The 230,686-nt window shown below is 57.9% G+C and carries 199 protein-coding genes, 11 tRNA genes, 5 pseudogenes and 1 riboswitch (2 of these 216 cut by a window edge); of the genes and pseudogenes, 46 read left to right on the forward strand and 169 right to left on the reverse strand.

All coding sequences use genetic code 11. The features are described from left to right. The 30 genes and pseudogenes from AXE86_RS02095 to AXE86_RS13025 form a co-directional block, all read right to left on the reverse strand. Nucleotides 1-11,838: the 5' portion of a filamentous hemagglutinin N-terminal domain-containing protein gene (locus AXE86_RS02095; protein WP_061944170.1), read on the reverse strand. Its footprint begins 1,029 nt before the window's first position; only the first 11,838 of its 12,867 coding nucleotides appear in the window; it begins with the start codon at nt 11,836-11,838; its stop codon lies off the left edge, out of view. Nucleotides 11,839-12,089: 251 nt separating this feature from the next. Continuing rightward, nucleotides 12,090-13,724 (reverse strand): ShlB/FhaC/HecB family hemolysin secretion/activation protein, encoded by a 1,635-nt coding sequence (locus AXE86_RS02100; protein WP_157064393.1) that lies wholly within the window; start codon nt 13,722-13,724, stop codon nt 12,090-12,092. 252 nt (nt 13,725-13,976) lie between these two features. Next, nucleotides 13,977-14,633 carry a uracil phosphoribosyltransferase gene (gene upp / locus AXE86_RS02105; RefSeq protein WP_039981014.1) on the reverse strand — a complete coding sequence of 219 codons (657 nt, stop codon included), beginning with the start codon at nt 14,631-14,633 and terminating at the stop codon, nt 13,977-13,979. Nucleotides 14,634-14,823: 190 nt separating this feature from the next. Continuing rightward, on the reverse strand, nt 14,824-16,086 hold the full coding sequence (gene glyA / locus AXE86_RS02110; protein WP_061944173.1) for a serine hydroxymethyltransferase: 1,263 nt from the start codon (nt 16,084-16,086) through the stop codon (nt 14,824-14,826). 19 nt (nt 16,087-16,105) lie between these two features. Further along, nucleotides 16,106-16,558, reverse strand: a complete 453-nt coding sequence (gene rpiB, locus AXE86_RS02115) for a ribose 5-phosphate isomerase B (protein WP_061944175.1) — start codon at nt 16,556-16,558, stop codon at nt 16,106-16,108. 65 nt (nt 16,559-16,623) lie between these two features. Beyond that, a complete protein-coding gene (locus tag AXE86_RS02120; protein WP_061944178.1) occupies nt 16,624-17,466 on the reverse strand; it encodes a metal ABC transporter permease in 843 nt (280 codons plus the stop codon). Continuing rightward, nucleotides 17,457-18,284, reverse strand: coding sequence for a metal ABC transporter ATP-binding protein (locus tag AXE86_RS02125; protein ID WP_061944181.1), 828 nt, complete (start codon nt 18,282-18,284; stop codon nt 17,457-17,459). The genes AXE86_RS02120 and AXE86_RS02125 overlap by 10 nt, the downstream gene beginning before the upstream one ends. A gap of 30 nt (nt 18,285-18,314) precedes the next feature. Beyond that, the gene (locus AXE86_RS02130) at nt 18,315-19,052 is read right to left on the reverse strand and encodes an ABC transporter permease (RefSeq protein WP_061944184.1); all 738 of its coding nucleotides are present in this window, start codon (nt 19,050-19,052) and stop codon (nt 18,315-18,317) included. After that, the gene (locus AXE86_RS02135) at nt 19,052-19,942 is read right to left on the reverse strand and encodes an ABC transporter ATP-binding protein (RefSeq protein ID WP_232294902.1); all 891 of its coding nucleotides are present in this window, start codon (nt 19,940-19,942) and stop codon (nt 19,052-19,054) included. Before AXE86_RS02135 ends, AXE86_RS02130 begins: the two co-directional genes overlap by 1 nt. Nucleotides 19,943-19,945: 3 nt before the next feature. Beyond that, complete coding sequence (locus AXE86_RS02140; protein WP_061944187.1) at nt 19,946-20,932, reverse strand: Gfo/Idh/MocA family protein; 987 nt, start codon at nt 20,930-20,932, stop codon at nt 19,946-19,948. Between the two features lie 127 nt (nt 20,933-21,059). After that, complete coding sequence (locus tag AXE86_RS02145; RefSeq protein ID WP_061944190.1) at nt 21,060-22,094, reverse strand: sirohydrochlorin cobaltochelatase; 1,035 nt, start codon at nt 22,092-22,094, stop codon at nt 21,060-21,062. 138 nt (nt 22,095-22,232) lie between these two features. Further along, nucleotides 22,233-22,973 (reverse strand): vWA domain-containing protein, encoded by a 741-nt coding sequence (locus AXE86_RS02150; protein WP_061944193.1) that lies wholly within the window; start codon nt 22,971-22,973, stop codon nt 22,233-22,235. A gap of 97 nt (nt 22,974-23,070) precedes the next feature. Further along, nucleotides 23,071-23,877 (reverse strand): RNA polymerase sporulation sigma factor SigH, encoded by an 807-nt coding sequence (gene sigH / locus AXE86_RS02155; protein ID WP_061946917.1) that lies wholly within the window; start codon nt 23,875-23,877, stop codon nt 23,071-23,073. A 204-nt stretch (nt 23,878-24,081) separates the two neighbouring features. Next, entirely contained in the window at nt 24,082-24,453 is a 372-nt protein-coding gene (rplL, locus tag AXE86_RS02160; RefSeq protein ID WP_050343123.1) for a 50S ribosomal protein L7/L12, read from the reverse strand. A 45-nt stretch (nt 24,454-24,498) separates the two neighbouring features. Next, nucleotides 24,499-25,035, reverse strand: coding sequence for a 50S ribosomal protein L10 (gene rplJ / locus AXE86_RS02165; protein WP_009442863.1), 537 nt, complete (start codon nt 25,033-25,035; stop codon nt 24,499-24,501). Between the two features lie 447 nt (nt 25,036-25,482). Beyond that, the gene (rplA, locus tag AXE86_RS02170) at nt 25,483-26,166 is read right to left on the reverse strand and encodes a 50S ribosomal protein L1 (RefSeq protein ID WP_009442864.1); all 684 of its coding nucleotides are present in this window, start codon (nt 26,164-26,166) and stop codon (nt 25,483-25,485) included. Between the two features lie 57 nt (nt 26,167-26,223). Next, the gene (rplK, locus tag AXE86_RS02175) at nt 26,224-26,649 is read right to left on the reverse strand and encodes a 50S ribosomal protein L11 (RefSeq protein ID WP_006690943.1); all 426 of its coding nucleotides are present in this window, start codon (nt 26,647-26,649) and stop codon (nt 26,224-26,226) included. Between the two features lie 45 nt (nt 26,650-26,694). Further along, nucleotides 26,695-27,246: a transcription termination/antitermination protein NusG gene (gene nusG / locus AXE86_RS02180; protein WP_050343121.1), complete on the reverse strand. Its 552-nt coding sequence runs from the start codon at nt 27,244-27,246 to the stop codon at nt 26,695-26,697. 14 nt (nt 27,247-27,260) lie between these two features. Next, entirely contained in the window at nt 27,261-27,446 is a 186-nt protein-coding gene (gene secE, locus AXE86_RS02185) for a preprotein translocase subunit SecE (RefSeq protein ID WP_009442867.1), read from the reverse strand. An 11-nt stretch (nt 27,447-27,457) separates the two neighbouring features. Beyond that, on the reverse strand, nt 27,458-27,607 hold the full coding sequence (rpmG, locus tag AXE86_RS02190) for a 50S ribosomal protein L33 (RefSeq protein WP_006307107.1): 150 nt from the start codon (nt 27,605-27,607) through the stop codon (nt 27,458-27,460). Between the two features lie 164 nt (nt 27,608-27,771). After that, nucleotides 27,772-27,848, reverse strand: a tRNA-Met gene (locus AXE86_RS02195). 6 nt (nt 27,849-27,854) lie between these two features. Beyond that, a tRNA-Thr gene (locus tag AXE86_RS02200) sits at nt 27,855-27,930 on the reverse strand. 9 nt (nt 27,931-27,939) lie between these two features. Then, a tRNA-Met gene (locus tag AXE86_RS02205) sits at nt 27,940-28,015 on the reverse strand. 8 nt (nt 28,016-28,023) lie between these two features. Further along, a tRNA-Tyr gene (locus tag AXE86_RS02210) sits at nt 28,024-28,109 on the reverse strand. 12 nt (nt 28,110-28,121) lie between these two features. Continuing rightward, a tRNA-Met gene (locus AXE86_RS02215) sits at nt 28,122-28,197 on the reverse strand. Between the two features lie 142 nt (nt 28,198-28,339). Further along, nucleotides 28,340-29,602, reverse strand: a complete 1,263-nt coding sequence (gene pfp / locus AXE86_RS02220) for a diphosphate--fructose-6-phosphate 1-phosphotransferase (protein WP_009442868.1) — start codon at nt 29,600-29,602, stop codon at nt 28,340-28,342. A gap of 105 nt (nt 29,603-29,707) precedes the next feature. Then, a complete protein-coding gene (locus tag AXE86_RS02225; protein WP_061944197.1) occupies nt 29,708-30,427 on the reverse strand; it encodes a nuclease-related domain-containing protein in 720 nt (239 codons plus the stop codon). A gap of 49 nt (nt 30,428-30,476) precedes the next feature. Continuing rightward, nucleotides 30,477-31,742 carry a DEAD/DEAH box helicase gene (locus AXE86_RS02230; protein ID WP_061944201.1) on the reverse strand — a complete coding sequence of 422 codons (1,266 nt, stop codon included), beginning with the start codon at nt 31,740-31,742 and terminating at the stop codon, nt 30,477-30,479. Continuing rightward, nucleotides 31,739-32,611 carry a type I methionyl aminopeptidase gene (gene map / locus AXE86_RS02235; RefSeq protein ID WP_061944203.1) on the reverse strand — a complete coding sequence of 291 codons (873 nt, stop codon included), beginning with the start codon at nt 32,609-32,611 and terminating at the stop codon, nt 31,739-31,741. Before map ends, AXE86_RS02230 begins: the two co-directional genes overlap by 4 nt. A 103-nt stretch (nt 32,612-32,714) precedes the next feature. Continuing rightward, a pseudogene (locus AXE86_RS13025) lies at nt 32,715-32,837 on the reverse strand (secretion protein HlyD); the annotation flags it as partial. 118 nt (nt 32,838-32,955) lie between these two features. On the opposite strand from AXE86_RS13025, the gene brnQ (AXE86_RS02240) reads away from it, so the two are divergent. Next, nucleotides 32,956-34,278 carry a branched-chain amino acid transport system II carrier protein gene (gene brnQ, locus AXE86_RS02240; RefSeq protein ID WP_061944207.1) on the forward strand — a complete coding sequence of 441 codons (1,323 nt, stop codon included), beginning with the start codon at nt 32,956-32,958 and terminating at the stop codon, nt 34,276-34,278. A gap of 54 nt (nt 34,279-34,332) precedes the next feature. Next, a tRNA-Ser gene (locus AXE86_RS02245) sits at nt 34,333-34,421 on the forward strand. Between the two features lie 93 nt (nt 34,422-34,514). Here the strand turns inward: AXE86_RS02245 and pyrR are convergent. The 22 genes from pyrR to ileS form a co-directional block, all read right to left on the reverse strand. Next, entirely contained in the window at nt 34,515-35,063 is a 549-nt protein-coding gene (gene pyrR / locus AXE86_RS02250; protein ID WP_061944210.1) for a bifunctional pyr operon transcriptional regulator/uracil phosphoribosyltransferase PyrR, read from the reverse strand. Nucleotides 35,064-35,067: 4 nt separating this feature from the next. After that, entirely contained in the window at nt 35,068-35,970 is a 903-nt protein-coding gene (locus tag AXE86_RS02255) for an RluA family pseudouridine synthase (RefSeq protein ID WP_061944213.1), read from the reverse strand. Then, entirely contained in the window at nt 35,967-36,425 is a 459-nt protein-coding gene (gene lspA, locus AXE86_RS02260) for a signal peptidase II (RefSeq protein ID WP_050344240.1), read from the reverse strand. The genes AXE86_RS02255 and lspA overlap by 4 nt, the downstream gene beginning before the upstream one ends. Before the next feature lie 5 nt (nt 36,426-36,430). Beyond that, on the reverse strand, nt 36,431-37,006 hold the full coding sequence (locus tag AXE86_RS02265) for a DivIVA domain-containing protein (RefSeq protein ID WP_232294903.1): 576 nt from the start codon (nt 37,004-37,006) through the stop codon (nt 36,431-36,433). Nucleotides 37,007-37,023: 17 nt separating this feature from the next. Further along, nucleotides 37,024-37,818 carry a YlmH family RNA-binding protein gene (locus tag AXE86_RS02270; RefSeq protein ID WP_061944216.1) on the reverse strand — a complete coding sequence of 265 codons (795 nt, stop codon included), beginning with the start codon at nt 37,816-37,818 and terminating at the stop codon, nt 37,024-37,026. Nucleotides 37,819-37,852: 34 nt separating this feature from the next. Continuing rightward, nucleotides 37,853-38,662: a pyrroline-5-carboxylate reductase gene (gene proC / locus AXE86_RS02275; protein WP_061944219.1), complete on the reverse strand. Its 810-nt coding sequence runs from the start codon at nt 38,660-38,662 to the stop codon at nt 37,853-37,855. Between the two features lie 6 nt (nt 38,663-38,668). Next, nucleotides 38,669-39,169, reverse strand: a complete 501-nt coding sequence (locus tag AXE86_RS02280) for a cell division protein SepF (protein WP_061944222.1) — start codon at nt 39,167-39,169, stop codon at nt 38,669-38,671. Nucleotides 39,170-39,175: 6 nt separating this feature from the next. Beyond that, a complete protein-coding gene (locus AXE86_RS02285) occupies nt 39,176-39,895 on the reverse strand; it encodes a YggS family pyridoxal phosphate-dependent enzyme (protein WP_009442881.1) in 720 nt (239 codons plus the stop codon). Next, nucleotides 39,892-40,707 (reverse strand): peptidoglycan editing factor PgeF, encoded by an 816-nt coding sequence (pgeF, locus tag AXE86_RS02290; protein WP_061944225.1) that lies wholly within the window; start codon nt 40,705-40,707, stop codon nt 39,892-39,894. The genes AXE86_RS02285 and pgeF overlap by 4 nt, the downstream gene beginning before the upstream one ends. After that, nucleotides 40,704-42,452 carry a radical SAM protein gene (locus AXE86_RS02295; protein WP_061944228.1) on the reverse strand — a complete coding sequence of 583 codons (1,749 nt, stop codon included), beginning with the start codon at nt 42,450-42,452 and terminating at the stop codon, nt 40,704-40,706. Before AXE86_RS02295 ends, pgeF begins: the two co-directional genes overlap by 4 nt. Before the next feature lie 15 nt (nt 42,453-42,467). Further along, nucleotides 42,468-42,932, reverse strand: a complete 465-nt coding sequence (nrdR, locus tag AXE86_RS02300) for a transcriptional regulator NrdR (RefSeq protein WP_009442884.1) — start codon at nt 42,930-42,932, stop codon at nt 42,468-42,470. A gap of 27 nt (nt 42,933-42,959) precedes the next feature. Next, nucleotides 42,960-43,841, reverse strand: coding sequence for a helix-turn-helix domain-containing protein (locus AXE86_RS02305; RefSeq protein WP_061944231.1), 882 nt, complete (start codon nt 43,839-43,841; stop codon nt 42,960-42,962). 132 nt (nt 43,842-43,973) lie between these two features. Beyond that, a complete protein-coding gene (locus AXE86_RS02310; RefSeq protein WP_061944234.1) occupies nt 43,974-45,101 on the reverse strand; it encodes a cysteine desulfurase family protein in 1,128 nt (375 codons plus the stop codon). Further along, nucleotides 45,101-45,544, reverse strand: coding sequence for an RrF2 family transcriptional regulator (locus AXE86_RS02315; RefSeq protein ID WP_050343091.1), 444 nt, complete (start codon nt 45,542-45,544; stop codon nt 45,101-45,103). Before AXE86_RS02315 ends, AXE86_RS02310 begins: the two co-directional genes overlap by 1 nt. 105 nt (nt 45,545-45,649) lie before the next feature. Then, nucleotides 45,650-46,102 (reverse strand): deoxyuridine 5'-triphosphate nucleotidohydrolase, encoded by a 453-nt coding sequence (locus AXE86_RS02320; RefSeq protein WP_061944237.1) that lies wholly within the window; start codon nt 46,100-46,102, stop codon nt 45,650-45,652. An 80-nt stretch (nt 46,103-46,182) separates the two neighbouring features. After that, nucleotides 46,183-46,416, reverse strand: a complete 234-nt coding sequence (hfq, locus tag AXE86_RS02325) for an RNA chaperone Hfq (protein ID WP_009442889.1) — start codon at nt 46,414-46,416, stop codon at nt 46,183-46,185. After that, nucleotides 46,385-47,371 carry a tRNA (adenosine(37)-N6)-dimethylallyltransferase MiaA gene (gene miaA, locus AXE86_RS02330; RefSeq protein ID WP_061944240.1) on the reverse strand — a complete coding sequence of 329 codons (987 nt, stop codon included), beginning with the start codon at nt 47,369-47,371 and terminating at the stop codon, nt 46,385-46,387. Before miaA ends, hfq begins: the two co-directional genes overlap by 32 nt. Beyond that, nucleotides 47,371-48,048: a metal-dependent hydrolase gene (locus AXE86_RS02335; protein WP_050343085.1), complete on the reverse strand. Its 678-nt coding sequence runs from the start codon at nt 48,046-48,048 to the stop codon at nt 47,371-47,373. The genes miaA and AXE86_RS02335 overlap by 1 nt, the downstream gene beginning before the upstream one ends. A 126-nt stretch (nt 48,049-48,174) precedes the next feature. Further along, entirely contained in the window at nt 48,175-49,593 is a 1,419-nt protein-coding gene (gene gnd, locus AXE86_RS02340; RefSeq protein WP_232294904.1) for a decarboxylating NADP(+)-dependent phosphogluconate dehydrogenase, read from the reverse strand. A 29-nt stretch (nt 49,594-49,622) separates the two neighbouring features. After that, complete coding sequence (locus tag AXE86_RS02345; protein ID WP_061944244.1) at nt 49,623-50,957, reverse strand: MFS transporter; 1,335 nt, start codon at nt 50,955-50,957, stop codon at nt 49,623-49,625. 206 nt (nt 50,958-51,163) lie between these two features. Beyond that, nucleotides 51,164-52,018, reverse strand: coding sequence for a MurR/RpiR family transcriptional regulator (locus AXE86_RS02350; protein ID WP_061944247.1), 855 nt, complete (start codon nt 52,016-52,018; stop codon nt 51,164-51,166). A 29-nt stretch (nt 52,019-52,047) separates the two neighbouring features. Continuing rightward, on the reverse strand, nt 52,048-55,167 hold the full coding sequence (ileS, locus tag AXE86_RS02355; protein WP_061944250.1) for an isoleucine--tRNA ligase: 3,120 nt from the start codon (nt 55,165-55,167) through the stop codon (nt 52,048-52,050). 156 nt (nt 55,168-55,323) lie between these two features. On the opposite strand from ileS, the pseudogene AXE86_RS02360 reads away from it, so the two are divergent. Next, nucleotides 55,324-56,309 (forward strand): annotated as a pseudogene (locus tag AXE86_RS02360) (phosphatase domain-containing putative toxin). 64 nt (nt 56,310-56,373) lie between these two features. On the opposite strand, the gene AXE86_RS02365 reads toward AXE86_RS02360, so the two are convergent. Continuing rightward, nucleotides 56,374-58,272 carry a fructose-bisphosphatase class III gene (locus AXE86_RS02365; protein WP_061944253.1) on the reverse strand — a complete coding sequence of 633 codons (1,899 nt, stop codon included), beginning with the start codon at nt 58,270-58,272 and terminating at the stop codon, nt 56,374-56,376. A 79-nt stretch (nt 58,273-58,351) separates the two neighbouring features. Next, the gene (locus tag AXE86_RS02370; RefSeq protein ID WP_061944257.1) at nt 58,352-59,896 is read right to left on the reverse strand and encodes an ABC transporter permease/substrate-binding protein; all 1,545 of its coding nucleotides are present in this window, start codon (nt 59,894-59,896) and stop codon (nt 58,352-58,354) included. 276 nt (nt 59,897-60,172) lie between these two features. On the opposite strand from AXE86_RS02370, the gene AXE86_RS02375 reads away from it, so the two are divergent. From AXE86_RS02375 to AXE86_RS02400, 6 genes are all read left to right on the forward strand, one after another. Further along, entirely contained in the window at nt 60,173-61,534 is a 1,362-nt protein-coding gene (locus AXE86_RS02375) for an HAD-IC family P-type ATPase (protein WP_061944260.1), read from the forward strand. Between the two features lie 158 nt (nt 61,535-61,692). Further along, complete coding sequence (locus tag AXE86_RS02380; RefSeq protein WP_061944263.1) at nt 61,693-63,063, forward strand: cytochrome ubiquinol oxidase subunit I; 1,371 nt, start codon at nt 61,693-61,695, stop codon at nt 63,061-63,063. A gap of 2 nt (nt 63,064-63,065) precedes the next feature. Beyond that, nucleotides 63,066-64,082: a cytochrome d ubiquinol oxidase subunit II gene (gene cydB, locus AXE86_RS02385; protein WP_061944266.1), complete on the forward strand. Its 1,017-nt coding sequence runs from the start codon at nt 63,066-63,068 to the stop codon at nt 64,080-64,082. 8 nt (nt 64,083-64,090) lie between these two features. Continuing rightward, nucleotides 64,091-65,734 (forward strand): thiol reductant ABC exporter subunit CydD, encoded by a 1,644-nt coding sequence (cydD, locus tag AXE86_RS02390; RefSeq protein ID WP_061944269.1) that lies wholly within the window; start codon nt 64,091-64,093, stop codon nt 65,732-65,734. Then, entirely contained in the window at nt 65,731-67,347 is a 1,617-nt protein-coding gene (locus AXE86_RS02395) for an amino acid ABC transporter ATP-binding/permease protein (RefSeq protein ID WP_061944272.1), read from the forward strand. The genes cydD and AXE86_RS02395 overlap by 4 nt, the downstream gene beginning before the upstream one ends. Continuing rightward, the gene (locus AXE86_RS02400; protein ID WP_061944275.1) at nt 67,344-68,060 is read left to right on the forward strand and encodes a hypothetical protein; all 717 of its coding nucleotides are present in this window, start codon (nt 67,344-67,346) and stop codon (nt 68,058-68,060) included. Before AXE86_RS02395 ends, AXE86_RS02400 begins: the two co-directional genes overlap by 4 nt. 228 nt (nt 68,061-68,288) lie before the next feature. Here the strand turns inward: AXE86_RS02400 and AXE86_RS13030 are convergent. After that, a pseudogene (locus AXE86_RS13030) lies at nt 68,289-68,432 on the reverse strand (recombinase family protein); the annotation flags it as partial. 135 nt (nt 68,433-68,567) lie between these two features. On the opposite strand from AXE86_RS13030, the gene AXE86_RS02410 reads away from it, so the two are divergent. Continuing rightward, nucleotides 68,568-68,840 carry a type II toxin-antitoxin system RelB/DinJ family antitoxin gene (locus AXE86_RS02410; protein WP_009442906.1) on the forward strand — a complete coding sequence of 91 codons (273 nt, stop codon included), beginning with the start codon at nt 68,568-68,570 and terminating at the stop codon, nt 68,838-68,840. Next, nucleotides 68,837-69,118 (forward strand): type II toxin-antitoxin system YafQ family toxin, encoded by a 282-nt coding sequence (locus tag AXE86_RS02415; RefSeq protein WP_061944280.1) that lies wholly within the window; start codon nt 68,837-68,839, stop codon nt 69,116-69,118. Before AXE86_RS02410 ends, AXE86_RS02415 begins: the two co-directional genes overlap by 4 nt. A 94-nt stretch (nt 69,119-69,212) precedes the next feature. Here AXE86_RS02415 and AXE86_RS02420 read toward each other — a convergent pair whose 3' ends face one another. From AXE86_RS02420 to AXE86_RS02470, 11 genes are read right to left on the reverse strand one after another with little or no spacing between them, the layout of a single operon-like run. Beyond that, on the reverse strand, nt 69,213-70,667 hold the full coding sequence (locus AXE86_RS02420) for an NADH-quinone oxidoreductase subunit N (RefSeq protein ID WP_061944283.1): 1,455 nt from the start codon (nt 70,665-70,667) through the stop codon (nt 69,213-69,215). Then, on the reverse strand, nt 70,667-72,196 hold the full coding sequence (locus tag AXE86_RS02425) for a complex I subunit 4 family protein (protein WP_061944286.1): 1,530 nt from the start codon (nt 72,194-72,196) through the stop codon (nt 70,667-70,669). The genes AXE86_RS02420 and AXE86_RS02425 overlap by 1 nt, the downstream gene beginning before the upstream one ends. Then, nucleotides 72,193-74,097, reverse strand: a complete 1,905-nt coding sequence (nuoL, locus tag AXE86_RS02430) for an NADH-quinone oxidoreductase subunit L (RefSeq protein ID WP_061944289.1) — start codon at nt 74,095-74,097, stop codon at nt 72,193-72,195. Before nuoL ends, AXE86_RS02425 begins: the two co-directional genes overlap by 4 nt. 14 nt (nt 74,098-74,111) lie before the next feature. Next, complete coding sequence (gene nuoK, locus AXE86_RS02435) at nt 74,112-74,417, reverse strand: NADH-quinone oxidoreductase subunit NuoK (RefSeq protein WP_006689896.1); 306 nt, start codon at nt 74,415-74,417, stop codon at nt 74,112-74,114. Beyond that, the gene (locus AXE86_RS02440; RefSeq protein ID WP_061944292.1) at nt 74,414-74,908 is read right to left on the reverse strand and encodes an NADH-quinone oxidoreductase subunit J family protein; all 495 of its coding nucleotides are present in this window, start codon (nt 74,906-74,908) and stop codon (nt 74,414-74,416) included. Before AXE86_RS02440 ends, nuoK begins: the two co-directional genes overlap by 4 nt. Further along, nucleotides 74,905-75,519, reverse strand: a complete 615-nt coding sequence (locus tag AXE86_RS02445; RefSeq protein ID WP_061944295.1) for a 4Fe-4S dicluster domain-containing protein — start codon at nt 75,517-75,519, stop codon at nt 74,905-74,907. The genes AXE86_RS02440 and AXE86_RS02445 overlap by 4 nt, the downstream gene beginning before the upstream one ends. Nucleotides 75,520-75,531: 12 nt before the next feature. Beyond that, nucleotides 75,532-76,578, reverse strand: a complete 1,047-nt coding sequence (nuoH, locus tag AXE86_RS02450) for an NADH-quinone oxidoreductase subunit NuoH (RefSeq protein WP_083501142.1) — start codon at nt 76,576-76,578, stop codon at nt 75,532-75,534. A gap of 12 nt (nt 76,579-76,590) precedes the next feature. After that, complete coding sequence (locus AXE86_RS02455) at nt 76,591-77,691, reverse strand: NADH-quinone oxidoreductase subunit D (RefSeq protein WP_009442914.1); 1,101 nt, start codon at nt 77,689-77,691, stop codon at nt 76,591-76,593. Then, nucleotides 77,691-78,179: an NADH-quinone oxidoreductase subunit C gene (locus AXE86_RS02460; RefSeq protein WP_061944301.1), complete on the reverse strand. Its 489-nt coding sequence runs from the start codon at nt 78,177-78,179 to the stop codon at nt 77,691-77,693. Before AXE86_RS02460 ends, AXE86_RS02455 begins: the two co-directional genes overlap by 1 nt. Beyond that, nucleotides 78,176-78,715, reverse strand: coding sequence for an NADH-quinone oxidoreductase subunit B (locus AXE86_RS02465; RefSeq protein WP_061944303.1), 540 nt, complete (start codon nt 78,713-78,715; stop codon nt 78,176-78,178). Before AXE86_RS02465 ends, AXE86_RS02460 begins: the two co-directional genes overlap by 4 nt. Beyond that, nucleotides 78,706-79,059: an NADH-quinone oxidoreductase subunit A gene (locus AXE86_RS02470; RefSeq protein ID WP_009442917.1), complete on the reverse strand. Its 354-nt coding sequence runs from the start codon at nt 79,057-79,059 to the stop codon at nt 78,706-78,708. The genes AXE86_RS02465 and AXE86_RS02470 overlap by 10 nt, the downstream gene beginning before the upstream one ends. Before the next feature lie 341 nt (nt 79,060-79,400). Here AXE86_RS02470 and AXE86_RS02475 point away from each other — a divergent pair, with 341 nt between their 5' ends. From AXE86_RS02475 to lgt, 4 genes are read left to right on the forward strand one after another with little or no spacing between them, the layout of a single operon-like run. After that, a complete protein-coding gene (locus AXE86_RS02475) occupies nt 79,401-81,347 on the forward strand; it encodes a peptidase U32 family protein (protein ID WP_061944306.1) in 1,947 nt (648 codons plus the stop codon). Between the two features lie 17 nt (nt 81,348-81,364). Continuing rightward, nucleotides 81,365-82,678 (forward strand): aspartate aminotransferase family protein, encoded by a 1,314-nt coding sequence (locus AXE86_RS02480; protein WP_061944309.1) that lies wholly within the window; start codon nt 81,365-81,367, stop codon nt 82,676-82,678. A gap of 4 nt (nt 82,679-82,682) precedes the next feature. Then, nucleotides 82,683-83,234 (forward strand): phosphoribosyltransferase family protein, encoded by a 552-nt coding sequence (locus AXE86_RS02485; RefSeq protein WP_061944312.1) that lies wholly within the window; start codon nt 82,683-82,685, stop codon nt 83,232-83,234. Nucleotides 83,235-83,247: 13 nt separating this feature from the next. Further along, a complete protein-coding gene (gene lgt / locus AXE86_RS02490; protein ID WP_061944315.1) occupies nt 83,248-84,078 on the forward strand; it encodes a prolipoprotein diacylglyceryl transferase in 831 nt (276 codons plus the stop codon). 81 nt (nt 84,079-84,159) lie between these two features. Here the strand turns inward: lgt and AXE86_RS02495 are convergent, their stop codons facing one another. The 6 genes from AXE86_RS02495 to AXE86_RS02520 all read right to left on the reverse strand — a co-directional run bounded on the left by AXE86_RS02495 (nt 84,160) and on the right by AXE86_RS02520 (nt 89,973). Beyond that, on the reverse strand, nt 84,160-85,038 hold the full coding sequence (locus AXE86_RS02495) for an Rpn family recombination-promoting nuclease/putative transposase (protein ID WP_232294906.1): 879 nt from the start codon (nt 85,036-85,038) through the stop codon (nt 84,160-84,162). 188 nt (nt 85,039-85,226) lie between these two features. Then, nucleotides 85,227-86,045 carry a MetQ/NlpA family ABC transporter substrate-binding protein gene (locus tag AXE86_RS02500; RefSeq protein WP_061944321.1) on the reverse strand — a complete coding sequence of 273 codons (819 nt, stop codon included), beginning with the start codon at nt 86,043-86,045 and terminating at the stop codon, nt 85,227-85,229. Between the two features lie 27 nt (nt 86,046-86,072). Further along, nucleotides 86,073-86,732 (reverse strand): methionine ABC transporter permease, encoded by a 660-nt coding sequence (locus tag AXE86_RS02505; protein ID WP_061944323.1) that lies wholly within the window; start codon nt 86,730-86,732, stop codon nt 86,073-86,075. After that, nucleotides 86,729-87,754, reverse strand: a complete 1,026-nt coding sequence (locus tag AXE86_RS02510) for a methionine ABC transporter ATP-binding protein (RefSeq protein ID WP_061944325.1) — start codon at nt 87,752-87,754, stop codon at nt 86,729-86,731. Before AXE86_RS02510 ends, AXE86_RS02505 begins: the two co-directional genes overlap by 4 nt. Then, complete coding sequence (locus AXE86_RS02515) at nt 87,751-88,893, reverse strand: amidohydrolase (protein WP_061944328.1); 1,143 nt, start codon at nt 88,891-88,893, stop codon at nt 87,751-87,753. The genes AXE86_RS02510 and AXE86_RS02515 overlap by 4 nt, the downstream gene beginning before the upstream one ends. A 291-nt stretch (nt 88,894-89,184) precedes the next feature. Beyond that, on the reverse strand, nt 89,185-89,973 hold the full coding sequence (locus AXE86_RS02520; RefSeq protein WP_198145280.1) for a PhzF family phenazine biosynthesis protein: 789 nt from the start codon (nt 89,971-89,973) through the stop codon (nt 89,185-89,187). Between the two features lie 144 nt (nt 89,974-90,117). On the opposite strand from AXE86_RS02520, the gene AXE86_RS02525 reads away from it, so the two are divergent. The 4 genes from AXE86_RS02525 to AXE86_RS02540 all read left to right on the forward strand — a co-directional run bounded on the left by AXE86_RS02525 (nt 90,118) and on the right by AXE86_RS02540 (nt 91,632). After that, nucleotides 90,118-90,194: transfer RNA gene (locus AXE86_RS02525), tRNA-Val, on the forward strand. Between the two features lie 39 nt (nt 90,195-90,233). Further along, nucleotides 90,234-90,309, forward strand: a tRNA-Val gene (locus tag AXE86_RS02530). Between the two features lie 97 nt (nt 90,310-90,406). Continuing rightward, the gene (locus tag AXE86_RS02535) at nt 90,407-90,931 is read left to right on the forward strand and encodes a flavin reductase (protein WP_061944330.1); all 525 of its coding nucleotides are present in this window, start codon (nt 90,407-90,409) and stop codon (nt 90,929-90,931) included. A gap of 2 nt (nt 90,932-90,933) precedes the next feature. Further along, nucleotides 90,934-91,632: a Crp/Fnr family transcriptional regulator gene (locus tag AXE86_RS02540; protein ID WP_061944333.1), complete on the forward strand. Its 699-nt coding sequence runs from the start codon at nt 90,934-90,936 to the stop codon at nt 91,630-91,632. A gap of 58 nt (nt 91,633-91,690) precedes the next feature. Here AXE86_RS02540 and bioB read toward each other — a convergent pair whose 3' ends face one another. The 10 genes from bioB to AXE86_RS02590 form a co-directional block, all read right to left on the reverse strand. Beyond that, on the reverse strand, nt 91,691-92,701 hold the full coding sequence (bioB, locus tag AXE86_RS02545) for a biotin synthase BioB (protein WP_061944335.1): 1,011 nt from the start codon (nt 92,699-92,701) through the stop codon (nt 91,691-91,693). Between the two features lie 82 nt (nt 92,702-92,783). After that, nucleotides 92,784-94,226, reverse strand: coding sequence for an O-linked N-acetylglucosamine transferase family protein (locus AXE86_RS02550; protein ID WP_061944338.1), 1,443 nt, complete (start codon nt 94,224-94,226; stop codon nt 92,784-92,786). Then, nucleotides 94,223-95,380: a metallophosphoesterase gene (locus AXE86_RS02555; protein WP_061944341.1), complete on the reverse strand. Its 1,158-nt coding sequence runs from the start codon at nt 95,378-95,380 to the stop codon at nt 94,223-94,225. The genes AXE86_RS02550 and AXE86_RS02555 overlap by 4 nt, the downstream gene beginning before the upstream one ends. Nucleotides 95,381-95,393: 13 nt before the next feature. Then, entirely contained in the window at nt 95,394-96,311 is a 918-nt protein-coding gene (locus AXE86_RS02560; RefSeq protein ID WP_061944344.1) for an AEC family transporter, read from the reverse strand. A 222-nt stretch (nt 96,312-96,533) separates the two neighbouring features. Then, nucleotides 96,534-99,362 (reverse strand): excinuclease ABC subunit UvrA, encoded by a 2,829-nt coding sequence (gene uvrA, locus AXE86_RS02565; protein WP_061944347.1) that lies wholly within the window; start codon nt 99,360-99,362, stop codon nt 96,534-96,536. Nucleotides 99,363-99,375: 13 nt separating this feature from the next. After that, complete coding sequence (gene uvrB / locus AXE86_RS02570) at nt 99,376-101,418, reverse strand: excinuclease ABC subunit UvrB (protein WP_061944350.1); 2,043 nt, start codon at nt 101,416-101,418, stop codon at nt 99,376-99,378. Nucleotides 101,419-101,559: 141 nt separating this feature from the next. Next, nucleotides 101,560-102,708 carry an HD-GYP domain-containing protein gene (locus AXE86_RS02575; protein ID WP_061944353.1) on the reverse strand — a complete coding sequence of 383 codons (1,149 nt, stop codon included), beginning with the start codon at nt 102,706-102,708 and terminating at the stop codon, nt 101,560-101,562. A gap of 51 nt (nt 102,709-102,759) precedes the next feature. Next, nucleotides 102,760-105,231, reverse strand: coding sequence for a leucine--tRNA ligase (gene leuS, locus AXE86_RS02580; RefSeq protein ID WP_061944355.1), 2,472 nt, complete (start codon nt 105,229-105,231; stop codon nt 102,760-102,762). A gap of 37 nt (nt 105,232-105,268) precedes the next feature. Then, on the reverse strand, nt 105,269-107,374 hold the full coding sequence (locus AXE86_RS02585) for a methyl-accepting chemotaxis protein (protein ID WP_061944358.1): 2,106 nt from the start codon (nt 107,372-107,374) through the stop codon (nt 105,269-105,271). Between the two features lie 26 nt (nt 107,375-107,400). Further along, nucleotides 107,401-108,774, reverse strand: a complete 1,374-nt coding sequence (locus AXE86_RS02590) for an amino acid permease (protein ID WP_061944361.1) — start codon at nt 108,772-108,774, stop codon at nt 107,401-107,403. A gap of 155 nt (nt 108,775-108,929) precedes the next feature. Between AXE86_RS02590 and AXE86_RS02595 the strand changes: the two genes are divergently transcribed. Next, the gene (locus AXE86_RS02595) at nt 108,930-109,556 is read left to right on the forward strand and encodes a hypothetical protein (RefSeq protein ID WP_061944364.1); all 627 of its coding nucleotides are present in this window, start codon (nt 108,930-108,932) and stop codon (nt 109,554-109,556) included. Beyond that, complete coding sequence (locus tag AXE86_RS02600) at nt 109,553-110,212, forward strand: IMPACT family protein (protein ID WP_061944365.1); 660 nt, start codon at nt 109,553-109,555, stop codon at nt 110,210-110,212. Before AXE86_RS02595 ends, AXE86_RS02600 begins: the two co-directional genes overlap by 4 nt. A 66-nt stretch (nt 110,213-110,278) precedes the next feature. On the opposite strand, the gene AXE86_RS02605 is transcribed toward AXE86_RS02600, so the two are convergent. Further along, a complete protein-coding gene (locus AXE86_RS02605) occupies nt 110,279-110,959 on the reverse strand; it encodes a Crp/Fnr family transcriptional regulator (protein ID WP_061944369.1) in 681 nt (226 codons plus the stop codon). A gap of 148 nt (nt 110,960-111,107) precedes the next feature. Here AXE86_RS02605 and AXE86_RS02610 point away from each other — a divergent pair, with 148 nt between their 5' ends. Continuing rightward, a complete protein-coding gene (locus tag AXE86_RS02610) occupies nt 111,108-112,457 on the forward strand; it encodes an MFS transporter (protein ID WP_061944371.1) in 1,350 nt (449 codons plus the stop codon). Nucleotides 112,458-112,632: 175 nt separating this feature from the next. Next, nucleotides 112,633-113,937, forward strand: a complete 1,305-nt coding sequence (locus tag AXE86_RS02615; protein ID WP_061944374.1) for a threonine/serine ThrE exporter family protein — start codon at nt 112,633-112,635, stop codon at nt 113,935-113,937. 65 nt (nt 113,938-114,002) lie between these two features. Here AXE86_RS02615 and AXE86_RS02620 read toward each other — a convergent pair whose 3' ends face one another. From AXE86_RS02620 to AXE86_RS13035, 7 genes are all read right to left on the reverse strand, one after another. After that, nucleotides 114,003-114,602, reverse strand: coding sequence for a cytidylate kinase-like family protein (locus AXE86_RS02620; RefSeq protein ID WP_232294908.1), 600 nt, complete (start codon nt 114,600-114,602; stop codon nt 114,003-114,005). Between the two features lie 125 nt (nt 114,603-114,727). Next, nucleotides 114,728-115,708 carry a dipeptidase gene (locus AXE86_RS02625; protein ID WP_061944377.1) on the reverse strand — a complete coding sequence of 327 codons (981 nt, stop codon included), beginning with the start codon at nt 115,706-115,708 and terminating at the stop codon, nt 114,728-114,730. A gap of 12 nt (nt 115,709-115,720) precedes the next feature. After that, nucleotides 115,721-116,935 (reverse strand): DUF819 family protein, encoded by a 1,215-nt coding sequence (locus tag AXE86_RS02630; protein WP_006689933.1) that lies wholly within the window; start codon nt 116,933-116,935, stop codon nt 115,721-115,723. A gap of 103 nt (nt 116,936-117,038) precedes the next feature. Then, a complete protein-coding gene (alr, locus tag AXE86_RS02635) occupies nt 117,039-118,145 on the reverse strand; it encodes an alanine racemase (RefSeq protein WP_061944380.1) in 1,107 nt (368 codons plus the stop codon). Beyond that, nucleotides 118,114-119,229 carry a YkvI family membrane protein gene (locus AXE86_RS02640; protein ID WP_061944383.1) on the reverse strand — a complete coding sequence of 372 codons (1,116 nt, stop codon included), beginning with the start codon at nt 119,227-119,229 and terminating at the stop codon, nt 118,114-118,116. Before AXE86_RS02640 ends, alr begins: the two co-directional genes overlap by 32 nt. Nucleotides 119,230-119,344: 115 nt before the next feature. After that, complete coding sequence (gene ald / locus AXE86_RS02645; protein ID WP_061944386.1) at nt 119,345-120,466, reverse strand: alanine dehydrogenase; 1,122 nt, start codon at nt 120,464-120,466, stop codon at nt 119,345-119,347. A gap of 467 nt (nt 120,467-120,933) precedes the next feature. Continuing rightward, a complete protein-coding gene (locus AXE86_RS13035; RefSeq protein WP_232294909.1) occupies nt 120,934-121,386 on the reverse strand; it encodes a TonB-dependent receptor domain-containing protein in 453 nt (150 codons plus the stop codon). Nucleotides 121,387-121,620: 234 nt separating this feature from the next. Between AXE86_RS13035 and ald (AXE86_RS02655) the strand changes: the two genes are divergently transcribed. The 7 genes from ald (AXE86_RS02655) to aroH all read left to right on the forward strand — a co-directional run bounded on the left by ald (AXE86_RS02655) (nt 121,621) and on the right by aroH (nt 130,205). Then, nucleotides 121,621-122,742 (forward strand): alanine dehydrogenase, encoded by a 1,122-nt coding sequence (gene ald, locus AXE86_RS02655; RefSeq protein ID WP_061944392.1) that lies wholly within the window; start codon nt 121,621-121,623, stop codon nt 122,740-122,742. A 117-nt stretch (nt 122,743-122,859) separates the two neighbouring features. Further along, on the forward strand, nt 122,860-124,290 hold the full coding sequence (locus AXE86_RS02660) for an amino acid permease (RefSeq protein WP_061944395.1): 1,431 nt from the start codon (nt 122,860-122,862) through the stop codon (nt 124,288-124,290). 167 nt (nt 124,291-124,457) lie between these two features. Further along, entirely contained in the window at nt 124,458-125,729 is a 1,272-nt protein-coding gene (locus AXE86_RS02665; RefSeq protein WP_061944398.1) for a hypothetical protein, read from the forward strand. A 49-nt stretch (nt 125,730-125,778) separates the two neighbouring features. Continuing rightward, the gene (locus tag AXE86_RS02670; protein ID WP_061944401.1) at nt 125,779-126,534 is read left to right on the forward strand and encodes a glucosaminidase domain-containing protein; all 756 of its coding nucleotides are present in this window, start codon (nt 125,779-125,781) and stop codon (nt 126,532-126,534) included. Between the two features lie 17 nt (nt 126,535-126,551). Next, nucleotides 126,552-128,177 carry an ABC-F family ATP-binding cassette domain-containing protein gene (locus tag AXE86_RS02675; protein WP_061944404.1) on the forward strand — a complete coding sequence of 542 codons (1,626 nt, stop codon included), beginning with the start codon at nt 126,552-126,554 and terminating at the stop codon, nt 128,175-128,177. 69 nt (nt 128,178-128,246) lie between these two features. Then, nucleotides 128,247-129,842 carry an ABC1 kinase family protein gene (locus AXE86_RS02680; RefSeq protein ID WP_061944407.1) on the forward strand — a complete coding sequence of 532 codons (1,596 nt, stop codon included), beginning with the start codon at nt 128,247-128,249 and terminating at the stop codon, nt 129,840-129,842. Between the two features lie 3 nt (nt 129,843-129,845). Beyond that, complete coding sequence (aroH, locus tag AXE86_RS02685; RefSeq protein ID WP_061944411.1) at nt 129,846-130,205, forward strand: chorismate mutase; 360 nt, start codon at nt 129,846-129,848, stop codon at nt 130,203-130,205. An 87-nt stretch (nt 130,206-130,292) separates the two neighbouring features. On the opposite strand, the gene AXE86_RS02690 is transcribed toward aroH, so the two are convergent. From AXE86_RS02690 to pckA, 25 genes are all read right to left on the reverse strand, one after another. Continuing rightward, complete coding sequence (locus AXE86_RS02690; protein ID WP_071884672.1) at nt 130,293-131,012, reverse strand: ribulose-phosphate 3-epimerase; 720 nt, start codon at nt 131,010-131,012, stop codon at nt 130,293-130,295. Further along, nucleotides 130,984-131,448 (reverse strand): ribose 5-phosphate isomerase B, encoded by a 465-nt coding sequence (gene rpiB, locus AXE86_RS02695; protein ID WP_006689946.1) that lies wholly within the window; start codon nt 131,446-131,448, stop codon nt 130,984-130,986. The genes AXE86_RS02690 and rpiB (AXE86_RS02695) overlap by 29 nt, the downstream gene beginning before the upstream one ends. A gap of 112 nt (nt 131,449-131,560) precedes the next feature. Next, complete coding sequence (locus AXE86_RS02700) at nt 131,561-132,598, reverse strand: zinc-binding dehydrogenase (RefSeq protein WP_061944414.1); 1,038 nt, start codon at nt 132,596-132,598, stop codon at nt 131,561-131,563. Between the two features lie 13 nt (nt 132,599-132,611). After that, nucleotides 132,612-133,652 carry a galactitol-1-phosphate 5-dehydrogenase gene (locus AXE86_RS02705; RefSeq protein WP_061944417.1) on the reverse strand — a complete coding sequence of 347 codons (1,041 nt, stop codon included), beginning with the start codon at nt 133,650-133,652 and terminating at the stop codon, nt 132,612-132,614. Between the two features lie 130 nt (nt 133,653-133,782). Then, nucleotides 133,783-135,045, reverse strand: coding sequence for a PTS galactitol transporter subunit IIC (locus AXE86_RS02710; protein WP_006689949.1), 1,263 nt, complete (start codon nt 135,043-135,045; stop codon nt 133,783-133,785). Between the two features lie 34 nt (nt 135,046-135,079). Beyond that, nucleotides 135,080-135,364: a PTS sugar transporter subunit IIB gene (locus AXE86_RS02715; protein WP_006689950.1), complete on the reverse strand. Its 285-nt coding sequence runs from the start codon at nt 135,362-135,364 to the stop codon at nt 135,080-135,082. Between the two features lie 72 nt (nt 135,365-135,436). Continuing rightward, complete coding sequence (locus tag AXE86_RS02720; protein ID WP_006689951.1) at nt 135,437-135,907, reverse strand: PTS sugar transporter subunit IIA; 471 nt, start codon at nt 135,905-135,907, stop codon at nt 135,437-135,439. Between the two features lie 176 nt (nt 135,908-136,083). Then, a complete protein-coding gene (locus AXE86_RS02725) occupies nt 136,084-138,003 on the reverse strand; it encodes a BglG family transcription antiterminator (RefSeq protein ID WP_061944420.1) in 1,920 nt (639 codons plus the stop codon). 180 nt (nt 138,004-138,183) lie between these two features. Further along, a complete protein-coding gene (gene ftsZ / locus AXE86_RS02730; RefSeq protein ID WP_198145281.1) occupies nt 138,184-139,446 on the reverse strand; it encodes a cell division protein FtsZ in 1,263 nt (420 codons plus the stop codon). Between the two features lie 122 nt (nt 139,447-139,568). Then, the gene (locus AXE86_RS02735) at nt 139,569-139,940 is read right to left on the reverse strand and encodes a small basic family protein (protein WP_009442976.1); all 372 of its coding nucleotides are present in this window, start codon (nt 139,938-139,940) and stop codon (nt 139,569-139,571) included. Next, nucleotides 139,937-140,635, reverse strand: coding sequence for a DUF881 domain-containing protein (locus AXE86_RS02740; protein ID WP_061944426.1), 699 nt, complete (start codon nt 140,633-140,635; stop codon nt 139,937-139,939). Before AXE86_RS02740 ends, AXE86_RS02735 begins: the two co-directional genes overlap by 4 nt. Continuing rightward, nucleotides 140,636-141,364: a cell division protein FtsQ/DivIB gene (locus tag AXE86_RS02745; protein ID WP_009442978.1), complete on the reverse strand. Its 729-nt coding sequence runs from the start codon at nt 141,362-141,364 to the stop codon at nt 140,636-140,638. It lies immediately after the preceding gene. Continuing rightward, a complete protein-coding gene (gene murC, locus AXE86_RS02750; RefSeq protein WP_061944429.1) occupies nt 141,361-143,709 on the reverse strand; it encodes a UDP-N-acetylmuramate--L-alanine ligase in 2,349 nt (782 codons plus the stop codon). Before murC ends, AXE86_RS02745 begins: the two co-directional genes overlap by 4 nt. Nucleotides 143,710-143,714: 5 nt before the next feature. Continuing rightward, nucleotides 143,715-144,830, reverse strand: a complete 1,116-nt coding sequence (gene murG / locus AXE86_RS02755; protein WP_061944432.1) for an undecaprenyldiphospho-muramoylpentapeptide beta-N-acetylglucosaminyltransferase — start codon at nt 144,828-144,830, stop codon at nt 143,715-143,717. Then, nucleotides 144,827-146,209, reverse strand: a complete 1,383-nt coding sequence (gene murD / locus AXE86_RS02760) for a UDP-N-acetylmuramoyl-L-alanine--D-glutamate ligase (protein ID WP_061944435.1) — start codon at nt 146,207-146,209, stop codon at nt 144,827-144,829. The genes murG and murD overlap by 4 nt, the downstream gene beginning before the upstream one ends. A 52-nt stretch (nt 146,210-146,261) precedes the next feature. Further along, a complete protein-coding gene (gene mraY, locus AXE86_RS02765; RefSeq protein ID WP_061944438.1) occupies nt 146,262-147,248 on the reverse strand; it encodes a phospho-N-acetylmuramoyl-pentapeptide-transferase in 987 nt (328 codons plus the stop codon). After that, entirely contained in the window at nt 147,248-148,654 is a 1,407-nt protein-coding gene (locus tag AXE86_RS02770; RefSeq protein WP_061944441.1) for a UDP-N-acetylmuramoyl-tripeptide--D-alanyl-D-alanine ligase, read from the reverse strand. Before AXE86_RS02770 ends, mraY begins: the two co-directional genes overlap by 1 nt. Continuing rightward, nucleotides 148,651-150,141: a UDP-N-acetylmuramoyl-L-alanyl-D-glutamate--2,6-diaminopimelate ligase gene (locus AXE86_RS02775; RefSeq protein ID WP_061944444.1), complete on the reverse strand. Its 1,491-nt coding sequence runs from the start codon at nt 150,139-150,141 to the stop codon at nt 148,651-148,653. The genes AXE86_RS02770 and AXE86_RS02775 overlap by 4 nt, the downstream gene beginning before the upstream one ends. Before the next feature lie 6 nt (nt 150,142-150,147). Beyond that, a complete protein-coding gene (locus AXE86_RS02780; RefSeq protein WP_009442985.1) occupies nt 150,148-150,516 on the reverse strand; it encodes a cell division protein FtsL in 369 nt (122 codons plus the stop codon). A gap of 12 nt (nt 150,517-150,528) precedes the next feature. After that, a complete protein-coding gene (gene rsmH, locus AXE86_RS02785; RefSeq protein WP_009442986.1) occupies nt 150,529-151,470 on the reverse strand; it encodes a 16S rRNA (cytosine(1402)-N(4))-methyltransferase RsmH in 942 nt (313 codons plus the stop codon). Continuing rightward, nucleotides 151,467-151,910, reverse strand: a complete 444-nt coding sequence (mraZ, locus tag AXE86_RS02790) for a division/cell wall cluster transcriptional repressor MraZ (RefSeq protein ID WP_009442987.1) — start codon at nt 151,908-151,910, stop codon at nt 151,467-151,469. Before mraZ ends, rsmH begins: the two co-directional genes overlap by 4 nt. A gap of 254 nt (nt 151,911-152,164) precedes the next feature. Continuing rightward, a complete protein-coding gene (locus AXE86_RS02795; protein WP_061944447.1) occupies nt 152,165-153,196 on the reverse strand; it encodes an aspartate-semialdehyde dehydrogenase in 1,032 nt (343 codons plus the stop codon). Between the two features lie 10 nt (nt 153,197-153,206). After that, nucleotides 153,207-153,995 (reverse strand): 4-hydroxy-tetrahydrodipicolinate reductase, encoded by a 789-nt coding sequence (gene dapB / locus AXE86_RS02800; RefSeq protein WP_050342958.1) that lies wholly within the window; start codon nt 153,993-153,995, stop codon nt 153,207-153,209. A 70-nt stretch (nt 153,996-154,065) separates the two neighbouring features. After that, the gene (gene recG / locus AXE86_RS02805; protein WP_061944450.1) at nt 154,066-156,132 is read right to left on the reverse strand and encodes an ATP-dependent DNA helicase RecG; all 2,067 of its coding nucleotides are present in this window, start codon (nt 156,130-156,132) and stop codon (nt 154,066-154,068) included. A gap of 236 nt (nt 156,133-156,368) precedes the next feature. Continuing rightward, nucleotides 156,369-157,988, reverse strand: a complete 1,620-nt coding sequence (gene pckA / locus AXE86_RS02810; RefSeq protein WP_061944452.1) for a phosphoenolpyruvate carboxykinase (ATP) — start codon at nt 157,986-157,988, stop codon at nt 156,369-156,371. 162 nt (nt 157,989-158,150) lie between these two features. Here pckA and AXE86_RS13040 point away from each other — a divergent pair. Then, a pseudogene (locus tag AXE86_RS13040) lies at nt 158,151-158,282 on the forward strand (secretion protein HlyD); the annotation flags it as partial. On the opposite strand, the gene thrC reads toward AXE86_RS13040, so the two are convergent. The 3 genes from thrC to ybaK all read right to left on the reverse strand — a co-directional run bounded on the left by thrC (nt 158,282) and on the right by ybaK (nt 160,659). Beyond that, a complete protein-coding gene (gene thrC / locus AXE86_RS02815) occupies nt 158,282-159,775 on the reverse strand; it encodes a threonine synthase (protein WP_198145282.1) in 1,494 nt (497 codons plus the stop codon). The pseudogene AXE86_RS13040 and the gene thrC overlap by 1 nt on opposite strands. A 103-nt stretch (nt 159,776-159,878) precedes the next feature. Further along, a complete protein-coding gene (locus AXE86_RS13045) occupies nt 159,879-160,028 on the reverse strand; it encodes a secretion protein HlyD (protein WP_071884711.1) in 150 nt (49 codons plus the stop codon). Between the two features lie 145 nt (nt 160,029-160,173). Further along, the gene (gene ybaK, locus AXE86_RS02820; protein ID WP_039981064.1) at nt 160,174-160,659 is read right to left on the reverse strand and encodes a Cys-tRNA(Pro) deacylase; all 486 of its coding nucleotides are present in this window, start codon (nt 160,657-160,659) and stop codon (nt 160,174-160,176) included. Nucleotides 160,660-160,724: 65 nt separating this feature from the next. Between ybaK and nadE the strand changes: the two genes are divergently transcribed. The 5 genes from nadE (at nt 160,725) to AXE86_RS02845 (ending at nt 166,198) form a co-directional block, all read left to right on the forward strand. Then, nucleotides 160,725-162,392, forward strand: coding sequence for an NAD(+) synthase (gene nadE / locus AXE86_RS02825; protein WP_061944458.1), 1,668 nt, complete (start codon nt 160,725-160,727; stop codon nt 162,390-162,392). 138 nt (nt 162,393-162,530) lie between these two features. Then, nucleotides 162,531-163,481, forward strand: a complete 951-nt coding sequence (locus tag AXE86_RS02830) for a metal ABC transporter solute-binding protein, Zn/Mn family (RefSeq protein WP_061944461.1) — start codon at nt 162,531-162,533, stop codon at nt 163,479-163,481. Between the two features lie 22 nt (nt 163,482-163,503). Further along, nucleotides 163,504-164,226, forward strand: coding sequence for a metal ABC transporter ATP-binding protein (locus tag AXE86_RS02835; protein WP_061944463.1), 723 nt, complete (start codon nt 163,504-163,506; stop codon nt 164,224-164,226). 3 nt (nt 164,227-164,229) lie between these two features. Then, entirely contained in the window at nt 164,230-165,105 is an 876-nt protein-coding gene (locus AXE86_RS02840; RefSeq protein ID WP_061944465.1) for a metal ABC transporter permease, read from the forward strand. Continuing rightward, nucleotides 165,098-166,198, forward strand: coding sequence for a metal ABC transporter permease (locus tag AXE86_RS02845; protein WP_061944469.1), 1,101 nt, complete (start codon nt 165,098-165,100; stop codon nt 166,196-166,198). The genes AXE86_RS02840 and AXE86_RS02845 overlap by 8 nt, the downstream gene beginning before the upstream one ends. 450 nt (nt 166,199-166,648) lie before the next feature. Here the strand turns inward: AXE86_RS02845 and AXE86_RS02850 are convergent, their stop codons facing one another. From AXE86_RS02850 to serA, 13 genes are all read right to left on the reverse strand, one after another. Further along, the gene (locus AXE86_RS02850) at nt 166,649-170,437 is read right to left on the reverse strand and encodes a phosphoribosylformylglycinamidine synthase (RefSeq protein WP_061944471.1); all 3,789 of its coding nucleotides are present in this window, start codon (nt 170,435-170,437) and stop codon (nt 166,649-166,651) included. Nucleotides 170,438-170,583: 146 nt separating this feature from the next. Continuing rightward, nucleotides 170,584-172,809, reverse strand: coding sequence for an alpha-galactosidase (locus tag AXE86_RS02855; RefSeq protein ID WP_061944474.1), 2,226 nt, complete (start codon nt 172,807-172,809; stop codon nt 170,584-170,586). Between the two features lie 32 nt (nt 172,810-172,841). Beyond that, a complete protein-coding gene (locus AXE86_RS02860) occupies nt 172,842-173,891 on the reverse strand; it encodes a LacI family DNA-binding transcriptional regulator (protein WP_061944477.1) in 1,050 nt (349 codons plus the stop codon). A 91-nt stretch (nt 173,892-173,982) separates the two neighbouring features. Beyond that, a complete protein-coding gene (gene galT / locus AXE86_RS02865) occupies nt 173,983-175,491 on the reverse strand; it encodes a UDP-glucose--hexose-1-phosphate uridylyltransferase (protein WP_061944480.1) in 1,509 nt (502 codons plus the stop codon). A 12-nt stretch (nt 175,492-175,503) separates the two neighbouring features. Then, entirely contained in the window at nt 175,504-176,493 is a 990-nt protein-coding gene (gene galE / locus AXE86_RS02870) for a UDP-glucose 4-epimerase GalE (protein WP_061944483.1), read from the reverse strand. Nucleotides 176,494-176,511: 18 nt separating this feature from the next. Further along, entirely contained in the window at nt 176,512-177,681 is a 1,170-nt protein-coding gene (locus AXE86_RS02875) for a galactokinase (protein ID WP_061944486.1), read from the reverse strand. A 39-nt stretch (nt 177,682-177,720) separates the two neighbouring features. After that, complete coding sequence (locus AXE86_RS02880; protein ID WP_061944489.1) at nt 177,721-180,852, reverse strand: glycoside hydrolase family 2 TIM barrel-domain containing protein; 3,132 nt, start codon at nt 180,850-180,852, stop codon at nt 177,721-177,723. A 54-nt stretch (nt 180,853-180,906) separates the two neighbouring features. After that, nucleotides 180,907-182,328, reverse strand: coding sequence for a glycoside-pentoside-hexuronide (GPH):cation symporter (locus AXE86_RS02885; protein WP_061944492.1), 1,422 nt, complete (start codon nt 182,326-182,328; stop codon nt 180,907-180,909). A gap of 12 nt (nt 182,329-182,340) precedes the next feature. Next, entirely contained in the window at nt 182,341-182,946 is a 606-nt protein-coding gene (locus AXE86_RS02890) for a cytidylate kinase-like family protein (protein WP_061944495.1), read from the reverse strand. 362 nt (nt 182,947-183,308) lie between these two features. After that, on the reverse strand, nt 183,309-184,016 hold the full coding sequence (deoD, locus tag AXE86_RS02895; protein ID WP_061944497.1) for a purine-nucleoside phosphorylase: 708 nt from the start codon (nt 184,014-184,016) through the stop codon (nt 183,309-183,311). Between the two features lie 143 nt (nt 184,017-184,159). Continuing rightward, complete coding sequence (locus AXE86_RS13050; RefSeq protein WP_071884674.1) at nt 184,160-184,288, reverse strand: secretion protein HlyD; 129 nt, start codon at nt 184,286-184,288, stop codon at nt 184,160-184,162. A gap of 112 nt (nt 184,289-184,400) precedes the next feature. Then, on the reverse strand, nt 184,401-185,270 hold the full coding sequence (gene htpX / locus AXE86_RS02900; RefSeq protein ID WP_061944500.1) for a zinc metalloprotease HtpX: 870 nt from the start codon (nt 185,268-185,270) through the stop codon (nt 184,401-184,403). A gap of 144 nt (nt 185,271-185,414) precedes the next feature. Continuing rightward, nucleotides 185,415-186,995 carry a phosphoglycerate dehydrogenase gene (serA, locus tag AXE86_RS02905; protein ID WP_061944503.1) on the reverse strand — a complete coding sequence of 527 codons (1,581 nt, stop codon included), beginning with the start codon at nt 186,993-186,995 and terminating at the stop codon, nt 185,415-185,417. Between the two features lie 297 nt (nt 186,996-187,292). Between serA and AXE86_RS02910 the strand changes: the two genes are divergently transcribed. The 4 genes from AXE86_RS02910 to AXE86_RS02925 are packed head-to-tail and all read left to right on the forward strand — an operon-like array spanning nt 187,293 to nt 192,218. Beyond that, nucleotides 187,293-188,225, forward strand: coding sequence for an ABC transporter permease (locus AXE86_RS02910; protein WP_061944506.1), 933 nt, complete (start codon nt 187,293-187,295; stop codon nt 188,223-188,225). Next, nucleotides 188,219-189,058, forward strand: coding sequence for an ABC transporter permease (locus tag AXE86_RS02915; protein ID WP_061944508.1), 840 nt, complete (start codon nt 188,219-188,221; stop codon nt 189,056-189,058). Before AXE86_RS02910 ends, AXE86_RS02915 begins: the two co-directional genes overlap by 7 nt. A gap of 22 nt (nt 189,059-189,080) precedes the next feature. Further along, entirely contained in the window at nt 189,081-190,598 is a 1,518-nt protein-coding gene (locus AXE86_RS02920) for an ABC transporter substrate-binding protein (protein ID WP_061944510.1), read from the forward strand. Further along, the gene (locus AXE86_RS02925) at nt 190,599-192,218 is read left to right on the forward strand and encodes an ABC transporter ATP-binding protein (RefSeq protein WP_061944512.1); all 1,620 of its coding nucleotides are present in this window, start codon (nt 190,599-190,601) and stop codon (nt 192,216-192,218) included. On the opposite strand, the pseudogene AXE86_RS13055 reads toward AXE86_RS02925, so the two are convergent. The 21 genes and pseudogenes from AXE86_RS13055 to AXE86_RS03025 form a co-directional block, all read right to left on the reverse strand. Further along, nucleotides 192,218-192,328, reverse strand: a pseudogene (locus AXE86_RS13055) (secretion protein HlyD); the annotation flags it as partial. The gene AXE86_RS02925 and the pseudogene AXE86_RS13055 sit on opposite strands and share 1 nt — an antisense overlap. A gap of 123 nt (nt 192,329-192,451) precedes the next feature. Further along, a complete protein-coding gene (locus AXE86_RS02930) occupies nt 192,452-193,129 on the reverse strand; it encodes a hypothetical protein (RefSeq protein ID WP_335338503.1) in 678 nt (225 codons plus the stop codon). A 203-nt stretch (nt 193,130-193,332) separates the two neighbouring features. Then, the gene (gene hcp / locus AXE86_RS02935; protein WP_061944515.1) at nt 193,333-194,979 is read right to left on the reverse strand and encodes a hydroxylamine reductase; all 1,647 of its coding nucleotides are present in this window, start codon (nt 194,977-194,979) and stop codon (nt 193,333-193,335) included. 106 nt (nt 194,980-195,085) lie between these two features. Next, on the reverse strand, nt 195,086-195,898 hold the full coding sequence (locus AXE86_RS02940) for an NTP transferase domain-containing protein (RefSeq protein WP_083501143.1): 813 nt from the start codon (nt 195,896-195,898) through the stop codon (nt 195,086-195,088). A 15-nt stretch (nt 195,899-195,913) separates the two neighbouring features. After that, a complete protein-coding gene (locus AXE86_RS02945) occupies nt 195,914-196,840 on the reverse strand; it encodes a DMT family transporter (protein WP_061944520.1) in 927 nt (308 codons plus the stop codon). Beyond that, the gene (locus AXE86_RS02950; protein WP_061944521.1) at nt 196,840-197,745 is read right to left on the reverse strand and encodes a choline/ethanolamine kinase family protein; all 906 of its coding nucleotides are present in this window, start codon (nt 197,743-197,745) and stop codon (nt 196,840-196,842) included. Before AXE86_RS02950 ends, AXE86_RS02945 begins: the two co-directional genes overlap by 1 nt. A gap of 64 nt (nt 197,746-197,809) precedes the next feature. Next, nucleotides 197,810-199,414 carry a CDP-glycerol glycerophosphotransferase family protein gene (locus AXE86_RS02955; RefSeq protein WP_232294911.1) on the reverse strand — a complete coding sequence of 535 codons (1,605 nt, stop codon included), beginning with the start codon at nt 199,412-199,414 and terminating at the stop codon, nt 197,810-197,812. Then, on the reverse strand, nt 199,411-200,016 hold the full coding sequence (locus tag AXE86_RS02960) for a GNAT family N-acetyltransferase (protein ID WP_061944522.1): 606 nt from the start codon (nt 200,014-200,016) through the stop codon (nt 199,411-199,413). Before AXE86_RS02960 ends, AXE86_RS02955 begins: the two co-directional genes overlap by 4 nt. Nucleotides 200,017-200,028: 12 nt before the next feature. Continuing rightward, nucleotides 200,029-201,006 carry a glycosyltransferase family 2 protein gene (locus AXE86_RS02965; RefSeq protein ID WP_232294912.1) on the reverse strand — a complete coding sequence of 326 codons (978 nt, stop codon included), beginning with the start codon at nt 201,004-201,006 and terminating at the stop codon, nt 200,029-200,031. 55 nt (nt 201,007-201,061) lie between these two features. Further along, on the reverse strand, nt 201,062-202,018 hold the full coding sequence (locus tag AXE86_RS02970; protein WP_232294913.1) for a glycosyltransferase: 957 nt from the start codon (nt 202,016-202,018) through the stop codon (nt 201,062-201,064). Nucleotides 202,019-202,020: 2 nt separating this feature from the next. Further along, complete coding sequence (locus AXE86_RS02975) at nt 202,021-203,154, reverse strand: DegT/DnrJ/EryC1/StrS family aminotransferase (protein WP_061944531.1); 1,134 nt, start codon at nt 203,152-203,154, stop codon at nt 202,021-202,023. Further along, nucleotides 203,151-203,555, reverse strand: coding sequence for a sugar 3,4-ketoisomerase (locus tag AXE86_RS02980; RefSeq protein ID WP_050342867.1), 405 nt, complete (start codon nt 203,553-203,555; stop codon nt 203,151-203,153). The genes AXE86_RS02975 and AXE86_RS02980 overlap by 4 nt, the downstream gene beginning before the upstream one ends. 71 nt (nt 203,556-203,626) lie before the next feature. Beyond that, a complete protein-coding gene (locus tag AXE86_RS13505) occupies nt 203,627-205,585 on the reverse strand; it encodes a glycosyltransferase (RefSeq protein ID WP_083501144.1) in 1,959 nt (652 codons plus the stop codon). Between the two features lie 39 nt (nt 205,586-205,624). Next, nucleotides 205,625-206,161, reverse strand: coding sequence for an ECF transporter S component (locus tag AXE86_RS02990; RefSeq protein WP_157040597.1), 537 nt, complete (start codon nt 206,159-206,161; stop codon nt 205,625-205,627). Between the two features lie 121 nt (nt 206,162-206,282). Next, nucleotides 206,283-206,966: a cytochrome c biogenesis CcdA family protein gene (locus AXE86_RS02995; RefSeq protein ID WP_009443024.1), complete on the reverse strand. Its 684-nt coding sequence runs from the start codon at nt 206,964-206,966 to the stop codon at nt 206,283-206,285. A gap of 27 nt (nt 206,967-206,993) precedes the next feature. Next, the gene (locus tag AXE86_RS03000; RefSeq protein WP_050342864.1) at nt 206,994-207,533 is read right to left on the reverse strand and encodes a TlpA family protein disulfide reductase; all 540 of its coding nucleotides are present in this window, start codon (nt 207,531-207,533) and stop codon (nt 206,994-206,996) included. A 13-nt stretch (nt 207,534-207,546) separates the two neighbouring features. After that, nucleotides 207,547-208,290 carry an RsmE family RNA methyltransferase gene (locus AXE86_RS03005; protein WP_061944533.1) on the reverse strand — a complete coding sequence of 248 codons (744 nt, stop codon included), beginning with the start codon at nt 208,288-208,290 and terminating at the stop codon, nt 207,547-207,549. Then, nucleotides 208,287-209,240: a 50S ribosomal protein L11 methyltransferase gene (gene prmA / locus AXE86_RS03010; RefSeq protein ID WP_061944538.1), complete on the reverse strand. Its 954-nt coding sequence runs from the start codon at nt 209,238-209,240 to the stop codon at nt 208,287-208,289. The genes AXE86_RS03005 and prmA overlap by 4 nt, the downstream gene beginning before the upstream one ends. A gap of 192 nt (nt 209,241-209,432) precedes the next feature. Then, nucleotides 209,433-209,813: a desulfoferrodoxin family protein gene (locus AXE86_RS03015; protein WP_061944541.1), complete on the reverse strand. Its 381-nt coding sequence runs from the start codon at nt 209,811-209,813 to the stop codon at nt 209,433-209,435. A 146-nt stretch (nt 209,814-209,959) separates the two neighbouring features. Next, nucleotides 209,960-211,546, reverse strand: coding sequence for an ArnT family glycosyltransferase (locus AXE86_RS03020; RefSeq protein ID WP_061944544.1), 1,587 nt, complete (start codon nt 211,544-211,546; stop codon nt 209,960-209,962). Nucleotides 211,547-211,739: 193 nt separating this feature from the next. Further along, the gene (locus AXE86_RS03025) at nt 211,740-212,111 is read right to left on the reverse strand and encodes a PTS glucitol/sorbitol transporter subunit IIA (protein ID WP_061944546.1); all 372 of its coding nucleotides are present in this window, start codon (nt 212,109-212,111) and stop codon (nt 211,740-211,742) included. A gap of 275 nt (nt 212,112-212,386) precedes the next feature. Here AXE86_RS03025 and brnQ (AXE86_RS03030) point away from each other — a divergent pair, with 275 nt between their 5' ends. Then, the gene (gene brnQ, locus AXE86_RS03030; protein WP_442983641.1) at nt 212,387-213,775 is read left to right on the forward strand and encodes a branched-chain amino acid transport system II carrier protein; all 1,389 of its coding nucleotides are present in this window, start codon (nt 212,387-212,389) and stop codon (nt 213,773-213,775) included. 54 nt (nt 213,776-213,829) lie between these two features. Here the strand turns inward: brnQ (AXE86_RS03030) and AXE86_RS03035 are convergent, their stop codons facing one another. The 5 genes from AXE86_RS03035 to codY form a co-directional block, all read right to left on the reverse strand. After that, nucleotides 213,830-214,435 carry a DedA family protein gene (locus tag AXE86_RS03035; protein WP_061944549.1) on the reverse strand — a complete coding sequence of 202 codons (606 nt, stop codon included), beginning with the start codon at nt 214,433-214,435 and terminating at the stop codon, nt 213,830-213,832. 83 nt (nt 214,436-214,518) lie between these two features. Further along, nucleotides 214,519-214,594 (reverse strand) — tRNA-Phe (locus tag AXE86_RS03040). An 11-nt stretch (nt 214,595-214,605) separates the two neighbouring features. Further along, nucleotides 214,606-214,682, reverse strand: a tRNA-Asp gene (locus tag AXE86_RS03045). Between the two features lie 5 nt (nt 214,683-214,687). Then, a tRNA-Glu gene (locus tag AXE86_RS03050) sits at nt 214,688-214,762 on the reverse strand. A 130-nt stretch (nt 214,763-214,892) separates the two neighbouring features. Continuing rightward, on the reverse strand, nt 214,893-215,723 hold the full coding sequence (codY, locus tag AXE86_RS03055) for a GTP-sensing pleiotropic transcriptional regulator CodY (RefSeq protein WP_061944551.1): 831 nt from the start codon (nt 215,721-215,723) through the stop codon (nt 214,893-214,895). A gap of 339 nt (nt 215,724-216,062) precedes the next feature. Between codY and rpmB the strand changes: the two genes are divergently transcribed. Together rpmB and AXE86_RS03065 are read left to right on the forward strand one after the other, a co-directional pair. After that, nucleotides 216,063-216,254 carry a 50S ribosomal protein L28 gene (rpmB, locus tag AXE86_RS03060; RefSeq protein ID WP_009752959.1) on the forward strand — a complete coding sequence of 64 codons (192 nt, stop codon included), beginning with the start codon at nt 216,063-216,065 and terminating at the stop codon, nt 216,252-216,254. Between the two features lie 152 nt (nt 216,255-216,406). Further along, entirely contained in the window at nt 216,407-216,955 is a 549-nt protein-coding gene (locus AXE86_RS03065; RefSeq protein WP_061944554.1) for a beta-class carbonic anhydrase, read from the forward strand. A 42-nt stretch (nt 216,956-216,997) separates the two neighbouring features. Here the strand turns inward: AXE86_RS03065 and AXE86_RS03070 are convergent, their stop codons facing one another. The 11 genes from AXE86_RS03070 to htpG all read right to left on the reverse strand — a co-directional run bounded on the left by AXE86_RS03070 (nt 216,998) and on the right by htpG (nt 226,999). Beyond that, on the reverse strand, nt 216,998-217,726 hold the full coding sequence (locus AXE86_RS03070; protein WP_061944556.1) for a M48 family metallopeptidase: 729 nt from the start codon (nt 217,724-217,726) through the stop codon (nt 216,998-217,000). Then, nucleotides 217,723-218,619 (reverse strand): Hsp33 family molecular chaperone HslO, encoded by an 897-nt coding sequence (hslO, locus tag AXE86_RS03075; RefSeq protein WP_061944559.1) that lies wholly within the window; start codon nt 218,617-218,619, stop codon nt 217,723-217,725. Before hslO ends, AXE86_RS03070 begins: the two co-directional genes overlap by 4 nt. 6 nt (nt 218,620-218,625) lie before the next feature. After that, nucleotides 218,626-219,189, reverse strand: coding sequence for a phosphodiesterase (gene yfcE / locus AXE86_RS03080; protein ID WP_061944561.1), 564 nt, complete (start codon nt 219,187-219,189; stop codon nt 218,626-218,628). Between the two features lie 4 nt (nt 219,190-219,193). Beyond that, nucleotides 219,194-219,658, reverse strand: coding sequence for a 6,7-dimethyl-8-ribityllumazine synthase (gene ribH / locus AXE86_RS03085; protein ID WP_061944564.1), 465 nt, complete (start codon nt 219,656-219,658; stop codon nt 219,194-219,196). A 12-nt stretch (nt 219,659-219,670) separates the two neighbouring features. Then, nucleotides 219,671-220,288 (reverse strand): DJ-1/PfpI family protein, encoded by a 618-nt coding sequence (locus AXE86_RS03090; protein ID WP_061944566.1) that lies wholly within the window; start codon nt 220,286-220,288, stop codon nt 219,671-219,673. A 17-nt stretch (nt 220,289-220,305) separates the two neighbouring features. Continuing rightward, the gene (locus AXE86_RS03095; protein ID WP_061944568.1) at nt 220,306-221,520 is read right to left on the reverse strand and encodes a bifunctional 3,4-dihydroxy-2-butanone-4-phosphate synthase/GTP cyclohydrolase II; all 1,215 of its coding nucleotides are present in this window, start codon (nt 221,518-221,520) and stop codon (nt 220,306-220,308) included. Between the two features lie 222 nt (nt 221,521-221,742). Beyond that, entirely contained in the window at nt 221,743-222,378 is a 636-nt protein-coding gene (locus AXE86_RS03100; RefSeq protein ID WP_061944571.1) for a riboflavin synthase, read from the reverse strand. A gap of 9 nt (nt 222,379-222,387) precedes the next feature. Continuing rightward, nucleotides 222,388-223,491 (reverse strand): bifunctional diaminohydroxyphosphoribosylaminopyrimidine deaminase/5-amino-6-(5-phosphoribosylamino)uracil reductase RibD, encoded by a 1,104-nt coding sequence (gene ribD, locus AXE86_RS03105; protein ID WP_061944574.1) that lies wholly within the window; start codon nt 223,489-223,491, stop codon nt 222,388-222,390. Nucleotides 223,492-223,798: 307 nt separating this feature from the next. Further along, a riboswitch (FMN riboswitch) is annotated at nt 223,799-223,939 on the reverse strand. A 37-nt stretch (nt 223,940-223,976) separates the two neighbouring features. After that, nucleotides 223,977-224,363 (reverse strand): dihydroxyacetone kinase phosphoryl donor subunit DhaM, encoded by a 387-nt coding sequence (gene dhaM, locus AXE86_RS03110; protein ID WP_061944576.1) that lies wholly within the window; start codon nt 224,361-224,363, stop codon nt 223,977-223,979. Between the two features lies 1 nt (nt 224,364). Beyond that, on the reverse strand, nt 224,365-225,036 hold the full coding sequence (locus tag AXE86_RS03115) for a TerC family protein (RefSeq protein WP_061944579.1): 672 nt from the start codon (nt 225,034-225,036) through the stop codon (nt 224,365-224,367). Nucleotides 225,037-225,046: 10 nt separating this feature from the next. Further along, nucleotides 225,047-226,999, reverse strand: coding sequence for a molecular chaperone HtpG (gene htpG / locus AXE86_RS03120; protein WP_061944581.1), 1,953 nt, complete (start codon nt 226,997-226,999; stop codon nt 225,047-225,049). A gap of 205 nt (nt 227,000-227,204) precedes the next feature. Here htpG and AXE86_RS03125 point away from each other — a divergent pair, with 205 nt between their 5' ends. From AXE86_RS03125 to AXE86_RS03135, 3 genes are all read left to right on the forward strand, one after another. Beyond that, nucleotides 227,205-227,507, forward strand: a complete 303-nt coding sequence (locus AXE86_RS03125; RefSeq protein ID WP_061944584.1) for a hypothetical protein — start codon at nt 227,205-227,207, stop codon at nt 227,505-227,507. An 83-nt stretch (nt 227,508-227,590) separates the two neighbouring features. Continuing rightward, nucleotides 227,591-228,325 carry an SIMPL domain-containing protein gene (locus tag AXE86_RS03130; protein ID WP_061944587.1) on the forward strand — a complete coding sequence of 245 codons (735 nt, stop codon included), beginning with the start codon at nt 227,591-227,593 and terminating at the stop codon, nt 228,323-228,325. Beyond that, nucleotides 228,312-229,448 (forward strand): acyltransferase, encoded by a 1,137-nt coding sequence (locus AXE86_RS03135; RefSeq protein WP_061944590.1) that lies wholly within the window; start codon nt 228,312-228,314, stop codon nt 229,446-229,448. The genes AXE86_RS03130 and AXE86_RS03135 overlap by 14 nt, the downstream gene beginning before the upstream one ends. An 87-nt stretch (nt 229,449-229,535) precedes the next feature. Here the strand turns inward: AXE86_RS03135 and metK are convergent, their stop codons facing one another. Beyond that, nucleotides 229,536-230,686, reverse strand: the 3' portion of a protein-coding gene (metK, locus tag AXE86_RS03140; protein WP_061944593.1) for a methionine adenosyltransferase. 34 nt of this gene lie beyond the right edge of the window; only the last 1,151 of its 1,185 coding nucleotides appear in the window; its start codon lies off the right edge, out of view — the gene reads right to left on this strand; its stop codon occupies nt 229,536-229,538.

Consider the following 230,686-nt stretch of genomic DNA (forward strand, 5'->3'; position numbering starts at 1 on the left):
CAGGCCGCCCGGATTGCCCGTGATGCTGCCCGTACCGCCGCCAACGACACTGATGCCGCCCGAGCTGCCGCCCGGGATTGCCGTGCCGCCGCCGACGCTGCCGCCGGGCATGCCCGGAACAGAGCCGGAACCGCCGCTCGTGAAGCTAAAGCCTCCCGTGCTGCCGCCCGGTGTCGGTGTAGAGCCCGGGACTGTGCCCGTGCCCGGCGTAGAGCCGCCGCTGGTCGACGAGCCGCCCGAACTGGACGAACCACTCGAGGAGGAGCTTCCGCCGCTTGTGGACGAACCACCAGATCTGGAGGAAGATCCACCAGTTGTAGACGAACCACCCGAACTGGAGGAAGAACCTCCTGTTGAAGTAGAAGAACCGCTCGTGCTGGTCGAGGAGCCGCCCGTCGAGGTAGACGAGCCACCTGTGCCCGTCGTGGTGCCACCGGTTGTTGTTCCCGTGCTGGGGGTTGACCCGCCTGTGGTCGTTCCTGCACTCGGTGTCGAGCCCGTCGAGCCGCCCGGGGTTGTCCCCGTGCCGCCCGTGCTCGGCGTTGAACCACCGGTCAGGCCACTGCCGCCAAGGCTGACACCGCCGCCCGAGCTGCCGCCCGGAATCGTCGTACCGCCCGTCAGGCCGCCTGGATTTCCGGTGATGCTGCCCGTGCCGCCGCCGACGACACTAATACCGCCCGAGCTGCCGCCCGGAATCGCCGTACCGCCACCGACGCTGCCGCCGGGCATTCCCGGGACAGAGCCGGAGCCGCCGCCCGTGAAGCTAAAGCCTCCCGTACTGCCGCCCGGTGTCGGTGTAGAGCCCGGGACTGTGCCCGTGCCCGGCGTAGAGCCACCGCTGGTCGACGTGCCCGTGCCGGAAGAAGATCCACCCGAGCTGGAGGATGAACCGCCGCCACTTGTGGACGAGCCGCCCGAACTGGAGGAAGAACCTCCTGTTGAAGTAGAAGAGCCACCTGTGCTTGTCGAGGAGCCGCCCGTCGAGGTAGACGAGCCACCTGTTGTGGTCGACGTTCCGCCCGTAACACCACTGGTGCTTGGCGTTGTGCCGCCAGTTACACCGCCGGTGCTCGGCGTTGAGCCACCAGTCAGGCCGCCCGTGCTTGGTGTAGAGCCTCCCGTAAGTCCACCCGTGCTCGGCGTAGAACCTCCCGTAAGACCACCCGTGCTAGGTGTCGAACCGCCGGTCAGGCCGCCCGTGCTCGGCGTTGAACCACCGGTCAGGCCACTGCCGCCAAGGCTGACACCACCGCCCGAGCTGCCGCCCGGAATCGTCGTACCGCCCGTCAGGCCGCCTGGATTTCCGGTGATACTGCCCGTGCCGCCGCCAACGACACTGATGCCGCCCGAGCTTCCGCCCGGAATCGCCGTACCGCCGCCGACGCTGCCGCCGGGCATCCCTGGGACAGAGCCAGAGCCGCCGCCCGTGAAGCTAAAGCCTCCCGTGCTGCCGCCCGGTGTCGGTGTAGTGCCCGGGACTGTGCCAGTGCCCGGCGTAGAGCCGCCACTGGTCGACGTGCCCGTGCCGGAAGAAGATCCACCCGAGCTGGAGGATGAACCGCCGCCACTTGTGGACGAACCGCCCGAGCTGGAGGAAGATCCACCAGTTGTAGACGAACCACCCGAACTGGAGGAAGGACCTCCTGTTGAAGTAGAAGAGCCACCTGTGCTTGTCGAGGAGCCGCCCGTCGAGGTAGACGAGCCACCTGTTGTGGTCGACGTTCCGCCCGTGCCCGTAGTTGAGCCCGTCGTGCCGCCGCCCGTTGTTGTACTCGAAGCAGACGATCCACCTGTGCCCGTCGTTGTGCCTGTTGTCGTGCCCGGTGTAGAGCCGCCGCCCGTCGTGGTCGAGCTGCCCGGTGTTGTGCCCGGCGTCGGAACAGTTCCGCCGCCTGCACCACCGCCACCTCCGGCTCCACCGGCACCTCCGGCACCCGTACCACCGCCGCCACCGCCAGGCAGTCCGCCGATGCTGGGTCCGGGGCCGCCGCCGAGGCTGCCGGAGCCGCCCGTCTGCGTGCCGACAGATGCACCGCCGCCGCCCGTCGTCATGCCGGATGTCGTCTGTGACGATGTCGTTGTACTCGTCGTCACTGCTACACCGCCCGGCGTGCTCGGCGTAAAGCCCGTCGGTTTGATGGTCAGCGTGCCGGGCTCATATACAAAACGATAGTTTGCAAGATTCGTCGCACCGGTATAGCTGCCCGTAACAGAGGATGGGTCAATGGTGATTACGTTGTTATACGTCCCCGCATTGGTCGTTGTCGTTATCGACGGCGCATAGGTCGACGTGATTCCCGTAATGGGAATGCTATCCACCGGGAGCAGCCCGCGATTTGTTGCACTCGTTCCGTGCTCAACGGTGTATGCCGTCACGACGGGATTCGGCTGCCCGTAGTTGCGCTCGGCATTTCCTGCCGTCACCTTTACCTCACGCGGCGTGATGCTGAAATTGCCATCTCCGTAGTGAATCGTATAGTTGGAAGCCAGCCCTGTACCGAACGTTGCGCCCGAAACCCGTGTCCAGAGACCTGTCGTTCCTGCATCCGTCGTGACGGTCACCGTCGGATCAATCGTCTCCGTGACGGCAGAAATCGTATCGCCGTTGGCAAGCCCCGTCGTCGCCGTCGCCGTGCGTACGTTAATCATCGACGTACCGCCCGTATAGGTTGCTATGCTGTTCTCTGCGCCGTACGCGCGGGTCTTATTTCCTGCATCAATATAGAGGTCGCGCTTCGTGATGTCGAAGCCGCCGTCGACGTAGGTGATGTTGTAGTTCGACGCCTTGCCCACGCCGAAGGTCGCGCCCGCGATCTTCGTCTTGAGCCCCGTCGTGCCCGCGTTCGTCGTGATGAGGGCGTTCGTCGACTCCGTGACGTCGGCGATCGTGTCGCCGTTCACGAGACCCGTCGTCCCCGTCGCGGCGTCAGCGCGGAACTTCGACGTGCCGCCCGTATAGACGGCGGTGCCGTTCTCCGTGCCGTAAATGCGCGTCTTGCTTCCTGCACGCAGTGTCAGATCGCGCGGCGTAATCGTGAAGCTGCCGTCCTCGTAGGAGATGTCGTAGTTATTGGCATTGCCCGTACCGAATACGGCATTTGCAATCTTCGTCTTGAGTCCCGGCGTTCCTGCATCCGTCGTGACGGTCGCACGCGAATCAATCGTCTCCGTGACCGTCGAAACCGTATCGCCGTTGACGAGGTTCGTGCTCGCCTTGACGCGGAAGAGATTCGTGCCATTGACATAGCCCGCCGTCGCGTTCGCCGTGCCGTAGATGCGGCTCTTATCGCCCGCAAGGAGTGTCAGCGGGCGCTTTGTGATGTTGAAATGTCCGTCAACGTAGGTGATGTTGTAATTGTTTGCCGTGCCCGACGAGAAGTGTGCCGCGCTTGCCTTTGTCCAAAGACCTGCCGTGCCCGCATTCGTCGTAACGGTTGCCGTCGGGTCAATCGTCTCCGTCACATCGTCGATGGCATCGCCGTTGACGAGTCCCGATGTCGCGGTTGTCGCGCCGACGTTGACCTTCGCCGTATTGTTGACATAGCCCGCCGTCGTATTGGCATCGCCGTAGACGCGGCTCTTGTCGCCCGCCGTGATGGTGAGTGCACGCTTCTTGATCGTCAGCGTGCCGGGATCGGACGTGATATGGTAGTCCGTCGCAAGGCTGCGGCTGCCCGTGGCGAGCGCCGCACCGTTCAAGGTCATCGTGTAAGTGCCGACACCCGTGCGCACGGTAACATCATTCGTGCCGTCCGTCGCCGTGACCGTATACTTGGCAAAGCTGTCACCCGAAAGGAGCGTGCCTGTATGCGTCGTACTCGATGTCATGGTCACGCTGTCGTTCGACGTGCCGTAAATGCGCTCGCCGCTCGGCGCGGTGAAGAGGATGTCGATGGGTTTGATGGTGAGCTTGCCCGGAACGTACTTGAACTTGTAGTTCGTCGCGGAGAGCGTGCTGTTTTTCAGGTCAACACTGTACTCGCCCGCATGGACAGCGCCCTGTGCGTAGCCCGTCGTCTTCGTCGCGTCCGCAATCGGGGTATAGGAAACAGCACCCGAGAGAAGTCCCGGTGTATTTTCCGTCTGGCTGTTCGCGAAGTTCGAGAATGTGACGCCCGCGTTGCCCGTATAGCTGTGCGGATTGCCGTCGTAGTTTACGGTCGATGTCTTGCCCGTAACCGTGACGACGCGCGGCACGATGCGGTAGTCGACCGTGATCTTGTAGTTGAGGTCGTTATGTCCCTGATAGGTGATTTTCTCATTGGCAATGGTCGAATCCGAGCCGTAGGTATGCGCACCCGAACGCATATTGACATCGGTCATTGCATTGGTCACTGTGCCGTCTGCCGTATTAACGTCGGCATTGACATTTGTCAGCTTCGTCGTGCCGAAATTGTGCGTGCCCGAGTCAATCACATGGGCACGGATATAGTCGACCTCCGTCTTGTCAAGCGCACGGCGCTTGAGATTGCCGTCGTCTTCGATATGGAAGCCCGCCGTCGAGTTGAAGAAGGCCGCGTTGTCATCGCCGTAGGCGCGCGTCGAGTAGAACTTGAGCGTCGGCTGGTAGTTGTAGTACATCGCGTTCTGCCCCGCCGGCGGCTGCGGCTTATGCGGATCATCATAGGCCACGCCGTATTTGCGGAACTGGAAGACGAGACCGTTGATCTCGTTGTTCACCGAGTCTTCCGTATGGACGACGTACTTGTGGCCGGGCGCCGTCTTGATGGCGTCCGCGCCCGCCTTGTTCTTGAAGGATCCGCCCCTCGACTCGATGACGACGTCGGACGTGCCCGTGCCGACGATCTGCCCGCCCGAAGCGATGGTCACATCGCCGCCGCCCGAGTTCTTGATGCTGATGGGCGTCGTCTCGCCCGTGACCTTGCCCGAGATCGTCGTACCCTTCGCCGTCTCGATGTTGACGCCGTGCTTCGACGTGACATTGCCGATCTTCTTGATCTCGTTCGCGCCCGTGAGGTTCACGTTGTTCGCCGTGACGTCGAGAACGGGGACGCTCTTCATGACGCCCGTCGAAGTCACGTCGCCCTTCGTCTTGATCTCAAGGCCGTCCGTGAGCGTATCGGGAATATCGACATTGCCGACGCTGATGTTGCCTGCATTGTCGCCGCCGACGCGGATCTTCTTGAACTTCGCGCCGTCCGTGTTCTTCAAAAGGCCGTTCGGGCCGAAGACATCGTTGCCCAGCACGAGGCTGGACGGCGCACCGCCGGCCCCCGGCGTACCGAAGGAGATGCTCTGGTTCGGCGAATAGGTGTCGAAGGAGACTTCGCCGTGCCCCGAGATGCTGCTGCCGTTCGTCACATTGAGCGTATCCGCCTGGATGGAGACATTGCCGTCATGATTCCGATCTGCGCCGTCCGCATTGATATGCGTATCGTCGAGATTGACCTCACGGCTGCCGATGGTGAAGTCCCGCCCATGCGTATTGATATTGCCCGCAAGATTGACGCTGCCCGAGCTGCTGTTGACCGCCTGCTGGATGTTCACGCGGAACGGCATATCGATCGAGCCGCTCTGCCATAACCTTCCACCGCCTGCGCGGTCGCCGATGTTGATGATCTCGTAGCCCCAGAACTGGCGGTTGTTGCCGCTGAAATACTTGTCGAGCAGGGAGAGCTTATTCGGGTCATTCACATTGCCGCCCATCTTGAGGTCGCGACCATGCGTCGCCGGAAGGATGTTCAGGGCTTTGCTGCCCGTCATCTTGCCGTTCAGGTCGACGGCGTCCGCCTTGAGCGTGAGAGCGCCCGTGCCCGTGCTCACTTCGCTGCCCTCCGCCGTGTTCAGTTTGTTTCCTTCCAGATTCAGCGCATTCCCGTTCGTATTGATCTTCGTCGAGCTGTCGATGTCGATCGTGCCCGCGTCGGGCTTGGTGCGGATCGTCGTCGCATCGACGAAGTTCAGGGTGCCGCCGACATTGACTTTGCCGGAGACATCCTGTCTGCCGAGGTAGACGTGCTCGAAGCCGTCCTTGATCTTGTTGCCGCCGAAGAGATCTGCGCCGAGCGTCAGCCCCGTCAGCCCCGTGCCGGACTTGCCGATGTTGATGTCGGTCCCCGCCGTCGCCTGCTCAAGCTCCAGCGCTCCCTTGCCGAAGACTGCCTCGTTAAAGGTCATCTCGTCCGCCGCGAGCTTGATGTTGCCGTTATTCGTTGTCCCCCCCGAGGTGACAGAGCCCGCCTTGACGCCCGCAATGGTACGCGAAGGAACCGGCGCCCCCGAGGGCGTCGTGATCGTGCCGATCGTCAGCTTGTTCGATTTCACGTTGACCGCATAGGCGTCCGCCGCGAGCGTGCCGATCTCGTTGTCCTTGTCGAGGGTGATGCTGCCGCCCGCGGCAGCCACCGAGCCGTCGCGGTTCAGGCTGGAGGAGATCACGGCGAGATTGTCCGTCTTGATCTTGCCCGCCGTCTGGCTGGCGTCCTGCAATGCGTTCACGGTCAGGATCTTGCCCGAGGCAAGCGTCATGTCGCCCGTGAAGTTGATGTGCTTCGCCTGCAGGGTCGTGTTCTGCCCGAGCGAAGAGCCTGCCACGTTGATCGTATCCTGCGTGGTCTCCCCGCCCTTCGGATCGACGTTGCCGATGCTGTAATGCGAGAAGTTCGGGCCGAACACGTTCGTCATCTTGTCGTTCGTCAGCTTCAGGTCGCCCGCCGCGCCGTCGCCGACGCCGATGGACTTCGCCCCGCTGTAGGTACCGATGCCGAGCGTGCCCGCGCCGGTGACGGAGGGGCCCGACGCACCCGCGACGAGGTTCGCTATATTGTTCGTGTAGAGGTTCAGCGCACTGCCCGTGGCGATCTCCATCTTGCCCGCGCCGCCCGTGTTCTCGATCGCGCCCGTCGTGAGCGTGACCTTGTAGTTCTTGCCCGAGCTGTCCGTGCCGACCTTGAGTCCGCCCGCGCCGATGACCGCCTTGCCCGACTCCGCCGTCTTGACGATGACGCGGTTGTTCGCCTCAAGGCCGTCGATCGTGACGGTGTCGCTCCTCTGGTCGCCGAGGACAAGCTCCGAGAACTGATTGCCGAAGAGCTTGCCGTTGAGCTGGTCGCTCGTGATGTGGAGCCCCGCGCCCGCTGCAGCGTTGTTGAGCGTCAGGTCGCCCTGCGTCTTTCGCGTGATGACGAGGCCGCTCTTGCCGACGATGTTGGTCGTATTGTCGTCCAACGTCGGCGTGATGATCTTGTCCGTATGCACGCGAAGCGCGCCGACCGTGTCCGTGCCAGAGTCGAGCTGCGCCCTTGCGTCAAGCTGCACGTTGTTGCCCGTAACATCGACCCAGACAGGCGTAGAGCCATCAACAACCTTTACCTTGGCGTCCTCATTCAGAATGACATTGCCGCCGCGCGAGTTGAGCGTCGCCTGTGCGTAGTTGCCCTCGACCTTGAGTGCAGCCCCTTGCTCCAGATGAATATCGCCGTCCGTCTGGATGTTGATCTCCGCGCCGTTGTCCTTCGATGTGCCGCCATCGCCCTTGACGTGGACGGTCTTTCCCTGTTCCACGGTAAAGCCGCCCGTGATGACCGTATCCGGATCATAGCCCGCCCTCGACGTATCCGCACCGATTTTGAGCTTCGTCCCCTTACCCACGATGGAGACATCATCCTTTACCACGACGCCGAGCCTGCCCGCCGCGTTAATGGACTTCTTGACGGTGCCGCCGTAGAAATAGAGGTGCTGATTGCCCGCGACGTCGAAGCCGCCGAAGCCATCGAGCGTCTCGTTGATCGTGCGATAGGAGATGCGGAACTCCCCGTGCGATGCGTCCGCAGCATTGTCGCTGATGACGATGTCCTTACCCGTAGGGACATTGCCGACCTTGATGTTGCCGCCCTCTGCTCCGTGCACCTTGCCGTTTCCAAGGTCGATGCCGCCCGAGAGGTCGAGGTCGAGGTTCTTGACGGCGAGCGTATCGGTTGCATTCGGCAGCTCCGCCGTCTGTGCCTTGATCTTCATGTCGGACTTGCCGTCCGCGCCCGCCTTGTTCGTTCCTTCGAGCTTGACATGACCAGTCGTCTCGATGTCCGACGGATTCTTGAAGGTTGTGTCCTTGACCTTGATGTCGCCGCTCTGGCCGTTGCCGCCGATCTTGATATTGCCGTACTGGGCGTTGTTGACGTTCCAGTCGTTCGGGCCCGTGCCGATGTTGATCGCCTGCGCCTTCGTCGCCTTTTCGAGCGTAAGCGTCTTGCCGACGTTGATCTTGCTGCCGAGGTTCATGTCGTCGGCTTCGAGCTTTGCATCGTCCTTCGTCTTGATCTTCTCTTCGACGTTGAGCTTCTTGCCCGCGTCGAGCTTGATATGCGTGGACTTCGCCTCGATGCCCTCGACGTCCTTCTTGGGATCGACGTTGCGGTTCTCGATCTTGGTGACACGCATATCGGTCTTGTTGGTCAGCGTGAGCGTTCCCGTGTCCGTGAGGTCGGCGGCGATGTCCCCGATCTTGTTGAGCTGCGAGTCGATCACCATGTCGCCCTTGCCGAGGAGCAGGAGCTTGCCGACCTCGAAGCCCGCCGTCGCCGCCTGCGTCAGGCCGACGCCGTGCACGGCGAGCGTGTCCGTCGCCGCGCCATGCACCGTGCCGGTGAAGGCGAGGGCGCCGTTCGTCAGGATGCTCGTATACTTCGGCAGAGCCGTGATCTCGCCGATCGTCGCCGTGCCCGCGTTGTCCTTCGAGCCGATGGCGACGTTGTAGAAGTTTCCTGCCGCCAGCTTGCCGATGGCCGCATCCGATAGGAAGGCGCCCGTGCCGCCGACGGTGAAGTTGCCCGCCGTCTTTTTCTGCACAGCAAAGACGCCCGTTCCGGAGAACGTGCCATCCAGACTCACGGCATTGGCGGTGACCGTCGTCTTGCCCGATCCTGCGGCAAGGGACGATCCCGCATCGAAGTTCACGTTGCTTCCCGTGAACACCATGTCCTTGTTGTTCGTGTTCGTGACCGCGCCCGTGACCTTGACCGTGTCGCGGGAGATGACGGCGAGCGGCGCCTGGACGGCGGTCGTGCCGATCTCGATGTTGCCCGTCTGGGCATTGCCGATCTGCACCGTGCCCGTGCCCGAGTCGATGAAGGAGAGGTCCGCCATGGCGATATCCGCCGCAGGCGACGCTGCCGGCGCATTGACCGACATCGTCTTGCCCGCCGTCCGCGTCTCGATCGTGACCGCGCCGTTCGCACTTGAAAGGACGCCGGTCTCTCCCGCAGGGAGAGACAGCGCATCCGCCTTGACATCGATCGTTCCGCCGGCGGTCTTGACCTTCGCCCCCGTGCCGAGGGAGACGGCATTCGCCTCGAAGGCAGTTTCCGCCGCGCCGGTCGAGGCGATCTGGGCGCCGTCTTCTACGGCGAGCGTGCCCGAAGCCTTGAGCTTCAGTGCGCCCGCGCCGTTCTTGAGCGCCGCCGCGCCGCCCGCCAGAGGCGTCGTGCCGCCGACCGTGAAATCGCCCGCGACGTCGATATCCGCGCCGCCCGCGCCCGTCACTAGACCCGTCTCTGCGCCGACCGCAAGGTTGCCGCTGTTCTTGAGGGTGAGCTTCTTCGCCTTGCCGTCGACGTTCTTGACCGCGTTCGCGCCCGTGAGGCTGACCTCGGCATCCGCCGCGTCGAGCCGCAGCGCATCGGTCGTGATTTTGCCCGTGCCCGCAACCTGTCCCTTCGAGGCGAGCGTCAGCGCATGGCCAGCGGCGACGTCCACCGTACCGCTGACCGCCATCGTGCCCGCGCCCGTGCTTAGTTCGAGGTCGCTGCCCGACGTGACGCCGCCGACGGTGATGTTCGCCTTCTGCCCCGCGTCGCCGACGATGTTCTTGTAGAAGTTCGTGATCTTGCCCGAGCCGGAGAACGTATTGCCCGCGAGGTCGAGTCCGCCCGTGCCCGTGCCGAAGTTGATCGCGCGCCCGTCCGAGAGCGTCCAGACCTTCGCATAGCCCGCAGGATCGTTGTCGCCCGTGATCTGTCCCGCGAGGTCGATGGTGTCCGTGCGCAGCTCGACCGTGCGCGTCGTGATGCTCCCGCCGAGGGCGATACCCTTGCCGCCGCCCGTGGATTTTCCGACGAGCGTAACCTTGCCAGCGCCCGCCGTGATTGTCGCGCCCGCGAGTGATACGCCCGCCGCGTTCGCCGTCGTGCTGCCTGCAAGTTCTACATTGCCGCTCGCCGTGGCGCCGTCCGTCGTGTCAATCGTGACGCCGTTGAGCATGATGCCCGCTTCGCCCGCACTCTGCGAGTTGGCAAAGCCGACGCCATCTTCGACAAGACCGCCGCCGATCTTGACATTGCCGCCGAGCGTCTTGATATTCTTTCCACTCGCGACGCTGACACTGCCGCCCGCACGGTGGTTCGTATCGGAGGTGATGTCCACATTGAGCTTGCCCGCCGTCGACGTGATGTCAGCGTTGATGTTGACGCTGCCCGTTGCTTTCAGGGAAAGGGTCGCGTCGCCGCCCGCCGTCTTTGTGATGGCATTCGACACGGTGATGGAGTTGTCGTTCGGTCCCGTGAGATTGTCCGTCTGGATGTTCACGGAGGTTCCGTTGTTCAGCGTGTCGGTGACCTTCTGCACGTCCGCCATGGAGTTGCCCTGCAGGGGGTCGCCCGCGTGGCGCGTCTTGACCTCGATGTCGCCCGGGTCGATCAGCCATTCGCCCGCCTTGCCGCGCTCGGAGGAGGCGCGCACGTCGCCCGTGATCCAGACCTTCGCGCCCGAGGTCTCGACCATGCCGCCCGCGCCCTCGCCCCTGCCGCGCGCCGTGATCTCGCCCGCGAAACGCGTCTCGCCGTCCGACCAGACGGCGACGGTGCCGCCCGCACCGCCGTCCGCCGTCGCGTCGGCACGCAGAGCCGCGCCGTGCGCGATGCTCACGTTCGCGGCGTGTGCGAGCGTCCCCGTGCCCTGCCAGCCGCCGCCGATCTCGATCGTGCCGCCCTGCATGCCGCTCGCATCCGTCAGGCTGCCCGTGCCGAGGTTCACATCACGCGCCGTGATGCGGATCGCACCCGGCGCGTCTGCGAGGGAGGAGGCACGGACGATGCCGTCCTGATTGACCGCCGAGCGCGTGAGCATTTCGCCTGTCGCAGCGGACATAAAAACAAGGCCTCCGTCTGCCTCGACGAGACCTTTGTTCGTGACCGCCTGTTCCAGTGCCGCCTTGGTGGGGACGACCTCGACCTTGCCGTCGCCGCCAAAGTCGAGTGTGACCGCCTCGCCCGCTGCGAGGGCCGCCGTGCCCTTCTTCGCGACGACGACGCCCTCGTTGACGACGTCCTTGCCGAGGAGGGCGATGAGCCCGCCGTTCTGAGCGGCGAGCGATGCCTTGTTGATGACCTTGCCGCCGTGCTCTGTGCCGACGAAGTTATAGCGTCCCGCCATGAAGTCCGCATTCGTGATGTTCATGGTGGAGGCGATGATCGCGCCCGCATCGACCTGTGCGCCCGGGGCGAAGTAGACGCCCGCCGGGTTGACGAGGAAGACGCGTCCGTTCGCCTGCAGCTGTCCGAAGATCTCGGACGGGTTGCTGCCGAGGACACGGTTCAGGAGGGCCGCCTGTGCGTTCGGCTGAAGGACGCTCACGCGCTCGCCCGCTGCGATGTTGAAGCTCTGCCAGTTGATGACGGCGTTCTGCGAGTTCTGATGGATCGCCATCTCTGCCGCGTTCGAGGCGATCTGTGCGTCGCCGGCCGCGACCTGTCCGCCCTGCGGAAGGGCAAGTACGGGCTCTGCCGTGCTCGCCAATAATGTCCCTGCTGCAAAGAAACTGACGCCGCTGCGCAGGGCGCGTCGCAGGCGTCCGCGACGGTGTCTGTTCATGATGCTCATTGTCGTATCCCCTTTATCCCAAAGACCGTCCGACGTGCGTCGGAATCCCTATACTCTGTCCTCTGTTGATTCTTCTTTATGGTGCTCCCACCACCGCAAGCGGTCCCCCTCCCCCGTCAAACGGGGGAGGCTATGGGTGTGTTTGCCGTTCTGCCTCCCATCGAACGGGAGAGGCTGTGGTGTTGCCGTTAGCTTCTCCCGTCGAACGAGGAGGCTATGGGGGCTGGTGAAATCTCAAGGAAGATCACCGTTTAGAAGAATTTATAGACCTGAAACCAGAAGCGTCCGCTGCGGTCACTGTCCGAGACCGCAGGCTCGTGCCCAAGCTTCCACGCGTAGTTTACACGAGCGACCCAGTTATCATCATTGCTCCAGTTGACGCCGAGGCCTGCCCCATACAGGCTGCGGCTGTCCGGTCCCGTATAGCCGGGATAGCCCTCATGGTAGATGCTCACATGTCCTCCATCGACGAATACGATCATCTGCCAGACGTTGGTATCGCCCTCGCGCGTCGGTACGTTACACCGCAGCTCCGCCGTCCATTTCCAGCCGTCGTCGCCCGACGCCTCACTGACGGGATAGGCGCGTACGCCGCTCGGCCCGCCGAGGGAGAATTTCTCCGAGGAGTCGAGGTTTTTCTCCGCCCACTGGCGGCTGTAGCTGAGGTAGAGGGCAAGCCGATCGTCGATGTGCTGGAGCCGCGTGAGGTCGAGGTTCCACTTGCCGAAATGCCCTGCCGTGCGCCCCGTCACCGCGTCGTTGAGCCGCTGCATGGGCTCGTTGATCATGACGTTGCCGCGCGTATAGGAGAGCGAGAAGGTGTTGCGCCCGCCCGTCAGGAAGCGGTCGAGGTTGTCCCCATTGATGCCGAACACCCAGTTGCGGGCGTGTTTCGGGTCACGGAAGGACATCTGCCGCGCCTCGCTGCCCATGCTCTTGAAGTCGAGCCGCACGGAGCCGTAGAGGTTGAGGTCGCGGCTGCGGCGGAAGTTGTGCTGCCAGTTGAATCCGATGCTCTGTGACGAGCCCACGAAATCCATGGAGGAAAATGTGCCGCCAAGGGAGTAAAAGGATCGCACATAGCTGATGCCGAGCCGCTCGCCCTGCCGCCAGACCGGCGTGCTGTAGGAGACGGAGCCCGACCACATCTTGTCGTTTGACATGACGCCGCCGATGGAGAAGATGTCCCCCTCGCGAAAGGGGCTTGCGTAGTTGAAGAATGCGCTGTATTGGTAGCGCCCCGTGTAGCGGTAGCCGCCGTTGTCCACGCCAAGGTAGCCCCACATGCGGTGTCCCTTGTTCTTGACGTTGACAATGAGATCGGTCGTCCCCGGCTCGCTGCCCGCCTTGAGTTTGGTGTTTGCCTCGATGCGGTTCATGTCGTTGGTGAGCCAGACGCCGCGGCTGAGTTCGTTCTTGTCGATGATCTGCCCCGGTGCGACGCCCATCTCGCGCAGGATCGCCCGATCGTGCACGTAGGTCTCGTTGTTGATGATGATCTCGCCATAGCGTCCCGGTACGATGGTAAAGGTGACGACGCCGTCACGAAATTCCTGCGGTGCGAGGTAGGCAAACGCGACAAAGTAGCCCTTGTCCCGCAGGTACTTCGTGATCTCCTCCGCCTGCGCCTCAAGGTCGGAGAGCGTCGCCTCATGGTGGCGATGCGGCGCGAGGATGTCCCGCAGCTCGGCATCGGTCACGGGATTTTCTCCGTCAAATGTATAGCGTGCGACCCATATACTCTCTGTCGTCTTCTCTGCTGCCTTTTCGGCGGCGTGCACGGCGGGGATGCAGCTCACGGCACAGAGGGCGGTAAGGCCTGCGGTCAGCAGTCGTTTTTTCACGCGATGCGCGTTCGTTACATGTTTTATGTTCATCTGATTCATTCGCACATTTCCTTCTGTCTGCGCGTATTGCTGTCCTTATAGATACTCTTAATATAGTTATCGCCAGTTTATACTTTATATTAACACATTCATGACTTTATTCCTAGAAACAAATGTTACGGTTCCGCTTTTTAATGAATCAGACAACAATAGAAAAGCCCGTTACACGAAGCTAAAAAGCTTCATGCAACAGGCTTTAATGTCTTATCCGACAGGCGCCCCCTCCACCGCTCGCGCGCGAGGGTGGGCAGCTTAGAGTGTTCCGAAGATGCGGTCGCCCGCATCGCCGAGCCCCGGTACAATGTAGCCGTGCTCGTTGAGGCAGTCGTCCACTGCCGCAACGTAGATCGGTACGTCGGGGTGGTCTGCCGCGACGCGGCGGATGCCCTCAGGAGCGGAGACGAGGCACATGAGGATGATGCTGCGCGCGCCCTTGTCCTTGAGCATGGTGAGTGCTGCCGACGCACTGCCGCCCGTGGCGAGCATGGGGTCAGGTACGATGAGAGTGCGATCCTCGATGCCGCGCGGGAGCTTTGCATAGTACTCGACGGGGGCAAGTGTCTCGGGGTCGCGATAGAGTCCGATGTGTCCGACGCGTGCCGCAGGGATGAGGTTCAGGATGCCGTCGAGCATCCCGAGGCCTGCGCGTAGGATCGGGACGATGCCGAGTTTTTTGCCTGCGAGCATTTTTGCATGGCAATGTGCGACAGGGGTCTCGATCTCCACGTCGCGCAGGGGGAAGTCGCGCGTGATCTCGTATGCCATGAGCATGGCGATCTCCGAGAGCAGTTCGCGGAATTCCTTTGTCCCCGTTTCCTTGCGGCGCATGATGGTCAGTTTGTGCTGGATGAGCGGATGATCGACGAGGTGGAGTGTCGGTATGTCGGACGGGCGGAATGTGTCAGCCATGGGATGTTTCCTTTCCACGGGGAAGTTAGGGAAGCACTGATAAATTCGGCACAACCATCTTGACGCATCTTTTTCGCCCGCTTTTCGTTAGCAAATCCTCCACATAGCCCTCGCTATGCGTCCGGTTTGCTGCCTCAATCGGACAAAAAATCTACGCCAATCTGGCAGACCTCATTTTATCAATGCTTCCTTAGTTCTCCCCGAGATGTTCATAGATCGGATATTTTTTGCAGAATGCATCGACGCGGCGGCGTGCCTCTGCGCGGCGGCTCTCGTCCGTCGGTGCATCGAGGACGTGCGCGATGATGCGTGCGACCTCACGCATGTCCTCCTCGCGGAAGCCGCGCGTGGTGAGTGCGGGCGAGCCGAGACGGATGCCGCTCGTGACGAACGGGCTGCGCGGCTCGAACGGGATGGTGTTGCGGTTCGCTGTGATGTTGACCTCGTCGAGGAGGGTCTGCGCTTCCTTGCCCGTGATGTCCTTGTTCGTGAGGTCAACGAGCATGACGTGCGTGTCCGTGCCGCCCGAGACGATGCGGTAGCCGAGCTTCGTGAGTTCGTCGGCGAGCGCGGCGGCGTTCTTGACGACCTGTGCGCCGTACTCCTTGAACGAGGGCTGCAGTGCCTCGCCGAGGGCGACGGCCTTGGCCGCGATGACGTGCATCAGAGGGCCGCCCTGGATGCCGGGGAATACGGCCTTGTTGATCTTTTTCCCGAGTTCTTCGTCGCGTCCGAGGATGAGGCCGCCGCGCGGGCCGCGCAGGGTTTTGTGCGTGGTCGTGGTGACGATGTCGGCGTAGGGGACGGGGCTGGGGTGCTGCCCCGCTGCGACGAGCCCCGCGATATGTGCCATGTCGACCATGAAGATGGCATTGACGCTTTTGGCGATGGCGGCGATGCGCTCAAAGTCGATGATGCGTGCATACGCTGATGCGCCCGCGATGATCATGCGCGGATGGTGCTCGGCAGCGAGTTTTTCGAGGGCGTCGTAGTCGATGCGCTCGGTCTCGCGGTCAACGCCGTAGGGGATGACCTTGTAGTAGGTGCCGGAGATGTTGACGGGGCTGCCGTGCGTGAGGTGTCCGCCGTCCGTGAGGTTCATGCCGAAGATGGTGTCACCCGGCTGCAGGAGGGCGAAGAATACCGCCATGTTCGCCTGTGCGCCCGAGTGGGGCTGAACGTTCGCCCATGCCGCGCCGAAGAGTTCCTTTGCGCGGTCGATGGCGAGCTGCTCTGCGACATCGACGTACTCGCAGCCGCCGTAGTAGCGCTTGCCGGGGTAGCCCTCGGCGTATTTGTTGGTGAGGACGCTGCCCTGTGCCTCCATGACGGCACGGCTGACGATGTTCTCCGAGGCGATGAGTTCGAGCTTTGTCCGCTGACGGTTGAGCTCGTGATCAATTGCCTCCGCGACCTGCCGGTCTGACTGTTTCAGCGTGCCCATAATGCTCATGTGTGATCTCCCCTAGCTGTTAGCTGTCCTTCTGCTGCTCAAGTGCCATGATCTTGTCGACGCGGCGGGCGTGGCGGCCGCCCTCGAACTCCGTGCAGACCCATGCGCGCACGATTTCACCCGCCGGGCCGATGCCCGTGACGCGTCCGCCCATGGCGAGGACGTTTGCGTCGTTGTGTTTCCGCGACATGATCGCCGAGTAGACGTCGCCGCAGAGTGCGGCGCGGATGCCGTCGATCTTGTTTGCCGCGATGGAGATGCCGATCCCCGTGCCACAGAGGACAATGCCACGATCCGCCTTGCCGGAAACGACGTCGGCACAGACCTTCTCCGCGATGTCGGGATAGTCCACCGACTCTTTGCCAAAGGTGCCGACATCCGCCACCTGGATGTCACTGAATTCGTGAAGCACCATCTTGATTTCTTCTTTGAGATCCACGGCTCCATGATCGCTGCCAATCGTAATGTTCATGAGCTCCTCCTTCTCTGCATTTACATTCGTCCTTATCTTAACACAATTCAATGAAAAAAACCAGATCACCGCTGCACGCGTGTACGGAGTGCGAGCGAGAGGAAGAAGATGAGGGCGGCGGCGGCGACGATGGCCGCGCCGGCCGCGATGCCGAGGTAGTAGGCGGAAAAGAGCCCGACGATGCCCGCAACGAGGGCGGTGAGGATGGCGATGAGGTGGTACTCCTTGACACTGCGCGTCACGTTGCGTGCGGCTGCCCCCGGCAGGACGAGGAGTGCATTGATGATGAGGATGCCGACCCACTGGATGCTGACGGCGACGACGACGGCGAGCAGGGCGGCAAATGCCGCCTCGATGCGTACGACGGAGATGCCGCGGCTGTGGGCGAGTGACGGGTTGACGGAGAGCAGAAGCAGATGGTTGAAGAGGGCAGCCCAGACCAGTACGACGAGGAGATCGACGGTGAGCAGTCCCGCGAGGTCGGACGGCGTGATGCTCAGGATGTCACCGATCAGGAGCGGGGAGAATTTTGAGAAGCCGCCGCCTCGGCTCATGACCATGAGGCCGACGGCAATGGCAGTCGAGGAGAATACGCCAATGACGGTGTCTGCCGATGCCGCCGTCCGATGCTTGATGTAGGTGATGAGGAGGGCAAAGGCGATCGAGAAGGTGATGAGCGCGGTGAGCGGCGAGACGATGCCGACGAGCGCGCCGACGGCAATACCCGTAAATGCGCCGTGGCCGAGCGAGTCCGAGAAGAACGCCATGCGGCTTGAGACGACCATGGTCGAGAGGAGCCCGAAGAGCGGCGTCATGAGTAGGACGGCGAGAAGCGCATTCTTCATAAAGGTATACTCTGTCCACGAAAAGGGCAGGAGTGTGTCCATGACGTGATAGATCAGTTCCATGCCGTCCCCTCCTCTCCTGCCGTGCGCTTCTCCGTCGGCGCGCGCAGACTGCTGAGGTCGGGCAGAATGCCGAAGATCTGCTCCATCGCCGGAGAGCGATAGACCTCCTCGGGCGTACCGGCCGCCGCGATGCCGTGGTTCATCAGGACAACCTTGTCCGCATGGCGTGCCGTCATGCCGAGGTCATGCGAGATGAGGAGGATCGCGAGATCCTCCTTGGCGCGCAGCTCCGCGACGATCTCGTAGAAGAGTGCCAGTCCGCGCTGATCAACGCCCGAGACGGGCTCATCGAGGAGGAGCAGGTTCGGGATGGGGTCGAGCGCGAGCGCGAGGAGAACGCGCTGCAGTTCTCCGCCCGAGAGTGCGCCGAGGCGGCGGTCGATGAGGTGCTCCGCCCGCACGCGCGCAAGGCTCTGCGTGGCACGTGCACGATAGCGACGTGCGGGGCAGAGCCAGACGGGGCGCGCCGTGATGCACGCCATAAAGAGATCCATGACGGTGGTCGGTGCGCTCACGTCGAGGCGGAGGTACTGCGGGACGTAGCCGATGACGGGGCGGCCGGTATGGCGCCCCTCGGCGTCGACGAAGCGGATGTGTCCCGTGTGCGGCACCTCGCCGAGGATGGCGCGCAGGAGGGTTGATTTTCCCGCGCCGTTCGGGCCGATGATGGCGGTGAGCTCACCGCAGTGAAAGTGCAGATTGACGTGCGAGAAGACGTCAAATGTCCCGTAGGAGACGCCGAAGTCCTCGACGCGCGTGCAGCAGAAGTGCGCGCAGCCCTCTGCTGCGCCGCTGTGATGAAAGATATGCCTGAGCATGATTGTCCTCTGAGTGATATGAGTGATTGCTTAGTCAGTCAGTCGGCGGAATTTCCATGTACCGGCGACGATGCCGAGGATGGCGTAGAGCACGACGACGGCAAGCGAGATAACGGAGTAGTCCCCTGCCCCGCTGAGGCTGCGCAGGAGGTAGCTCGTATGTGTCAGTGGGAGGATCTCCACGAGATAACGCACCGCATCCGGCAGTGCCGCCGTGGAGAAGAATGTCCCGCAGAGGAACGACATGGGCAGGAGAACGTAGAGGTTGACCTGCCCCATCTCCTCGTAGGTGGAGATATACAGCGCCGCGAGAAAGCCGATCTCCGCGAAAATCGCACAGTTCAGTGTCAGGACGAGAAGAAAGAGCGGCGTGACGGAGAAATGTGCACCAAAGAGATAACTCAGTCCGATGATGATCGCCGAGGAGATCAGGCCGCGCAGCACGGCACCCGCGACCTTGCCGATGACGTAGGCATCGGGACGGATGGGGGCGATAAGGTACTCCTCAAGGCTTTTATGGTAGATGCGCTCCGCATGCACGGGGATGATGCTGTTAAAGCTGATGTTCATGGAGTTCATCGCGAGCAGCCCCGGTACGAGGAAATCGATGTACGAGCCGCCGCCGACGTCGATGCTCCGCCCGAGCCCCCAGCCGAAGGCGATGAGGAACATGAGCGGCGAGACCATGCGGCTCAGGATATATTTTTTCAGGCGGCGGCGCAGCACGATCCAGTCGCGCCAAAACACCGTCCATATATCGCCAAGCATCAGAGCCCCTCCTTCCGTCCCGTCAGCTCGATAAAGACGTCCTCCAGATTCGTCGGGCGCAGGAGCACACGCGCCATCGTATCCTCGATGCCGCGCGCATAGCTGCGCGCCTCCTCCTGTGTATGAAAAAAGCGGTAGGCGCGTCCGTCCGCCCCATCCCACTCCACGGCGTGTCTCCCCAGTGCCTCGCAGAAGTCCTGCGGCGTCTGCAAGTCGACAAGCTGCCCCTTATTGATGATGGCGACGCGTGCGCAGAGCGCCTCTGCCTCCTCGATGTAGTGTGTGGTGAGGAGGACGGTCACGCCGCGCGCTGCGATGCCGTGCACCACATCCCAGATGTGGCGGCGAATCTGCGGATCGAGGGCAACGGTCGGCTCGTCGAGAAAGAGGACGCGCGGACGGTGGATGAGCGCACGCGCAATGAGCAGCCGCCGCTTCATCCCGCCTGAGAGCTGCCGCACACCGTCGTTGCGCACCTCCATGAGCGACATCTCCGTCAGGAGCTCCTCGATGCGTGCCGTGCGCTCCGCACGCTCCATGTGATGCAGGCGCGCGTGCAGCTCCATATTGTCCCAGACGGTGAGTTCCTGATCAAAGTTCACGTGCTGCGGTACGACACCAATCTGTGCCTTGACGCTGCGCTCTGCCGCATGGATGTCCTCTCCGCCGATGCGGATGCGTCCGCTCGTCGGACGGGTCTGCATGGTGAGCATCCGAATGATTGTCGTCTTGCCTGCGCCGTTCGGGCCGAGGAGGCCGAACACCTCGCCGCGCCGTACGGAGAGCGATACATCATTGACGGCGGTCTTCCATGCGCTCTCTTTTTTTTCATCGGTATGCGGAAACGTTTTGACGAGATGTTCCATCTCGATCATCATGTCATTGTCCATGTATCAGTCCGCCCGAAACTGGATGCCCGCCATCAGGCGTGCCTTTTCCATGACCGCCATCACCGCGCGCGTCACGGCAAATCCGTCCTCCACGGCAGTGTAGTCCCGCTGCTGGTATATGCGCTGCATCTCCTCAAACTCATGCACCATGCGGTGCTCGTGGCGGTTCAGGGCGAAGGTCTCGGGCTCCGCACCGCGCAGGCCGATGGTGAAGGAGCGCAGTTCGTTCGGCGTGCCGTCGGTGCGAATCCACCCGTTCTCACCCTGGATCATGAGGAAGGAGGGGCTGCTGCTGTCCTTCGCCGCTGCCGATGAGGCGCAAAAGCCGTCGTAGCGCAGGGTCATCACCCCTGATGTGTCGATGCCGTTGAATCCGATATTTGCCAGATAAGACGCGGACAGCGGGCGTCCGAAGAGTGCAATGATGAGCGCTAGGTTGTAGACGTTCAGGTCATAGAGTGCGCCGCCCGAGCAGGTAGGGTCAAATGCGGGGGCAACGTCGCGCGCGAGGTAGCGGTCGTAGCGGCTCGAGTACTGGGAGAAGTTCGCCTGCACGAGGCGGACGAGGCCGAGCAGGGGCAGCCGCTCCACGATGCCGCGAAAGTTCGGCATATAGAGCGGCGTCATTGCCTCAAAGACGTAGCTCTGTGCCGCACGGGCGCGCGCGATCAGCTCCTCCGTCTCTGCGAGGGTCGAGGCAAAGGGCTTCTCCACGATGACATTCCAGCCCGCCGAGATTGCCTGCCGTGCGTAGTCGAAATGTGCGCTGTTCACAATGCCGAGGTAGACAAAGTCGGCCGCATGGGATGCGAGCAGCTCTGCGTAGTCGGTCACGACGTGCGGGATGTCAAACTCCTGCGCCATGTGTTCTGCTTTTTCCCTACTGTGCGGGCGTGCACAGAGCACGGGAATCTTCACACCTCCCACCATCCGCAGCGCCCCAAGCGCCTCGCGTGCGATCATTCCCGTTCCGACGACTGCAATCTTCATTCGCGTACTCCTGTCCACCGTTCTCTTACGTTTCGTGCCATTTATTATAACAGGGTATCCCCATAAAGAAAAGAGCCTGCCGCAGAAGCAGATGCTCCTACGACAGGCTCTGAGCTGATACGCTGTATTACTTCATCATTTTGATGTGGTCTGCATCCGCCCCCTTGCGTCCCTGCAGCGCATCCCATGCGTCGTTGGCACGCTCCACGAAGGCAGCGCGAATCGCCTGGTTCTCACCGAGGCCGTGCAGATAGGTGTTGACCTTGAAGCCCTGGCTCTCAAGGATGCTCTTGTGCGAATCCGAATCCTTACCCGCCATGTCGTTGTGCGCATGATCGCCCGCAACCATCATGATCGGCATGAGCGTAACCATCTTGATGTGGTTCTCTTTGAGCTTCGGCAGGATCGTCTCCAAGCTCGGCCAGCCCTCGACTGTGTAGACGTAGACGTTCTTATAGCCGAGCTCGTTAAGCTTTGCCTGGATCACGGAATAATAGGCGTTGGAAACGTGCGGCGTGCCGTGTGCCATGAGGAGGAGTGCCTCATCCTTGCCCAGCGCCGGGAACTGCGTCGAGACCGCCTTGATGAACTCCGTCACGTCGTCCGCCTGATTTTCCTGTCCCTGCCAGTACATGAGGGAGGTGCCGCAGGTCATCGTCTTGAACTGATCCTTGTACTCGTTGTAAACCGCCTTGACGTAGGAGTACTCCATGCCCGGAATGACGTCGAGCGAGACCAGTGCGACGCGGGAGTAGCCCTCTGCCTTGAGCTGCGTCAGTGCCTCCTCGGGCGTCGGATAGTGCTTGCCTTCCTTTGCCGCGATACGGTCGATGATGATATGGGAGGTAAATGCCGTGACGACCTTTACACCAGGGTTCGCTGCCTGGATGTCGCGCACCGTCGCCTCGATCGTCTTCTCACGCGTGTCCTTGAACGTCGTGCCGAAGCTCGCAACAACGATGGCGTCCTTGTTCGCGTAGTTTGCCATCTGCGGGTTGTTGTACTTCAGGACGCCGATTTCCGACGCCTCCATGAGTGCCGGCGTCGCCGTCTTGACCTCAGGATTGAGCTCGTACGCAGCCTCTGCGGGGCTGTACGAGGACAGTCCCAAGACCGCTGAGCATGCAAGCGAAGCGACCAGCATTTTCTTCCAGTTTTTCATTCCGATTCCTCCTAAAAATAGATACTCCCCCAGCGAGGCACACAGCCTGCCGCCTCTCCCCATCAATTCAGTTCTATTATATATAGATTACATTTCATAGGATACATCGTCAGCAGGAAATTGTCAACCATCGACGACTTATTTTCCCGTATCCCGCTCGACATGATCCTTCCACGCACCGGATTCCTTATCGCCGCTGGCGCGCTCCGCGACGTAGACACCTACTGCATCGTAGTTCGCACGGACGCCGCTCGATGTGTTCTTGTACGTCACGGCGTTCGCCTTGCGCACCCCAATGGCGTCTGCTTCCTCAGCCGCGTCGATGTTCGCACCGAGGTAGATGAAGTCCCAGCCCGCCTTTTCCTGCTTGTCCGAGATGAGTTCCTTGATCTTTGCCTTGGTGAACTCGGTGCTCGCGTTCTCCATGCCGTCCGTGATGATGACGACGATCACCTTTGTCCCCTGCCTGTCCGCCGCGCCCGACTGCTCCATGCGCAGGATGGTATCACCGACGGCGTCGAGGAGTGCCGTCGTGCCGCCCGTCTCATACGTCCGCTCGGTCAGCGGGCGCACGCTCTGGATCGCCCTGTGCTCGTAGAGGCGGTCAATCTTGTCGTTAAAGAGCACCGTCGTCACGCGCACGTCGATGCCAAGCTTCTTCTCCTTCTCGATCATCGCATTAAAGCCGCCGATGGTGTCCGCCTCCAACCCGTGCATGGATCCACTCCTGTCGAGGATCATCACGAGTTCAATGCGGCTCGGCTTTTCCTGCGGCGCAGCCGCTCTCGGTGTGCTGTCCTCTGCCGCCTGTGCGGACGCCACGGCACAGGCGAGACAGAGCAGTACCGTCAGCAGGATGGATGAAAATTTTTTCCACATGGTCATGCCTCCTATTCTTCCACGACTTTTTCATTATAGCATAGAAAATGATATTCATATAAAACAAAAGACCGGCTGCCCGACCTTTGTGTTTTCTTTATTCCTGTGCGCGTCCCATGCGGTTGATGGTCGTCAGTCCGCGATAGACTGTCCCGATGTCAAGATCGTCCCCGCGTGACTCCATGTATTTCTCAAGTTTCCGCTTGACGCGCTGCAGAGCATTGTCGATGGACTTAACCTGACGATGCAGGTCGACGGCGATCTCCTGATAGGATTTGCCGTCGAGGTAGCTCATGAGGACACGCCACTCAAGATCGCTGAGGATTTCCTCCATTTTCTGCTCGATGTCGATGAACTCCTCGTGACTGATGACGAGCTCCTCGGGGTCGCTGATGCGCGCACCGGAGAGCACGTCGAGCAGGGTGCGGTCAGAGTCCTCATCGTAGATGGGCTTATTCAGTGAGACGTAGGAGTTGAGCGGGATGTGTTTCTGCCGCGTCGCCGTCTTAATCGCCGTGATGATCTGGCGCGTCACGCACAGCTCCGCAAACGCGCGAAACGATGAGAGCTTGTCCGGACGATAGTCACGTATCGCCTTGAAAAAGCCGATCATGCCCTCCTGTACAATGTCCTCTCGGTCTGCACCGATGAGGAAGTAGGAGCGTGCCTTGGAGCGCACGAAGTTACGGTATTTGTTGATGAGATAGTCGAGTGCCTCATCACCGCGCTCACCGCGAATGCGGGCGAGGAGGTCCTCATCCGAGCAGCCGTCGTAGATGCTGTTTTCTGCCGTCTCGTCTGCGTAGGTGTCCCCATCGGCAGCGAGCTCGCCCGTATCCATCTCCTCCGACACGGAACGTTCTTCATCCAATAGGGGCTTTTGCTTTTCGCCGTAAAAAATCATACGATGCACCGTCTTCCCATGCTTCCGGTGCATGACAGTCACCTGCCACGCACAATCGTCCCATGATTATTATAACTCTATTGCAAAAGTCCCGTCAAGAGACAAAAAGGACTGTGCATGATGGTTCTCACCTCATGCACAGTCCCTATTTGTCCCCCTTCCCCGCCAAACGGAGAAAGTTATGGGGAAGAGAAAAAACTTAGATTACTTCAGCTCGACCGTTGCGCCAGCCTCTTCGAGCTTCTTCTTGAGCTCTTCGGCCTCAGCCTTGGCGATATTCTCCTTGACCGGCTTCGGTGCGCCGTCAACGAGCTCCTTCGCTTCCTTCAGACCGAGACCCGTTGCCTCACGAACGGCCTTGATGACGTTGATCTTCTTGTCGCCTGCTGCTGCGAGAACGACGGTGAACTCCGTCTTCTCCTCGCCGCCCGCAGCCGGAGCAGCGCCGCCGACAGCAGCAACTGCGACCGGTGCAGCTGCGCTGACACCGAATTTCTCCTCCATTGCCTTCACGAGCTCGGAGAGTTCGAGAACGGTCATGTTCTCAATGGCTTCCAGAATCTGATCCTTGTTCATGCTGTATACCTCCAATAGTATGTAAATTCTCTCTCAATCGTATGTTTATGCGGATGCCTTCTGCGCACGCACAGCCTCAAGCACATAGACGGCATTGCGGATAACGCCCTGCAGTACGTTGACCGTGTTCGAGATCGGCGCATTCATGCTGCCCATGAGCTTTGCGATAAGCTCTTCGCGCGACGGGAGCGATGCGAGCGCCTGAACCTCAGCCGTCTCGATGACCTTGCCCTCAACGGTACCGACCTTGACGGACAGGATCCCCTTCTCGTCGAGCTTGTTTTTCTTGATGTAGCCGCAGATGACCTTCGCCGGAGCGACGGCATCGTCTGCCGAGAACGCAAATGCGGTCGTGCCCTCAAGGTGCGGATCGAGCCCCTCAAGACCAAGCGCATCTGCCGCACGGCGCAGCATCGTGTTCTTTACGACGTGATAGGAGACGCCCGCAGCGCGCAGCTCGCGGCGCAGCTCCGTATCCTGTGCAACGGTGAGACCGCTGTACGTCGTAAAGACAGCTCCTTTCGCCGAGGAGAGCTGCTCTTTCAGCTTCTCGACGATGACTTCTTTCTTGTGATCTGCCATGTAATCATTTCCCTCCTTTCATCTGATGTGTGTTGCACGAAGGTGAAAACCTCGTATGATGGCCGTTTTTTTTGCCCCTTCCACCGCTTCCGCGGTCCCCCTTGCTGACCTGTCCAAGAAGCAAGTCCACGGGACGAAGCTGATTGGGTAACAGATCGTATGGGAAAACGTCCCAAGAACACGAGCGCCAGCAATGTGTAATTGGCTGACGTTGACCGCTCCCCGTCATAACGGGGAAGGATTTGGGGAAATAACGGCATAGCGAGCCGATGGGGGGCATGTAAGAGCCCCTCTCGTGTCGGTGCTCTCGCACAAAAAATCTCCGGCTGCTATCCTGCCGGAGATGAATGTTCAAATTCACGTCCGACCTCGGCAGGCGACTATGTCGTTAGATGCTTGCGCAAACCTGCTGTCTACAGCCCGGGGAAATTCCGTGCGCCGCTAAAATTAGCTAAGCGCAACGGGGACGGCGGGTCCCATCGTCGCCACAACGGTGATGGAGCGGATGTACTGCCCCTTTGCCGCTGCCGGCTTCACGCGGATCAGCGTGTCGATGATCGCCTGATAGTTTTCGCGGAGTTTCTCCGCATCAAAGGAGGCCTTCCCAATGGGAACGTGGACGTTGCCCGCCTTGTCCGTGCGGTACTCCACCTGACCTGCCTTGATTTCGCCGATGGCTTTCTTCAGATCCATCGTGACCGTGCCGAGCTTCGGATTCGGCATGAGTCCGCGCGGACCGAGAACCTTACCGAGGCGGCCGACCGTGCCCATCATGTCGGGTGTAGCGACAGCAACATCGAAGTCGAGCCATCCGCCCTGGATCTTCTGCACGATCTCATCCGAGCCGACGAAGTCAGCTCCTGCTGCCTCAGCCTCAGCGACCTTCTCGCCCTTTGCAAAGACGAGCACGCGCTGGGTCTTGCCCGTGCCATGCGGCAGGACAAGGGCGCCGCGCACCTGCTGATCCGCATACTTCGGATCGACGCCGAGGCGCACGTGCAGCTCGATGGTCTCGTCGAATTTGGCCGTTGCCGTCTTCTTGACGAGTTCCATCGCTTCCTGCGAAGTGTAGAGTTTGCCGCTCTCGATCAGCTTCGCAGCGTCTTGGTATTTCTTACCAACCTTTGCCATGAATAACTCCCTTCGTGGTCATAACGGGCGTACGCCCTTCCACTTGGTCACGGACAATTAGTCCGTGATCTCAATGCCCATGCTGCGGGCCGTGCCCTCGATCATGGACGTTGCCGCCTCGATCGATGCGGCGTTCAGATCTGGCATCTTGGACTCTGCGATCTCGCGTGCCTTCGCGCGCGGGAGCTTTGCGACCTTCGTCTTGTTCGGCTCGCCCGACGCCTTTTCAATGCCCGCCGCCTTCTTCAGCAGAACTGCTGCCGGAGGGGTCTTCGTGATAAAGGTAAAGGAACGATCCTCAAAGACTGTGATCTCAACCGGAATGATGAGCCCCGCCTGCTTCGCCGTGCGTTCGTTGAAGTCCTTGACGAATGCCATGATATTGACGCCCGCCTGACCAAGCGCAGGTCCGACCGGAGGAGCCGGTGTCGCCTTCCCCGCAGGAACCTGCAGCTTTACGACACGCGCAACCTTCTTTGCCATCCACATTCACCTCCTTTCGGTGAAAAATCAGCGGTATATCTGATCTCAGATCCGTTCGACCTGATCGATCTCGACATCCAGTGGGGTTCCGTCCACATCGACCTGCACGCGCATACTCGACGTGTCGATCGACGTGATCTTGCCCGCGTAGTCCTCGAATGCGCCCGAGATGATGCGCACCGTGTCACCGACATCCACCTTGGCGCGGCGTTTCGGTGCCCCGCCCACCGAGCCGGAGAGGATGCGTTCCGCCTCCTCCGCCGTCAGCGGAATGGGGTGCTTCTCCGAGCCGACAAAGCCCGTGACGCCCGTCGTGTTGCGCACGACGTACCACGAGTGCTCATCGACAATCATGTCAACGAGGACGTAGCCCGGGAATACCTTGCGCGGGACGACCTTTTCCTTGCCGTCCTTGACCTCGATCTCGTTCTCCACGGGCACGACGACGTTAAAGATCATCTCGCTCATGCTCGCCGAGTGCATGAGGCGTTCAAGGTTTGCCTTGACCTTGTTCTCATACCCCGAGTAGGTGTGGATGACATACCATGCGCGATGCGGATTTGCCTGCCGGAGATTGAGTTCTTCCTTGTCTGCCATGTCCCTCACCCCGTCTAGTAATGCAGGATAACCTGAAAGATGCGCGCAAAAATAGTGTCGCAGATCCAGATGAGCGCGCAGACGACGACGATCGCAATGCCGACAACACCGGTGTAGGTGACCAGCTCGCGCCGCGTCGACCACGAGACCTTCTTCATCTCGGCGACGACTTCCCGCAGGAATTTCACAATCTTTCCCATGATGCGGGCGCTTACTTCGTCTCTTTGTGCGGCGTGTGCTTGCGGCAGAACTTGCAGTACTTGCTGAACTCCAGACGATCCGGATTGTTCTTCTTGTTCTTGTTCGTGCGATAGTTGCGGCTATGGCACTCCGTGCACTCAAGCGTAATGTTGTTGCGCATGAATATCGACTCTCCTTGTTAGTTTTCATGACACGAAATCACTCGTATCAATTTATCATACTTGGAAAATGCTGTCAACGCATGAAGTACATTTTCCCTAAGGAGACACCGGAGTGCTCCCTGAAAGCATAAAAGAACCCCCGTTGCGGGGGGATCAAGCAAAATGGTGGCGGCACAGAGATTTGAACTCCGGACACTGCGGGTATGAACCGCATGCTCTAGCCAACTGAGCTATGCCGCCGTTATATGGAGCTGATGACCAGGATTGAACTGGTGACCTTATCCTTACCAAGGATACGCTCTGCCGACTGAGCTACACCAGCGCACAGACTTGGTTGCGGGGACAGGACTTGAACCTGCGACCTTCGGGTTATGAGCCCGACGAGCTACCGACTGCTCCACCCCGCGATAAAAAGTGGTGGGCAGGGATGGATTCGAACCATCGTAATCCGAAGATGACAGATTTACAGTCTGTTGCCTTTAACCACTCGGCCACCTACCCATGATATGCTATTGGTTGCGGGGACAGGACTTGAACCTGTGACCTTCGGGTTATGAGCCCGACGAGCTACCGACTGCTCCACCCCGCGATGTTCTGTCGTGTGTTGCACTGACAATACGGTATTATACGGCAAAGGAGCGGGCGCGTCAATACCTAAAATAGAAAAAAAGGACGATAATGCGAAACTTTTTCGTTTCACACCATCGTCCTTGAACATTTCTGTGGCGAAATTACTCTGCGGCGTCGCCGTCAAAGAGATAGGAGTAGCGTTCCTTGAACTCCTCCTGCGTCATGCGGTAGGCATTCGCAAGTCCCGGATCGTCGAGGTCGCCCTTTTCGAGACGCATCATGAAACCGCGCGCGATACGGTAGTGGACGGAGCCGATGTTGACCTTGCGCACCTTCGTCTTGCCCGTCTCGGGGTCGCGAATCTCGTCGAAGCGCATCGGCACCGCCTGATTGTCCTGGATCGTGATGATCGCGCCCGTGTCGCCCTGCATGAGGAACTTGACGGCGGAGTAGCCGAGCGAGCGGCAGTAGTCGATGTCATAGGCGATCGGCGCCGTGCAGCGCAGCTCGTAGCCGATTTCCTTGTCGATGACGCTGATGGTGATGCCAAGCTTCTTCGTCTCGGCGAGCACCGCCTGTTTGATGATCTCGCCGAAGTCAAGCTCGCTGTAGCGGATGTGTCCGTGCTCGTCCGTGACGACGTTGCCGAGTTTGGCGAAGTCTTCCTCGGCGATCTTCTCGATCACGCCCTCAGCGATGACGGCAACGCCGTAGTTGCGCCCCGTGAGGTAGCGCTTCACGATCGAGCCGACAATCACGTCGACGACCTGCTGCAGCGGAATCTTTTTCTGGGAGAACTCCTCGGGGATGATGGTGATCGCCGCGCCTGCGCTGCGCCCCATCCCGAGGGCGAGGTGCCCCGCTGTACGTCCCATGGCGATGGTGAAGTACCAGCGGTTGTTCGTCGTGCTCGCATCCTCCATGAGGTTCTCGATCTCCATCGTGCCGAAGGCACGCGCCGTCTCAAAGCCGAATGTCGGCACGCCCTCGGGGAGCGGCAGGTCATTGTCGATGGTCTTCGGGACGTGGACGACGTTGATCGTGCGCCCCATCTTGCGTGCGTACTCGGAGACCGCCATGGAGCTGAATGCCGTGTCGTCGCCGCCGATGGTGACGAGATGCGTCACGCCGAGCTCGGTCAGCGTCTCGACCACGGTGCGGAGGTCGGATTCCTTCTTCGTCGGGTTGAAGCGCGACATCTTCAGAATGCAGCCGCCCGTCAGATGAATGCGGCTGATGTTTGCGGGCTCAAGGCGCACGTAGTTCTTCTCACCGCGTGCAATTCGCGAGAACCCGTCGTAGATGCCGAGCACATCCCACCCGTGCCGCGTTGCCTCACTGACCACGGCAGAGATGACGCTGTTGATGCCGGGTGCGGGGCCACCCCCGCAGATGATCGCAATGACGTTCTTGATCCCAATCATGAATATGCCTCCTCTTTTAAATTGTCTGTACTTTATATAAATTCGACGAAATAAATTATTTTCCTGCTCTCTTCATCACCGATTCAAATCAGCTCGCTCAAAGCATCAAGAAGCTCTCGTATGATCCAGCCGCTGCACAAGCCGCAGCACATCGGCATCACTAAGCAGGAAACGTGCTCTGTAGTTCAGAATGTAGGAACGCACAGCGTCGCCGCGATCCGTAAAGTGATCCGAACAACCGTTCAGAATTACATCCGGATTGGTGAAGAATACAATGCCGTCCACCCAAACATGCATCCCAACAGACTTTAGATAATCTGCCAAGACATGGATCTGCCGCTTCATATGCTTGACGGGATTCCGCATGGAGGAGGAGTAGTCTGTGCCGCGCCGCCCCGTCTTTTCCTGCCCCCAATCTCCATTGCTCGGTGTGATGGTTCCGTTGTGGTGCTTGGTATTGATAATAAAGACTCCGTTCCGCCCAACCACAACAAGTCCACAATAGGCGCCAGGCACCTGAACATTGCTCAGGATATGATAACTGTCCGGCAGCTGCCGCAGGACATCCATTGCCCGTTCCACCCCCTTGTCACCTGAGGCAGACTTCCTGTAGGCGTGCCAAAAGCGCTTGCCGACAAAGCCTGCCGCACCGAAAGCAAGGAGCACAGGAACAGCAGCATCCGTCTGGAGCAGGTGACCGGAGAGGATGTTATTCACCCACCACAGCCATATCAATAAGCACAAGCCGCAAAAGACACCTGCAAGGAGGAGATTCCTCCTCCTCGCCTGTGCAAAGGAGGACTCTCTTGTATGCAGTACTACCATAACATCATCCACTCTCGCAATCCAAAAAGAAATGATTTTCTCTCGCCATTCACCGCTTCCTGCGGCTGCGATGTCCAAGATTTGTAACAGTCTTGCCGGACTTTTTGCTGCGCGGCCTGGGCTTTATTTTTTTCGGCGTTGTCCGCTTCCGCTCACCGCGCTGCACCCGCTGCTGCACCTCGGTCGTCTCCGTCGGACGCGGTTTCTTTTTCACTGCGTCACGACGCAGCCGCTCTTTGAGTGCAGCTTCCATCTTGCGCAGCTTCTCATGCTGGTGCGCCGCGACAAGTGTGATCGCCTTGCCCTGTGTCCCTGCGCGCCCCGTGCGGCCGATGCGGTGGATGTAGTCGGTCACCGTCGGCGGCAGGTCGTAGTTATAGACGTGGGTCACGCCCTCGATGTCGAGTCCGCGCGCCGCAATGTCCGTCGCGCAGAGGATCTGCAGTTTTGCACTGCGGAACTGGCGCAGGACGAAACTGCGCTGCGTCTGCGTGAGGTCGCCGCTGAGCGCATCGACGAGATAGCCACGCTGTGCGAGCTCCATCATGAGCGCACGGGTGCGCTCCTTCGTGGCGCAGAACACCATGGCAAGATACGGTGCCTCCTCGTTGATGGAGGCACAGAGGCGGTCGAGCTTGTCCCCTGCACTGACGGGTATGACGACCTGTTCGATGGCGGCGAGTGTCACGGTCTCGCCCGCGAGACGAATGTGCGCGGGGTTAGTCATGAACCGCTTGGTCAGGCGCACAATGCGCTCGGGCATCGTTGCCGAGAAGAGTGCGAGCTGATAGTCCTGTGCCGCAGCACCGAGCAGGGTCTCCACATCCTCGATGAAGCCCATCTTCAGCATCTCGTCCGCCTCGTCGAGGACGACCTTGTTCACACTGCCAAGCACAAGCGTTCCGCGCCGTACGTGATCGAGCAGACGTCCCGGCGTACCGATGACGAGCTGCGGACTGCGGCGCAGCTTTTCCTTCTGCCGCTCGATATCCGCCCCGCCATAGATCACGACGGTGCCAATACCAAGGGGCTGGGCAAGCGGTTCGGCGACGCGCTCGATCTGGATGGCGAGCTCACGCGTCGGTGCGATGACGAGTGCCTGTGCCGCCGCGCCCTGCGGCTTGATGCGCGCAAGGAGCGGCAGGAGATAGGCGAGCGTCTTGCCCGTCCCCGTCTGCGCCTGTGCGATCACGTCACGCCCCGCGCGCATGGGCGGGATCGCCTGCTCCTGCACGGGGGTCGGCTGCGTGATGCCCTGTTTTTGGAGGAGTGCGGTCAGCGTCTCCGAGATGCCGAGCTGATCGAAATGCGTCATGATGAAAGTACCTCTGCGCCTGTCTCTGTGATGAGAATGGTCTTTTCCCACTGCGCAGAGAGCGTCCCGTCCTTCGTCCGCACCGTCCATCCGTCCGTGCGGTCAACGGTGACATCGTAGTCGCCCGCATTGATCATCGGCTCGACCGTGAACACCATGCCCGGCACCATGAGCATCCCCGTGCCCGGCTCGCCCTCATGTGGGACGTACGGCTCCATGTGAAAGTCCTTGCCGACGCCATGACCGCCGAGTGCCGTGACGACCGAGTACCCGTTGGCATGCGCCCAGTCGCCGCACGCCGCACTCACGTCGCCGAGAAAATGCCACGGGCGCGCCGCCGCAATGCCGCGCTCCATGCACTCCTTCGTCACCTTGACGAGCCGCTCCGCTGCCGCCGCTACCTTGCCGATGAGATACATCCGCGAGGCATCCGCATAGTAGCCGTCAACGATGACGGTCGAGTCAACGTTGATGATGTCGCCCTCTTTGAGCACATCCTTGGTCGACGGAATTCCGTGGCAGACCACGTTGTTAATCGACGTGCAGATGCTCTTGGGGAAGCCCTCAAAACCGAGGCAGGCGGGAATGCCGCCGTGTGAGACAATGTACTCATGCGCCGCACGATCCAGCGTCTCCGTGTCAACGCCCGGTGCGACGAGCGTCCCCATGAGGTCGAGCACCGCATCGTTGATGACGGCGGCACGGCGGATGCCCATGATGTCCGCCTCGTTATTGATGATCTTGCGCGGCGGGCGCACCTGCCCCTTGATCACATCGTAGCGGATGGAGGCGATGCGCTCGTCAAAGTCCTCATGACATTTTTTATATTTCTTGCCGCTGCCGCACCAGCATAGGTCGTTTCGATTCATTCCTGTACTCCTTATCATCTTGGGGAATCTCAGCTATTTCTCTCCCTGCATTATAGCCCGCCCCATTGGTGGATGTAAAGGGACGATCGCCAATAGATTTCTTGGGAAGCACTGATAAATTCGGCACAGCCATCTTGACGTATCTTTTTCGCCCGCTTTTCGTTAGCAAATCCTCCACATAGCCCTCGCTATGCGTCCGGTTTGCTGCCTCAATCGGACAAAAAATCTACGCCAATCTGGCAGACCTCATTTTATCAGCGATTCCCTTGACAAATCCCTGCTTCCCCTGTATCATTAATTTGTTATAATTTTATGATTCTTTTGTGGATAGGAAAGCATCCAGTATGAAACAGCGGCTGTCGAAAAAGGAATATCTCTTTGTCGCATCTCTCCTTTTCGGTCTGGTCTTCGGTGCGGGCAATCTGATCTTTCCCGCGTCGATGGGACAGCGGGCGGGGATGGAGATGCTGCCCGCCCTTGTCGGGTTCTGTATCACAGGCGTGGGGCTGCCCCTGCTCGGCATTGCGGCGATCAGCATCACGGCGAGCGACAGTCTCTCCGCGATCGGGAACAGGGTGGGGCGGCGTTTTTCCCTGCTCTTTACCTGCGCGCTCTATCTCTGCATCGGGCCGCTCTTCGCCATCCCGCGCACGGCGACCGTCTCCTTTCAGGTTGGCGTTCTGCCATTTGTCGCCCCTCCCCTGCACGATGTTCTGCTCCTCGTCTTTACCGCGCTCTTTTTCGCCGTGGTGCTCTTTTTCTCCCTGCGCCCGTCGGGGATTCTGATCTGGATCGGCAAGGTGCTGAATCCGCTCTTTCTCTTTTTTCTCGCTGTCATGATCGTCGCTGCACTAAGAGAGCCAATGGCCAGCGTGTGGACGATGCCGGCCACAGGAGCGTACGCGGAGAATGCTTTTTTCACAGGGCTGCTCGAGGGCTATAATACGATGGATGTGCTCGCTGCTCTCGCCTATGGCAGCATCCTCGTCGACTCCATCCGTCGCCTTGGCCTCTCCTCGCCTGCTGATCTCTCCTACAGCACGATCATCTCGGGCAGTCTCAGCACGCTGCTCATGGCGCTCATCTATCTCGCGCTCACCTACGTCGGTGCACAGAGCCGCGCCGTCTACGGCATCGATGCCAACGGCGGCGATGTGCTCGCCCATATTGCAGCGCATTACTTTGGCGCGTACGGCGGCATTCTGCTTGGCATCACGATCACCTGTGCATGTCTCAAGACTGCCATCGGACTCATCACAGCGTGTGCGTCCACGTTTGCCGCGCTCTTTCCGCGCAGCTTTTCCTATGCAAAATACACGGTGATCTTCGCCGCGTTCTCATTCGCCATATCGAATGTCGGCCTCAGCCGCATCATCGCCTATTCCCTCCCCGTGCTCTACTTTCTTTATCCCGTCGCCATCGTCCTCATCGCTCTCTGTCTTATCGAGGGGCTGATCGGCTACCGCCGCCCACTCTATGTGTGGAGCATTGTCGGCACGAGTGCGGCCGCCTTCTTCGACTTTCTCCGTGCACTGCCGCCCGCTCTGTGTGCGGCAGGAGAGGCGCTTCCCCTCGCGTCCCTCGGGATGGGGTGGGTTGTGCCCGCGCTGATTGGTTTTTGTGTCGGTGCGCTCATCTGTGCATGGCAAAAAACGCGCAGCTATTGACGCGGCGACGCCTTTTTGATAGAATGCAAAAGTATTGTATTCCATACAGTGTATGGAGAGGTGTCCGAGTGGTTTAAGGAGCCGGTCTTGAAAACCGGTGATGCGGCAACGCACCGTGGGTTCGAATCCCACCCTCTCCGCCATAATGAAATGGTAAAGGGTTGTTATTACGAGGTCTCTGTCTTCGTAATAACAACCCTTTTTTGTCAAATGGGAAGGCGGTCTATCCGCCGCGTTCAGACGCGCTCGCGTATGACGACCCTTTCCTCCGTATCGGTGTCGTGAAGCTGCACCGATACGTCCTCGGCAGATGCCGTCGGTACGTTCTTGCCAACATAGTCGGCGCGGATCGGGAGCTCGCGATGTCCGCGGTCGATGAGGACGGCGAGCTGGATCATGCGCGGCCGCCCAAGGTCGAGCAGGGCGTTCATCGCCGCCCGTATCGTGCGCCCTGTGTAGAGCACATCATCGACGAGGATGACGGTCTTGTCCGTGATGTCAAGGGGAATCTCCGTCGTGTGCACGATGGGCTGATAGGCGAGCTCGTTGAGGTCGTCGCGATAGAGCGTGATGTCGAGCACGCCGCGCGGCAGTTCCCGGCCCTCGATCTGCGCGATCTCTGCGCCGAGCCGCGCCGCAATCGGTACGCCGCGCTTGCGGATGCCGACGAGCACCAGATGCTCTGTCCCATGATTTTTCTCTACAATCTCGTGCGCGATGCGCATGAGGGCGCGGCGGATGCCGTCCTTATCCATCAGCACGGCCTTTTCTCTAAACTCAGTCATGCGATCAGCTCCTTCGGAGTGTGTGCAGTATCTCATCCATGTCCGCCGGCAGGGGCGCGGTGAACGTCATTTCTGCCTGCGTACGCGGATGTGTCAGCGTGAGTGTCAGCGAGTGTAGTGCCTGCCCCGCAATGGCAAAGGGGTTCTTCTTCGCCGTATACTTCGTATCGCCGACCAGCGGATGTCCGATGCTCGTCATGTGAACGCGAATCTGATGTGTCCGCCCCGTCTCCAAACGACAGGCGACAAAGGTGTAGTCACCGAACCGCTCAAGCACCTCAAAATGGGTCGTCGCGGGCTTGCCGTTCTCACGGACAATCGCCATTTTCTTGCGATCCGTCGGATGCCGTCCGATGTCCCCCGTAATGACACCCGCGCGCTCGACGATGTTCCCGTATACGATGGCGCGGTACTCACGCCGTGCCTCCTTGTCCCGAATCTGGCGGGCGAGGAAATGATGTGCCATGTCGTTTTTCGCGGCAACCATCACGCCCGAGGTATCCTTATCGAGGCGATGAACGATGCCGGGGCGCAGGTCTCCGTTGATCCCCGAGAGATCGCTGCAGTGATGGAGCAGTGCGTTGACGAGCGTCCCCGTATATACGCCCGCGGCAGGGTGCACGACCATGCCGCGCGGCTTGTTGATGACGATAATGTCCGCATCCTCATAGAGGACATCCAGCGGGATGTTCTCTGCACGGATCTCAACCGCCTCTGCAGGCGGGATGGTACACGCTACGCTCTCGCCGCCACTCAGCTTAAAATTCGCCTTGCGCCGCTCTCCGTCCACCGTTACGTGTCCCTCTGCGACGAGGCGCTGTGCGTAGCTGCGCGAGAGGGTCGGCAGCTGCCGCACGAGGAATACATCCAGCCGTTCCCCTGCCTGATCGGAAATAAATGTGCTCACGGAAGAAACTCCTTCTTCTGCACGAAGAGCGCCCAGAGAACGCAGATCGTTCCCACCACGATGGCGATGTCCGCGATATTAAATACCGGCCATACGCGGAAATCGATGAAGTCGATGACGTGTGCGAGGCGAATCCGATCCGCCATGTTGCTGAGCGCTCCTGCCGCAAAGGCGACGCTACCGTAGTGAATGAGTGCGCTGCCGCGCGCGAGACGCGGATAGAGAAAGAGGAATACGAGGAAGAACAGCGCGGCGGTGAGCAAAAAGAGCCACTGCTGACGCTCAAAGATCCCGAACGCAGCCCCCGCGTTCAGCACGTAGGTCAGATGGAGGTATGACGGAATGACGGGGATGCTCTCCCCCGGCAGCATGGTCGAGGCTACGTACGCTTTCACCGCTTGATCCAAAATTACTGTCCCGCCAAAGAGCAGTGCGGCCTTTCCGCACCCGATCATCGTCTTCAATCGTCCTCCCGTTCCTTCACGGCATCGTCCTTCGGTTTTATCGGCGGTGCAGGAGGTGCGGACGGTACCTTCTTCTCATGTACCATATCCGGCATCTCTGCAATGGCATCCTCGATGAGGGCCAGCTCTGCCTGCACATTGGATTTCATGCGACGCAGGAACTGATGCTTTTCGCGGACGAGCCGCTCGTACTCCGCCACGATGGCACGCACCTTGTCCGCAGCCTCGTCCAGCTGTGCCTTTGCCTGCAGTGTCGCCTCGCGGCGCATGTTCTGCGCCTCTTTCGCCGTCGTCTCAAGCAGGCGGTCGGCGCCCTGCTTGGCGCTCGTGCTCATCTCCTCCGCCGTTTTCTGCGCGACGACGAGCGTCTCGCGCATGCTCTGCTCGATGCGGCGGAACTCTCCGTTCGCCGAGCGTTCGCGCTCCAGCTCGCCCCGCAGGCGCTCATTTTCATCCAGTACCGCCGTGTACGCCTTCATGATCTCATTGAGAAAATCGTTGACCTCGTTCTCGTTAAATCCGCGAAAACTCCGACCAAACTCCTTGGCATGAATATCCATCGGTGTCAGCATCGCGCTCCCGCCTTTCTTCAAAAGAATCGATGCAGTACAACAACCGTGCGGCCCTTCTTCGTCTGACCGCGCACCTCAGTCACCTCGACGCGGCCGCGCCCACGCATGGAGAGGACATCTCCCTCCTTGACCGTCTTGGAGGCACTCGCCGCACTCTGCCAGTTATGCTTCACCTTATCGGCGGTGATATCGTCCGCCGCACGGCTGCGCGAGATGCCAAACCCTGCCGCGACGATGGAGTCGAGCCGCAGCGACGCCACCGTCGCGCGGATCTCCTTCGTCCGCTCCTCGCGCGGTGCGATCTCCGTCAGCTCCGCAGGCACGGTCTTCACGCCGACCGCGCCGATCATCGTCAGGTTCTCAAGCAGAAACGGGGCGATCTTGGCATCACAGAGGATTTTCGCCGCATCGGAGGCAGGCAGGATGTCGCCGATCATCTCGCGCTCAATCCCCAGTCCCATCACTGCGCCGAGGACATCACGATGCGTGAGCCGGGCAAACTGCCCGTTCCACGTGGCCTCTACGCAGGCGATACCGAAATCCTCCGTCCGCCCCGCAAAGTCCCGATGGCGCAGCATCGCACGCGCACGCTCCGCCCCCTGATAGCCGCCGTCAAAGTCCAGCTGCAGATCATCATAGCTCGCGCGGATCGTCTCGGCGATCTCCTGCCCGTAAGGGTCGAGAAAGGGACTGATGCGAAATTTACGCGTCTTGACGACGGTCTCTGCGAGGTCGAGCAGGCGCACTGCCGTCTCCTCCCCTTCGCTGCCGCGATAAAAGCGGAGAATCCGCTCCTTCTGTTCTGATGCCATAGTCCCCTCCTTTGGGAAATCGTCCTGCGAACTGTTACTGTTTGCCGAGTTCTTTCGACCGCTCCGCCGCGGCAAGAACCGCCTCGATGAGCGCGGAGCGCACGCCGGCGCGCTCCATTACGCGCAGCCCCGCCGCTGTCGTCCCTGCAGGGCTGGTCACGGCAGCGCGCAGTGCGGCGGGCGCAGTCCCATCGAGCACCATCTGTGCCGCGCCAAGCAGCGTCTGTGCAGCAAGCAAAGACGCCGTCTCGTGGCGCAGCCCGGCCGCAACGCCGCCGTCGGTCAACGCCTCGATCATGAGGACCGCATAGGCGGGACCACTGCCCGAGAGTCCCGTCACCGCATCGAGGTCATGCTCCTTTACCTCGACGACGCGTCCCGCCGTGCCGAGCACGACATTCACAGCCTCGCGTGCGGACGCATCTGCATCGTCGCTGCACGCATAAGCGGACATCCCCGCGCCGACGGCCAGCGGGGTGTTCGGCATCGCGCGGACAATCGGATGCCCCGGATATTCTGCCGCAATCTGCGCCATCGTCAGCCCGGCCACAATGGAGATCACGAGCGCATCGCTGCGCAGCAGCGGCGCCGTCTCCCGCATTGCCGCGCGCGCAGCAGAGGGCTTTACCGCCAGAACAAGAACGTCAATACGGGGCAGAAAATCATCTGCCCCGACCTGTGCATTTACGTGATACTGCTCATGCAGTGTGCAGCACCGTGCTGCCTTGTGATCTGATACATAGATCTGCGGCGATGGCACGTCCCTCTCCGCCGTCATGCCCGCGATCATCGCCTCTGCCATTGCGCCGCCACCGATGATGCCGATCTTCCATGCGCCTTTCATGTGCGCCTACCGATCCATGAAGGGCATATTGTCCCCCAGTCGGTGTTCATCCTCGGAGTAGCTGACGTTGACGTTGCTCGGCGCACAGAGGATGACATTGTTGCTGATCTTCTTGATGTCGCCGTTGAGTGCGTACGTCGTTCCGCTGATGAAGTCGATGATGCGGTTCGCGACGCTCTTTTCCGTCTTTTCAAAATTCAGTACGACGGGTTTTTTCTTCTGGAGATTGACCGCCACCTGCTGCGCATCGTCGAACGACTGCGGCTCGATCACCACGACGTTCATGCGGTAGGTCGCGACGACATTGTCGATCGGCGTAGCCCCTGGCGCTACGCCTGCCGGCGGGGTAAAATCGGGAAAGCCCGAGAGATTTGCCCCTGTCTCAACGCGCTGCCGTCCCGTGCGCGAGCCGATCTCGGTCACGGGCGCAGGCTTTTTTTCTTCCCGCTCTTCGAGCTCCTCATCCTCCTCGGACGAGATGCCGAACAAATTCTTGAAAATCTTCACAATCCCTCACACTCCTAGGGTATAATTGCGTGCACCAAAAATCGCCGTGCCGACACGCACGAGATTCGCACCCTCCTCGACGGCAATGCGATAGTCGTGTGTCATGCCCATCGAAAGGTAGCGGATGTCTGCCTTGTGCGGCTCTGCCGCCTTGATCGTGCCGTACAGCTCGTACATCGCACGAAAGAGCGGACGGCACTGCTCTACATCCTCATAATTCGGCGCAATACACATAAAACCCTGCAAGCGAACCGAATCCATTCCATCAATTGCCGCGAGGAGCTCGTCGAGATCCTCACGGTAGACGCCGGACTTGCTCTCCTCACGCGCCAGATTAACCTGCACAAGGATATTCTGCACCTTGCCGAACTTCTCCGCCGCGCGGTTCACCGCCTGTGCAAGATGCACGGAATCAACCGAATGAATGAGGTCGAACTGGCGCACGGCGTATTTCGCCTTATTGGTCTGCAGGTGCCCAATCAGATGCCATTTTACCTCGCGCTCAAGCGTCTCCGCTTTGTCCAGCGCCTCTTGGATGCGGTTCTCTCCGATGTTCATGATGCCCGCATCAATGGCCTCCTGCATCGCCGCGACGGGATGGTTTTTCGTCACGGCAATCAGCTCCACAGGCGCGTCCTTCGAGACGTGCGTCCGCCGCGCCCGCGCGGCCATGATCTCGGCACGTACCTTTTGAATCTGCTCCCCGATCATCGTTCCTTCACTCATTTCAACTCCATTACTGCCGCCAGACGTCCCGTCCTGCCGCCTGCGGCACGATAGGAGTAAAACCATGTATGATCGCACGACGTGCATGTCTGTGCGCTGTCGATCTGCCGCGGTGGGACGCCCGTTTCCTCCAGTGCAAGGCGGTTCGCCGCCCATAGGTCCAGATGGTATTTCCCATCCCGCTCCGCGACGATCCGCTCCGCATCATGCGAAAATGCGCGGCGGAACTGCGCGGCGACCTCCTCACCGACCGCATAACAGTCGGCGCAGATGGAGGGCCCGATCCCCGCAATGACATCCGTGGGTCTTGTCCCGAACTCCTCCGCCATACGCGCGAGCGTCTTTGCCCCGATCCGCTCCACCGTCCCACGCCAGCCGGCGTGAACGACCGCGATGGCATGATGCACAGGATCGTAGAGGAGGACGGGCACGCAGTCCGCATAGCAGAGGAGGAGCGTGACATCGTTGTCATTCGTGATCAGTGCATCCGCATCGGCGATACAGTCCGCATAGTCCCGCGCACCGCGGCCCGCATCGCGGCGAAAAACGCGTACGATCTCCGTCCCATGCACCTGTCGCGGCGTGCAGATCCGCTCTGCCGAGAGCCCCAGCGCCGCGCAGTACCGCCTGCGGTTCTCCCACACAGCCGCGGGATCATCCTCCACGTGCAGTGCCATGTTCAGCGTATCATACGGGGGAGCACTGACGCCGCCCTGCCGTGCCGAGAACCCATGCACGAGTGCATCGCCCGGAAAGAGATCGAGCCGCCCGCTCCACAGATTGTTGCCGAGATGCCGCAGTACAAAGCTCATACCGTCATCCTTTCCGCAGGCTTACAGACGCCGCACCGCAGACAGCCGTCGAAACAGATCGGTGTCGGCAGGAGCGCCTTTGCCCGCTCATATTCCTGCCACAGATAGTGTTTGGAAAAGCCCATGTCGAGATGATCCCAAGGCAGATATGTCTTTTCCGTCCACGCAGGAGCCAGATAGTCCTCCGCGGAGAGGCCCTCCGCACGCATCTCTGTCGCTAGATCCTTTGCCCCGCGCCCCATCGCCGCACGCATGAGAGGTGCGCCAAGGCGGCGGTCACCGCGCGCGAGAATGGACTGGACACGCGCCTCCTTCGGCGACTCAAAGTGCACGACGATCTTTTTGTGTCGGCTGAGGGCCTGCGTCAGCCGCTTCATCACCGCATCCATGCGCTTTTTCTCCGCTGCCGCCATCCACTGAAACGGCGTAAACGGCTTGGGAACGAAGGGATTCACGCTGAGTGTCAGTGTGCCGCGGCAGCCCTTCTCGTCCATGTAGGAACGCAGGCGCTGCGTGAGGTCGATGATCGCGTCGATGTCCTCATCCATCTCGAAGGGCAGGCCAACCATAATATATAGCTTAAAATTCAGGATATGCGCTGCCGCGCCGAGATCAACTGATGTGAAGAGATGATGTTCCTCGATGCCCTTGTTGATGACCGCGCGCATCCGCGCACTTCCCGCCTCTGGGGCGATGGTTAGTGTCTTCAGGCCGCTCGCCGCGAGCGACTCCACGAGCTCCTTCGTCACGGAGTCCGCACGGAAGGACGCGACCGACATCGAGAGCCCCTCCCCGAGGATGGAGCGGCAGAGGGCATCGATCTCGGGGTAGTCCGAGATCGCCGCGCCCATGAGTCCAATCTTTTTGCCGTAGGCGAGTGCGTCGCGCACCTCACCCTCGATGACGGAGAGAGAGCGGTTGCGTGGCCGGCGGAAGCAGTACCCCGCCATGCAGAAGCGACAGTGACGCCCACACCCGCGCGCCGTCTCGATGAGGTAAAAGCTGAACTCCGTATCGTCCGTAATGACAACCGTATGGGCGGGATGCGCGTCGAGATCCTCCACCCACTGCCGCGCCACATGGGACGGCGCCCCCACGCGTGGCAGGAGTGCCGTCAGATGCCCCTCCGCATCGTATGTGGGCGTATAGAGTGCCGGGACATAGACCCCGGGGACATGGGAAAGCCGCTGCAGGAGTGCCGTGCGGTCGTCGCCCGCACGCAGCCCTGCATGATAAGCGTCCATCATCGCCGGAAGGATCGCCTCTCCCTCACCGATGACAAAGGCATCGATCAGCGCGGCGAGCGGCTCAGGGTTGAACGTGGCACACGGCCCCCCCGCGATCACGAGGGGGTCATGTGCCGTGCGGTCCGCGGCAAGCGCCGTGATGTGACTGCGTGCGAGCATCTCCGCAACATGAAAATAATCCATCTCAAACGAAATGGCAAAGCCGACGATGGCGAAATCCGCGAGCGGGGTCTGCGTCTCCACGCTCATCATCGGCGTATTCGTGCGCACATAGCGCGGCATCTCATCGTGATCGGGCAGAAAGACGCGCTCACACGCCGTGTCACTGCGCTCATTCAGCAGCGCATAGACAATGTGCAGCCCGAGGTTCGACATGCCGACAAAGTAAGTATTGGGATAGACGAGAGCAAATCGCGTGCGCGCGCCCGCAGGATAGCGATAATATCCGCGCTCCTGCGCCAGACGTGCCCGCAGGCGTTCCCGCAGCCGATGATCCAATCCCCACTCTACCTTTCATTCTTTCTCACGATGTGCACGCAGCGTCTCCAGCTCCTCGATAAAATTCGTAATATCATCGAACTTCCGATAGACCGAGGCGAAGCGGATGTAAGCGACCTCGTCAAAGTCCTTCAAATGCTCCATGACGATCTCACCGACCTTCTCGGAGGGCACCTCGGGCTCCGTGCGGTTGCGGATCTCATGCTCGATCTCCGCGACGAAATTTGTGATCTGCTCCATCGAGATGTCGCGCTTATCACAGGAGCGTATGATCCCCGTCAGCAACTTGTCGCGGCTGAACGGCTCACGGCGGCCATCACGCTTGACGACCATGAGCGGCAGGCGCTCCACCACCTCGTACGTCGTAAACCGTCGCCCGCACTTTCCGCACTCGCGGCGGCGGCGGATGGTCATCCCCTCCTCTGCCGCACGGGAATCAATGACACGGCTGTCCGGCTCTTTGCAAAAAGGGCATCGCATTGCCCTCACCCTCTCTCACGCATCACGTTACTGACTGCGGCTCTGTGTACGCTTCGCCGTGCTCTTTTTCGGCTGCTCGCCGTCCGCATCACCGCTGGGGGCAGCGGCATCCTCCAGTGACTTCGTCGTCCGCGTAAAGGTGCGCTCAACGACAGCGCCCTCATCGCCGAACGTGCCGAGCTTCTTCCCGTTCACTGTCACCTCAAGTGCTCCGGCGTTGCCCGCACGCAGAACGATGGACTCCTTGCCCTGCCAGTTCTCGGTCTTGCCCTCTTCGAGCAGCCCCTCAAAGACGGTCTTTCCGTCAACCGTCACCTCCGTCCAGCAGCGTTCGGTGAGGTGCACGCTCACGCGCACATCCTTCGCCGGCGAGGCCGCACGCGCCTCATCCACGGCGTTCGCCTCTGCTGCCGGCGTCTGCGTCGGCTGGCTCTCCGCACGCGCAGGTGCCGCAGGTGCGGTCGTCTCGCGCGCAGGAGAATTGATGAACGAGACGAGTGCCGCACCGCCGCCGACCAGTGCAGTGAGCACCACGATACCAGCAACCAGCTTGCCGAGCACTCCCGCAGAGGAAGATTTCCTGCCGCCGATGGAGATCTCAGAGAGCGACGCATCACCGATGTTGTTGAGTGAGATGCGCCGCGGCTTCTCCTCTGTGGTCGGTGCCGCCGGAGCGGCTGCCGTGCCGTTCTCCGCTGCGAACTGCTGCACCAGTTCCTCTGCATCCAGATGCAGGAAGCCCGCATAATTGCGGACGAATCCCTTGGCATAGACCATGCCGGGCAGATTGTCGATATTGCTCTGCTCGATGCTTTCGATGTAGAGAGCACGGATGCTTGTCCCTTTTTCTATATCTGCAATTGTCAGTCCCTGCTTGACACGAGCGCTGCGCAGGATGTCTCCGACCATGAAGTTCCCTCCTGATCTATACCAATCTAGAATATCACGTCTGCAATATCACGCAATGAACCCGTGATTTCCAAAACATTTCTTTTGATTATACACAAAGTGCACGGCAAAGACAAATTTTTTCAGGCTTTTCTACTCTTTTGCGATAGCACGAACCGTATCGGCGAACGCCGTCACATCGTCCTCACGCGTAAAGCGTCCGAGGCTCACACGGATCGCCGTGCGCGCCTCCTCCGACGGGCAGCCCATCGCACACAGGACGTGGGATGGGTGCGCTGCCCCCGCACTGCACGCACTGCCGCCCGATACGGCAAAGCCCGCGAGATCCAGACGGATGAGCAGCGTATCCTGTGGGATGTCCCGTATGCCAAAGCTCAGGATGCCCGCCAGCCGCTCCTCTCTGTGCCCGTAAAATCGAATGCCGTCGATATCCGAAAGTGCGGTGCGCAGCGACTCAGCCGCAGCGCGCAGGCGCACATCCTCTGCGCCCATCTCCGCACAGGCAATCGCCGCCGCACAGCCGCAGCCGACGATCCCCGCCACATTCTCCGTGCCCGCGCGCATATCGCGTTCCTGTGCGCCGCCATATAGAAGCGGAGCCATCCGCAATGTGCGGCGCACGTAGAGCACGCCGACACCCTTCGGACCGCAGAATTTATGCGCCGAAAGCGAGAGCGCATCGACGTACAGTTCCTCCACATCGAGTGGAATATGTCCCGCCGCCTGCACGGCATCCGTATGAAACGGAATCCCGCGCGCCCGAAGGAGTGCGCCGATTTCCGCAATCGGCTGAATCGTACCGACCTCGTTGTTCGCCGTCATGATCGTGACCAACGCCGTATCCTCACGCAGGGCCGCCGCCACATCGGACGGAGCAACGCGCCCCGTGGCATCGACGGGCACCTCCGTCAGTGCATACCCGTGTGCCGCCAGATCGCGGCAGGTCTCGCGCACGGCGGGATGCTCAACGGCGGAGGTCACGATATGCCGACAGCCTGCCTTTCGCCGCTCCTCCGCAATGCCGCGCAGTGCCCAGTTATCGCTCTCCGTCCCGCCGCTGGTAAAGAACACCTCTGATGGAGACGCGCCAATGAGCGCCGCCACCTCCTCCCGCGCGCGCATGACACCGCGCCGCGCCGCCTGTCCAAAGCAGTGCAGGCTCGAAGGATTCCCGCACACCTCCGTCAGATACGGCTGCATCGCCATGAGGACACGCGCATCGAGCGGCGTCGTGGCGGCATAGTCGAGGTAGACCGGCATCACTGATTGCACCCCGCACGGCGATGTCCGCGCTGTACGAGATCGGAGAGGGCAATGTTGTTCAGCACACTGTTGATGCTGTCACAGACCTCCTCCCAGATCTGCCGCGTCACGCAGTTCCCGGCGCGCTCACAGCTCTGATCGTGCGCCTCCGCATCCGTCAGCAGGCAGTCCACGAGAGCGATCGGGCCCTCCACGGCCGTGATGATCCGCCCGATCGTAATCTTCTCAGGTGGGAGCGCGAGCGTATAGCCCCCCTGAGCCCCGCGCACACTCTCAACCAGTCCTGCGCGACGCAGCGGCACCATCAGCTGCTCCAAATAGTGCTCGGAGATCCCCTGTGTCGCTGCAATCGCATGCAGCGGAACGACGCCCTTGCCGTAGCGCAGGGCGAGCTCATAGAGCGCCGTGACACTGTAACGCCCCTTCGTTGAAAGTTTCATAAAGATCTCCTGTGTGGGCAAATCCTACCGTTTACCCTAAAATCATACTGATATCATTATAAATGAGTTTCTTTTTCCTGTCAAAATGCAGACGTACGGATGCTGCTATGCGCCCGTCGAGCCGAAGCCGCCGCTGCGCGCCCGACCGCATCCCGCCATATCGCCGTCCGCCGTCAGATAACGCGTAAAGATGCCCTGCGCGATCCGCTCGCCCGCCGCAATCGACACGGGCTCTCGTCCGTAATTGTATAGGGGGATGATAATATGCCCCTCGTTGTCCGCATTTCCATAGTAGTCTGCATCGATCACGGCGACACCGTTCATCAGCATGAGCTGACGCTTCACCGCCATGCTTGAACGAATGTAGAGCAGCAGAACCTCATCCGCCTGCATATACGCCTTGACGCCCATCGGCACCATGGCAAAGCCCTGCGGGACGATCTCCACTGCAGCCGCCGCTGCAAGATCATAGCCCGCACTCGCCCCCGTCTTGCGCTCGGGGAGCAGCACGCCCGCCCCTACGTACGCCGAGACGATCTCAAATCCTCGCTGCTTCATCGCTTCTCCTCCATCAGGGAACAGATAAAAAGGAAAAAGCCGCTGCACCGCAGGCGGTACAGCAGCGTTATTCGGCGTGATTACGACGCATCGTCGCCCGTCCGCACCGGCTGTGCCGGCGTGATGGTCGAGACCGCATGCTTATAAATCATCTGCTGCTTTCCCATCGCATCCACCATGAGGACGAAATTATCAAATCCACGCACCGTTCCTTTGATCTGAAAGCCGTTCACGAGATGAATCGTCACGGGAATCCCGTCCTTGCGCACCTGATTGAGGAAGTTATCCTGCAGATTGATGATCTTGGCCGTCATCCTTTGCCTCTCCTTTTGCTCGCCATTCCTTTATATCCATTAAAACGCGCTCCAACAGCTCCGGCTCCGTCCACGCATCCGCATCGTACCAGTGGATGTAGGGCATCCCCCGATACCACGTCAGCTGCCGCTTTGCAAAATGCCGCGTTACCGTCTGCACGGCCGTGATGGCCTCCGCGCGCGTGATCTCTCCCGCAAGATACGCCGCCGTCTCCTTATAGCCGATGCCTTTCATCGCCGGAGCATCGCGGCGCACACCGCTGTCCAAAAGATGCTGCACCTCTTCGCAGAGCCCTGCGGCAAACATCGCCTCAACGCGCTCATTGATGCGCGCATAGAGATGTGACCTCTCCCGCATGAGCCCGATCACATGGGCATCATAGGGCATTGTCCCGTGCTCCATCGCGCGCGCACGCGAGATGCTCTCATCACCGTAGCGCGTGACCTCGAGCGCGCGGATCACGCGGCGCAGATTATTCGCGTGGATCCGCTCTGCCGCAGCGGGGTCACGACGCGCGAGGAAGTGATGTACGCGGGCATTTCCGCGGCGTGCGGCAATCCCCGCCATGGCATGACGGAAGCACGTATGCTCCTGCGTCACATTGAAGTCATATCCCTCGACGAGTGCCTTGACATAGAGCCCCGTCCCGCCGACGACGAACGGCAGGCGTCCTGCCGCATCAAAGTCACGTGCGAGCTCCGACACGCGCGCGACAAACTCCGTCACAGAGAACGGCGCATCGGCATCGAGCACATCGACGAGATGATGCGGCACACGGGCGCACTCCTCCGGACTTGGCTTCGCACTGCCGATGTCAAAGCCGCGATAGACGAGCATCGAGTCCCCCGAGATGATCTCCGTGCCGAGCCGCTCCGCGAGCTGCAGCGAGAGCGCCGTCTTACCCACTGCCGTAGGGCCGAGGAGAACGAGCAGAGGCGTCTTCTGCGCCTGCATCAAAGCTCCATCGTATCTCCGGGCGCCATGATATGCACTCTGGCCCGCGTCATGGCTTCCGTCACGTCCTTGTAGTGCCGTGCCTCCTGTTTGATGATCGGCCACGTATTGTAGTGCACGGGGATCACGTGCCCCGCGTTGACCCACTGCGCCGCCATCGCCGCATCCTCAAGTCCCATCGTATAGTTATCGCCGATGGGCAGGACGGCATAGTCGATGCTGTCCTTGCGTCCAATGAGCTGCATATCGCTGAACAGCGCCGTATCGCCCGCATAGTAGAGTGTCCGGCCGCCGATATACACGACAAACCCGCAGGCGATCCCGCCCGCCACGCCCGCGCTGTGCTGGGCGAACGTCATACGCACCTTGCCAAACGGCAGATTGAGCGAGCCGCCGATATTCATCGGGCAGGATGCAATCTCCGCCAGTGACTGACTCTCACAGACACTGATGACCTCCGGCGTCGAGACGATCTTCGCCCCGGTACGCGCTGCGATCGACGGCGCATCACCCAGATGATCCCCGTGCGCATGAGAAACGAGAATATAGTCACACGCCACATCGTCCGCCTTAACGCTCGCGACGGGATTCCCTGTCAAAAAGGGGTCAACGAGCACCTTATGCGTCCCATCATCCAGCAAAAATGCCGCATGTCCGTAGTAACTGAATTTTACCAATGCGATCACTCCCCTCAATAACACAGTAATTCTTTCTTATTATACGTCCCGCCCCCATATTGTCAATAGAAAAGCCGTCCAACGCAGCATCTGCGTCGGACAGCTTTGAGAAAGGAAACAGAAGCACTATTCCTTATAATGCTTTTGCCACTCATGATGGAAATCACCGCTCCTATCAATGCGGCGATAGGTGTGTGCACCAAAGTAGTCACGCTGCGCCTGAATGAGGTTCGCACCACCGCAGGGACTGCGATAGGCATCCAGATATTGCAGAGCGTTTGCCATCGCCGGAATGGGAATACCACGCTCTGCCGCCAGTGCGACAACACGACGCAAGCTGCTTTGATTAGCATTGATTTTATCCATAAAGAACTCATCAAAAATAAGATTGTCTAATTGCGGATTTCTACGATACGCCTCCGCAATTTTAGTCAGGAATGCCGCCTGAATAATGCAGCCTGCGCGGAAAATGGAAGCAATACGTCCATAATCCAGTGTCCAGTGGTAGATCTCTCTCGCCGACCGGTATAGGGCAAACCCCTGTGCATACGCAATGATCTTAGCTGTATAAAGACTTTGTCGTACCATTTCAACCAAATCTGCCGGCACTTTAGACGTGCCATTTGGAGCAGAAAATTTCTTTGATGCCTCAGCACGGGATACTTGAAGATTTGACATAACGCGTGCATTACATGCTGCTGTGATCATCGACACATTAACACCCTGCTCAAGTGCTGCGATACTCGTCCAACGCCCAGTCCCCTTCTGCCCTGCGCTGTCCAATATCTTATCGATAATCTGCCCGCTGCCCTCATCGCTTTCCTTAAAGATATCTGCCGTAATGCCGATGAGAAAACTTTTTAATTCGCCCTGATTCCATACATGATAAACCTCAGCCATGTCATCATTACTGAGACCCCCGACGTATTTTAAAATCAGATAGCTTTCGGCGATGAGCTGCATATCCGCATACTCGATGCCGTTATGCACCATCTTGACATAGTGCCCCGCGCCATCCTCACCAATGTAGGTACAGCAAGGTGAACCGTCTTCAGCTCGTGCTGCCACAGACTCAAAGATGGGTCTCAGGTTCTCGTAGGCATCTTTTTCACCGCCCGGCATAATACATGGGCCATTGCGAGCACCATCAGCTCCGCCTGAGATACCCGTCCCAAAATAGTGGATTTTATGCTGTTTCGCATAATCACACCGGCGAATGGTATCTTTAAAGAAGGAATTTCCACCATCAATGATGATATCCCCATGCTCCAACATGGGAATAAGCTGGTCAACCACAGCATCGACCGGTGCCCCCGCCATAATGAGCAGCATGATACGACGCGGACGTTTGAGGGACTGAACAAACTCGCTCAAATCATAATAACCAGTCATATTTTCATGCGGATGTTCTCTCAGTACTTGCTCCGTAAGATCGGGAGTATAATTATAGCATGCAACCCGAAATCCATGGTCTGCCATATTGAGCGCCATATTGCTTCCCATAACGGCCATCCCGACCATACCTATATCATTGAACGCCAACATAAACACCTCCCCCAGCCAACATGAATTTCTTACACTTCAGGCACACTGGTTTTTCCATAGATTTTTTGAACGCCGCGATGCGAGAGGAAGCAAAATGTCATGCAGAGCAACGCACCAACCATGATGAGGTAGAACCCGCTGTCCCATCCAAAATGGTCAACCACATAGCCAAATAACGTTGTTCCCATAGAACTTCCGACCAAATAGCTCATCAAACCTCTGAGGCCCACTGCCGACCCCAGTGCAAAGCTTGGAATAACTTCCATTGCCTGAACGGCAACCATGGACTGGGGAATATAAATCAAGCATCCTGTGATCGTAGCAAAAATCGTAATTGCGAACACAGAGTCAGACTGCATATAACCAAACACGCAGAGAAATACGACAATCAGGCAGACGAAGGGGAGCATCATGACGCGTCCCTTGAAGAATTTGTCCACCAAATAGCCTGCAACAAGCGTCGATGGTATCGCAGCCCATTCAAACAGCATAAACGACACACCCATCTCCTGCCGCGTAAGTCCCTTGACGGTGAGCAAATAGAGGGGAATCCACGTAATCATGCCAAACCGAACCATGTAGGTGAAGATGTCAATGCCGACCAAATACCATGAATTCTCATTTTTGAATACGTATTGATAGAAAATCTTCCACGCAGACATATCTTTTGGACGGTCATCGGATTTTTTTAGTACCTTCTCCGTAACGGACTCTTCATGAGAGATCTCATCGACCGTTGGAAGACCTTCCTCTACAGGACGGCGCTTCACCAGGAGTAATACGAGAACAACACAGATCAAGGCGACAATACAGGGAACAATGTAAGCAGCAATACGCCAATGTTCTGTTCCAAGGAACGCCATTGCAGCTCCGACAATCGGCGCAACAAGACCGCCGCCAATGTTGTGAGACACGTTCCACGAAGTGCTCGCACGCCCTCTCTCTGATCGAGAAAACCAGTGCCCTACTGTGATAATTGAAGGGCCTACCCCCATCCCCTGACACAGACCAAGCAAAACAACCAAGCCCACAAAGAGATAGAAGCTCGTGCTGAACCCCATGGCTATATTGATCAGGATGCAAAGAATCAGCCCCGTTGCCATAAAATAACGCGGGTTGGATTTATCCGCAAGAACGCTCATAAATCCTTTGCTCAGTCCATACGTGATCAACATACAGCTGCTCAGCAGACCGATCTCCGTGGCACTAAGATTCATTTCCTCCTTCAAATACGGCGTCGAGAAAATAAAATTGTTTCGCACGATATAGTACGCCATATAGCCGATAAATACACCTAACAGCGACTGCATTTTGAAGCGATTGAACTTTTTGACCGTTTCTTGGTCATACGTTTTTGTCTGCATAGTGCTCCTCCTAAAAACTACAGCAAATTACGACATATATCCCCCTTCCATTATTTTGTATTCTTTATGAACGTCTATAAAGATGATATTATTATATCAATATCCGCTTTTTATTGCAAGTATATTGTCATTTATTCCATAATTAATGATAATATTATATCAAAAAACTACCTTTGAGAATCATCTCAAAGGTAGTTTTTCCTATATCAAATTCTTTTCTCTGCGATCACCTTGCGCATCTTGCGGATATTCTCCCGATAGACTGTTGGATTCGCCATAGCCACTCCCATATACAGGAGATCGACAATCGCCATGTGAATCAATCGTGAGGCCACGGACTCCGACTGATACCGTATCTCGCGTCCCATTCCGTGCAGTGTAATATCGGCGCGTTTTGCAAGTGCCGAATGAACATAGCTGGTAATGCCAATGATCTTTGCCCCGCTGGTCTTAGCAACGTCAACGCACTGCAGCAATTCTGCCGTAGTCCCGGTATGAGAAACCGCGATGACAACGTCATATCCAGTAAGAAGAGCCGCTGATGTTATCTGCTGATGTGAGTCGGAATACGCCTGGACAGGAATACCAAATCGCAAAAAACGTGTCTCAATGTCATGGCAAACCGTCGCTGAGTTCCCAAACCCATATACCGCAACACGCTGTGCCTGACAGATGAGCTGAACCGCACGATTCACATCTTCATAGTCCAGCAATTTTAACGTATCCTGCAGTCCTTCTGAAATGCTGCGAAACATCTTCTGTGCAATTGTCGCATAGGAATCACCGGATCGAACATCTTGATAGACGACCTCATCCGAAGAGTAAACGGCAGATGCCAGCGCAATTTTCAAGCCCTGCAGTCCACTGAACCCAAGTTTCTTGCAGAATCTGGAAATCGTAATTTCTGCGCTTTTTGTATGCGCAGCTAAATCTGAAACCGTCTGTTCAAGAACATCCCGTGCATGTGCATCAACATAGTCAGCAATACGTCGCTCCGACTTCGTCAATGATCGATAGGAATTACGCAATAAGGGGAGAGTCAACGCACGATTTTGCGCCATCGTAGGATTCTCCATTCTGCTGTCCATATTTACTGTATCGAAATGGTCAGCTTCTCGCCGTTGATGTTCCACTCCTTGCTCGTGCCCATCGGCGCATCACAGGAGAGGCTGTCGGCAAGGGTGATCTCGCGGATGAACACCTCGTTCCTGCGCGCGATTTCGACGAGGCGCGGGTTGCCCGAGAGGTCGAGCGCAATGTGATCCGTCACCTCAAGGCCGCATTCCTTGCGCATCGTCTGCACCTTGCTGATGATCTCGCGGACAAAGCCCTCCTCGATCAGCGCCTCGGTGAGCGTAGTCGACAGAGCGACCGTCACGCCGCCATAACTCTGGCAGTTATACCCATCGCGCTGGGAGACCGTCACCTCAACATCCTCTGCCGTCACCGTGATATCGCCGTCGGGCAGATGAAGCGTATAGCTTCCATCCCCGGCGAGAGCATCCTTGACGGCTGCACCGTCGCTCGCCTCAAGTGCCTTTTTGACCGCGCCCATCTGCTTTCCGACCTTCGGCCCGAGGACGTGGAAATTCGGCTTGACGTGATAGGCGAGGAAGTCCGACATATCGTCGCGGAAGATGACCTCCTTGATGTTCAGCTCATCCTCGATGATCTTCACGAAGAAGTCCGGCAGTTCATGCGCCGCCTTGACATACATCTGCCCCACCGGCTGGCGGTTCTTGATGTTTGCTGCGTTGCGTGCCGCACGGCCGAGCGTTACGACCTCAAGCACGACCTCCATATTGTCCTCAAGCGCGGGATCAATCCACGCCTCGTTGGCCGTCGGGAAGTCCGCGAGGTGCACCGAGATCGGCGCATTCTTATCCACGGAACAGACGAGATTGCGGTAGATGCTCTCCGTGATGAACGGTACCATCGGCGCCGCCGCCTTCACCGTCGTCACGAGTGCTGTATAGAGCGTCAGATAGGCGTTCACCTTATCCTGCTCCATGCCCTTCGCCCAGAAGCGGCTGCGGCAGCGGCGGACATACCAGTTCGACAGCTCTTCGACGAAGGACTGCAGTGCCTTGGCCGCCTCTGTGACGCGGTAATGAGCAAGACAATCGTCCACCGTGCGCACCATCGTGTTCAGGCGCGAGAGCACCCAGCGATCCATCACCGAAAGCTGGTCATAGTCCAGCGTGTACTTGGTCGGATCGAATTCGTCGATATTCGCATAGAGCACGTAGAACGCGTAGGTGTTCCACAGCGTCCCCATGAACTTGCGCGCGCCCTCCTGCACGGCATCGTCGTGGAAGCGGTTCGGCAGCCACGGTGCGCTGTTTTCGTAGAAGTACCAGCGGATCGCGTCCGCGCCGTGCCGTCCGAGTGCATCCATCGGGTCAACGGCGTTGCCCTTGGACTTGCTCATCTTCTGCCCGTCCTTGTCCTGCACATGGCCGAGCACAATGACATTCCGATAAGGGCTCTTATTAAAGAGCAGCGTGCTGATGGCGATCAGCGAGTAGAACCAGCCGCGTGTCTGATCGACGGCCTCGGAAATGAAGTCCGCCGGGAAGTATTTCTCAAAGATTTCCTTGTTTTCAAACGGATAGTGCCACTGAGCAAACGGCATCGATCCCGAGTCAAACCAGCAGTCAATGACCTCAGGCACACGGTGCATCGTCTCTCCGCACTCCGGGCACGGGAACGTGATCGCGTCGATGTACGGGCGATGCAGCTCGATGTCCGCCGGGCAGTTTGGCTGCAGCTCGCGCAGCTCTGCAATCGAGCCAACCGCATGTTCATGCCCGCAGGAGCATTTCCATATATTGAGCGGCGTCCCCCAGTAGCGGTTGCGGCTGATGCCCCAATCCTGCACGTGCTCGATCCAGTTCCCGAAACGCCCCTCGCCGATGGACGGCGGGATCCAGTTGACCGTCTTGTTGTTCGCGACGAGCTCATCGCGCACGGCCGTCATACGGATGAACCACGAGGCGCGCGCGTAGTAGATGAGCGGCGTGTCGCAGCGCCAGCAGTGCGGATAGCTGTGCGTGAACTCCGGCGCCTTGAAGAGCTTGCCGCTCTTTTCGAGGTCGTCGAGAATCAGCGGATCCGCATCCTTCACGAAGACGCCCGGCCAATCCGTCTCCTCGGTCATCTCGCCCTTTTCGTTGACGAACTGGACGAACGGCATATTATACTTGCGGCAGACGCGGTTATCGTCCTCGCCGAATGCCGGCGCCGTGTGGACGATGCCCGTGCCGTCCTCCGTCGTAACGTAGTCGTCGCAGATCACGAAGAATGCCTTGTCGCGCACATCCTGCGTTGCAAAGGGATAGAGCGGCTCGTATTTGCGGTATTCGAGCTCGCTGCCCTTCATCTTGGCGAGCTCCTCACGCTCACCCCACGAGCCGTCAAACACGCTGTCCACGAGTGCCTCGGCGAGGTAGTAGACCTTGCCGTAGACACGCAGTTTGACGTAGGTTACATTCGGGTTCACGCAAAGGCCGAGGTTCGACGGAAGCGTCCACGGTGTCGTCGTCCATGCGAGGAAGTAGGCATCCTCGTCCGCCGCCTTGAACTTCACGATGGCGGAGCGTTCGGTGACATCCTTGTAGCCCTGCGCCACCTCGTGCGAGGAGAGCGGCGTGCCGCAGCGCGGGCAGTACGGGACAATCTTATGCCCCTGATAGAGCAGCCCCTTCTTCCAGATCTCCTTCAGTGCCCACCACTCGGATTCGATGAAGTCGTTCTCATACGTGATGTAGGGATGCTCCATATCCGCCCAGAAGCCGACAACATCGGAGAACTGCTCCCACATGCTCTTGTACTTCCAGACGGACTCACGGCATTTCTTGATGAACGGCTCGATGCCGTACTCCTCGATCTGCTCCTTGCCGTTGATGCCGATCGCCTTCTCGACCTCCAGCTCGACGGGAAGCCCATGCGTGTCCCAGCCGGCCTTGCGGAGCACCTTGCGCCCCTTCATCGACTGATAGCGCGGCAGCATATCCTTGATGACACGCGTCAAAACGTGTCCGATATGCGGACGGCCGTTCGCCGTCGGCGGGCCGTCGTAAAACGTGAACGTATCGCAGCCCTCACGCTGGTCAACGGCACGCTGTGCAATATGATTCTCGCGCCAAAAATCCGCAACGGCTTTCTCGCGCGCGGCAAAATCCAGATTTGTATCTACTTTTTCGTACAAAGGAATCCCTCCCGCAGCATACATAGTCATGCTATTCTAGCACGGGAACGGCGATTTTTCAAGGAACCGGCCGCACCTGCACAAGATTTCCCTTGCACCTTTATGTAAAGAGTGCTATAACCTACAGTGAATAATATAGGAAGCGAAGGGGATCTCATGCACACATTCAAACATTTACTCGCTGCCCTGCTGTTATGCACGCTCTGCATTATCCCGTACACGGTCTCTGCTGCCGATGCGAATGCAGACTACCGCGGATATGTCTGGCGCATCGACGCGGCGGCGGGGGATGCGACGGATCTGCCGCACAATTTCCGCACGGCGGCATCACCGTTCCAAACGCGGAAAGACGCAGCAAAGTTCGGCGTTGACCCGAACTACACGCCCTCGCGTGAGGGACTGGACGCCCTGCCGCTCTCAGGGAGTGCGGAGTTCTCCGCCCCTGCCTTTCACGCGCTGCTGAACAACCTGCACGCGCGCACAGGGGGCGCGATCTGCATCGTTGATCTGCGGCAGGAGTCGCACGGCTTCATGAACGGAAATGCCGTCAGTTGGTACGGCAAGCACGACTGGGGCAATATTGGCAGGACGCAGCACGAGGCGCTGCGTGACGAAAGCACGCGCATCCGCAGCGCACAGGGCAAGGACGTTGTGCTCGCGCATCTCGATAAGAAAAAGCAGCCCAAGAATCCGCAGACCGTTCGCGTCACGGAGGCGATGACGGAGCGCGAGCTGGTCGAGCGCGCGGGCGTGCGCTACGTTCGTCTCGCCGTCACCGATCACAAGTGGGCGGAGCCGCAGACCATCGACGCTTTTGTCGATCTCGTGAGGAAAATGCCTGCGGATACATGGATGCACTTTCACTGTCAGGCAGGCAAGGGACGCACAACCAGCTTTATGGCGATGTACGATATGATGAAAAATCCCTCCGTCCCGCTGAAGGATATCCTCTATCGTCAGTACCTGCTCGGGGGGCATACCTCGCCTACGACCCGACTGCGCAGCACGCAGCGACGGGATGGGAGGATGCAGACTACCATCACAAGACAGAGATGATCGCAAAGTTCTACGACTACGTTCAGCAGAATCACGGGAACGGCTATGCCGTACCGTGGAGTACATGGCTGAAGAAGAATCCATAAGGAAGAATAAGAACGCCCGCGCATTGTATTCGATGCGCGGGCGTTCTTATTCTTTTCTATATTATTACTGCGGCTTGATATGTCCCGTCTGATAGGCGTGCAGGAGCGCATGGAGATCGGCGATCTTGCTCTCAATGGCTGCACCGCGATCCGTGTCGCGCACGAGCGAGTGCCGTGCCTGCAGCTCAACCGTCTGGGAAACGGACTCTATGTCGCGGTTCTCACGCAGCGCGTCGCGCACACTCGCCACGCGCTGATGCTGCAGCAGGCGCAGCCCGCGTGAGTTGTAGATGAGCGTATAGCCCGAGATGCCCGTCTTGGCACGGAACGGCGCAGCAAAGCCGCCGTCGATGATGAGGGCGCGCCCACTGCCGCGCAGGGGGCTCTCCCCCTTCTGCACCTTGACGGGGACGTGACCGTTGATGATATGCCCGCGCTTCGGATCGAGCCCAAACTCCTCCAAAATTTTTTCGCAGACCGCCTCATCGTTCACGAGGCGAAAATACGGATCGGACGGTTCCTTCCACGTACTTTCATCGGAGATGAAGGAACGCTCGAACGTCGTGAAGGAGCGCCCTGACACGGGAGAATTGTAGCCGCACCAGAGGAAGTACATGAAGTCCAGCCCCTCCTGCGTGTGCTCATTCCATCCCTCGCGCGCCTTCTCCTCGCAGAAGTCCATCCACGCGCGCCCGCGATAGGCCTGCCCCTTGTACGTGATCGTGCGGAATTCCCCCGACTCCTCCATCGGAACACAGGCGTGAAAGAGCAGATTTCCATTGTAGCATGTATAGATGCTGCCGCGCTCATAGAGATAGTCTACATGGCGCTGGAGCGCCTTGCTCTCGAGGAAATACGAGCGCAGGTCGGCGATGATATTCTCCTCATCCTCCGTGAGCGCCCAGCAGTCAGAAGGATCGTCAATCGTCGGAAAGTACGCGCTCTCGAGCTCCACGCGCCGCCCGCTGCCGAGCGTCACGCAGGAGAGATCGAAGTTGATCTTGTCCAGCAGCAGCCGATCCTCCATCTGAAAGTCGGGATTGCGGCGGATCAGGGCCCCCTCGAGCTTGAACATCATCATCGTAACGGCACGCTCCGCCGCCTTGATGGGGTTCTCATCGGGGTAGATGCGCGAGGCAAATGTCGTGAGTGGGCGCAGGCTGATGCCGTAGCCGCGCTCCAACACGTCGGTATTGCGGTAGCGGAGACTGTTGCGGATGACCGCTGCGATGCAGACCTCGCTGCCGAGTGCCGCGCCCATCCAGAGCACATCGTGGTTGCCCCACTGGATATCGACGGACGGATGCTCCATGAGGAGGTCGAGGATGCCGTCAGGGCGGTCGCCGCGGTCGTAGAAATCGCCGACGATGTGGATGCGCTCCACAGAGAGCCGCTTAACCAGCGTACTGAACGCCTCGATATAGTCTGGCCCGCCGCCGATCTCCACGATGGTCTCAATCAGCTGGCGGTAGTACGAGAGCTGTGCCTCATCGTGCTCGGGACGCGTGCTCAGCATCTCTACAATGACCGACTCATAGCGTTTCGGGATGTAGTTGCGCATCTTGCTCGCGGGGAATTTCCAGCTCATGAGCTTTGTCAGTTCAAGGAGATTCGCGAGATTCTGCTGATACCAGAGCGGAGAGGTCTTCCCCTCCGCCGTCAGCTGCTCCATCTTCTCGCGCGGGTAGTAGATGAGCGTACAAAACTCCGCGCGCTCCTCCACTGTCATGCGGGTCTCAAAGCAATAGTCCACCTTTTCCTTGATGACGCCCGAACAGTTGTTGAGGATATGAAAAAAGGAATCGTACGCACCGTGCAGATCACTCATAAAGTGCTCCGTGCCCTTCGGCAGCATGAGCTGCGACTTCAGATAGATGATCTTCTCGTAGACAATCTCCTTCGTCGGATACTTCTCCGCCATCAGGCGAAGAACCTTATCCTCCGCTGTTGTCGCTGTCGTCATGCCGGATCCTCCTGTACTCTCATTACGAAATTTATTGTTTCTATACTTTTCTGTATTTTATCATTAAACTGTGTTTACTTCAATTCAATATTCTTTTTTTACGCAAGAACTCCTCAGCGACCGCACGTGGCTCCCTGCCCTCGCTCTCAACGGCATGGTTCATCGTCGCCATCTCCTCATCCGAAATGCTGCCTTCAAGGGAGAGAAGTGCTGTACTCAGCTCGGGATGACGCGTCAGCACATCCTCGCGTACGACGTTGCCGCAGCGATAGGACGGAAAGAAGTGCTGATCGTCCGTGAGGACAATGGCATCTGCCGCAGAGAGCTGTCCGTCGGTCGTAAACACAGTCATCACATCCACCTGCCCATCCGCGAGTGCCGCATATTTCAGCCCGATGTCGAGGTCAACCGTCCGCGCGAAGGAAAGCCCGTATGCAGCACATAGTGCAGGATAGCCGTCCTCCCGCTCGTAGAAATCGTACTCCGCACCAAAGGTCAGACGCGGTGCTGCACGTCGCAGATCGGAGTAGGTGTGCAGATCGTACTGCTCCGCGACGGCACGGCGCACGGCGATGCCAAAGGTATCGTTGAATCCGTACATGCCAACCCAGTGCATACGAAATTTCTTCTCATAGTCCGCGGTCAACTGCGGGAACATCTCCTCACTGTACTTCGCGTCCTCCTTCAGCACCATATTCCAGCCCGTCCCCGTATACTCGGGATAAATGTCGAATGCGCCGCTCTCCATCCCCGGCTGGATGTTCGATGTGCCGCCGCCGACGCCCGCCGTAATGCGCGCCTCCAGTCCTGTGTCCTGCTCAATGACCATCTTCAGCATCTCCCCCATGATAAGCTGCTCCGTCATGGGCTTCGTCGCGATGTGAATGACATCCGCTCTTCCGAAAAATCCATACGTCACACCGCTCGCGGCGATGAGAACAGCTGCCGCTGTGCCCGCATAGGCAACGCGTCTCTTTCCTGCCATCCGCGGGGGATGCTTCAGCCATGCCTCCGCACGCCCCAAGACAGCATCTGCTGAGAGCGCAAGAACGGCGATGAGCAGGCTGCCCGCGATGGTGAGGGCGGGGTTGTTCGTCGTAATGCCGCGATAGATCGCCACACCGAGTCCGCCCGCACCGATGAACGAGGCGATGCCCGCGAGGGCGATCGTCATTGTCGCCATATTGCGGATGCCCGCCATGATGATGGGCATGGCGAGCGGCAGCTGGACGCGCGTCAGCACATAGAAATCCGACCCGCCGAGACTCGCCCCGGCCTCGGAGAGAGACGCGGGGATCTGCGCCAGCCCCGTATGCGTCGCACGTACCATCGGCAGGAGCGCATAGACGGTGAGTGCGATGATCGCTGCCGCGTTGCCGATGCCGAAAAACGGGATGAGAAAGCCGAGCATCGAGATCGACGGGATGGTATAGAGGAAGTTGACCACGCCGAGCGTCGGTGCCGCCGCACGCTCATAGCGATAAATGAGAATGCCCGCCGTACCGCCGACGATGATGGCAATGCCGATCGCCGCGCCCGAAATCCAAAGGTGCTCGATCAACAGCTGCAAAAAGAACATACTGCGCTCCGTCATCATCGAAACTACTGCATGCAGCAACGTCATGGTATCCCCCTCCCGTATCGTATTGGAATCACGAATCAAAAAATGTTGATCTTCTCCGCCAAAGCACGGACAAAATAGATGTGCCGCGACGGCACAATGTGTTTTCTTTATATTATACCATATCATTATAGAGAGGACAATGACCCCTATCTATGATAAATGTTACGGTATGGAATGTCTGTATATCTTCTCCAAACGAACGCATCGTGTTTGTCTCTTCTCCCGTCCTATGGTATAATGCCCGTGTAACAATCGTATGGCAGGAGCTGAGTATCCTTGAAAAAATTTCTTTCTTCTACGGTTCATTTTGTCCTCAGCGTTATTGTCGCAGCGGCGGCTGCGGGCTTCTGGTACACGACGGAAAACGTGAGTATCGAGGCGGCATCCGAGATCTTTCTCGGCGTTTTCCTCGCTGCATCGCCGATCCCATGGCTCGTGTCACGCTGGCTGATCGCCCTGCGGATCAAGCGACATCTGCGTGCGGACGGCATTGCATGCAGCCGCATGAGCGCACTTACCGAGCTCATGCACGTGGATACCATTGCCTTCAACCGCAACGGGACGCTGACGGAGGGGGATATCTTCATCTCAGCGCTCGTGCCCGAGGGCATGACGCAGAGCTCGCTGCTCGCACTCGCGGCGAGTGCCGAACGCGACGCTCTCCATCCCTACGCTCAGGCACTCTACCGTACCGCCATCGAGCGTGGGCTGCATCTCACGCGACACTCTGCCGCACGCGAGGAGGAGAGCTTCGGCGTAGAGGCACTGATCGTACGTACGCCTGTGCGCGTCGGCAAGAAAGAGTGGCTGCAGGAGGAGAACATCGAGATCAGCGCGGCACTCCTGACGCGCGCCGATCAGCTCGCAACGAGCGGGCAGTCGCCGCTCTTCGTCAGCTCAAGCAAGTACGCACGCGGCATCATCGCCGTCCGCGACGATCTGCGCATGGAGGCAAAGCGTGCACTGAACGCCCTGCGTCAGCGAGGACTCTCCCTCGTCCTCCTCACGGGTGAGACGAAGCGTCTCGCCAACGCGACGGGCAAGGAGCTGCACATCGCCGACGTGCGCTCCGACCTCACGGAGATGGACAAGGCACGCGAGATCCGTTTGCTGCAGTCGCGCGGTGCCATCGTCGCCATGGTCGGCGACCCGATCGCCGACCAAGCCGCCCTGCGCACAGCGGACATCGGCATCGGCTGCCCGTCCACCCTCATAAAGCCACCCGCCGAAGCAGCGGAGGAGGAAACGGAGACGGATCCGCTGCGTGCCGAGCTCCTGAAGGGGCCGGACGGCACAGCGGCCGCCGCCGAGGTGGTCGAGCCGCTCATCCCACCCGAGGACGCTGCCTACTTTGAGGCACAGACGCGGCGCAATCAGGGCAAGATCGAGAACTACGTCCCCGACATCGCACTGGACAGCGTCGGACTGCCGCGTCTCGTCACCCTGCTCGATGCAGGCGAAGCGGCACGCGTACGTGCCCGCCAGAATACGTGGCTCACCGCACTTTTCATCGCGCTCTGCACACCGACGGCGGCAGGGGTTCTGCCGCTTCTCGATGGCCCGCTTCCCTATCCGTGGGTTGCCGGTGCACTCGCGGCGGTGATTGGCGTACAGGCAGTCAACGCCTTACGAAAGTAATTACGATTTATTCCTAGATAGTTTATTTTATCAATCTAACTTGTATTTCATATAAACCTATGATATAATGCTGAGCATCGAATGGCTTTTGTCACACGCCGTGGACAAAAGCCGTTGCTGTCATTATCATAGGTATTATTTTTAGGAGGGATTTGGACATGGAAGCAGTGATGCTGTCGCGATGGCAGTTTGCAATCACTACCATCTATCACTTTCTCTTCGTCCCTGTCACACTTGGTATGGCGATCTTTGTCGCCCTGCTTGAGACGTGCTACGTCAGGACGAAACGGCCGGAGTGGAAGAAGACCTGCCGAAAGCTGCTGAACTTCTTCGGTACGCTCTTTCTCATCAACTTTGCGATGGGTGTTGTCACAGGTCTGGTGCAGGAGTTCCAGTTTGGTATGAACTGGTCGGAGTATTCGCGCTTCATGGGCGACATCTTCGGCGCACCGCTCGCACTCGAGGCTCTCACGGCGTTCTTCCTCGAGTCCACCTTCCTCGGCATCTGGATGTTCGGCTGGGATAAGCTCTCGGAGAAGGCACACTGCGCCTGCATCTGGCTGGTCGCACTCGGCAGTAATCTGTCCGCCTTCTGGATTCTCGTCGCGAACTCCTTCATGCAGCACCCCGTTGGCTATGTACTCGCCAATGGACGCGCCGAGATGGCGAGCTTTACGGATCTCGTAACGAACCATTACATCCTCGGTGAGCAGTCCCACACGCTCTTTGCGGGCATCACGACCGCCGGCTTTGTCGTCATGGCGGTCTCTGCATGGAAGCTGATGCACGACACGGAGTCGCGCTACGCGTTCACACAGGCGATCAAGGCAGGTGCCATCTACACGCTCGTCGGCGTAGTCGGCGTCATTGCGAGCGGACATTTCCACACGCAGTACCTCGCACAGGCAAACCCGATGAAACTCGCCTCCATGGAGGCCCTCTGGGAGACGGAGGATCCTGCACCGTTTGCCGTTCTCGCCTACCCCAATATGGAAAAGGGGCAGAACGACTTCGAGATCACTATCCCCTATATGTTCACGATCATGGTGCATGATGGCCCCTCGGGCGAGGTCCGCGGCATCAACGATCTCCAGAAAGAAGCTGTTCAAAAATATGGCGAGGGCGACTACCGTCCGCACGTCACGATGCTCTTCTACGCTTTCCGTGCGATGGTCGGCGCTGGCTTCTTCATGGTGCTCGTCTCGCTCGTCGTACTCTATCTGACGAAAAAAGAGAAGCTTCTTTCGGCAAAGAAGCTTCTCTATGCCCTGCCGTGGCTGGTCGTCATTCCGTTTATCGCCAATTCCTGCGGCTGGATCGTCGCCGAGATGGGACGTCAGCCGTGGCTCGTGGTGGGACTGCAAAAGACAGTGAACGGCGTGTCGCCGAATCTCACAGCAGGTGAGATCTGGTTCACGATGATCGGCTTCACGGTGCTCTACCTGCTGCTGCTCATCACCGCGCTCTATCTCGCCTTCCGCTTCATCCGCCGCACGCAGATTACCCCTGCCATCGAAGGAGGGAAGTAAGAATGGACTACAATATTCTTTGGTTCGTGCTGATCGTCGTCCTCTTCACGGGATTCTTCTTCCTCGAGGGTTTTGACTATGGCGTCGGCACGCTCCTCACACTCATCTCCGACAAGGAGAGCGACCGCTCTCAGCTCATCCGCAGCATAGGCCCTGTCTGGGACGGCAACGAGGTCTGGATGATTACGGCGGGCGGTGCCACGTTTGCGGCTTTCCCGCATGTCTATGCGACGATGTTCAGCACCTTCTACATTGCGCTCTTCCTCATGCTCGCCGCCCTCATCCTGCGCGGCGTCGCCTTTGAGTTTCGCCATCATCGCGAGGATGAAGTATGGCAGCGCCGCTGGTCGTACGCACTTGCCTTCGGCAGCATCGTCCCCGCATTCCTCTGGGGCGTTGCGGTCACGAATCTGATCGCAGGGCTTCCCATCGGTGCGGACAAGGTCTATCAGGGCGGATTCTTTGATCTCCTGACGCCCTACACGATCGTCGGCGGCATCACGTTCGTTCTCGTCTTCGCGTTCCACGGCGCAGCATTCTTGCAGCTGCGCCTGACCAGCACCTATCTGCTCGACCGCGCTCGCACGCTCGGTCTGAAGTTTGGCGTCGCTGCGGCGGTCTTCTATGTGATCTGCATGATCCTCACCTACGTTGAGACCGACCTCTACCAGAGCACCGTCGCCACGGCGGCTCTCTTCCTCTCGGCGCTCTCTTTCGTGCTCGGCATCGGTGCTCTCTACAAGCGCGCCCATAAGGGTGCGTTCATCCTCGGCGCCCTCGCCATCGTCGGCACGACGGTCGGCTTCTTCGCCGGACTGTTCCCGCGTCTCATGGTCTCGAGCCTGAACTCCGGCTACAGTCTGACGATCTACAATGCGTCCTCGACGGAGTACACACTCTCCATCATGACCATTGCTGCCGGCATTCTTGTCCCCGTTGTCCTCTGCTATCAGATCTGGACGTACTACATCTTCCGCAAGCGCGTTTCTCCGAACGATTCGGGACATCAGGCATATTAAAGGAAACAATGAAAAAAAGAAAGTCCATCCTGTTTCAAATGCTGCATTCGCAGCGGCGCAGCCTCTCCATCCGCGTTGCGGTCGAACTCCTGCATGGAGGGCTGACCATCCTCGCGGCATGGAATACGGCCGCCATTGTGAACACTGTATTTCTTGGGCACGGCGGACTTGCCGAAACAGCATCAGAGCTTCTGATGCTGTTTTTGTGCATTTTCGCCATGGCGCTCCTGCGCCTGCCAAAGAGCCGGATCGAGTCGCAGCTATCCGATGATCTGCGGCTCTACTGCCGGCGTGCCCTCCACAGAGAGCTGCTTGCACATGGACAGAGCGGTGCGGGTGTACTGACGCTTACGCTTGAGCGCGTCGATGCGCTCGACCCTTGGTTTCGCACTCTCCTGCCCACCATGATCGCAGGTGTCGTCATCATCCCGCTCGTCTTGCTCGTGACGGCTGTCGTCGATCCGCTGTCGGCGCTGCTCTTTCTGGTCACCCTGCCGATCGCGCCATTTCTCCTCTACCTCATCGGCAAGGCGACGCGCCGTGCCAGTGAGCGTCAATGGGATGAGATGCGTACGCTGACGGACGGATTCGGTGATCTGGTGCGAGCGGCGGCGACGCTTAAAATCTTTCGCCGCGTCGATGCGGAGGGACATCATCTCGCGCAGATGAGCCATGCGTTCTCCGAGGCCTCGCTTGCCGTACTGCGGCTCGCCTTTGTCTCCTCCTTTGCACTGGAACTAATTACCACCCTGTCGATTGCCCTCATCGCGGTCTCCATCGGTCTGCGTCTCATGGACGGCGGCATGACCTTTCACGCGGCATTCTTCGTGCTCATCCTTGCGCCGCAGTTCTATCAGCCGCTGCGTGAGGGCGGCATTGCCTTCCATGCAGCGATGGATGCCGCGACGGCAGAGAAGGCACTTGCCCCCTACCTCGATGCACCGCCCTCTATCACGGGAACGCACGATCAGATTCTCGCCCCTCCCTCCGTACGCACGGAGGCGCTCACCTACGGCTATCCGCTGACCGACGAGGCCGTTCTGACGGATCTCACGCTCTCCTTTCCCGCAGGAAAGTCCACCGTGATCGCAGGCGACAGCGGCAGCGGAAAATCGACGCTGCTCCTCCTCCTAGCGGGGCAGCGCCCTCCTTCGGATGGGATGATTATGCTCGCGGACGGTGCAGGAACAGCACACAGCTATGATCTCGCGCGTCTCACGGAGGAGACACGCACTGCGCTCATCACCTACGTCCCGCAGGAGCCGCATATCTTCGGTGCGAGCCTTGCGGAAAACGTGACGCTGTGGACGCGGGACGCGGCGGATGCCGAAATCACGACGGCACTGGAGGCGGCGGCACTCGGCGACTTTTTGCGCGCGCTGCCCGATGGACTGCATACGCGCCTCGGCATGGGCGGCCATCCGCTTTCGGCAGGAGAACGTCACCGCCTCGGTCTGGCACGCGCCCTCTTTCAGGATCGCCCCATCGTCCTTCTGGACGAGGTGACGGCGGGGCTGGATGAGGAGACCGAGCGGTGCGTGATCGATGCCCTGACAGTGTTTTCACATCACCGCACGATGATTCTGACAGCGCACCGTCCTGCGCTCATCGCATGGGCAGACCAGGTCGTGACACTGGGAGGTGAGGCATGATGACCACAATGCTCTTTCGGCTGCTCTCCATCGCCGCACCTGCGGCGGCACTCCCCGCCCTCCTCGCGGGATTCCTCGCGGCCGCGGCGGGCATTTCCCTCATTGCCTCTGCGGCGTGGATCATCGCCAGTGCGGCACTCGCGCCGCCCCTCTCGGCACTTGCCCTTGCCATTACCTGCGTGCGGGCGTGCGGCATCGGGCGCGCCGTCTTTCGCTACCTGGAGCGCCTGCTCTCTCACCGTCTCGCCTTCGGCTGCTACGAGACGCTGCAGCAGGCGACCTACCGCCGCTCGGCCGCCGTCATTCCCATGCGAGAGGGCAACGTACGCGAGGGCGAGTTCCTCCACGATCTGCTGACGGGCTGTGAGACCCTGCGCGACTTCTACCTGCGCGCCGTCCCGCCGCCACTGATCGCCCTTGCCTTGGTGCTGCTCGCCTGTGCGGCTCTCCTGCCGCTCAGCATCCCTGCGGCCACAGTCGTATTCCTGCTCTTTCTACTCCACATTGCGCTCCCGCTCTTCCTCCGCGAAACGGAACTGCGCGCGCAAAGTGCCGACTATCGCAGCAGCCTCCTCGATCAGATCGACGGGCGCACCGAGCTGCGCGCCGCCGGCAGTACACAGCATGCTCAGGCAGTGCTGGATGAGGCGGCGGCGACATTTCAGCGCGAGCGAACGGCACGAGGGCGGAAACGCGAGCAGCTCTTCACCCTGCTCGACGTCCTGCGGATCATCGTCTGGATCGCAGCCATCATCCTCCTCATCCCCCGCGTGATCGAAGGGATCCTCACGGGTATCCAGTACGCGGTCTGGGTTCTCGCCCTCGAGGCGGTACTCGCCGAGCTCCGCCCGATCCCCCCCGCCGTTCTCGGCGCACAAGAATCGGCGCGTGCCGCACGACACATTCTCCCATCAGACGGCGAGCACACACAGCCCGCCTCCATCGCACCCCCTTCCGAAAAATCAGCAAACGCACCTCTGATCGAGGCGAAACACCTCGTCTTCGGCTATCATACAGGCATCCCCATTGTGCAGAACCTCAGCCTTACGATCCACCGCGGCGAGCACACGGCCATCATCGGCGAGAGCGGCGCAGGCAAGACGACGCTGGCGAGCCTTCTGCTCCGCCTCTGGGAGCCCGATGCGGGCACGATCTCCTACGATGGTATTCCCCATACGAAGCTCCCTCTCGAAGCGTCGCGCACCTATTTTGGTGCTGCCCTACAGGGCAGCTGGCTCTTCTCTGCCTCCATACGGGACAATTTTCTGCGCCTGCGCGGTGATATCTCTGAGGCAGCAATATGGCACGCACTCGAAACGGCGCAGCTCGCAGACGTTGTGCGGGCGCTGCCCGCAGGGCTCGACGAGCCGCTCGGAATGAACGCCTCCCGTCTTTCGGGGGGACAGCGCAGCCGCCTGCTCACCGCACTTGCACTCGCGGGCGATGCGCCGATCCTGCTCCTCGATGAGCCGACAGCAGGGCTCGATGCTGCCTGCGGTACACGCCTCATCACATCCGTCTTGGCAGATGCCGATGCACGCGGCGCAACGCTCATCGTCATCACACACGATCTGCCCCTTTTGAATCAAATGAAACAGGTGATAAAACTATGACGCCGGAAACATTTCATGAACGCATCCATCTCGTTATCGACCGTCTCGGAAAAAACGCCCCGCCCCACGAGCTCTTTGCCGGCGGTGTGGAGGACTGGCACGCACGGGCGCGGCTCGCCCATTTTCTCGCACAGATGCCGGAGCATCGCGCAGAGGCCATCGAATTCTTTCAAAGTGTTATGGATGCCGAGGTGAACGAGGAACTCGCGCAGGACGTAGAGGAGAAAGTCTACGCCATGCAGGGGCTCTCGGCACTTGAGGCGGAGGAACAGGAAACACAGGAAGCGGCACTCGAGCACATCAATCTTGCGATTGAATGTGCCGAGGGAACGGATTTTCTCTACAAGTACATCCTGCGCGGTGAACTGTGGGCGGATCGGTGGAACCTCATGCACAAACTCGGCATGACCGAGGACGCCGAGGCGGAGGCCGATGAGCGCATTTCCGCCTTTGAGGGACTGGAGGATGCCGTCCCGCACAACAGCTACCTGTACTACGGCTACCGATTCAAGGCACATCTCGCCGCCGAGCGCGGTGTCGTCCTCATCGCAAAGGACTACATGCACATGGCGATTCACGCGATGGAGATCCCGCCTGCCTACGAGCAGCCACTTGCTGAGGCGTTTGCACAGACACACGAAAACGCCTCATGGATTCTGCGCGAGATCGACCGCGCCACTCCCGATCCTGCACAGCTTCACTGGGATATTTAAGGAAGCACTGATAAATTCAGCACCGCTATCTTAGATTGACTGCATCACGCACAGGATCAAATGCCGAACTATTCTAAAGCAGAACACAAGGGGCTATTGCACAAAGATAAATTTACCTTCGTACAATAGCTCCTTCTGTGTTTTTTCACAAAATTAAGGCTGCTGCACATTTGCTTCGTGCAACAACTCCCATCTAATTCAAAGGTTTTATCACTTTTTCTTCCTACAGAGCTTTCCCGTCTGGCAAATGCTGTCAATCAGGGAGCGGCGTCTCGCAATTACGTTCTCTTTGACTTTCAGCAAGGAGTTCAGTGCCTTGACGAAAATCTGTTTGATCTCCTCTTCCGTTAGATGCTTTGTGCTGCATGGCTTGGAGATTATTGCGACTCTCTGCTTTTGAAAAAAAGAAAGCTTTGACCTCCTCTCCTTAGTTATACTCAAGCCTTTCGCTTTACATCGTAAACCAAACAAGCTATACTGGTTCCAAAAGAAAGGAGTGTGGTCATCATGTCAACCGTCCCTACTCAAATAAGAATTGACCGGAACATAAAAGAACAGGCTAGCGCATTGTTCTCTGGGCTGGGCCTAGATATGTCCGGTGCCGTTAATATGTTTCTCCATCAGTGTGTCCTTCGTGGAGGCATCCCATTTTCTATCGAAATGCCCCATTATAAACAAAGCACCTTGGCGGCTATGGAAGAAGCAAGAAAAATCTCCCGCAACCCGGATGTCCCTAGCTATGACAACATGGACGACTTGAAGAAGGCATTGGAAGAATGACCTATCACATCAAGTTCACCAACGCTTATAAGAAAAGTTACAAGCGTGCCAAGAAACGCGGCTTGAATCTCAAGCTACTGGATAATGTTGTTGAAGCATTGGGACAGGGGCACAAGCTAGATGCCAAATACCGTGACCATGCACTTCATGGCAATTGGGAGGGATTTCGCGAGTGCCATATTCAACCAGATTGGTTGTTGATATACCTCGTTGAAAACGACGTCCTAACCTTGACCCTAGTCGAAACTGGAACCCATTCAGACATATTAGATGAATAAGTTGTTTGGTCTGCTCCCTAGAGAACAGACAGTAAATCAAAGGGGCTGCTGCACGTTTGTTTCGTGCAGCAGCCCCTTTCTTATCACAAAATTTCTAACGCATAAAGGTATAGACGGCGATATTGCTGAAGATCGAGAGTGGCTCTGCCCAGACGCCGATGACGAGGGTAAAGGCGACAGCAATGATGCCCATGGCTCCTGCCGAGAACGGGAGACGCAGCGGCGTGTCGATCATCGGCTCATCTGCCTCGACATCGCGGAACATCTCCTTGATGACAAGGAGGTAGTAGTAGACGGACATCATCGACACGACAAAGCCCAGCCCCGCGAGCCAGAGGTAGCCCGCATCAATCGCTGCGGAGAAGATGTAAATCTTGCCGACAAAGCCTGCCGTCGGCGGGATGCCCGCCATCGTCAGGAGCGCAACCATCAGGATGCCCGCCGGAAGCAGAGAGTCATACGCCAGGCCGCGCACGCTGCGGAAGTCCGCACCGCCGCGCTCCGTCTCCAGATAGGAGACGGTCACGAACGCCCCGACGTTCGCCAAGACGTAGACCATCGCGTAGAAGAGTACTGCCTTGATGCCCGCCGCGTTCGTCGCAACCATCGCCGTCATCATGTATCCCGCCTGCGCAATCGAGGAGTAGGCGAGCATCCGCTTGATGTTCGTCTGACGGAACGCCATGATGTTGCCCCCGACCATGGAGACACACGCAAGTGCCGCCATCAGATGCGTCCAGTACGCCGAGAGCGCAGGGAACGCAACGAAGAGCACGCGCAGGAGGATCGCCACCCCCGCCGCCTTGGAACACATGGCGAGGAGTGCCGTCACGGGCGCAGGTGCGCCCTCATACACATCGGGTGCCCAGAGATGGAACGGGATGATCGAGAGCTTGAAGAAGAAGCCTGCGAGGATAAAGACCACACCGATGAGCCCGAGGGAGAGCACGAGACCAAGTCCCTGTGCGATCCCTTGGAACACCATCGTCCCCGTCATCCCGTAGACGAGGCTCATGCCGTAGAGGAGCACAGCCGTCGAGCCCGACCCGAACACCAGATACTTGATGCCCGCCTCTGCCGAGAGCGGCGCATCCGTGCGGATCGCAACGAGTGTATAGAACGAGATCGTCATGAGCTCCAGCCCGACAAACGCCGTCATGAGGTCGTTCGCCGAAGCGAGAGCACACATACCGAGCAGGGCGGACAGGAGGAGCAGATAGAACTCGCCCCTGTGGCGGATCATCTTCTCCACATAGCTCTCTGCAAAAAGCACAGTGGCGAGGACGCCGACGATAAAGAGAATCTTGAAGAACACGGAATAGCCGTCAACGATATAGAGCCCCGCAAAGAACGCCGTCGCTCCCCCATCCGGCGGATACATCCGCACGGCGAGAGCGAGTACACCGAGCAGTCCGAGTGCAGTCACGCGGGCGAGGGCACGGCGCGATGTCCCACGCGCCATACAGAGGTCGATCAGGAGCACGGCCGCCATGAGTACGGCGACGCCCAGCTCGATGGAGATTGCGGCAAGATTCATTTCCTGCATCATCACTGCCCACCTCCCAGAATCGTCGGTGCATCCTGAATCATCTCAAGAAGCGGTGCCAGCGGCGCAGTCCCCGCGTCCACCATGCCCATGAGGAGTCCCGGGAATACGCCGAAGCCGACGAGGAAAACACCGAGAACGACGAGCGGAACAACGTCGATCTTCCGCTCATCGGGGTACTTCGCGAAGCGTTCCACCTTCGGGCCGAAGAGCACGCGCGCGAGCATGCGCAGGACGTAGAACGCGGTAAAGATGATGCCGGAGACCGCAATCACCGTGAGGATAGGATATGCCTCCACCGTCCCCACAAAGATGGTAAACTCCGGCACGAAGCCGATCAGGCCGGGCAGACCGAGCGAGCACAGCCCCGCGAGCATGAAGCCGACCGTGACATGCGGCATATAGTGCGCCAAGCCCCAGAGATCGCCCACACGGCGCAGCTCTGTCTTTTCGTAGACGTAGCCGACCTGCGAGAAGAAGAGTGCGAGCATGATGCCGTGCGCCACCATATAGGCGACGGCGCCGCCGACGCTCACGACATTGAGTGCCGCGAAGCCGAGGAGAACGTAACCCATGTGAGAAATGGAGGAGTAGGCGATCATGTACTTGATGTCGCGCTGCGCGAGTGCGATATAGGACGCGTAGATCACATTGATCGTGGCGAGGATCGCAATCAGCGGCGCCCAGAACTTTGCCCCGAGCGGCAGGATAAAGAGGCCGACGCGGATGAGCGCGTAGCCGCCGATCTTTTTCAGCACCCCCGCATTGATCATCGAGATCGCCGTCGGTGCACCTGCATAGCCGTCGGGCGACCATATATGCATCGGGAACATCGAGAGATGCGAGCCGAACCCGACGAGCAGGAGGAGGAATGCCGTCACCTGCACCTCCCACGAGATATGTCCCGCGAGGGCAGCGGCGGCGAGCGCCTCAAAGTCGAACGTCCGCATCCCGGACTCGTACGCACTCACGTAGAGAAGGAGCACACCGACGAGCATGAACGCCGAGCCGACGAGGAGGAAAATGGTCATCTTCATCGCCGCGTGTTCCTTCGTCACGCGCTCGGACGAGCCCCAGATCATCACCATCAGGTACGCGGGGATGACGACCATCTCACAGAGGACGAGGAAGAAGAAGAGGTCACGCACGAGGAATGCCCCCGAGACACCCGCGATCACGATGAGCAGGAGAACGAAGTACTCCTTGACCCGCTTCTCCACATGCCATGAGCTGTAGACGGCCGCGAGCCCCACGACGCTCGACAGGAGGAGCATCGGCAGGGAGATCCCATCTACGCCGAGCGAGTAGGCAACGCCGAGATCCGTGATCCACGGCATGTACTCCGTGTACTGCATCCCGCCGAGCGCCATATCGTAGTCCGCGTAAACAAAGAGCGTCAGCAGCGTCACAATGATCATCGCCAGTGCCGAAAGCTGACGTATCGTATCGTGCAGACGTCCCGGCAGCAGGGCGAGGATGAGCGCGGCCACGAGCGGTGTGAGGAGAATGACCGAGAGAATCGGAAATGTCATCGCAGAAGACCTCCTCCCAGATACATCAGAACCTGTACCGCCCAGTACAGCGCATAGCACAGGAGAATCACGACGCCCGTGTAGAACACGACGACATACCGCTGTGCCTGCCCGTTGACATTCTCCGTCAGCACCTCGCTCATCGCCAGACCATAGGCGCCGAGTCCATTCATGATGCCGTCAAAAATCTTTTCATCGACCCACTTGAGGATCACCGCCGTACCGTAGACGAAGCGCTCACGGAAGTAGCCATACAGCTCATCCACATAGAACTTGTTGTAGACGACGCGATAGAGGAAACCGAAGCTCCGCTGCTGCATCGCCGTGCGCAGACGATGTCGTCCATAGATCTGATACGCCGCGGCAAAGGCGAGGAGGGCAAGCACGGTACTCGTCCCCGCCACCGTCCAGTCGATCGCCTCATGATGCGGTGCATCCGCGTAGATCCACATAGAAAACCCGCCGAAGTAGCCCCATAGGCCGCTCACAATGGTAAGCAGCGCGAGCATAATCATCGGCCAGCGCATGAAGGCATCGACCTCATGCGCCTCGTATTCACTGCGGCTCTCGCCGAGAAAGGCGACAATGAGGAGACGCGCCATGTAGAATGCCGTGAGGAAGGAGGTGAACGTCGCCATGAGATAGAGCGGCGTGCTCGCGTGCATCGCCGCGGCGAGGATCTCATCCTTTGAGAAGAAGCCCGAGAACGGCGGGATGCCGGAGATCGCAAGGACACCGATCAGCATCGTCACAAAGGTGAGCGGCATCTTTTTCCAGAGCCCGCCCATCTTGGTGATGTCCGTCTCATCGTGGAGTGCATGCATCACCGCGCCCGCGCAGAGGAAGAGCATCGCCTTGAAGAAGGCGTGCGTCATGAGATGGAACATCGAGGCGGAGAACGCGCCAATCCCGACCGCGAGCATCATGTAGCCGAGCTGACTGATGGTCGAGTAGGCAAGCACCGCCTTGAACCGCCGCTGCGTCACGGCGATAACCGCCGCAAAGAGCGCCGTAAACGCTCCGAGCCCCGCGATGAAATTCATCACGAGCGGACACTCACTGAAGATGAAGAAGGCACGCGCAACGAGGAAGACACCTGCCGCGACCATCGTCGCCGCATGGATGAGCGCCGAGGTCGGCGTCGGGCCTTCCATCGCATCGAGCAGCCAGACGTGGAGCGGGAACTGACCGGACTTTCCGATCGGCCCCATGAAGAGCAGCAGACCGATCACCGTCAAGTAGCCCGTCCCCGCGACGAGGACATACTCAGGCATCATCAGCCGCAGCTCGATGAAGTCCATCGTCCCGAACGACACCTGCACGAGCAGGATGCCGACCAGCATTCCAAAGTCGCCGATACGCGTCGTGATAAACGCCTTCTTCGCCGCCTCGCGCGCCGAGACCTTATCGTAGTAGAATCCGATCAGGAGGTAGGAGCAGAGCCCGACGCCCTCCCAGAACACATAGAGCTGGAGAAAGTTGACCGAGACGACCAGCCCGAGCATCGCGGCCGAAAACAGCGAGATGAACGCAAAGAAGCGCCCCATCCCCTCATCGTGCTCCATATAGCTGACAGAGTAGATGTAGACGAGCAGCGAGACCAGCGTCACGATGACGAGCATGAGTGCCGTCAGCGGGTCGATCAGGACGCCCATCGACAGCTCCACCGCACCGATGTGCGCCCAGACCGTCTTCATCACGTAGGGATCGCCCATCGTGATCTGATAGTTTACCGCGGCGAGTGCAACAAAGACGGAGAACGCAAAGGCCAGAGCCATCATCACAATCGCAATCGTCGCCGAGAGGTTCTTCTCCCGCCGCGTAAAGGGTGCAATAATGAGGAACGCAAGCGCAGGGAACAGGGGAATCAGATAGGCATGTGTCAGAGCAAAGGTAAACATAGCACTCCCCTCCCCTAGTCTTTCAGCGTATCCAGCTCATCGACATTCGTCGTGAACCGAATCTGATACAGGCGGAATGCAAGAGCCAGCCCGACGGCGATCTCGGATGCGGCGACCGCAATCGAGAAGAGTGCCATCAGCTGCCCCTCCGCGTTGTGCGCATAGAATCGGTCAAAGGCAACGAGGTTGATGTTGACCGCATTGAGCATCAGCTCCACACACATGAGAATCGGGATGATGCCGCGCCGCGTGAGGAGCCCATAGAGCCCAATGCAGAACAGCAGTGCCGACAAAAAGAGCAGATCAGGAAGACCGATCATGCCGCATCCCCTCCTCTCGCCAAGAGCAGTGCGCCGACCATCGCCGCGAGGAGCAGTACTGCCGTCACTTCAAACGGCACGAGATACGTGCCGAGCATCAGCTGGGCAATCTCGTCTGCCCCCGTTGGCGCGACAAATCCGCCTGCAGGAAGCGGAGCAAGGACAATGCCGCACCCGATGAGGAAGAAGATACTGCCTGCCAGCAGCCCCGTCACGACACGGCGAAAGAGCTTCTGCGAAGGGTTGGACTGCGCCATCGAGTCCCGCCGCGTCAGCATAATCGCCATGACGATGAGGACGGCAACTGCGCCGCTGTAGACCATGAGCTGCACCGCGCCGAGGAACTCTGCGCCGATGTAGAAATAGATCGCCGCCACACCGATGAACGAGAGCACGAGAAAGAGCGCACTGTGCACGACATTCGGCGAGAGAACGACGCCGAGCGCGCCGATGATCGTCACGGCAGCAAGAAAGTAAAAGATAAAGCTCATGTCGCCCCTCCCTCCGTCGTCTGCGCATCCTTTGCGGCAGCGTTTTCTGTGGCGGACGTGTCTGCCGCAGCTTTTTCTTCAGCAGCTTTTTCCTTTGCGGCAGCCTCCGCTTCGGCTTTCGCCTTCGCCTCTGCCTCCGCCTTTGCCTTGGCAGCGGCCTCCTTTTTCGCCTTTTCCTCTGCCGCCTCGACCTCTACCTGTGCGAGGAACTCCGCGAGATCAGCACGGTCCTCGTCCGTCATGGCATCGTGCGTCATCGTCTCCTTACTCCACGTGGCGATGGCGTAGTCCTTATCCCAGACGAGCGTATGGACCGGACACGCCTCCACACAGAGATTGCAGTAAAGACAGCGCCCCGAGTGATGAATGTAGGACTTCATGTGGCGCTTCTTCTTCGCATCGGGGACAATTGTCAGATCAAGCGCCTTGTTCGGGCACGCATTTGCGCACATCGAGCAGCCGATGCAGACGCGCCAGTCCATCGCGAGATTGCCGCCGCGAAAATTATCCGTCATGGGCAGCTTCTCCTCGGGGTAGCAGACCGTCTCCTTCTTGCCCCAAAGATGCTTCCATGTGACACTCATGCCGGTCAAAAGGCCTTTTCCAAACATGTGCGTCCCCCCTTAAACGATACCGAACCAGAACATCAGTGCACCCGTCAGAACAACGTTCAGAATCGAGAGCGGGACGAGCACCTTCCAGCCGAACGTCAGGATCTGATCCACGCGCGTGCGCGGGAACGTCCAGCGGAACCACATGATGAGCAGCACCATGAGCACCGCCTTGATGCCGAACCAGACGAATCCCGGCAGGAACGACGGCCCGCTGTAGCCGCCGAGGAAGAACGTCGTCGCGAGGATCGCCGCCGTCAGGAGGTTCGCGTACTCTGCGAGGAAGAACAGCGCCCAGCGCATCCCCGAGTACTCCGTAAACGGTCCTGCGATAATCTCTGACTCGCCCTCCACGAGGTCAAACGGCGTACGGTTCGTCTCGGCGACCGCTGCGATCAGGAAGATGATAAACGCGAGCGGCTGCATGAAGATAAACCAGTAGTTCTGCGCCTGCATCTGGACGATATCGTCGAGGCGCAGTGAGCCCGTCAGCATGATGATGCCGAGCAGGGAGAAGAGGAGCGGCGCCTCATAGCTGAGCATCTGCCCGACGGTGCGCATACCGCCGATAAACGAATACTTATTGTTCGATGCATAGCCGCCCATGAGGAATGGCAGCACTGCCTGCCCCGAGATGGCAAAGAGGAGGAACACACCGACGTTGACATCGGCGAGTACCGCCCCCGCATCGAACGGGAAAAGCGCGTAGACGAGCGCTGCGGGGACAAAGAGCAGCGCGGGCGAGAGTGCCCAGACCACCTTGTCCGCACCGGCGGGCATAATGTCCTCCTTGCTCATCAGCTTCAGCATATCCGCAACGGGCTGCAGCAGACCGAATCTTCCGCCCACGCGGTTCGGCCCGATGCGCACTTGGATGAACGCGCAGATCTTGCGCTCCGTGTAGGTAAAGACAATCGCCGCCATCGAGATGATACCGAGCAGGATGGCAATACCGACGAAGGTCATCACAAGATCCACTACGAACGGAATCGGGATCAGGCGGTAGATGAGTCCGTCCAGCCCCACCGCAGTCGCAGAAAGAAAAGAGCTCTCCATCATTCGTCTCCTTTCTCAGCAGTCCACTTCGCCCATGATCGGGTCAATGGACGAGTAGGCGGCGACCGAGTCGCCGATGAGCATGCCGCGGCACATTGGATTGAGCCCCTGCATATTTACGAACGAGGGACGGCGGATGTGAATGCGGTACGGTTTCGTCGTACCATCGCTGACGATGTAGAAGCCGAGCTCCCCGCGCGTTCCCTCCGTCCGGCTGAACACCTCGCCCTTGGGCGGCTTGATGACCTTGGGCACCTTCTTTGCCATGAAGTCGCCCTCGGGCAGTCCGTCGATTGCCTGCCGCACGATCTTCGCGCTCTCCGCGATCTCGGCGAGCTTGACCATGTAGCGGTCCCAGTTGTCGCCGTGCTCACCCACGGGGATCTCGAAGTCAAAATCATCATAGACGCTGTAGCCGTCCACCTTGCGCAGATCAAAGGCGAGCCCCGTCGCGCGCAGGTTTGGCCCAGTCATACTGCACGCGAGTGCCTCCTCCGTCGTCATGGGCGACGTGCCGCGGATGCGGCGGACAAAAATCTCGTTGCCCGTGAGGAGACGGTTGTACTCCGCGAGGAAGTCAGGCACGCTGTCGACAAAGGCGCGGATCATCTCCGCCGCCTCGGGCGAGAGATCCTCCTTTACCCCGCCGATGCGGATATAGTGAAAGGTCTGACGTGCCCCGCAGACGAGATTGAAAATATCGAGGATCTTCTCACGGTCGCGGAAACAATAGAGCATTCCCGTCGACGCGCCGAGATCATTTGCAAGCGTCCCGATGAAGATCAGGTGACTGTTGATGCGGTTCAGCTCCGCCATGATGACGCGGATGTACTCTGCGCGCGGCGTCGTCTCGATCCCCGCCAGCTCCTCCACCGCACGCGCATAACCGAAGTTGTTGTTCATGGCAGAGATGTAGTCGAGGCGGTCGGTATAGGGAAGCCCCTGCGCATACGTCCGCGCCTCAAGCAGCTTCTCAATCCCGCGATGAAGATAGCCCATGATCGGCGTCGCCTTCACGATGCGCTCGCCGTCCAGCTCGAGCTGCACCTGCAGCACGCCGTGCGTCGACGGATGCTGGGGACCCATGTTGAGCGTATAGGTCTCGGTACGCAGCATCAGGACTCCTCCTTCCGAAAGGATGGGACAGCGGGCGGCGGCGGTGGGACAAAGTCCTTGCGCAGCGGATGCCCGATGAAATCGTCCGCATGGAAGACACGCCGCAGATCGGGGTGACCCGTGAACGCAATGCCCATGAGATCATACACCTCGCGCTCCTCGAACTCTGCGCCGGGGAACACGGGCGTCACCGAGGGGAGCACGGGCGCATCATGCGGCAGTGTCACCTTCAGCGTCAGCCAGTGCAGCTCCGTCGGTGAAAAGAGCTGGTAGACCATCTCGAAGCGGTCTTTCCAGTCCACCGCTGTCACATTTTCCAGCCGCGTCAGCTGCAGTGTCCCGTCGTCACGCAGGACGCGCAGCAGGCCAAGGAGCTCCTCGGCAGCAATGTAGAGTGCGGGACGCTCTGCCTCCGCATCGTACTCCGCCGACGAAAAGGCGACCTTGAGTGCCTCCAGCATTGCGGGCGTCACATACTTGTTCCTCATGCGTTCACCGCCCTCTCTGCCGCCCGCTCTGCCCAGTAGGCACGCTCCGCGCGGACGCGCTCGGGATGGAGGATCTTCTCGCGCAGCTTCAGCATGCCGTCGATCAGTGCCTCGGGGCGCGGCGGACAGCCCGGGATGTAGACATCCACAGGCAGGAGCTCATCGACCCCCGAGACGACCGAGTATGAATCCGCAAAGGGACCGCCCGCAATCGCGCATGCCCCCATCGCAATCACATACTTCGGCTCGGGCATCTCCTCATAGAGACGCACAACCGCCGGTGCCATCTTCCACGTCAGCGTCCCCGCGACGATGAAGAGATCCGCCTGACGCGGACAGGGGCGGAACACCTCGTAGCCGAATCGTGCGAGGTCGAACCGTGCCGTCGCTGTGGTCATCATCTCAATGGCGCAGCAGGCCAGCCCCGAGGACAGCGGCCAGATCGAGTTTGCATGCGCCCAGCGCAGCAGCTCATCCAGCTTGACGACAAAGACATTTTCCCGCAGGCTCTCCGGAACACGCTCCGCTATTTCCATGTGAGATCCCCCTTTCGCCACGCATAGGCAAGGCCGAGCACCAGAATCCCAACGAAGATGAACATCTCGATGAGCGCAAATGCGCCGAGCATGCGGAACTCCACCGCCCACGGGTAGAGGAACACCGTCTCTATGTCAAAGACGATGAACAGCAGCGCGTAGAGGAAATACCCCGCACGAAACTGGACGTAGGGCGACCCGATCGAATCGACACCGCACTCGTAGGGAATGTACTTCTGCGGCGACGGCTTCTTCGGCTGCAGCAGGAATGCCGGTCCCAGTGCCATGACGGGGAAAAACAACGCTACGAGAAGAAAAATGCCCAAGCTCCCATATTCTCCCATACATAAGCCCTCCTTATAGAAGAATTAATAAATACATAGGAAAAGTAAATAATTTAAAACAATAATTCAAGGGCAAAAAAATATAATCACGGCTTAACAGACGTTGTATTTATAATTGTCAGTATAAACGATAAAATCTATGTATCATCATACCTGAAAAGTGCCTTTTTTACAAGATACAGCGCGAAAAACTTTCTATTGATAAACTCCATCAAACGATAGGGAAAAGAAGGCCATGCTTATTTGAAAGAAATGGTATTTCCTGCTATAATCAGAAACAATGATGGAGGAGTGTCCCTGTCTGTCAGCGGCACCTCCGGCAACAAAGGAGACTTTACACAATGCTGTTACACCGTAAATCCGTCGAACTGCTTGCACCTGCCGGCACATGGGATGCCATGACGGCAGCGATTGATGCCGGCGCGGACGCCGTCTATCTGGGCGGCAAACATTTCAATATGCGCCTGCATGAAGGCGATTTCAACTTCGACGATGCACGGCTCAAGGAGGCGATTGACTACGCCCATGCCCATGACGTTCACCTCTACGTAACCCTCAACAACCTCATCAGCAACGAGGAGCTGCCTGCTCTGCGCGACTATCTCGCCTATCTGGAGGAGATCCGCCCCGATGCGATTCTCGTACAGGACTTTGCCGTGCTCGAGCTCGTGCACGAGATAGGCATCACCGTGCCCCTGCACACCTCGGTCATGATGAACACGCATAACGAATACGCCATCGAAAAGCTCAAGGAGTACGGCATCACGCGCATCGTGGTCGGCCGTGAGATGACGCTCTCCGAGCTCGCCCTCTTCCGTGCGCGCACGGGCATCGAGGTGGAGTACTTCATGCACGGCGATATGTGCATCTCCGAGAGCGGGCAGTGCATCCACTCCGGCGTTCTCTTTGGGCAGAGCGGCAACCGCGGGCGCTGCATGAAGATCTGCCGCTGGCCGTTCGCCTTCATCAACGAGGAGACGGGAGAGGTGCTCGACGCGTCCAGTCCCGGGCCGTACAAGCTGGCGCTCAAGGATATGTGCATGTATCGCGCCATCCCCGCACTCATACAGGCGGGCGTCTTTTCATTCAAAATTGAGGGGCGGATGCGCGCGCCGGAGTTCATCCGTCGCCTTGTCTCCACCTATCGTGCCGCCATCGACGCCTACATCGCCGATCCGAACGGCTATACGACGGATGAGGAGGGCTGGCGCACCCTCTACGAAAACCGCGTGCGCGACTACACGACCACATTTGCGTTTGGACAGCCGACGGCAATCGACATCGGCATGACGGGCGAGCGCGAGCCGCGCTTCTTCAGTCAGGCGATCGAGGAGGCAGGCTTTGCCGACGAGGTACTGCGTGAGGAGACGCCGATCGCGAAGGAGAACGAACCCAGCCGCCGTCTGAGTGTCCGCGTCGGCACCCCCGCGGCGGCGCGCGCCGCCATCGACGCAGGTGCCGACACCGTCTACGTCGGCGGCGAGGCGTTTCGTCCGCAGCGTCCGTGGACGCTGCGCGACTACGAGGCACTCGTGCGCGACGCAGCAGGACGCGCCCACATCATCGTGAATACACCGCGCACGACCATGCGCCGCGAATGCGGGGAGCTCGAGCAGTTCTTCACCGCCCTGAACGACATCGGCGTGGACGGCATCATGGTCGGCAACCTTGGCACGCTGAAGCTCGCGCGCACGCTCACGAAGCTTCCCATTCAGGCGGATCACTCCTTCAACCTCTTTAACCATCTCGCCGCAACCTTTCTCAAGGAAAACGGGCTCACCATGGCGACGGCCTCCTATGAGCTGTCCTTCCGTCAGCTGCGCGAGATCGTCGAGAACGCCGTCCTGCCGATCGAGGCAGTCGTCCACGGCGCGTACGAGTCCATGATCTGCGACTACAACTTCCCCGCGATGTCGCTTCCCGCATACAACGACCTCGATTCGCCCGAGCTGCTCGACACGCACTATGCGTTCCGTGACGAGGCAGGCGGCGTCCATTCGATCCGCATCGACCAGTACGGGCGCAGCCACATCTACTTTGCCAAGGATCTGTGCCTCTACCCCTACCTCGAAAAGTTCAATGGGCTCGGCTCGTACCGCATCGAAGCGCAGGACTACACGGCGGACGTGACGGCGGAGATCGTCCGCATCTACCGTGCGGCACTCGACCGTCTCGCTGCAGGCGGCGACGGCTATCGTGCGGCGGAATTCGACCGCCTCACAGAGATTGCTCCGCGCCCCTTGGGCATCGGAACTTACCGCTTCCGTCAGAGCCGCAATTCGATTTAATCAAGAAAGTATATTTCATGGCAACAGATTCTATCAGCGAACACTCCTACATCGGCGCAGCTGCCATACTGGAAAAGAAAAAGAAGTACATCATGCCCTGTCTGGGGCATTTCTACAGCGACCCGCGCCAGATCGTACGCGGCTCCATGCAGTACCTCTATGACAGCGAGGGGCGAGAGTATCTCGACTGCTTCGCGGGCGTCTCGGTCATCAACTGCGGGCACTGCAACCCCGAGATCAATGCCGCCGTCACGGAGCAGGTCAACACCCTCCAGCACGTCTGCAACATCTACCTCACGGAGAACTTCGTCAATCTCGCCGAGCAGCTCGCCCGCATCACCCCGGGCGCACTGCAGAAGAGCTTCTTCTGCTCCACAGGCACGGAGGCAAACGAGGGCGCAGCTCTCCTCGCCGAGATCGCCACGGGCAGCAGCGAGTTCATCGCCCTGCGCAGCGGACTCCACGGTCGTACGAAACTGACGATGAGCCTGACGGGCATTGCCATGTGGCGCACCGACCCGAACCCCGTCGGAGGCATCAGCTTTGCACCGAATCCTTACTGCTACCGCTGTCCCATGGGGAAGGAATACCCCGCCTGTGACCTTGCCTGTGCCAATATGGTCGAGGACATCATCCGAACAGTTACATCGGGGCGCCCCGCCGCCTTTATCGCCGAGACCATCCAGGGCAACGCGGGCATCGTCGTCCCGCCGCCCGGCTACTTCAAGCGCATCAAGGAGATCCTCACGCATTTCGGCACGCTCTTCATCGCGGACGAGGTGCAGACGGGCTTTGCGCGCACGGGCAGGATGTTCGGCATCGAGCACTACGATGTGCAGCCCGACATCATGACCATGGCAAAGGCACTCGGCAACGGTGCGCCCATCAGTGCGTTCATCGCGACGCCGACAGTCGCCGACAAATACAAGAAGCCCGGCGCATCGACCCTCGGCGGCAATCCCGTCTCCTCCACGGCAGGACTCGGCGTCATCCGCTATATCGAGTCGCATGATCTCATGGGAAACGCCGAGCGGCGCGGCGCACAGCTGCGTGCAGGGCTGCAGGAGATTGCAGCGCGGCATCCCATCATCGGCGACATTCGCGGCCTCGGGCTGATGGTCGGCGCAGAATTTGTCCACGCGGACAAATCCCCCGCCCCTGCCGAGCTGGATACTGTGCTCGAGGAGCTCAAGAACCGCGGCTTCATCGTCGGCAAAAACGGCATCGCCCGCAACGTCATGGCATTTCAGCCGCCGCTCATCATCACGGAACAGAACATCAGCGACGTGCTGAATGCGGTGGAGATCATCTTGACGGAGAAAGGACTCTAACGCTATGGCAAAACGCTACCATGAACTCACCGTCGCAGGCTGCCGCCGCAGTCTCCCCATCCTGAACCTCAACGAACACCTGGCGATCGCAGGTTTCGTCATGCTGGGCGATGTGGAGCTGTGCACGGCGTGTGCACGCGAGCTGGCAAAGGTGATTCCGGCGGACACGGAGATCCTCATGACCGCCGAGACGAAGGGCATCCCCCTGGCGGCGGAACTTGCACGGCAACTTGGCATGCCCTACTACATCACGGCACGCAAATCCATCAAGGCGTACATGGAAGATCCCATCTGGGTCGAGGACGAGTCCATCACGACGCTTGGCAAACAGCGGCTCTACCTCACGACGGATGACATTACGCGCATCAGGGGACGCCGTGTCCTCCTGCTGGATGATGTGATCAGCACGGGCGGCTCGATGAAGGCGCTCGCCCATCTCGCCGAGAAGGCTGGTGCGCACGTCATCGGACAGGCGGCCGTTCTCGCCGAAGGCGACGCGGCACAGCGGAAAGACATCATCTTCCTCGAGACGCTGCCGCTCTATACGCCCGCATAGGAAGGGGCATTTCGTGCATCAATATCTCTTCTACATCGGAGATTTTCCCATCCGTGCCTACGGCGTCGTGATCTCCCTCTCGATTTTTCTAGCTACCGGGGTCGCCTACTACCTCGCAAAGGCGGATGGGCGCGGCTACGAGAAGTACATCACCGACATCGGCATCTACTGCGGCATCGCCGGGCTTCTCGGTGCGCGGCTCTGGGATGTCTTCTTCTTTGACTGGGACTACTATCAGCACCACCTGACCGAACTGCTGAACGTCTGGCAGGGCGGCATGGCCATCCAGGGCGGCGTCTTTCTCGGCGTACTCGTCGGCATTCTCTACAGCCGAAAGCAGGGGCTCGACACCATCCACTTCCTCGACGTTGTCGCGCCCGCCATCGTCCTCGGTCAGGCACTCGGGCGCTGCGCGAACCTCCTCAACGGCGACGCCTTCGGCGCACCGACCGGCGGAGACTTCGGCATCCTCTATCCCGCGGCGACTCTCGCCTACCACACGTACGGCGCACAGCCGCTCTGGCCGGCAGAGGTCTGGGAGGGGCAGCTCGACATCGTCATCTTCGCACTCCTCCTCCTCTTCCGCGCGCGCAGTCATGCGCGCGGGCAGTGCTTCGCCCTCTACATCATGCTCTACAGCCTCGTGCGCTTTGCGCTCGAGTATCTGCGCGGCGACTACACGGAGAAATACTTTGGACTCTTCACGAGCGCGCAAACGGGAAGCCTCGTCTTTGGGTTCATCGCCCTCGGCTTCTTCCTCTGGCTCGGAGTACGTGAGCACGGCACAGTTCCCTTTGAAACAGAGCAAACCAGCGAGCGCAAGAAGCCACGACGAAAAAAATAAAAAATGGGTGCCGCACGAAACTGAAACGTTCGTGCAGCACCCATTTTTTGATTCAAGAAATCACTGATAAATTTAGCCGCATCATCTTGACGCATCTTTTTTCTGTGATTGAAGATCACGTATCTCCGCATGTGTCAACCCACTGGATTTTTCGATTACATCCACAGGCACGTTCAAAGCAAGCAGGGAACGTGCCATCTCCAGTACCCCCTCGCGGCGGCCTTCGCGCTGCCCCTCACGCCGGCCCTCCTCAAGCCCCTGGCGAAGGCCTTCACGGCGTGAGGTGGACATTGCACTGAGGTAGTCGCGCATTGCTTTTTCCCGCTGCTCGTACTGCCATCGCTCCACATCACTCTGCATAAAGACACGCTCTGCTTGAATCGCCTCGTTAATTGCCGTCTCACTCATCGCCAGTTCCTCCGTTTCTCGTTCGTTCAGTTTGTTTGAAAAATAGGCAAGCCACTTTTCAAGACGCTTCATCTCCTTCACCGATTTCAGCTTGAACTTCGGAATTTCAAGGAAATGAATCTCCAAATCTTCCGTCAGCCGATGTCCGCTCACAATATCGTAGATCCCGTACATATTATGTGGATTTTCCTGCGGAAGCAGCTGAAAGTTCAATAGATTGATGGTAATGGACGGGTTCAGATCCTGATACTCCATCCCCTTGTGAAGGGTCTGATACATCCGCGCCCAATAGTAGAGCGTCCTCTTCTGCATATTGTAGAGGTTCACCAGTTGAACCTCTATGTTGATCTGACTGCCATCGCTCGCAATTCCATAAATATCGAGCTGTGACTGCTTGTCGTCTGCAAGCTGTGGATCAAACTCACGGTCAATAAAGGTGATATCCGTGAGGACATCTTCTCCCTCGCGATCCAAAACAGCGTTGAGAAAACTAAGGGTAATACGCTTGCGTTCCTCTCTGCCAAAGATGAATTTGAAGAGATAATCATTCAATGGATGTACCCTTGTCGATTCATCACAAGCATCCCTCCTCGTTATCTTACTGCTTCTTATATTCTATCTTTTTTTCACTGCAAACACAAGGGAAGCACTGATAAATTCAGCACCGTCATTTTATCAGCGATTCCCAAGAAAAACGAGATGAACATACGTTTTTTGTACGTTCATCCCGTTTGATCCGATTAGTTCTCCGGTACAAACCAGAGCCCGTTGTCGTTTTTCTTTAGATAGTCCTTGAACTCGTCCGAATGATAGGCTTTGACAATGTCCTGCGCCCACTTCGCGTCCTTGTTCTTTTCGTGTACGACGAGTTGCAGCAGGAGGTGAGGAAGGATGTCCTCCTTGAGAAGTGCCGTCGACGGGTCAATCTTCGCATTGTAGACAATCGAGCCCGTGATGACAATGTAGGCGAAATCACCGCGCACCGCAGGAATGTTGAGCGACTTCATCTCCGTGAACTTCAGATTGTGCGGATTCTCGACGATGTCCTGCTGCGTTACCGTCGCGAGATCCTTCGTGGGATCGAGCTTGATCCACCCTGCCTTTTGCAGGAGCGCGTACGCGCGTGCCGTATTGGACGCATCGTTCGGCACGGCGATGGTGTCGCCATCCGCGATCTGTGCAAGATTATCCTTCTTCCCCGCATAGATGCCCGCCGGAACTGTCGGGATCGGTGTCAGCGCCACGAGATGCCCATCCTGCTTCTTGTTGAAATTCTCCATGTACGCCGTGTGCTGCTCTACGTTGAAGTCCACCTCACCGTCGTTGAGAGCCACATCCGCCTGCAGGAGGTCGCTCAGATCCTTGCCTGTGACCGTATAGCCCTGCTTCTCAAGGATTGGCTTCACCCCCTTCTCAAACAGCTCCGAGTACGGCCCCTGCGACTTACTGTAGGTGATGGTCTTCTTATCCATTGATGCCTGTTCACTGCCGCAGCCCGCGACTATCCCCGCACCGAGAACAACGGCCAGACCGAGTGTCCATATTTTTTTGAATTTCATAAAATCCCTGCTTTCTTTTTGATAAACTCAATGCCCACGCGCACGTGCGGCAAAGTAATTTCCCACCGACTGTATAATCTGCACAAAGGCGATGAGGACGACAACGGTAAAAAGCATGAGCGGGGAGTTCATACGCTCATAGCCATACGTCAGCGCGAGATCGCCCACACCGCCCGCACCAATTGCGCCCGCCATCGCCGTCGCTCCGAGAAGCCCGATGGTTCCCGTCGTCACGGACAGGATCAGCGACCCCTTCGCTTCCGGCAAAAGAAAGTAGCGGACGATCTCATAATAGGATGCGCCCATCGCCTGTGCCGCCTCCACAATGCCATGATCCACCTCGAGTAGCGAGTTCTCAAAGAGCCGTGTGAGATACGGCGTAATGAACACCACGAGCGGAACAAGTGCCGCTGTTGTACCAATTCGTGTCCCGACAATCATCTTTGTCAGCGGCAGGATGAACACCATGAGAATGATGAACGGTACGCTGCGGATGACATTGACTGTGACGTTCACAATTTGATACGTCCAGCTGTGTGGCAGGATGCCGAGCGGCCGCGTAAGGATCAGCACAACGGCAAGCGCCATTGCGAGCAGCGTGCCGATCGCCAACGAAACAAAGACCATATAGAGCGTTTCCTGCGCCGCAAGTAAGATCTGCGCATTTGGTACACCTAACTCCATCATGGATTCACCTCCTGCCACTCCACACCCTCTGCGTGAATATAGTCCTCTACACGCGCGAGCTCTGCGTCCTCACCGATGAATTGGACAATGAATATTCCCAGAACCTGCTCCTCGATCTCGCTGACCGACGCAAAGAGCACACTGGTCTCGACGGAAAACGCCCGCTGAATGCGATAGAGCAGATTCCCCTTCGCCTGTTCGCCGAGAAATCGCAGCCGCAGCAGGCGATAGTTGCGCCGCTCCTCCTGCAGTGCTTCCCATATACTTTTGGGTAGCTCGTCGGGAATGACCGCCCGCACGAACCGCCGCGTCATTGCTTCGCGCGGAGCGGAGAAGATATCGAGCGTCGCACCGTGCTCAATCACCCTGCCTCTTTCCATCACGGCAACGTGACGGCAGAGCTTCTGTATCACCTGCACCTGATGCGTGACAAAGAGGATCGTAATGCCGAGCTCCTGATTGATGCGTGCGAGCAGTTTCAAAATCGAGTCCGTCGTCTCCGGATCAAGCGCACTGGTCGCCTCGTCACAGAGCAGAATCGACGGCTGTGTCGCAAGCGCCCGCGCGATGCCGACACGCTGCTTCTGCCCGCCGGAGAGCTGCCATGGATAGGCATCCGCCTTGTCCGTGAGCTCTACAAACTCCAACAATCGCTTGAGACGCGCATCAATCTCCTCCTGCGTGCGGTCATGCGCCAGTCGGAGCGGTATCGCAATATTTTCCCACACCGTCTTGGACTCGAGCAGGTTGAACTGCTGAAAGACCATGCCGATCTTCTTGCGCGCCCGCCGCAGCTCCTTGGAGGACAGTTCATCCACCGCCTTGCCGTCGAGCAGAACATGCCCGTGATCGGGCTTTTCGAGCGCGTTGACCATGCGTAGGAGCGTTGATTTGCCCGCACCGCTGAAACCGATGACACCGAAGATATCCCCGTCCGGGATCTTGAGGCTGACCTCCTGCAGTGCCGTAACTGGCTTCCCGTTCACAAGAAAGTTCTTGTGAACATTCACAAATTCGATCATTGCTCCTTCACCTTCCCCAATGCGCCGCGCACGAGTTCCGCCAGATAGTCCGCTGTCGGCGCAAGGGCACGCGGGTCGACGCGGAAGGTCGGGTTGTGGATGGCGGCAGAAAGCCCTGTCCCGACGAGGACGAACATGCCCGGCACCTTTTCCTGATAGAAGGCAAAATCCTCACCGCCGAGCGATTTCGGTGCGGGTACGACATTCAGCCCGCGCTCCTTCGCCTTCTCCGCGGCGTACGATGCCCAAAAGCCATCGTTGCACGTTGCGGGAGGTCCTTCGTACCAATCCGTCTCCACCGCGGCACCGTAGGATGCTGCCAGCTGCTCTGCGAGAGTACAGACACGCGCGCGGATGTGCGTACGCTCCTCTGCATTCATGCTGCGCGTCGTCCCCTCGACGAGTGCCTCCTCGGGAATCACGTTCCACGTATTCCCCGCCGCAATATGCGTGACGCTCACAAGCCCTGCGGAGAACGGATTGAGATTACGTGCGACAACCGTCTGCACGGACTGGATGAACGCCGCCGCAAGGACAATCGGATCGACGCCGGACTCAGGATGTGCGGCATGCGTCCCCGTGCCATGAAAGCGGAAAACAAAGCGATCCACCGCTGCCATCACCGCTCCCGCCGAGATGCCAACCGTGCCGACCTCCATGAGGGGCGAGGCGTGCAGGCCGAAAATCGCTGCAACGTCCTTCAACGCGCCTGCCTCGATGAGTACCTTCGCACCGCCCGGTGCCTCCTCTGCCGGCTGGAAGAAGATGCGCACGCGCCCCGTGAGCTCCGCCTCATGCTGCTTGAGCAGGAGCGCCGAGCCGAGCACCGACGAGATATGGAAGTCGTGCCCGCAGGCGTGCATCCGTCCTCTATACTCCGAGCGGTATGGCAGATCCGTCTGCTCCTCGATCGGCAAGGCGTCGATATCGGTGCGCAGCGCAACGAGCGGCTCCCCCTGCCCGACCTCCGCGACCAGTCCTGTCTTGAGCGGCAGATCCAGAATGTGGATCCCCGCCCGCTCCAAGGCGGCGCGAATCCGCCTCGTTGTCTCGACCTCCTCGTAGGAGAGCTCGGGGTGACGATGGAACCACTCAAATTCCTCTGCGATAAATGCCTCTATATCCTCAATTGCAGCCATGATATTCTCCCTTTTAATTCATATATATTCGATATGTTATAACCGAATTATATATTGCGCTGTCTGTCTTGTCAACCGCATTTTGATTCTGAACAGGAAAGCGCCGGCGCGGTTCATTGTAATACGCTCTGCGATCCGATTTGGCCCTATAATTTAGAGCAACCTTTTCATTTAGGAGGCGAACTCTTACATAAAAAGGGCGCTCAGACCGAAGTTCTCCGAGCGTCCTTACAGATAGTGGCTCATGGGGTACAGCAAACTTGCCTTTGTATTGTTTTCACCGGCCAAACATCATGCTCTCTCGTCAATATATAGCTCAGACGCCGCATAGAGTACGGCCTTACCTGCTAGCTCGACACGCTCCCCATCCACAGTGCAATGGAGAATTCCGCCTCGAGCAGAAGCCTGTTCTGCCGTCAAAATACATTTTTTCAGTTTATCTGCCCAAAGCGGCGCCGTATGGCAGTTGCCAGATCCACAGACAGGATCTTCAGCGATACCAATCTTTGGTGCAAAGGATCGCAGCACATAGTCTGTGTCGTCGCTGCACGCCGTTGTATGGAGGATCAGCCCCGGTAAAAACTTCGTTTTCTCGGCATCTGGCACAGAAGTGCGCACATCAAATTCCGTTGGCAGGACGCAGACAAGATCTCGCCCTAACCATGCTTCAGTGGGGCGAATGCCAATAGCCTCCTCCATGGCATCGGTGACAAGCACCTTCTCTAACGTAAAGGCAGGAAAATCCATTGTAAAAAGCTCTCCATCACGCCTAACGGTCAGCAAACCGCTCAGTGTATCAAAGCTCACAGACTGTGCACTGCGCTCATAAATGTTCATCAAAACAAATGCAGCAGCAAGAGTCGCATGCCCGCAGAGATCGATCTCCTCACACGGTGTGAACCAGCGCAGATGATACTGTCCATTCACTCCAACAGCAAACGCTGTTTCGGAGAGATTGTTTTCTGCCGCGATGCACCGCATCACTGAGTCAGGCAGCCACGCATCCAAGATACAGACAGCAGCCGGGTTTCCATGAAACACTTTCTCGGCGAATGCATCCACCGAATATTGTTTAATCATCAAGTCCACCTCATTTTCACTCTAACATATATTTTTCATGAGAAAAAGCTCATCCACTCCTCCGCAGGAGTAAAATTAGGAGTTGACAAGGCGGCATTTCATCTGCTATAATTCGTTCTGTCGTTTGGAAATGAGCGGCACTATGGGGTTATAGCTCAGTTGGTTAGAGTGTCTCGTTGACATCGAGGAGGTCACAAGTTCGAATCTTGTTAACCCCACCATTTGATTTTTCATCCGCAGTTGTGCGGATTTTTTCTTAGGCTCACTTAGCTCAGTTGGTAGAGCATCTCCGTCACATGGAGGGGGTCGGGGGTTCGAATCCCTCAGTGAGCACCATAAAGATATCTGATGCCGTCCCACGGGGACGGTTTTTTTGTGCGTTCTCCTATGCTATAATGAGAGCCAACACAGAATATTCTAGGAGGTATATATCATGGCAATCAAGGAAATTCGCCCCATGGATCTAACGGAGAACGTATTCAAGCTAATCAGTCAGGACTGGATGCTGGTCAGCGCTGTACACGACGGAAAAGTCAACGGCATGACGGCGTCGTGGGGCGGTCTTGGCTTTCTCTGGGCACGCCCGGTCGCCTATGTTTTCATTCGTCCGACGCGCTACACGAAAGAGTTCGTCGATGCATCCGACGGCATCACCCTTTCGGTTTTTGAGAAGAAATACAAGCCGATGATGCAGTATTTTGGAACGGTATCCGGGCGTGATGAGGATAAGATCGCAAAATACGCACTGACGAAGAAGGAGCACGGTGCCTATACCTACTTTGAGGAGGCACGCCTCACCATGCTCACGAAGAAACTCTATGCGCAGAAATTGGATCCCTCCTGCTTTACGAACGCTGCGGTAAATGGGCAGGAGGATTTTCCTCATACCTACTACCCGGAACATGACTACCACACCATGTATATCGCAGAGATCGAGAACATCTTACTGAGGGAGTAACTATGCCAGCGAACGACAAGGAAACTGCCGCGCGCATCCTCGCCGCCTCCTCTCTTGCCCGCGACATGAACGAGGAGGATGTCGAGGAGCTCCTCGCCTCAAGCGACGTGCGCCTGCACACCTATCCAAAGGATACGATCATCTTCCACGACGGCGATATGCCCCACTCCCTCTACATCCTGATTGCGGGGGAGGTGCATATCCTCAAGGATACGCGCTCGGGGCGCCAGATCTTCATCTCCGAGATCAATCAGCCGGGCGATATGTTCGGCGAGGTCTACGAGGTGCTGCAGCGCCCCTACGATATGTACGTCTCTACGACAAGACGGACAACCCTGCTCGAGGTATCGAGCAGACTCTTTACGCTGGACATCGGCAAGACACCGCACCGCTCTGCCCTTCTCGTTCAGCGTAACCTCATGCGCATCTTCGCGGGCAAGGCGTATGCGATGCACACAAAGCTCAAAGTGCTCGCAAGCGGTACGCTGCGCGAAAAGATCGTCCGCTATCTCCTGCCCCACATCGACGAGAGCGGATGTGCAGCACTCTCCGTCAGCCGTGAGTTCATCGCTGCCGATCTCGCCGTCAGCCGCCCCTCCCTCTCACGTGAGCTGAGTGCAATGCAGCGCGATGGCATCATCACGGCGGCAGGACGAAAGATCTGCATCACGGATATGGAAAAATTTGAGAGTTATCTATAACCAAAAGGACCGCCAACGAAACATTTCAGCTTCGTTGGCGGTCCTTATTTTTGATGAATCATCGTGCCGCGCACGAGCCCGTGTGCACACTGCAGTCCTCGTCGCGGTTCGTCAGGCCGAGCTCCTTCAGCAGTTCCATATCCTGAGCGATCGTCGTACCCGAGGTCGTGAGCATATTGCCCGTGATGGAGGCAGACGCTCCGGAGAGGAACGCCGTCGCGCCGTTCTCCGGGAGCAGCTTGCGCCCTGCGCCGAGGCGGATGTTCGCCGTCGGATTGATAAAGCGGAAGATCGCCACTGTACGCAGGATGTCCTCACCCGAGAGCGGAGCGAGATGCTCCAGTGCCGTCCCCGGAATCGCCATCAGCGAGTTGATGGGAATGGACTCGATGCCGAGCTCCTGCAGGGCGAACGCCATATCAAAGCGATCCGCCCACGTCTCGCCCATACCGATGATGCCGCCCGAGCAGACACACATCCCCTCTGCCTGTGCCGCCTTGATCGTGCGGATGCGGTCGGCGTACGTATGCGTCGTGCAGATCTGCGGGAAATACCGCTCCGATGTCTCGATATTGTGATGATAGCTCGTCACCCCCGCCTCGCGCAGGCGGCGCAGCTGGCTGCGCGTGAGGAGGCCATGCGACGCACAGAGATCAATCGTCAGCGACTTCCGCATCGCACGATAGGCATCGAGTGCCCGCTCGAACTCCTCACCCGAGAGAGCGCCGCCCGAAGTAACAATGGAGAAGCGGTTCGCTCCCGCATTCTGATTCGCCTTTGCATGAGCGATGATCTCCTCCTGCGGGAGGAACGAATACGTCTCCACGCCCGTCTTGTGACACGCCGCCTGTGCGCAGTACTTGCAGTTCTCCCCGCAGCGGCCGCTGCGGCCGTTGATGATCGTACACAGATCGATATGGTTTCCGCAGAACTGCTGCTGCAGACGATGAGCCCCCTCCTGCAGCTCCTCCAGCGGAGCATCCATGAATATCGAGCGGTCATCCTCACGGCGGACGCGGTAGCCCGCGATAATCTTCTGCGTCAGTTCAGCAATACGGCGTTTCTGCATAAAAAAATCCCTGCCTTATCATAGATCGTACGTATGAGGTCTATTATAGAGCAGGAATTTTATTACGTCAACTAAATATTGTCTATTGGTTTACCTTTGCTCCATGCGCATCCCAATAGCCGTCCAGTGTCTTCGCGACGGATGCCGTATACGCCGCCAGATCCGTCAGAGGCGATGCGAGCACCGCGTCACGCAGTGCGGCGCGGCGTGTACGCAGAGCGGCGACATCCTCCGCGAGCGCACAGGCAATCCGCTCATAGGCACGCGCATCGGACGCGATCCACTGCGTCTGCCCCGCCGCCGCGAGCACGGACGCACTGCGCCGCGCCGTATGCGTCTCCCCGTACAGTGTCACAACGGGAACGCCGCAAAGGAGAGCCTCTGCCGCCGCAGCCGCCCCGGAAAAGGGGAAGGTGTCAAGGACGACATCGACAGAGTCATCGTCCAAAGCGCCCGCACCGCCCGGCTTCACAAAGATGCGCTTCATGGGCAGCTTCAGCCCGTCCAGCATCTCGACAATCGTTGTCACGCGCAGAGGGCTGTCCTCCGTATCCTGCAGGATGAGCTGCGCCTTCGGGAGTTTTTTCAGGATGCGCCCCCATACCTTCAGTGCCTCCTCGTTGATGCACATGAAGTCCTGCGTCACACCGAAGGTCAGCGGTGCATCTGCCGCACGCTCCGCGAGAGGCGCACGGCGCAGGGCATCATCCGCCGCAAAGCACAGCGCATGCGGCAGGTGCAGCAGCTCCTCGCTGTAGAACTCCTCCGTCCCCGCAGGAGAGAGCAGCGCATCCGTCAGGAACGCATCGACAAGGGGCATCCCTGTTGTAGAGGCGGCATCCAGCCCCGCCATCTGTACGGGCGCAGGGCGCAGCGCGAGCACAGGGAGTGTCGCGCCGCCGTCCCGATGCCCGCCGAGGTCAATCAGGATATCGATCTCATCCGCACGGATGCGCTCCGCCTGCTCCTGCGGCGTCCCCTGCGCGAGCACGGCAGTATGAACACCCGCCGCCTCCCATGACGTTGGTGCATTCGTGCGGTCGGTGAGCGCATAGGCATAGACATCGTATCGCTCTGTCAGATGCACGGCCAGTGCGCCGTAGACTGCCGTATGGTCAAACTGCGGCGCAAGGAAGCCGATACGCAGACGCGCGTGATGGACGGGGGCACGCGGCGGGAGCGGCTCCTCACGCTGATAGAGCGACGCACACATCGCAAACTGCGGCTGCAACTCCTTCGGTGTCAGCTGCACCGCCGCATGACAGAGATAGAGGTAGCGGGAGAAATGTTCCCGCTGAAGGCGCAGGCTCTTGTCCTCGGTCGCCGCCTCGAAATACGCGGCAATCGCCCCCTCCGTATCGGCGAGCGCACGGCAGCACATCCCCATCATCTCAGAGAAGCGCCACTGCTCCTCTGCGGGGATCTCCTCGTGCGCACGCATATAGAGAATCGCCTCAATCGCCTCGTAGATGTACCCCGTATGAATATCCTCACGCAGGGCACTGTAGTCCTCAATCCAGCTCATACGTCGCCTCGCTCCAATCTAAAATACGCCGTCTCGGGCGGACAGCCGATCCGCAGGGGGAACCAGCTGCCGTTGCCCGTGTGCACATAGCCATAATTCTCCCCGATGCGCACCATCCCGCGCGTATACTTAAAGACGGGGAAAAGGGGCTGTCCGAGAATGCCGAACTGACTGCCGTGCGTATGTCCCGTCAGCGTCAGAGGGACACGCCCGTCTGCCGCCGCATCATCGATGAACTCGGGATGATGCGCGAGGAGCACCGTCACCGCATGCACAGGAACGTCCTCCATCGCTGCCGCAAAGAACTCTGCCTTTTCCGTGTAGAATGCATCCCCGCGTGCAAATGGATAATCCGTGCCCGCAAGGTAGAGCGCGCCGCAGCCTGGAACGCGCTCCGCTGCGTTGAGGAGAACATGAACACGCCCCCTGCGTGCCATCTGCGTGACAATGGGGAGCGCATTGCGCCGAAAGTACTCGTGATTGCCGATGCAGTACCAGATCCCGCGCGGAAAATCCTCTGCGTGGGCTTCAAGCACTGCAGCCGCCGCCTCGTTCAGATGCTCCGCATCAAAGAGATCGCCCGTCACGGCGAGCAGATCAGCCCCCCCTGCCGCTGTTTCGGTGAGGAGCGCATCGAATTCCTCCACAGAGAAAAACGCGCCGAGATGCACGTCGCTGATCTGCGCAATCACCAGTCCCTCCGCCTCAGGCGGGAGATTCCTTACGGGGATGCGATAGTCATGGCGCACGGCTGCCGTCCGCTCGATGAATGCCCCGTAGCTGCCGAGCAGTGCCCCCGCCGCCGGATAGAGTGCGGCACATTTCAGCACGCGCCGCCGTGCGGGACTGTACGGAACGCCGCGCATCCTGCGGACTGCCGCACGCACGAGGACGGCGAGCATCGTCAAGAGCAGCGCGATGATCTGCGCAACGCAGCCCAGGAAGATCGGCAGGGCGAGCATCCCCGCCCAGCCCTCCGTCCGATGCGAAGCAAAAAGAAAGAGCATCGCGCCGACGCCGAGGACATCAAAGAGGACGATCACCGCACGCGCCGCGCGCAGCCGCCGTCCCTCCGTCAGGTACCGCAGGAAAAATACAGACAGCCCTGCGATTAGGACTATGGCAGACACTAAGATCAGAATAAAGATGGGCAAATGTACCTCCCTGTCAAATTCCCGTAATCATCGACACGACCGGTATCGTCGCCACGGAGATGACCGTCGAGAGCGCGATGATCTCCGTCATAAGCGGATAGGCGACCTTGTTGTAGAGCAGGGCGACCATCGCCACCATACCGCCCGTCGGCGCGGCGACGATGACGAGGCTGCAGCCGAGGATGTAGGGATTCGTGACGAAGAACTTCATCGCAAAGAGAATGGGGATGGGCAGCACCACGGCCTTGAGAAAGGTGTAGACGAGCAGCTTGCGGTCGGTCAGCATGTGGCGCATGTGGATATCCTTCAGCGATGCGCCGATCATCATCATCGCGAGCGGCGCCGTCATCGCACCGACCATCGTAAACGCCTGCAGGAGGAGCGGATTTGTCGGAATCTCACCGAAGTAGATCACGCAGGCGATCAGCGAGGCGATGATGCCGGGATTCAGCAGCATGCGCACCATCTCAAGACCACGCTGTTTATGAATGCTGATGGAGGAAACGCCGTAGATGAAAAAGAGCAGATTGACGGGAATGAAGAACAGCGTCATATAGACGACCGCCTGATCGCCGTACACCCCCTGCACAAGCGGCAGCCCCATGAAGAGTGAGTTGTTGAACCAAAACGAGAGGTTCACCGCACCGCGCAGACGTCCGCGATAGCGCAGGAGAATCGGCAGCAGGAAACCGACGGCGCACATCATCACGAGGAGAATGGCGTAGTCGAGATAGGTGTCAATAACCTGCGCCAGATCCATGTGCTCCTGTGCGTGCATCGCTGAGGAGATGATGAGACAGGGGCACGCGATATTGACAATCAGGGAGGAAAACTGCTCCTGATTGTTCGGAATGATGATCTTGTATCGGCGGGCAAGCGCCCCTGCAAAAATCATCAGAAAGAATACGATCATCTGCCCTAAAATCAGCATTTCTACATTACCTTCTTTATTTCAGTTATTTCTCTTTCATGCAAGTGCCTCGCGAACACTTAGTTACGCAAGTGATCGCGTGCTCATTCGCCTAAATACCGGCGCACTTCTTAAACGCGCTTCGCTTGAACGAAAGAAGTACGCCGGGGGCGAGTCGCATGCTTTCCTCACTTGCTCCACTAGGGTTCGCTTTGGGGCTTTGCATCACATTCATTCAAGCCATCAATGTTTCTCTTCCAGCAGGGGCTTCAGGAAGCGCCCCGTATAGGATGCCTTCACCTGCACGATCTCCTCGGGCGTTCCCTGTGCGACAATCGTTCCGCCGCCCGTGCCGCCCTCGGGACCGAGGTCGATGATGTGATCCGCCGTCTTGATGACGTCGAGATTGTGCTCGATGACGACCACCGTATCGCCGCCGTCTACGAGCCGCTGCAGGATGAGGAGCAGCTTGTGGATGTCCGCCGCATGCAGCCCCGTCGTCGGCTCGTCGAGGATATAGAGCGTCTTTCCCGTGCTGCGCCGCGCCAGCTCCGTCGCAAGCTTGACGCGCTGCGCCTCACCGCCCGAGAGCGTCGTCGCAGGCTGTCCAAGGCGGATGTAGCCGAGCCCCACGTCGCGGATGATCTCGAGCTTGCGCGCGATGCGCGGCACATTCGCAAAGAACTCCACCGCCTCGTCAATCGTCATGTCGAGCACCTCGGCGATGGTCTTGCCCTTGTAGTGCACCTCGAGCGTCTCGCGGTTGTAGCGCGCCCCCTTGCAGACCTCACAGGGAACGTAGACATCGGGAAGAAACTGCATCTCGATCTTCAGGATGCCGTCGCCCCGACACGCCTCACAGCGTCCCCCCTTCACGTTAAAGCTGAACCGCCCCGCCTTATAGCCGCGCATACGCGACTCGCTCACCTGACTGAACAGCTCGCGGATCGCATCGAACACCCCCGTGTAGGTCGCGGGATTCGAGCGCGGCGTGCGTCCGATCGGCTGCTGATCGATGTTGATGACCTTGTCGATATGCTCAAGCCCCTTGATCTTCTTGTGCTTGCCGGGCTTTCCCTTCGCGCGGTAGAGCCGCGAGGCGACACCGCGATAGAGGATCTCGTTGACGAGCGTCGACTTGCCCGAGCCGGACACGCCCGTCACAAGCGTGAGCGTACCAAGCGGGAATTTCACATTGACATTCTTCAGATTGTTCTCCGCCGCACCCACGATCTCCAGAAAATAGCCGTTTCCCCTGCGCCGCTCTGCGGGCACGGGGATGAACTTTTTGCGTGAGAGATACTGCCCCGTGATGGATGCAGGATTCTTCATGATCTCTGCCGCCGTTCCCTCTGCAACCACCTCGCCGCCATGCTCTCCTGCGCCGGGGCCAATATCGATGATATGATCGGCGGCGTACATCGTATCCTCGTCATGCTCCACAACAATGAGCGTATTGCCGAGGTCACGCAGATGCCGAAGGGTCGCGAGCAAGCGGTTGTTGTCACGCTGATGCAGCCCGATGCTCGGCTCATCAAGGATGTAGAGCACCCCCATCAGCCCCGAGCCGATCTGCGTCGCGAGGCGGATGCGCTGTGCCTCTCCGCCCGACAACGTCGATGCCGCACGCGAGAGCGTCAGATAGTCGAGTCCCACATCGAGGAGAAAATGGAGGCGTGCATGAATTTCCTTCAAAATCTCTCCGGCTATTTTTGCCTCACGCGGCGTAAAATCCTGCTCTGCCTCCGTTAGAAACGCATCTGCCTCACGAATCGTAAGTGCCGTGAGTGCGGCGATATTCTTCCCGCCGACCGTCACGGCGAGCGCCTCAGGCTTTAGCCGCGCCCCGTGGCACGCCGAGCACGGCGTATCTGTCATATAGTCCTCGTAGCTCTCGCGCATCTCCTCCGAGTCCGTCTCGCGATAGCGGCGCGTGAGTGCGGGCAAAACGCCCTCGTACGGGACATGGTATTCCTTCTCCTCGCCGAACATATTCGTGTACTGGAAGGAAACATACTCATCCGACCCATAGAGCAGCATCTTCTGCGTCTTCTTGTCCATGCGGTTCCACTGCGTATGCGCGTCATAGTCGTGCGCCGCCAGGAGTGCTGTGATCGCCCGCATCCCATAGGAATTCGGATTTTTCGAGAGCGGTGCAAAGACACCGTCTGCCACGCTGAGCGCCGGGTCGGGAACGACGAGCGCAGGGTCAAACTCCTTGTGACTGCCGAGCCCCGTACAGACGGGGCACGCGCCGAATGGGCTGTTAAATGAAAACATGCGCGGTGCGATCTCGGGCAGTGAGATGCCGCAGTCCACACAGGCGAAGTTCTCACTGAACATGAGGAGATCGCCGTCCACCACCTGTACGTAGACCACGCCCTCACCTGCGTGGAGCGCCGTCTCCAGCGAGTCTGCCAGACGGCTCTCCATGCCCTCGCGCACGACGAGGCGATCTACGACGATCTCAATCGTGTGCTTCTTCTGCTTTTCGAGCGCGATCTCCTCGCCGAGATCATGCAGCTCTCCGTCGATGCGCACGCGCACATAGCCCTCGCGGCGAATCTGTTCGAGCACCTTCTTGTGCTCGCCCTTCTTGCCGCGCACGAGCTGCGCCATAATGAGGAGCTTTGCTCCTGCGGGCAGCTGCATGATCCGATCCACCATCTGATCGACGCTCTGCTGCGTGATCGGCTTGCCGCAGTTCGGGCAGTGCGGGCGTCCCGCGCGCGCATAGAGCAGGCGCAGATAGTCGTAGATCTCCGTCACCGTCCCGACCGTCGAGCGCGGATTGTGGCTCGTCGTCTTCTGGTCAATCGAGATGGCAGGCGACAGCCCCTCGATGTTGTCCACATCGGGCTTGTCCATCTGCCCAAGGAACTGCCGTGCGTAGGCGGACAGCGACTCCACATAGCGGCGCTGCCCCTCGGCATAGATCGTATCAAATGCGAGCGAGGACTTCCCCGAGCCGGAGAGCCCCGTCACCACAACTAATTTATCGCGCGGTATCTGCACTGTAATATTTTTCAGATTGTGGGCGCGTGCCCCCTCGATCTTGATGTATTCATTCATTATCTGTATGTCCTTATTTTTTCTTCCTCGGCAGTTCGCCCTCGAGTTCGACGATCATGTCGCGCAGCTCTGCCGCACGCTCGAACTCCAGCGCACGCGACGCCTGCTGCATCTCGCGCAGAAGACTCTTGACGAGGTTCTCGCGCTCCTTCTTGCCGAGTTTTTTCTTTGCCTTGCCGTCCTTCTTCCCGTACGGGCTCTTATCCTCAGCCGCGACAAGCGTCATCTCGATGAGCGGGACGATGGGCTTGACGATGGTCTTTGGCACGATGCCGTGCTCCTCGTTGTACTCCTGCTGTATCGCACGGCGGCGCTCCGTCTCGTCGATGGCGCGCTGCATCGAGCCCGTGATGACATCGCCGTACATGATGACGTGCCCGCCGGCGTTGCGGGCGGCACGTCCGATGGTCTGGATGAGCGCGGTGTCGGAGCGCAGAAAGCCCTCCTTGTCCGCGTCGAGGATGGCGATGAGCGAGACCTCCGGCATATCGAGCCCCTCGCGCAGGAGATTGATGCCGACGAGCACGTCGAACTCGCCCGCGCGCAGATCGTGAATGATCTCCGCGCGCTCGATGGTTGCGATGTCCGAGTGGAGGTAGCGCACCTTAACGCCCGCCTCACGCAGATACTCAGTGAGGTTCTCTGCCATGCGCTTGGTGAGCGTCGTGACGAGGACGCGTTCATTACGCCCGATGCGCAGGCGGATCTCACCCATGAGGTCGTCGATCTGCCCTGCGAGCGGACGCACCTCGACCTCGGGATCGAGGAGCCCCGTCGGGCGGATGATCTGCTGAGCGACCTGCTGTGCCTGCTGCATCTCGTATTTTCCGGGCGTTGCGGAGACGTAGACGATCTGATTGATGCGCGCCGCGAACTCCTCGAACGTCAGTGGGCGGTTGTCGAACGCGGACGGCAGGCGAAAGCCGTTGTCCACGAGTGAGACCTTGCGGCTGCGGTCGCCGCCGTACATGGCGTGAATCTGCGGCAGGGTCACATGCGACTCGTCGATCATGATGAGGAAGTCCTCGGGGAAGTAGTCGAGGAGGGTGTACGGAGTCGCGCCCGGCGCGCGGTGCGTGAGGTGACGCGAGTAGTTCTCGATGCCGGAGCAGTAGCCCATCTCCTGCATCATTTCGAGGTCATAGTTCGTGCGCTGCTCCAGCCGCTGTGCCTCAAGGAGTTTGCCCTCACCTTTCAGTACGGCGAGCCGCTCCTCAAGCTCCGTGCGAATGTCAGCCATGGCGATCTTCATATCCTCATCGTCCGTGACGTAGTGGGACGCCGGAAACACCATGGAGTGAAGCCGCTCGCCGTAAACCTCGCCCGTCGTCACGTCGAACTCGATGATGCGCTCCACCTCGTCGCCGAACATCTCAATGCGCACGCCGCGGTTGTTGTACCCTGCGGGAAAGATCTCAATCACGTCGCCGCGCACACGGAAACGTCCGCGCTCAAACGCGATATCGTTGCGCTCGTAACGGATGGAGATGAGCTTCTGCAGGATCTCCTCGCGCGTGATTGTCTGCCCCTTGTGCACGGAGAGAACCATCTCGTGATAGCTCTCCGGCGAGCCGAGTCCGTAAATGCACGAGACGCTCGCCACGATGATGACGTCGCGCCGCTCAAAGAGTGAACAGGTCGCGGAGTGGCGCAACTCATCGATCTCATCGTTGATCGACGCATCCTTTTCAATATAGGTATCCGTCTGGGCGATGTACGCCTCGGGCTGGTAGAAGTCGTAGTAGCTGACAAAGTAACCGACGTAGTTGTCGGGAAAAAATGACTTGAACTCACTCGCGAGCTGCGCGGCAAGAGTCTTGTTGTGTGCGATGACGAGGGTCGGACGCTGAACGCGCTCGATGACCTTTGCCATCGTGTAGGTCTTGCCCGTGCCCGTGGCTCCGAGCAGCACCTGTGCCGTCATGCCGTTCTCGATGCCGCCGGCAAGATCGGCAATCGCCTGCGGCTGATCGCCCATCGGTTCAAACGGCGCAACAACCTTGAACGGGATCTCCCCCTCGAACTGCGTTGTATTGAGTTTTGGCACCATCGCCATGCGTCCCCCTCCTTCGCGAAAAGCTATCTCTTCATTATATCGTATCCGTCAAGGGATGCAATAAAAGCGCAGAGATCCCCCGATCGCATCAGCGATTTCCATGAAAAAAGCACCCATACGGGTGCTTTGAGCATCATCCGTTTACAGCTTGCTGACATCGCTCGCCGTCATGATCTCGACAACGGTGAGATCCTTGACGGTATTGAGGTCGATGAAGCCGCCATCTGCGAGCTGGATGACCGGCATCGCCGTGACGCGTGACTCGTCGACGTAGACGATGCGTCCTGCTGAACCGTCCGAGAGACGGAGCCAGCAGCCGTTGAGTGCGGCATTCATCTTGCGCATAAAGAGAACGGCGTACTCCGAGTCAAGCTTTCCGTCCAGTACGTCGGCATAGAGTACCTTGAACACCTCGAACGGGGAACGCTTCTCCGCGTAGCTGCGGCTGGACGCCATCGCATCGTAGCAGTCGAGGATGGCGAGCACCTTGCCGAAGGTCGTGATCGCATCCCCCTTCAGCCCCGAAGGATAGCCCGATCCATCGTCACGCTCATGATGCTGGATGATGCCGTTCATAAGGTCGGTGCGGCCTGCAAGTTCACTTTTTTCGACGATCTTGAAACTGTCAACAACGTGATTCTTCAAGATATCGAATTCCTCTTCCGTCAGAAGCCCCTTCTTCTCAAGCAGATCCTTCGGAATCATCTGCTTCCCGATATCAAGGAAAAGCCCTGCCAGCACCATGTTCTGGCGATCAATGCCCACGAGGCCCATCCACTTCGCCATAAGCCCACCGAGGATGGCGAGATGTACGCAGTGATGCAGGTTGTAGTTGCCCCCCTGATTCATGCTGTACATCATGGAGACGGCCGTTGCTCCCTCCTTGTAGAGGTCGCGCAGACGGCCGCTTGACATCACGTCCTGCAGGATGCTCATGTTGAGCTTTCCGGTCTCTGCTGCCTCGGCAAAGAGTTTCTCCATCTCGCCGTAGACGTAGCGATAGTCCTCTTCGTATTTGCTGTCCAGTTTGATCTCGCGCTCGGGAGCGGGACCACTGCCGATAACGGCTGCCTTTTCCGCCTTGACTGCCTTTTCCTTCTGAACGGCGGCGATAATGCTGTCCTCATCGACATAGACAGAGGCGATGCCCTTTTTCTTGAGCAGCTTGATCGTCTCTTTGTCCAGTACCGTGCCGCCCTCGACGAGTACGTTCTCGCTGTCACCATCATAAACCGTACGGCCAATCAGCATCTCCGGCAGCAGGCTTCGTACTGCAAACGCTTTCAGCATAATGTTCTCTCTCCCTTATCTTCTGATGTTACTTTTCCCTGACGTTACACCTTACTTCACAACAATATTGACCAGCTTGCCGGGGACACAGACAACCTTGACGATGGTCTTGCCCGCCGTAAGTTCCTTCGCACGCGGCAGCTCCGCTGCGAGCTGCTCCAGCGCCGCACGGTCAAGTCCCGTGGCGACCTTGACGCGGTCGCGTACCTTGCCGTTGATCTGCAGGACGATCTCTACCTCATCCTGCACGAGTGCCGCCGCGTCGTACTGTGGCCACGTCTCTGCGTGAACGTTCCCGCCGAAGAGCTGTGCCCACAACTCCGCCGTGATGTGCGGTGCAAACGGCGCGAGCATCCGCATGAGTGCGCTCGCCGTCTCACGCGCGAGCCCCGGCGTGAGCTCCTTGTCCTGAAATGCGTAGAGCGCATTGACCAGCTCCATGATGGAGGAGATCGCCGTGTTGAACATGAAGCGGTCGCGCACGTCCTCCGTGACCTTCTTGATGGTCGCGTGGAGCACGCGGCGCAGCTCCGTCTCCTCTGTGCTGAGCGTTGCTGCATCGTAGGACGCAGGCGCGCCCTTGATCGTCTCTGCGAACTGTCCGAGGATACGCCACACGCGCCCGAGGAAGCGGTACGCCCCCTCGACGCCCTGATCGCTCCAGTCGAGGTCACGGTCCACTGGCGCGGCAAAGAGGATGAAGAGCCGTGCCGTATCCGCTCCGTAGCGGTCGATGATCTCCTCGGGCGAGACAACGTTGCCGAGCGACTTCGACATCTTCGCGCCGTCCTTGATGACCATGCCCTGCGTGAGGAGGTTCGTGAACGGCTCGTCGAAGTCGAGCATCCCTGCGTCACGCAGTACCTTCGTGAAGAAGCGTGCATAGAGGAGATGCAGGATCGCGTGCTCGATGCCGCCGATGTACTGATCGACGGGAGCCCAGTAGTTCACCTTGTCGCGGTCAAAGGGACGCTCCGTGTTCTTCGGATCCGTATAGCGGTAGTAGTACCACGAGGAGCAGATAAACGTGTCCATCGTATCCGTCTCGCGCGTCGCATCGCCGCCGCACTTGGGACATTTGCAGTGGAGGAAGTGCTCGCTCGACGAGAGCGGCGAGACTGCTCCCTGCTCGAATGAGACATCCTCGGGGAGACGCACGGGCAGCTCTGCCTCCGGGACGAGTACCTCGCCGCATTTCGGGCAGTTGATGATGGGGATCGGCGCACCCCAGTAGCGCTGGCGTGAGATGAGCCAGTCGCGCAGGCGGTAGTTGACGCGGCGTTTGCCATATCCCTGTGACTCCGCCTCATCCATGATCGCCTGCATCGCCGCGTGCATCTCCATCCCCGTGAACTTGCCGGAGTTGATGAGGATGCCTTCCTTTTCGGTATATGCCGCTGTCATGTCCTCGAGACACAGCTCTCCGTCCTTCGGGCGGATCGTGAGGATCTTGCGGATGCCGTATTTCTCCGCGAACATCCAGTCGCGCTGATCCTCCGACGGGACGGCCATGACCGCGCCCGTGCCGTACTCAAAGAGGACGTAGTTCGTGACCCAGATCTCGACCTGCTCCCCGTTGAACGGATTCGTGCAGGTAATCCCTGTGAAAATACCCTCTTTTTCCGACTCGCTCGAGGAGCGCTCAATATCGGACTGCTTTTTGACGCGCGCACAGAACGCACGGATCTCCTCGGCCTTGTCGCTGACGGCGCAGATCTTCTCTACGAGAGGATGCTCGGGTGCGAGCGCGACAAAGGTCATGCCGAACACGGTGTCGGGACGCGTCGTGTAGACGGGAATCTCCGCATCGAGCGCGGGCGCAGGCAGGCGGAACTCAAGGCCCTCGCTGCGTCCGATCCAGTTGGCCTGCATCGTCTTGACGCGCTCGGGCCAGCCCGGGAGTTTGTCGAGATCGGCGAGGAGCTCATCGGCATAGTCCGTGATCTTGAAGAACCACTGTGCGAGATCCTTCTTGTGCACCTCGGACTTGCAGCGCCAGCACTTGCCGTCCTCGACCTGCTCGTTCGCGAGCACCGTGCCGCAGGTATCGCACCAGTTCACGGATGCTTTTTTCTTGTAGGCAAGGCCTTTCTTGTAGAACAGCTCGAACAGCCACTGTGTCCAGCGGTAGTAGTCCTCACGGCAGGTGATGACCTCGCGGTCCCAGTCGTAGGCAAGCCCAAGCGCACGCTGCTGCTTCTCCATGTTCGCGATGTTCGCATACGTCCACTCCGCCGGATGCACCTTGTTCTTGATCGCTGCATTCTCGGCGGGCATGCCGAAGGAGTCAAACCCCATCGGGTGCAGGACGTTGTACCCCTCCATCGTGCGGAAGCGCGCAATCACATCGCCGATCGAGTAGTTGCGGACATGCCCCATGTGAAGTTTTCCCGACGGATACGGAAACATCTCAAGCGCGTAGTACTTCGGTTTCGTCGCATCCATCTCCGTGTGGCAGCTGTGCTCCGTCTCCCAGATCTTCTGCCACTTTGCTTCAATCTCCTGCGGACAATATCTCTCCACTCTGCTCGAGCTCCTCCCAAATATCAAATGCCATTACTTATCGAATGGAGCGGAGCACCGCATCCAATTCCTCCACGCGTTTCGACAGTGCCGCGCCAAGCGCCCCTGCCCTCTCCAGCGAGCCGCTCGAATGACGAATCGCATCGACACCGCCCGCGAGACTGCTCTTCATATCCGTCACGCGCCCGTCAAAGCCCTGCTCGAAGTCCTCGACCTTCGTATCGAACTCCTGATTCTGCGCGAGCATCTGATCGATCTCGTTCACATCATGCAGGAGCTCGCGGATCGCCTCATCGGACGCCTCCAGCCGCTCGCGTGTATTCTCGGAGAGCTTGCGCACCTCTCCTGCGACGACGGCGAACCCGCGTCCCATCTCGCCCGCACGTGCCGCCTCGATGGCGGCGTTGAGCGCGAGCAGGTTGATCTGCGCGGAGATCTCCGTGATCATGTGCATGACCTGCTCGATCTTTTTCGTACTCTCGGTCAGATGCTCCAGCTTCGGTGTGATCGAGGCGTTGCGCGACAGGAGTTCCTTCGTCATATTGCCCTGATCGCCGATGCCGTCGCTCATCTGGTTGACGAGCCCGGAGACGTTCTCAACGCTCTCCGCCACATGCTCCATGACATCCGAGAGTCCCGTCATCTGCTGACGGTAGCTGTCAAACTCCTGAATGATCCCCTCGCGCAGATGCGCGATGATCGCGCGTCGGCTGATCTCATGCTCGAGATACGTCTTCTGGTACAGCGCGTACTTCGACGGGAAACGATCCATATAGCCGTCACTGAACATACCGCCCGAGAGCTGATAGAAGAAAATTGCCGTCAGCGTCTCATTAACGTGCAGACCGGCAATCTCCCCAAAGGCAGAGAACCCCGCGATTGGCATCCCATCGAAGAGATCCGCTCCTGCGAGATCTGCGGCAAAGGTCAGGCGCCGCAGGATGCCGTCGTTCAGCACTGCGCCGATCGGCGCCGGCTTGCCCTTTGCGTATGCGGCGTACTCATCCTTCAGCGTCTTGACGAAGTTTTCCCGCCGCATGAGGAAGATCTCCTCACCCGCCGTAATGTCACAGTAGAAATGGAATCGCTTTTCCGCCGCGTCAAACTGCTGCAGCGAGCGGATGAAATGCTGCTTGCCGACGTGCGAGGAAAAGGTATAGCCGGCAAGCGCATCACTGAGTGCATTCACGTCGGAGACATGGAGATGCTCCATCAGTACATCGGCAAAGGGCACGGGATGCCCCTCTGCGTCGGCAACCGTCTCCACCGTACGGAGCGTCGCATCCGATCCGATGATCGTCCACTTATCCCCCGTCGGCTCTGCCGCCTGAGTCTTAAAGACAGAGTAACGATAGTCGTCGGCGAGCTTCACGACAAGAACCACGGCATGGTTCTCGAGCACCTGCCTGCCATTGTAGATATAGGTGTGGGAGAAGTCGAGCGCACCGCTCGCGCTCCCACCAATGTAGGGGCATGGCAGGAACTCACTGTCATAGAGTGCCTTCAGCACGAACGACTCGCACGCCGTCACGCCGTCTATATAGACAAAGGCAAAGGTATTGTCAAAGCGCACGGGGAATGGAACGCGCTGTGCGTCAACCCCCTCGCGGATTCTCTTAATGCGCTCGTCAGGGGTCAGCTCCACCGTACCGCGCCGTATGTCCTCGTTGTGCAGGGGAATTGTCATCATGTGGGTCTGCGCGATCATGCGCTTGCTGTAGACCTGCAGCAGCACCTTTGCGCGTCCGTCCTTCGCATCCATATAGTAAGAGCGCGCTCCCGGCGTATGTGTCAGCTCCCCGCACGAGGAGATGAGCAGAACCTGAACATCGGGAGGCGATGCCGTCTGTACTGTACGCGCAATCTCCGCCATGGGGAGATCGGACGAGACGAAGCCGAGCACAATCGCAGGGCCGCCCGGCACATCGTAGAGATCGCGCAGACGCTCTGCCGTCAGCTCGCTGCGCGAGAGATAGGCAGACTTCATATCGCCTGCGCCGACGCTGCCGAGTCCCGCGAACGGCACACGCGGCTTTGCGGCGGACGCTCCCTGCTGTGCACCTGCTGCCGCCAACGGTTTTGCTGCAATGCGGTCAGCGAGCGAAACCTCCGCTTCCTTCTTTTTATCAAAGAGCCCAAACATAAACATTCCTCCCTACGAAAAACTCCCTATTCTTTAATTATATCATGTGCCCTGCGCCTGCGCAAGAAGTGGTAAAGAAGCATGGGGACGACGAGCATGGGTACGCCCAAATAAAGCGCAGAGCGCAGCTCGGGGGTAAACGCCATAAAGAGGAGGCAGAGCACCTGCGCCCAGATCCCGAACAGCGTGACATACGGGAAGAGAGGCATCCGATAGCGCAGGAGGGACACCGTCCCCGCCGCCTCAAGCCTGCGCCGCCGCCGATACTGGCTCCAGCAGATCGAGATCCACGCGACCGCGCCCGAGAACCCCGAGAGTGCGAGCAGATAGGTATAGAGCGCCGCATTGGGATGCAGCGCGTAGAGCGCAATCACGCCCCAGCAAAAGGCAATCGAGGCATAGATGGCACGCGAGGGAATCCCCTTGCGGCTGAGCCCACCGAGCGCACGCGGCGCCATCTCCATCGTCGCGAGCGCGTGCACCGTGCGTGCCGCGCCGTAGAGCCCCGAGTTGGAGCAGGAAAGCGCCGCCGTCAGCACGACGAACGAGAACAGCGCCCCCAGATGCGAAAATCCATGCTCGGCAAGCGCTGCCGCAAAGACGCTCTTGGAGAGAGACGCGTGATCCCACGGCAGGATCGAGACGAGCAGCGTAATCGGGATGATGTAGAGCGCGATGATGCGCCACGTCACATTGCGCACCGCCGTCGGAATACTGCGCGCGGGATCCGCCGTCTCCCCCGCTGCCAGCCCGATGATCTCCGTCCCTTGAAAATTGACGAGGATGATGACCATCGTCAGCGCAATACTCGCGTATCCGTGCGGGGCAAAGCCGCCGCTGCCGAGTAGGATGCCCGTGCCGATATAGCCCTCATCGCCGATGAGCCCGAGACAGATCAGAAGCGCAACGACGCTGAACGCCACGAGGGCGATGATCTTGACAAGGGCGAGCCAGAACTCGCTCTCGCCGAATTTATCGACGCGAAACAGATTGAGGAGGGTGACGAGCAGCCCAAACAGCACCGCCCACCAGATCGTCCCGACCTCGGGCAGGAATGAATTCATGATGATGCCCGCAGCAATCATCTCCGAGGGCACGTAGGACACCCACGTCACCCAGTAGGACCAGCCCACACCGCACGCCCACGTCGCCGAGATATTCTCGCGCGCGTAGACGACGAATGAGCCCGAGAGCGGCTGCTCCACCGCCAGCTCTGCGAGGCAGAGCATCACGGCGAGCACGATGATGCCGCCCAGCAGATAGGAAATCACCGCCGCAGGCCCTGCCTGCTCGAGGACGTAGCCCGTCCCCAGAAAATATCCGCTCCCGATCACGCCGCCGAGAGAGATGAGCTGAAGATGTCTGTGCTTCAGCCTCCGTTTCATCGTCGACTCGCCCATTGGCTCCGTAACACAACCTTTCTCCTCGAATATATATTGTATAAAAAATGCGCTCTCATCATACTACAAGAGCGCGTCAATTACTATCATTTATTTGACAAATACGTAAATTTTTATTATGATTCAATTAAGTATGAAAAGGAGGAGTACTCACTATGAAATTCAGAGCTTTACTGATTGCTCTCGCGCTCGTCGTCGGCATCACGGGGACCTCGTCCGCCGCCCTCAGCGAGCATCGGGAGGCCGCGCAGAACCTGTCCATCGCCTACCCCGTCATCAGTCTCGATGACAGTGCGGTCGCTGATCGCATCAACACTGATATGAAGGCACTCGCGGAGACATTCCGCGCTCAGTACCAGAGCGGGGCATTCTTCCGCGGCGAGCTCGGCTATCGCGTACATCTCGACGACGAAAACTTCCTGTCTGTGACGTTCACGGAGCTGCGCTATGACCTGCACGCCAATCAGCCCGCACGCCACGACTACGGCATCGTCTACTACAAGAAGACGGGACAGCGTCTGCCGCTCTCCTTCTTCGTGCACGTCACGCCGTCCGATCTCGACGGCGAGGCGGTGAACGGTCACCTCTACAACGAGTACGGACGCAATACGCCGATCCAGCCCGAAAAATCCGTGCGTCAGCTTCCGGCCGACTACTTCCTCGGCGGACGCGGCTTCGTCTGCCCCATCTTTCAGCCGGGCGAGCTGACCGCGAGCACGGGGCCGACCTACGTACTGCTCGATGCGGGCATCGTCGAGTACTTCAACCGCAAGAACAAATGAGTATGGATCGTGACTACACGACCATCACAGGGGAGATACCGGAGGGCGGTGTCTCCCCTGTTTCGTATGAGATCCAGCGTTCCCGCTTCCTCGCCTACGTCATACACGCGGAGGACGAGGACGAGGTGCGCACATGGCTCGCCGCACTGAAAAAGGAGCACTACGATGCGCGCCACGTGCCCTACGCCATGGTCCTCGGCGCGGATGCCGCACGGCAGCGCTCAAGTGACGACGGAGAGCCGGGCGGGACGGCGGGCAGCCCCATCCTCGAAGCAATCAAGGGACGCGGCATCACGGATATCGCCGTCGCCGTCGTCCGCTACTTCGGCGGGATCAAACTCGGCGCGGGCGGGCTCATCCGTGCATACGCCCATGCGGCAGGGCTGGGGCTTGACGCCGCCCCCAAGCTGCGCATGACACTCCTGCGTGAGCTGTCCGTCACGATCGACTACGACCTGCTCGCCGCCGTCGAGCGCTACATCCGCACAGAGGCACTGATCGCAGGAGAAACGACATACGCAGAGCGCGTCACCTGTCTCCTCCGTGTCCCGCCCGACGACATCGCACGCCGCACGGCGGAGCTGACCGATCTCACAGCGGGGCGCGCCGTCTGCACTCGCGGCGCAACGGCGTATCAGGGAATTCCATGCGAATAGACAAAGACAGGGGCTGCTGCACGACGTTTTCGCTTCGTACAGCGGCCCCTATTCTGTGTCCCCGATTCACTCAATATTACAGATCTCCACCCCGCAATTCTCGCAGTGGATGGTCTTTTTCAAATAGTCGATATCCTTGATGAGGATCAGATGCCCGCGCATATCGATCACACCGCTCTTCTTCAACTCAGCGAGCATGCGGTTGAGACTCTCCCGCGCCGATGCGGAATAGTTCGCGAGCTCCTGATTCGTGAGCGGCACGGAGATCAGTATTCCCTCGTCCGTCTCCATCCCGTAGCTGTTGGCTAGACGGAGAAGCGTTGAGCAGAGTGCTCCCTTCTTCCCGTAGAGCACGAGATCACGAAACTTGAGGTGCTGCTTGCGCATGTGCATCCCGATCAGCTTCAGCAGCGCGACAGCGAGGTGCGGATGCTTTTCGAGATACGTCTCCAGCACGGGGAACTCGATGGCATAGACCTCGGCGGCACTGCGCGCAATCGCACTGAAGAGATAGGTCGGCTCATCCTCGTAGATTGGCAGCTCTCCGACGAGGCTCCCCTTCGTCGCGAGGCGCAGCGCCAAGACACGCCCCGATGCGCCGTACTTGACCACGAAGATATGCCCCGAGCGCACAATATAGAAATAGTGTGCCGGCGCACCCTCACGATAGAGATACGCGCCATCGTGCAGGGAAATCACCTTGCCTGGAATCGACATCAGTTCCTTGATGAGTGCTTCCTGATTCATCTGCGCCCCCTCTCCACGATACCGTATCGCATATATTTATAGTAGCGAAAAAACAGAAAACTTCATGTGATATTCGTCACATACAGAGCAAATTTTTTTCACTATAATTTCATTTATCAACGCTATATAAAGTTTTTACAAGGGAGAGATGGAAATGGAAAATAAGGACATTCTCGCCGTCCTTGGCGAGAATCCAACACGCCGAGAAATTCTCGAGCATTGGGACCCTGAAAATGAGGTGTTCTGGAAACGCTGGGGCGAACGCATCGCCAAGCAGAACCTCTATACTTCTACATGGGCGCTGACCCTCGCCTTCGTTGCGTGGACAATGTGGGCGACCATCGCCGCCCAGCTCAACCACATTGGTTTTCACTTTACGGACAATGAGATCTTTACCCTCGCAGCCCTGCCGGGGCTTGTCGGGGCGACGGGGCGTCTCGTTTACACCTATCTCCCCGCCATGCTCGGCGGACGCAATTGGACGCTGATCTCGACCGCGCTGCTCCTCATTCCGCTCATTGGTCTGGGGAATGCACTCACAGACACCGCGACGACCTATGACACCTTCGTCCTTCTCGTCGCGGGCATCGGCATCGCAGGCGCAAACTTCTCATCCTCGATGGCGAACATCGGCTTCTTCTTCCCGAAGTCGCAGAAAGGGCTTGCTCTCGGCATCAACGCCGGCATCGGCAACCTCGGTGTCTCGCTCATCTACTTGACCGCCCCCATGCTCCTCGGCATGAGCTTTGGAGGACTCTTCGGCGCACCGCTCCTCAATGAGGCGGGCAAAGAGATCTACATTCAGAATGTCTGCTACTTCTGGGCGATTCCGACCGCTCTGACCCTGATCCTCGTCTGGATGTTCATGGACAACCTGCCCATCCCAAAGCAGAGTCCGCGCAGCATGATGTCCATCTTTGGCAATAAACATACGTGGCTCATTACCGTGATCTACACCTGTGGCTTCGGTTCGTTCATCGGCTACTCTGCTGCGCTTGCACTTCTCGTCAATCGCGAGTTCCCCGAGGTTTCCTTTGCCTATGCGGCGTTCCTCGGACCGTTCATCGGTGCGGGCGTGCGCCCCATCGGCGGTTGGGTAGCAGACAAGGTCAACAGCGGCTCGAAGGTCACACTCTACTCGCTCATCCTGATGCTCGTCGCCTGCATTGCGACCGTCATGGGCATCCAGTCGCATAACTTCCCGCTCTTCTTCGGGTCGTTCCTCGTACTCTTCTTCTCGACGGGCTTCATCAATGCTGCGTGCTTCCGCATGATCCCGTTTGTCTTTGACAGTCCTGTACACGCCTCACTCGTCACAGGCTTCACGGCGGCGATCGCGGCGTACGGCGCATTCCTCATCCCGAAGATCTTTGGCTGGGCATACGGAACACAGGGCAGCGTTATTCCTGCATTCTACATTCTCATCGCCTTCACCGTTCTGACCATCATCATCACATGGTTCTTCTATGCACGCAAGGGCTCAGGCATCAAGTGCTGAGTGATCTTTGACGCACATACTGACCGCCATTTTTGGCGGTTCTTTTTTTGCCCTCGCCTCTCCCATGCATCAGTATTTTACGCAGCCAAAGTCTATGTTATAATAGCGTCATCAAAGAGAAATAGGGAGACAAGGAAGGGAGTATCCTACTGTGGGGCGCAAAGAAATTCGAAATATGGCGGACGACGACAACAAGACACTCAACTACAAAATGAAGCTCCTGCTGGACATTGGACAGGCGCTGATGGAGAACGGTGCCGACTGTGCACGCGTCATCCGCGATATGAAACGCGCGGCAGTCCACCTGCGCATCCCTGCTGAAAACATCCAATCCCACATTACCTACACAACGCTTATGCTGAACGTCTGCGACGACGAACGCTCCTTTACGCAGTTCCGCAAGTGCATGAAACACGGCGTGAACCTCGCCGTTCTCGCCGCCGTGAGCAAACTCACCTGGCGCATCCTGCGCGGCAACACGCCCATCGCTGCCACCGAGAACGCCATCGCACGCATCCGTGCACGTGCACTCTGCTACCCGCATTGGGGCATCGCGCTCGGAGCTGCCGTCGGCTCAGGCGGCTCGTGCAAACTGTTCGGCGGGAGCTGGGAAGAGTCTCTCGTCGCCACCATTGCGGCACTCATGGGCTTCATCGCGCACCGTCTCAGCAACAAATATGCTTTCAATCCCTACGCCTGCGCCATGATTACTGGATTTGTCGCCACCATATTTGCGTGGGCCATCCCCGCTGCACTTGGACTTGGTACACTGTGGTACGCGCTCGTTGCGTGCACCATCTTCCTCATGCCCGGACTGCCGTCCATCAATGCGGCAAGTGACGTACTGAACCGTTTCACCACATCGGGCATGACGCGCGCCATGGATACCATGCTTATCATCGGCGGCATGACCTTCGGCATTGCCTTTGCCATTCTTATCGCCGGTGTGGGAAACATCTCCGATGTCCATATCCAGCCCTCAGATACCTACCTCAATCAGGCAATCGCGGCCGCACTTGCTGCCGGCGGATTCTCCGTCATGTTCAACACACCGAAGCGGCTGCTCGCTATCGTCGCCGTCGAAGGCATCGTCACTATGCTCATCCGCAACGTTCTCATGCTCGAATTCGGACAACCACAGGCACTCGGCTCCTTCGTGGCGGCGGCCTTCGTCGGCATCGCGGCACTCAAGGTCATCCATATCGTCCACACGCCAAACACCCTCCTCATCATCCCGCCAGTTATCCCGCTCATCCCCTGTGTTCTCCTCTATCGTCTCCTCTTCGCCGTCCTCCACATCCAGACCATCTCCGTCGAGGAACTGCTCGAGGCGCTGCGCTTCGGCGTCAACGGTGTCACCATCATCCTCGCCGTCGTTGTCGGCGTCTCCATCCCGAACATCTTCATCCAGCGGCGCATCGAACACCAGCAGCAGCGTGAGATCGACGAGATCATCAGAGCGCGTGCGGCAGAAAGGTGAGCATACGAAGAGGGCATGTCTCCCGCATAGGGAAAATCATGCCCTCTTTTCATATTCCGCAGGAACTATTCGCCCTGCACACGATTCACATAGTCAATGATGAGATCAACCGCCTGTTCCAGCGGAATACGGCTTGTATTGATGACAAGATCAAAATTCTGCGGATCTCCCCACTTTTTGCCCGTATAGAAGGCATAGTAGTTGCTGCGCTTCTCCTCGATCTCATTGAGCTGCTTGAGACTCATACCGCCATAATGTGTACCAGCACGCCTTGTACGGAACGCGTCATCCGCACAGATGAAAAAGGAATAGACCTCCGGCTGCCCCGCGAGGACGATCTCAGCGCATCGACCAAGGAACACCGCCCCATTTCCCTCGGCAGCAATCGAACGAATAATATGCGCCTGTTCCTTGTAGAGCGTATTATACGCGGGAACTGTGTCGAGTTGGGCTGTACTGATTGCCCCGAGGCTCGCTTTTGGCACCTCATAGGAACGGCTCAAAACATCCTCAAGACGATCACCTGCGCCAAGGCTCTCTGCCGCCATAGCAACGACCGTGCGGTCATAACGCTTAACCCCCATCTTCTCCGAAAGGAGTCGAGAGATTTGACGGCCGCCGCTGCCGTACTGGCGACTAATGGTAATAACAGTATTCTTCTTCATGTGCATTACCTCTTCATTCTCTATACATCCTATTATAACGATTTCTTATCTCATACGCAATAAGATTATACATAATCGTCGGACAGTTCTGCGGCAACTGGAATCAGATGAACAAAGGATAGAACTCAGCCGATCACTGTCCTGACAACACGCATCATATTGCCATGGGCAATCTTTTCAAGATCTGCATCACTATACCCACGTGCACCCAGCACGGCAAACAGCGCCGGAATATCTGCTGCGCTTTCAAGCCCCTCTGTCACCACATCACTCGATGTAAAGGAATCCAGCGTATCCGACGTAAGATAATCACAGAAATCAAATCCACAGGCAATATGATCGATGCCGACAAGTGCACGGATATGATCCACGTGATCGGCAAGGCACTCGACACTCGGTGCTTCGGCATCGATAAACTCCGGCCATGCATTCATTCCGATCACGCCGCCGCGCTGTGCGAGTGCCTTGATCTGATCATCCTTCAGATTGCGTGCATGGGAACAACGTGCATAGGCATTGGAATGCGAGGCAATAAACGGCTTCTTCGTGTGTTCATAGGCATCCCAGAACGTCCGCTCATTGGCGTGCGACACATCAATCAGCATACCAAGTTTTTCCATCCGGGCAAGTGCTTTGACACCAAGTTCCGTAAGCCCCTTATCCTCATGGCAGGACGCACCGTGGGCGAATACGTTCACTTCATTCCATGTCAGCATAGCGTGACGGACTCCCCACGCATAGAGGACATCCAAAAAATCCACCTGTCCACCCAGACCGCTGAGCCCCTCCATGCCAAGGAGAATGGCAAGCTTGCCCGCGGCACAGATTTGCTCAATATCAGCAGAAGAGCGTGCGAATTCCGCAATATCTGCTGCACCGCGAAGCTCGGCACAAGCAGATGACATAATCTCGATCATACGTGCCGGCGGATCCGCTGTATACGGCGGATCAATCCAGATGCAGCAGAGCATCGCACCGACACTCCCCTTATGCAGCTGCTTGATATGATACTTGCGGATGATATCCGTTTCACCAGCCTGACGGTGCAGTGTCACATTGGTAAAGAGATCAGAATGTATATCGAATGTACCGATATCCCGTTTCATTGCTCCATCTCCTTATGCCCCCAACAGGCTGCCGACAATAATCCCAAGATAGGTGCCGATCACATACCCGAGTGTTCCCACAAGCATCGCAGGTCCGACCAGTGCATTCCACCCCTGAGAGATTGCCATGCCGGCTGCCGTCGTTGGACCGCCGATATTCGCGTTGGACGCGACGAGAATATCCTCCAGGGAAAAGCCGAACAGCTTTCCGCCAATCAGACAGAACAGCATATTCACGATGACCATAATCAGGCAGAACACAAAGAGCAGCGGCGCATTCGTCAGAATCTCCATGATAGATGCGGGAACACCGATCACAAAGAAGAACATATAGATAAAGAACGTGCCGATTTCCTGCGCACCATTCATTGACGATGCCTGTTTCTCAAAGAATGTCGCAAAAATCATCGAAATCAGTGTAATCCAGACATACTGGCTGCTGAGGAATGTATTGCACATCTTCGTAAACCAGTTCACATCGGGCGAGATCAGCGTGCCGAGCGTCGCACCGATAAACTTCGATACGGTAACGACGACAACGGCATAGGTCACACACATGGCAATGTCGCGCAGAGAAATATCCTTGCGCCCCCAATACGTTGCCGCAAGCGTCTTTCCCTCATCGGATGCACCGTTCTTCTCCACATGATCAATCAGCGGATGCGTATACATACGTCTGAAAAATCCATTCCCGGCGATGCCCAAGAGAATCAGAAAGTAGATCGCCATATTGAGATTATCTGCCACAATCGTCGATGAGACCAGCGTACCGCTCACCTTAAACGCATCGGCAAGCGCGGTAAAATTCACACCGCCGCCGATATAGGAGCCGGTCATCATCGCTGCCACCTTCGGCAGTCCGTCAATCGCAGAACCAAGCAGGACACAGCCAATCAATGCACCGCAGATTGTCCCTGCCGCACCAATCAAAAAGATGATGAGCAGTCGCCCTGTCTCCCGCCAGATCTTCACGATGTTGGTCTGGAGGAGCAGCAATGGTATAGCGATTGGTACAATGTAGCCCCAGACAATATCATCGTACAGCTCCGCATGGGGCGGAATAATACTCGTATTGACCAGAACAAGTGCAAAAATCAGCGCAATCACAGCGCCTGAAATACGGGATGCCCACGCATAGGTTTGCTCCAAGTAGACCGATACCGCAACAGAGACAAGCATCACCGTCATGAGCACCCACGTATTCTCCGGGCTGACAAGCGTATTCATGAGAACACCTTCCTCCAAATGAATACAAAACAATGTTACGGGGCTGCCGCGAAAGAGATTGCAGCAGCCCTGTAATCAATAAAGATAGATGCTGTTTCGCACACTACCCTTTATACACACGCGGCACACGTTCGGAAACAAGACAGACAACCTCATAGTTGATTGTATTTGCCCACCCCGCAATCTCATCTGCCGTCAGACCATCCGAGCCGAAGAGCGTACAGACATCCCCCAATTTTGCCTCGGGAATATCCGTAACATCGATCATAAACTGATCCATGCAGACACGTCCTGCGATGGGCGCGCGTTTCCCGCACACCTCGACACTGCCGCCTGCATAGGCACGAATGTAGCCGTCTGCATAGCCGACGGGCAGAGTTGCGATGCGTGTCTCACGCTCTGCAATAAACTTGCGTCCATACCCGACAGACTCTCCGGGCTGAATCGTCTTGATATAGACGATTCGCGCACAGAATTTCATGCACGGACGGAGGTCAATCGGGCGCGTCACCTCATCCGAGGGCCAGAGACCATACTGGATGATGCCGGCGCGCACCATATCGAAGTGCACGTCGGGAATCTCAAGGATCGCTGCTGACTCTGCAATGTGCTTGATGGGGATATGAATGCCCGCCGCCTCAATTGCATCGCAGGCGTCCTTGAAGAGTTTGACCTGCTGTTTGGTAAACGTCTTATCCGGAATATCAGCGAGTGCAAAGTGGGAGAAGATCCCCTCAAGCTCCACATTGGGGAGTGCGGCAATCTTCTTCGCCGTCTCTGCCGCATCCTTCGGATGCACGCCGATACGCCCCATACCGGTCTCAATGGTCAGATGCACTTTCACTGTCTTGCCCTGCCGTACAGCTTCCTGCGACAGTGCTTCAACGAGATCCATGCGGCAGACCGTCTGGGTGATATCACCATCGACGACCTCACGTGCACTCTCCGGCTCCACGAGCCCAAGGATGAGGAGTGGTGCTGTAAAGCCTGCCGCCCGCAGCTTGAGTGCCTCCGAGAGCGTTGCTACCGCGAGGTAGTCCGCCCCCTCATCGAGCGCAACCCGCGCTGCGGCGATCGCTCCGTGTCCGTATGCATCCGCCTTCACCACAGCACATAGCTTTGCTCCCTTTTGGATTCGGCTGCGAATCTCACGATAGTTATGGGCGAGCGCCCCTAGATCAATCTCCGCCCATGCTGCTCGATTCGGCATTTGAATCACTTCCCTTCCCGAAGAACTTCATCCGAATGAGTTTAATGGACATGAGCGCCATCACAATGAAGCCGATGTAACCATTCAGCCCATACACATAGTTGAGCATCATGTGATACGGAACGAACATGCCGAAGAAGAATCCGAGGGCGGCAAGTCCGAGAGCCCATGTTTTATACTTCATCGTCCCTTCCTGTCCCGTACGAGCCACAGCCGTCCAAAGGAGCGGGCACGCCGTCGTATAAACGGCAATAAAGATCAGCACGCCGAAGATGGTCGTCAGACCCGGCGAAAGGCTTGCCACAACCACGAGGTTCGGGATCTGCACCTGATAGAGATCCGTGATGCGTGTCATGATCGAAAGGCCGATGATCGTATTCAGCACGACGAGAAGAACCGTCGAGAGAACATTGGCGCGGAACAGTGTCTTGAAGTTCTCACGCGCACCGAGCACCGCGCTGAAGTTCGCAAGCATCAGAATACTGTAGCCTCCGTTCGACATTCCTGACATGAACCAGTTGCTGCCGACGCGTGTCATATCGAGCTGTCCCGAGGAGATCAACGCCATGTTGGGAAGCAGCGTGTCATAGTGCTGAACGAGGTGAACAAAGAGCATACCGACGATGGCAAAGAGCATCGCTGGCGTCACGCGGCCGATGATATCGACGAGTTTGCCGAGGCCAAGGGCAACGGAAAAACCGGCAAGGATGGCAACGATCGCCGCACCAACATAGACTGGCACGCCGTATTGCTGCTGCAGTGTTGCGGCACCGCCGGCAACCATAACGCAGTAAGAAAGATAGCAGAAAAATACCGTGAACCAGTCAAAGAACTTTCCAAGGAAGGTTCCATTGTAGAAGATGAATGCCTGCTTCCCGCTTGTTGCGTTGTGATCACGCCCCGCGAGAGCAAAGCCATAGTTTGCGACGATAAAGATGATCGCGATGACGACAGCCGTACCAAAGATCATATAGCCGTTCGCTGTATAATACTGAAGGATTTCCTGTCCCGTTGCCACACCTGTCCCGATCATAAAACCGAGATAGGATCCGGCAAGGATACAGACACGCTTCCAAGAGGTCAATTTGATCAGTCCTTTCAGTCTTTTCAGAATGGTTTTCTGTAAAAAAGGAGGGGCTGTTTCACGACATATATTTGTATATGAGAGTGAAACAGCCCCTCAGCAGTCAGTTCACAGATTACTTAAGGAACTCATCGATGGACTTGAACGGGAGGTTCAGTGCCTTGCCGACCGCCTCGTTCGTGAGGTGACCGTCGATGGTGTTGAGACCATACTTCAGGCCGGGCACCTGCTGGAGGGCAGCCTTGTAGCCCTTCGTTGCGATGTCAACCGCATAGGAGATCGTCGCATTGGTGATGCCAAGCGTCGAGGTGCGGGAGACAGCGCCCGGAATGTTTGCCACGGAGTAGTGGACAACGCCATGCTTCTCGAACGTCGGGTTCTCATGCGTCGTGCAGTGGTCGCACGTCTCGATCGAGCCGCCCTGGTCGATCGCGACGTCGACGACAACGGAACCCTTCTTCATGGTCTTGATCATTTCCTCGGTGACCAAGATCGGGGTGCGTGCGCCCGGAATGAGGACGGAGCCGATGAGGAGGTCAGCTTCCTTGACCCACTTTGCGATGTTGTAGCTCGAGGAGAACTCGGTGACAACACGGCCGCCGAACATATCGTCGAGCTGACGCAGACGCTCAATCGAGAGATCGATGATCGTGACGCGTGCGCCGAGACCGACAGCGATCTTAGCTGCGTTCGTGCCGACATTGCCGCCGCCGATGATGACGACCTGACCAGCGGAGACACCTGCGATGCCGCCGAGGAGAACGCCGCTGCCGCCGTAACGGCTCTCGAGGAACTGTGCACCGATCTGGACAGACATACGGCCTGCGATCTCACTCATCGGAGCGAGCAGCGGGAGACCGCGGCCCTGCTTGCCGAGAACCGTCTCATAGGCAATACCGACAACCTTCTTCTGAAGGAGTGCCTTCGTGAGCTGGGGCTCTGCTGCGAGATGGAGGTAGGTGAAGAGGATCTGCCCCTCATGGAAGAGGTCATACTCGGATTCCAGCGGCTCTTTTACCTTAACAATCATTTCAGAGCGATCAAACAGAGCCTTCTTGTCCGAGACGATCTCGGCGCCGACTGCCTTGTAGTCGGCATCCGTGAAGCCGCTGCCAACGCCTGCACTCGCCTCAATCAGAACCGTATGACCGGCACGGCGCATTGCCTCAACGCCCGAGGGAGTCATACCGACGCGGAACTCATTGTTCTTGATTTCCTTTGCAACGCCTACAATCATGCTTTTTCCTCCTACTAGATATAGATAAAACAGAAGGGTGAAACGGCTAAGTGATCTCTAGAGGTATACCCTGATTGTGATTTTAGTATAATTCAGATAGTTTTGTCAAGACTAAATTTAACTTCTTGTGCATTTTATCACAGTTTTTTGCGTTTTATTCAGAGTAATTCGGTCTATTTGTGTCGCTTTGCGTCTCTGCAAAATATTTTGTATGCACACAGCAATCGAAAGACGACATCGGCAAAGATTCTCTCCCTATTTAAATGGAAAATCCGACCCCGTGTCGTATTAAAAAAGCATCCATTACGGACGCCTTCTGTGGCGCTAAAAATCATCAACGGAAATAATATTGTTGATCCTTGCACATTTCCTTTGATCACATCACAAGACAAGGTCCTTTCGAAACGCACTGATAACAGGAAAAAAAGATGCATCAATGCAGCGGTGCTGAATTTATCAATGTTTCCTTAATTGGGCTGCACGAGGCTATGCATCACTCTATGCTGTTGATGTTCGGTCAGCACGCCGTTCATTGGAACATATGTTTTTACGCCGAGAGTATATGACCGTTCTTTGGCAGCCTCTCCGGCATAGAATTTACGGTTCAGGAGATTCTCGATGCTTAGCTGAATCTTTGCCTGTTGATTCAAATTATAGTTAAGGTATAAATTGACGAGAAAGAAGCTGTCCTCTGCCCCATATTTTCCTGTTGCTGCATCGACCTTCTGGCGTGCGCCCACATATTGAGCATCCAAAATCTCATTAAATTTCTTATGCGTATAGTCGCCACCAAAACGAACCATATGTCTGGGCAAGTCCCAATTTCGAACGGTATTTCCACTCTCCGTCAGACTTCCTGACTCGAATGTATAATTGAGATATGTCTGCCAAGCCCGGCTCACGCAATGACGAATATCCATCTCAAGCCCCTTCGTTGTCGCTGAATTTATTTGGTATAAAACAGTGGCTGGATACCTCGACCTGAAGATGGCGGCTGGCATTCCGTGCTCTGATAATTATTACTTTTTTCTATTCGACAATAGTTGTTGACGATTTATCTAAATTGTGCTAAAATACGAAATACAAAATCCTTTTGGTTTATTTGGCCGATAAACCCTGCCGTATCACATCTATATCTAGTAGGAGGAAAAAGCATGATTGTAGGCGTTGCAAAGGAAATCAAGAACAATGAGTTCCGCGTCGGTATGACTCCCTCGGGTGTTGAGGCAATGCGCCGTGCCGGTCATACGGTTCTGATCGAGGAGAGTGCCGGTGTTGGCAGCGGCTTCACGGATGCCGACTACAAGGCAGTCGGCGCCGAGATCGTCTCAGACAAGAAGGCTTTGTTTGATCGTTCGGAAATGATTGTTAAGGTAAAAGAGCCGCTGGAGTCCGAGTATGACCTCTTCCATGAGGGGCAGATCCTCTTCACCTACCTCCATCTCGCAGCAGAGCCCCAGCTCACGAAGGCACTCCTTCAGAAGAAGGTTGTCGGTATTGCCTATGAGACGGTTCTCGGCAAGCAGGGCCGCGGTCTCCCGCTGCTCGCTCCGATGAGTGAGATCGCAGGCCGTATGTCTGTCCAGATCGGTGCACAGTTCCTCGAGAGCCGTTACGGCGGCAGCGGCGTTCTCCTCGGCGGCATCGCAGGTGTCTCCGCTGGTCAGGTCGTCATCATCGGCGGCGGCAATGTCGGCACGAACGCAGCTAAGATCGCTGTCGGTCTCGGCGCACGCGTCACGATCATCGATCTCTCGATTGAGCGTCTGCGTCAGCTCGACGATATGTTCGGCGGCCGTGTTGTCACCGAGTATTCCTCGAGCTACAACATCGCAAAGTGGGTCAAGGAAGCTGACCTCCTCATCGGCTCCGTCCTCATTCCGGGCGCACGCACCCCGATCCTGGTCACTGAGGAAATGATCAAGACCATGAAGAAGGGTTCCGTTGTCGTCGACGTCGCGATCGACCAGGGCGGCTCGATCGAGACGTGCGACCACTGCACGACGCATGAGAACCCGACGTTCGAGAAGCATGGCGTTGTCCACTACTCCGTGGCAAACATCCCGGGCGCTGTCTCCCGCACCTCGACGCTTGGCATCACCAATGCGACGATCTCCTATGCGGTTGACATCGCAACGAAGGGCTACAAGGCTGCCCTCCAGCAGGTGCCCGGCCTGAAGTATGGTCTCAACACCATCGACGGTCACCTCACGAACGAGGCGGTCGGTAAGGCGCTGAACCTCCCGTTCAAGTCCATCGATGAGTTCCTTAAGTAATTTGTGAACTGACTGCTGAGGGGCTGTTTCACTCTCATATATCAATATGTGCTGTGAAACAGCCCCTTTTTACAGGTTTTGTTTTACAATATTTTGAAAGAAAGGCGTGAAGGCTTTATGTTTTTTAAGAAAAAAACACTGGAAGACTTCAGTGCCCAGCGTAAGGACAGCGGTATGATCCGAACGCTGAGCACCATGGATCTGACCTTCCTTGGCATCGGCGGCATCATTGGCTCGGGCGTGTTCGTTCTGACCGGTATTGGTGCGGCACGCTATGCGGGGCCCGGTATTGTTCTTTCCTTTATTGCAGCAGGTCTCCTCTGTATGCTCGTCGGTCTCGCCTACGCAGAGCTGGCATCGCTCATCCCGGCGGCGGGCAGCGCATACGCCTATACGTTTGCCTCCCTCGGTGAGGGCATGGCGTTCCTCTGCGGATGGTCGCTGATCATCGGCTACATCGTCACCGCGAGTGCGGTTGCCGTCGGATTCTCCGCCTACTTCTCCGGGATGATGGCGTCCCTCGGCATGGAGATACCAAAGGCACTCCTCACAACAGCACCGGAGGGCGGTATCATCAATCTGCCCGCCGTCGTCATCACGCTCATCATCGGCGTCATCCTCGCTCATGGCACGAAGGAGAGTTCGCGTCTCAACACGATCCTCATCTCGCTCACGCTGTGCGCGATCGTCGCCTACGTTGTAGTCACGTCGCCCCATGCCGTAGCGGCGAACCTCGATCCGTTCCTCCCGTTCGGTGCCGGCGGCATCATGGCAGGCGCAGCGGTTGTGTTCTTCTCCTTCATGGGATTCGATACGGTCGCAACCTCCGCCGAGGAGTGCAAGACACCGGAGAAGAGTCTCCCGATCGGCATCATCGCATCGGTCTTTGTCTGCCTCTGCATCTACTCTGTTGTGGCACTCGTCCTCACGGCGACAATCCCCTACACGGATCTCGACCGCGCAGATCCTGTCGCCTACTGCCTGCGCCTCATCGGCTACACGAGTCTCGCAAACCTCGTCACGGTCGGCATCCTCTTCGGTATGATCACGACCCTCATCGTCTACATCTTCGGTCAGGCACGCGTCTTCTTCGCCATGTCGCGTGACGGTTTCCTCCCGAAGTCGATGGCAAACATCCATCCGAAGTATGGCACGCCGTACTTCATCACGCTCGTCGGCTCGGCGATCATCGCGTTCATTGCGGGCTGCGTGCCGATGCTCTACATCGTTGAGCTCGCGAACACCGGTGTTCTTGCGGCATTCTTCATCGTCTTTGTCGGGCTGATCCAGCTCCGCCGCAACTCCCCCGAGCTGCCGCGCACGTTCCACTTCCCGGCGCTCTACCTCTTCGCACCGATCGGTATGGCAGTCTGCCTATATCTGATCTGGGCACTGTCGGCGGTCACGAACATCACGTTCATCGTACTGATGGTACTTGGCTTCTTCTTCTACAACAGCTATGCGCCGAAGCATCGCTGCTGGGATAAGGCCTCCTCAAGTAGTGCGAACGGTGAATCATCCTACAGTGACAGCACCACATCGTCCTAAGTATTTTCTCCTGTCGACTGCTAGCTGTTGCAGGAAGACGAAATGTCTTCCTGCAGCAGTTTTTTTGTCCTCTCGCTGCCATGGAAGATAGATTTCACAGCGGACTATGGCACGACGTTTATTTTTGTGTTAAAATAGAAGTGTTTTGAGTAATGTAGGAGAGCGACATGAACGAGCGGTACGGGTGGATTGGTGCGGCACTTTGTCGTGCGTTCGTCCTCATCTGTGCCGCTGTGCTCGTGCTCACTGCGACGGCAGCACTGCTCACGCGTACGGGGATGCCCTTTGCGGGCGCATATACGGGCGGCGTGCTCGTTGCTGCGGTCGGGACGCTCATCGTCTCACGCAATAGTGCACCGCGCGTTCTCCTCCCCTCCCCTGCCATCACGGCATGGCTGGTTTACGAGGAGATCATCGCACGCGGCATTGCATGGCAGGATGTACTCATTGTCTCTGCCGTCACATCACTCATTGGTGTACTGCTGATGCGCGCCGCATTCATGGGGCGCATGATCGACGGTCTCCCGCCCGTGATTCGCACGGGACTCCTGCTGTCACTCGCACTCGGGATGCTGACGCAGGCGGCACAGGCGGCGCGCATTCTCCTGCCGTCGCCATGGGCGCTTACGATGGGCGGCATGCTGTCCGATCCACTGACGTACTTCACGCTCGTCGGCGTTCTCCTCATACTCCTGCTCTATGTGCGGCAAAAAGAGCTGGCTCTGCCCATCGGTATTGGCATCGTTCTGCTGCTCACATGGGCGGAGGGGTTCTGGGAAATCCCTGCTGCGCCGTTTTTGCAGCCAGAACTTGCTCTGCCGCTCATGGCAGGAGGACAGGACACACTCAATGTTCCCGCCGCCATCGGGCTCGGCATAACACTCCTCATCGCACTCACGGTGGAGAGTGCTGCTGTTCTCTCGGCAGAGGGAGAGCGCCCCCCCGCCAAACCCGACGTGCCACTCGCACGGCTCTTTGCCATCAGCGGCATCGGCAGTCTCCTCGGCGCATTCCCGCTCAGTATCGCTCCGATCTCTGCGGCACTGCCCGCTGCGGAGGAGCGGCGCATCGGCGGCATCCCGGCCACAGCAATGGGGACGGCTCTGCTGCTTTTTCTGCTGCTCCCCTGTGCGCCGCTGCTCGCGGCACTGGCGGAGTTTCCCGCCGCACCGGCGCTTGCTCTTGCCATGCTGGGGCTCATCCTTCTGCAGCGTGCGCTCGTGCAGCTGCAGAGCGCAAAACGTCTCACGCTATGCGATGCCGCCGTCCTCGCCGTCTTCGTCCTCGCGTCCTACGACCTGCGGACGGGGCTGACGCTTGCCCTCTTGACATGGGTGCTGCTCATGGCAGCGGGCGGGGCACATCATGCCATACACCGCAGCACGATCGTGCTGACGGTCATTCTTATTCTGTCGCAGCTCTTTCCATGGCTGCCGTAAAGGCACGCAGAGGCTCTCCGCGTGCCCGCAATATGGGAGGTACATTTTCTTGCGTAAGGATATTCTTCTGCGCGGCTCACTCGCCGCAGCCCTTGGTCTTTTCATTCTGACAGCAAACAGCGCCGACGCACGCCGCGTCTATGACCCAAATACGGCGACAAAGGTGCACACGGAGCGCGGCACGGACACGTCGACGGACGATTTCCGCGCACGGATCAGCAATCTCATGCGACAAGCAGAGGAGGCAGAGGAAGCAGAACAACATCCGCCCCTCAGCGTCCCCAAGACGCTCTCGGAGTACGATACGGCGATCATCGGAACACCGCTCGCGAGCCAGCAGCAGTGCGTGGACTATCTCCTCAGCGTGAATCCCTATCCCGCCATTTCGGTCTCACCGAAGGAGCTCGTCTCCTACTACTATGAGGAGGGGGAGCGCGAGGGCATCCGCCCCGATGTCGCATTCGCACAGGCACTCAAGGAAACGGGCTTTTTCCGCTACGGCGGTACGGTCACGCCCGACCAGAACAATTACTGCGGACTGGGAACGACGAGCTCGGAGGTCAAGGGAGCGTATTTTGCCACCTCGCAGCTTGGTGTCCGCGCCCACATTCAGCATCTGCTTGCCTACGCATCGACGCGGCATCCGGCATTCCCCGTCGTTGACCCGCGCTACAGCCTCGTGCGCAGCGTCTACGGCACGGGTACGCTCGGCAACTGGCAGGATCTGAACGGCCGCTGGGCTGTCCCCGGCGACTCGTACGGTCAGAGCATTCTCTCGATGTTCCGCGCCATCCTTCGCAAATAGAAAAGGAGTACGGATAGATGATTACCGTCAACAATCTCAGCCTGCAGTTCGGCAAGCGTGTCCTCTACAAGGATGTCAATCTGAAGTTCACCCCCGGGAATTGCTACGGCATCATCGGCGCGAACGGCGCGGGGAAATCGACCTTCCTCAAGCTGCTCTCAGGCGACATCGAGCCGACGAGTGGCATCGTGGAGATCACGCCCGGGGAGCGTCTCGCCGTCCTGCAGCAGGATCACTATGCCTACGATGAGGTCGAGGTCTTGCGTACGGTCATCATGGGACACGCGCGTCTCGTGGAGATCATGGACGAAAAGGATGCACTTTACGAGAAGCCCGATTTCTCCGACGAGGACGGGATGCGCGCCTCGGAGCTCGAGGCAGAGTTCGCCGAGCTCGACGGCTGGAACGCAGAGACGGAGGCGGCACAGCTGCTGAACGGTCTCGGCGTCTCGGACGACAAGCATCATCTCAAGATGAACGAACTCACCCCATCGGAAAAGGTACGCGTCCTGCTCGCACAGGCACTCTTCGGCTCGCCCGACATCCTCCTGCTCGATGAGCCGACAAACCACCTCGACGTTGCCTCGATCAACTGGCTCGAGAACTTCCTCGCGGACTTCCCGAACACGGTCATCGTCGTCTCGCATGACCGCCACTTCCTCAATCAGGTCTGCACCTACATCTGCGACGTGGACTTTGGCAAGATCTCGCTCTACGCCGGTAACTATGACTTCTGGTATCAGTCCAGTCAGCTCGCACTCCAGATGGCAAAGGATGCGAACAAGAAGAAGGAAGAGAAGATCAAGGAACTCCAGACCTTCATCCAACGCTTTGCCGCAAATGCCGCAAAGTCCCGTCAGGCGACCTCGCGCAAGAAGCTGCTTGAGCGCATCACACTCGACGACATCAAGCCGTCGGCACGCCGCTATCCGTACATTGCCTTTACCCCCGACCGCGAGGCGGGCGATCAGCTGCTCACCGTCGAGGGGCTTTCCAAAGAGCTGGACGGCCGTCAGCTGCTAAAAAATGTCAGCTTCACCCTCAAGAAGGGTGACAAGGTCGCCTTCGTCGGGCCAAACGGCGCGGCAAAGACGATGCTGTTCAAGATCCTCATGGGCGAGGAAGAAGCGGACGAAGGCACGTTCAAATGGGGTGTCACAACGACGCAGACCTACCTCCCCTCGGACAACTCCGCCTACTTTGACGGCGTAAAGCTCAGCCTCGTTGACTGGCTGCGCCAGTACTCCAAGGATCCGGACGAGACATTCGTGCGCGGCTTCCTCGGACGGATGCTCTTCTCGGGTGAGGAGAGCCAGAAGCGCGCTGAGGTGCTCTCGGGCGGCGAGCGCGTTCGCTGTATGCTCTCGCGCATGATGCTCTCGGGCGCGAATGTGCTCATCTTCGACGAGCCAACCGACCATCTCGACCTCGAGTCGATCACTGCCCTCAACAATGGGCTGATGTCATTTTCGGGCACGATTCTCTTTGCCTCGCGCGATCACGAGTTCACACAAACTGTTGCAAACCGCATCATTGAAATTACACCTGTCGGCATCGTTGACCGCATCTCAACCTACGACGAGTACCTGAGCAACGAAACAGTAAAACAGCAGCTGGCAGAAAAGTACAAGACTGTGGGGTAATCCGACAACGTTTGTGTTGGACAGCACGATAAACATAGATATAATCCAATTCTGTCGGGAGGTGAGATCATGCTGGGGGCACTGCTGCACAGCACCGAAAACAAAAACGCCGCACTGCGTCTGCGCGAAATGGTGACGGTACTGCGCCGCCACGACATCGTCCATGGTCTAACCCCCGCGAAACTGCGCGCCATCTTCGAGGATCTCGGCCCCACCTTCGTCAAGTTTGGGCAGATCATGAGCATGCGCCCGGATTTTCTTCCGACGGACTACTGCGACGAGCTGATGAAGCTGCAGACGGCAGCGCGGCCCCTCGCCTTCCCTGTCATCCTTTCCATCGTCGAGCAGGAGTATAACCGCGAGTGGAACAAAGTTTTCCGCACGATCGACAGTACCCCCCTCGGCTCTGCCAGCATCGCACAGGCGCACCGTGCCACACTTTCCTCGGGTGAGGAGGTTGTGATCAAGGTACAGCGTCCCGGCATCCACGAGATCATGCGCACCGATCTCACTCTGATGAAACGCGCCGCCACCCTCATCCGCCTTGTCAGCAGCGACGATGTCGTTGACTTTCGCGCGCTGATGGATGAGATGTGGAACATTGCAAAACAAGAGATGGACTTCCTCATTGAGGCAAGTCACATTGAGGAGTTCGCACACCTCAATCGTGATAATCCGTTTGTCTCCTGCCCGCGCGTACTGCGTGATCTCTCCACCCAACATATTCTCGTCATGGAGTACATCGACGGCATTCCCCTCGATCAGACGGATGCCCTCCGGGCGGCAGGGGTCAACGTTACGCAGATTGGGCGACGGCTCGGTGAGAACTACGCCAAGCAGATCATTGAGGACGGTTTTTTCCACGGCGATCCGCATCCCGGCAACATCCGTATCCGCGGCGGAAACATCGTCTGGATTGACCTCGGTATGATGGGGCGCCTCAGCAACCGTGACCGCACGGCATTGCGGCGGGCGATCTGGGCACTCGCCACGCACGACACCTTTGAAATGAAGGCAGCCGTCCTCGCACTTGGCATTGTCAAGGGGCACATTGACCATGCACGACTCTACCAGGACATCGATGTCATAATGGAACAGTATGGTTCTCTTGATTTTACCGACGTACACATGGGGGTACTGACGAATCAGATTCTCAGTATCCTGCGTATGCACCACATCGGCTGTCCGAGCGGTCTTGCCATGTTTGCGCGCGGCGTCATGACCGTCGAGATTGTCATGCGCCGCTGCGCCCCCGAGGTCAGTTTCCTTGAGATCTTTGCACGCAGCCTCTCCTTGGGATTCGTACAGGATATGACGTGGCGCGAGGGTCTCTCAAAGGCACGCCAGGAGGGCATCATGCTCCTGCGCAAGTCCGTACAGATCCCGGAGCAGCTTGCCGACCTCCTCAAGATGACCATGGGCGGACAGACCAAACTCAACATCGATCTCACCGGGTCGGAAGAACCCGTGCAGCGTCTCGATAAGATGATCAATAAGCTTATCATCTCCCTCCTCTGCGCGGCACTCCTCATCGCATCGAGCACCATCTGCACCACGAATATGCAGCCGCAGATCGGCGGTATCCCCCTTCTCGGCATCCTCGGTTATCTCATCGCATTCATCCTGAGCCTACGGCTCATCTGGGATATTCACAAGGGAGTGTAGAGTATGCGTGGCATACGCGGCGCCATTACCGTTGGACGCAACGAAAAAGAAGAAATCTGGCAGGCAGCCCAGGAACTCGTCACGAAAATCCTGTGCACAAACAACATCACGCCTGCCGACATCGGTGCTGCCATCTTCAGCGCCACTGAAGATCTCACGGCGGCATTCCCCACGGCAGGTGTGCGCCGCATCGCAGGATTTGACCTCGTCCCACTCTTTGACGCGCGGCAGTGCGCCATCGAGGACAGTCTCCCGCACTGCATCCGCGTCCTCCTCCTCGTCAATACCGATACGCCCCAGAGCAACATCCACCACGTCTATCTCCGCGCTGCAGCAGATCTGCGGCCGGATCTGGAGGGGTAAGTATAACACTAGAAAAGCGTCACTGTATTTGCAGCGACGCTTTTCTTATAAACTAAAGCAAGCACAATAGTTCCCACCAAAAATACTTTATGAGCACTGCGCAGATTGAATGAGGCGAACCACATTCTCCTGGATACTGCGCTCTTCCGTAAAGAGTCCGGAGCTTCCCCCAGTAAAGATCCGTGCCCCTGCTTCATACAGCGTGTGCACTGTTTTCTCATTGACATTACCATCTGCTTGTATACGGCAGCCTATCCCGGCATGAATCAGTCGATCTGACATTTCTCGAATATGCCGAACTGCCGCGTCCTGAATTTTTTGACCAGAAAACCCAGGATTAACAGTGAGTTTTAATACCCACGCACACTTCTTTGCCAAATCAACAAAATCCTCACCTGGAGGAGTCTCGGCACGATAGGCGAGAACAGGCAGTGCACCGCACTCACGAATTCTTCTGAAAACACGCTCCGGTTCGTTCATTGTTTCAGCATGCACGGCAATATAATCGAGTTTATAGCGCGAAAAGATGTCAATATATCGTTCCGGCTGCTCTACAGCAAGGTGTATCTCTATGGGAAGCCGGCTCTTCTCCTTGAGATATGGATAGAGGAGATCACCTAGGATAAGGCACTGGTTAAATACTCCATCCACAACATCGTAATGCCAGAAGGCGACATCCGAACGATTGACTTTATCAATGGCATCACTCAAATGGCCAATATCCATACAGGAAACAGAGGCAGACACGGCAAGTGCATGATCTGTAAATTTTACACTCCTACCCACGGTCACATCTCTCTTTCTCATATGCCATCATATGTGCCACACGAGCCGCATACTTTCCTCCCAATGGCTCAGCAGCAAGCCATGTTTTTGTAATTTCCAATGCCATATTTTCAGCAATAATACGTGCACCAAGGCAAAGGACATTCGCCGCATTATGCGCCCGCGTCATCTTTGCAGAAAACAAATCAGAAACCAATGAGGCACGGATTCCAACCACTTTATTTGCCATCATGGACATACCAATTCCGGTACCGCAGATCAATACCCCCAGTTTTACCTGCGGATGCCGTGCTACTTCCTCAGCAACAGCAATGGCATATATCCCTGAATCGACAGGATCTTTACAAAAAGGGCCCCTATCTTCTATTTGATAACCATTCTGTTCAAGTTCTCTAATCAAAAACTCCTTCATATGATAGCCGGCATGATCTGAACCAAACACGATTACAGGCCTCATGAATATCCCTCCTCTTTCTGCTTAGAACCCCTTCTCCAAGGCTGCTGGCAAAAGCGGGCACAGCACCCACATAGTGCTGTACCCGCTCAGCATCATCTTTCCTGCATCAGCATCAGCCGATTGGATGCATGACAATCTTCGTCGCCTCTCCGCTCTTGAGCAGATGATATGCTCGATCCCACTCATCGATGCCGACTTCATGTGTAATCATCTTGTCTGCATCAATCTTATGCTCACTCATAAGTTTCAGCGTGGGCTCCCAATCATGCGTGTTTTGACTCCGGCTGCCGCAAACGGTTAGTTCCTTCTGGATGATCTTGGAGAAATCGACAGAAACTTCATCTTTTGCAAAGAGACCAATTTGCACATACTGCCCCTTCTTCTTCAGAAGATCCATTCCAAGGTGCATAGAGGGAACCGCTCCCGTGCAGTCATAACAAACATCGGCACCGTAACCATCTGTCAGTTTTTCGACGATCGCCTTGACATCCTCCTTCTGAACGTCAACAATGTGTTCAACACCAAACTTCTCCTTTGCGATTGTGAGGCGTCCCATATCCTGTGTCAGACCTGTCATAACAACACGTCCGCCATAAGCCATAACCACCTGAGCAACAAGCAGGCCAATTGGTCCAGGGCCCAGCACCAAGACAATAGCACCTTTGTCGAACTTTGCCTTATTTACGCCATGGTGTGCACAAGCTGCTGCCTCAGTGATAGATGCCTGTCGCGTCGTTACATTCTCTGGAAGAATATGCAGACTCTTGGCACGCGTCAGCACATACTGTGCCATAGCGCCATCCTGTTGTGTTCCGAGGCCTTTGCGGCTAGGACACAGATTATATTCTCCGTTTGCACAATAACGGCAATGTCCGCAGATGGTGAATGTTGTCTCGGAGGTAACACGATCTCCAACCTTGACATTCGTAACGCCAGCTCCCACTTCTGCGACAACTCCGGCAAATTCATGACCAATCGTCAGACCTTCGGCATTAACATTGTAGTGGCCTTCAAAGGTATGCAGATCACTGCCGCAGATTCCAATATATTCGACACGCACCTTTACCTGGCCTTCTCCGACAGAGGGCTCAGGCTTGTTGAGGATCTCCCAGTTCCCTGCCCCCTTTTGTGTCTTAACTAAAGCTTTCATCTGTTTTCCTCCCTCACTCCATAACAAACAGGATTTTATTATACTCCTCTTTCCTATCCCTGATCATATCAAATACAGTTGCTACATCACACAACGAGAACTTATGTGAAATAAACGGCTTAAAATCAATCGTCCCATCCTGAAATGCCTCGATGCTCTTCATCCACGCGGGGCCAGGGAATGGTGCCGCATAAGAGTTCCAAAATCCTCGCAGTGTAAGCTCATGGCGGAAAATACTCTCAAAGGATTTTTCCTTTAACAGAATATCAGAGCGCGCAATACCAAGGAATCCGACTTTGCCACGCTTCTTTGCGACCAGCAGACATTGCTCCTGCGTAATTTTGGAGCCAGCTGTCTCCATTGCAATATCTACGCCTTTTCCATGTGTCAGTTCAAGAATTGCTTCAACGGTATTCTCTTTCATCCCATTGACACATTCATCTGCCCCAAGAGCACGTGCTTCTGACAGCTTGACAGGTGAAATATCTACAGCGATGATACGGCGAACACCGGCAAGACGAAACCATCTCAACGCAAGCTGTCCAATCGTTCCGCAGCCAAGAATAGCCACCGTATCACCAAGTACAGGCTGAATACCAAGGACACCATAAAGAGATACAGCACAAGGCTCAAGGAGTGCGGCTTCGACAAGATTCACATCACCAAGCACAATAGCATTAGTCGCCGGCACTCGGCAGTACTCAGCATATCCGCCCGGCATATCTGCCCCCAGCATCTGTGCCCCATCACACATGGACACATATCCTGCACGACAATTATCACAAGCATTACATGGAATAAACGGCTGAACAGCTACGTTGTCTCCGACATGAAATTTCCTGACATTTTTTCCAACTTCAACAACCGTTCCGGAAAACTCATGCCCGGGAACACCAGGAAGCGGATATTTCCAACCACTCAAGATGCGCGGCGAATCCGATCCGCAAATACCACACGCTGCAACGCGTACAATAATATCATCCGCACCACAGGTTGGATCTGGAAAATCATCATAACGGATATCACCGGTGTTATATATAACGCCTGCTTTCACGATTTACCCTCCATATTCAGATAGTGCAAAAACCTGTACCTAAAAGTACCTAACATGAAACCCCAATTGCTCAACACCTCAAGGTGTGAACTATCGGGGCTCTCATGTTCAGAACATAGCAATATGTGTATTAGAAAAACTGGAAGACCTTAATAACTGCCCAGTTAAGGAAGTTGCCGCCAAGATCAAGACTTGAAATCATCGTCGTATTTGCCGGCATCTGGAACTGTGCGTCAATTGCCATGGATGTATGGAACTCTGCAATATTGGTCGCCATCAGAAGCGCCAGCCCCATAACAATCATCCCTGCCAATACAGAATGCACAATATTTCCGCGTGCTGCACCAACAATGAATGCTACATAGAAACAAATCGTAGCAAGATCACCAAACGGAAGAACGTTGTTGCCGGGAATAACCACAGAAAGGAAGAGCGTACAGGGAACTAGTACAAGAGCCGTAGCGATAACAGCTGGATGACCAACTGCAACAGCTGCGTCGAGACCTATCGTAAGTTCACGATCTTTGCCAAAATCTTTCTTTTGCAGATAGGCTTTAACAGACTCAGATACAGGGATGAGCCCTTCCATCAGGATCTTGACCATACGCGGCATAAGGAACATGACACCAGCCATGATGACACCGATCTGGAGAATCTTTGCCAGAGGATAGCCTGCAAGTGCTCCAAGGAGGAGGCCAAGGATCAGCCCCATCATAAGAGGTTCACCGAAAATACCAAACCGCTTCTGAATGGCATCCGGATCCGCTTTAAGATCCTTAATAACTGGAATCTTTGAAATTACTTTAACGATAGGAATACCAATTAAGCCCTGTGCACACGTGGATCCCGTTGGGAAGGAAAGCCCCTCCATACCGAAATAATCACGTACCATTGGCGCTGTCCAATCAGCAATCTTCAGGACGGCAATCTCGTAAACAACACCCGCGATAATAGCAAGAATCCAATTGCCGCCAGTGAGCACAAGCACCGTTGCGGAAGCTGCTGCAAAATGCCAGTAGTTCCAAATATCGATATCGACAACATTGGTTGTCTTGGTCATGAGCATTGCGATGTTGACGAGCATACTGATTGGAATCATGATCGCAGCAATTGGAGATGCCCATGTCATAGCAGCTGCAGCAGGCCAACCAACATCAATGATGTTCAGCGCAAGACCATAACGTTCAACCATTTGATGCGTTGCATCACCAAGATTGGAGGTCAGAAGCCCAATAACCAAGTTGATTCCAACAAATCCAACACCGATCGTAATGCCAGATTGAAACGCTTTCTTAAATCCCTGACCAAAACACATGCCTATGATCGTTATAACGATCGGAAGCATGACGGTTGGCCCTAATCCAAGAATAAACTGCACAACTTCTAAAACCATAACTTTTCCTCCATTCAGTAAAATTCACACGCAGTTACTGCAGTGCCGACAAAATTTCCTGATCCGTTTTCTCCGTCTGCATGCCGGTAAGATAGTTCACAGCTTTTACAACGGGAATTTTATATTCACGGGATGGAATCGTTGTCGTCACAAGCAAATCTGCCTGCTCCTCATAAGTACCAATTTCAGCAATCTTGCACTGAATCACTTCCGCTTCAATTCCGTTATTTTTGAGAAGATCTTCAACTCGTTTACACACAACTGTCGAAGTTGCTATACCTGTACCACATGCAACAAGTACGCGCTTTTTATCTGCCATTTTAAATTACCTCCATACTGGGTATAAAAAATATATTAACTTTTCCACCGCACAAATAAGACAGATTAACTTCTACTCCGCCACTTGTGACAAGCGCCCCTTTACAAAGGCACAAATTTCCTTTGCCGATGTTCCTTCTTTTACAAGTTTCAGGGCATCAGCATCCTGGAGGATCCCCATCAGATTCTGCAGCAGTGTCAGCTGGGCGTGAGCCTCCTTCATTGCCAGCATGAAGATGCAGTCCACAGACACTGTCTCTGTGTCATCCCCCATGATAACGAAATCTACCGGTTTTTTGAGTCGTACAATACAAACTGCAGGGGTATTTACATGTTCCACGTCAGTATGTGGAATCGCTACACCCCCCATCACTGTCGGCAGACCAGTCGCAAATACCTTCTCTCTTTCAATGACCGCATCCGCATAACTTTCCTTAACATAGCCATGCGTTTGAAGGCACTGCGCTGCCTGGCGAAGAAGATCGAACTTATCTTTTGCATCCACCTCCATGAGTACCAAATCCTCATTAAGTGCAACGTCCATGCTCTTCCTCCTTCCACTATAAAGAATATAATATTATTATACTGTTTCTACAACACTCTTCATAGACATATCTATTTCCTGAAATATTCCTGTAAAGCGGAAAAGTAAGAATCATGTCGTAACTCTTTTCCGCAATTGTAAATGCGGAAATAGGAATAGCAGCAATAAAAAAGCGGTTATAAAACCGCTATAAAATCTTCCATGAATTGCTCGTATGATTTATGCTTCAGCAAAGATTCCAATCCATGATATTCTTTGATAAATGAATAGAGTTTCAGGAACATCTTCTCCCAAAGAGATGCCTTACTTTGTTCAATGTTGAGCAGAAACACAACACGTACAGGAAAATCTTCCCACTGAACCGGCTCCTTTAAGATAAGAACTGATATATTGGAAATCATATGTTCTGTGAGCAGTGCATGAGGGATGGCAACGAAATCGCCTATTGCGGTTGATGACATATGCTCACGCTCAAAGACAGAACTTTTTCCTTCCGCATCCATCCATCCGTTGCGGACGGCTTCATCCGTCAGGAAATTTAAGCATTCGTCTCTCGTATGAAATAACTGATCCACGTAGAACCCTTCCGGCCGAAAAAATTGCCGTACAACATTTGCATCAAGTGTACTTGCTTGTTTAAACAGGATACGGCGAATTTTTTCAATATCATCCGTACGCAGCATGTGATTAACGCGTATGATTTTCGAGGAATTGGAGGGAAGAGGAACCGTAGAAATGATATAATCCGCTTCTTCCTGCATTTTTTCTGTCAGTTTATATGCCGGAAGGATGTCAATTACATGGATGCTGCTACGGAAATGTTCCTTGAGTTTTGCCTTCATAAGAACGGAAACACCTAGTCCTGCTGAGCATACAACATAGACATTTTTCGGCTGTTCCTCTTCTGCAATGCTGTTTCTGCTCATAGCAGCACAAAAATGCAACGCAATATATCCGATCTCGTTTTCATTGAACTCAATATGATCGATATCCCGAACCAATTTAGCTGCGTAGACGGCAATCTGAAACGCCAATGGGTAATCCTGTTTAACCGAACTGAGGAGCTCATTGCGGATATTTACATGGAAGTTTACACGGGCAATGGCAATCCGCAAATGAAGGGCAAGCCCATCCTTAAGATATTCATCTGCGGTAAAGTCCAAGCCAAATTTTTTATCCACATCAACAAGAACTTTTTCAACAAGTTCCTTGACATGTTCATCATTGACTCCGCTGCCTGCATCCAACAATTTCTTTCCGGTCAGAAGGCATTGGGTAAGATAAAAGACTTCACTATATGGAATATCCACCCCTATGCTGTTCAATATTTTATTTAAAATCTCTTTTGCTGCACTATACTCGAATGTATCTTCCAGCTTTTGTGCCATGCTGGAACTGCATTCAATCCCGTGTCCCGTTAAAGAACGCTGAATGGACAGCGCTGTCTGTACAGCAAGATCATGCCTTGCCGAATCGGTCAACTGAAGTCTGCGAACATTTCCCGCCTCTGACAGAATCTCTTCCATTTGGTCATAAGTAATTCTCTCAAAAAGTATATGACACAGTTTTTTATCCTGTACTTCATGCAGGTAATCGACAAAAAAGCTCCGTAGAGTCCCCTCTGCAGCTTCGATGCGCAGACCTTCTGTCTTGTATTGGACGATATGAATGTTGTATGCATCAAAATGTTTGCGTGTGCTGTTGAGATACGATTTGATCGTTGACAGCCCGACATACATTTCATCAGCGAGCATCATTTGTGTAACAGATACATTTTTCAAGCAGCATTCCAAGAATCTGCTGATAATATAGTTTTGCTGGTCTTCGGTTCGAATCAATCCCACCTGTCCTGACTCATCATCGACTAGTTTGACAAGGTCTGCCGTGCTCTCTTCTTGGACAATTCGATAGCCACGTTTTGGTGCAGCCAGGATCTCTGTCCGACAATTCGACAATCGCGTCTGGAGCATCTTTATATCCGAGCGAATGGTGCGGGATGAAACATCAAAATGCTTGGCCAGCGTTTCTCCTGTCATGCCTTCAGGATTGTTGATCAGCACCTCTAAAATTTGTCTGCATCGTTCCTGTTTCTGCATCCTCATTTTCTCCATATACAAATACAAACATACGTTGTCAAGTCTCTTGTGAAAATGCCGTTACAAGGTACTGATACATAAAAACCGCAGGAGAAGATCTCCTGCGCTCCTTATTTTATATTTCATCCATGAGATGTGGTGTTATTCCGGAACTGCTATATTCCTCTGTCTGCATAAATTTTAACGCTTCCGCATCCATGAGGGAATATCAATGATATCCGAGCCGTCGGCACTGCTGTTTGGCTCAACAACATTCATGCGGCTCTGGCGTTGCTGCGGGCTGCGTCCCGTCGGAGGGACGATCGCAGATGCGGGGCGTGCCTGTGCCTGCGGCTGTGCGGGACGCGCGGGCTCCTTTGGCGTACTCGATGCACTGCCGAGCCCCGGCATGCGGATCCAGTCCTCGGAGATGCCCGTCGTCTCTTCCTGTGCCGCAGCGGTACCGGGTGCGCTCCCCGCGCTCGCGCCGAAGCCCGTCGCGACAACGGTGACGCGGACGCTGTCCTCCAAGCTGTCATCGACACCGATACCCCAGATGATGTTTGCCTGACGGCCGTTTGCCGCATTCGTAATCATGCTGTTGAGCCACTCCGACGCCTCGTTGACCTCGAACATGCTGAGGTTCTTCGATCCCGTAAAGTTGAGGATGACAGAGGTCGCGCCTTCGATGCTGGTCTCAAGGAGCGGCGACTCGATCGCCGCCTTTGCTGCCGCAACGGATGCACCCTCGCCGCGCGCCTCACCGATGCCCATGATCGCAGCACCGCCGTTTGCCATGGTCGTATGCACGTCGGCAAAGTCGAGGTTGACGACGCCCTGATTCGTAATGAGGTCGGTGATGCCCTTGACGCCCTGCCAGAGGACGTTATCCACCTTGCTGAATGCCTCGGTGACGGGCGTGCTCTTGTCGATGATCTTCATCAGGCGGTCGTTCGGGATGGTGATGATGGTATCAACGTGCTGCTGCAGGTTCTCAATGCCTGAGTCTGCGTTGCGCGCACGCGTCATTCCCTCATAGGAGAAGGGACGCGTCACAACGGCGACGGTCAGCGCACCGAGTTCACGCGCACACTCCGCCACGACGGGGGCTGCACCCGTCCCCGTGCCGCCGCCCATACCCGCTGTGATAAAGACCATATCCGCACCGCGCAGTGCCTCTAGGATCTGCTCGCGGCTTTCTGTCGCCGCTGCCTCGCCGATCTCTGGGCGCGCACCTGCACCGAGTCCGCGCGTACGCTTCTCGCCGATCTGGATACGGGTGGCCGCCTTGGATTGGAGCAACGCCTGTGAATCCGTATTGATCGCCACAAACTCAACGCCCTGCAGACCGGAGTCGATCATGTTGTTGACGGCATTTCCGCCGCCGCCGCCGACGCCGATGACGATGATCTTTGCGAGCTCTTCAAAGTTATCATCCATTTCGAACACAGTCTCAGCCTCCATGTAGGATTTATCACAAAATCTATCGTTAGACAGTAGTTTTCCTCGTATATTCTACCATGAAATCCCCTATATTTCTATAGTGTAGAAAAATTTTTACAAACCGATGTGAATGCGCTCTGCGTTCAGGGATTGCGCAGCATGGACTTGTGTCCGCCGCCGCGATAGTCGCGCAGGAGATAGCGGCGCAGCATGGCGAGGTTTTTGAACATACGGAAACCGAACGCAAGCAAGGCGACGTAGTACAGGTCGATGCCGAGGCGGTCGCCGATAAAGACGAGTGCCGCCGCGAGCAGGGTGTTCGAGAAGAATCCCGTCACAAAGACGCGCTTGTCGAACCGCTCGGAGACGACGGCGCGCAGTCCGCCGAAGGCGGCGTCGAGGGCAGCGACGAGTGCGACGGAGAATATCTTCGAATACGCAACGGGAATGACGAGGGGACTGCTGTAGCCGATCACGAGCCCGAGGAGAACGCTGACGATAACGATGTAGATCATTTGCTTTCCTCCTCACGCTCTGTCGTCTCACGGGCATAGGACTGCCGTATGCTGCCGCGATACGGCGGAATATAGACATCGTTGCTCGCCTTGATGTCGAGCTGGATCCCCCAGACGCCGAGCGTCTCCGCCACGCCGCCACGCATGCGCAGAGCATTTTCGAGCGACTTCTTATCGCCGATGGCGCGGATCTCAAACGGTGCGGACGAGCGCACGTTGTTCACGGAGAGGGTCGGCCCCGCACAGCGGATTTCGGAGGTCCCCGTCAGGCGCTGCCCGTTGATGGCGATGGCCTCTGCGCCTGCGGCGCGCAGCTCGTTGACGACGCGCAGGAGGTCGTCGTCATGGATGACATAGAGATTCGGGTTCTCCCCCGCCTTAGCGGGCTTCGTGCTGTCGTCCATACGCACGATCACGCCCTCGCCCTCGAGCGGCACGAGTGCCGCTCGATAGCGCAGGAGATCCTTATCCTGCTGATTGTCCGTACTCGCCGCCGTCTGCATCTTGTGCAGTTCCTCACTCAGCTCGTCGCGTTCGTGCTCGGTCTGGAGCAGGCGGTCGGAGATCTCCTCGATGCGCTGCTGGGAGAGACTCCCCTTCGCGTCCTGCGCCGTACGAAACTGTACGGCGACCATAAATCCAATCAATACACAGACGAGGGCGATGAGCCACCCGCCGCGCCGGAATTGTTCCATTTATTTTCCCTCTGCTGTTTTGTCTGCCAGCTTGATGAACGGCGCATCATAGCTGAAATCCACATACTCAACGGTATGCCGTGTGGTTTTCTGGTCGCGCAGGAAGTCCTGTGTCAGTGCCGCCTTGTCCGGGATCCCCGTCAGCTGCCCGAGGCGGATGGGGAGCGCCGTCTTGGTATAGGCGACGACGGCGTCCGGATTTCTGAGGCTGACCTCCGAGATCTCGCCGATGTCTGCGGGGTCGATGCGCGCGAGGAAGCTGATCGCCTGTGCGACCTGCGGGTCGTTGTTGTCGTCGCCGATGTAGAGGTCGCGCAGCTTGACACCTGTGATGATTGGGATGTCCGCGCCCTTGAGCGAGCGATAGCTCGCAATCACCTTGCCCTGTCGGTCAAAATCGAGATAGCCGTAGTCACAGGCGACCGTCGCGACGGGAATGCGCTCGACGATGTCCATCTCGATCTTGTGCGGCAGCTGGCGGCGGACGACGGCGGACTCGATGCGCAGGTCGCGCAGGAGGTTTGTCGTCATCTCGTCGGTCTTTAGCTCAAAGAGCCGCTGCCCGTAGTGGATCCGTGCGATCTCACAGAGTTCATTCTCATCGAGATGCACGTTTCCATGGACGACGAGCTGCTGAAAGGTGAAGAGCGGCGAGTACACGAGGACGGCAATGATGCCGCTCGCACACAGGAGGTAGAACGCCCCGCGCAGGATGCGACGAGAGCTCATCGCCGATACCCCGCCAACGCGAGGATCCTTTCGCACAGCTCGGGGAACTCGATGCCGAGCGCACGCGCCGCATCCGGGACAAGCGAGGTCTCTGTCATGCCCGGTACGGCGTTCAGCTCAATGACGTAGGGACGATTCTCTGCGCTCAGCAGGAGATCAACGCGCGCGAGACCGCTGCAGCCACAGGCGGCGTACGCACGGCGTGCCAGTTGCTCGACTTCACTGCGGCACGCATCGGAGAGCGGTGCCGGGACGATATGTGTCGATGCCCCCGGGGTATACTTACTGTCGTAGTCATAGCGTCCCGAAACAGACCGGATCTCGATGACGGGCATGACCTCTGCCGCGGCTGGAGTACCCCAGACAGCGGCGGTCAGCTCTCGCCCCTCGATGAACTCCTCGACGAGCACCTCATCCCCGTAGGAGAACGCCGCATCGAGCGCTGGCGAGAGCTCCTCGTCCCGCGTGACGATGTAGACGCCGATGCTCGACCCCTGCTCCGGTGCCTTGACGACGAGCGGCAGGGAGAATGCAGTCCGTATCTCACGCGGCGTATCCGCCGTGCGCTCGCTCGCATAGAAGCTCATGCAGCGCGGCGTCGGGATGTCCTCGGCGGCCAGTACGCGCTTTGCCATGATTTTATCCATGGTCAGCGCAGCGGCGCGCACACCAGAGCCCGTATACGGAATGCCGAGCATGTCGAGCGTGCCCTGCAGGATGCCGTCCTCGCCATATTTCCCATGGAGGGCGTTGAACACAATCGCAGGATGGAGTGCCTGAATCTCCTCGGCAAAGGTTGCGGGGTTCAGCTCCATGCCGACGGCGGGATAGCCCTTGGCGCAGAGTGCCCGCAGGATGGCAGCACCCGAGCGGCGCGAGACCTCTGCCTCGGAGGAGGGGCCGCCCATGACGACGACGATCGGATACGCATCCGACTCCACGATACCTGCCGTCCCCGCTGTTCCTGCGCGCAGCTGCGCGACGAGTGTCTCACCGACCTCGAGGATGTTGCCCGCGCCCATCGTGATGACGAGGTCGCCCGCACGCACCTGCTGGGCGAGATAGCGTTCGAGATCCGCACGGTCCGGCAGGTAGACAACGTCCTGTCCCGTCTGACGCACGACTTCCTCCATCACGGTCTCACCGCTGATGCCCGGAATCGGTGTCTCTCCCGCCGCATAGACATCCGTGATCAGAAGCAGGTCGGCATCCGCAAAGCATTTTCCAAACTCCGCGCGCAGGAGCTGTGTCCGCGAGTAGCGATGCGGCTGAAAGACGCAGATAAGTCGCTCGGGGTTCGTCTGCCGTGCTGCCGCAAGGGTGACGGCGATCTCCGTCGGATGATGCGCATAGTCGTCCACGACCCAGACGCCGCGCTCCTTTCCCTTCGTCTGGAAGCGACGCTTCGCACCGTGGAACTGGGCGAGTGCGTCACAAATCGCAGGGAACTCCACACCCGCGAGGCGCGCAACGGCGATACAGGCGAGCGCGTTGAGGACGTTGTGGCGCCCCGGAATATTGAGCAGCACGCGCCCCATCTCCGTCCCGCGCTCATGAACGGTAAACGAGATCACAGAGCCGCGCGTCTCGATGTTCGATGCGCGGTAATCCGCCTCATGGTCGATGGCGTAGGAAACGACCTTATGCGCTGTCTCGCGTGCGATATTGCGCAGGATTTCGTTTTCAAAGCAGAGCACTGCCGTCCCGTCCGTATCCACCTGCTCGATGAACTGACGGAATGCCGCAATGATCTTCTCCATCGTTCCGTAGTGATCCATGTGGTCGTCCTCGACGTTGGTCACCACAGCGATATGCGGGCGCAGCTTGAGGAAGGAGCCGTCGCTCTCGTCCGCCTCCGAGACGAGGTAGCGGCTCGTGCCGAGCTTCGCATTCGTCCCGAGGTCGGGCACCTCACCGCCGACGATGATGGTCGGCGATACGCCGACGCGGTCAAGAGTCACGCCGATCATCGAGGTCGTCGTCGTCTTGCCGTGCGAGCCCGCGACGGCGATACCGTCGTACTCGTTGACGAGTGCCGCATTGATGTCCGAACGATGGAGCTTGGGGATGCGCAGATCCCACGCTGCAATCACCTCGGGGTTATCGTACGGGATCGCCGTGGAGACGACGATGGCATCTGCGCCGCGCACGTGCTCCGCATGCTGTCCGTCCGTCCACACATGCGCACCAAGACGGGCCAGCACGCCGATGAGTGGAGAGTTGCCCGTGTCCGAGCCGGATACCGTGTAGCCGAGCTGGAGAAGGATCTTGGCCAAGGGGCTCATCCCCGCCCCGCCGATTCCGACAAAATGAATCTTCTGAATCCCCTTCAATTCCTTGAGCAACGTATTCACCCTTCTCTTTTTCCGATACGCAGCGCGAGTGCTGCAATTTCCTCTGCCGCCTCAGGTTTTCCGAGGCGTTTCATCGCCGCCGCCATCGCATCTCTGCGCGCGTCGTCGGCCAGCAGACGGTCAAGTGCCGCCGACAGCACCGTGCCGTCGAGGCTGCGGTTGAGGATCACCTCAGCTGCGCCCGCCGCCTCCATGGCGCGTGCATTCTTCTCCTGATGATTCTCCGCCGCATACGGATACGGGATGAGGATCGCGGGCACCCCCCGTGCCGCGAGTTCCGCCAGCCCCGTCGCCCCCGCGCGAAAGACAGCAATGTCCGCCATCGCCATCGCCTGCGGCATATTGTAGAGATACGGCACAACGCGCAAATGTGGATACTGCGATACATCGACGCCCGCATTGCGAATGCGCGCGCACGTATCCTCGTACTCCTCCGCGCCCGTGACGTGGAGGTACTGCACCTCTGTCTGCTGCGCCGCGAGGCAGATTACCTCGACCATGGCACGGTTGATCGTACGCGCCCCACGGCTGCCGCCCGAGACGAGCACCGTCTTTTTCGACGGATCAAAGTCAAACGCCGCCGCACCCTCCGCCCGCGTTGCTGTGAGCACCTCGGGACGGATGGGGTTGCCCGTGACGTAGGTCTTTTCCGCGGGAAAGACGCGCCGCGCATCCTCCATCCCGACGGCGATCGCCGTCGCAAAACGGGAGAGGATACGGTTCGTCACCCCCGCCACGGCGTTCTGCTCTTGCACGAGCGTCGGAACGCCCGCGAGACTCGCCGCGAGGAGAATCGGCCCCGCAACGTAGCCGCCCGTCCCGATGGCGATATCGGGATGAAAGCCATGCACGATGCCGCGCGCCCGCGCAACGGCACGCACAGCACGCCATGCCCGCAGTACATTCTCGAACGAGAGATGCCGCTCGAAGCCCGCGAGATCGACGGCGATGAAGTTCAGCCCCTCGCGCGGCACGATGTCCGCCTCCAGACCGTGGGGGGTACCGACGTAGAGGATGCGTGCCGCCGGCTCACGCCGCTGGATCGCGCGGATAATCGTGAGTGCAGGGTAGATGTGACCGCCCGTGCCGCCGCCCGATACGATGATGTTCATAGTTCGTTCACAAGCCTCTTGAAATCGCGCCCGCGCTCCTCGTAGCCGCCATACATATCAAAGCTCGCACAGGCGGGCGAGAGGAGGACGATCTGCCCCTCCACTGCGAGCTCGCGCGCCAAATGCACGGCCTTCTCCATATGATAGCCGACACAGTGGATCTGTTCCTCCGGAATGCCCGCATCCCGTGCCGCCGCCGCAAACCGCTCTGCCGCATCACCGACGAGGATCAGCTCATCGACGCGCGCGTGCACAAGCTCCATAAACTCCTCCAGATCGGTCAGCTTGTCGTCGCCGCCCGCGATGAGGATGATGTGTCCGTCGAACGCCTCAAGTGCCTTGATCGCGGAGTCCGTATTCGTCGCCTTCGAGTCGTTGTAGTAGCTGACCCCCGCGAGTGCGCGCACAAACTCGATGCGGTGCTCAACGCCCTTGAAGGCGCGCAGAACGGGGCACATTTCCGCGGGCGTCACTCCGGCAAAGAGCGCCATCGCCGACGCCGCGAGTACGTTTTCCACGTTATGCGCACCGGGGATGCCCAGTTCATCGGCGGGAATCAGGACGTGCTCCGCACCGTCCCAGCGAATGACGATCATGCCGTCCGCACGGACGCACGCCCCCTCCGCCAGTTCCTCCCTGCGGCTGAACAGGCAGACGCGCCCCGCCGCGCGCTCTGCCATGCCGCGCGTGTGCGGATCATCGGCGTTCAGTACGAGATAGTCCTCCGCCGTCTGCGCGGCAAAGAGCTTTTCCTTCATCGCCTGATAGACCTCCATCGAGCCATGGCGCACGATGTGATCCGGCGTGATGTTCAGCTCCGCGACAATGTGTGCATGAAAATGCGTGGTCGCTTCCATCTGATAGCTTGAGATCTCAGCGGCAATCGCTCCCTCGGCTGGCGTCTCCTGTGCCACGTCGATGAGTGGAACGCCGATGTTGCCGCCGACGCCGACCACAGGAAAATGCGCGTGCAGAAGCTCGCCGAGCAGGGTCGTCGTCGTCGTCTTGCCGTTCGTCCCCGTGATGGCGCAGATCGGCGCACGGGCGATCTCGCCCGCCAGCTCCACCTCGGTCGTGACGCGGATGCCGCGCGCGCGCGCCGCCTGTACGAGGGGGATGCGCTCGGGCACGGCAGGGGAAAGGACGAGGAGATCCACCCCGCCGAGCAGTTCTTCCCTTTGTGCACCAAAGACGCAGGTGATGCCCTGCGCCCTTAAATCCTCAATATGCTGCTGGGTGAGCGGATCGCGTTCGGCGTCCGTCTCGTCCTTTGCGTCCGAGAGCACCACCCGTGCGCCCTGAGCCGCCAGATACTTTGCCGCCGCAAATCCACTGATACCCGCGCCGATGACGAGTGCCGACTGATTATGATAGGACAATTCCCGATATCTCCCTTGGTAAATCATTCAAAAGTTTGCGTAGCGCAGAGCGCTACGACACGAGCACAAGTACCCACGCGAGCAATGCGCCGAGGGCACCAACGCCCCAGAACGTATAGACCACGCGTGTTTCGCGCCAGCCGCCGAGCTCGAAGTGATGATGAATCGGGCTCATGCGGAAGATCCGCTTGCCGCGCGTCTTGAACGATGCGACCTGCAGGATGACGGAGAGTGCCTCCCAGACGAAGATGATGCCCACGATGGGCAGGAGTGCCTCCGTCCGCGAGAGAATCGCTATGCCTGCAAGCGCACCGCCGAGGGCGAGCGAGCCCGTGTCGCCCATAAAGATGCGTGCCGGATGATGATTATACCATAAAAAGCCGACGCATGCACCTATTATTGCGGCGGAAAACGCCATCAGGCTGCTGTCCGTCCCATAGAGGAGCATTGCATAAAAGAGTGCGGCGACCGCCACGGTTCCCGCCGCCAGACCATCGAGACCATCCGTCAGGTTGACTGCGTTCGACGTGCCCACGAGGACGAAGACGACGAGGACGTAGTACCATGCGCCGATATCGAGCGACGTTCCGAGGACGGGCACCCAGACGCTCGTATCATGCCCGAGGAGATGTCGCCCAATGAGGATGGTGACAAGGGCGATACCGAGCTGTCCGAGCAGCTTCTGATAGGCGCGCAGCCCGAGGTTGCGCTTCTTGACCACCTTGATGTAGTCGTCCGCAAAGCCGAGTAGGAAATGCCCGAGAAAGATGAAGAGCGCGAGCAGCGTCGTCACCGTGAGCGGTGCGAAGAGCAGCGTTGCCGCGGTCACGGCGAGCACGATCATCACGCCGCCCATCGTCGGCGTGCCGCTCTTCTGCTGATGGCTCGCGGGCCCCTCCTCGCGGATGCTCTGCCCGTATTTCAGGCGGTGCAGGAGCGGCAGAAAATACACACCGCTGAAGAGCACGATGGCGAGTGCCGTCACAGCGGACAGCAGGAGACGCAGCTGTGGGCTCAGGGATTCGAGGAGGGCTTCCATCAGTGCGCTCCCTCCCCCGTCAATGCAGCGATGATCTGCTCCATGCGCATCCCGCGCGAGCCCTTAAAGAGGACGGTGTCGCCGTCCATGAGCTGGCTGCGCAGATAGGCCGCCGCATCGGCATGGGAGGCAGCATGATAACAGGCCGGGCAGCCTGCCGCCTCTGCTGCCTCATGCGTCCACTGCGCCTGTTTGCCATAGGTCACGACCATGGCAAACCCCAGCTCCGCCGCCCGTCTGCCCACGTCACGATGTGCCTTCTCCGCCGCTGCGCCGAGCTCGAGCATATCCCCGAGCACGGCAATGCGCCGCCCGGGGTAGAGTGCCGCTGTCGTCTCAAGTGACGCGCGCATCGAGGAGGGGCTGGCGTTGTAGGCGTCGTTGATCAGTGTCCACGCGCCGACCTGATGCACCTCATAGCGCATCTTCTCCGCCGTGAGGTGGGTCAGTCCCACCTGCATCTCCTGTGGCGTCATGCCGAGGACAAAGCCCGCCGCGAGCGCCGCCAGCGCGTTGCTGACATTATGCCGTCCCGGCAGAGGAATGGCGTATTCATGACGCTCGCCGTCCCATGTCACCATGAAGTGCGAGCCGTCTGCCATGCACTGCAGTGCCTCGGCACGCACATCCGCAGCAGCGGAAATGCCATACGTCATGACGCGCACCCCATCCGCCGCACTGCTGCGCATTGCCGCGACACGTGGGTCGTCAGCGTTGAGGATCACTGTGCCGCCGGCGGGAATCGCCGTCACCAGCTCCGCCTTTGCCTTGGCAATGTTCTCGATCGAGCCGAGGAGCTCCATGTGCACCTCGCATACATTCGTTACAATGCCGATCGAGGGTGCGGTGATCGGCGCGAGCGCTGCGATCTGCCCCATCCCACGCATCCCGATCTCAACGACCGCCGCCGTGTCCTCCGGCGTGATGCCGAGCAGGGTCAGCGGCAGGCCGACCTCATTGTTGTAGTTTGCCGCCGTACGGCAGACCTTGCCGCGCCCCGAGAGCACCGCCGCCGTGAGATCCTTCGTCGTAGTCTTGCCGTTCGAGCCCGTAATCGCAACGACGGGGATGTCGAACTTCATGCGCCATGCGTGCGCGATGTCCTGATAGGCGCGGAGCGTATCCTCTGCCACGAGGACGCCGCCGCGCGCCGTATCGAGCGCCGTCAGTGCGGCCGCAGGTGTCTTCTGATCGACGAGAACCGCCGCTGCACCGCGTTCAAGTGCCTCTGCCGCAAACGCCGTGCCGTCAAAGTGCTCCCCGCGCAGCGCGACAAAGAGATCGCCCGCCACGACCTTGCGCGTGTCCGTCGTAATAGGCAGAACCGTATCCCCTGCGACGCCCCCACGACGAACAGACGCACCCGTTGCCGTGCAAATCTCGTCCCATGTCAGTCCGTTTCTCATGCCCTGCTCCTTATCGCCTCACGCGCCTGCTCTCGGTCGTCGAAGTGAATCGTTCCGTCCTTTAGAATCTGATAGGTCTCATGTCCCTTGCCGAGGATGACAACCGTATCCCCCGCCTGTGCGCGCCCTATGGCATGGAAGATCGCCGTACGGCGGTCCACGATCTTTTCGTACGGTTTATCCCCAATCACAGGGAGCACGCCGCGCTCCACCTCATCCACAATCGCGGCGGGATCTTCCGTGCGCGGATTGTCCGAGGTCAGAATGGCGATATCCGCCATCTCCGCACCGATACGTCCCATGATGGGGCGTTTCGTCCGATCACGGTCGCCGCCGCAGCCAAAGACGGCGATGATGTGCCCCTTCGTCACCGCGCGTGCCGTGCGCAGAACGTTCTCCATCCCGTCCGGTGTATGCGCATAGTCCACGATCACAGCGAAATCCTGCCCCTCGCGCACGAGCTCAAACCGTCCCGGCACACCCGTAAACGCCGTGAGTGCGGCGGCAATATCCGTCGCTGCCACTTGCTCGGCGAGGCTCGCACCGACGGCAGCGAGCACATTGTGCACGTTGAACAGCCCCGTGATGCCCGTATGCAGATGAAAGAGGCGTTTCCCGCCATGCATCAGCGTCAGCTCCATGCCGTCGCACGCGAGCTGCACATCCTGTGCCGTCAGATCGGCCGGATGGTCAACGCCATAGGTGATGACGGGACAGTGCGTATGCGCGCGCATCGTCTCCGATGCAGCATCATCCGCATTCAGTACCGCCGTCTTGCCCTCCTTCGCACCGGGGGCGGACACGAGCTCAAAGAGATGCGCCTTGGCGCGCGCATAGTTCTCCATGGTTTTATGGAAGTCAAGATGATCTTGCGTCAGATTCGTAAAGACCGCCGTATCGAACTCAATTCCTGCCACGCGCCCGAGTGCAAGCGCATGAGAGGATACCTCCATGACGACCGTATCCATGCCGCGCGTGCGCATTTCGGCAAGCATCTGCTGAAGCACGATGATGTCAGGCGTCGTATTCGACGTCGGCAGTACCTCGTCCTCGATCATCGCCTGGATCGTCCCGATCAGCCCGACACGATGCCCCGCATGGCGCAGGATGGCGCGCACGAGATAGCTCGTCGTCGTCTTACCGTTCGTCCCCGTGATGCCGACGACACGCATGGCACGCGCCGGGTAATCATAGAAGAACGGGACGATCGTGTCCAACGCCTTCTCCAAATTCGGCACGTAGAGGACGGCGACCCCTGCGGGAACATCCACCGAGGCCCGCTCTGTCAAAACAGCGCGGGCTCCTGCCCGCGCCACATCTGGTATGAAGCTGTGTGCGTCGACGTGCGCGCCGACGATGCAGGCAAAGAGTGTGCCCTCCCTCGCCCTGCGCGAATCACGCTCAATGGACGTAATCTCCGTCTGCGCATCCCCCACGATGCGCGCTCCCGGCAGGAGTGCGGCGAGTTCCTCCAAACGCTTCGTCATAGAACCTCATTCCCCTTCATGCGAAAAATACGTATTGCGCGGCACGCGCATTCCGAGCCGGTCGACAGCAATCGACTCGATGCGCGACGGCGATTTCAGCTGAGCGATCTCGATCTTGAGCCGCTCGTTCTCCTGCTCCAGTTGGTCTGCTTTCTGGCGCGTCTCGAGGAGGGTGTAGCCGCTCTGTGCACCGATGCCGCCGAGCAGCGTCACCACCATGGCGCCGAATGCGATGAGGAAGAAAATGGCGCGCAGGCAGTTCCGCAGATTCGTATTCAGTTCATGACGAATCAGCGGTTCCTTCGGGGGCTCCATCATCTCCGTCGGAGCCGACGCGGGCTCATGACTGAGATACTCTTCTTTCTGCGCCAACATGTGCGCTCCCTCCTATCGCTTGATCTTTTCTGCCACACGCAGCTTTGCACTGCGCGCGCGCGTATTCACACGGCACTCGGCGGCACTCGCCGCACGCGCCTTACCGATGAGCCGCACCTCGGGCGTATGCCCGCAGACACAGATCGGCGTATGCGGCGGACAGATGCAGCCCTGTGCCAGCCGCCGCAGTGTATTCTTTACGATGCGATCCTCGAGGGAGTGAAAGGTGATGACCGCGAGCCGTCCCCCTATCCTCAGGGCATCTACGGCAGCTGTCAGCGCCCCCTCCAAAATCCCGAGTTCATCGTTGACCTCAATGCGGAGTGCCTGAAACACTCGCTTGGCGGGATGTCCGCCGCGCGCGCGCACCTCCTTCGGTACAGCGCGGTCAATCACGGCAACGAGGTCTCCTGTCGTCGTGATGGGATGCGTCTGGCGCTCCTTTTCAATAAAGGAAGCAATGCGCTTTGCCCAGCGTTCCTCTCCATAGGTGTAGAAAATCTCCGTGAGCCGCTCCGCCGTATAGGTATTGACCACATCGTACGCACTGCGCCGCGCTCTCTGATCCATGCGCATATCGAGCGGTGCGTCCTGCATATAGGAGAAGCCGCGCTCCGGCGTATCGATCTGCGGCGACGACACGCCGAGGTCAAAGAGCGCGCCGTCCACGGAGGAAACGCCCTCTGCCGCGAGGATCGCGGTGAGATGGCGAAAGTTATCCCGCACGAGGGAGACCTGACAGCGGACATCCGCCAGCCGCTCACGCGCGGCGGCAATTGCCGTCTCGTCCTGATCGATGCCGATCAGGCGGCCCTGCTCCGACAGCTGCGCGGCAATGCGCTGTGCATGCCCCGCGCCGCCGAGCGTCGCATCCACATAGATGCCGCCGGGGACGACGTTCAGCGCGGCCACTACCTCCTCCGGCAGGACGCTCACATGGTGAAATTCTGTCATATCGTAATCCCGTAGCCCGCCAGCTGCGTCGAGATCTCCGTGATGTTCGGATCGACCTCACCTGCATAGCGTGCCCACTTCTCCTTCGCCCAGACCTCGATGCGCGTATCCGCGCCCGTGAGGATCACATCCTGCTTCAGCCCGATGTCCGCATAGTCACGCAGATTGGCAGGCACGAGGAAGCGCCCCTGTTTATCACATTCGAGCGTCCGCGCCCCCGCGATAAAAAAGCGCACAAAAGCGCGGGCATTCGGATCGGCAATCGAGAGCGTCCGCAGCTTCGCCGTGAACTCATCCCACGCTGCCTGAGGAAAGAGAAACAGGCTGCCGTCAAGGCCCTTGGTGATGATGAACGAGACTCCGAGTTCCTGTCGAAAATCGGCAGGCAGGATGACGCGGCCCTTGGCATCAATGCTGTGGGTATACTCCCCCATGAACATCCGGCCGCACCACCTTTCAGGATTCTATCGCCACTATATGACACAATTCACCACAATTCACCACTTTTATCTACAGTTATAGCAAAAACAGGCATTTTTTTCAAGAAAACACACATTCGTTTTTCTTGGTATACAATGGATGAAATCTTCTGTAAGCCCTAATATACAAGACTTTCTTTCCATTTCTCGGAGATGAGACAAACATAAAAAAGGACTTACCTCCTACTGGAAGCAAGTCCTTTTTATGCTGTCGTTCAAACGAGATCGTGTGCGATCATGTATTCTGCGATCTGGAGTGCATTGAGTGCCGCGCCCTTGCGGATCTGGTCGCCGCAGATCCAGAAGTTCAGCGTATTCTCCTGCGACTCATCGTAACGCAGACGGCCGATCTCCACATCATACTTGTTCGAGGTGAAGAGCGGCATCGGATACTCCTGCTCTGCGGGGTTGTCGCGCAGGATGATGCCCGGAAACGCCGCAATCGCCGCACGCGCCGCCTCAAGCGTCACCTTGTCCTCAAACTCGACGTTGACGGACTCGGCGTGGCTGCGGTAGACGGGTACGCGCACCGTCGTCGCCGTGATGCGCATACTGTCGTCGCTCATGATCTTCTTTGTCTCGTCGATCATCTTCATTTCCTCTTTGGTGTAGAGGTTGTCCTTGAAGACGTCGATCTGCGGGATGAGGTTGAACGCGATCTGATAATGCTTCGGCAGTTTGCCGACGGGCAGAACCTTTGCCACGGGCTCTTTGCCGGAGGCGAGGGCTGCCACCTGCTCCTCGAGCTCCGCCATGCCCTCCTTGCCCGCACCGGAGACCGCCTGATAGGTCGACACGACGATGCGGCGGATCTTCGCGATATCGTAGAGCGGCTTCAGCCCCATGACCATGATGATGGTCGAGCAGTTCGGGTTCGCGATGATGCCCTTATGCGCCTTGATGGCCTCGGGGTTGACCTCGGGAACGACGAGCGGCACCTCCGGGTCCATGCGGAAGGCACTCGAGTTGTCGATGACGATCGCCCCTGCCTTGACGGCGTGGGGAGCAAACTCCTTGCTTGCCGCACCGCCCGCAAAGAGCGCGATGTCAATTCCCTCAAAGGAGTCCGGCGTCGTCTCCTGCACCGTGTACTCCTTGCCCATAAACGCGATTTTCTTCCCTGCGGAGCGGCTGGACGCGAGCAGCCGCAGCTCCGAGAACGGGAACTTTCGCTCCTCGATGAGTGTCAGGAATTCCTGTCCGACCGCGCCCGTTGCGCCGAGTATTGCAACGCGATATTTCTTCATATTCTTCCCCTTACAGCAGCTTATCCAATCCGACCGTGAGCGACGTGAGTGAGCGCACCTTCTTCGCGGCGAGCACGACGCCCGGCATGAACGACTCACGGTTGATCGAGTCGTGGCGGATCGTGAGGGTCTGCCCGAGCCCGCCGAAGATGACCTCCTGATGTGCGACATAGCCCGGCAGGCGTACGCTGTGGATGTGCATGCCCTCAAAGTCCGCGCCGCGCGCACCGTCGAGCGTCTCCTTCTCGCAAGGATGCCCCTGCTCATGCGCCTCGCGCATCTCGGCGATCATCTCCGCCGTCCGCACGGCTGTGCCTGAGGGTGCATCGAGCTTGTTGTCGTGGTGCAGTTCGATGATCTCCACCTCGGGCATGTATTTCGCCGCCATGCGGCTCATCAGCATCATCAGCACCGCGCCGATGGCAAAATTCGGTGCGATAAACGCCGGCGTATCATTCTTCTCTGCCGCCGCCTTGATCTCCCGCTGCTGCTCCTCCGAGATGCCCGTCGTCCCAACCACGGGTGACACTTTATGCGTGAGTGCCAGCAGCACATTCTGATAGACGACATCGGGGCGTGTGAAGTCGATCATCACGTCCGGATGCAGGCGGTCGAGTGCTGCCGCGAGGTCGGTCTCCACGAGCACGCCGTTCTTCGTCAGCCCTGCGAGTTCGCCGCTGTCGCCGCACGCATTGATGTCCACCGCACCGACAAGCGTCAGCTCCGGATCCTCGATCACGGCTTTCAGCACTGCGCGTCCCATGCGTCCGCAGGCACCATTGACCAAAACATTTGTCAAGGCAATCCCCTCCTATGTTATCATCTGTCCTATTCTATCGCAGAGAATCCACCGCTGTCAAGGAATACACTCATACCTCCCGTATGTGCTCAAACTGCTCGCGATACTGCTGCAGGAGTGCCGGACGGACAAAATCGAGTGCCGCAGGATCATCGACGGTTGCCAGTGCGGCACGCCGCGCGAGGAGAAGCAAATCCATGTCAGCGAGCACGTCGGCGATCTTCAAATCGCCCAGCCCATGCTGCATCGCCCCGAAGAACTGCCCCGGGCCACGCAGCCGCAGATCCTCCTCCGCCAGACGAAAGCCGTCGCTCGTCTTCTCAATCACGCGCAGCCGCTCCGCCCCTGCTACCTGCCGCCCCGCAATGAGGATGCAGTAGGACGCATCACTGCCGCGCCCCACACGGCCACGCAGCTGATGCAGCTGGGCAAGCCCGAACCGCTCCGCGTGCTCGACCACGAGAACCGTCGCGTTCGGCACATTAACGCCCACCTCGATCACGGTCGTCGCCACGAGCAGCTTGATCTCCCCTGCGTAGAAGCCGCGCATCACCGCCTCCTTATCTGCTGCCTTCAGGCGTCCATGGACAAGCCCGCAGCGGATGCCGCAAAAAGAGCCGCGTGAGAGTTCATTGTAAACTTCCTCTGCCGACGGCAGATCGCTCTCCTCATTTGCCTCAATGAGGGGGCAGACGACATACGCCTGCCGCCCACGCTCGATCTCGCGGCGGACGAAGGCGTAGATCTTCACCCGCGCCGTCTCATCGCGCAGGAATGTACGGATGGGCTGTCGTCCCGGCGGCAGATGCTCGATGCGCGAGACATCCAGATCGCCGTAGACCGTCAGCGTCATCGTCCGCGGGATTGGCGTCGCCGTCATGACGAGGACATCGGGCACGACGCCGCTCTTTTTTTCGAGCGCGGAGCGCTGTGCCACGCCGAAACGATGCTGCTCATCCGTCACCACGAGTCCGAGGCTGTCAAACGCCACCCCTTCCTGAATCAGCGCGTGCGTTCCGATGATGATGTCGATCTCATGTGCGGCGAGAGCGGACAGCACCTCCGTATGCTCCTTCTTTGTGAGCCGCCCCGAGAGGAAGCCCACGCGGATGCCGAGCGGCGTCAGGAGCTCCCGCAGGCCGTCATAGTGCTGGCGCGCAAGAATCTCCGTCGGTGCCATCAGCGCGCCCTGACAGCCGCTCTCCACTGTCTTGACGAGGGCAAGGAGCGCAATCGCCGTCTTGCCCGAGCCAACGTCCCCCTGTACGAGGCGGCGCATGGGCAGCGGAGCCTCCATATCGCGCGAGATCTCCGCCCAGACCTTCTCCTGATCCTCGGTCAGGGCAAAGGGAAGCGCATCGCGTACACGCGCAATGAGCGCACCGTTCGCCCGGTGGGCAATCCCCTCCTCGTGCTCCGCCGTCTGTTTTTTGAGCGCGAGCAGCCCGCACTGGATGAGGTAGAGCTCCTCAAAGGCGAGCCGCCGCCGTGCCGCTGCGAGCTCCTCCGTATCCTTTGGAAAGTGAATCTGACGAAATGCCGCTGCGCGCCCAATCAGATGATACTCCGCCCGAATCTGCTCCGGCAGAGTCTCCATCAGCGCCTCGCCCGCATGTGCGAGCACATCCGCCGTCATCTGCCGCAGCTGTTTCTGGGTCAGACCCTCCGTCGCCGCATAGACCGGCAGAATACCGAGATGCGCCGTGGCGTCCTCCTGCGATCCGAGCAAAGCAAAGGATGTGACGGACGAGAATGCCATCTGCCCGCCTCCGCCATAGGCATAATCCACCTTCCCCGTGAGGAGAATGCGCTGTCCTGCGCGCAGCTTACCTTTCAAAAAGCGCTGATTGAACCAGACCGCCTGCGCATACCCTGTCCCATCACCAACGAGGGCCGTAAGGACGGTAAAGCCGCGTCGCCGCGTCTGCCGCTCCACCACCTGCTGAATCACGCCGTGCACGGTCGCGCGCGTCCCTGCCGCGAGATCCATGATGCGCGTGATGCGGCTCTGATCCTCATAGGCACGCGGATAGAACGTCAGGAGGTCGTACACCGTCCGTACGCCGAGCCGCGCCAAGAGAGCCGCCTTCTTGACGCCGACGCCGCGCACGGCATTCACACTGTCCGTCAGATTCACGCGCTTCCTCCATTCTTTAAGGAATCGCTGATAAAATGAAGCTCGTCGGATTGGTACAGATTTTTTGTCCTGTCAAGGAGACAAACCGGACGCATAGCCAAAGCTATGTGGAGGATTTGTCGACACAGACAGGGCGAAAAAGATGTGCTAAGACGACGGTGCTGAATTTATCAGTGCTTCCTTTAAAAAAAGCTGCCGCATTTCTGCGGCAGCCTCCATTTATATCTAAGAAATCATCAGAGCTGAGGGCCTGCGGCGACAAGCGCATCTGCGTCCTCGTTGCCTGCATACTTACCAAAGTTCTTGATGAAGCGTGCGGCCAGATCCTTTGCCTTCTCATCCCACTCCACGCGGCTTGCATAGGTGTCGCGCGGGTCGAGAATCTTCGGATCGACGCCCGGCAGCCCCGTCGGGATCTCGAAGTCGAAGTACGGGAGCTTCTTCGTCGGCGCACTGTCAATCGCACCGTTCTGGATTGCGTGGATGATGCCGCGCGTATCCTGAATGGAGATGCGCTTGCCCGTACCGTTCCACCCCGTATTGACGAGGTAAGCACACGAGCCGTGCTCCTGCATCTTGCGGACGAGCTCATGCGCATACTTTGCCGGATGGAGTTCGAGGAACGCCTGTCCAAAGCACGCGGAGAACGTCGGGGTCGGCTCGGTGATGCCGCGCTCCGTGCCCGCGAGTTTCGACGTGAAGCCCGAGAGGAAGTAGTACTTCGTCTGCTCCGGCGTCAGGATCGAGACGGGCGGCAGCACGCCGAATGCGTCGGCAGAGAGGAAGATGACGTGCTTTGCATGAGGACCCGCTGACTTCTTCGCGACCTTGCCCAGCACGATGTGCTCGATGTGATCAATCGGATAGGAGACGCGCGTATTCTCGGTCACGGTCTTATCCGCAAAGTCCACATGTCCAGCGAGATCAACCGTCACATTCTCAAGAAGAGCGTTGCGGCGGATGGCGTTGTAGATGTCCGGCTCTGCCTTGGGATCAAGGTTGATGACCTTTGCATAGCAGCCGCCCTCATAGTTGAAGATTCCCTCATCATCCCAGCCATGCTCATCATCGCCAATCAGCAGGCACTCGGGATCCGTCGAGAGCGTCGTCTTGCCTGTACCGGAGAGGCCGAAGAACAGCGTCGTATTCTCGCCATTCATATCCGTATTTGCCGAGCAGTGCATGGAGGCGATGCCCTTCAGCGGGAGATAGTAGTTCATCATCGAGAACATACCCTTTTTCATCTCGCCGCCATACCACGTATTGACGATGATCTGCTCACGGCTCGTGAGGTTGAACATGACCGCCGTCTCGGAGTTCAGGCCAAGATCGCCGAAGTGCATGACGCGCGCCTTTGCCGCATTGTAGACCACGAAATCGGGCTTGAAGTTCTCGAGCTCCTCTGCCGTCGGACGAATGAACATATTCGTCACGAAATGCGCCTGCCAAGGCACTTCGACGATGAAGCGGACGGCCATGCGGGTATTTTCGTTGGCACCACAGAACGCATCAACAACGAAAAGGCGCTTGTTGCAGAGTTCGCGGATGGCAATTTCACGAACAGAGTTCCACGCTTTCTGTGAGGCGCGATGGTTGTCGTTCTTGTAGGCGTCGGATGTCCACCACACTGTATCGTGCGATGTCTCGTCATCCACGATGTATTTGTCCTTCGGCGAACGTCCCGTATAGATGCCCGTCATGACGTTGACGGCATCCTTCATATTCGTGACCTGTCCGCGCTCATAGCCCTCGAGATCAGGGCGCAGTTCCTCGCGGAACAGCTGATCGTAGTCTGGATTGTGGACAATCTCCGTCGTCCCCGTGATACCATACTGTGTCAGATCAATTGTTGCCATAGTTACCTCTTCCTTCCAAAAGATTGGCGTCATGGATGCGGGATGAGTGATTTTTTCTCTCATCTCACACTCTGTCACAATTCTACATAAATACGAAAAACCCTCTTTTATTGTGAAAAAATTCCGCGATTCAAGGAATCGCTGATAAAACAGTCCCTTGGATTGGTGCAGATTTTTTGTCCTGTCAAGAAGACAAACCGGACGCATAGCCAAAGCTATGTGGAGGATTCTAGGGCACAGACAGGGCGAAAAAGATATACTAAGACGGCGGTGCTGAGTTTATCAGTGCTTCCTCAAACGCTACGTGCAAAGTCCAGCACGGTGTCGCGCATCCCGTCCTTTTCGCAGACCTCCTCATGACGGACAGGTGCCGTACGCAGTGCGGCAAGGCGCGGCGGAATCGGCATACCGCTGTGCTCATGCAGGCACTCCATCTGAGCGAAGTCATCCCGTGTCTCTACATCCGCACCGATCGCATGCAGGACACTCGTGCCGAATTTATATGGGCTTGCGGTGGAGAGCACGATCATCGGGCGCAGATCGCCCGTCTCACGGCGATAGCTCTCTGCCGTACGATAGGCAACCGCTGTGTGCGGGTCAAGTGTATACCGCGTATGCTCGTAGATCTGACGTATCTCCTCTGTCGTCTCTCCATCGTCTGCAAATCCCGCCCAGAAATTCTCGCGAAGTGCAGGAAGAATCATGCTCGCGTCGTACACACCCTCCTCCGCAAGCGACCTCATCCATGCATCGACCTGTGCCGTATCCTCCGTCAGATGATAGAGCAGGCGCTCGAGATTGCTCGATATGAGGATGTCCATCGACGGCGACATCGTCTGATGGAACTCGCGCCTTCGATCATAGATGCCTGTCTGCAGGAAGTCCGTGAGCACATTGTTCTCGTTGGATGCACAGACGAGTTTGCCCACGGGCAGTCCCATGCGCTTTGCATAGTAGCCTGCGAGGATGTTGCCGAAGTTCCCCGTCGGCACGGTGAAGTTCACAGCGTCGCCTGCCTGAATCTTCTGCGCCGCGAGGAGATCGGCGTAGGCACTGAAGTAATAGACGATCTGCGGGACAAGGCGCCCCCAGTTGATGGAGTTCGCTGAGGAGAGTTTTGTATGGGCAGCGGCGAGCTCCGCTGCCATCGCCGCATCGCCGAAGATCTCCTTCACGCCGCGCTGGGCATCGTCAAAGTTGCCGCGTACGGCCATGACGCGGACATTGTCTCCCGCCTGCGTCACCATCTGAAGTCGCTGGATGGGGCTGACGCCGCCGTCGGGGTAGAACACCATGATGCGGATTCCCTCGGCATCAGCAAAACCTTCGAGTGCCGCCTTGCCCGTATCGCCCGAGGTGGCGACAAGGATGAGAATCGTGTCCTTCTCCCCCTGCTTCACGCGCGCCGTGCTCATCAGCTGCGGGAGAAGCTGGAGTGCCATGTCCTTGAAGGCGCTCGTCGGGCCATGCCAGAGTTCGAGCACCTCGAGATCACCGACCGACGTCACAGGGGCACGGCGCACATCGTCAAACGTCTGCCCATAGGCGCGGCGCACGCAGCCCTCGATTTCCTTCTCCGTATAGTCCGTCAAAAAAAGGCGCAGGATGTGTACGGCACGCTCCTCGTATGAGAGGCTCGCCAGTTCCTCGATGGCGGAAAGCGGCATCTGCGGAAATGACGCAGGCACAAACAGCCCGCCGTCCGAGGCAAGCCCCTTGAGAATCGCCGCAGCAGAGGAAACACGCTCCGCGCCTCCGCGCGTGCTGAAGTAATCCATTGTATACATCCTTTCATTTGGGCATTGCCCTGCATCTGTGCTATACTATGATTCGTGTTTTGGGCGATGTTGTCGTGCTTAAGGAAGCACTGATAAATTCGGTACGACCATCTTAGGGAAGTACTGATAAACTCAGCACCGCCGTCTTAGTACATCTTTTTCGCCCTGTCTGTGTCGACAAATCCTCCACATAGCCTCTGCTATGCGTCCGGTTTGTCTCCTTGACAGGACAAAAAATCTGCACCAATTCGACGGACTTTATTTTATCAGTACTTCCCAGCGCATCTTTTTTTCCCGCACTTCGGCGGAAAATCCTCCACAGAGCACCACTCTGCGTCCGGTTTTCCACCTCGTTCGGACGAAAAAATCTACGCCAATCTGGCAGACCTCATTTTATCAGTGATTCCTTAGCGTGCGAGATGTGCCGTCTGTGCCTCGGCCGCACGAATGAGATCGGCGGGCAGGAGCGAGAGCTGCTCGCCACGCCGCCCCGCGCTCACACAAATGCGCTCCTGCTGCATCATGCTGTCATCGCAGTAGACGGGATAGCTTTTCTTCGCGCCGAGCGGAGAACATCCGCCGCGCACGTAGCCCGTGAGGTCAAAGACTTCCTTCAGATGCACCATCTCCGCGCGCTTGTTGCCGCTTGCGGCGGCGGCAGCCTTCAGGTCAAGCTCCCCCGCGCCCGGGATGACCGCCATGAACACGCCCATGCGGTCACCGCGCACCACGAGCGTCTTATAGATGCGCTCGGGCGGGATGCCTGTCACCTCCGCGACGTGATTCGCCGAGAGATCGTTCTCATCGACGGGATAGGTCAGCAGGTCATAGTCGATGCCGAGCCTGTCCAGAATCCGTGCCGCATTCGTCTTTTGCACTTTCTTTTTTGCCATTTCACTCACCGTGTCTGATTATACCATTGTGGGGGAAGAAAAATCAATTTGAAAGGAAGAATCCAATGAAAATTGCACTGATCTCAATGGAGATTATCCCCGGCCGCCCGGATCTCAACGCCGTGGCCATGGCGGAACGCATCCGTGAGGCGAAGGACGCACACGCTGAGCTCGCCCTCTTCCCTGCGCTCAGCCTCTCAGGCCTCTTTCTCGGCAGTGTATGGAAGCAGCCGTCCTTCGTGCGTGACTGCACGGCCTACGCCGAGGAGATCGCCGCTGCAGCGGACGGCATCACCGTCATTTTCGGCAATGTCGCTGCTGGCGGAGAGGGCTGCTGCGGGCTCTCGCGCACCCTCCTGCACGCACGCGACGGCGTCCTGCGCGAGGTTGCACGCCGTCCGCTCCACGGTGCGGGCACGCGTTTCTCCCCGCTCCTCTATGAGCTGCCGGGAGAGCATGTGATCCTCGCCGCCGACGCCAGTCCCTTCCCGCTCTGCTTTGAGGCACGCACCCTCGCCAAGACGGCACAGGAACAGCGTGCTGTGCTCCTCTACGTCAACACGCTCGGCCTTCAGGACAAGGGCAAGACCGTCTACACCTTTGCGGGCAGTGCACAGGCATTCCGCGCGGACGGTGCGCGTGCCCTCATCACGCCCGCCTACAAGGACGGCGTGACCATCGTCGACACGGCAGTACTCCCCGCCCCTGCCGACAGACCCGCAGAGCCTGCCATCGCGCCCATCTACCGCACGCTCCGCTACGCCGTACGGAAATTCCTCGCGCGCATCTACATGAAGCGCGTCGTCATTGGTATCTCAGGCGGCATCGACTCCGCTGTTTCCGCCGCACTCTACGTCGATGCCATCGGCGCGGAGAACGTCCTGCTTGTCAACATGCCGAGCAAGTTCAACTCCGCGACGACGAAAGGGCTTGCCGCCCAGCTCGCAAAGAATCTTGGCTGTCGCCACATGATCGTCCCCATCGAGGAGAGCATCTCATACACGGCAAAACAGCTCAGCGAGATCCCCATCGAGGGGGCAGCTGCGGCTCCCGGTGAACATCTGACGATCTCCTCCTTCGTCCGTGAGAATATGCAGGCACGCAACCGCAGCGGTCGTGTCCTCGGGACGATCGCCGCCGCATGGGGCGCCGGCTTTACCTGCAACGGGAACAAGGCGGAGACCACCGTCGGCTATGCGACCCTCTACGGTGACCTCGCGGGCTTCCTCTGTGCGCTCGCCGATCTCTGGAAATATCAGGTCTATGACCTCGCACGCTACCTGAACGAACACGTCTACGGACGCGAGACCATCCCACAGGGCATCATCGACATCGTGCCGAGTGCGGAGCTCTCCGACGCGCAAAACGTGGACGAGGGCAAGGGCGACCCCATCCACTATCCGTATCACGACTACCTCTTCCGTGCCTTCGTCGAGGCGGATCGGAATCCCGAGGACATCCTCACACACTATGCGGACGACGACCTCGAGGCCTATATTGGCTGCGAAAAAGGACTCGTCAAGACCTACTTCCCCACGGCAGAGGACTTTATCACCGACCTCGAACGCTGGTGGAGGCTCTATACGGGCATGGCAGTCGCAAAGCGGATCCAGGCGCCCCCCCTTCTCTCTGTCAGCGGGCGTGCCTACGGCAGTGACCATCCCGAGTCCCAGATTGGCGCGTACGAGACGATTCGCTACCGCGCACTCAAAGAGAAACTGCTCCAGAAATAAAACAAAACGGATCTTATCGCCCCTGTGAATTTTCACGGGGCGTTTTTTTCATAAAACAATTTTGAATTGAGAAATTTTCTCATTTACAAGATTCAATTTTTGTGCTATTCTCAATACAAATGAAAGGATGGTGCAAATATGCACGCAAAAAAATTATTTCCACGACTCCTGCTCACCCTCGCACTCGCCATGACGGCACTGGTTGTCGTCGGCTGCGGCGGAGGAGGCACAGGCGGCGACAAGGCAGCCGACACGAAGAAAACCGTGACGGTCACAACCTCATTTTTGCAGGATATGACAAAGCAGCTCGCGGGCGATTATGTGAACATCGAGCTGATTATCCCCGCAGGTGAGGATCCGCATCTCTACGTTGCACAGCCCGCCGACCTTGAGAAGATCAAGAAGGCAGATCTCCTCCTCTACCACGGCCTGCACTTCGAGGGCAAGATGGCAGAGGTGCTTGAGAAGAAGGGCATCGCCGTGACAAAGAACTTCGCGGATGCAAACATCAACTACATGGAGGAGGACGGCAAGAAGATTGTCGATCCGCATTTCTGGTTTGATGTCGCACTCTACAAGCAGGCAACGGAGGAGGCGGCAGCGCAGCTCATCAAGCTGCTCCCCACGCATGAAAAGGAGATTCAGGAGAATCTGAAGAAGTATCTTGCAGACCTCGACGCGCTCGATGCCGAGATCACACAGAAGATCGCACAGATTCCCGAGGGGCAGCGCAATCTCGTCACGCCGCACGATGCGTTCAACTACTTCTCCCACCGCTACCACGTGAATGTCATCGCGCCGCAGGGGGTCAGCACGGACTCCGAGGTTGCGAATGCCGACATCGAGAAGACGGCAAACTACATTGTCGAGCACAAGGTCAAGGCGGTATTCGCCGAGAGTACGACGAACCCAGAGCGCATGAAGAAACTGCAGGAGGTCTGCAGGACGAAGGGCTTCGATGTCGAGATTGTTGGCGGTGAGGGCAATGAGCTCTTCTCGGATTCTCTTGCACCCGAGGGCCAGAAGGGCGATACCTATATCACGATGTACCGCAGCAACATCGATCTGATTGTTTCGCACCTGAAATAAACATCGCTGGAAGGGACGCAGAATGGAAGGAACGAACAGCGTCATACATATCGAAGATCTCACAATGGCATACCGCGATACCCCCGTGCTCTGGGACATCGACCTCGACGTGCCGGAGTGCGTGCGCTGTGCGATCGCAGGGCCGAACGGCGCGGGCAAATCCACCCTGCTGAAGGGGATCCTCGGGCTCCTTAAGCCCGTCTCGGGTGCGGTGCTGCTCTGGGGAAAGCCGCTCTCTGCCGTGCACAAACAGATCGCCTATGTGCCGCAGCGCGGCTCGGTGCACTGGGACTTCCCAACGACGGTCTTCGATGTTGTGCTCATGGGACGCTATGCCCATCTGGGGCTCGTTCACCGCCCCGGCAAGGAGGATCGCGCGCTTGCGATGGAGGCACTCGACAAGATGAAGATGGCAGACTTCGCCGACCGTCAGATCTCGGAGCTCTCGGGGGGACAGAAGCAGCGGGTCTTTATCGCGCGCGCACTCGCGCAGGACGCACAGCTCTACATCATGGATGAGCCGCTTGCGGGCGTTGATGAGACGACCGAACGCATCATCATGGACAAGTTTATGGATTTACAGAAAGAAAAGCGCACGGTCATCGCCGTCCACCACGATCTCAGCACGCTCGATGCCTATTTCGACTATCTCGTCGTGCTGAACCGCACGGTAAAGGCATCGGGCTATCTCGCAGGCATCGATAAGGAGGCGGCACTCGCGCGCGCCTACCGCGTGAAGGAGTGAGCGATGGACATTCTGACGAACTACACCTTTCAGATCGTCGCGCTCGGCAGCGTTCTCCTCGCCGTCGCCGCCGCCCCTGTCGGCGCATTCAGCGTCTACAAGGGGCAGAGCCTCATCGGCGATGCGATTGGGCACTCGACCTTCCCCGGCATCATCCTTGCCTACATGGCATTCGCGACACGCAGCCCCGTCATCCTCCTCGCGGGAGCAATTCTGGCAGGTGCGGCAAGCTACGCGCTCATCCAGCTCGCGCACAGGGACAAGCGTCTGGGGCTCGATGCAAATCTCGCAATCTTCCTCTCGGGCTTCTTCGGTCTTGGTATGGCACTCAAGAGTTTTATCCAAGGGAATCCCGACTACGCGGGCGCGTCACAGGCGGGACTCGGAACGTACATCTTCGGACAGGCGGCGTACATGCTTGAGGCGGATGTCCTGCTGATCGCCGCCATCTCCGCCCTCGTGCTCACGCTCCTGCTGCTCTTTTACAAGGAGCTGAAACTCTTCGTCTTTGATGCAGAGTATGCCGAGGTCGTCGGACTGCCCTGCCGCCTGCTGAACCTTCTCCTGCTCGTCATGACGATTGCCGTCATCAGCATCGGGATCAAGGCGGTCGGCGCAATCCTCATCAGCTCCTTCCTCATTATCCCCTGCGTTGCGGCAAATCAGTGGTCGAACAACTTTGCACGCGTGCTCCTGCTGAGCAGTCTCATCGGTGCGGTCTCCGCGCTCGTCGGAACGTACATCAGCACGCTCGAACAGGGAATGTCAACAGGACCGTCCATCATCCTTGTCGCCTCGCTGATTGCCTTTTTTTCGATTGTTTTCGGAACAAAGGGCATCCTCGGCAGTGTGTTGAAACGGAGGCGCACACATGGATGATGCACTGCTCGTACTCCTGCTGACGGCGGCAGCGTGCGCACCGCTCGGCGTATTCCTCATCCTGCGCCGTCTCTCCATGATGGCGGACGCAATCAGCCACACCGTTCTGCTCGGCATCGTGCTTGCCTTCTTCCTCACGCATGACCTCGGCTCGCCGTGGCTGCTCTTCGGTGCGGCGCTCATGGGTGTTGTCACGGTGTCCCTCGTCGAGCTGCTCGGCAAAACGCGCCTTGTCAAATACGACGATGCGATCGGTGTCATCTTTCCCCTGCTTTTTGCGCTCGCCGTCATTCTCATCAGCAAATATGCGGGGAATGCCCACCTCGATACCGACATGGTGCTCATGGGCGAAGTCATCTATGCAGGGCTGAACACGGTCGGGATCGGCGGCGTGGAGATTCCCGCTGCCGCGCTCAAGATGGGCGGGCTCGCCCTCCTGATTGCAGTGTTTATCACCGTGTTCTACAAGGAGCTCAAGGTCTCCGCGTTTGACGGCGAATACGCACGGCTCATCGGTGTACCGACGGGCATCCTCTTCTACGCCTTTATGTCGCTCACCTCGCTCACGACCGTCGCGGCATTCGACGCGGTCGGTGCGATTCTCGTCATCTCGTTTTTCATCGCCCCCGGTGCGGCGGCTCTGCTCTTTACAAAGCATCTGTCGCACACGCTCCTCCTCGCCCTCCTCGTCAGCATGGCAAACTCCGCGCTCGGCTACGCACTTGCCGTGCATATGAACGCCTCGATTGCAGGACTCTGCGCGGTCATAAATATGCTTGTCTACCTGCTTGCCCTGCTCATGGGGCCGAAAGGGGCAGTCACGACTTACATCCGCCGCAAAAGAAGTATGCAGCAGATGCAGCGCGACCTCTTCCTGCTCCACATCGGCAGGCACACGGCAGAACGCGTTGAGAGTGCAGAAAACCACGCGAACGAGATCGGCGACCATCTGAAATGGAGTGCGTCGAAGGTGCGCCGCGTCAGCCGTGAGCTGATCGATCAGCACCTCCTCCATCGCGCGGGCCGCTACTATCTGCTGACCGATACGGGGGCGGCGGCGTACAAGGCGCTCTGCGAGCGATATTTCATCTAAGGAATCACTGATAAATTCAGCACCATCATCTTGACGCATCTTTTTTGCCCGTACTTCGGCGGAAAATCCTCCACAGAGCACCACTCTGCGTCCGGTTTTCCACCTTGTTCGGACGAAAAAATCTACGCCAATCTGACGGGCTTCATTTTATCAGTGATTCCCTAAGACAATGCCGCCGATATGACGAACCGCCGAAGACCGACCATCCATACGCAAAAAGCGCAGGAAATCACTTTCCTGCGCTTTCTAGTCCAACGAATAAAAGGAGACATGGATATCCACTCAGCACTGGCATCTTAGTACATCTCTTTGCCCGCACTTCGGCGGAAATCTAGTGCAGAGCATCACTCCGCATTCGGTTTTCCTCCCTGTCGGACAAAACATTTACACCAATCTGAAGGACTGTTTTATCTGTACTCCCTAAAACGAGAGAGGAATGTTTTTCGTCTTTTACCGTATAAAATATCCTGCGCCCGACTCGAAGATCATCTGATTCATCTCGCCGGGGACATTCATGCTGATATTTTTCCCGATGCGCTCGGCGTGTGCCATGCGCCCGTAAATGCGTCCGTCGGGGCTCGTGATGCCCTCGATGGCGTTGACCGATCCATTCGGATTATACGGCTGATCGAGCGTCGGCTCACCCTTCTCGTTCACGTACTGCGTAGCGATCTGTCCGCGTACGCGCAGTGCCGCCACCGTGCGGCCATCCGCATAGAACCGCCCCTCGCCGTGCGATACCGCCAGTGTATGGGTATCGCCGACATCCACGCCCGAGAGCCACGGCGAGAGATTCGACGCGACGCGCACGCGCACGGTCTGTGAGACATGCCGCCCAATATTGTTGTACGTCAGAGTCGGCGTATTCTCGTCGAGATCCGTGATCTCGCCGTAGGGCAAAAGGCCGAGCTTCAGGAGTGCCTGAAAGCCGTTGCATATCCCGAGGATCAAACCATCGTGATCGTGCAGGAGTCGATGCACCGCCTCGGCAATCTGCGGAGCGCGGAACATCGCCGCGATGAACTTGCCCGTCCCGTCAGGCTCATCGCCGCCGCTGAAGCCGCCCGGCAGCATGAGGATCTGCGCGCGCTTGATCGTCTCCGCCATCACCGTCACGGTCTCCTCGACCGCCTGTGGCGTAAGGTTGCGCACGACCAGAATCTCGGGCTTTGCACCGACGCGCTCCCATGCGCGCGCCGAATCGTACTCGCAGTTCGTCCCCGGAAACACGGGGATGCAGACACGCGGTTTTGCAATCTTGAACGAGCTGCTCTTGTGCTTCCCCTTCGTATAGGGAGCAAAGGTCGGGCGATCGATCTGGCGATGCGTGTGCGACACCGTCGTCGGGAAGATCTTTTCGAGAGGCTCGGTGTACGCTGCCTTGACATCGGCGAGCACAACGGTATCGAGATCCGTGATGATGCTCGGCACGTCGCGTGTGACACCGATCTCGACTGCCCCCATGCCCGCAAGGTTCGCATTGAGGTCGAACGAAGATGCCACCTCGAGCAGGATCGTTCCATAGAGCGGCTTAAAGAGATCATCCTGCGGAATATAGGTCGTAAACTTAAAGCCGAGGTTGTTGCCGAGACACATCTTCGAGAGTGCCGCCGCAACGCCGCCGCGGCCGACGCTCTGCGCGGAGAACACCTTCTGCCCGTGGATCAGCTCATGCACCTTCGCAAAGTTCTTGCGCAGACGCTCAAAGATAGGAAGATCCTGCATATCACGCGGAACAGGAATCATGATAACACGGTTGCCGGGGTATTTGAACTCCGGCGAGAGCACCTCATCTGCAGGCACTGTCGCCACCGCAAAGGCGACGAGCGTCGGCGGAACATTCAGCTGCTCGAACGTGCCGGACATCGAGTCCTTGCCGCCGATGGCAGGAATCCCGAGCTCATGCTGGGCACGCAGCGCGCCGAGGAGCGCCGCAAAGGGCTTGCCCCACTTATTTGGGTCCGTGCCGAGCCGCTCAAAGTACTCCTGCAGCGTCAGCCGCACCCGATCCGCTCTGCCGCCGACGGCGACAATCTTCGCCACGGCCTCGATGACGGCATACGCCGCGCCATGGAATGGGCTCCACGTTGAGAGATCAGGATCAAAGCCAAACGCCATCGCCGACGCCGTATTCGTTTCACCGTAACGCACGGGGATTTTTGCAACCATCGCCTCCGACGGCGTGAGCTGGTACTTTCCACCGAACGGCATGAGCACGGAGGCTGCGCCCACCGTCCCGTCGAACCGCTCACCGAGCCCCTTCTGACTGCACACATTGAGGTCACGCAGATTCGCAAGCCACATGGCCTCAAGCGAGCGTCCTACCTTGCATACGAGGGACGGAACCTGCTGCAGATACGGCGCTTGCTCGTTCGGGGACGCCACAGCGACGCGCACATGCTGGCGCACGCCGTTCGTCGCGAGGAAGCTGCGCGCGATGCGCACGATGTCCTTGCCGCGCCACTGCATCACGAGACGCGGTTCCTTCGTCACTACGGCGACGCGCGTCGCCTCGAGGTTCTCCGCATCTGCGTGCCGTAGGAAGGCGGGCACATCCTGCGGAGCGAGCACGACCGCCATGCGCTCCTGCGACTCGGAGATCGCGAGCTCCGTACCGTCCAGCCCCTCATATTTCTTCGGAACGGCATCGAGATCAATCGTCAGCCCATCCGCGAGCTCACCGATGGCCACGGCGACACCGCCTGCACCGAAGTCGTTGCACCGCTTGATCAGGCAGCTGACCTCAGGATTGCGGAACAGCCGCTGCAGCTTTCGCTCCGTCGGCGGGTTGCCCTTCTGCACCTCGGCGCCCGAGGTCGTCAGCGACTGCTCCGTATGCTGCTTCGATGAGCCGGTCGCACCGCCGATGCCGTCACGTCCCGTGCGTCCGCCGAGGAGGATGATGACATCGCCGGGCACGGGACGTTCACGCACGACCTGCGCGGCAGGCGCAGCCCCGATGACCGCGCCGATCTCCATACGCTTAGCGAGATAGCCCTTGTGGTAGATTTCGCGCACCTGTCCCGTTGCAAGGCCGATCTGGTTGCCATACGAGCTGTACCCCTCGGCAGCACCAATCGTGATCTTCTTCTGCGGGAGCTTTCCGGGCAGCGTCTCCTCTATCGGCGTGCGCGGGTCGGCTGCTCCGGTCACGCGCATGGCCTGATAGACATAGGAACGCCCCGAGAGTGGATCGCGGATCGCACCGCCAAGACAGGTCGCCGCACCGCCGAACGGCTCGATCTCCGTCGGGTGATTGTGCGTCTCGTTCTTGAACATGAGGAGCCAGTCCTCATTCTTCCCGTTGACATCCACGGTAATATGGATGCTGCACGCGTTGATCTCCTCCGACACATCGAGATCGTCCAGCTTGCCCTCCGCGCGCAGTGCCTTCATCCCGATCACGGCAAGATCCATCAGCGTCATATCGCGCTTTTTATCCGTGTAGAGCGCCTTGCGGTCGTCGGTGTACTTCTGATACGTCTCCATGATCGGCAGGGAGAAAAAGCCATTCTCGATGGTTACTGCATCGATCGCCGTGGTAAACGTCGTATGACGGCAGTGATCCGACCAGTACGTATCGATGACGCGCAGCTCCGTGATCGTCGGTGCGCGGCGTTCCGTCGTGCGGAAGTACTCCTGCACAAAAGCGAGATCCTCCTCGCTCATGGCAAAGCCGTGGGCAGCGTGAAAACGTGCCAGCTCCTCGCGCGAAAGTGCGTTGAACTGCGTCAGCACCTCCACATCCCCCGGCATCGCAGGCTGCACCTCGAGCGTCGCCGGCGTGGCGAGCGACGCCTCACGGCTCTCCACGCGGTTGATGAGATATGCCTTGATCTTTTCAACGATGAGATCGCTGATCCTGCCGATGAGCACAATAACGCGTGCCGTGCGCACCGTGGGACGCTCCCCCTGCGTCACGAGCTGCACGCACTCCGCAGCCGCCGCAGCCGTCGGGTCGAACTGCCCCGGCAGCGGCTCGATGGCAAAGATCTTCGCATCGGCGAAAAAGGGCAGTGCATCCTCATAGACGGTGTCAACCGGTGGATCGGCAAAGACGATGTCGCGAACCTGCTCGAACTCCTCGTCGCTCAGTCCCTCCACATCGTAGCGCGTAATCATGCGTACCGCGCGCAGGTCGGTCAGACGGAACGTCTCCACAAGATCACTGCAAAGGCGTTGTGCCGGAACGTCAAAAAAGCCCTGACGCTTTTCGACGAAGATTCGCTTGACGGCCATAAGAATCTCCCTTCTTCCATGTGGTCTACACTTCTATTCTAACGAAATTCTGCACATTTTGCAATGACGGATTCATGCGGCAACAAGAAATGGGCACCGCACGAAGTTTTTTGCTTCATGCAGTGCCCCACTATCGTCAATCTGTCTTATTCCACAGCATTCAGCACATAGAGACGTGAGTCAAAGTCCGTCGTCAGGCCGTCCTCGGGATGCGGCTCGCCCGTCGTCCCGTCCGTCGTAATCAGCCCGTAGTGCATCAGCTCGTCACCGTAGCAGCGCGCGCCGCTGCGGCTGTCCTCATAGAGGGTGTCCGGCAGCAGTCCCGCAAGGCGCACGCGCGCAAAGCGGTCATTCACGCGGTTCAGCGTGCGGTACCAGCCGACAATCGCCGTCTTTTGATCGCCGCTCACGCACATCCACGCCATAACATTGTGCTCGAAGGGGCTCTGCAGGCGGTAGAACGTGCCAAACTGGAAGATCTCACGATACTTCTTCATAAAGGCGATCTCGTCCTTGACCTCGGCGAGCTCCTCCGCGCTGAGCTTACCTAGGTCAAGCTCGTAGCCGAATGTACCAAAGTACGCCGTGTTCGCACGCGTGTGGAGCGGCGTCACGCGGTTTACCTGATGATTCGGCACGACCGAGACGTGACTGCCCATGCTGCTCAGCGGATAGCACATCGACGTGCCGTACTGGATCTTCTGCCGCTCGACGGCATCCGAGTTGTCGCTCGTCCATGCCTGCGGCGCGTAGTAGAGCATCCCGGGGTCGAAGCGGTTGCCGCCCGACGCACAGGACTCGAAGAGCACGTGCGGAAATGCCGTCGTCAGCCGCTCATAGAGATCGTACAGTCCGAGAATATAGCGGTGAAACACCTCGCCCTGCCGTGCGGCAGGCAGCGCATGTGACCAGCACTCCGTAATGCTGCGGTTCATATCCCACTTTACGTAGGAGACCTTGCCGCTCGAGAGGATCGCCGCCATCTGCTCATAGATATGATCGATGACATCCTGACGGGAGAAATCAAGCACGCACTGCGAGCGTCCGAGTGATTTTCTCCGCCCCGGGACGGAGAGCACCCAGTCAGGATGTGCGCGGTAGAGATCAGAGTCCTCATTGACCATCTCAAGCTCGACCCAAATGCCAAACTTCATGCCGCGCGCCTCGATCTTCTCCGCGAGCCCGTCAATCCCGTTCGGCAGGCGGTCGCGGTTGACTGTCCAGTCACCGAGCCCCGCATGATCCGACGTGCGCGCACCGAACCAGCCGTCATCGAGCACGAAGAGCTCCACGCCGCACTGTGCCGCCACATCCGCAATCGCGAGCAGCTTCTCCTCCGTAAAGTCGAAGTAGGTCGCCTCCCAGTTGTTGATGAGGATGGGGCGTACCTTGTCGCGCCATGTGCCGCGTGCCAGCCGCCGCTGGTAGAGGCGGTGATACGTGCGGCTCATGCCGTTCAGCCCCTCGTTCGACCAGACGAGCACTGCCTCCGGCGTCTGGAATGTCTCGCCCGTAGCTAGGATCCAGTCAAAATCCGTGCTGTGAATGCCCGCCTGCAGGCGCGTCACACCGTGGTTGTCCACCTCAGCAAGCATCTCGAAGTTACCGCTGTAGACAAGGCTCACGGCGAGCACCTCGCCCTGCATCTCCGTCGTCTCGGGGCGCACGAGGGCGACGAAGGGATTGTACTGCCCCGAGGAGTGTCCGCGGCGGCTGCCAATCGCCGTAATGCCTGTGGCGAGCGCGCGCCGCTCCACGTGGCGCTCACGTGCCCACGCTCCTGTCAGCTCCAGCCACTCATAGTCCGTATCGGGCAGGTCAATCGAGAGACTCATCACCTTCTGCAGGTGCAGCATCTCCATCCCCGCATTGTGGCAGCGCATACTGCGCGCAATCGCGTTCCCCTCGGCAAAGATCGTGTAGAGGAGCTCTACGCACAGCCCCGTCGGCACATCCTCCAGTGTGATGATGAGCGTCTTTGCCTCACTTGGCGACTCCACATAGGTGGCGGGCAGCCCCGCGAGCTTCGGCTTGCCGTCCTCCACGCGCCAGTCCTTGAACTGCAAATCGAGAATGCGACTGCCGTTCTCCTGCAGCACATTCAGCGCAGGACGGCGAAAATCCGACGAGCCATAGGTCGGCAGCTCCTGTCGGATCGCATCGAGCGAGTAGTCGCGGCTGTCCGCAAAGACACACGCCGTCATCCCGCGATGCGCACGCTCAAAGAGATGCTCGAAGCCCTCGCGGTCGCGGAGTGCCGCACCGAAGTAGAGACTCCCTAACCCGCCGTGCGGAAGTACCATGAAGATATAGCTGATCGAATCATTGAAGAGATGAAAGACTTTGCCCTGCTCATGATAGATGATGTTCATGTATATCCCCTTTCGATTGTGTGATGAAATCGCTATGCAAGACGAGCGAATCTCTGCACACCCGTATCTTTCTCCACGTGAAACCCCGTCGTCTCACGCTCCACCACGGTGTTTGCGCGTACGATATTCTCCGCCGTCCCTTCCTCGATCCGCTTCCGCATGAGGCGTGCCGCCTCCCGCCCAAGATCGCCCATGTGCTGGTCGATGGTCGTGAGCTGCGGTGCCGTGTACTTGCTGAGCGCCGTGTTGTCATAGCCGATCACCGAGATGTCCTGCGGAACACGCCGTCCCATGCGCTGACAGGCGTTGACCGCCCCCATCGCCATGAGGTCGTTGCAGCAGAAAATCGCTGTTGGCGCAAAATCGAGCATCCGATCCATGAGGATGAACATGGTGTTCTCGACCGTCTCAATGCGATTGCCGTCGCCGATGCTGACGATATCCTCCGCATGGAACATCCCGCGCTCCTGCATGACGGCACGGTAGACTTCCTCTTTCACACGATAGGAATCGCTGTTCTCGCCTCGGACAAAGAGAATGCGCTCGTGCCCGTAGCGAAATAGATGTTCGAGTGCCGCACGGGCTCCGCCGCGCTGATCGCTCGTCACATGCGATATGCCCGGAATTTCCCGCGCGCTGTTGATAAAGACCATGGGAAGCCGCGCCGCCGTCGTCTCGTAGAACTCCGTCGCCGCCATCTCCGTGTTCGGGCTGACGACGATCACCCCCGAGACATTGCGCGTGATGAAGTCCCGCACGCACGCCTCCTCGCGCTGAGGATCGTTCTGTGCACAGGCGAGCAGCAGCGAGTAGGAACTCTGCCGCAGATGCTCCTCCACCCCGTCCAGCACCTCGGCAAAGAACATATTATCGAAGCCCGGTACGACGACGCCGATGCTTGAGGAACGCTGCGTGTTCAGCTCACGCGCCTGAAGGTTCGGCACGTATTCCAGCTTTGCAATCGCGCGTTCCACCTTCTCGCGCGTCTTCTCGCGCACGGGATAGCTGCCGTTCACCACGCGGGAGACCGTTGCCACCGAGACGCCCGCCTCCCGTGCCACATCGATAATCGTCGCCTTCATTCCATTCCTCCCGGTGTATCTCCGATCATCATGCTGTTCTGAATTCTGCTCCTATCGCGATGCGAAGATGCACACATGCAGCATGACAGGGCTACACCTGCTCCACGCTCTCAATCCAGCGATCAAACGCCGCCATTCCCTCGGGCGTCCGCTTAAAGACGCCCGCGTGAACGAGCACCTCGAGGAACACCGCACCGATCTCATCGCGCAGAATCCCATCCACATTCTCCGCCGTCACCGACGGATGTGCCGCGCGCACCTTGCGGTACCAGTCCGCATGCTTTGCGATATCCGCCCTGTCCGCAATATCCGCCGTCCCTGCGAGCAGCGCCGTACGCACGGCATCCATCTCATCGCGCAGGCGCGCGGGCAGAATGGCGAGCCCGAGCACCTCAATGAGGCCGATGTTCTCCTTCTTGATGTGATGCACCTCGGCGTGCGGGTGAAAGAGCCCGAGCGGATGCTCTGCCGTCGTCCGATTGTTGCGGAACACGAGATCGAACTCAAAGTCCTCGCCGCGCCGCCGCGCAATCGGGGTAATCGTATTGTGCGGCGTGCCGTCCGTCTCCGCGAGAATCTCCACCGACGCATCACTGTAGACGCGCCATGCCGCAAGAATCTTCTCCGCGAGGTCGATGAGCGCATCCGCATCCGGTGAGGTGAGCCGCAGGGTCGACATCGGCCACTTGACGCGTCCTGCACGCACCGTTGGATAGTTCTTGAACGCGTACTCCTTCTCCGTTGCCGCACGCTCCATCGCGAACGTATAGCGTCCGCCCTGATAGTGATCGTGCGAGAGAATCGATCCTCCCACAATCGGCAGATCGGCATTTGAGCCGGCAAAGTAATGCGGGAACAGCCGTAGGAAGCACGCCAGATTCTCAAACGTATGGCGTGAAATCTGCATTGGCACGTGATCGCCGTTCAGGATGATGCAGTGCTCGTTGTAGTAGGTATAGGGCGAGTACTGGAGGAACCACGACGCTCCGCACAGATCGAGTGGAATGAGGCGGTGCGTCTCGCGCGCGGGATGGTTCGCCCGTCCCGCATAGCCCTCGTTCTCACGGCAGAGCAGACATTTCGGATAGGAGGACGCCTTCGCGAGTTTCGCCTTTGCGATGTCGCGCGGATCCTTCTCGGGCTTCGAGAGATTGATCGTCACATCGAGATCACCGTACTCCGTCGCCGTCTTCCACGCGATGTTCCGATCAATGCGCGTCTTGCGGATGTAGTTCGATGCAATGCTCAGACGGTAGTACCAGTCCGTTGCCTCCTGCGGCGATGCCGCATAATGCGCGCGGAACTCCCGCACGACCTCCGAGGGACGCGGCATCACACAGTCCATGATGCGCGTATCGAACAGGTCGCGCTCGTTCACCGTGTTTTCGATCAAGCCACGCGCCGCCGCATCGTCAAGCATCTCCTCGAGCACGGGCGTCGCCGTCTCGAGCGTCTCATCGACGGCGTGCGGCACATACTCCTCCACGCCGAGCACGTCGATCAGGCGGTTCGCGGCATACACCTCGTCGGCAGGGGCGATCAGCCCCTTTTGCTGCGCAAAATGCAGGAGGCGGCTGATGCTGCGCTGTATGTTACTCATGGCAGTCCTCCCTCAGTCCCCATAGCCGTTCGGATGCTTCTCATGCCACGTCCACGCCGTGCCGATGACCTGCTCCACGTCCGTAAACTGCGGATTCCAGCCGAGCACCGTACGTGCCTTCTCGCTCGACGCGATCAGCTGTGCCGGATCGCCCGCACGGCGTGCACCGATCTCCACCTTGATCGAGCGTCCCGTCGCCTTCTGCGCGGCGGCGATCATTTCCTTGACCGAGAACCCCTGCCCGTTGCCGAGGTTGAAGATATTGCTCTCGCCGCCCTGCCGCAGATAGTCCAGCGCACGCACATGTGCATCCGCGAGGTCGACCACGTGGATGTAGTCACGCAGACACGTTCCGTCGGGCGTCGGATAGTCCTCGCCAAAGACCGTGATATGGTCGCGTTTTCCGAGCGGTACCTGCAGGATCAGGGGGATGAGATGCGTCTCCGTCGCGTGGTCCTCACCGATCGAGCCGTCGGGGAGCGCCCCCGCCGCATTGAAGTAGCGCAGGGAGACATAGCGCACACCGTTCGCACGGCTGACCCACTTCATCATCTTCTCCATCGTGAGCTTTGTCTCTCCGTACGGATTCGTCGGATGCGTCTCGTCGTCCTCGTGAATGGGAACGCGCTTCGGCTCGCCGTAGACGGCCGCCGTCGAGGAGAAGACAATCTTGTCGATGCCATGGCGCACCATCGCCTCGAGGAGCACCTGCATCCCATAGACATTGTTGTTGAAATAGAGCAGGGGCTTTTCGACACTCTCCCCTACGAGGGAGTTCGCCGCGAAGTGGATGACCGCCTCGATCTTGTTCTCCGTGAAAATCTTATCGAGCACCGACGCATCACGAATATCGCCCTCATAGAACGTGGCCGCAGGGTTCAGCGCCCCACGGTGTCCCGTCTGGAGATTGTCCACGATCACGACCTGCTCGCCCTTTTCCACCAGTGCATGAACGGCATGAGAGCCGATGTACCCTGCGCCGCCGCAGACCAAAATAGCCATGTATATCCTTCCCCTTTCTTATGAGAGACGGCGTGCGCCGTCCGCAATATTTGCCACGTAGAAACTCGGCGCATAGCCGATCTTTGCCGTATAGGCCTCGCCCACATTCTTCTCAAATGCGGGAATCGCCGCGTCGCGCACGATGCTGACCGTGCATCCTGCAAATCCGCCGCCCGTCATGCGCGAGCCGAGGACGCCGTCCTGCTGCCATGCGAGCTCCGCGAGTGTATCGAGCTCAGGCCCCGTCACCTCGTAGTCGTCACGCAGGGAGACGTGGGACGCATTCATCAGCTCACCGAAACGCTTCACATCGTTTGCCTCGAGTGCCTTCACTGCCTCCAGCGTGCGGTTGTTCTCGTAGACGGCATGGCGTGCGCGCCGACGCTCGACGGGATCGGGGATTGCCGATGCGATGGCATCGAACTCTGCATTCGTCAGCTCACCGAGAGCCTTGATCGGCTTTACCTTTTGCATGGCTTTCAGCGCCGACTCGCACTGGGTGCGCCGCTCATTGTACGCCGAGGTGACGAGGCTGTGCGTCTTGTTCGTATTCGTGATGACGATGCTGCAGCCGTCGAGTGCCAGCTTGCTGTACCGATAGGAAAGCGTATTGCAGTCGAGGAGGATCGCACAGTCCTTTTTCCCCATGCCGACGGCGAACTGATCCATGATGCCGCAGTTCATGCCGACGAATTCATTCTCTGCCTTCTGCGAGAACTTCACCAGTTCCACCATATCAATGCCGAGGTTCAGCTCATCGTTCAGGATGACCGCCATCAGCACCTCGATGGAGGCCGAGGAGGAAAGCCCTGCGCCGTTCGGCAGCGTACCATAGAGGACAATGTCAAAGCCGTGCGCTGCCCGATGCCCCGCGTCCTCCATCACGCGCACAACGCCGATGGGATAGTTCGCCCAGCCGTAGGCATCGCTCTTCACCGCGCCGTGCATGGGGAACTGCACCACGCCCTGCTCCGGCAGATTCATCGAGTAGAGCCGCGAGATGCCGTCCGTGCGCGGTGCAACGAGCGCATACGTCCCGAGGGAGATCGCACAGGGGAAGACGTGCCCGCCGTTGTAGTCCGTGTGCTCCCCGATGAGATTCACGCGTCCCGGCGAGAAATACGCATGCGTCTGTGCCGCACCAAATTTCTCCCGAAAGACTTCCTGCATTTCGTCCAATATCTTCATATCAGCGCCCTCCATTTATTATCATTTCGCCAAAGGTCGTTAGATTCCCTGCATCGTAAAGCGCAGATGCCGCGCCGCATTCGGATGCGTATACTCCGTGAGAACCGGCGCGCCCCAGCTGTCGTCGCCGCCGACGCCGCACATCCCCGCCGATGCACGCAGATAGGTGTGCGCGCTGCGCGGCAGATCGTATGCGTGACGCGCATTCTCAAGCTCGTGCGGGCCATAGGGCAGTGCCGACGCCTCCATGGGCTCTGCCCCCGTGAGGCGCAGCCCGTGCCCGCTGCGGTCACGCAGCTCGATCCAGCGCACACCGCCGTGATTGCCCGTCTCCTGCGGGCGCAGATACGGCTCGACCTCCTCGGCCGCCGTGCTCTCGTAGATGCCGAGACGCGCACCACGATGGCGGTCGGCGTAGTTCTCCTTCGGGCCATAGCCGTAGTAGCGGATGCGGTCATAGTCCGCTGCGAGCGTAAAGAGCATCGCAAAATCCGGCATTGCGGGCATCCCGTCCGTCGGTTCGTAGTCCAGTGCGACATCCACCGCGCCCGCCGCGTCCACCGTATACGTGACCGTGCAATGGGCGGCGGGGTGTGTCGCAAGCGCATAGGTAAAGCGCACGGTGACGCGCGCGGCACGCCGCTCCCCTGTTCCTGCCTTGCCGAAATAACCGTCAATGACGGTGAGCGGCTCATCGTCCGTGCTCCACGCGATCTGCGTGCAGCGGCGGTAGAGACTCGCGAGCTTCCACTGCGCGGTATCCGCCGGCGCATGACAGCCGTAGTCGTTATCCGTCGGCGCACGCCAGAAACTCGGCTGCGGCAGTTCCTCGATCAGCTCGCGCCCGCCATAGCGGTAGGAGACGAGATTTCCCTGCGCACTCGAGAACATGAGGGAAAAGCCCGCCCCCTGCACGCCGAGGTTGATGTCGCTCACGACGATGCGCAGATCTCCGCAGGCGGCAAGCGGCACGCAGCATGGTGCGGCATCACAGAGCCCGAGAACATCAAAGAGGCGCGCTGCCGCTCCTGCGGGCGGCACGACGACCGCCTGTCCAAAGGCGATCTCATAGCCGGCAGGTGCCCACAGCTCCTCATACCTCAGGCAGAGCGACGCCGTCAGCACATACTCCCCTGCGCCGAGATACGGCATCTTGTAGGGTACCGTATCAATGAATTTCGTCTCTCCGGGCGCCACGGAATGTCCCATCCACCGCGTCTCCCAGATCTTTCGCCCGTCGAGGAGGAGCGTCATCCGCAGCTCATAGTCATCCGCATCGGAGAAGAGGCTCTTGTTCTCGATCTCTACCCCGTTCCATGCAGGGCGCAGGGTGAAGTCCTGATAGTTATACTTCACCTCCTGCAGCTTCGCCGTCGCTCGGCGGTCGGCAAAGAAAATGCCGTTGCCGCTGAAATTGTAGTCCGACGGGCGGTCGCCAAAGTCGCCGCCGTAGAGGAACACCTCCTCCCCATCGCGTCCGCGCCGACGGATCGCCTGATCGCCGAAGTCCCAGATAAAGCCGCCCTGATAGAGCGGCTCGCGCTCGGCCAGCTCCGTGTACTTGTGCATGCCGCCGCAGCTGTTGCCCATCGCATGCGTGTACTCACACGCGATAAAGGGCTTGTCCCGATGCTCCTTCAGAAAGGCCTCGATGTCCGCCGCCTTCGTATACATCTGGCTCTCCATATCGCTCGACATCGGATAGCTGCGATCCCAGAAAATTCCCTCGTAGTGCACGAGTCGCGTGGGGTCAGCACGGCGGAAGAACTCACTCATCTCGTAGATATTGCGCCCGCCGCAGGACTCATTGCCGCACGACCAGATCAGGATGCACGGATGGTTCTTGTCGCGCTCGTACATCGACTGTGCACGGTCGAGCACGGCGGGCAGCCATTCCGCATGATCGCCCGGCAGACTGTTCGCATCCTTTTCACACGCGCCGTTCCTCATCCACGAGCCATGTGTCTCGAGATTGGTCTCGTCGATCACATAGAAGCCGTAAAGATCCGCGAGCTCATAGAGGCGGCTGCTGTTCGGGTAATGTGACGTGCGGATCGCGTTGACATTGGCACGTTTCAGCGCGATGAGATCCTGCTCAAAGAGCGCAGGATCCATCGCCCGCCCATGGTCGCAGTCGAACTCGTGACGGTTGACGCCCTTGAACACAATGCGCTTCCCGTTGATCTGCATCAGTCCGTCGCGCAGGCAGAACTCACGGAAGCCAACGCGTATGCGCACGACCTCCTGCAGCGTCCCCGCCGCGTCGCGCACACGAATCAGAAGATGATAGAGCACAGGACACTCTGCGCTCCACAGGAGCACAACGAAGGCATCCCCCGAAAACGTATGCGTCTTTGCGGAGATGCTCGCCTCATCCTCCCATATACAGTCCCCATCCTCGTCGCAGAGCAGGATCTCGACGTTCTTCTCTGCCGCATCGTCGAACGTGAGGTGCACATCAAGCTGTGCGTTCGAGTATCCGTCCCGTTCCATCGGCACTGCACGGACAGCGACATCCTCGATGTGGTGCTGCGGCTTCGTATAGAGCGTGACATCGCGGTAGATCCCCGAGAACCGCCAGAAGTCCTGATCCTCCAGCCAGCTCGCGCTCGCATAGCGGAACACCATCGCTGCCAGCTTGTTTTCGCCTGACACGAGATACGGCGTCAGATCGAAGTCCGACGGCGTGCAGCTGTCCTCGCTGTAGCCAACAAAATGGCCGTTGAGGTAAAGGGCGAGTGCCGCATCGACGCCGGCAAAGGAGATGAACACATTGTCCCAGTCCTCGGGTACGGCGAAGTACTTCACATAGCAGCCGATGGGGTTCTCCCGCGTCGGAATCTCCCCCGGCACAATGCTCTCGTGCCCGTCCCACGGATACGTCGTATTCGTATAGTGCGGGACGCCATGCCCCTCCATCTGGATGTGCGCGGGTACATGGATCGTCTCCCAGTCATGGCAGTCGTAGTCCGCTGCCGTAAATCCCTGCGGGATGGCGTCGATGTTCCGTGCATAGGCGAACTGCCAGACACCGCCAAGCGTACGTTCAAAGGACGATATGCCGCGCGCGAGCTCTGTCTCATCGCGGTAATAACGATGATCGCTGTGGGCGGGCAGACGATTCTCCGCGAAATAACACGGATCGCTCAGTTTGCTGAAATCAAAGCTCATCAAAGACCTCCATCTGGCAAAGAAAGCGGCCGCAAACGACCGCTTCCCATCCTGTTACTGATTCATCTCATGCCACTTGTCTTCGAGTTCCTCGACAATGCGTGCGTGCTCCGCCTCCGTCAGCGTCACCTTTGCGCGGTAGATCACCGCACCGATCAGGATGAGCACAAACGGAGCCGCAAACATCACGAGTTTGAAATTGAAAAGGTTCTCCGGCGTAATCGTCGCCGCCGTTGCGCCGCTCGTCATGCCGACCCAGATCGCCGTGATGCCGATGAGACCGCCCGTGACGGCACCTGCGAGTTTATCCACCAGCGGGCGCACGCAGAGGACAAGTGCCTCATCACGGTGTCCGAGTTTCAGCTGGCCGTATTCCACCGTATCCGTGATCGTCATGAGCACGACGAGGAAGATCAGCGGCTGCGGGAGAGCGAAGAGACCGGCCGCAAAGAGCGTCATGATGACGCTCGTCCCCGCAAGCGCATAGAGGATGATGCCGATCAACATCACCGAAACCGAGCCGAAGAAAAGCCGCCGACGGCTGAACTTCATCGTAAGCGTCGGGAAGAGTGCCACGGCGAGCAGTCCAATGATAACATTGATGACGCCGAGGAACGAGAACTGCTTCGCGTCACCGAGCACATAGATGAAGTAGTAGAGGTTAAAATTGTTGACGAGGTTCTGCCCGAGGCCAAACACGAGGTAGGCTATCGCCACCCAAAGGAGCTGATCGTTCTTCAACAGGATGGAGAATACATCCTTGAACGATGTCTCCGTCTTGTTCTCGCGCAGGGCGGAGGTCTCCTCCTTCGTCCCGAGGCCGAGGATCACCGCGCCGAGCGTTGCAATGCCGCCGCCGATCACGGCAAAGGCGAACCAGCCTGTCCCGTCGCCTGCACCGCCGTTTTCATTCAGCGAGAAGTAGAGGACGACGGGCATGACAATCGCCGTAATCATCTGCGCGCCGAACACCGAGCCGATACGTGCATACGTCGCCGTGATCTCGCGCTCATGCGAGTCGAACGAGAGCGCGGGGATCATCGACCAGATCGCAACATCCTTTGCCGAGTAGAACACATCCATGATGAGATAGATGAGGGCAAAGAGCACGAGATAGAGCATCGGGTTCGACACCGTCAGACCGCCCATGTCCGTGAAGAGAATCGCGAGCGAGATCGCCGCAACGAATGCACCGACGAGCACCCACGGCTTGAACTTGCCCCAGCGTGTTTTGGTCTTATCAATCGTATTGCCGATAAATGGATCAATGAACAGCTCGGCGATACGCAGCACGAGGATGATCGTCGTCACAATGCCGATCATATAGGCATCGTGCTCATGGTTGTCGGAGTGGAACAGATTGCTCGTGACAAAGATCATAAAGTACGTCGCGAGCATAGCATAGAACACATCATGTCCGAACGTCCCGCAGGCGTAGGCGATGCGCGGCCAGAACTTGCTCTTCGGAGATGCCATAAGAGTTCCTCCTTACCCCTTTACCGCATGCATATAGGCGATGATGCCGTCCGCGATCTGCGCGAGCGGCGCACGCCCCGTCTTGACCACGAGATCGTAGTTTGTGCTGTCGCCCCACTTGCGCCCCGTGTAGTAGTCGTAGTAACGCGCGCGCTTCTCGTTCTCGCGGTTCAGCTCCTTCAGCGACTTCCCCTCGTAGACCGTCCGTCCGCGCTCCTCACGGAACTCATCATCTGCGCAGACGAAGATCGAAAAAACATCGTCGCGCTTGCGCAGTGCATAGTCCGCACAGCGGCCGAGGAAAATGCACGGGCCGTCGTCTGCGAGCTTGCGCACGACATTCGACTCGGCCATGAACATCCCTTGGCTCGACTCCCCCATCGCCATGCCAAAGGAATGAAACGGAATGAAGCGCGACGAGAGCGGTTTCACCGTATTCTCGAGCTCCAAGAGATCCTTCTCGTGCAAATCATTGATCCCGAGCTTTGCCGCCGCGAGATGGACAATCTGGCGATCGTAGAGATGCACGTCGAGTTTCTCCGCGAGAATCTCAGCGAGCTCTCGGCCGCCGCAGCCATACTGACGGCCGACCGTGATGATGTACTTTTTCTCCTCCATGCAGTTCCCTCCTTCAAATGGATGCAGCATCGTTATGCGCGCGATGTCGCTCCTTTCAAAACCGATATAGTAAACGTTTACATTTACGGTTTCTATTATACGATATGTTTTTCAAAAATGCAAACGTTTTCTTTTTGAAATCACGAAAAAATAATTCCATTTTCCAAAAAATAACGGGGACTATTGTATATCCCCCCATCGGCTCGCTTTGCTCGCCACTTCCCCCGCAAGCGGAGGAAGCGAATATACCGGCCTTCCCCGTTATCACGGGGAAGGGGGACCGCGCAAGCGGTGGAAGGGGCACAAAGAAGAGGCTGCTGCATATTCGTGCAACAGCCCCGTTGTTTATGTGATGCTGTGTATTATTCGACCGCCGTTGCGAGGGCGATCTCAATCATATCGTTGAACGTCGTCTGCCGCTCCTCCGCCGTGCACTTCTCGCCCGTCAGCAGATGATCGCTCACGGTAAAGAGCGCGAGTGCCTGACGCCCATACTTCGCTGCGAGCGTATAGAGTGCCGCCGCCTCCATCTCCACGGCAAGCACGCCGTAGGTACGGAGCTTGTCGTTGTCGATCTCCTCGTCGTAGAAGCGGTCAACGGAGATCACATTGCCGACGCGCACGGGGAGATTCATGCGCTTTGCATTCTCCACGGCGGCAGAGAGGAGCTCGTAGTCCGCAAGCGGCGCATAGTTGATCGAGCCGCCGAAGATGCTGCGGATCATGCCCGAGTCCGTCGTCGCGCCCTGTGCGATGAACACGTCGCGCAGTTTGACCTTCTCATGCATCCCGCCGCACGTGCCGACGCGGATGAGCTTCTGCACGCCGTAGCAGTCCATCAGCTCATTCACATAGATCGAGATCGACGGCATCCCCATTCCTGTCCCCTGCACGGAGACGGGTACGCCGTGATACGTCCCCGTATAGCCCAGGATGTTGCGGATGGACGTGTACTCCTTCGCTCCATCGAGAAAATGTTCCGCGATGTACTTCGCACGCAGCGGATCACCCGGCAGCAGGATGCGCTCCGCAACCTCTCCCTTTTCGGCAGCAATATGCAGTGAACTCATTATCGTTCTCCTTCCTTAGTCCTCATCATCTGCGGCAAGCTCTGCCTCCTCCTTGATCCTTGGGTCAACACGCGCATGCAGATTCGCCGATGTTGCGAGCATATACCATCCTCCTCCTGCTAGGCTTTCATTATATGATGATGTCAGGGCAAACGCAATAAAGGAAGCACTGATAAATTCAGCACCGTCATCTTAGCGCATCTTTTTTTCCCGCTTTTTGTCGGCAAATCCTCCACATAGCTTTGGCTATGCGTCCGGTTTGCCTCCTCAATCGGACGAAAAAATCTACGCCAATCTGAAGGTCTATTTTATCAGCGATTCCTAAATGGAATGCAAAAAGTCTCGAACACCACAGGAATCGGTGTCCGAGACTCTTACATACACTCAGCGAATGTGCATCCGCTGTGCCTGCTCGCGCAGACGCGCGATGCGTTCCGCCGTCGCGGGATGCGTCGAGAACAGGCTCTTGAACGAGAAGTCATGTCCCGCGAACGGGTTGATGATGCACATGTGTGCCGTCTCCGGCGTTGCCTCCGGGAGAGGCGCGCCGTGCACGGCATAGTACTCGATCTTTTCGAGTGCCGATGCGAGGTAGTTCGGGTTGCCGCAGATCTCTGCGCCGCCCTCATCCGCGCTGTACTCACGCGAGCGCGAGATCGCCATCTGGATGAGAGCCGCTGCGATCGGCGCGATAATCGCCGTTGCGATCATTCCGATGATGCCGCCGCGGTCGTCGTCGCTCGAGCGCCCCGCGCCGAAGATCGCCGCAAACTGGGCGATGTTCGCCGCGTAGGAGATCACGGTCGCCATCGTCGCGGCGATGGTCGAGATGAGGATGTCGCGATGCTTGACGTGCGCCAGCTCATGCCCGAGCACGCCCGAGATCTCGTTGTAGTCGAGGACGCGCATCAGCCCCGTCGTAACGGCGACAGCAGCATGGGACGGATTGCGCCCCGTCGCAAATGCGTTCGGCGCGTCCTCATTGATGATGCAGACGCGCGGCATCGGAAGCCCCGCGTTCCCCGCGAGCTTCTCGACCAGGCCGTAGAGCTCCGGCGCATCCGTACGGTCAATCTCCCGTGCATTGTACATGCGGAGCACCATGCTGTCGGAGAACCAGTACGAGAAGAAGTTCATCCCTATCGCAATGATGAGCATGATGGTCATGCCTGTATGTCCGCCGAATACGCCGCCAAGAGCGACCATCAGCGCCATCAGGAGTGCCATGAGCATTGTTGTTTTCAGTGTGTTCATAGCTTCATTTCTCCTTTATCTGTCAAATCTTTGTCCTTTTGACTATATCATACAGGGCATTTATGGAAAAAGGCTGAAATCTTCGCAGGGAATCGCTGATAAAGGATACGCCAATCTGGCAGCCCCCATTTCATCAACGATTCCTTAAATTGCATCGAAATTGACCAATTTTGCATCAAAGATGCCCTCGACGGCGAGCACGCGCGCGAGTACATCGTCGGAGATGTCGTGATCGATGGTGAGTACCATGATGTTCATACCCTTGCGATCGGACTTTCCCACCTGCATAGAGGAGATGTTGATGCCTGCCGCGCCCATGATCGAGCCAATCGTGCCGATGACACCGGGGCGGTTGATGTGCGGGCAGATGAGAATGCGTGCGTGCGGGTCAACGTCGACACGGAAGCGGTTGATGCGAACGATGCGCCCCTCCTCACCGAAGAGCGCGCCCTGCACCTCGGAAGTGCCGCCCGATGCCGTCACGCGCACGGTGATGAGCGTCGAGTAGTGCGACGTCTCCTTCTCGCGAATCTCAGAGACCTTGATGCCGCGCGACTTCGCCACACTCGGTGCGTTGACGTAGTTGATCTCGCTCTCGAGGATGGGGTTGAGCATCCCCTTGAGAATGGCCGTCGTGAGGAAGCTCGTATTGACCTCAGTGATCTCGCCGTTGTAGACGACCTCGACCTGCGAGATGGGTCCCTCGGCGAGAGAGCACGCTGTACACCCGAGCTGTTCGGCGAGCGCGATGTAGGGGCGGATCACACGCATGACTTCCTTTGATACAGGTGCCATGTTGACCGCCGCGAGCACCGGCTCACCGCGCAGTGCGGCACGGATGCCCTTTGCCACATCCACTGAGACGCCGATCTGTGCCTCTACCGTGGACGCGCCGAGGTGCGGCGTGAGGACGATGCCGGGCACACTGCGCAGGGTGCTGTCCTCCGCGAGCGGCTCACTCTCAAAGACGTCGATCGCCGCCCCTGCGACGATTCCCTCGCGCACGGCCTCGGCGAGATCGTGCTCGTTGATGATGCCGCCGCGCGCGCAGTTCACGAGGCGGACGCCCTGCTTCATCCGCCGCATCTGCGCCATGGAGATCATGCCGCGCGTCTCCTTCGTGAGCGGCATGTGCACCGTGATGAAGTCCGCCTGCTCGATGATGTCATCGAGCGTCCCGACGGTCACGCCGAGTGCCTTTGCCCGCTCCTCGTTGATGTAGGGATCATAGGCGATCACATTCATGTCAAAGGCGAGGGCGCGCTTTGCGACGCCGCCGCCGATGCGCCCCATGCCGATGACACCGAGTGTCTTGCCGCGCAGCTCAACGCCGACGTATGCCTTGCGGTTCCACTGCCCCGCGTGCATGGTCGCATCCGCTGTCGGGATGTTGCGCGCCATGGCGAGCATCATCGCGACTGTATGCTCCGTCGCGGCAATCGTATTGCCGCCCGGCGAGTTGATGACGATGATGCCGCGCTCCGTCGCCGCCTTTACGTCAATGTTGTCCACACCGACGCCCGCGCGCCCGATGATCTTCAGTTTCCCCGCGCGTTCCAGGACGTCCGCCGTCACCTTCGACGCCGAGCGTACCATCAGCGCATCATAGTCTCCGATCACATCCAGTAGTTCCTCATGCGAGATCTTATCGCGCACATCGACCTCATAGTCCGTCAAAAGACCGATTCCCTCAGGTGAAATCCCATCCGCAGCCAAAATCTTCATCCGTATGCCCTCCCCCATCCTATCATACACAGTAACGCCCCTATTATAGACAAAAGAAGAAAACAGGTCAAATCTTTCCGACAGACGACCGTACTCCTTCACATATACATATCGTATTATTCTGAGAAAAATTATCAAAGAGTATGGAATATTTTTATTTCTCGTTGACAATGTTCGACGCGTGACGATATACTAATTTTCATCTGGTAATAAAGGTGTCACCAATCCGACGGACTTCCTTTTATCAGCGATTCCTAAAGAGTTTTTCTGCGATATTTCTTGTGGAAAGAGGCACACATGACATTATCCGCTCTCGTGCGCCGCTGCGCACAGTTTATTCCCGTATTCTTTGGCATCACCGTGCTCTCCTTCGCGCTGATTCACCTTGCACCGAGCGACCCCGTCAGCGTGCGTCTCTCGCTGGGCGGCATCGCCGTCGATCCCGCAGCGGCAGCACAGATGCGCACGGAGATGGGGCTCGACCGTCCGCTGCCCGTCCAGTACGGCGACTGGCTCATGCGTTTTCTCCACGGAGACATGGGGACATCCTACCGCAGTGACCGCCCCGTCGCCGCCATGCTCCTGCAGGCGCTCCCATACACGCTCGCCATAGCGGCCAGTGCGATGCTCCTCACCCTCCTCATCTCCCTGCCGCTCGGCATCGCCATGGCAGCGTATCGAAACAGTGCACTAGACTGCACCGTCCGTTTCCTCACCTTTATCGGAAATGCCGTACCGAGCTTTATCGTCGGCATCCTCCTCATGTTTCTGTTCTCCTATCAGCTTGGATGGATCCCTGTGCTCGCCGGCAATTCCCCCATCGGCATGGTGCTGCCGACGGCGGTGCTCGCACTCATCATGTCGGCGCGTTACATTCGGCAGATCCGCGCGGCGACCCTCGACGAGCTCGCCAAGGACTACATCATTGGTCTGCGCGCGCGCGGGATAACCGAATGCCGCATCCTATTTGGAAATGTCCTCAAAAATATCATGGGCGTCGTCGTCACACTGACCGCCATCTCCGTTGGCTCTCTGCTCGGCGGCGTGGTCATCATCGAGACACTCTTCAGCCGCCCCGGCGTCGGCAGTCTCCTCATGACGGCGATCAGCAGCCGTGACTACCCCGTCATCCAGGCGGCCGTCGTCTGGATGGTACTCGCCTACTTCGTCGTCAACCTGCTCGCCGATCTCTCCTATCGCCGTTTCAACCCGAGGATCAGGGGATGTTGAGGAAGGCCATGCTTGCCGCGCATAAAGCCCCGCTTCTCCTGCGTCTCCTCGCGGTCGCATCGATACTCATCCTCGTCGTCAGTCTTTTTGCAGCACAGCTCGCACCATACGATCCATACGCCACCGATCCGCAGGTGATCCTGCAACCGCCGTCCGCCGCACATCCCTGCGGAACGGATGGCTATGGCCGAGATCTCCTCTCGCGCATCCTCTTCGGTGCAAGGACATCCATCTGCGCCGCCCTGCTCATCATCCTCATCGCAGCCACGGGCGGCAGTCTCATCGGGCTCCTCGCAGGATTCTTCCGCGGGCGCACGGATGCCCTGCTCATGCGCATCGTGGATATTGTGCAGGCATTTCCGAGCCTCATCCTCGCAATCGCCGTCGCGGGCATCCTCGGGGGCGGACTGATGAACGCCATCCTCGCCCTCATGCTGACAACATGGACGCAGTACGCACGCCTCGCGCGCAGCATGACGCTGGCAGCAGCAGAAGAGACATACGTACAGGCGGCATGGCTCTCGGGGTGCAGCAGGATGCGCATTCTATTCGTGCACATCCTGCCGAACATCGCGGGGACGCTCATCACCACTGCCGTCATGCACATCAGTACGATGATGATGGGGCTTGCTGCGCTCTCCTACCTCGGGATCGGCGTCAAAATTCCCGATGCCGAGTGGGGTGCCATGATCAGCGAGGGACAAAAGTATCTGCGGCAGGCACCGTGGGCAGCACTTGCACCGAGCATCGTCATGATCTCCGTCATGATGGTATTCAATCTCTTCGGTGATGCCCTGCGCGACCATCTCGACCCAAAGATGCGAAAGCTATGATTTTCCCACAGGAGGAAGAACAATGAACAAGATGCTCAACCGCCTATGCGCACTCGGACTCGCCGCGCTCTCCTTTGCCCTCCTCGGCTGCGGCACACAGAATGCGGCAACCGGGAAAAAAATCATCCATGTCGGCGGAACGCTCGACGTAACGGACAGTACGATGGATCCCGCAAAGGAGTGGGCAGGCTGGTTCGTTCTGCGCTGCGGCATCGGCGAGACACTGTTTCGTCTGGATGACGAGATGCGTCCGCAGCCATGGCTGGCAGAGCGTGCCGAAAACATCAGCCCAACCGACTGGCGCATCACGCTGAAAGATAACGTTGTCTTCTCCAATGGGGAAAAAATGACCGCCGAAAAGGTCGCCGCCTCCCTGCAGCGCACGGCGGAGATCAATCAGCGCGCCGCATGGCTGCGCGGGGCAGAGTACACAGCGGATGGAGACGTCCTCGCCATCCGGACAAAAGAACCGTATGCGACACTGGTGAACGACCTCTGTGACCCGTACGCCATCATCCTCGATGTCGCGGGCACGGAGGATTTTGACCAGGCGCCCGTCGCCACGGGGCCATTTACCCTCGCCTCCTACGAGCCGTACCTCTCCGCCGTCATGACACGCAATGAGCACTACTGGGATGGTGCGGTACGTGCAGACGGGGTGACCTACACAAAGATTCCCGACCCTGCCGCCCTCGCCATGGCCCTCGAGAGCGGAGAGATCGACGCCGCCCTCGACCTCAGTCCCGAGAACGCGGAGACGATTGCCGCATCGGACAAATTCACCCTCGTCCGCACGCCGCAGACACGCGTCTACCAGCTCTATATGAACCTCGACCGTCTCACTGATCCAGCCGTGCGCACGGCGATCATGTGCGGCATCGACAAAGACATCATCGGAACGCAGTACCTCAAGGGTGCAATGACCGCCGCAAATGGTGCCTTCCTCCCATCGACACCCTACCGCGCCCCGGCGCCGCTTTCCTATGATCTCTCAAAGGCGCATGCATTCCTCGCTGCGGCGGGCTATCAGGACAGCGACGGCGACGGCATCGTCGAAAAGGACGGGGTCCCGCTCATCATCGGTCTCAGCATCTACCGCCGCCTCTCCTCGGAGGCAATCGCCACGGAAATACAGTCGCAGCTTCGCCGCATTGGGATCAAGATCGAGGTGGATCCACACGAGAAGGCCAGCTTCTTCAACAGCGGCGACTTTGACCTCGGTATCTACTCCGTCGTCACCATGCCGACGGGCGACCCCTACGCCTTCCTGCGCGACGCGGTGGGCAGTACGGGCGTCGCCAACTACGGGCACTACCGCAGTGCCGCCGCAGATCAGGCCCTGACGCAGCTCGCGGTCACCTTTGATCCCACACAGCGCATCCAGCTCGTCAACCAGATCCAGCAGCAGGTGGTCGACGACCGCGCGATGGACTTCATCGGATTCAACACCATGCAGGTCGGCATGGCAAAGGGTGTGAGCGGTCTCCTCTCTACGCCCTCGGACTACTATCAGGTCACCAAAGACCTGGACAAAGAATAAATGGCTGAAAAAAACGAATGCCATGTGACGCCTCCCCTCCTGCAGATCGACGGGCTATGCGCAGGGTATGGAGACAGTACCATCCTGCATGACATCACGCTGCAGGTCGCGCCGGGCGAGGTGCTCGGCATCGTCGGTGCGAGCGGCAGCGGAAAGTCCACCCTGCTCAAGGCAATCATGGACATACGCGAAACAGGGCTCATCCGCCGCGCGGGCACGATCCGATTCGACGGGCACGACCTGTATGCGTGCACAGCGGAGGAATACCGCCGCTTGCGCGGCGCGGAAATGGGCATCGTGTTTCAGTACGCAGGTGCATCACTGAACCCGACGCGCCGCATCGGGACACAGTTTGCCGAGGCGATGCGGGCACATGGCGCATATGCAGATGCGGAGATTACGGAGCGCGCGGCAGAGTTCCTGCACCGCATGGGCTTCACTGACGCCGATCACATTCTCGACGCCTATCCCTTCACACTGTCGGGTGGGATGGCGCAGCGCGCCGCGATAGCGCTCGCACTTGCCCTGCGGCCGCGCCTCCTGCTCGCCGACGAGCCAACCTCAGCACTCGATGCGGCGCTGCAGCGGCAGGTACTGCAAATTCTGCGCACCCTGCGCGACGAGGACGACACAGCGATGCTCCTCGTCACGCACAATATCGGCGTGCTGCGCCACATCGCCGACCGTGCCGCCGTCATAAAGGACGGACGCATCATCGAACAGGGCGTGACGGACGATCTACTGGCCCATCCACAGTGCGCGGACACGCAGCATCTGCTCGCCGCTGTTCCCCGAATCGGCGATCCATCACAGAGTCCATCCTACACAGAGGTCAGCCCCTCGAAAGGCACCCCCTGTGCGGAGCCCCCGCTTCTGCGCTTTGAAAACGTCTCCATGCACTTTGACGGAGACACTGCGCGGACGCAGGCGGTCGATGCCATGACCTTCTCTCTGTATGAACGCGAACGCCTCGGCATCGTCGGCGCAAGCGGCAGCGGAAAGTCCACTGCAGCCAAGCTCCTCACAGGACTGCTCACCCCGACAGAGGGACGCATCCTGCTCGCGGGGAAAAACGTCGTCGGCGCATCGGGCCGTGTGCGCAGAGAGCTCTGTCGCCGCGTCCAGATGGTCTTTCAGGACGCACATGGCTCGTTCAACCCGCGCCGCAGCATCGGTGCAGCGATCGGCGAAACCATCTGTAACCTCTGTCCCCCCGATGAGGAGATTACCGATCACCGCATCACCGCCCTCCTCGAGGACGTGGAACTCCCCGCCTCCTATGCCGCGCGATACCCGCACGAGATCAGCGGCGGCGAATGTCAGCGCGCCGCCATCGCACGTGCGATGGCAGTATCCCCTGACATCCTCATCTGTGACGAAGCGACCTCGGCACTCGATACCTGTGTGCAGGAGAAAATCGTCACGCTCCTCCGTCGCCTGCAAAAAGAGCACGGCATGAGCCTCCTCTTCATCTCCCACGACCTCCCCCTCGTCAGCTCCATCACCGATCGCATCCTCATCTTGCGGCACGGACGCATCATCGAACAGGGCAGAACGGCAGACATCCTGCGCGAACCGCATGAGCGCGATACCAAGGAGCTGCTGCACGCCGTATTATAGGGAAGCACTGATAAATTCAGCACCGCCATCTTAGCGCATCTTTTTTGCCCGCTTTTTGTCGGCAAATCCTCCACATAGCCCTCGCTATGCGTCCGGTTTGCCTCCTCAATCGGACGAAAAAATCTACGCCAATCTGACGGACTTCATTTTATCAGCGATTCCCTAGAAAGACAGCGGACGGAAATGCACTTCCGTCCGCTGTCTTTTTATGCAATTACTGATAAACAAGCTCCCTATCTCCCCACCGCGTAAAAAATCACATGTGTACCATCCTCGGAGATGCCGATGATGTCCGCGCGCGGGCGGTCAAAATCATCGCTGCCGTTCCACACGTAGAAGGCATACTTCCCCGTCAGCTCCTCCCACTTTGCCGGGTGCGGCGTATAGTCAAAGAAGATGCGCTGCCAAAGGGGAAGTGCGGCAAAGCGCGGAAGCACCTTGCTCTCATCCACCACGATGCGCGGCACACGGATCGTATCGTTGATATAGGGATGGCGCGTACGGAGTTCCGAGTGCTCACGCCCCTGCAGCTCATATTTGCGGATATTTTCCTTCGTATCACCAAAGGAAAGATACGACTCATCCCATCCCCGCCCAAAGCTGACGCGGCTCCACACCGTGACATCATACGCTGTCGACGGAATCTCATGCGGGAAAAAATCGCGCCGTATCTCCGCATAGTTCTCCCGCCCATTCGGCGAGAAATCGGAATAGAAAAAATACCCGATAAAGATCGATGCCGTCATGGCTCCGACCACACAGAGCGAAAAAGCGATGCCGATCATCAACTGGCCCCAGTCGCCAAGCCTGCGCCCGAGGAAATAGACCACGAGCGTGAGGAGCGCCATCAGGACAGCGACATAGGCAGAGCCAAAATCTTGGATAAATCCACAGCAAAAAAGACCGATCACCAAAAAGGCCGCTGGCGGACGAAATGCACGCAGATTCTCCCATAATATCTGTGCAATACGAAAAAACCTCCTGAACCTCTGCATAACCTCCCCCTTACATTTTCTAATCTCTCTATCATACGTATCATATCATAAACACAACAATAATAAAAGCGTCTGCCATGCACGACAGACGCTTTTTTCAAAAATCAATGATGGCTGGCTTATACCGCCGTACCCTCGATGCCGAACGCTCTCATGTCGTCCGCCACGTTCGTGATGCCGCCGATGCCGAACGTCTCCACGAGTACCTTTGCCACATTCGGCGAGAGGAACGCGGGCAGCGTCGGACCGAGGTGGATGTTCTTCACGCCGAGGTGAAGCAGAGCAAGCAGTACGATGACTGCCTTCTGTTCATACCACGCGATGTTGTACACCACGGGCAGCTTGTTCACATCGTCAAGACCGAACACTTCCTTCAGCTTCAGGGCGATGAGGGCAAGCGAGTAGGAATCGTTGCACTGCCCCGCATCAAGCACACGCGGAATGCCGCCGATGTCGCCGAGATTCTTCTTGATGTACTTGTACTTCGCGCAGCCCGCCGTCAGGATCACCGTATCCTTCGGCAGTGCCTCAGCGAAGTCCGCATAGTACTCACGCGACTTCATACGGCCGTCGCAGCCCGCCATCACGACGAACTTTTTGATCGCGCCGCTCTTGACGGCCTCAACGACCTTGTCCGCCACAGCAAAGACCTGCTCATGGGCAAACCCGCCAACGATCTCGCCCGTCTCCAGCTCCGTCGGAGGTGCACACTTCTTCGCGCACTCGATGACAGGCGTGAAATCCTTCTCGCCGTTCACGAGGGGAATATGTGTGCAGCCCTCCACACCGACCGCCGCCGTCGTGAAGAGACGGTTCTTGTAGCTGTCCTTCGGCGGCACAACGCAGTTCGTCGTCATGAGGATCGGCCCGTTGAACTTCTCGAACTCCTCCTTCTGCTGCCACCACGCATTGCCATAGTTGCCGACGAGATTGTCGTACTTCTTGAACTTCGGATAGTAGTGCGCAGGAATCATCTCGCCGTGCGTGTAGACATCGACGCCCGTCCCCTTCGTCTGCTCGAGAAGACGCTCGAGATCCTTGAGATCATGACCCGAGATGAGAATGCCGGGGCGGTTTCTGACACCAAGCTTCACCTTCGAAATCTCGGGGTTGCCGTAGCTCTCCGTATTCGCCTTGTCGAGGAGTGCCATGCCCGCAACGCCCCACTTGCCCGTCTCAAGGACGAGCGCCGTCAGCGCATCGCCGTTCAGCGAGTCATCGAGGAGTTTTGCTAGGGCGCTCTGCAGGAACGCATCCACCGCCTCGTCCTCATACCCGAGCGCATTCGCGTGCTCCATGTACGCCGAAAGACCCTTCAGACCGTACATCGTCAGCTCACGCAGACTGCGCACATCCTCATTCTCCGTTGCGAGCACGCCGACCGTCTTGGCCTTCGCCGCAAAGTCCGCACGCGCGCCCGTCCACTGCGCCGCCGCCGGGAGACTCGACACATCGCCAAGCTCACGCAGAAGCTGTGCCTTCAGCGCAAGGCTCTCCTCGATCACATCCATGATCGCCTCGCGGTCAAAATTGGCATTCGTGATCGTCACGAACAAATTCATCGTAATGCGATGATTCGTCTCCACCGAGACCTGCTTGCCCGCCGCACGCAGCGCCGTCGTCACCGCACCAAGTCCCTTCGTCACATAGACGAGGAGATCCTGCATCTCCGCGACATCCGGCTTCTTGCCGCAGACGCCCTGCACCGTGCAGCCCTTTCCGCCTGCCGTCTCCTGACACTGAAAACAAAACATCTTAGCATCCATAGATAACTCTCCTTTGCGAAAATCCACATTTCTTGTGTCCGATTATAGCAAAGGGAATACTCCATCGACGTAACATATGTTACTAGAGGATAATCAATAGTAGTTCTCAGTTTATGTAATAGTCCACTGGGAATCCTTCATCAAACGCCTGTATATCCGCCAGCGAATCGAATTCATAAATGATGCCGTCTGCATACTCCCGCCGCTCGAGCGCGAGTTCCTCAATATGGCGCATATAGAACTGCTCCCAGAGCAGACCGCGCACGGATGGATCCTGCTCATACGCCTCGCGCAGGAGCGCAGCAAAACGCGCGCTGAACGCCCGCGAGAAGTATGCCTGCCCGAGCATATACCATCCATGCGCGCCGCCAATCTGCACGTCGGTGATGCGTCCATTGCCGTCCACGGTGAGATAGTACTCCTCGCTGGGTGTATCGCCATACACCGACGCATAGTAGGAGCGGTAGACATACGGTGTAAAAACATTCTCCGTAAAGTAATTGTCTGCCGAGCATATATAGGTATTATCGAGCACGTCGAGCACACGAAAAATGGACGACGTATTGTTGCAGTAATGATAGTTTTCATTGTCGACCAGATGAATGTGCGGATCCGATGCCAGATAGGAAAATTGTTCCTTCAGATATCCGACGACGAGAAATATGTCTGCAATTTCCGCCGCGCGGAGCTGTGCGATCTGACGCTCGACCAGCACCTCACCGCGGACGCGCAGAAGCCCCTTCGGCGTATGGTCTGTGATGGGCGCAAGACGACTGCCATAACCCGCCGCCATCAGCACCGCATTTGTCACGCGATAGGGGGCAAGGCGTTCCGCTGCCTGTGCCCGCCGCACGGCATCATCTGCATCAAGCGATGCGATTGCCGCATCAAATGCATCTTTGGTCATATCGTCTCCCATGCCTCAATCATCGGCTCATTCAGAATGCGGATACAGCGATACAAGAAGGACTCCGAGAAAGACGAGGCCGCAGCCCACCACCATCTGTCCCGAGATCTCCGCCCCGGCAATGCCCCACTGCAGCAATACGCCCCATATAATATAGGTCGCATTCGTCGCCATACCACGCGCACAGCCGATGGCACGATTGACCGCATACCAGAGAAAATAGGACGCGCCCGCAACAGCGCCCGCGGCGGCTAGGGTCATAAAGGACAGAGGAGCTGCGGAGAGTGCATTCAGAAGAGCATCGTCCGAGAAAAAGGCCAGTGTGATCCCCAGCAAAACCATTCCTGAGATGCACTCACGCAGCGTGATGGCAAGATCCGGCTCGATGTCCGCCATGCCGCGTACAGCCAGCACAATCTCACCGCCCCAGCAGAGGGCGGCAAGAAGCGCACACGCCATCCCCGGGAGAAGGAGCAGCGGCGCACGATCCGCTGGCACAGCCCCCGTGATCACTCCGCCGGCAACAGCAAGAACGATACCAATCCCCATGCGCAGGGTGACCTGCTGATGCAGGAGCAGGCGCGCCAAAAGGCAGCCAACAACAGGATAGAGGGCCGAGAGCGCCAGCGCATAGGTCGGTCCCGCCCACAGGATGCCAAGGCAGTAGGAGAGTTGTCCAATCGGCCCGCCAAGCAGGGCGGCGGCACAGAGGAAGAAGCCGGATCGGCTAACGACCGTACGTATTGCACGAAATGTCCCGCGTAGGCCATTCACCGCGAGCAAAAAGATCGCGGCACTCATATCGTTGACTGCCGTACAGGCGAGTGGAAAACCAATGCCGACAGCAAGTCCTACCCCTGCCGCCGATGCACCGACACCGTAGAGATAGTTGTTGCAGCCCCAGAGGAGTCCGCTCATGATGCCGAGCATCACCCACATCGGATACCGTACCATCACAGCATCTCCCATTGTTTCCGTGCTTTTTCGGCGTATTCCTTCGCAAATCGGAACTGATTTTCCTCGTACGGCCCGAATGTCACGCCGAGCGAGCTTTTATAGACACTCCAATCGTACCAGAGAAGTCCTCCCACCGCCATATAGGTATAGACACGTGCACGCAGCAGAGCATCAAAGCCCTCAGGAAAGTATGCCGCGATGAGCTGCTCTGTCTCATCCTCATGATAGTCGGCATAGATGGCGAACATGGCGATGTCAATCAGCGGATCCGACAGACCTGCATACTCCCAATCGATCAGATAAGGCCGCTCCCTTCCCTCCACAAAGAGAAAGTTATCCGAAACTGCATCAATGTGACAGAGTATCTCCGCCCCCGCCAAAAATGAAGCAACAAAAGGGCGAAGAGAAAAGACCTGCTCGCGCACCGTGCGGTACACACTGCATCTGCATTTCTTCTCCGGCATCAGCGTCTCATAAAAGAGGAGCTCGGCAAACGGGTCAAATGATTTCACGCCGCGCAGCCTGCGCTCATGAAAAGAACGCAGTGCCTCCATGCAGGAAGTGACTTCCTGCTCATTATGTGGGTCACAGACATGGGAGTGCTCATAGTAACGTGAGATCTTATACCCCGGCTGCGTACTTAGTGCCACGATGCGCTCCGTGATGCCCGTGTCAGACAGGAGCTCATAGACTGCCTTCTCGTTTTCGCGGTTGATCAGGCGCTCCATCCCCTCTCCATTGCAGCGAAAAATATACTTTTTCCCATCCGCGGTAAAGAGGAACGAATCATTTGTCATGCCTTCCTTCAGCGGCAGAAGAATCCCTTTTGCGGCACTCTGCCCAAAATGCAGGCGAATCGTCCGCCGGATCAACTGCTCCTGCTCCTTGTCCATCGACTTCATTCCTCTTTCTTTCATGTTGAGAAAGCGCGGATAAATTCAATTCATCCATCTCACCCATGATTTCTTAAAGGTTCATCCTCATCTCCCGAAAGACCGCCAGTATGTCACGATAGAGGCCATCCGGCCAGAGATCAATCTCCATTGGCACAGGCAGCTGCAGCGGATCGGCGACTAGGAGCATCGCGAGAACGATGCAGCTGCGCCGTTCACGAGTCGCCTCAGCGGCATAGAGCTCAACGAGCGTTTTCCGCAGCTCGTCCTCCCCCCATGCCACCACATCACCGCGCAGGCGCAGCGGCAAAAGAGCCAGATAGCCGTCATACCAAGGCTGCGTCCGGAACGCTGCAAGTCGTCCCGCAGGCCATCCTGCGATCTCTCTGATCAACTCTTTCTTGCGGTCAAAAATCCACCGTTCCGCTGCGTGCGCATAAATGATCTGCGGCGACAGCCCCTCTGCAAAGTCCTCTTTCAACCGCGCTGCAATACGCTCGGCCGCACCCATATGCTTTGCACGCATTTCGGCGACTATTTCGCGTCGGCGCAGTGCGGCAGGATCCTCTCCGCGAATCAGATGCAGGAGATACGTCTCCACCTGTTCCCATGTCTCTGCCGCATAGCTCCCCTCGAGCATCAACGTATAGTCTTCCGACAGATCGGGATCATGCGGGCAATAAATCATCGGTCGATCCATGAGGAAAAAATTCATATTGATCGACGAAAAATCGGTCAGAAGAATATCCGCCGCTGTAAGCGCATCAAACGGCGTCTGACGGCTGTCATCCAGCGCAATGCCATGCGCTGCCAAAAGCGCCTTATAGTCCGCAATCTCCTGCTCCGTCATATAGCCGCGCTGGAGCATGTGCCGAAACATCAGCGGATGCGGACGTATGGCGAATTTCACCCGATCGCTGCCATGTGTAATGGCAAATTGTGTAAATGCATCCCGATAGGCAAGGAAATGGCTGCCGCCCGCCGGTCCGTCCATCGTCCACCGTGGTGTCCAGAGGACACGCGTTATCGTATTCTCTTCCTTGTACTGACGAAGATATGCCTCAAAGCCAGGATATCCTAGATTCTCAAAGTGTTGTAACCCAATCGACGTGTTTTCTGTGTAGGAAGCGTCAAGCATGGACTTTTCTTCGTGTGAGTCGCAGAATTGAAACGACAGATAGGAAAAAAAGCCGTCCATCTTCACTTCACTTTGCAGAAAGAACTTTGTCCCCTGTGTCCCATAGGGGATATAGCAAAGCTTTGCGATCTTCGCAAGTTCCGGCGTTCGCGTCCCACGGAGCAGACGCAGCCCCTCATACGGAATGGCGAGAAAAATATAGTCCGGCTCCAGAATACGGAGATCAAGAACATTGGTGAAATCATAGACGTCAGGATATTGGTCATGAAAAAAATGCCACTCGTCCTCATCATACCGCCCAGCGCACCTGCCCGCCTCGGCATCCATCGCACGATAGGTCGGAAGCAGAACGATAATGACCTCCGCTTCCTCATCCTGTGCAAGAGCATCATACACTGGTGACTGCTTATCCCAGACACTGGCATCCTGTACGAGAAATACGACCCGCATTTTCTTCTGTACATGCTGACGATTGTGCATCTCCTGCAGATAATATGCCGCAATCTGCGGATGATAAAATACATGATCCTCCATCGTCATCCCTGTCTTTCACGCCTGTTTCTCCGTGCTGCATCAATACGATTTACCGCAGCTTCCCGTACACTGCACCAGTCTGCCCGCCGCCGCAGATATTCGACCTGCTCCATCCCGTTCACGATGCGTTCCTCCGGAAACTGCATTTCCCCTTCATTCGGATGGAATCCATATTTCTCATGATAACGGAGCGATGCGGCATTTTCGCGTACAATGTGTGCATAACATACGTCCACACCTAATGTATCGTATACATAGTCAGCAAAAAGAAGTGTCGCCTCGGCAAAATGAGCGCTTCCCCGATAGCGGCGGTCACCGACGAGCAGACGTCCCGTGATGCAGCGATGCCGCTCCGCATCATAGGCCGTCCATCCCATGGTCGCAAAGGGTGTATCATACTCCTTGTCAACGACAACGAGCAGCCCCTGCGTGTCATCGGCCATATAGTGCTCATACCACGCACGCTGCTTTTCCATATCGAGACGGTACGGCTGGTTGAGATACCGATTGTTCGCAGGGTCGTTGCGCCATGAAATGATGTATGGGAAGTACGCCGGCGTGACTTCTCTCAACTTAGTCATGCTCCCATTCAGATGGGGATAACGCATGCTTCTCCCTCCCTATGCCTGATCCTGTGCAAATAAGATACCAGACCGGAGCCACCGTATTAAATAGTCTTGGTTGATCTGCTGCAGATATTTCTCATTGTCTTGACGCGATTGTGGAATTCTCTCTTTTCCATACTGATCAATATACTGCTGAAATACCCTTCCGTCATGATGCTCCGGATCAATCTTCCAGAGACACAAATTGCGCCATTCGGGGTGGTTTTCTGCTATTATCGCATAATACATACACATGTCGGCGTGAATTCTTGAGTTCCACTCCGTTTGCCACGTAACTCCTGAACCATATTCATACCAAATAAAATGATCATCAAGAAATCCTAGCTCGATCCCATCCGCAATCATGATGTTATAGACACAGTCCTCACCGTAGACAATCCGTCCCAAAATCTTCTTTGTATACGAGATTAGCAATTTCGCCTCGGTAAAAAATGCACCACCAACAGGAAAATCAGGGATCATAAGGTATTCTGCCTGTATGTCAGAAAAAGCTTTTCTGCGATACGACTCCAAGTTAAAAGGCTGAAGCTGTCCGAGTACCTTATAGATTTGATCTTCCAATACTTGATAGTAATACGTCAGACCAAAGGCAACCTGATAGTTATTCTCCTCGACAAATCGCAGCATCCGTGCCAGAGCATCTTCATTGTATAGAAAATCACCAGGCGAAATCACTTTAATATAGTGACCCCGCATGACAGGAAATGCACTCGCCGTATTTTTTACCGTTCCCTGATTGTATGGATTTGTCACGATCGTATAGCGATGAAAGTCCTTCTGCGCAAAATACGACTCTATTACACTGCGGTCGAAATCGGGAGTTCCATCATCCGCAATGATAATTTCAAAAGAACACCCCTGCTGACAGACAATGGATTCCAATGTCGCAAATAGCTTTATCGGATTTGGATGATAGGTAAGCACACAAACCGAAACATCAATATCCGGATGGTACGAAATACTCTCGTCCACAAACACCCCTCCATACTCAATTCAACATATATTGGTTGTGTGACGTCCGCCATACTTATCTGGCAAATACTGCGTCCGCATGCACCAACTTGGTCAGCTCTGCCGGATCAACATTTTTCCAATATGAGCCGTTGTCCAAAAGATGCTGTGCCTCTGCATAGTAGGCCTCACGCCGCTGCTCATACGACGGGCCTGCATCATGCCCGTCTTTTTGCGCGCCAAAAACCATATCCAAAATCTCACGGTGCCGCTCGATGATAATCTCTAACGTCACTTTACTGTCATGCAGCAGGCGCTTCTTCCACACCTCCGATACGCTGTCAGATATTCCGCTGCCATAATGATACCAAATCAGATTCCGATTCCAAAACCCGAGGGGAATATCATCGGCGATCATGATCGGATAGACAGCGTCCTCCGTATAAACAATACGCCCGCATATTATCTCCGTATAGGCGATGAGAAGATCTCGTTCTCCCATAAAGGCAGCACCGACACCATAGTCCTGATAGACCAGATACGCCTCCTTGACGGCAGAAATATCTTTTTCCAAATAAGGGCGCAGCTGAAATGGCTGCATGCGGTTGACCAGCTGGTATACACCATTCGTCACCACGTAATAGCACGCCCGACCAAATGCAATTTTATACTTCTCGCTCTGCATAAAATTCATCATCTCCGCCAATACGGTATCGGCGTATAGATAATCGCCGGGCGAGATCAGCTTGACATACCGACCACCGGCAGCTTTATATGCGTTCAGCGCATTCCGAACGGTGCCCGTATTCGCTGCACTGCGCACGATGCAGTAATCCTCGACATCATGCTCCGCCATCCACGCCTCGATCTCTTTCTGACGGAAATCCGGCGTACCATCATCCGCAATGATGATCTCACAGGTACAGCCCTTCTGGCGAATAACGGATGTGAGCGTAATAAAGAGCCTATCATAATCCGGGTGATAGGTAAGGACACAGACCGAAACATCATACAGCTGTGTTGAGGAGGGCATGATCATCTATGTCCTTTCTGCATCACACACTGTGGCACGGATGGGCGATAACCATTCACAATATCGATCACATAGGTGATCTCGTCTGTCCGCATGCCGTTAAAGATCGGCAGGCTCAGCACCTCGTTGGCGTACTGCTCCGTGCGCGGAAAACTGCCGCGTGTGTGCCCGAGATATGCATAGCACTCCGCGAGATGCGGGGGAATGGGATAGTGGATCACCGTCTCAATGCCATGTGCGTGGAGATACTCCTTAAAATGGTCACGTGACGACGTGCGAACGACGAACTGATGATAGACATGCTCCGCGCCCTCACGTACCTCTGGGAGATGAATGTGCTCATTCTTGATCCCTGCATGATATTTGGCTGCAATTTCCCTGCGCTCCTCGGTCAATGCGGAAAGATGCGTCAGCTTCGTGCGCAGGAGTGCCGCCTGTATCTCATCCAGACGGGAGTTGACGCCGCAGAGCTCATTATGATATTTTTCCTTGCTGCCGTAGTTTCGCAGCATACGGATTTTCTCGGCAAGCACTGCATCGTCTGTCACGACAGCACCCGCATCGCCGAATGCACCGAGGTTCTTCGTCGGGTAGAAGCTGAAACAGCCGACATGACCGAAGCACCCCGTCATCGTATCGCCAAAGTGTGCCCCATGCGACTGGGCACAGTCCTCGATGACAAAGAGATGATGCCGCTCTGCGATCTCCATCACTGCCGGCATAGCAGCAGCCTGTCCATAGAGATGCACGACCATAATCGCTCGCGTGCGCGGAGTAATTGCCACCTCAATGCAGTCGGGGTCGATGCAGTAGTGCACATCAGGCTCAACAAAGACAGGTGTCGCCCCATTCTCCGTGACGGCAAGCACCGTGGCGATATAGGTGTTTGCCGGGACAATGACCTCGTCCGCCGCACCGATCCCAAGGGCACGCACAGAGAGCGTCAGCGCATCAAGTCCTGAATTCAGTCCGACAGCATGCGCTGCCCCCGTATAGGCGGCGAACTCCGTCTCGAATGCCGAGAGCTCCGGGCCCATGATGTACCACCCAGAGCGAAGGGCACGCAGAGCCGCCGCATCATATTCTGCCGCATGAAGATCATACTGCCGATGCAGAACCGCAAGATCAATCTTCATCCCTTCGCCTCCACCATCCGCAAAAATTCATCATAATCCCGTATATAGTCCGACTCATCATAGACCTCCGAGGCGAGCACCATGAGTACGGCATCCGGAGAAAAATCGTACATCTCGCGCCACATGGCGTGGGAGATATAAAGTCCTTCGTATGGTTTTTCCAGCGGCACGACCTTTTTTTCTCGTCCATTGTCGAGGCGGATCCTGCACGAGCCATGAATACAGATCAAAATCTGTTCCAGTTTCTTATGCGCATGATGCCCGCGCACGACCCCTGCAACCGTATCATACATATAGTAGACGCGTTTGATGCGGAACGGGATATCCGTAAACTCCTCCAGAGCAACGAGCATGCCGCGTTCATCTCCGTGTGGCTGAAACATATATTTTACGATCTGCATCGTACTCTCCTCGACCCATGTGGATTACTTTCATGTATATATTCGAATGCTCCGCCGTTTTGCTAAAGGAATCATCCCCGCACAACAGGCGCATGAACGAGACGCTCTAATTCACCTTCATCGACATCCTGCAGATAGGATCCATGTTCCGCGATATACGCTTCAAAGGCATCGGTGCGATATTTTTTTTGCAGATCGCGCATTGTCTTGCCATTGGCTCCGCTTAGGATTTTCTCCTTTTCTTCGCGTATCTCCGCGTGCAGCTGTTCAATGATAAAGAGGCACACATCCATGTCCTTCCCGAGGCGTTTTCGCCATGCATCTCCCCCCTTTGTAGAGATCCCCGTGCCCACCTCGTACCAGATAAAATTGTGATTCCAAAAGCCGATGGGAATACCATCGGCGAGCATTCTGAGATAGATCGTGTCCTCCCCGTAGATAATATGTCCGACAATCTCGTTCGTATAGGCGGTAATCATCCTGCGCTCCCCCATCAGGAGTGCACCAAGAATGAAATCTCCGTAAATCACACAGGCTTTTTTTACAGCATCATAGTCCTTTGCTTCATAAATTTCAAGGTTCAGCGGACTCATTGTATCGAGCAGCTGATAGGAACTCCCGTCATGATGATAGTAACACGCCCGTCCGAATGCCACAGCATAGTGCTCCTGCTCCATAAAGCGGAGCATTTTCCCAAGGACATCATTGCAATACAGATAATCCCCCGGTGAGATTGCCTTGATATATCTCCCACGTGCAGCAGAGAGCATCTGCATCATATTCCTTACCGTGCCGTGATTCTCTGTACTGTGCAGGATCGTAAAGTCACGGCATCCTTGCTGCCGCAGCCACAGTTCAATCTCTTCCTGAGGAAAATTCGGCGTTCCGTCATCACCGATGATGATCTCAAAGGAACAGTGTACTTGCTGAACGATTGACGTGAGCGTTGCGAAAAGCTTCTCGTAATCCGGCTGATAGCTGAGAACACAGACGGAAATGTCAATCTCCTTTTCACGGGGAAAGATCTGTTCCTTATCGTCGCATCCATACGATACGCGCACGTTCTCATGGGAAGCATAATCCACACAGACGGATGAGATCCCATCCTTTGTCGTAATCAGATCATCGACATAAGAAAAGATCCGACCAAGATGTTCCTCATTCCATGTGTGCGTCAAAATGAGAGGTGCATTTTCCCCCATTGTGTTCATCAACGGCTGAATTTTGGCCGTCACTGCTTCCGCATTTTCCCCTGAAAGGCTAAGGAGGAGTGCCGTCTTATCATTCGCGGTATACGCTGATAGATAGGCGCGAATCACTTTTCGCCAGATTCCCTCCGGGGAATCAACGTCCGGTACAAAATAATAAACGCGATAGCCCTGCTCCTTGAATTCACGGAGAATCTCCACGGTCTCATCGGATATTTCATGCACGGGCGGTTGGAATTTCATAAGAAATGCATCGACATTGTCTGCCAGAATATGTATGTTCTTCCGAATATCCTCCTCCGGCCAATTCCACCATTTGATGCGCTGAAGCTGACGGATCGTATCCACGTCAAAGCGATAGCCTGCAACACGCGCCGGATTCCCTTCAACAACGGCATAGGGCGGCACATCCTCCATCAAAACGGCCCCTGCACGAACAATGGCTCCGTTTCCTACGGTAATACCGCCCCTGAAGATCACATTTGATTCGATACGCACATTATTTCCAATGATGATCTGCCTGCGCTCGGGCACATCTTCCGCCGGGGACGGTGACCAAAAAGAAAAAGGATATGCCGCTGCAGATGCTCTGCTGGCTCTATCCTCCATATCAAAGGTGATATTTCGTCCAAGAGAAGCATACCGTCCAATCAGTATATGTGCGTCATCATTCGTCGATGCAATTGTTCCGCTCAAAAGCTGTGATCGCGACCCTGCCGTCAGTACGACCTGTCCATCGTCCCGCTGAATAGCGCAGGCAGGCGTCGGCAGCTGAGGCATCGGAAGTGAAAGTGTTTCAAGCAAGACATTATCCTCTCTCATAACAGCATAGATACAGCAATTGTTCTTCCCTCCGTGCGTTTACCACCGCGGAACATGTTCCCGCAGGGCAGGCACAAGGAGCAATGCGAGTATACTATTGGCAATGCCCTCGGCGAGAAGCCCGGGCGTCGATGCGAGCGCCGCCGCCATACCGTCATAGAGCACCGCTCCCGCTAGGGTATATCCTGCCGCCATCCAAAGGCTTGCGAGGAGAAAGGCCGCCGCGCACCGCGCGCGTCCCGCCGGAACAGCATTGCTTCGTCCCAAGCGGCAGACGATCTCCGCCATGATGAGCTTGATGAGGATGGTCGGCCCTGCCCACAGTGCAAAGCCGCCGAAAATATCCGCCATCGCCGAGCCAAGGCACGCGGCGAAAAGGACGCTGCGGCGCGGTGCAAGCACGGCGAGCAGGAAGATCACGGCATCGCCGAGATGCGCGTAGCCGAGCGGAATCGGTATATGCGGCACATAGGTCGCCACAAAGACAAGAGCTGTCATCAGCCCCGTAAAGACAATCTCACGCATGGAAAATCCTGCGGTATTTCTTCCATATGTTTTCATACTATCTACCTCCATGAATACACTGTCTATACTATACCATACCACACACTGTCTTAAAGTTCAATGAGAAAACGGTCTCCCCTCATATTGAAGGAAGACCGTTGGTTCAAACAACATGGATAAAATTAGCGATTCCCTAAGACAAAATCCGAACGAGATAGCTTAGTCCATCCGCCCAGAGCAGAATACCGAGGAGGATGAGCACGACACCCGCTGCCTGCTGAATGCGCGGCAGATACTGATAGAAGCCACGCAGCTTCATGATATGGCGCCGCCAAATCACAGCGAGGAGGAAAAACGGCACGGCAAAGCCCATGCTGTAGACGAGGAGCAACAGAGCCCCCGCCCCGACGGTCGCCGCGCTGCCTGCATAGAGCAGAATCGTCGCAAGGACGGGTCCCGTGCACGGTGTCCATCCGAGTGTAAAGCCACACCCGAGGAGGAATGCCCCGCCGACGCCGTCAAAGCCGCGCCGCTGAAAGGGGCGATACTCGCGCAGAAGGAGTGGGATGCGGATCCATCCCGTCATGAAGAGTCCCATGAGTATGACGAGCAGTGCCGCGCCCTGCCGCAAGATCTCCTGATAGGAGAAAAGCCATGCGCCGAGCAGGGATGCCGTCGCCCCAAGCAAGACAAAGACGACGGTAAACCCTGCCAGAAATGCCGCTGTATTGACGTAGAGACGCTGTGCCTCCCGCCCGTCCTGTCGGCTATTCTTCGCCAAAATCAGGGAAAAGGTCGGCAGAAGGGGCAGGACGCAGGGGGAGAGAAAGGAAAGCACGCCCGCGAGGAATGCGCCGCCGAGGAGGGTCAGTTCCATGCGGTGTGCCCTCCAACGACAAAGCTCTCAGTGTTTGTTGATGACATCTTCCAGCTCCGCCTTCGTCACACCACCCGTCTTACGGTAGATCACGGTTCCCTCTGCATTCACGACGACAGTCGTCGGGATGGCACGCACGCCGTAGAGCGTCGACGCCTTCCCCTTTGCATCCAGCACAACGGGCAGCTCCGCCTGCCGCTCCGTCAAAAACTTCTGAACCGCAGGTACCTCCTCCTGCAAGTTGACGGCATAGAAATCCACCGTCTCCCGATGCGTCGCATAGAACGCCGCGAGATCCGGGATCTCCGCCTGACAAGGCGGGCACCACGTCGCCCAGAAATTGATGATGTAGGGCTTGCCCTTCGCCTCGACAGCGACGTCCTCGCCCGTGAGATTCTTCACGGCAAACTTCGGTGCCGCCTCCCCCACGAGCCCGTGTCCTGCATTCTGCGCCTCCTGCGTCTGCGCGCCCGCAGCACGCCCTTCATCGGCCGCACTGCTGCTTCCGCAGCCCGTGAACACACTGAGTGCGACGAATGCCGCCAAACATATTGTATACTTCTTCATTGTTGTTCCTCTATTATGTATCAAGATTTCCAAGTTCATACTGCGTCACGGCGAGTGCTGTGAGCGATGCCGTCTCTGCCCGCAGAATGCGGTGTCCCAGTGAGACGGACTGCCCGCCTGCCGCCGTGACCGCCGCCGCCTCAGCAGAGGAAAAGCCTCCCTCCGCACCGACGATGAGCGTCACGCGCCGCGCCTCTATGCCGCGCAGTACGGTACGCATTGACTGCCGCTCCTCCTGCTCATAGCAAAAGACGGTCACTGTATCCGCGGCACCGATGTACGCCGGGTCCTGCAGCAGCTCCGCGAGTGAGACGATCGGGGCAACGGTCATCAACGACCTGCGGCCGCACTGCTTGGCCGCCTCATCAGCGATTTTCTGCCAGCGCGCCGCCTTTACCGCCGCCTTTTTCGCGTCATAGCGCACAACGACGTGCTCCGTCACGATGGGACACATGCATACGGCACCCAATTCCGCCGCCTTTTGGACGACAAAGTCCATTTTTTCTCCTTTGAGGAGCGCCTGCACGAGGATGACCTCTCTGCCCTCTGTCTCCGCAGGCAATACGCGCTGCATACGGAGGTGCACGGCATCACGCGTGAGTTCCGTGACCGCCATCTCCGCTGCCTGTCCTGCCGCGTCGACAACCGTGATCACGTCGCCGATTTGGGCGCGCATGACACGGGCGAGATGATGGGCGTCGCCCCCCGTAATGGCAATATCCTCCGTTAGCACGCCGGGATAAAATACCTGTCTCATGCCTCTTCGAGATCCGCTGTACGGCGGATGATCATCGCCGCCCACTCCTTTTCACAGGTCATATCGAGCACGGTAAAGCCGTGTTCCTTTGCCGCCTGCTCCACATCGTCGATGCGGTCGTCGATGATGCCCGAGGCGAGCAGGACACCGCCCCGCGCCAGATGTTGGTCCAGCTGGTCAAACAGGCGGATGATGATATCTGCGATGATGTTCGCCGTGATCAACTCGGCCGGCGCCATTCCACGACATACAGCGAGAAGATCGCTCTGCAGAGCGACGACGTTCGTGACGTGGTTTTGTTTGATGTTTTCCTCGGCGACGGAGACTGCAACGGGATCGTAGTCCATGGCGATCACCTCGCCCGCACCGAGTTTCGACGCCGCAATCGCGAGAATGCCCGAGCCGCATCCCACGTCATAGACGCGCATCCCGGGGCAGACGACGTGCTCAAGCCAGCGCAGACACATCGCTGTCGTCGCGTGTGCCCCCGTCCCAAACGCCGCCCCAGGATCGAGATCGATGACGATCTCATCGCCCGACGGCGTATACTCCTCCCATGTGGGGCGCACGACGATGCGCCGCCCAATCTTCTCTGTGTGGATATACGCTTTCCACGTCTCCGCCCAGTCCTCATCCGCGACAAAGACATGGGAAACTGTCCCCGCCCCGATCGGAGCATCGGCGCGGCGCAGCCCCTCAATGCGCTCCGTAAGTGTAAGGAGGCTGCTCTCGAGTCGCTCATCCTCAGGCAAATAGGCGCGCACTGTCACAGTCTCCGTGTCCTCGGCACGCGGCAGATCGGTATAGTCCCACAGCCCTGCATCGATGTACGTATTCACGAGAGACGGATCATCGATCTCCGTCCCCGCAGCGCCCAGCTCCATCAGAATATTCCCGATCAGATCTGCGCCCTCATGCGTCGTCACAACACTCACCTGTGCCCAGCGCATACCATCGCCCCCCCGTCGCCGTTCTTCTGCATCGCTCATGCGATAATTTTATTATACATGAGTACAGAGAGAATTGCGACTGATTTTTCATTTGCACAATCCAAGGGGCTGTTTATCCGTGCTTCCTAAAACAGCCGCCGCACAAACGTGCAGCGGCTATCCATGTTCAAGAGATCACGGATAAACTAAAGCTCAGATCTCTGCCTGCCAGAGTCCATGGAGATTGCAGTAGGCAAGCACCTTGACCGGCGCATCGCCGTCAGCGAGACGAAACGTAACGGTCGGTGCATCCACTGCCGTGAGATTGACACGCTGCGTGCCGCGCTTCGTGACGAGCATCACCCAGTTGATGAGATGCTCCTCCGTCATCGGATGCGCCACCGCGCCGACGCTGACCGACACCTCATGCTTCGCCGCATCGTAGGTCGGCACGGGAACATGCTTCTCCTGCGCCGCATCGACCGTGTTCGGCTTCAGTTCCTTTAGCGGATTGCCGCAGCACGAAAGATCGAGTGCCTCGTCGCCGTAGACCTCAACAAGATGGGATTTCCCCGCAAGATAAAATACTGACATAAATATCCTCCTAAATAAAATACACAGCAAAGTAATTAATGTGGAGTATCAGATGCCATAGATATGATCTACTTCATCTTTCACAAATAATAATTCTCCACAAAATAGAATTCTCCTTCTTTGGCTCAAAATTTTTTCAAAAGAAATTATCGTCCATCGTCACGGAAGATGCAGAGTCCATCCTTTTCCTCCACGAGCTGCCAGCGCTCCGCACCGAGTTCCTTGATCTTGCGTTGGTACATAAAGTCACGCATGATGATGTACTTCGGGCGTGGATCGTCCCGTATCGCGGTGAGCTCCTCCGGCTGATTGACATCCGCCTCAAGTCCTGGGATATCCGTATAGAGCATCACACCGGGGCGCAGCTGCTTATCGATGTAGAGGACGCGCCCCTCCTCCTCGGCGGAGGGATGATACGCTGCTGCGTAGTCGCGTGCAACCTGCTTGACGCTAAAAATTCCCTCGACAGCCGGCATCATGACGCCGAAGCCGATGACCATCGTCACCACGGCCATGATGACGTGCAGCCATGCGGCAAGCATGAGGCGATGCGAGGCGGTGATATGGTAGATGATCGCCGCACCGAGGATGAGTGTCAGCGTTCCCAGCCAAAGTCCGCCCTCCGCGAGCTGTGGAAGCCCGTCTCCCGCAAGCAGCCACCCAATCCCCATCACGAGAAAGAGAACGGCACTGCCGCCAGCCCAGCCGAAATGTGTCTGTCGCCAGTCGTCGAGCATCTGCGCGAGGTTCCATCCGATGATGGTCGCAAGCGGCGGAACGAGGAGCAGCATATAGGAGACCTGCTTGGTCTGGGCAAACGAGAAAAAGACAAAGACGAAGATCCACCAGACTTGGAAGAACGCAAGCTGCTCCGCCTCCTCACCGAAGCTGTGACGATAGGCGTTCTTGACCGACTGAATGAGCAGCCCCGTCCACGGGAAAAAGCCGAGCAGTACGACGGGGATATAGAAATACCAGTGGTCGCGCACAGGATGGAGCGGATGCGCAAAGCGGCTGATGTTGTGAAAGCCGATAAAGTCGTGGATGAACGGCATCCCATGTACCGTATACATATAGACGTACCAAGGCATACCGACAAGCGCGGCAAGCAGCACGCCGCGCAGGACATGCATGCGGAGCAAAAGCTCCAGCTGACGCGTAAGCAGCAGGTAGAAGAAGATAATGCCGCCGGGGAAGACAATACCGATCGGCCCCTTCGTCATAACAGCAAGTCCGCAGCAAAGGTACATCAGCCAGTACTGTCGATGAATGAATAGGAAGAGTGCCGCCGTCATGAAGAAGAGCAGCGTCGTATCCGTGACGGACGCCTTTCCCATATACATGAGAAAGACGCTCGTCCCCGTGATCATGCCCGCCCAGAATCCCGTACGCGCACCGAAAATACGCGCCGACGCCAGTGCGGTCAGAAGAACGGAACCAATCGCCATAAACGATGCCGGCAGGCGTGCCGCAAGCTCACTGAATCCGCCGAACAACTTGAGCGACGCCACAACCAGCCAGTAGAAGATGGGCGGCTTGTCGTACCAGAACTCATTGTAGATGCGCGGCGAAAGATAGTCGCCAAAGCGGATCATCTCCTTCGCCGTCTCCGCATAGACCGGCTCATCGGGATCGAGCAAAGCCAATCCGCCGATGCCGTAAAAGATCTGAAACGAGACCACCGCGAGCAGGACAAGATAGACCGGCCACGCAAGATTTTTCTCATCGTTCATGCAGATATGCCCCCATTACATTTCAATCCCCTGCATTGTACCATAGAAAGATATGTTTTTGAAATCATTTGACGTCCCTACACCGGCGATACTCGCAAACCGCACGCAAATCATGTGCACTGTGCGTCGAGCATCTGATGTAGAATGCAAAAAGAAGCCGCCGCATCTGCGGCGACTCCCTTGGACGCATCGGTTAGTGGATTTCGATCGTCACGCCCATCTTGATGTCGTCCTTGACGAGAGGAGCATCGCCCTGCAGCATGATGCAGCCGGGGCGTTCGGGTGTATCGCCGCCCTTGAACGAAAGCGTGCAGTGTCCGAGCTCCCGCAGCGTGTGCAGCGCCTCATCACCGATCGCCGTAATCGTGAATGCCTTGTCGCCGATGATCAGCGTATCGCCGACGGCGGGATCCGCGTTGTAGTTCGCAGGCGTGTGCAGCACGGAGAACTCTGCCAGCTCCTCAGGTGCATTATTGTTAAAGATGATGATGAAGTTGGCATTCGGATCATCTAGGAACAGAAGGGATTCCTCACCGATGCTCGTAATTTCGCAATAGAATTTCATACTGCCTACTCCTGCCTTTCACCATACGGGACAGAAACGTCCCCCTTACACCTGTTTTACGTCACAACGTTTCTGGTCGAGACCAATCCTCTCCGTGACAGGACCACAAATCAGATTATCATCGTTATCAGTTGTATCATACTATATATTCGCCGATTAGTAAAGGAACCACGGATAAAATGAAGGGATAAAGAGATAGAATTATTCACGGCATATCCCATGAAATGGCGTCGATGCTTTCTTGACATACCGACCCAATTCTGCAATAATGCAAATTGAACTATTTTATCGAAATTTTTGGATATGATTCGGAGGGATCAATCATAAACAAGTTAAATAAAAAGGATCTTTTGACGCTCGGATTTATGATGTTCTCCATCTACTTCGGCGCGGGAAATCTGATCTTTCCGCCCGCACTGGGACAGGCGGCAGGTGAGCATACCCTGCTTGCGATGATCGGCTTTATGGCGACGGGCGTCGGTCTGCCGCTGCTCGGCATCACGGCGATCGCACTGACAGGCGGGGAATATACGCCGTTGCTGCGCGAAAAGACATGGCCGCGCTTTGCGACGGTGCTGCTCATCCTGCTCTATCTCATCATCGGCCCGCTCTTTGCGATGCCGCGCACGGGCGCAGTCTCGTTTGAGATCGGTATCCGCCCGTTCCTCACGGAGGAGAATTTTGCACTAGGGCAGCTGATCTACACGGCGATTTTCTTTGCTGCGTCCTACTATCTCTCGTTGAACCCGAACAAGATCATCGACCGCGTGGGCAAGATGCTGACCCCTGCCCTACTCGTTGTTCTCTTTATCCTCTTTGCTCAGGCGTTCCACGCGCCGCTGGGGAACATCCTTGCGCCGACAGGCGCCTACCTAGAGGCGCCATTCGCACAGGGATTTCAGGACGGCTATCAGACAATGGATCTACTTGCCTCGATCGCCATCGGTGCACTCGTGACGAATGCGATTCAGATGCGCGGGATCACAGATCGCCATGCCATCGGCTCGGCCTGTCTGATCTCGGGACTGATCACGGTGACGCTCATGACGGCGGTCTATGGATCGCTCGCCTACATTGGTGCGACAAGTGCCTCGGTACTGGGGCAGTCAGAGAACGGCGGGCAGATCCTCGCGGGTGCCGTCGGGATTTTCTTCGGCGCATCGGGCAATCTGCTGCTCGCCGTCATCATCGGGCTGGCGTGTCTGACGACGTGCTGCGGCATCACGTCGAGTGCTGCCCTGTTCTTCAACAAGCTGCTAAAGGGCCGCATTTCGTACGAACGACTCCTTCTGATCTCCATTCTGTTCAGCTTTGCCGCCTCGAACATCGGGCTGACCCAGATCATTACGCTTGCCGTGCCCTTCCTCGTCACGATTTACCCGATCGTCATCGTCTTTGTGATTCTCTCGCTCTTCGATCATTTCATTGGCTGGCGAAAGAGCATCTATCAGGGAGCGATCTTTCTCACACTCATATTCTCGCTGATCGACAGTCTTCATGCGGCAGGGTTGTGTCCCGCCGCTCTGCATGAGCTGCTCTCACGCATGATCCCGTTCTACGGTATCATGATGGGGTGGGTCTGTCCCGCCGCCATCGGTGCACTCATTGGACTCTGCGTCTCGCTCTTTCAGACAGCGCCGGCGCCCAAGGAAGCAGATACATAGACATAAAGGAGGGCTTGTTGTACGAAATTTGCAGTTTCGTGCAACAAGCCATTTTTATTTTCTATTCTTCTTTCTCCGCCAGCGCAGGTAGAGGACGACAATCACAATGACGGCGACAACGACGAAGATCATGCTCGCCTCGTGTCCGTATTCCATGAGGTCGGTCCAGCTCTCACCGAGCACCATGCCAGCGTAGAGGATCGCCGCCGTCCACGGGAGCGCGCCCGCAATCGTATAGAGGAAGAAGCGCTTCGGGTCGACGCGGGCAAATCCTGCCGGCAGCGAGATGAAGGTGCGCACGACGGGCAGCATGCGGCTAAAGAACACCGCCTTGAGTCCATAGCGGTCGAACCAGTCCTGTGCGACGTTGACGTGTGACTGCTTGATGAGAAAATATTTTCCATATTTGTCCACAAAGGGACGCCCGCCGCGCGCGCCGATCTCATAGGCAAAGAGCGAGCCGAGGAGCCCGCCGACCATGCCCGCAAGGAGTGCGCCCTCGAACGACATGTGTCCCGCGAAGATGAGGTAGCCCGCAAAGCCGAGAATCAACTCGCTCGGGATGGGGATGCACGCGTTCTCTGCCGCCATGAGGACGGCGACAGCAACATAGCCCCATGAGGCGATGAATGAGAGAAAGATCTGCGTAAAGTGCTCCACGGGCATGCGCTCCTTCAAGACAGAGAACGTCCAACAAAAAATCCCCAGTGCGTACACAGTGCACCGGAGACTCAGCTACAAGGTGGTGCCTCAGAGCGGAATCGAACCACTGACACGGGGATTTTCAGTCCCCTGCTCTACCAACTGAGCTACCGAGGCAAAAGGAAAAATGGCGACCCGAAGGGGACTTGAACCCCTGACCTCCGCCGTGACAGGGCGGCATTCTAACCAACTAAACTACCGGGCCGTTCCTGGTGACGCGTACGGGATTCGAACCCGTGAAGCCGCCGTGAAAGGGCGGTGTCTTAACCACTTGACCAACGCGCCGTATCCGCGCTGTGCGGCGGATGATCCTTGCAGACCATCCGCCGCACATTCACGAACGCCATTATATGGGATTTTACCCCACTTGTCAACAAATTTTATTTACAATCTACATACAATATAAAATCCGATCTCAGAGCGTCATCCCGCTGCCGAGATTCGCCCACTGGACATCAGCGGCGTACTCCTCGAGTTCCGGCAGTTTCTCCATGAGATACGAGTTCGTGACGCGTACAAAGGTGCCCTTCATGCCGAGCGACTTCGACTCGATGACGCCGGCGGACTCGAACTTGCGGAGTGCATTGACAATGACCGAGCGCGTGATCTTCGCCTCGTCGGCGATCCGCGACGCGATGAGTCTTCCCTCGAACTTCCCCTGGCTCGCGAGCTCCTGCAGAATCGCATGTGCCGCCTTGCGCTCGGAGTACGAGAGCGTCTCGACGGCGATCCGTACCGCCTCACGCTGACGTGCCTCGACCTCGTTCTTCTGTGCCGTGTCGCGCAGCATCTCCATGCCGACGACGGTCGCACCGTACTCGCTGAGCAGGAGATCAGGGTCGCCGAACTCCTTCTTGGCATTCGACACAACGAGCGTTCCGAGACGGCGGCGCGGTCCGTAGATCGGCGTCACGACGATGTTCTGTTCATGGAACAGCTCTGCCATCTCTTTCTCGAAGGACGCGCCATCCGTTCCCACACGGATGTTGGAACGCGTCTCCTCAAGTCGGTTGAGCCAGTCCACGAATTTGCGCGGGAACTGTCCCAGCTCAATCGCCTCATTCGTCATGAGGTCGTCATTATCATCATAGAACGCATAGCCGCAGATGCGGCCTCCTTCGTCGGTGATATAAACGTTTGCCTCAAGGACGTTACTCAGTACACGTGAAATCCCGTCATACTCAACGCTTTCCGAACGTTGGAGCAGACGATTGATTTGCCGCGTCTTTCCCAGCAATGTAATCATCTGTATCCCCCTCTTTCCCGAGCTGCACCCTTACAGCTCTGCGAAACGATAACCACACCCCGCAAGATACATTTTTCCTTCATATTTATCATACTACATTTTTGTAAAATTTCAAGAAATACTTGAATGTTTTCCCTCTTCCATTGATAAAATTATTCTATCTCTTTATAGTTCAGTGTGATAATTTCGAAAAATCTGTCTTATTTGGAGTGGAGTTCATTCGATCAAGAATCTCTTAGAATTTTTTCTATGACACCTTGCTTAACGGAGAGAATCATAGTATAATGACACGGTGTTTGCGTGCGGCTTGAGTGAAGCCCACGTTGAGGAGGTGTAACAATGGCAAGTGTATGCGAGGTCTGCGGCAAAGGGATGATGAGCGGCAACAATGTGAGCCACTCCCATGTAAAGACGAAGCGTAAGTGGAAGCCGAACATTCAGCGCGTCCGCGCCCTGGTCAAGGGTGAGGTCAAGCGTGTCAATGTATGCACGCGCTGCCTGCGTTCCGGCAGCGTCGAGCGTGCCGTTTGAGCGAATACGCGCATAGAAAATCCGTCTGTTTAAGAAATCGCTGATAAATGAGATGTGCCCAATTAGCATGCTAAATTTATCCGTGTTTTCTTAATTCGGGCGGTTTTTTTATAAGAAATTGCAGCGATATCGGAGAGAGAAGGGGTTCGCCAATGGGAACAAATGTCACAGAGATCCGTGCAGCAAATGAGCGCTACGTCGCCACATTCGGCGACAAAGGAGGGCTATCACACGGTCCAACGCGGCGGTTTGCCGTCGTCACGTGCATGGACTGCCGTCTCGACCCGGCAAAATTTGCGGGGATCGCGGAGGGCGATGCGCACGTGATCCGCAACGCGGGTGGACGCGTATCGGACGATGTGATTCGCTCTCTGCTGATCTCCTACAGGATGCTCGGAACAAATGAATGGTTCGTGATCCAGCATACGCACTGTGGAATGCAGGGGCTCACCAATGAGGCGATATGTGCGCGATTCGAGGAGGATGCTGCCGCGCACGGCGGGGATGCCGTCGAGGCGCACTATATCGACTTCATGCCAATCGCAGGAGAGCTTGAGGAGAATCTCGTCCGCGATGTACGCCGTCTGCGCACTCATCCGCTCGTTCCCTCCTTCATTACGATTCACGGCTGTATCTACGATGTGCACACGGGACGCCTGATCGTCTCGGAGGAAGCGGAGAAGATCGGCGCGGCAAAATAAGATAAATCAGCACAATAAAAAATGCTCCGAATGGAGCGTTTTTTATTGCATCTTACTGTTTTCCCGAGCCCAAGTATTTAGTACCTTCTTTACTTCACGCCAGTCGGGGAAATAGCGATCCATGCGGGCGTAGAACTGCGCGTTGTGCCCACGCACCCATAGGTGCGTGAGTTCGTGCATCATGACATAGCGCAGAGCACGCACGTCATACTGTACCAGCTGCAGATTGAGCGTGATGTAAGCCGTCCGCACATTGCAGCTGCCCCAGCGTGTCTTCATCGCGCGGATGCGCCAACGTTCGGCATGTTTTCCGACAATTGCCTCACAGTGCGGTGCTTCCCGTTCAATCGCCGCTGTGAGTTCACGACGGCAGAGTGCATCGACTGCCGCACGGCGCGTTTGTGCATCCGCGTCCGCAGGCGCGTGGAGCACAATCATCCCGCCGACCCATTCGGCGTACGCCTTCCCGTGCACCAGCGGAGCATCGGCAATATGACAAGCTTTCCCCCAGAGATGCACAATATCCCCCGCCGCATAAAGCGACGGGGGCTTTTTTGCACGCATAGAACGCAGGCGCGCCTCAATCCACGCACGCCTGTGCCTGACGAAGTCCTCCATATCGCACAGCAATGTGCGGCGCGGCACACTGAGTTCGATGCGGCTGCCATCCGCACTGACGCGGAGGTAGAGGTTCTTGATGTTCTTGTAGCGGATGACGGCAGGAATCCCCGCCAGTGTCCGCTCCACCTCGCGCAGGATGCGCCCCTTCATTTTCTATGTCCTGTACGCATCTTCTGCGCGACGTTATACATGGCGTCGAGTTCTTCCTGATCGAAGGTATAAACTGCACCGCAGAAGTGGCATTTCACCTCTGCCGTCCCGTCGTCGCGGAGTGCGCGCAGATCTGCCTCACCAAGGGTCAGCAGACGGTCGGTGATGTAGTTCTTCGAACAGTTGCAGCGAAAGGCAAGATCGGTATGGGAAAGGATCTTTACATCGTCAAACCCGCCGAGGACGCTGCGGATGATGCCCTCCGCATCCAGGCCGCCCTCCACCATGTGAGAGACAGAGGAAATCCCCTTCAGGTTCGCCTCAAGGCGGTCAATCACTGCATCCGATGCGCCCGGCAGAGGCTGGACGAAGAAGCCGCCCGCGCCGAGGCACTGCAGCTCGGGACTGACGAGGACACCGAGCCCGATCGAGGACGGTGTCTGCTCCGAGGTGTAGAGGTAGTGGATGAGATCGTCGGCGATCTCTCCGCTGACGATATTGACGCTGCCTGTCACGGGCTCTTTCAGCCCCGTGAAGCGCGTGACAGAGAGGATGCCCTGCCCAATGCCGCCGCCGACATCGATCTTGCCGTGCGCATTCAGCGGCAGATGCACATGCGGATGATCGACACAGCCGCGCACCGAGCCATCCGCCGTCGCATCGGCCGTCACCGTGCCGAGAGGTCCGTCTCCCTTGAATTTGATCGTGACGGATTCCTTGTTCTTGAGATTTGCGGCAAAGAGGAGCGCGCCCGTCATCGTGCGCCCGAGTGCCGCCGCCGCAACGGGCCAACAGTCATGCCGCCGCATTGCCTCGGCGACCACATCCGTCGTCACCGCCGCAAATACGCGCAGCTGTCCGTTTGCCGCCGTTGCTTTTACCAGTTGATCCATATTGCCTTACCAGTCGAGCGCGCGCTCATGCAGAACATCGCCCGTATCAATATCAAAAATCCGAATCGTGCCGTCCTCGAGGACAGCGACGGTATTGCGCCCGTCGGGGCGCTTCGAGAGCGCCACCGAACCAGGGTTGAGAAACACCGTATTGCCGCGCTTTTCGAGAACGGTGATGTGCACATGCCCGCTGATAAAGAGATCAGCGCGCAGATGCTGCGCCATTTCATCTTTCTCCGCATCCGTCATAACGGCATCGCCGTGCGTGACGATGATGCGCCGCCCCTCCCACACAACGTAGGCGTAGGGAGACAGAACGGGAAGTGTGAGACAGCTCGCATCCACATCCGAGTCACAGTTTCCCTTGGCAATGATGACGGGGATCTCCGAAGCGTTGATGCGCTCGATCAGCCCCATCGGGTTATAGTCCGCCTTCATTGGGTTGCGCGGCCCATGATAGGCGACGTCACCTGCATGGAGGATAAGGTCTGCCCCCGTGAAAAACTTCTCGCACGCGCGCGTCCATGCGCCCTCATGGCCGTGCGTATCACTGATGATGCCAATCTTCATCGCATCACAGCTTTCCGAGGAGACTTGCCATCTCCATCGCCGCCATCGCGGCATCGGTGCCCTTGTTGCCTGCCTTCGTGCCCGCGCGCTCAATCGCCTGCTCGATGTTCTCCGTCGTCACGACGCCGAAGATCGTCGGCACGCCCGTCTGGAGGCTGACCTGCGCGACGCCCTTGGAGACCTCATTGCACACGTAGTCATAATGCGTCGTCGAGCCGCGAATGACCGCCCCGAGACAGAGCACTGCATCATATTTCCCGCTCGCCGCCATCTTCTTCGCCGCAAGAGGGATCTCGAACGCCCCCGGCACCCATGCCACGTCGATGTCACTGTCCGCCGTCTCATGGCGGTGCAGCGTATCGAGTGCACCGCCAACCAGCTTACTCACAATAAACTCGTTGAAACGCGCGGCAACAATGCCGAATTTCAGCCCCTTGCCGCTGATGTAGCCTTCGATGATGTTCGCCATGTCAGTTTCTCCTTACTCCTCCATCATCTTCACAAATTGATTGTGTGATGATGCATTATAATACCCCAACTTATGTAGGCTGTACCAATCCTCGATCAGAGTTTCCTCCGCAGCATGGAGCGCAGCCAGAACTTCTCTGGCAAATTCCAGAGGTGCAGCCCCGTTTGCCGTAATGATGTTCCGGTCGAAAACCGCCTGCCTCGCCTGATAGTTCTCTGCGCCCTTGTATTTTGTCCCCTTCCACTCCTGCAGTGCAGACAAGCGGTTTCCTGTATGCTTGACCGAATCGAGCACACCGATGGATGCTAAAAACGCCGCCGCATCGCAAATCCCGCCAAGTATCTTGCCGTTTTTCACACAATGCTCGACCAATGGGATCATCTTCTGTGTACGCTCTTCACGCCACCTCATACCGCCGATGAGGAGCAGAGCATCGTAATTCTTCGGTGCAGAATCCACTGTATAATCCGCCGCCGCATGAATACCGCCAATGGAGGTTATAGGCTCTTTCGAAAGGGAGACTGTCTTGACCGCAAATTTTCCCTGACCAAGCATGTGAATTGCTGTCGACACGTACGCAGCTTCCCAGTCTGCATACTGTTCAAGAAGTGCCAGTAAAACCGTCTTCATCTCTCACGCCCTCGCACTCATTTCCCCAATTCCTCATCGCTGAGGATATGTCCCATCTTTTCCTTCTTCGTCTCCATGTAACGACGGTCATGCTCATTCGGATGGATGACGAGCGGTACGCGCTCGACGATCGTCAGCCCATAGCCCTCAAGCCCCGCACGCTTTGCGGGATTGTTCGTCAAGAGACGGATGGTCGAAAGCCCGAGATCGGCAAGGATCTGTGCGCCGATGCCGTAGTCGCGGAGATCCGGCGCAAAGCCGAGCTCGACGTTCGCCTCGACGGTATCGCGCCCCTGATCCTGCAGTGCGTAAGCGCGCATCTTGTTCGCAAGCCCGATGCCGCGTCCCTCCTGCCGCACGTAGAGGACGACGCCCTCGCCCTCCGCCTCGATGCGGCGCATTGCCGTTGCGAGCTGATCGCCGCAGTCACAGCGCATCGAGCCGAGCGCATCCCCCGTCAGACACTCCGAGTGTACGCGCACGAGAACATTTTCCTTGCCGCGCACATCCCCCTTGACGACGGCGAGGTCACAGCGTTTGTTGAGCGTGTTCTCGTAGGCGATCAGTTTGAAATGCCCATACTTGCTCGGGAAGTCCACCTCCGAAATCCGATGGACAAAGTTCTCCGTATGCTTGCGGTACTCGATGAGATCCTTGATGGTGATGATGTTCAGCCCATGCTGTTTCGCAAACGCCTTCAGCTCGGGCGTGCGCATCATGTGGCCGTCATCCGCCATGATCTCACAGCAGAGCCCCGCAGGGAACAGTCCCGCCATCCGCGCAAGGTCGGTCGTCGCCTCGGTGTGTCCCGCACGGCGCAGGACGCCGCCCTCGACCGTACGCAGGGGGAAGACGTGCCCCGGGCGGCGGAAATTCGCGGGCTTTGCCGCAGGATCGAGCAGCATCTTGACCGTGTGGCACCGCTCGTACGCAGAGATGCCCGTCGTCGTGTCGTACGCATCGACACTGACGGTGAAGGCAGTCTCGTGGTTGTCCGTGTTGTTCTCCACCATCTGACCGATCTCAAGCTCGTCGAGACGGCTGCCGATGATCGGCGTACAGATCAGCCCGCGTGCATGCGTCGCCATGAAGTTCATGTGCTCCGGCGTCATCTTCTCTGCCGCAACGATGAGGTCGCCCTCGTTCTCCCTGTCCTCATCGTCCACGACGACGAGCATCTTTCCATTTTTGATATCCTCAATCGCCTGTTCAATCGTTGCAAAATCTGACATGCTATTTCTCCTAAAGTATTGTGAATATGACATCTCTGTGCTGCGAGTCCCACGCGAACACCTCGTTACGCAAGCGGTCGCATGCTTATCTGTCTAAATACCGGCGCACTTCTTAAACGCGCTGCGCTTGAACGAAAGAAGCACGCCGGGGACAGAACGCATGCTTTCCCCGCTTGCTTCACTAGGGTTCGCTTAGGGACATCGCACCCCACATCTACCACACTAAAACCCATGCTGCATCAGATATTCCCGCGTCAGCCCCGTCTTCCCCGCAGCAGAACTTTCACCCCCGAGCAGCTTCAGCGCATATTTCCCGAGGATATCCGTCTCGATGTTGAGCAGACTGCCGATGCGCTTCGCGCCGAGATTCGTCACCGTGCGCGTGTGCGGGATGAGGCTGACGGTAAAGTCCGCCGCGCCGGCTGCCGCCACGGTGAGGCTGATGCCGTCGAGGGCAACCGAGCCCTTCTCGACAATCCCGCGCAGAATGTCTGCATCGGCGGCGACCGTCATGAGAATGGCATTTCCCTCCTCGCGCATGGCTCGTATCTTCCCCACGCCGTCGATGTGCCCGCTGACGAAATGTCCGCCCATGCGCGTCGTCGGCAGCAGCGCCCGCTCCAGATTGAGCGGTGCGCCGCGTGTCAGCTCCGCGAGCGAGGTGCGCCGCACCGTCTCGGGCATCACGTCGGCAGAAAAGCCCTGTGCATCGAATGAGGTGACCGTGAGGCAGATGCCGTTCACGGCGATGCTGTCGCCGATGTGCGCATCCGACTGGACGAGATGTGCACCGATCGAGAGCACGCCGCCCGAGAGGCGGGCAAATGTACCGACCTCCTCAATGATTCCTGTAAACATATCCTCACCTCACTCCGCCGGTGTGTGCAGGCTGCCCGTCACGAGGAGATCCGCGCCGACCTGTTCAACGTGCATATCATGGAGGTGCAGTGCCTCCTGCGGCGCGTCAAAGCCCATACCGCCGACGGGTGTCGGTGCCTCCCCGCCGCCCATCAGCATAGGGGCGATAAAGGCGCAGATCCGATCCACATAGCCGCCCGCAAGAAATGACCAATTCACCGCAGCACCGCCCTCAACGAGGAGGGACGTGCAGTCACGCGTGCCGAGCCAGTCGAGCACGCGCGGGAGCTCCACGCGCTCCGCCCCGAGTGTCACCACCTCTGCGCCGCATGCGCGGAGGCGATCCACGCGTCGCTGATCGGCACGCTCACTCACGGCGATCACCGTCGGAGCCGCTCCGTCCGTCACCAGTCTCGCATCATGCGGCGTGCGCGCCGCCGAATCCAGTATGACGCGCAGCGGATTCTTCCCTGCACGATGCGGCAGTCGCGTTGTCAGGCTCGGATCATCCGCGAGCACAGTGCCGATGCCGACGAGAATCGCGTCGCTCGCATCGCGCATCTCATGCACGCGCAGACGTGCCTCCTCGCCCGTAATCCAGCACGACGCCCCCGTATGACTTGCGATCTTCCCGTCGAGCGTCATCGCCGTCTTGAGCGTGACGAGGGGGCGCTTCGTTGTCACCCACGTGAGAAACGCAGCGTTCTGCCGCCGCGCTTCCACCGCGCAGACGCCCGTCACGACCTCGATGCCCGCCGCCTCAAGCATCGCGATTCCGCGCCCTGCGACAAGCGGATTCGGGTCACGGAGCGCCACCACGACGCGCGTGATCCCCGCGGCGATCACCGCCTTGGCACAGGGGCCCGTCCGCCCCTGATGCGCACACGGCTCGAGCGTCACATAGAGCGTCGCACCGCGTGCCAACTCCCCCGCCATGCGGAGCGCGTGAATCTCCGCGTGCGGCTCGCCCGCCGCACGGTGCCAGCCGCTCGCAGCGACGATCCCGTCACGTACGATGAGCGCCCCCACGAGCGGATTCGGCGACGTGCGCCCGCGCGCAAACTCTGCCAGATGCAGAGCCTCGCGCATATAGGATTCGTCCGTTTCGTTCATAGTAATCCCATTCTGTTCTTTACCTTCTTGAGAAGCTTATCTTGTGCTCCCGAAGTGACCCCTAGTGAAACCATCGGGAAAAGTGCACGGTACGCCCCTGCGGATTTCTTCCGTTCAAGCGCAGCGCGTTTAAGGAATCCGCAGGTATTTCAGCGTACAAGGGCGCGGCCGATTGTGTAACGAGGCGTTCACGAGGGAGCACAAAATAACAGAGAAAAATTAAAAGCCGCCGGAAGAATCTCCTCCGGCGGCACATAAATCGTCCCAAGAAATCACAGATATTGCATATCCATGTTCCTATCATAAGACGCGCCTTTTCTCATCCAGACTGCGAAAGCATCTGCCTTCTTCACTGTCGGCTCCGGAATTACACCGAATCATGCCGCTCTCACAAGCAGCTTGCGGGCTGTACCGCCGGTGGGGATTCTCACCCCGCCTCAAAGAGCATCATTCGTATGCTATTGTATCATTCTGTATTTGGACTGTCAATTGTAAATCTTGCACGTGCCGCGTGTCTCCTCAGCGCGGCGCACGACCTCATCGAGATCCGCCCCGCAGACTGCGGCAATCGCAGCGACCACACTGCCCTCAACGATAGGGCAGTCCGCCATGCGCACGCGGCTGCTGCGCAGCTCCTCGATGATCGTCTCCGCCGTCAGCACAGAGCTGCCTCCGTCCGCGAGCACAACAACGCCATCCGCGCTGCAGACACTGTCGATCGCTGCTGTAATGCGCGCATAACTCGTCCCAAAGCCGCCGTCCTCCATGCCGCCCGCCGTTGCGATATGCGCATCCTTTGCCATCATGCGGCACGTCTCCGCGATGCCATGCGCGAGCACGGCACTGTGCGTTACAATCACAAGTCCGACCATATCAGCCTCTCCGCCGTGTCCATGCCCCGACGCCGCACACCGCTCCCGCGAGTACCGCCGGCAGGAGATATGCCGCCTGCGGCAGTGCCGCCAGAATCATCACACCAACCGTACGGTCGTGCACAATCATCGAGCCGCCTGTCCAGCCCAGAATCGCCGCACCGAGCACAACGAGCACGGGATACTTTTCCATCAGTTTTCCGATGAGCTGACTGCCGCTGACGACAATCGGAACGCTGATGAGCAGCCCGAGCACCACGAGCAGGAAGTCGCCGTGCGACGCGCCTGCAATCGCGATCACGTTGTCAATCCCCATCGCCGCATCGGCAATGATGATTGTCTTGACCGCGCCCGCAAACGTCTCCGCCGCCTCGATATGCTCCTCGCCGTGGGCAGGGCGCAGGAGCTTCACGGCGATCGGCAGCAGCACGAGCCCGCCGAGTGCCTGTAAATACGGCACGGAGAGCAGCTGCACCGCAAAGAACGTCATGATGAGACGTATGCCAATCGCGCCCGCCGTTCCGACGTAGATGGCGCGCTTCCTCAGATGTGCCGGCAGACGGTTGGACGCCATCGCAATCACGACGGCATTGTCGCCTGCGAGCACAAGATCAAGCACAATGATCGAAAAGAGTGCCACAAAGAACTGCGACGAGAAGAGTTCGACTTCCACAGCTTCTCCTTTACTTCGCCATCATCTTGGCAAGCTTCTGTGCAAAGGCGACGGGGTTCTCCGGCAGAATGCCCTCGATGAGCAGCGCCTGCGTGTAGAGCAGATCACAGTAGTCTTTGAACTCCTCGCTGTCCTTGCCTGCCGCGTGCACCTGCTGCAGTTTTGCAAAAAGCTCATGATGCGGATTGATCTCAAGAATGCGCCGCGCCTTGAACATCGGATTATTCATCTCGGCAAAGGTCTGCTCCATTGAGAGCGACGGGCCCGCCTCATCCGCGACAAGACAGACGGCACTCGACCGCAGACGCTGTGATATCTTCACCTCAGCGACCTTGTCACCGATGGCTTCTTTTACGTCCTTGATGAGATCGTCGTTCGCCTTGGCGATGTCTTCCGTTTCCTTCTTCGCCGCCTCGCTCTCCGCATCACCAAGATCGAGGTCGCCGCGGCTGATCGAGTGGAAGTTCTTTCCGTCATACTCGCGCACGGTCTCAATGGCGAACTCATCCACCGGGTCGAGCAGGAAGAGTACCTCAAGGCCGCGCTCACGCAGCTGTTCCATCTGCGGCAGCTGCTCAATCGTCGTCTGATCTTTTGCCGTTGCGTAGTAGATGCTCTTCTGGCCCTCGGGCATCCGCTCAGCGTATTCCTTCAGCGAAACAAGCTTACCCTCCTTCGAACTGTGGAAGAGCAGGAGATCCTTCAGCTTGTCCACCGTATCGCGGCCGGAGTACATGCTGTTGTAGATGCCGATCTTCAGTGCGCGGCCGTACTGCTCCCAGAACTTTTCGTAGTCCTCGCGGTTCTTGTCGAGCTTTTTGCCCAGTGCCTTGAGAATGTTCTTCTCCAGTGCGCGTCCGATGGTCTTCAGCTCACGGCTCTGCTGCAGCAGCTCACGCGAGATGTTCAGTGAGAGATCGGGCGAGTCAACGAGGCCCTTGACAAAGCGCAGGTAGTCCGGCAGCAGATCCTTGCATTTGTCCATGATGAAAACATGGCGCGAGTAGAGCTGAATGCCGGGCTCATAGTCCGCCTGGTAGAGATTGAACGGTGCACGTGCAGGGATCTCGAGGAGCGCCGTATACTCCACCGTGCCCTCCGCCTTCGTGTGGAACACCTCCATCGGAGCTTCCCACTCGTGGAACTGATCGCGGAAGAAATCGTTGTACTCCTCGGGTTTGATCTCCGACTTCGCACGCGTCCAGAGCGGCTGCATCGAGTTCAGCGTGCGCAGCTCCGTCTTCTTGATCTTCTCCGCACCCTCGATGATCTTTCCCTCATCATCGCGCGGCATCTCCTCCGTCGTCACGTTCATGCGGATCGGATAGCGCACGTAGTCGGAGTACTTCTTTACAAGGCTCTCAAGCACAAACGTATCCGTGTAGTCCGTCTCGCCCTCCGTGAACTCCTTCGCGAGGTGGATCGTCACCGTCGTGCCGCGCGACTCCTTCTCTGCATCCTCAATCGTATAGCTGCCGTCGCCCGCCGACTCCCAGCGCGTTGCCTGCTGCGTCTCACCGGCACGGCGCGTCACGATCGTCACGCGCTCTGCAACCATGAACGCAGAGTAGAAGCCCACGCCGAACTGTCCGATCAGATCCTTGTCCGGTGCGCCGCCGCTTTCCTCCTTCGCCTTTGCCAGCTGCTCCATGAATGCCTTCGTGCCCGACTTTGCAATCGTTCCGATGTTCTCCACGACCTCTGCACGCGACATGCCGATGCCGTTATCGGAGATCGTCAGCGTCTTGCTGTCCTTATCCGGGACGAGAAAAATCTCATAGTTTTCGTTGCCCTCAAGGATGTCGCGGTTCGTCAGACTCTCAAAGTGGAGCTTGTCGATCGCATCCGACGCATTTGAAATCAACTCGCGCAGAAAAATCTCACGGTTTGTATAGATCGAGTGGATCATCAGCTCGAGAAGCTGTTTTGTCTCTGCCTGAAACTCAAATGTCTCTTTTGCCATATATCGTTCCCCCTGTTTCTACGCACCACTAGATAAAGGTGATGCAAAACTATGCCTATCGTACACGAAAAATGACAAAAAGTCAAATTCTTTCTCATCATGCGCGCTTCGAGTCTCGAATTTTCCTGTTTGCAATCCACGGCTTTTTTCGGTATACTCTAAAGTGATTTTTATAGGCAGTTTTTTGTTGAAAAGGAGATGTACTATGGATCAGGAGCAGAACACACAGCAGCCGCAGCAAGAACAAAACATCCCGCAGAAGCCGCAGACGATCATTGTAAAGTCGACGAAAAATGTCGGCCTTGCCGCTGGTCTCGGATTCTTCTTTGGTCCGCTTGGCATGTGCTACGCGACACTTAAGGGTGCACTCATCATGTTTCTCGTCAACATTGTCATCGGAATCTTCACACTTGGATTTGGTGTGTTCCTTACATGGCCGATCTGCGCGATCTGGGCATACGTGGCGGCAAAGAAATATAATGAGCAGCTATACGCCGAACTCGGTTAATGCTGATTTCATTGAACCTCTGCGAGATTGTGCTATAATGAACACAGTTTTAGGCGTTTTGCTCTAAAGAACGGAGGATTTTCATGAAGCAGATTTCGTTCACTTCGCTCGCGCGCACCTCTGTGCTCGTACTCGCACTTGCCCTGCCAATGGGAGCGGCATCCGCTGCCGAGACCACGGCACCCACGCCCGCGACGATCACGATTGGGGGAACGGGCACCGCCTACGTTGCCCCCGATACGGCGGAGATCACTGTCGGCGTTGTTACGGAGGAGGCGGATGCCGCACGCACGCACGCAGAGAACGCCGCACAGACGGCACGTGTCCACAATGCCGTCCGCGCACTCGGTGTCGCCGACCGCGACATTCAGACCGTGCACTATGATTTTTCACAGCGTTACGATATGCGCGACGGCAGCCGCAGCGAAGTCATCGGCTATACGGCACAGAACTCCGTCGTCATCACCGTGCGCGACCTCAACAATGTCGGTAAGATCATCGACGTAGCACTTGCAAATGGGGCGAACCGCATCGACTCGCTGAACTTCACGGCGAGCGATACGAGCGCCGCGAAAAATGAGGCTCTCACAGATGCGGTACGCGGCGCAAAAGAGAAGGCACAGGCGGTCGCCAGTGCACTTGGCGTCCGCCTCGTCCGCATCGCAAATGTCTACGCCGACACACAGGCAGACATGCCGCGCAACGAAAACTATATGCCGATGATGATGGCGAAGGGCGCATCGGCTGCAGCGACGCCGATCGCACCAGGCGAGCTCTCAGTCGCTGCTACGGTCAACGTGACCTATGTCGTCGAGTAAGCGCCCGCGCGTATCTGCTGTCGAGGCAATTCGCGGCATCTCTATGATGGGCGTGATCGGCATCCATATCGGCGCGGAGTATCTCGCCAACCCATCGCCAAACATTCATCTGGTAGCGCTTTTCGACATCGGCACGCGCTTTAGCGTACCGATTTTTTTCTTTATCTCAGCGTTCGGTCTGTTCTATGGAAAATCCCCATCCGCTCCGTTTTCCTATCGGGATTTCCTCACGCGCCGTGCCCATGCTGTCGTCATCCCCTACCTCATCTGGTCGCTCTTTTATCTTCTTCATGACGCATGGCACTACGGTGTCGGCTTTCCGCCTCTTCTGTCCATTCCGGGGATTCTCTTTTTCGGCAACGCAAAGTATCAGCTCTACTTCATGGTCATTCTGATCTGGTTCTACCTCTTGATGCCGCTCTGGCGCATCCTCCTGCGCCGCATGACGCTTCCGCTGCTCATGGGCATCCTCGCTCTCCAGATTGCCTTTGACTACTGGTCAAGCTTCGATACGGCGTTCAACCTCTACGTCTACGGACTGCCCGAGGGATCGCTTCTGCGTGCATTGCTCTTTTATCGGCTGAACTATTGGGTCGTGCATTACGTCTTTATCTTCCTCCTCGGCGGCTATATTGCCCTCCACTGGGAGACATTTCGTACGTGGATGCTGCACCGAGCGGGTCAGCTCTATGCATTCGGTATTCTGAGTCTCATCGCCCTCCTCGCATGGTACTACAAACTGCTCCTCGTGGACGGCTATACCCCGCTTGAGGGAATCTATACCGCACATCAGCTCTCACCGCTCGGCATCTTCTACACCATCGGCGCATCGCTCGCACTCTTTGCGTTCTTCACACGGCTGGGGACAGAGACTATGCCGGGGCGTGCGTTTCAGATCCTCGGAAAGCACTCCTACTTCATCTATCTCGCCCACCCGATGGCGATCACCTATCTGCTCGCTGTCCTCCATCGGACAGGACACATACTGACCGCCCCGCTCGCCCTCGCCATGTATGCGGCAGCGCTTCTGCTGTCGCTGTGCGGCGCGGTCATCATGCGGCGCATCGGGGAGCGTATCCCGCTGGTGAATGAACTGACCATCGGAATGAAGGAAAAGAAATAAAAATGTCCAAAAAGGGCTGCTGTACGAATTTTTCTCTCTTCGTACAGCAGCCCAATTTTATGTCTTAGACCGTATCAGTCCAACGCCTTACAGCCCAGCTTCCTTCTTCAACAGCTCCGCCTTGTCCGTCTTCTCCCACGGCAGATCGACATCCGTACGGCCGAAATGTCCGTACGCCGCCGTCTGACGATAGATGGGACGGCGCAGGTCAAGCATCTTGATGATGCCCGCAGGGCGCAGATCGAATGTTTTCTTGACCAGTGCGACGATTTTTTCCTCATCGACCTTGCCCGTGCCGAATGTCTCGACCATGACGGAAACGGGATGTGCCACACCGATGGCGTAGGCAAGCTGGATCTCTACACGGTCAGCGAGCCCTGCCGCGACGATGTTCTTCGCCACGTAGCGCGCCGCATACGCCGCACTGCGATCTACCTTCGTGGGATCCTTGCCCGAGAAAGCACCGCCGCCATGGCGCGCCCATCCGCCGTAGGTATCGACGATGATCTTGCGCCCCGTGAGCCCCGAGTCGCCGTGCGGTCCGCCGATGACGAACTTGCCCGTCGGATTGACGAAGTACTTCGTCTCCGCACGCAGGAGTTCTGCCGGGATGATCTCCTTGATGACCTTCTCGATCATGTCCTTGCGGATCGTTGCGAGATCAACAGCCTCGTCGTGCTGGGTCGAAATGACAACCGTATCGACATAGACGGGCTTGCCGTCCTCATAGGCGACGGTGACCTGCGTCTTTCCGTCGGGACGCAGGTATGGAAGCATCCCGTTCTTGCGCACTTCGGTCAGGCGGCGTGCCAGCTTGTGGGCGAGCACGGTCGTGAGCGGCATATACTCAGGCGTCTCGTTCGTCGCATAGCCGAACATCATACCCTGGTCGCCGGCACCAATCGCCTCTGCTGCGTCCATATCGCCCTCGCGCGACTCGATTGCGCGGTCAACGCCCTGTGCGATATCCGGCGACTGCTCGTCGAGCGAAACAAGGATGCCGCAGGTGTCGGCATCAAAGCCGTAGCTGGCATTCGTGTAGCCGATCTCGCGCACGGTCTGGCGAATGATCTTCGGAATATCGACATAGCACGAGGTCGAAATCTCGCCGACGACATGCGCCTGTCCCGTCGTGACGAGCGTCTCACAGGCAACACGTCCCATCGGATCCTGTGCAAGGATCGCATCAAGGATGCTGTCCGAGATCTGGTCAGCGAGTTTGTCCGGATGTCCTTCGG

Source organism: Selenomonas sp. oral taxon 136 (genome assembly GCF_001554015.1).
GTDB classification, from domain to species: Bacteria; Bacillota; Negativicutes; order Selenomonadales; family Selenomonadaceae; genus Centipeda; species Centipeda felix.

Excerpts from the sequence above, each read along its gene's own strand:
- AXE86_RS02100 (WP_157064393.1), bottom strand. The coding sequence starts at position 13,724 with ATGAATCAGATGAACATAAAACATGTAACGAACGCGCATCGCGTGAAA.
- upp (WP_039981014.1), bottom strand. The coding sequence starts at position 14,633 with ATGGCTGACACATTCCGCCCGTCCGACATACCGACACTCCACCTCGTC.
- glyA (WP_061944173.1), bottom strand. The coding sequence starts at position 16,086 with ATGAGCATTATGGGCACGCTGAAACAGTCAGACCGGCAGGTCGCGGAG.
- rpiB (WP_061944175.1), bottom strand. The coding sequence starts at position 16,558 with ATGAACATTACGATTGGCAGCGATCATGGAGCCGTGGATCTCAAAGAA.
- AXE86_RS02120 (WP_061944178.1), bottom strand. The coding sequence starts at position 17,466 with ATGGAACTGATCTATCACGTCATGGACACACTCCTGCCCTTTTCGTGG.
- AXE86_RS02125 (WP_061944181.1), bottom strand. The coding sequence starts at position 18,284 with ATGCTCAGGCATATCTTTCATCACAGCGGCGCAGCAGAGGGCTGCGCG.
- AXE86_RS02130 (WP_061944184.1), bottom strand. The coding sequence starts at position 19,052 with ATGCTTGGCGATATATGGACGGTGTTTTGGCGCGACTGGATCGTGCTG.
- AXE86_RS02135 (WP_232294902.1), bottom strand. The coding sequence starts at position 19,942 with ATGGACAATGACATGATGATCGAGATGGAACATCTCGTCAAAACGTTT.
- AXE86_RS02140 (WP_061944187.1), bottom strand. The coding sequence starts at position 20,932 with ATGAAGATTGCAGTCGTCGGAACGGGAATGATCGCACGCGAGGCGCTT.
- AXE86_RS02145 (WP_061944190.1), bottom strand. The coding sequence starts at position 22,094 with ATGAAAAACTGGAAGAAAATGCTGGTCGCTTCGCTTGCATGCTCAGCG.
- AXE86_RS02150 (WP_061944193.1), bottom strand. The coding sequence starts at position 22,973 with ATGTGGAAAAAATTTTCATCCATCCTGCTGACGGTACTGCTCTGTCTC.
- sigH (WP_061946917.1), bottom strand. The coding sequence starts at position 23,877 with ATGATTTTTTACGGCGAAAAGCAAAAGCCCCTATTGGATGAAGAACGT.
- rplL (WP_050343123.1), bottom strand. The coding sequence starts at position 24,453 with ATGAACAAGGATCAGATTCTGGAAGCCATTGAGAACATGACCGTTCTC.
- rplJ (WP_009442863.1), bottom strand. The coding sequence starts at position 25,035 with ATGGCAGATCACAAGAAAGAAGTCATCGTCGAGAAGCTGAAAGAGCAG.
- rplA (WP_009442864.1), bottom strand. The coding sequence starts at position 26,166 with ATGGCAAAGGTTGGTAAGAAATACCAAGACGCTGCGAAGCTGATCGAG.
- rplK (WP_006690943.1), bottom strand. The coding sequence starts at position 26,649 with ATGGCAAAGAAGGTTGCGCGTGTCGTAAAGCTGCAGGTTCCTGCGGGG.
- nusG (WP_050343121.1), bottom strand. The coding sequence starts at position 27,246 with ATGGCAGACAAGGAAGAACTCAATCTCCGGCAGGCAAATCCGCATCGC.
- secE (WP_009442867.1), bottom strand. The coding sequence starts at position 27,446 with ATGGGAAAGATTGTGAAATTCCTGCGGGAAGTCGTCGCCGAGATGAAG.
- rpmG (WP_006307107.1), bottom strand. The coding sequence starts at position 27,607 with ATGCGCAACAACATTACGCTTGAGTGCACGGAGTGCCATAGCCGCAAC.
- pfp (WP_009442868.1), bottom strand. The coding sequence starts at position 29,602 with ATGATTGGGATCAAGAACGTCATTGCGATCATCTGCGGGGGTGGCCCC.
- AXE86_RS02225 (WP_061944197.1), bottom strand. The coding sequence starts at position 30,427 with ATGGTAGTACTGCATACAAGAGAGTCCTCCTTTGCACAGGCGAGGAGG.
- AXE86_RS02230 (WP_061944201.1), bottom strand. The coding sequence starts at position 31,742 with ATGACGCATTTCGATCAGCTCGGCATCTCGGAGACGCTGACCGCACTC.
- map (WP_061944203.1), bottom strand. The coding sequence starts at position 32,611 with ATGAATCGAAACGACCTATGCTGGTGCGGCAGCGGCAAGAAATATAAA.
- brnQ (WP_061944207.1), top strand. The coding sequence starts at position 32,956 with ATGAAACAGCGGCTGTCGAAAAAGGAATATCTCTTTGTCGCATCTCTC.
- pyrR (WP_061944210.1), bottom strand. The coding sequence starts at position 35,063 with ATGACTGAGTTTAGAGAAAAGGCCGTGCTGATGGATAAGGACGGCATC.
- lspA (WP_050344240.1), bottom strand. The coding sequence starts at position 36,425 with ATGATCGGGTGCGGAAAGGCCGCACTGCTCTTTGGCGGGACAGTAATT.
- AXE86_RS02265 (WP_232294903.1), bottom strand. The coding sequence starts at position 37,006 with ATGCTGACACCGATGGATATTCATGCCAAGGAGTTTGGTCGGAGTTTT.
- AXE86_RS02270 (WP_061944216.1), bottom strand. The coding sequence starts at position 37,818 with ATGGCATCAGAACAGAAGGAGCGGATTCTCCGCTTTTATCGCGGCAGC.
- proC (WP_061944219.1), bottom strand. The coding sequence starts at position 38,662 with ATGAAAGGCGCATGGAAGATCGGCATCATCGGTGGCGGCGCAATGGCA.
- AXE86_RS02285 (WP_009442881.1), bottom strand. The coding sequence starts at position 39,895 with ATGAGTGAAGGAACGATGATCGGGGAGCAGATTCAAAAGGTACGTGCC.
- pgeF (WP_061944225.1), bottom strand. The coding sequence starts at position 40,707 with ATGAGCTTTGTACTGCGGCATCTCGGCAACAATCTGTGGAGCGGGCGG.
- nrdR (WP_009442884.1), bottom strand. The coding sequence starts at position 42,932 with ATGCGATGCCCTTTTTGCAAAGAGCCGGACAGCCGTGTCATTGATTCC.
- AXE86_RS02305 (WP_061944231.1), bottom strand. The coding sequence starts at position 43,841 with ATGGTCGGAGACATCCTGCGCAGCGCTCGTGTCAAGCAGGGACTGACA.
- AXE86_RS02310 (WP_061944234.1), bottom strand. The coding sequence starts at position 45,101 with ATGCCGGTCTACCTCGACTATGCCGCCACGACGCCGCTCGATGCGCGT.
- AXE86_RS02315 (WP_050343091.1), bottom strand. The coding sequence starts at position 45,544 with ATGAAACTTTCAACGAAGGGGCGTTACAGTGTCACGGCGCTCTATGAG.
- AXE86_RS02320 (WP_061944237.1), bottom strand. The coding sequence starts at position 46,102 with ATGAAGCAGCGAGGATTTGAGATCGTCTCGGCGTACGTAGGGGCGGGC.
- hfq (WP_009442889.1), bottom strand. The coding sequence starts at position 46,416 with ATGACGGCCAAGATCATCAATCTGCAGGATAACTTCCTCAATCAGGTG.
- miaA (WP_061944240.1), bottom strand. The coding sequence starts at position 47,371 with ATGCAGGCGCAGAAGACGCCTCTGCTCGTTCTCCTCGGCCCTACGGCA.
- gnd (WP_232294904.1), bottom strand. The coding sequence starts at position 49,593 with ATGTTGGCGTTCAATGATATAGGTATGGTCGGGATGGCCGTTATGGGA.
- AXE86_RS02345 (WP_061944244.1), bottom strand. The coding sequence starts at position 50,957 with ATGCAGACAAAAACGTATGACCAAGAAACGGTCAAAAAGTTCAATCGC.
- AXE86_RS02350 (WP_061944247.1), bottom strand. The coding sequence starts at position 52,018 with ATGGCGCAAAATCGTGCGTTGACTCTCCCCTTATTGCGTAATTCCTAT.
- AXE86_RS02365 (WP_061944253.1), bottom strand. The coding sequence starts at position 58,272 with ATGACGACAGCGACAACAGCGGAGGATAAGGTTCTTCGCCTGATGGCG.
- AXE86_RS02370 (WP_061944257.1), bottom strand. The coding sequence starts at position 59,896 with ATGACGTTGCTGCATGCAGTAGTTTCGATGATGACGGAGCGCAGTATG.
- AXE86_RS02380 (WP_061944263.1), top strand. The coding sequence starts at position 61,693 with ATGGAAGCAGTGATGCTGTCGCGATGGCAGTTTGCAATCACTACCATC.
- cydB (WP_061944266.1), top strand. The coding sequence starts at position 63,066 with ATGGACTACAATATTCTTTGGTTCGTGCTGATCGTCGTCCTCTTCACG.
- cydD (WP_061944269.1), top strand. The coding sequence starts at position 64,091 with ATGAAAAAAAGAAAGTCCATCCTGTTTCAAATGCTGCATTCGCAGCGG.
- AXE86_RS02395 (WP_061944272.1), top strand. The coding sequence starts at position 65,731 with ATGATGACCACAATGCTCTTTCGGCTGCTCTCCATCGCCGCACCTGCG.
- AXE86_RS02400 (WP_061944275.1), top strand. The coding sequence starts at position 67,344 with ATGACGCCGGAAACATTTCATGAACGCATCCATCTCGTTATCGACCGT.
- AXE86_RS02410 (WP_009442906.1), top strand. The coding sequence starts at position 68,568 with ATGTCAACCGTCCCTACTCAAATAAGAATTGACCGGAACATAAAAGAA.
- AXE86_RS02415 (WP_061944280.1), top strand. The coding sequence starts at position 68,837 with ATGACCTATCACATCAAGTTCACCAACGCTTATAAGAAAAGTTACAAG.
- AXE86_RS02420 (WP_061944283.1), bottom strand. The coding sequence starts at position 70,667 with ATGATGCAGGAAATGAATCTTGCCGCAATCTCCATCGAGCTGGGCGTC.
- AXE86_RS02425 (WP_061944286.1), bottom strand. The coding sequence starts at position 72,196 with ATGACATTTCCGATTCTCTCGGTCATTCTCCTCACACCGCTCGTGGCC.
- nuoL (WP_061944289.1), bottom strand. The coding sequence starts at position 74,097 with ATGTTTACCTTTGCTCTGACACATGCCTATCTGATTCCCCTGTTCCCT.
- nuoK (WP_006689896.1), bottom strand. The coding sequence starts at position 74,417 with ATGATCGGTCTTCCTGATCTGCTCTTTTTGTCGGCACTGCTGTTCTGC.
- AXE86_RS02440 (WP_061944292.1), bottom strand. The coding sequence starts at position 74,908 with ATGAGCTTTATCTTTTACTTTCTTGCTGCCGTGACGATCATCGGCGCG.
- AXE86_RS02445 (WP_061944295.1), bottom strand. The coding sequence starts at position 75,519 with ATGTTTGGAAAAGGCCTTTTGACCGGCATGAGTGTCACATGGAAGCAT.
- nuoH (WP_083501142.1), bottom strand. The coding sequence starts at position 76,578 with ATGATGGAGAGCTCTTTTCTTTCTGCGACTGCGGTGGGGCTGGACGGA.
- AXE86_RS02455 (WP_009442914.1), bottom strand. The coding sequence starts at position 77,691 with ATGCTGCGTACCGAGACCTATACGCTCAACATGGGTCCCCAGCATCCG.
- AXE86_RS02460 (WP_061944301.1), bottom strand. The coding sequence starts at position 78,179 with ATGAGGAACAAGTATGTGACGCCCGCAATGCTGGAGGCACTCAAGGTC.
- AXE86_RS02465 (WP_061944303.1), bottom strand. The coding sequence starts at position 78,715 with ATGGAAATAGCGGAGCGTGTTCCGGAGAGCCTGCGGGAAAATGTCTTT.
- AXE86_RS02470 (WP_009442917.1), bottom strand. The coding sequence starts at position 79,059 with ATGGGAGAATATGGGAGCTTGGGCATTTTTCTTCTCGTAGCGTTGTTT.
- AXE86_RS02475 (WP_061944306.1), top strand. The coding sequence starts at position 79,401 with ATGCTGTTACACCGTAAATCCGTCGAACTGCTTGCACCTGCCGGCACA.
- AXE86_RS02480 (WP_061944309.1), top strand. The coding sequence starts at position 81,365 with ATGGCAACAGATTCTATCAGCGAACACTCCTACATCGGCGCAGCTGCC.
- AXE86_RS02485 (WP_061944312.1), top strand. The coding sequence starts at position 82,683 with ATGGCAAAACGCTACCATGAACTCACCGTCGCAGGCTGCCGCCGCAGT.
- AXE86_RS02500 (WP_061944321.1), bottom strand. The coding sequence starts at position 86,045 with ATGAAATTCAAAAAAATATGGACACTCGGTCTGGCCGTTGTTCTCGGT.
- AXE86_RS02505 (WP_061944323.1), bottom strand. The coding sequence starts at position 86,732 with ATGATGGAGTTAGGTGTACCAAATGCGCAGATCTTACTTGCGGCGCAG.
- AXE86_RS02510 (WP_061944325.1), bottom strand. The coding sequence starts at position 87,754 with ATGATCGAATTTGTGAATGTTCACAAGAACTTTCTTGTGAACGGGAAG.
- AXE86_RS02515 (WP_061944328.1), bottom strand. The coding sequence starts at position 88,893 with ATGGCTGCAATTGAGGATATAGAGGCATTTATCGCAGAGGAATTTGAG.
- AXE86_RS02520 (WP_198145280.1), bottom strand. The coding sequence starts at position 89,973 with ATGATTAAACAATATTCGGTGGATGCATTCGCCGAGAAAGTGTTTCAT.
- AXE86_RS02535 (WP_061944330.1), top strand. The coding sequence starts at position 90,407 with ATGGCAATCAAGGAAATTCGCCCCATGGATCTAACGGAGAACGTATTC.
- AXE86_RS02540 (WP_061944333.1), top strand. The coding sequence starts at position 90,934 with ATGCCAGCGAACGACAAGGAAACTGCCGCGCGCATCCTCGCCGCCTCC.
- bioB (WP_061944335.1), bottom strand. The coding sequence starts at position 92,701 with ATGCAGAAACGCCGTATTGCTGAACTGACGCAGAAGATTATCGCGGGC.
- AXE86_RS02550 (WP_061944338.1), bottom strand. The coding sequence starts at position 94,226 with ATGAGCTGGATTGAGGACTACAGTGCCCTGCGTGAGGATATTCATACG.
- AXE86_RS02560 (WP_061944344.1), bottom strand. The coding sequence starts at position 96,311 with ATGCTGATTTTAGGGCAGATGATCGTATTCTTTCTGATGATTTTTGCA.
- uvrA (WP_061944347.1), bottom strand. The coding sequence starts at position 99,362 with ATGAATGAATACATCAAGATCGAGGGGGCACGCGCCCACAATCTGAAA.
- uvrB (WP_061944350.1), bottom strand. The coding sequence starts at position 101,418 with ATGGCGATGGTGCCAAAACTCAATACAACGCAGTTCGAGGGGGAGATC.
- AXE86_RS02575 (WP_061944353.1), bottom strand. The coding sequence starts at position 102,708 with ATGCTGAAAGCGTTTGCAGTACGAAGCCTGCTGCCGGAGATGCTGATT.
- AXE86_RS02585 (WP_061944358.1), bottom strand. The coding sequence starts at position 107,374 with ATGTTTGGGCTCTTTGATAAAAAGAAGGAAGCGGAGGTTTCGCTCGCT.
- AXE86_RS02590 (WP_061944361.1), bottom strand. The coding sequence starts at position 108,774 with ATGGGCGAGTCGACGATGAAACGGAGGCTGAAGCACAGACATCTTCAG.
- AXE86_RS02595 (WP_061944364.1), top strand. The coding sequence starts at position 108,930 with ATGAAATTCAGAGCTTTACTGATTGCTCTCGCGCTCGTCGTCGGCATC.
- AXE86_RS02600 (WP_061944365.1), top strand. The coding sequence starts at position 109,553 with ATGAGTATGGATCGTGACTACACGACCATCACAGGGGAGATACCGGAG.
- AXE86_RS02605 (WP_061944369.1), bottom strand. The coding sequence starts at position 110,959 with ATGAATCAGGAAGCACTCATCAAGGAACTGATGTCGATTCCAGGCAAG.
- AXE86_RS02610 (WP_061944371.1), top strand. The coding sequence starts at position 111,108 with ATGGAAATGGAAAATAAGGACATTCTCGCCGTCCTTGGCGAGAATCCA.
- AXE86_RS02615 (WP_061944374.1), top strand. The coding sequence starts at position 112,633 with ATGGCGGACGACGACAACAAGACACTCAACTACAAAATGAAGCTCCTG.
- AXE86_RS02620 (WP_232294908.1), bottom strand. The coding sequence starts at position 114,602 with ATGAAGAAGAATACTGTTATTACCATTAGTCGCCAGTACGGCAGCGGC.
- AXE86_RS02625 (WP_061944377.1), bottom strand. The coding sequence starts at position 115,708 with ATGAAACGGGATATCGGTACATTCGATATACATTCTGATCTCTTTACC.
- AXE86_RS02630 (WP_006689933.1), bottom strand. The coding sequence starts at position 116,935 with ATGAATACGCTTGTCAGCCCGGAGAATACGTGGGTGCTCATGACGGTG.
- alr (WP_061944380.1), bottom strand. The coding sequence starts at position 118,145 with ATGCCGAATCGAGCAGCATGGGCGGAGATTGATCTAGGGGCGCTCGCC.
- ald (WP_061944386.1), bottom strand. The coding sequence starts at position 120,466 with ATGATTGTAGGCGTTGCAAAGGAAATCAAGAACAATGAGTTCCGCGTC.
- AXE86_RS13035 (WP_232294909.1), bottom strand. The coding sequence starts at position 121,386 with ATGGATATTCGTCATTGCGTGAGCCGGGCTTGGCAGACATATCTCAAT.
- ald (WP_061944392.1), top strand. The coding sequence starts at position 121,621 with ATGATTGTAGGCGTTGCAAAGGAAATCAAGAACAATGAGTTCCGCGTC.
- AXE86_RS02660 (WP_061944395.1), top strand. The coding sequence starts at position 122,860 with ATGTTTTTTAAGAAAAAAACACTGGAAGACTTCAGTGCCCAGCGTAAG.
- AXE86_RS02665 (WP_061944398.1), top strand. The coding sequence starts at position 124,458 with ATGAACGAGCGGTACGGGTGGATTGGTGCGGCACTTTGTCGTGCGTTC.
- AXE86_RS02675 (WP_061944404.1), top strand. The coding sequence starts at position 126,552 with ATGATTACCGTCAACAATCTCAGCCTGCAGTTCGGCAAGCGTGTCCTC.
- AXE86_RS02680 (WP_061944407.1), top strand. The coding sequence starts at position 128,247 with ATGCTGGGGGCACTGCTGCACAGCACCGAAAACAAAAACGCCGCACTG.
- aroH (WP_061944411.1), top strand. The coding sequence starts at position 129,846 with ATGCGTGGCATACGCGGCGCCATTACCGTTGGACGCAACGAAAAAGAA.
- AXE86_RS02690 (WP_071884672.1), bottom strand. The coding sequence starts at position 131,012 with ATGAGAAAGAGAGATGTGACCGTGGGTAGGAGTGTAAAATTTACAGAT.
- rpiB (WP_006689946.1), bottom strand. The coding sequence starts at position 131,448 with ATGAGGCCTGTAATCGTGTTTGGTTCAGATCATGCCGGCTATCATATG.
- AXE86_RS02700 (WP_061944414.1), bottom strand. The coding sequence starts at position 132,598 with ATGAAAGCTTTAGTTAAGACACAAAAGGGGGCAGGGAACTGGGAGATC.
- AXE86_RS02710 (WP_006689949.1), bottom strand. The coding sequence starts at position 135,045 with ATGGTTTTAGAAGTTGTGCAGTTTATTCTTGGATTAGGGCCAACCGTC.
- AXE86_RS02715 (WP_006689950.1), bottom strand. The coding sequence starts at position 135,364 with ATGGCAGATAAAAAGCGCGTACTTGTTGCATGTGGTACAGGTATAGCA.
- AXE86_RS02720 (WP_006689951.1), bottom strand. The coding sequence starts at position 135,907 with ATGGACGTTGCACTTAATGAGGATTTGGTACTCATGGAGGTGGATGCA.
- AXE86_RS02725 (WP_061944420.1), bottom strand. The coding sequence starts at position 138,003 with ATGCAGAAACAGGAACGATGCAGACAAATTTTAGAGGTGCTGATCAAC.
- ftsZ (WP_198145281.1), bottom strand. The coding sequence starts at position 139,446 with ATGGAGGCTGAGACTGTGTTCGAAATGGATGATAACTTTGAAGAGCTC.
- AXE86_RS02735 (WP_009442976.1), bottom strand. The coding sequence starts at position 139,940 with ATGATCTACATCGTTATCGTCAGCGTTCTCCTCGGGCTCGTGATCGGC.
- AXE86_RS02740 (WP_061944426.1), bottom strand. The coding sequence starts at position 140,635 with ATGGAACAATTCCGGCGCGGCGGGTGGCTCATCGCCCTCGTCTGTGTA.
- AXE86_RS02745 (WP_009442978.1), bottom strand. The coding sequence starts at position 141,364 with ATGAGCTCTCGTCGCATCCTGCGCGGGGCGTTCTACCTCCTGTGTGCG.
- murG (WP_061944432.1), bottom strand. The coding sequence starts at position 144,830 with ATGAACATCATCGTATCGGGCGGCGGCACGGGCGGTCACATCTACCCT.
- mraY (WP_061944438.1), bottom strand. The coding sequence starts at position 147,248 with ATGGAAGCCCTCCTCGAATCCCTGAGCCCACAGCTGCGTCTCCTGCTG.
- AXE86_RS02770 (WP_061944441.1), bottom strand. The coding sequence starts at position 148,654 with ATGAGAAACGGACTGACATGGGACGAGATTTGCACGGCAACGGGTGCG.
- AXE86_RS02775 (WP_061944444.1), bottom strand. The coding sequence starts at position 150,141 with ATGACGAAGCGTTTGGAGGAACTCGCCGCACTCCTGCCGGGAGCGCGC.
- AXE86_RS02780 (WP_009442985.1), bottom strand. The coding sequence starts at position 150,516 with ATGTTGGCGCAGAAAGAAGAGTATCTCAGTCATGAGCCCGCGTCGGCT.
- rsmH (WP_009442986.1), bottom strand. The coding sequence starts at position 151,470 with ATGACAGAATTTCACCATGTGAGCGTCCTGCCGGAGGAGGTAGTGGCC.
- mraZ (WP_009442987.1), bottom strand. The coding sequence starts at position 151,910 with ATGTTCATGGGGGAGTATACCCACAGCATTGATGCCAAGGGCCGCGTC.
- AXE86_RS02795 (WP_061944447.1), bottom strand. The coding sequence starts at position 153,196 with ATGAAGAAATATCGCGTTGCAATACTCGGCGCAACGGGCGCGGTCGGA.
- pckA (WP_061944452.1), bottom strand. The coding sequence starts at position 157,988 with ATGGCAACAATTGATCTGACACAGTATGGTATCACGGGGACGACGGAG.
- thrC (WP_198145282.1), bottom strand. The coding sequence starts at position 159,775 with ATGTATACAATGGATTACTTCAGCACGCGCGGAGGCGCGGAGCGTGTT.
- ybaK (WP_039981064.1), bottom strand. The coding sequence starts at position 160,659 with ATGGCAAAAAAGAAAGTGCAAAAGACGAATGCGGCACGGATTCTGGAC.
- nadE (WP_061944458.1), top strand. The coding sequence starts at position 160,725 with ATGAAAATTGCACTGATCTCAATGGAGATTATCCCCGGCCGCCCGGAT.
- AXE86_RS02830 (WP_061944461.1), top strand. The coding sequence starts at position 162,531 with ATGCACGCAAAAAAATTATTTCCACGACTCCTGCTCACCCTCGCACTC.
- AXE86_RS02835 (WP_061944463.1), top strand. The coding sequence starts at position 163,504 with ATGGAAGGAACGAACAGCGTCATACATATCGAAGATCTCACAATGGCA.
- AXE86_RS02840 (WP_061944465.1), top strand. The coding sequence starts at position 164,230 with ATGGACATTCTGACGAACTACACCTTTCAGATCGTCGCGCTCGGCAGC.
- AXE86_RS02845 (WP_061944469.1), top strand. The coding sequence starts at position 165,098 with ATGGATGATGCACTGCTCGTACTCCTGCTGACGGCGGCAGCGTGCGCA.
- AXE86_RS02850 (WP_061944471.1), bottom strand. The coding sequence starts at position 170,437 with ATGGCCGTCAAGCGAATCTTCGTCGAAAAGCGTCAGGGCTTTTTTGAC.
- AXE86_RS02855 (WP_061944474.1), bottom strand. The coding sequence starts at position 172,809 with ATGAACATCATCTATCATGAGCAGGGCAAAGTCTTTCATCTCTTCAAT.
- AXE86_RS02860 (WP_061944477.1), bottom strand. The coding sequence starts at position 173,891 with ATGAAGGCGACGATTATCGATGTGGCACGGGAGGCGGGCGTCTCGGTG.
- galT (WP_061944480.1), bottom strand. The coding sequence starts at position 175,491 with ATGAGTAACATACAGCGCAGCATCAGCCGCCTCCTGCATTTTGCGCAG.
- galE (WP_061944483.1), bottom strand. The coding sequence starts at position 176,493 with ATGGCTATTTTGGTCTGCGGCGGCGCAGGGTACATCGGCTCTCATGCC.
- AXE86_RS02875 (WP_061944486.1), bottom strand. The coding sequence starts at position 177,681 with ATGAAGATATTGGACGAAATGCAGGAAGTCTTTCGGGAGAAATTTGGT.
- AXE86_RS02880 (WP_061944489.1), bottom strand. The coding sequence starts at position 180,852 with ATGAGCTTTGATTTCAGCAAACTGAGCGATCCGTGTTATTTCGCGGAG.
- AXE86_RS02885 (WP_061944492.1), bottom strand. The coding sequence starts at position 182,328 with ATGGCATCTCCGAAGAGCAAGTTCTGGCCGCGCATCGCCTACGCCTGC.
- AXE86_RS02890 (WP_061944495.1), bottom strand. The coding sequence starts at position 182,946 with ATGGAGGAGAAAAAGTACATCATCACGGTCGGCCGTCAGTATGGCTGC.
- deoD (WP_061944497.1), bottom strand. The coding sequence starts at position 184,016 with ATGAGTTCACTGCATATTGCTGCCGAAAAGGGAGAGGTTGCGGAGCGC.
- htpX (WP_061944500.1), bottom strand. The coding sequence starts at position 185,270 with ATGAACACACTGAAAACAACAATGCTCATGGCACTCCTGATGGCGCTG.
- serA (WP_061944503.1), bottom strand. The coding sequence starts at position 186,995 with ATGAAGATTTTGGCTGCGGATGGGATTTCACCTGAGGGAATCGGTCTT.
- AXE86_RS02910 (WP_061944506.1), top strand. The coding sequence starts at position 187,293 with ATGACATTATCCGCTCTCGTGCGCCGCTGCGCACAGTTTATTCCCGTA.
- AXE86_RS02915 (WP_061944508.1), top strand. The coding sequence starts at position 188,219 with ATGTTGAGGAAGGCCATGCTTGCCGCGCATAAAGCCCCGCTTCTCCTG.
- AXE86_RS02920 (WP_061944510.1), top strand. The coding sequence starts at position 189,081 with ATGAACAAGATGCTCAACCGCCTATGCGCACTCGGACTCGCCGCGCTC.
- AXE86_RS02925 (WP_061944512.1), top strand. The coding sequence starts at position 190,599 with ATGGCTGAAAAAAACGAATGCCATGTGACGCCTCCCCTCCTGCAGATC.
- hcp (WP_061944515.1), bottom strand. The coding sequence starts at position 194,979 with ATGGATGCTAAGATGTTTTGTTTTCAGTGTCAGGAGACGGCAGGCGGA.
- AXE86_RS02940 (WP_083501143.1), bottom strand. The coding sequence starts at position 195,898 with ATGGGAGACGATATGACCAAAGATGCATTTGATGCGGCAATCGCATCG.
- AXE86_RS02945 (WP_061944520.1), bottom strand. The coding sequence starts at position 196,840 with ATGGTACGGTATCCGATGTGGGTGATGCTCGGCATCATGAGCGGACTC.
- AXE86_RS02950 (WP_061944521.1), bottom strand. The coding sequence starts at position 197,745 with ATGAAGTCGATGGACAAGGAGCAGGAGCAGTTGATCCGGCGGACGATT.
- AXE86_RS02955 (WP_232294911.1), bottom strand. The coding sequence starts at position 199,414 with ATGACGATGGAGGATCATGTATTTTATCATCCGCAGATTGCGGCATAT.
- AXE86_RS02960 (WP_061944522.1), bottom strand. The coding sequence starts at position 200,016 with ATGCGTTATCCCCATCTGAATGGGAGCATGACTAAGTTGAGAGAAGTC.
- AXE86_RS02970 (WP_232294913.1), bottom strand. The coding sequence starts at position 202,018 with ATGCCCTCCTCAACACAGCTGTATGATGTTTCGGTCTGTGTCCTTACC.
- AXE86_RS02975 (WP_061944531.1), bottom strand. The coding sequence starts at position 203,154 with ATGAAGATTGATCTTGCGGTTCTGCATCGGCAGTATGATCTTCATGCG.
- AXE86_RS02980 (WP_050342867.1), bottom strand. The coding sequence starts at position 203,555 with ATGCAGATCGTAAAATATATGTTTCAGCCACACGGAGATGAACGCGGC.
- AXE86_RS13505 (WP_083501144.1), bottom strand. The coding sequence starts at position 205,585 with ATGAGAGAGGATAATGTCTTGCTTGAAACACTTTCACTTCCGATGCCT.
- AXE86_RS02990 (WP_157040597.1), bottom strand. The coding sequence starts at position 206,161 with ATGGAGGTAGATAGTATGAAAACATATGGAAGAAATACCGCAGGATTT.
- AXE86_RS02995 (WP_009443024.1), bottom strand. The coding sequence starts at position 206,966 with ATGGAACTGACCCTCCTCGGCGGCGCATTCCTCGCGGGCGTGCTTTCC.
- AXE86_RS03000 (WP_050342864.1), bottom strand. The coding sequence starts at position 207,533 with ATGAAGAAGTATACAATATGTTTGGCGGCATTCGTCGCACTCAGTGTG.
- AXE86_RS03005 (WP_061944533.1), bottom strand. The coding sequence starts at position 208,290 with ATGAGACAGGTATTTTATCCCGGCGTGCTAACGGAGGATATTGCCATT.
- prmA (WP_061944538.1), bottom strand. The coding sequence starts at position 209,240 with ATGCGCTGGGCACAGGTGAGTGTTGTGACGACGCATGAGGGCGCAGAT.
- AXE86_RS03015 (WP_061944541.1), bottom strand. The coding sequence starts at position 209,813 with ATGTCAGTATTTTATCTTGCGGGGAAATCCCATCTTGTTGAGGTCTAC.
- AXE86_RS03020 (WP_061944544.1), bottom strand. The coding sequence starts at position 211,546 with ATGAACGATGAGAAAAATCTTGCGTGGCCGGTCTATCTTGTCCTGCTC.
- AXE86_RS03025 (WP_061944546.1), bottom strand. The coding sequence starts at position 212,111 with ATGAAATTCTATTGCGAAATTACGAGCATCGGTGAGGAATCCCTTCTG.
- codY (WP_061944551.1), bottom strand. The coding sequence starts at position 215,723 with ATGATTACATTGCTGGGAAAGACGCGGCAAATCAATCGTCTGCTCCAA.
- rpmB (WP_009752959.1), top strand. The coding sequence starts at position 216,063 with ATGGCAAGTGTATGCGAGGTCTGCGGCAAAGGGATGATGAGCGGCAAC.
- AXE86_RS03065 (WP_061944554.1), top strand. The coding sequence starts at position 216,407 with ATGGGAACAAATGTCACAGAGATCCGTGCAGCAAATGAGCGCTACGTC.
- AXE86_RS03070 (WP_061944556.1), bottom strand. The coding sequence starts at position 217,726 with ATGAAGGGGCGCATCCTGCGCGAGGTGGAGCGGACACTGGCGGGGATT.
- hslO (WP_061944559.1), bottom strand. The coding sequence starts at position 218,619 with ATGGATCAACTGGTAAAAGCAACGGCGGCAAACGGACAGCTGCGCGTA.
- yfcE (WP_061944561.1), bottom strand. The coding sequence starts at position 219,189 with ATGAAGATTGGCATCATCAGTGATACGCACGGCCATGAGGGCGCATGG.
- ribH (WP_061944564.1), bottom strand. The coding sequence starts at position 219,658 with ATGGCGAACATCATCGAAGGCTACATCAGCGGCAAGGGGCTGAAATTC.
- AXE86_RS03090 (WP_061944566.1), bottom strand. The coding sequence starts at position 220,288 with ATGAAGACGGTTTTACTGGCACTTCTTGAACAGTATGCAGACTGGGAA.
- AXE86_RS03095 (WP_061944568.1), bottom strand. The coding sequence starts at position 221,520 with ATGTCAGATTTTGCAACGATTGAACAGGCGATTGAGGATATCAAAAAT.
- AXE86_RS03100 (WP_061944571.1), bottom strand. The coding sequence starts at position 222,378 with ATGTTTACAGGAATCATTGAGGAGGTCGGTACATTTGCCCGCCTCTCG.
- ribD (WP_061944574.1), bottom strand. The coding sequence starts at position 223,491 with ATGAACGAAACGGACGAATCCTATATGCGCGAGGCTCTGCATCTGGCA.
- dhaM (WP_061944576.1), bottom strand. The coding sequence starts at position 224,363 with ATGGTCGGACTTGTGATTGTAACGCACAGTGCCGTGCTCGCGCATGGC.
- htpG (WP_061944581.1), bottom strand. The coding sequence starts at position 226,999 with ATGGCAAAAGAGACATTTGAGTTTCAGGCAGAGACAAAACAGCTTCTC.
- AXE86_RS03125 (WP_061944584.1), top strand. The coding sequence starts at position 227,205 with ATGGATCAGGAGCAGAACACACAGCAGCCGCAGCAAGAACAAAACATC.
- AXE86_RS03130 (WP_061944587.1), top strand. The coding sequence starts at position 227,591 with ATGAAGCAGATTTCGTTCACTTCGCTCGCGCGCACCTCTGTGCTCGTA.
- AXE86_RS03135 (WP_061944590.1), top strand. The coding sequence starts at position 228,312 with ATGTCGTCGAGTAAGCGCCCGCGCGTATCTGCTGTCGAGGCAATTCGC.